Here is a 169,565-nt window from a genome sequence, read left to right as displayed (position 1 = left end):
AGGAGCCCTGGTATTTCTTATAGAATAAACGATTGCAAGACTAACTTCCACCCCCAGTTCCTAATGTAGAGCAAAACAGACTAAAGGTGGAAGTTAGTTTTTCATTTAAGGTTGCAAAAAAAATCTCAAAAAATTAGCACTCACCTATTGACAGTGCTAACAATACGTGCTATATTACAACTAGAACAAAGGAAGAGGGATAAAGAGATAAGAAGATTGAAGAAAATCTCTCAGATATCTCTCATACCAACCGGGTTCCGAACTAAAACTTATTTCAATATAGATTATTAAAAAGGGAGAGATGACTTATGTTAATGCCTAGTATTTTTGGAGAAAACTTATTTGATGATTTCTTTACACCGTTCTATTACGATGACAAAGATGAGAAGAAAGCAGAGAAGAAACTGTACGGACACAGAGCACAGAACCTTCTGAGAACAGATATTAAAGAAACCAAAGAAGGTTATGAACTGGTGGTTGATGTGCCTGGATTCAAGAAAGACGAAGTTAAGGTAGCTCTGAAAGATGGTTATCTGACCGTCAGCGCAGCCAAAGGTCTTGATGAAGAAGAGGATGACAAGAAGACAGGACGTTACATCAGACGTGAACGTTATGCAGGAGCATGCGAGAGAAGCTTTTATGTAGGTGAAGATGTTACACAGGAAGACATCAAAGGTGAATACAAACACGGTATCCTGAAACTGTTTGTTCCGAAGAAAGAAGCAAAACCAGTTTCCAATGATCCGAAATATATCACCATTGAATAATCAGCAATTGATTTGATCAAGATTCTTGTCAGACATATCTGACCGCTAAAAAGCTGGTGGTACTGCCCGGAGATTTCGGGCGGTGCCCTTAAATATAGATTTGCAGGCAACAGTCGAAAGACTTGTATATAGATTTTTATCATTAAAGGAGAGATGACTTATGTTAATGCCTAGTATTTTTGGAGAAAACTTATTTGATGATGATTGGATGAACTTCCCGTTTAACGATGAGTTTTGGGGCAAGAAGAATCCACTTTATGGTAAACATGCACAGAATATGATGAAAACAGATATCCGTGAGACAGATGGCAGCTATGAACTTGATATTGATCTTCCGGGATTTAAGAAAGATGAGATTAAAGTTCAGCTGAAAGATGGTTATCTGACACTGTCGGCAGCCAAAGGACTTGATAAGGATGCTAAGGACAAAGAAGGAAACTACATCAGACGTGAACGTTATGCAGGTTCCATGAGTCGAAGCTTCTATGTAGGTGATGGAGTAAAGGAAGAAGATATTCATGCAAAATATGAAGACGGTATTCTGAAACTTTCTCTTCCGAAGAAAGCACCAAAAGCTGTTGAAGAAAAAGACGGTTATATCGCAATCGAAGGTTAACCCTCCATTGCTTATTCTCCCTCTTATATATGGCCGGGATCCGAAAAGGTCCCGGCTTTTTGCGTTATATTCCAGTTCCACATATATCAGCTTTGGTTGATATGTGCAGGGTTTTGTGCTAAGATGATTCCCGGAAAGTGAGCGAATAAAAATGAAAAAAGTTCGACTTTACAGGTGATTTTTTATGTTACAGGACTTCTTGTCATGGCATTGGGAATCATCTGTACCGGGAGTGGAGTATTGCTAAGGAGAGGAAAGATGAATCAGAAAGACTTTAAAAATAAGAGTGAGATGCAGATTTTTCTGTCGTATTTTAAACCTCACAGGAAATTATTTTTGCTGGATATGGTATGTGCATTAGCGATTGCACTGATTGATCTGGCATTTCCGTTTATTTCCAGATGGTGTATGTACAAACTTTTGCCGGACAATGCGTGGAGAACATTCTGGACAGTAATGGCGGTTGTGTTCTGTGCTTATATTTTGCGGTCAGTTTTTACTTATATTATCACCTACTGGGGGCATACATTTGGCGTGCGGATAGAAACCGATTTCCGGCGTGATCTGTTTCAGCATATTCAGGAACTGAGTTATGCGTATTTTGATAATGCTCGAGTAGGACAGCTGATGAGCCAGCTTACATCGGAACTTTTTGATATTACAGAATTTGCACATCATGCACCGGAGGATATTTTTATTTCTACTGTGACGATCATTGGTGCACTGATCATTATGTTTACGATTCAGTGGAAACTGGCACTGGTAATCGCAATTACCATTCCGATTTTTCTGCTCATTGTGTGGAAATGCCGTTTTTCCATGCAGAATGCATCGCGCAATGTAAAAAAAGAGATGGCAGCGATCAATACCGATTTTGAATCCGGACTTTCCGGACTTCGCACTGCCAAAGCTTTTGCAAATGAGGACAAAGAACTCGACAAATTCGATTCTGCAAATCTGAGCTATCGCGATTCCAAAGCGGATTTTTACAGAGCCATGGGACGTTTTAATGCAGTGATGGAATTTTTTATGTGTATTCTTTCTGCGATTGTAATTGCAGTTGGTGGTGCACTGATCATGTCGGACCAGTTGAATATTATTGATCTGATCACATTCAGCCTGTATGTTTCCACTTTCGTGAATCCGGTACGAAAGCTTTCAACGACTGTGGAACTGATTGCGAATGGAACAGCCAGTCTGCACAGATATGTACAACTGATGCGGACGGAGGCGACGCTGAAAGACGCTCCGGATGCGACAGAACTTCAGGATGTAAAAGGCAGAATTGACATTGATCATGTTGGATTTGCTTATGAAGGAGATCATGATGTGCTTCAGGATGTTTCACTTCATATTGCACCGGGAGAGACGATTGCATTTGTCGGATCATCTGGTGGTGGTAAGACAACGCTGAGTCAGCTGATTCCGCGATTCTATGATGTAACATCAGGAAGTATTTCGATTGATGGCACCGATGTGCGAAAAGCAACACAGGAATCTCTGCATAAGAATATTGGAGTCGTACAGCAGGAGGTATTTCTTTTTGCGGACAGCATTGCAGAAAACATCCGATATGGAAAGCTGGATGCAACGATGGATGAGATCATCCGGGCGGCGAAGATGGCAGAAATTTATGATGACATTATGGAAATGCCGAAAGGGTTTGATACGAATGTTGGCGAGCGTGGGGCACTTCTTTCAGGAGGACAGAAGCAGAGAATCTCCATTGCACGTATTTTTCTGAAGAATCCGCCGATTTTGATTCTGGACGAAGCAACTTCTGCATTGGATAGTGTAACGGAAGCAAAAATTCAGGAAACTTTTGAGAAACTGGCAGTTGGAAGGACAACGATTATTATTGCACACAGACTTTCTACAGTGAAGAATGCAGATGATATCGCTGTGATCGAGCAGGGACAGATTGTGGAAAAAGGAACTCATGAGGAACTGATGAAAAAAGATGGAATTTACGCTTCTCTTGTCCATACGCAAGAACTGAAAGAGTGAAAAGTATAGTGGACAGTTGTATTAAATTACATATATAAATACAAAAATATAAAAAAATAAAAATTCTGCTTGCATTTTCTGTAAAATATGATATTATAGTTTATGCATTGCAGATGCGGGTGTAGTTCAATGGTAGAACACCAGCCTTCCAAGCTGGATACGTGGGTTCGATTCCCATCACCCGCTTTTTTGTTGCAAAAATATAAAAGAAATCCCTGACAGATCAAGATTCTATAAAGAATGCGGATTCGTCAGGGATTTTTTGAATGAATTTGGTCTTGGATATTATCCTTTGATTACTTTTCTGATTGCATCATACAGCTCATCGTAAGTTTCATATGCCGGAATCTCCGGATATTCAGATTTGATGGCATCGGTGCTCTTGAACAGGAAGCCTGCTTTGCTTGCCTGGATCATGCCAAGGTCGTTGTGGCTGTCACCGCTTGCGATGGTGTCATAGCCGATGGACTGCAGGGCTTTGACAGTTGTGTATTTGGATTTTTCACAGCGCATCTTGAAGTCTGTGATTTCGCCGTTGTCTGCTACAACGAGTGAGTTGCAGAAGATTGTCGGATAGCCGAGTTTTTTCATCAGAGGTCCTGCGAACTGAGAGAAGGTATCGCTGATGATGATCACCTGTGTCATTTCTCTGAGCTTGTCGAGGAATTCTTTCGCACCCGGGAGTGGATCAATCTTGGAAATTGTTTCCTGAATCTCTTTCAGTCCAAGATTATGTTCTTTTAAAATATTGAGACGGTATTTCATTAATTTGTCGTAATCCGGCTCATCTCTTGTTGTTCTTTTTAATTCCGGGATACCGGTCTCTTCTGCAAATGCGATCCAGATTTCAGGTACCAGTACACCCTCAAGGTCTAAACAAACAATTTCCATAATATTTCTCCTCCGTTCTGAAGCGGCTTTAGTGTTGTAATAAGGTGCCGCGTCTCTTCATGTATGTGTTCAGCTATCATTATAACGGAAAGAATGTGAAACTTCCATATAAAATTCACAGGGAATGAAAATATTCAGCTTGTTATGTGGTAGAATCTCTATTGTATCTGCAAGCGGATTGGTGCTATGATAAATAAAAAGTGATATATTATAGAAGCTTTTTATTTCTAAAGAAAATATGAGGAGGCTTATAGATTAAATATGAAACAGGAAAATTATATAAAAGGAATGGTCATGATCATTCTGTCTGCATTTTTCTTTGCATGTATGAATGTGAGCGTGCGTCTGGCAGGAAATCTTCCATCCGTGCAGAAGAGCTTTTTTCGTAACTTGGTAGCAGCTGTTTTTGCGGCGATCATTCTGATCAGAAAGTATATGGTACCAAGAGTTCAGAAACAATACTGGGGACCGCTTTTCCTTCGTTGTGCATTTGGTACACTGGGAATCCTCTGTAATTTTTATGCGATCGACCATCTCTTGGTTGCGGACGCATCTATCCTGAACAAACTGTCACCGTTTTTTGCAATCATTTTTTCGTTCCTTCTTTTGAAAGAGAAGATTACGCCGACACAGGGAGCTTGTGTATTTCTTGCTTTTATCGGATGTTTGTTTGTTGTGAAACCGGGGTTTCAGAATGCGGCATTGGTTCCGGCACTGATCGGTGTCTGCGGTGGGCTTGGAGCAGGGGTTGCTTATACAATGGTGCGTGTGCTCGGGACACATGGAGTGAAAGGTCCCATCATAGTATTTTATTTTTCGGTCTTTTCCTGCCTGTTTGTATTACCGTATCTGATTTTTGATTATATGCCGATGACAGGAAGACAGCTGGTAACACTTATGATGGCAGGATTGTTCGCTGCGGGTGGACAGTTTACGATCACTGCGGCGTATACGTATGCACCGGCAGGTAAGATTTCAATTTTTGATTATTCGCAGATCATATTTGCGACACTTCTGGGATTTTTCCTGTTTGGAGAGATTCCGGATACTTACAGTTTTGTTGGATATGGACTGATCATTCTTGCATCACTGGGTATGTTCATTTATAATATGAAGGCAGCGAAGAAATCATGATCTTTGCTGCTTTTTGTATGTGAAGAGAAAAAACAAAAACCTGACCAAAAGTGTCGAGAATATAATGAACAACTATTGATTTCATGTGAAAGAGTGGATATAATGAGTTCAAAAGCGAGTGAAAGACAGCTTGAATAACAGAAAGAAAAATAAAGGATATAAATAAAACAGACCAATGAGGAGGTTTATGGTAACAATGAAAGTCGGAAATGATATTTATTATGTAGGTGTCAATGATCATCAGGTAGATTTGTTTGAAGGACAGTATGATGTTCCGAACGGTATGTCTTACAACTCTTATGTGATCATGGACGAAAAAATCGCAGTTATGGACACGGTAGATGCGAATTTTACAGAAGAGTGGCTTGGTAATGTGGCAAATGTGCTGAATGGTGCGAAGCCGGATTATCTGGTCGTACAGCATATGGAACCGGATCATGCTGCAAATATCGAGAATTTTGTCAAAGCCTATCCGGAGGTAACTGTTGTAGCCAATACCAAGACTTTTACCATGATGGAGAACTTTTTCAGAGGTATGGATCTCGGCGACAGAAAACTGGTAGTTGCTAATGGTGAAAGCCTGACACTTGGCAAACATGTACTTACATTTGTATTTGCACCGATGGTACACTGGCCGGAAGTTATGGTTACCTATGATAGCACAGACAAGGTCCTGTTTTCCGCAGACGGATTTGGTAAATTTGGTGCACTTGATGTAGAAGAGGACTGGGACTGTGAAGCTCGCCGTTATTATATCGGTATTGTTGGAAAATACGGTCCGCAGGTTCAGAAACTTCTCAAAGCGGCTTCTACGCTGGATATTCAGACAATCTGCCCGCTACATGGACCGATCCTGACAGAAAACCTGGGACATTATATCGAGAAGTATGACATTTGGTCTTCTTATAAAGTAGAGAGCGAAGGCGTTGTTATCGCTTATTCATCTGTATATGGAAATACTAAAAAAGCAGTCGAAGTTCTGGCACAGAAGCTGGAAGAAAAAGGCTGCCCGAAAGTTTCTGTATTTGACCTTGCAAGAGATGACATGGCAGAAGCAGTTGAAGACGCTTTCCGTTATGGCAAGCTGGTTCTTGCAACCATTACATACAATGCAGATATTTTCCCGTTCATGAAAACATACATCGATCATCTGACAGAAAGAAACTATCAGAACCGTACGATTGGTCTGATCGAAAACGGAAGCTGGGCTCCGAATGCAGCCAAGGTTATGAAAGCAGAATTCGAAAAGAGCAAAAATATCACATGGCTTGATACAACCGTTAAGATCATGTCTTCCTTAAGTGAAGAAAACATCAAAGAGCTGGATCAGATGGCTGAAGAACTGTGTAAATAAGATATAACAGCTGACAGGTGATGTTTTGTAAGAATAAATAAAATTTCGCGGATATCTTGAAAATGATTCTTTAAATGTTATAATTAGTCTATCATTATAATAAAAAGGAAGGTATTTTGTGAAAAAGAACGAAAGATGTCTTGCTATCCTGGAGATACTTCAAAAACAGCATAAAGTAACAGTGACAGAGCTTGCGGAGAAATTTGATATTTCAGAAATGACAGTCCGCAGAGATTTGAATTCGCTGGCGCGTGAATACAATATATCAAGAACACATGGCGGTGCAGAGCTTGGCAATCAACCGGTAGTTCGTATGATTTCTTTTGATGAACCAAGAATTGCACATAAAGACAGTAAAGATAAAATTGCAGCATTGGCAGCTACGATGATTCAAAATGGACAGAGGATATTTATTGACGCCGGGTCAACTACGCGTATTATTCTAAACTATCTGGAAGAGGATACACGTGCGGTTGTGGTAACGCATCATCTGGCAGTTGCAGAGCAGGCGCTTAAGTTTGAAAATCTGGCGGTGATCATGCTGGGAGGAGATATGATCCGGATTACAAACTGCAGTTCCGGACCAGTAGCAGAAGAGCAGTTAAAGAAATATCAGTTGGATACTGCATTTATTGGGGCTGCGGCAATTGGATCAGATGGGAAATTATATGACGGATATTCTCCGGAAGCCAGACTGAAAGGAACACTTTTTTCGGTTGCCAAAAAGATCTATGTTCTTGCAGATTCATCCAAGATGAACACATACAATCTGAATGAATTTGGAAGTCTTTCTCAGATTGACGGATTGATTACAGATGCGGGTATAGACGAGGAAGCAATGACTCTTATGAAAAGACATCGTGTAAATGTGATCATAGCAGAATAGGGTAATTTAAAATCAGCAGAATTGTTCTGCTGATTTTTTTTGCCTTTTTGTGTGTAATACTATAAAAACGAACAAAAAAGTGATTGAAAATGAACAAAAAATAATGCTGAAAATAATAGAATTTGAAATAAAACATTGGAAAATAATGATTCTTGAAAAACAAAACGAACAAAAGTAATAGATTTAACGAACACTAAAAAGAAGAAATACACAAATAATTTGGCAAAATATTGTTTATTAAGTGCATTGCAAATAAAAAAATCATGTGTTAATATGTTCGTACAAACAAAAAACAAACGAATAATTCGCAAAACGAACAAAGGGAGGTTTTTCTATGAAGAAAAAAATGATCGCAACATTACTGACAGGTGCTATGGCATTATCAATGGTAGCTGGAGCTGCTACAGTTATGGCAGACGACACAACAGAGGCAAAAGATAAATATACCATTGGTTTTTCACCATATACTCTGACTAATGAATATTTTACAGCTGTACTTGATGGTGTACAGAAGGCTTGTGATGAAACAGGAAGCGAACTGATCTACTTTGATCCACAGAACGACCCGACACAGCAGGCATCACAGATCGATGATATGATCGCAAGTGGAATTGATGCTCTTATCTACATTCCATATGATTCAGCTGGAGCACAGACAGTTCTTCAGACATGCAAAGATGCAGGCGTAAAAGTAATTAACGTTGATAACGTAATTACAGAAGATGACTACGATCTTGTAGATGGAATCATTGCTTCTGATAATGAGCAGCTCGGATATCTTTCCGGACAGTGGGTTGCAGAAAATCATCCGGATGGAGCAAACATCCTGACAGTACATCTTCAGACAGCAGAATCCTGCATCATCAATGTAGATGGATTCTGGAAAGGAATCAAAGATAACGCAAAAGATCCAGATAAATATGTAGATGCACAGATTGTTGAAGGTGAAGGTTCTACAGAAACATCCTTTAACGTAGTATCCGATGCTCTGCAGGCAAATGATGATATTGATGTAATCTATTGCATCAATGATACTTCCGCTCTTGGCGCTGTACAGGCAGTTGAAGACGCTGGAAAGACAGGCCAAATTGACATCCTTGGTAAAGATGGTGCTCCGATTGGTAAACATGCGATCAAAGACGGAACAATGGTACAGTCTTCTGCACAGAGACCTACATACATGGGATATCTTGGTGTAAAAGAAGCAATCGATGTTCTTGAAGGAAAAGAAATCGAATTCAATACAGCAATCGAATCTTACAGCATTACAAAAGACAACATTGATGATTTTGACCTGGACGCTTGGGATTCTCTGGATGGAGACAGCACAGATGATGCAGCAGCAGATACAACAGAAGCAGCTGACACAGAAGAAGCTGATACAGAAGAAGCAAAATAATTGCAGAATCGGGCGTTGCGAGCAATCTTGCAACGCCCACTTTATAAAATATGAGAGGTAGCATAATATGAGCGAAACAAAGCTGTTAGAGATGACAAATATAACGAAAGCATTTGCCTCCAATGTTGTGCTGAATGGTGTAAACCTTTCTGTAGATGAAGGAGAAGTTGTTGCTATCCTCGGCGAGAACGGAGCCGGAAAGTCAACCCTGATCAAAATACTTGGTGGCATTTATAAGGCAGATTCCGGAGAAATCCGTATGCATGGAACTGTGAAAAACATTACTTCTGCCGCGGTAGCAGGAGAAAATGGTATTCGTATTATTCATCAGGAGATTGTTCTTGTACCGGATAGAACAATAGCAGCAAATGTATTTCTGGGCAGAGAACCCAAAAACAAATTTGGCCTTGTAGATGTACGGGCAATGGAACAGCAGACACAGAAATTGATTGATAATCTGCATTTAAACTTAAAAGCAAATGAAATGGTAAGAAATCTGACGATGGGCATGCAGCAGCTGGTTGAGATCATCAAAGCAATATCGGCAGAGGCAAAAGTAGTAGTTATGGATGAACCAACATCCTCTCTTTCACAGGGTGAAGTAGAGATTCTGTTTGGTATTATCCGTCTTCTTCAGAAAAAAAATATTGGAATTATATATATTTCACATAGATTGGAAGAACTTTATGCGATTACAGACCGTATTGTAGTTCTCCGAGATGGAAAGATGGTTGGAGATCTGGAAACAGCAAATGTAGATAAAGACCATCTGATCAGCCTGATGGTTGGTCGTGAGCTGGACAGCTTTTACACCAAAAATAAGCACAAAATCGGCGAAGTAGCGCTGGAAACAAAAAATCTGTCACATGTTAAACTGTTTAAAGATGCAAGTTTTAAAGCACGGTATGGAGAGATTGTCGGTTTTGCAGGACTGGTAGGTGCCGGTCGTACAGAACTTATGAAAACAATTTTCGGTGCATATGAAAAAAGTGGTGGAGAGATTCTTCTTGACGGTAAACCGGTCAATATCAAATCGCCAAGTGATGCAATCAGAAACGGCATTGCATATGTCTCTGAGGACCGTCGAGGTGAAGGGCTGATCCTGAAAAATGATGTAAGATTTAATATGGGTCTGGTCTGTCTGGCTGATTTTGTTAGTGGAATTCATGTAAAAGACAAAGAGTGGGGTCATATGGTAGAAGATTATCGAAAGAAATTTTCTATCAAGATTACTTCTCCAAAGCAGCTGGCCGGTAACCTTAGCGGTGGAAACCAGCAGAAAGTAGTCCTCAGTAAATGGCTGGCAAGCAAGCCAAAAGTTATTATCCTGGATGAACCTACGAGAGGTATTGACGTTGCGGCAAAAGCAGAAATCTATGCAATCATTGATGAACTGGCAGCGAATGGTGCATGCATCATTATGGTTTCTTCAGAACTTCCGGAGATCATTAATATGTGTAATCGCTGCTATGTTATGTGTGAAGGAATGATTACAGGAGAAATCAATGAGACAGAGTTCTCACAGGAAGCAATGATGACACTGGCAACAAAACGAGATTAAAAAAAACAAACAACTCTTGTCAATAAAAAAGTTAGGAGGTCTGGAAATGGATGAAAAAAATAAAATCCCAGGCGTAAGTTTTATCAAAAGGAACATAGGTACGATCATAGGTTTGATTCTTTTGGTGATTATTGTTTCAATTTCTACACCGAAATTCCTTACATCATCAAATATTCTGAACCTGTTAAAATCCAATTCAGTAAATGCAATCATCAGCTGTGGTATGTTACTTGCAATTCTGATGGGAGAAATTGATATTTCCGTTGGATCAACAGTTGGTTTATCAGGAATTATTGGCGCTTATATGATCACAAACGTAGGACTTCCGGTAGTTCCGACAGTATTGATCTGCCTTGGTGTTGGTGCACTGGTAGGTATTGTAAACGGTGTTGCTATTTCTTATTTAAAGGTGCCGGCTTTTGTAGCCACACTTGCTACACAGAGTATTGGCCGTGGTCTTACTGAGATCATTTCCGGTGGTGTAACGATCCGTGTTCGTAACACAGGTTATACTGCACTTGGCAATCAGAATGTTGCAGGAATTTCTATCATTATTATTTATGCAGCAGCAGTCCTTATCTTTACCTGGTTCTTATTAAACAGAACACGTTTTGGATATTACATCTATGCATTAGGTGGAAATAAACTTGCAGCACAGTATTCTGGTGTAAATGTAAAGAAATATAACATGCTTCCATATGTACTGATTGGTCTTTTCTGTGGACTGAGTGGCCTGATCTGGTCTGCAAGACTGGGATCTGCGGCAGCAACTCTTGGAAGTGGATTTGAAATGGATGCAATCGCAGCTGTTGTTATTGGTGGAACCAGTATGTCAGGTGGTGTAGGAACTGTTGGTGGAACTTTCATTGGTATTCTGATTATCGGTGTTATTACAAATGGTCTGAACCTGATGGGAATCAACTCCTTCTGGCAGGAAGTATTTAAAGGAATTATCATTCTTGCAGCGGTAATCATCGATGTAGTAAGAAAAACAAAATCTAAAGACTGATATATTTTGAAAGTGTATCAGACTGAATGGAGACCTTTATGGCAGAAAGAATGTTATTTGCAGGTATGGATGTAGGTACCAGTGGATGTAAGATGCTGGTATATGATCTGGACGGGAACATTGTGTATCAGTCCAGCAGAAAATATCAGGAGGAAGGCAGCGGTGGACATCGTGAGCTGAACCCGGAAATTGTGATATCAAAGGTTAAAGAAGTTCTCAGGGAGATTGCCACGAAATGTACAGAGGGCATTGTATCAATGGCAGTGACAAGTCTTGGAGAATCGGTAGTCTGCCTGGATAAAAACAATAAAGTACTTACAAACTCTATGCTTACAGGAGACAGCAGAGGAATTCCAGAAACACAGGAAATTATAGACATTCTGGGAGCAGACCGGATATTTGAGACGACAGGACTTCCGCCAAATGAACTTTACGGTCTTCCGAAATATATGTGGTTGAACCGGAATACAAATGCGATTAAAGATGCAGCAGCAATCTTATATTATGAAGATTTTGTAGGATATATTCTTACAGGACAAAGAAAGGTCAGTTACTCATCTGCAGCAAGAAGTATGGCGTTTGATATCAGAAAGTTTGAATGGTCTGAAGACCTTCTGAGTCTTGCCGGGATTCATAAAGAACAGATGTCAGAGCCGATTCCGCCATGTACGGTTATAGGTATGATTCTTCCGAAAATAGCAGATGAACTGGGATTAAACAAAGATCTGAAGGTTGTGGCAGGCGGTCATGATCAGATCTGCGCTGCGCTTGGAAGTGGTTTGTTTGCACCGGAAGATGGTGAGTGTGGAATGGGAACGTGTGAATTTATGTTCACAATGCTTCCGAAAGTAATGATGACATCATATATGAAGAAAAATGATTTTACCTGTATTCCATATGTATTTCCAGATACCTATTTGTCAAGTATTGAAGTGACGACTTGCGGAGCCTTGAAAAACTGGGCAAGAGACAATATTTTTCAGGGAATCAACAGAAAATGTCAGGAAGAAGGAAGAAACTTTTTTCAGTATATGGATGATCTTGCCAGAGATATACAGACGGATATTATGATCCTTCCTCAATTTGGATCAGCTGGAAATCCGGATCTTTCCATGGACGCATGGGGAACTATAACAGGTCTCACTATTCATACAAAACCTGAAGAACTGTATAAGGGAATTCTGGAAGGAATGGCTTTTCAGATGTATTTGGCATATGAACGTATGCAGAAACTGGGAACAACTATGCAGAGGATAGCTGTCACAGGCGGTGGAGCAGCATCTGAACTGACACTTCAGATTCGTGCGGATGTATTTGGAATGGAAGTAGATTCGCTGGAAAGTGCAGAGGCTGGTACACTTGGCTGCATGCTTATGGCTGCTACCGCAGTCGGGGCATATTCTTCTATGGAAGAGGCAATAAAAAAAACAGTCAGAATAAAGAGGAGATATATTCCTGATTCTGATATGACCAGCTATTATCGAAAGAAATTTGAAAATTATAAACATTTTTACGAGGAAATGCATGATTTTCATTAATTTTTGCTAATGGATAACACGTAACAGAGATATGGAGGAGATTACTATGAAGCTTGTAAATGGATTTAAACTTATGGAATATGCAAAAAGAAATAATTTTGTATTACCAGCATTCAATACAACAAACCTTGAGATGACATATGCGATTGTAGATGGTCTGATGAAAGCCAATCTGCCAGGATATATACAGATTTCTTCTAACAATCTGCGTCTGTCCAATCCGGCAATTATTACAGATATAGCAGCAGATGCAGTAAAGAAATCTGAAACACCGATTGGGCTTCATCTGGATCACGGCAAATCATTTGAAGATGTAAAGGCCTGCATTGATGCCGGATTTACTTCTATCATGATTGATGCTTCTCACCTTCCTTTTGAGGAGAATGTAAAAGAATGCCGCAGAGCCGCTGATTACTGTCATTTTTATGGTATTCCGGTAGAGGCAGAGCTTGGTGCACTTCGTGGAAAAGAAGAAGATATTGTGAATGAAGCAGAATGCAAGACAGATCCAGCTATGGTAGCAGAATTTGTTGAAAAAACAGGATGTGATACACTTGCAGTTTCAGTTGGTAATGTTCATGGACTTTGTCTGAATCCACAGATTGATATTCCGTTACTTGAAAAGATCAACCAGGTTTCAAAAGTTCCACTTGTTCTTCATGGCGGATCCGGCATCCCGAAAGAAGTAATCTGGGAAGCAAAGAAACATGGACTGATCAAGATCAACTATGGTTCTGATCTTCGTAAAGAATTTGTCAAAACATTTGGTCATGCTTATGAAGAAAATCATAATGAACATGATGTAATTCATTTGAGTCTTGAAGCTGTTGAGGAAGTTAGCAGAAAGGCACAAGAGCTTGTGACAATGATCAACGAGCACTAAATTTTTTCTGTAAGGCGGGTGTTGGTGTGAACGATACATATTTAGGAATTGACTTGGGAACTTCTTCTATGAAGATGGTACTGACAGATTCAGAAAAGCATATTCTGGGACAGATTTCAGAGGAATATGAGGCAGTACAGTCACAAAATGGATGGTCTGAGATTGATCCGGAAATCTGGTTTCAGGCTATGAGAAGAGGCATGCACAATATTTTTGAGGATCAGGATCCGAAAAATTTAAAAGGAATCGGTGTTACCGGACAGATGCATACTCTGATTGTCATGGGGGAAGATGGAAAACCAGTAAGACCGGCGATGATGTGGAATGACACCAGAACAAAAGAACTTCTCCCGGAATTGAAAAAAAAGATTCTGGAATTTCCAGAAGGAGAATATCTTTCTCAGACAATATCCACAGGAAGTCCGGCAGCAAATCTGTACTGGCTGAAGGTATATGAACCTGAAAATCTGAAAAAAGTAAAAAAATTTTTAATCGGACCAGATTATCTGGTATATCGGCTTACAGGCGCTGAAACGACAGATTATTGTGAAGCTTCCACATCCTGTCTTTATGAAATCTGTAATAAATGTTGGTCGGATAGAATGAGAAACCTGATTGGACTGGATCAGAGCTGCTATCCGGAGCTTCGGGGAAGTGCGGAGTGTGCAGGAAAAATATTTCCGGGAATTGCTGAAGAACTTGGAATCAGCGAGGAAGTGGAAGTGATTGTTGGAACCGGTGATAATCCGGCGACTGCAATCTCAACAGGATGTCTGGGACTAGGATATCCTGTTGTATCGCTTGGTACATCGGGAGTATTTATGATGCCGATCGACAAACCAGAAAGCCAGACAAAAGGAAAGAAAATTCTATTTTCCTTTGATGATAAAAAATTCCAGTACCTTGTGCAGGGTGTTGTTCAATGTAATGGCAATACATTTGACTGGTGGAACAAAAACATCATGGAACTGAAACACTTCCAGGAATTGACAACCTCCATTGATGTAAACAGCAATGCACGAAATGAGCTGATTTTTTATCCGCATCTGGATGGTGACAAGACCATATATGCAGATCCCGAATTACGCGGAGCATTTATTGGATTAAATCTGACAACCTCACAGGAAAATCTGTTCTACGCTGTGATTGAAGGATTATGCTTCGGTTTTCGGGAACTTGCAGAGAAAATGTGTTTGCCGCTGGAAAAATATGGTACTGTAAAAGTAGTTGGTGGTGGAGCCAAAAGTCCAGTATGGCTTCAGACTATGGCAAATGTATTGAATATTGCGGTTGAAAAAATGGAGGGAATGATTGGTCCGGCATTTGGTATTGCACTTTTGGCTGCGTATAAAGGAGGGAGCATTACATCTCTGGAGCAGATATCAGAAGGCAATGTAAAGATTGAATGTCGATACGAACCGAATGAAGAGGCTTTTAAGGCCTGTCAAAAGAAATATCAGGAATATCTAAGGATACGTTCTGGGCTTCAGTATATCAAAAATGGAGTTATGGAATAAAAAGCAGAGTCGTCAGGTGTTTGATAAATGATTCAAATGCGGACGACTCGTTTTTTTGCTTTTATTGACGTGATGCTATTGACAAAAGTTCTCATTTGGCATAGGGTTAGTTTATGCGCACTAAATGAAAAAAAGTATCAACAACAGGGAAAGGTAAGAGGAAAGCAGATATGACATCATTACGCGAATTACCGATCGGAAAAACTGCGACAATACGCTCTGTCGGAGGAGAGGGCGCGCTGAGACAACATTTCCTGGATATGGGGCTGATTCCAAAAGGAGAAGTTACCATGGTGAAATATGCACCAATGGGAGATCCTATGGAATTACGTATTCATAGCTATGAACTGACATTGCGTCTGGCAGATGCAGAAAAAATAGAGATAGAGAATATTCGTGATGCAGTCGAACCATCAGAAGGGAAGGCAGCACACAAAAAAGATATTTCTAAAGCAATCCCACATCCTGGTCTTGGTGAGGGTGGTAAATATCATATTAAAGAAAACGAACATCCGCTTCCGGACAGTGAAATACTGACCTTTGCACTTGCCGGAAACCAGAACTGTGGAAAAACAACACTGTTTAACCAGCTGACAGGTTCCAGTCAGCATGTCGGAAACTTTCCAGGAGTTACCGTAGACAGAAAAGACGGAAACATCCGTGGCAGAAGTAATACACTTGTGACTGATCTTCCGGGAATTTATTCCATGTCACCGTATTCCAGTGAAGAGATCGTGACCAGAAATTTCGTGCTGGACGAACACCCAAAGGGAATCATCAATATTGTAGATGCAACCAATATAGAGCGAAATCTTTATCTGACCATGCAGCTGATGGAACTGGATATTCCGATGGTCCTGGCATTGAATATGATGGATGAAGTCCGGGAAAACGGAGGATCCATTCTGGTAAACCAGATGGAAGAGATGCTGGGAATCCCGGTCATTCCGATTTCAGCAGCCAAGAATGAGGGAATTGATGAGTTGGTTCAGCATGCACTTCATGTGGCAAAATATCAGGAAAAACCACAGATCATCGATTTTTGCGATGCTAATGAAGATGGCGGAGCAGTACATAGATGCCTCCATGCGATCATGCATCTGATCGAAGACCATGCCAAAGCAGCAAGAATCCCGGTTCGCTTTGCAGCAGCAAAACTTGCGGAAGGTGATCAGCTGATCATGGACAGTCTGAATCTGGATCAGAACGAGAAAGAAATGCTGGAGCATATTGTTAAACAGATGGAAACTGAACGTGGTCTGGACAGAGCAGCAGCAATCGCACATATGCGTTTTGATTTTATTGAAAAAGTCTGTGATGAAACGGTTGTGAAACCAAAAGAAAGTAAAGAACATCTTCGCAGTATGAAAATCGATAAGATCCTCACGGGAAAATACACGGCTATTCCATGTTTTATCGGTATTATGGGTCTGGTGTTTTTCCTGACATTCAGTGTGATCGGTGCGTTTCTCCAGAATATTCTGGACATGGGAATCACAGCACTCGGAAATATCGTTGATCATTGGATGACGGCTGCTGGTGTGAATGATGTACTGCATTCACTGGTTATGGATGGGGTATTTAATGGAGTAGGAAGTGTATTGAGTTTCCTTCCGGTAATCGTAACCCTGTTTTTCTTTCTCTCCTTGTTGGAGGACAGTGGATACATGGCACGAGTTGCCTTTGTTATGGACAAGCTGCTTCGAAAGATCGGACTTTCCGGAAGAAGCATCGTGCCGATGCTGGTCGGATTTGGATGTACGGTACCAGGGGTTATGGCGAGCCGTACGCTTCCATCTGAACGAGACCGTAAGATGACGATCTTACTGACACCATTTATGAGCTGTTCGGCAAAACTTCCGATTTATGCATTTTTTACGGCAGCATTTTTTCCGGATCACGGTGCGATCGTGATGATCGCGTTGTACTTCGGTGGCATCATCATGGGAATTCTGATGGCACTGCTGATGCGAAAAACATTGTTCAGTGGTGAGGCAGTGCCTTTTGTTATGGAATTACCGAACTATCGTATGCCGGGTGCGAAGAATGTAGGACATCTTCTCTGGGATAAAGCAAAAGATTTCCTGCAGAGAGCGTTTACCGTTATTTTCATGGCGACACTGGTGATCTGGTTCCTGCAGACATTCAATACACATCTGAGCATTGTAACAGATTCCAAAGACAGTATTCTGTCAATGGTGGCAAGTGTGATTGCTCCGATCTTCAAACCAATGGGATATGGAGACTGGAGGATTTCCACAGCTCTGATCACTGGATTTATGGCAAAAGAGAGCGTGGTATCAACACTTTCTATCCTGTTTGGAAATACAGCGGCTTTGCTTGGAAGTATTACATCACTTTCCGCAGCGAGTCTTCTGGCTTTTTGTCTGCTGTATACACCTTGTGTGGCAGCTATTGCTTCAATCAAACGTGAACTTGGTGGCAAATGGGCAATTTTTGTTGTGCTTGCCCAGTGCGTGATCGCATGGCTGGTTTCTTTTGCGGTTTATCTGGTGGGAGGATTGTTCTTCTGACGACTGACATTCAGCGCCAGCCCCATTTCCCCGAGCAGAAATACAATGGAAGTACCTCCGTAACTGATGAAGGGGAGAGTAATTCCGGTGTTGGGAATGGTATTGGTAACGACGGCAATATTCAGAATAACCTGAATCGCCAGATGCCCCATAATTCCGGCAGCGATCATGGCACCGGAAAGTTCCTGACAGTTCATGGAGATGACACAGAGTCTCCAGAGCAGCAGGGCAAAAATAAGAATCAGGATGATGGCACCTGTCAATCCCATTTCTTCGCATATAATTGAAAAGATCATATCATTCTGGGCTTCGGGAACGAAGCCCAGTTTTTGTATGCTGTTGCCAATGCCTCTGCCAAAAAGGCCGCCGCTTCCGATAGCGTAAAGTCCCTGGATCGTCTGAAATCCTTTTTCATATTTTTCCGGTTCGCGCCAGATTGCGAGACGTTCCAGACGATAGCTTTCCGCAGCAAGAAAGATCGCGATAAAACCGATGCCGGCTCCACCAAGTGCTGCAAACTGTATATAGCGAGGGCTGGCAGCGAAGATCAGGATAACTCCGATTCCCAGGATGATGATGGCAGTACTCAGGTTGTTAGAGCCAACAAGGCCTACGATTGGAAGCAGTGTGAGCATAGTGCGACACATAAACCAGAACCCGTCTGTTCGTTTATGGGATCTTTCAATCTGCCAGGTCAGAAAAAGCACAACGGAAACTTTGGCAAACTCAGAAGGCTGGAAAGAAAGTGGACCGAGATTCAGCCAGCGCTTTGAACCGTTGATCTCCTGTCCGAAAAGCAGAACGGCGGTGGACAAGAGCATGGAAAGCAGGTAGGCGGCCGGTGCAAGACGGACGAAAAAGTGATAGTCTATGGAAGAAACCAGATACATGGCACCAAGGCCGAGAGCTGTGGCAAAAAGTTGTTTCTTAAAATAATAGGCAGAGTCGTGAAAACGTACCCTGCCATTATATTCACTGGCACTAAAAAGAATGAGCAGTCCTAAAACAGCCAGAATAAGAACAAGAGTCAGCATGATCGAATCTGCTTGATGTGTAGAATGTGGTTGTTTGTCCTGTGACATGGCAGACTCCGAGAGGCTTTTATTTAAAGGTATAGATATAATTCAAAAAATATGCATGAGGGATTGTACAAAAAGAGCTGTGTGTTATAATTTACAATATACTAAATAAAGGGGGATACATATTCATTGTCTGATGTTGCAGGGTTTGCATCTTCATTTCTTTCAGCAGCAGAATAAAGAATATGCCCCAAAGCTCTGTTGAAGTAACAGAGTTTTTTGAAAATCTATGGAAGACGAGGAGTATTTATGTCCTATATAGAAAATCTGGAAAAGCAGTTGTTTGAGATGCAGGATCTGAAATATCGGGATTTCCACAGTAAATTATTGCCGGGTATTGACAGGGAAACCATTATAGGAATCCGTACACCGATGCTCCGCAAGTTTACAAAAGAATTTGCAGAGACACTGGAAGCAGAACTTTTTCTGAAGGATCTGCCACACCGATATTATGAAGAGAATAATATGCATATGATGATCATAAGCTGGATCAAAGACTATGAGGTGTGCCTGAAAGAAGTGAAAAAACTGCTTCCATATGTAAATAACTGGGCAACCTGTGACCTTCCGGCACCAAAGTGTTTTGCGAAGCATAAAGAAGAGCTGCTTCCGGAAATCAGAAACTGGATCTCATCGGGAGAAACTTATACGATTCGTTATGGAATCGGTATGCTGATGAATCTTTATCTGGAGGAAGATTTCAGACCGGAATATCTGAAGCTGGCAGCAGATATACGGTCTGAAGAATATTATGTAAACATGATGATCGCCTGGTATCTTGCTACGGCCCTTGCAAAGCAATGGGAGGCAACCATTCCGTATATCGAGGAACGATGTCTGCCGGAATGGGTACACCGTAAGGCCATCCAGAAGGCGGTGGAGAGCTACCGGATCACACCAGAGCAGAAGGCATATTTAAAGAGTTTCAGATAGAAGGAATAAGTGAAATCAATCCTCATCTACCCAAACTGGCAGAGGAAGATTATTTTCCAGCGCATGTTTGATTTCAGAGTAGTATTCTACTTTGTGATGGACATGTGCTGAATCTTTTTGAAGCTGGATCAGCTTTTCATTTACAATTTGTTCCTGATCTTTTAGAAGAGAGATAATTTTATCAATGTGAGCTGCTTCATCTGCCTCATATATAAAAAATTTTCGAAGTTGTGGGATAGTCATTCCTGTGCGTTTGAAACAGTTGATACATTTAAGACGTTCAACATGTTCATCACTGTATATACGTTGTCCGGAAGAGGATTTGGGTACTTCTGGAAGGAGTCCTTCACTTTCGTAATAACGAAGTGTAGATGATGGTAACTCAAACATTTCGGATATTTCTCTGATCGTATAGTTTTTCATTAGATGCGATACCTCCTGTAAAAAATTAAATGCCGAATCACAAATTTACTTTTATATAAAATTCTTGACTTCAAGTATACTTGAAGTGCTAATCTTTGTAAAGAGAAGTAAATATATTCGTATTGGGAGGAAAAGAATATGTACACTGCGTCTAAAGAAAGATACACAACCATGGAATACGATCATTGTGGAAACAGTGGTCTGATGCTGCCAAAGGTGTCACTGGGATTATGGCATAACTTTGGAGACACCGCAAATTTTGAAAATATGAGAAAGCTTTGTTTTACGGCTTTTGATAGTGGAATCACACAGTTTGACCTGGCAAATAATTATGGTCCGGAACCAGGAAGTGCAGAAAAGAACTTTGGCCGCATTCTGAAAGAAGACCTGGGCGTTTATCGTGACGAGCTGATCATTACAACAAAAGCCGGATATGAGATGTGGGATGGCCCTTATGGAAACTGGGGAAGCCGTAAGTACCTTCTTGCCAGCCTGGATCAGAGTCTGAAACGTATGGGCCTTGATTATGTAGATATTTTCTATCATCACAGAATGGATCCGGATACACCGCTTGAAGAGACCATGGGTGCACTGGCAAGTGCAGTACAGAGCGGCAAGGCAATTTATGTCGGACTTTCCAATTATGATGGAGAGACATTAAAGAAGGCTACTGCAATTCTGAAGGATCTGCATTGTCCGTTTGTCATCAATCAGAACCGTTATTCTATTTTTGATCGAACAGTAGAGAAGAATGGTCTGAAAAAGGCAACTGCTGAGCTGCAAAAGGGTCTGATCACATTCAGCCCGCTTGCACAGGGACAGCTGACTGACCGTTACCTGCATGGAATCCCGGAAGACAGCCGTATCCGTACCGACGGCAGATTCCTTAAAGAAAGTACTTTGGATGAACACAGACTAGATCAGATCCGTAAGCTGAATGAGCTGGCAGCACAGCGAGGAGAAAAGCTTGCAGATATGGCACTTGCATGGCTTCTGCAGCAGAAAGAAGTGACCAGTGTTCTGATCGGCGCATCCAAAACACAGCAGATTCTGGATAATATAAAAGCTATTTCCAGTGCACCATTCAGTGAAGAGGAACTGAAGCTGATCGATGAGATTTCATTGAACTAAATTTTGTACAATTATGCAAATATAATGAAACTTTTTGAATTCACAGAAAAATTTTGGTGGATAATTGAATTGTGCATTAAAAAACTCCGTGCTATAATGCAATCAATTTCAAAGAAGCGAAGTGCAAAGGGGCATCAACAATCGTTGATGTCCCTTTTTGTCGTTTATGGAGATGAAAGATATGCAGACAGAAGAAATTTTAAGTGCAGGGATTGATATTGGAACATCAACTACACAGTTGGTGTTCAGCAGAATGCTTCTTCAGAATACGGGAGGTTTTGGAAAGATTCCACAGATCAAAGTGATCTCCAAAGAGGTCATCTACTCTGGTAAAGCACAGACTGGATTTATCTTTTTCTTCTGGGGTTGTGCGATCGCATGGTTCCTGTATATGATTCCTAAGATCCATCTGGAATATTTTGGTGGAATTGCAATGGATTCACTGCCACCTTTTAATGAACTGATGTACATCTTTGGTCTTGTATGGTGGTGCTATACAGGTTTTGAAACCTGTGTATCTATGGGTGCTGAAACAAAATACCCACAGTATACACTTCCAAGAGCTTTAAAAGTATCTGTATTCCTTGTATTTGTATGTAATGCATTATTCCAGTGGTTCCTGGTTGGTCTTGTACCGCACAAATTCTATCCACTGCTTGCAGCAGCAGATGCTCCTTATGCAGAAGGTCTGGAGGCAGCAGGACTTATCGGATTCCCGATCATCCTTCTCTGCATCGGAATTGCATTTGGTGGTGACCTGTCTACGATCAACCCTGGTATTGCAGCTCCGGCAAGATATATCTATACAATGGCAGAAGATAAATCTCTTCCTTCCTTCTTCTGCAAAGTACATCCGAAATACAAAACACCATACACTGCAGTTGCAGCAGTAGGTATTATCAATATCATTTTGATCGCAACAGGTTCTATCAACTATATTGCATCTGTATCGTTGATTTCTCTGGCACTCTGTTACATCATTGGATGTCTTGCATATCTGGGGCTGAAGAAAAATTATCCGGATATGAACAGACCATATGTAGCTCCTGGTGGAAAATTCGGCTGCTGGTTCACGATCGTTGTGTATATCTTCATGCTGATTTTCGCAGACAGAGTAGCACTTGCTACCTCTGGAGTAGTAACCGTAGCAGCAATCATTTACTGGGCAGTCTTTACCAGAAAACATGAGAACAAGATCCCGACAATTGAGGAAGAGATCGGTGTTCTCGAGGAGCCATCTCCGGAAGAAAAAGCAAAGATGGACAAAGAATACAATATCTGGAAGATTGCCACAATTGTTGCGACGATCATTGCACTTGGAATTTATATTATTCCGGTGCTCTTCTAAGAGATAAATAAGTAAGACATACCACATAAATCCCCCGCATACACTGTAAAAACGGTGTCTTCGGGGGATTTTTCTTTGAAGGATTATATCGAAGAACGTGCAGTGGAGATTGCACATTACATAATAGAAACAAAAGCGACAGTACGACAGACGGCGAAAAAATTTGGGATCAGTAAGAGTACAGTACATATAGAAGTAACAAAATAGAACGGTTCGTTTGGGCAATATATTAAACAAAATCAAGGAGGAACGAACCATGAAGGAACTGAAACCAAGAATTACAGAGAATGGCATCGAATATGTGCTTGTCGGGGACTATTACATCCCGGATTTGAAGTTTCCGGAGGAAAACCGACCTATCGGTAAGTACGGACAGATGCATAGGGAGTATCTGAAAGAGCAGTGCTACGGTAGATATTCCAGTTTACTGCTGACCGGAAAACTTTGGAGCTATCTGGAGGATTTGGACGAACAAGCGGAGGAACGGTTTACGTGTATTGTTGATCAGATGAAAGCGGCTGAGGGAGTGACGGAGGAATTGAAGCGGAAAGATGCTATGCTTTGGGTACAACGGTGTAATAATATTAGAAACAGAGCAGAAGAAATTGTACTGAACGAAATGGTTTATATTTAGTATGGAGCAGTCAGCCGAAAGGCTGGCTGTTTTTCTTTTCCTAGCGACAGAAAATGATTGACAATGCTATAAGACTGTGGTAGTCTGAAAACAAGAACAGACTACTGTAGTCTTATAGGAGGCGAAACAAGTGACAGAGGAAAATATCAAACTTTTTGATTCGGAATTAAAGGTAATGGATGTTCTGTGGAAGGATGGTGACGTGCCAGCGAAATATGTTGCAGATACTTTAAACAGAGAAGTCGGCTGGAATAAAAACACAACGTATACATTGATTAAGCGGTGTATCAATAAAGGCGCGATTGAACGAACGGAACCGGGATTTATGTGCCATGCGCTTATAGCAAAAGAACAGGTACAGGATCTGGAAACAGATGAACTTATTGATAAGATATATGATGGATCTGTTGACAAGTTGTTTGCGGCACTTCTTGGCAGAAAAAAACTTTCTATGGAGCAGATTAAGAACCTGAAGCAGATCGTCAGTGAATTGGAATGAGGTGATGTATATGAGCCTGCTGCAAATGAGTTTTCTGGGAACGGTTATTATTTTACTTATTGTGGTATTAAGGGCTGTGCTTATCAACAGATTACCGAAGAAAACATTTTTGATTTTATGGTGGATTGCATTAATACGGTTATTAGTTCCATTTTCCATAAAATCAGTCACAAGTATTTATTCTCTGTTGCAGAGTATTTATTCTGATATAAACCCAGTGAGAACGGCGCAAACGACAACATTTTTACCCATTCATGGGAATATGCCTGAGATAGCAAATGGATTATCAGAGGCTATGGTACAGAGAACAGAATCCATTTCGATTTTGAGTGTAATATGGCTGGCAGGTCTGTTACTTTGTTTTGGATTTTTTGCGGTTTCCTATATAAAATGTTATCGGGAATTTCGATTTTCGCTGCCTGTTGAAAATGATATTTTGGAAGCATGGAAGGAAAAACATCCACTAAAAAGGAGTCTATCCATCCGGCAGACAGAAACCATAGCTGCACCACTTTCTTATGGTGTGATTCGCCCAGTTATTTTAATGCCGAAAAATACAGAATGGAAAAATATTTATCAGCTTCGTTATGTGTTGGAACATGAATATGTGCATATCAGACGGCTTGATATGCTTACAAAGCTGATAATGATTGCTGCAGTATGCATTCATTGGTTTAATCCTCTTGTGTGGGTAATGTATATTCTTTTTAACAGAGATTTGGAATTATCCTGTGACGAAACCGTAGTCCGTAGATTTGGAATGGATATAAAGTCGGTATATGCAACTGCTTTAATATCTATGGAAGAAAAAAAGAGCGGACTGACACCATTATGTAACAGTTTCAGTAAAAATGCGATTGAAGAGAGGATAAGAGCAATTATGAAGATAAAGAAGACATCTAAGTTTGCAGTAATTATAAGTGCAGTATTGGTAATTTGCGTGACAGGTGGATTTGCAACTTCCGCATCATCCTTGGAGAAAAAGACAGAGACAGCGCAAGAAAACGGTGAAACAACAGTTGCTTTAAACGAAGTGAATATCCGGGAAGATGAATCACTTTCAAGTTCGGATGTGGAATGGTGGACAGCAGAAGAGTATGCGAAATGGCTGGACGAGGAAAAAGAAGTTCTGCAGTCTATGATTGGTGAAAAAGCTTATACAGGCGGCGACGGATGGTTTGTATGGACACAGGAAAAGGTAGATGAGACGATTGCACTTTATGAGGATAATCTTCAAAAAATAAAAGATGGGATGAAGTTGTCGAAATCATCTGATGATGCAGTGGGAATTACAATGGCATATTCTCCGGAAAATATAGAATATGCGAAGCAGGAAGCAGAAACGGTCACCGAAAATAAAGACAGTAATGAAAATGTATTCAGCGAAGAACAGCTTTCTGAATATGCAAAAGCGGGAATAACTTACCAGAAAGAAACAGGATTTCTGATGTATGATGGAAAGACCATTGGATATTTCCGGGATGAGTTTAAGCCGGGTACTTATACAATAAGTTCCAAACGTGGAGGTACGCTTCGAGTTGAAGTGCAAAGGGAAAACTATGGCACCATCACAGACGTAAAGGCAGAACCGTTATCAGATGATTTTTGGTCAGAACCGGCGGCATTGGTTGAAAGTTCCGGCGGAGAAGCTGTAACTGCAGATGAAATGAAAGGATCTGTTTTTGAAGAAGGAGGAAGTGAGAACATAGCGGCTGATGACATGGGCGAATATAGCAGTGAAGAGGGAAAAGGTCTTAATATTGCTGTTCCACAGGAGTATGCTGATTATGGAGTATCCTGTGATGCTCAAGGAAACTGGGTTTATAATGGTAAGATTATAGCAGATTTATATGATGAGGGAAGGGGAATCTTTTCTAACAGCAACGGCACTATGTACATTGAAGTAACGAGAGACAAAAGTGGAAAGATTAGCAGCTTTCAAAAAGTAAGCAAAAATAGAATGCAGGAATTATTTGCTGAATTTAATCCGGAAACGGAAACATTTGCGGAATATAATTCAGAGGCGAAGCATTAAGTTAGTGCTAAATGAAACGAGGATGATTAAGTGGGAAAAATATTGCTGGTATCATTCGAGGGAGATGAGGAAGAGTTGGTAAATTCTGTTATTTCCGTGTTAGATTCCGGCAGAGAAAAATTCCTTTTTCAGGAAATACAACTTCAATCGAAAATAAGGCATAAGGGTATAGCGATTGATTTGAAACGGAGGGAAGTTGTTCGTGATAATAGAAAAATAGAATTAACTTACACCGAGTTTGAAATCCTGCAGTTATTAGCACAAAATCCAGGAAGGGTATTTAGTAAGGAGCAGATTTATGATGTAGTCTGGAAAGAAGCCTATTCTGGCGATTACAATATTGTCATGAGTCATATCAGCCATATTCGTGAGAAGATAGAAGATGATCCGGGCAACCCGGTATATATTCAAACCGTCTGGGGTGTAGGATACAAGTTTAATGAGAGGGCAGGCAGCGAGTAAATTCGCTGCCTTTCCTTTACAGGGATGGATTCAGATTTCGCTGAGTTTCAAGATAATATTGCTCTGCTGATACAGCCAGTCCGTGAATTCCGTTGGCTTGGTTGTTCCTGCCTTTACAGCTTTCTTACGCCGCAGAGCTTCTTTCTTAAAAAGGTCAAACGCAGTTTTCATTTCTTCCAGACGTTCAATCGGAAAATCAGCAGTTTTTTTGGATTTATTGATTTTATTACGCCAATTCTGGCATTCATTTTTATAAAGCAAATCATAGTTATTTTCTCTGGCTCGTTCATCAAATTCCCTTTTATTTTGAAGTGCCTGTGCTTTACGGCACTTATCACTGCATAGTTCATAACGCTGGTTTTTTGCCAGAAAATATTTTCCACAGACTTTGCACTGACGGAAACAAAGGCCCCAGTCATTCAGCCGATTCAAGTAATAAGTGATAAGCGGATAAAAAGAGCTGTAGGCAGCTACGCATTCTGTTCTGCGCCTATTATCCGGAAACCAAAGTTCAAGTCGAGTGATTTCAGCAGGAGTGTTGCGGAAATAAAGACTGCCAGTATGAAAACGTTCTGGTTTTCCGGTATCAGAATTAAAATTCATGACATTTTCTGTTTGGAATGCCTGAGTCAAAATTTGGATTTTTTCTATAAAACGATCACAGGCAGTATTACGGTCACGATATTCCCTTGTAACAAGATATTCATTCCAAATACGGAATGTAGCATACATTCTCACCGGATCACCGGTGAGATATTTTTTTGCCAGAAAATCACCAGCAGTCTGTTCCAGTGCAGGCTGTTTCCAACGGTTAGTGTGCAATGCATCACGTAGGGGAGCAAGTCCATATATATTCCAGTTCTTTTCTTTATCATATTCAAAATCTATCAGAAAACGTCCTAGAGGACGTGTTATATCATATATGACATCGTTATCTTTATTTCCGTCCAGTCGAAAACGGATTTGCTGTTCCGTTCCGATTAAAATTCGCTCCTTCATTTTGTCTCTATCCAATGCCAGAACGAAGAGGATGTGGTCGTAGCAAGGTTCTTGCCTTATAAATTGATAAGCCATTTCTATTTGCTCCTGTTTTGTATGGTAATTTTAAAAAATATAATATTAGTTACATTTATGGTATCGCGAAAGTATTGAAAAGTCAAGATGAGATTGATAAGATACGATTGCATGGTAATTTCGTACTATGCAGTGTACTTTGACAACTTTATGACCGTCTAACCTGAGATAAACCGCCATGACCTTCGATAAAAGAAGTGAGCGCATCCGAATGGATGACGTGTTGTATGCTTTGACAGCAGTATGACTCAGGAAACAGGAAAGATAAAACGGCAATGAGAAGCTAAAAAAATGAGATCAAAAATGGAGGAACAACATGAGTGAAAATAAGAGATTAAACAATTATGATGAACTGCCTCTTGTACTGGATGTGGCTGATATTCAGCGGATTATGGGGATTTCCAGAGTAACGGCTTATGAACTGGTTCATACACCCGGTTTTCCGGCATTTCGAAGCGGCAGATTAATTAAGGTTAATAAAATTGCTTTTTTCGAATGGATGGCAAAGGGGAATGGAAGGGTGCCGGAGAATAGTAACTAAATCTGGAGCAGAGCGGAGAGCGAAGTCTTTTGTGCAGGTTAAGGGCGGCAGCCATTGCCCAGTGAGTTGATGCGTGCGTCTACTCGTACTGGGTATTACCTGACGCAAATTCACGCAGGTTTGCAGCTTCGCTGCCTTATTTAATTTGGAAAAACGTGAAAAAGGAGGGCAAGAAAATTATTGAAAGCAACAAGACACAATGGACGCTCCGGGAAAAATGGCACTTATAATCCCAGGCATAATGATCGCCGTTTCGACTTGGAAAACAGTGAACATATTGATGCTGGAAGAGTCAGAGAAAATATTTACTGGGACTGTTACCGTGGCTATACCACAATGCAGAACAGGGAAGAAGATTCTCAGGATATCAGTTTTGAGAAAATTGAATGTACTTTTTATCAGGAACATTATGGAAAATATATAGAAGCGCAGAATGAAAGAAATGCAAGAACCCGTCATACAGAGCGTAACCGATCTGTGGAAGATTTACTAAAGAACAATAAAACCTGTCCAGAGGAAACTATTTTTCAAATAGGAACAGTAGAAGAATCTGTTTCCTATGAAATATTACTTGCGGTTGTACAGGACTTTACAAAGCAGTTCACAAATCGGTTCGGTTCTCATGTCCATATTCTGGACTGGGCACTGCATTTGGACGAAGGAACGCCGCACATTCATGAACGTCATGTTTTTGATTGTGAGAATAAGTACGGGGAAATCTGTCCCCAGCAGGAAAAAGCACTGGAAGAATTAGGGATTGCACTTCCAAAACCGGATAAACCTAAAGGCCGCAATAATAATCGAAAGCAGACTTTTGATGCTATTTGCCGGACAATGCTTTTTGATATAACTCGAAAATACGGGTTGCATCTGGAAGAAGAACCGTCTTATGGAGGGCGAGATTATCTTGAAAAGCAGGATTATATCCTGTTTAAGCAAAAGGAACAGATGAAAAACCAGACAGAAATACTGGATACACTTACTTTGAAAATTGAAGAAGTAGAAGCTTTGATCGATGAAGTTTCAGATATTGCTTACGACAAAGCTGTGGAGGTTGTGACGGATGAGGTCAGAGTGGAAACCCATAAAGAAGACATTCGTCTGGTAGAACAGTCAAAGGCGTGGGTGCTTTCCCCTGAGCGCAAGGCTTCCCAAAAAGAAAGAACTTATGCTGTAAGTCGATTGGACGGAGTAATTACCAAAATTACAAAAGCTATGCAGACAGCAGTTAAAACAATCCAGACCACGCTGATAAAACCGGAAGTCAAAAAGGTGAATACCGAACAGATTAAGAAAAAAGCCAGAAGTTCCATTCTGGATAGGCTGGCAAAAGCAAAAATTACTGCGGAACAGGAGAACCGAGAGCGATGGGAACACGAAGGAAGAACTAAATTGGGAAGGAACGATATGGAGTTGTGATGTAAAGAAAAGAGGAAAAGGATGAATATATTTGAAGCAGTTAAACAGTCTGTGACTACCCGGCAGGCTGCAGAAAGCTATGGAATACGGGTAAACAAGAATGGAATGGCGGTCTGTCCATTTCACCGTGACAAGAATCCAAGCATGAAAGTGGACAGGCGTTTTCATTGTTTCGGATGTCAGGCAGATGGGGATGTGATTGATTTTACGGCACACTTGTACAATTTAAAACCAAAAGAGGCGGCAGAGAAATTGGCAAGAGATTTTTCTATACATTATGAGAACATGGGGCACAGCCCGCCACAGAGAAAACAAATCAAACGACAGCTAACACAGGAACAGAGGTATCTGCAGGCAGAAAATAGATATTTCCGTGCACTGGCAGATTACCTGCATTTGTTGAAACAGTGGAAAGAAGAGTGTGCTCCGAAACAGGTGGAAGATGTCTGGCATCCGCTGTTTATGGAGGCATTGGAAAAAATATCAGAAACAGAGTACCTGTTGGATACATTATTATCAGGCACATTAGAAGAACGAGTTGCCGTAGTGGTGGCTCATGGGAAGGAGGTGACAGCGATTGAACAGAGAATTTCAGACTTTATCACCACAGACACGACAGGAATTGTGCGAAGTAATGGATATAATGGAAACGGAGTTGACAGTAGAGGAAATCAGAGAACAACTGGAAATGACACAGAAGGGTGCTGTGAAAAACAATCGGCATAACTGTAAGCTAATTTTAGAACATGATCCTCTGTTAAAAGATGTATTCCGGCACAATATTTTGACTGAGCAGACAGACATTGTAAAACCCGTGTGGTGGGAACGGATAAGCCCGGCATTCACAGATATGGATTTGAACTATATTATGCTTTATTTGGAAGAGACTTACGGTTTGACGATGGATAAGATTGTGCAGAAAAGTATTGTCCATCAGGCAGATCGGAACAAATATCACCCTGTCCGGGATTATTTGAACAGTCTGCAATGGGATGGGCAGGAACGTATCCGCTATGTGCTGCATCATTTTCTTGGTGCACCTGTGGATGAGTTGACCTATGAAAGTATGAAAATGTTTTTGCTGGGAGCTATTGCCCGTGCGTTCCGCCCCGGAATTAAGTTTGAATATATGCTCTGTCTGGTCGGGGGTCAGGGCGTGGGAAAATCTACATTTTTTCGTTTCATGGCAGTAAAGGATGACTGGTTCACTGATGACATCGGCAAACTGGATTCGGAAAAAGTTTATTGTCAGCTTCGTGGTCATTGGATGATTGAAATGTCTGAAATGGTCGCAACGGCACGCTCTAAGAGTATTGAGGAAACAAAGAGCTTTCTGAGCAGGCAGAAAGAGACTTATCGGGATTCTTATGCAGTATATGCTCTTGATCGTCCGAGGCAATGTGTATTTGGAGGAACATCCAATATTAAGCGATTCCTGCCGTTTGACCGTACCGGAAATCGAAGATTCGTTCCGGTTCAGACGAACCGGGCAGAGATGGAGGTTCATATCCTCGAAAATGAGAAGGAATCCAGACAGTATATTGATCAGGTGTGGGCGGAAGCAATGATGTTGTACCGTAATGGAAATTTTAAACTGGCGTTTTCAAAGGAAACAGAAACACAGCTTGATAAACTGCGGCAGGAGTTCATGGCGGATGATACGGAAGCCGGAATGATACAGGCATGGCTGGATGAACATGAAGACAGAAAAGTCTGTTCATTGATGCTTTTTAAAGAGGCACTGGACAATCCTTATGTAAAGCCGAAGAAGGCGGAGACAGACCGCATCTGTGAAATCATGAATACAAGCATTGTGGGTTGGAAACAGGGGACGATGACAAGATTCAAGGATTACGGTACACAGCGTTCGTGGGTATGTGTAAACGAAAACTGTAAACGAGACGCAAAAGACTTAAAAAATGAAAATGACTGGCATCCGATTACTGAGAAGGAAGCCCGGCAGGTGGAGTTACCTTTCCAGTAAAATGCCAGTCAGGTTTACGGTAGTTGGCGTGTTGTTTACACTTTTTTCTATGGATATTGCTTTGACTTGTAGAATTTGTAAACAGTAAACAGATATATAAGAGTAATTTGGTATTGAGGAAAGAAAACTGAAAAAACAAAAAGAATTAGATTTTTTGGAGTTTGTTTACAGCGGTGGTTTACAACAGGGATGCCCCTTTGACCGGCATCTATTTAAGTTGAACAGGAATGGCATTTGGCAGGACTATTTCAAAAAACATTTTCATAGTTATGGACAAAGACATACGGGAGGAGGTGGAAATTCCGCTATGAAAAAGAGAAAACTTAATTATCGATTCCATAATCCAAACACAGCGGAAGTGACCGCCGACTATCTGTTAAAGATATTGATTGAAGCAAATGCAAGTAAGGTGGAACAGGCAATACAAGAAGCAGCGGATGAGCTTCCCAATGAACCAAAACATGATGGAGGGTGTCCTGCGTAGCGCGTGGGATGCCTTTTATTTTTTTGCTATTGCTTGTGTTCTGTCTAAAAATCAGTTAAAATTAGTTCTAGAAAGTCATAGATTAGTCATAGAATTTAGTCATAGAAAATTTTGAAAGGCGGAAGAATATGATATATACGGATAGCCAATTAAAAGAAAAGATTGTTCGCATGATAGAATCCTTTGAAAATGAAGTTGTAGAATTTAAAGAAGCACGCACAAATTATTCGTTTAATGACATTGGTAAATATTTTTCTGCACTTAGCAATGAAGCAAATCTTCGGGGATTACAGGAGGCGTGGCTGATTTTCGGAATTTCGGATGATAAACGATATGTAGGAACGGAATTTCGGAAACAGGGAAGTCTGCAAAGTTTGAAAAAGGAAATCGTAAATGGAACCAATGAACGATTGACATTTCTGGAGATATACGAACTGACAATGGAAAAATGTCGAGTGATAGCATTTCAAATTCCTCCAGCTATTAGGGGGATTCCGACAACATGGCAAGGGGCAGCGTATGCCAGAGAGCATGAATCTATATCACCGCTTCCGATGAATAAAGTAGATCTACTTAGAAGTCAAATAGGAATGGATTGGTCAAAAGAAATTGTAGAAGATGCAACGATAGAAGACTTGGATGAAGAAGCGATTAAAAGAGCAAGAGAACTTTTCTCAAAACGTCAGAGTGATCGAAAAAAAGCACAGGAAGTTTTAAAGAAACTGTCTGATATTGAGGTTTTAAATAAAGCTGGTATTACAATAAAAGGAAAAATCACCAGAACGGCATTATTGTTATTAGGAAAAAGTGAGGCTAAATATTTCTTTGATGGCTTTATTCCTAGAATTACCTGGACACTTTATAATGCAGATAATTCGGTAAAAGCTTATGAACATTTTGATATACCGATGTTAATGGCAGTGGATAAGGTATATTCCAGGATCAGAAATGTAAAGTATCGTTATATTGCCGGACAGCAGACTTTGTTTCCGGATGAAGTAGATCAATATGAACCAGAGCTGATCAAAGAGATTATTAATAACTGTATTGCTCATCAGGACTATCGCTTGCGTGGAAAAATCAACGTAGAGGAATTTGAGGACAGACTGGTATTTATCAATGAGGGGGCTTTTATACCAGAAACTATTGAACAAGCACTGGAACCGGGATATAAACCACCGTATTATCGAAATGTGTTTTTGTGTAACGCAATGGTAAATCTGTATATGATTGATACAAATTCAATGGGAATACCAATGATGTATCAGATACAGCGTGATAAATGCTTCCCATTGCCGACATATGATTTGAACACAATTAATAGAGTTACAGTGACTGTGTACGGAAAGATATTGGATAAGAATTATACTCAGCTTTTATATTCCAATGAAGATTTAGATATGAGAACTGTATTTTTGTTGGATAAAGTTCAGAAACAGGAAGTAGTTTCTAAAGAAAGCTTTAAGGATTTGAAGAAAAAAGGTCTTGTGGAAGGACGTTATCCTAATGTTTTTGTATCTTTCAAGGTGGCAGATATTGTCGGACAGAAAGCTGCTTATGTTCGAAATAAAGGGTTAGATGATGATATTTGCAAGCAGTTAATTATAAAAGCACTTCAGTCAATGGGAGAAGCCAGCAAAAGAGATTTAATGGAAGTACTGGAAAAAGCATTGCCAGAAGTACTTAGCGATGAACAGAAATCGAAGAAGGTTTCTAATTTGTTACAGGCAATGAAAAAGGATGGAATTGTTGTTACAACAGGAACTAATAGGTATGCAAAGTGGTACTTGATAAAAAAATGATTGATTTACAAAAATGCGAGGGGGATGAAAAATGAAATATATTACACAAGATTGGACATCTACTAAGGATGGATATTTATTTTTTGTTCAAAGACTACAAGAAATGTTGTTTCATTATTCAGATGATATTGTTAAAGCGCCTGTTCATAATACACAAACATTATTAGAAGAATATGTTGATACTGAAAAAGATGTGGTGAAAGGGAGTATTAAGCAATATCAATTAGATATAATTGCAAAAGAGATTAAGTCGAGTTTAATGACAGACGTTATTGTTCGAGAGTTGTATAAATATGAAGTTATTGAAGAGATGGCAAAATTTTTAGATAAAGATCAAAGAACAGCGGTACATTATATATTCAATAAGATACCAAAGAAAAAGTACTATGAAATATGTTGTAAATACTTGAAAGAAAATTTGTCGGAATCAAACCGTAAAACAGAAATTGAAAAAGGACTTCGTGCTTGGCTTGCTTTTTTGCTATGGCATGGATATTCATCGGAATATATATATAGATTCCTGAGAAATATATTTGAGGAAAGTATAAATGATCCAGAAAAAAAAGCACAGATTTTTTTGAATAGGTTTGATTTTGAAATTGGTAAATACAAAGTGTACTTTGTTTTTTATGAAAAATTAAAGCCATATCAAAAGTTGTTAAATGAAAGATTGCATATTTCGTTTGAAGATGATGGTTGCTTTAAACAGATTAAAAGAAAGCAAAAGTCCTTTATAGGGGTTATGGAAACAAAGGCATATGATAATTATTCAGCAATGAAACGAGCGTATTCTGCATTAGAAATTTTTTTGAGATATTTAGAAGTTTTTTTGAATGATAATATCAGTGTAATAGGTAAAAACGGATTGGTAATTCGACAAGATACCCAAGAGGGAATAATTCTTCCCGTAAAAGCGTTTGGGTATAAAAGTATCAAGCCTGAGCCACGAGAAAATTTTAAAACTGAAATAGATACAATTGTTTTGGGATGCCAAGAAAAAGGAAAGGAAACTTATTCTCAGCTTAATAAGATTGTTGATTTGCATAATGCGGCATTAAATCAACAAGACTTAAATGATGCATTTCTTAATTTGTGGTCAGCGTTGGAGGTTGCAAGTGTTACAGATAGTTCAAAATCCAAAATTGAAAGCGTTACTGATAATATAGTTTCCATTCTACAAAATGACTATTTCGAATGCATATTTTCTAATATACTTGACGATTTGAAAAATAATTTAGGTAATCGAAAAGTAAGTTTGTTGCTTAAAGATATAACAGAATTCGATAAAGAGATTTGTAAAATCGCAGGCTTTATATTTCTTGAAAAATATGAGAAATATCGAGAAGATTATTTTGCGAATGAGCTTAAGTATTATCCCAATATACGTTATAAAATATATAACTTATATGAGCAAAGAGAAAATCGCGAAAAATTATGGCATCTTTCCGAAAAGTATTGTCAAAGAATTGAATGGCATCTTTATCGCTTATATAGGCTTAGAAATGCTATTGTTCATGCAGGGGAAAGCCATAAACGAATACAAATGTTAGGAGAACATTTGCATATCTATGTGGATCGTGTAATTCTTGAGTTGATGGTTAAATTAGCAAAAGATAAATGCCTTGGGACGATACAAGATGTTTTTACAGATACATATTTGTTATTGAATAAAAAGAAAAAAAATTTAAAAGAACCAGGTAATGTTGATGAACAATCCATTATGCTATTGTTAGAAAATTTTTTTATCGAAGAGTAATGCATATAAGGAATATTCTGAAGAAAGGGTATTCCTTATTTTGCTATTTACAATTATATTTTAGATGGTACAATAAAGTTGTAACAGAACGACTTAAATATAACAGAAAGGTATTAGATATGAATATAGCTGCTTATTGTCGTGTCTCCACTGATAAAGCTGATCAGCTCAACAGTCTGGAAGCTCAAAAGCAATTTTTCTCTGAGTACACCCAGCGTACTGGTGACAACTTAGTTAGATTATATGCAGATGAGGGTATTTCAGGCACGAAAATAAAAAATCGAAAAGAATTTTTACGCATGATGGCTGATGCTGAACATGGACTATTTGATATGGTAGTAGTAAAGGACATCTCTCGCTTTGCCAGAAATACTGTAGACCTTCTGCAGAATGTCCGCAAACTGAAAGCATTAGGAATCGAGACACAGTTTTTGACGGCCAACATGACCAGCATGGGAAACAGTGAATTTGTTCTGACAATCTTCGGTGCATTGGCGCAGGAAGAAAGTGCCAATACTTCAAAGCGTGTGAAATTCGGCAAGAAAATGAATGCTGAAAAAGGACGAGTTCCGAATATTGTGTACGGATATGATAAAACCATTGGAGATTACTTTAATTTGGCAATCAACGAGGAAGAAGCAGCTGTTATCAGGCAGATTTATAAATGGTATATCGAAGAAGGATATGGTGCCGCCAAGATTGCAAACATGCTGAATGCGAAAGGTATCCGAACAAAGCGTAATTGTCAGTGGAGCCAGAATGCGACGTGCCGGATTTTAACGAATGAACTTTATACCGGAAAAATTATCAACGGCAAGCAGGAAGTAGCTGACTTCCTGACTGGACAGAGAACGGAAAAAGACGAGACGGAGTGGATGGTAACAGAACGTCCGGAACTGCGGATTATTGAGCCGGAAATGTATGAAAAGGCACAGGAGATTTTGGAGTGCAGAAGCAAGACTTTTAAATTAACAAAGGAACGGCAGAGCAATAAGTATTTGTTTTCTACTCTGATTAAATGTAAGGAATGTGGCTGGTCATTTCGACGAACTGTTCGTACTTATAAGAATACTTATATTCGCTGGGTATGTTCCGGTCATAATGGACGTGGGGCGGATAGCTGCCCGAATGCTCAGACAGTGGACGAGGAAGAGTTGATTGAAGTTCTGTCCGAATACTTTTCCGAGCTGCTGAAAGCAAAGAAAAATGTAATTCGTCACGTAACAGGCGAATTCCAGAGGGTTTACAAAGCCAAGGATGAGAACCTGAATTACGAAAAGGAATTGAACGCACAGCTTCACAAGCTTCAAAAAATGCGTCAGAAATACATGGATATGTACACCGATGACCTCATTACACGTGAGGAACTGAATGAAAAAATCGGCGGCACAAAACAGGAAATCGAGCGTCTGGAGAATGAGTTGAAAATGGTTGCTTATCACCTGACAAAAGGTGAACAACTGGAAATAATCTTGAATCGCACGTTTAAAGAGATTGAAGATATTTCCGATGTTCACCAGATGACCAATGCACAGCTTAAACGGATTATCCAGAAAATTGAAGTAGACAAGGATGGTAACGTAGATATTTACTTACGAATCTTCGGTGATTTAGGCTTAGATGAAACCGTTCTAATTAGTGACAACCAAACATAAAGATGTGACAGACCGGCTGATCCAGATCAATCCGGCACTGGCGGGAGAGGCGCGTAAGATTCTGGATGTGAATAAAGAAGAACGTCACATCCGTGGCGGACTTGCTACCCGGGAGAAATATCTGCATATGCATCATTGAAAACAGCAAAATGGGAGATGCTCAGGAACAGTTAAGAATATACGCATAAAAGTATAAAAAAGAAGCAGCTGGATCACAGCTGCTTCAGTACGTCTAACAATCGTGTATTATCTTCAGGCATCATGATGCAGAACCGGATAAATTCTCCGTCCAGGCACTGGAAAGAAGAACAGTCACGAATCATCAGCCCTTTTTTGATGCAGGCTTCAAATACATCTGCGGAAGTCAGGCCTTCTTTCTGAATTTTCAGAAGGATAAAGTTTGCATATGCCGGATAGACCTTGAAGATTGGAAGCTTTTTTAATTCAGTTTCCATCCGGTCACGTTCACCGAGGATCAGATCACGTGTCCTGCGGAAATAGTCATGGTCAAGGAGCATTTTTTCGCCGGCAAATGCACCAAGACTATTCAGAGACCATGGCGTTTGCTTTTCTCTCATTCGGGCGAGAAATTCTCTGTTTCCTGTAATGCCATAGCCGAGACGCATACCCGGAGCCGCATAAAATTTAGATACACCACGCAGAACCATCAGATTTGTAAATTCTCTGGTCAGAGGAACCGCTGTTACTGCATTGATGTCCGGTGCAAATTCCACGTATGTTTCGTCAATCATGACAAAAATATTTTTTCCAGAACAGAACGCAATCAGCTTTCTCAAATCTTCCTGCATGATCGCAGAAGAAGTCGGATTATTCGGATTGCAGATGATCAGGAAATCATAGCCTTTTTCCAGTGTTTTACACAGATCATCCACATCCAGACTAAAGTTACGTTCTTCCTGTAGATGATAATATTCTTGTGTGCTTCCGGAGAAAGAAAGTTCTCTTGAATATTCGGAATAAGTCGGTCCGAGGATCAGAGTATGCTTTGGTGCACGTTCCTGGATTAGCAGAGAGATCAGTTCGCTGGAGCCATTTCCCGGAAGAATAAATTCTGCCGGAATCTGACAGTATGCAGCAATCGTATTTCGGAGGCTGACATAATCCCTGTCCGGATAAGAAGAAAACAGATCTATATTTTCTGCAATTTCTTTTTTGACAGAAGCAGAAAGACCAAGTGGATTGACGTTTGCTCCGAATTTAACGATATCTTCTTTATTCAAATGATAGTAAGCGCAAATTTTTTCTATATCACTTCCGTGAAAAACCATTTTAGTAGTCATTGGTATACACTCCTTTTTTCGCTATTTACTATAATAAAGCATGGAAGCGATTTTTACAATAGACAACCGACAGGGATGTGTTATACTAAAGAACATGAGTATTTAAAGCAAAGTCGTCGTTAAGACGATTTCGATGTTTAACAGAAATATATGATAAGAACAGGAGAAACAGATATGAAACTGCAGATGGTACAGAATGCGTTAAAACAGAAAAATATCAAATATGAATATACAGAAGAAGATGACTGTGGAAGTCTTGATTTCATGTTCCGTGGACTTCGCTTTCATGTGTGGGAATATCATGATGAAGTCTGGGGTGCAGAAACCAATATTTATGAAGCGGGCAGAAGCCAGGATATCGAGGGCGATTACGAAAAAGAAATTGCTGCAGAGATTCTGTCATGGCCGGATATGATTAATAATTAAACAGGAGACAGATAATATGAAACTGATGAACATTGCCGATGAAGGCGCACAGTATAAATGGCAGCTGTATGACTTATACGATAAGGCGTTTCCAGAGCAGGAAAAAAAGCCACTCCAGGTTATGGAACAGCTGGCTGCTGATGGAAAGATGGAAATGCTTGCGTTGGTCGATGAGGATGAATTTGCAGGTCTGGCGATCAATCTGATCGATGAAGAGCAGAATCGGGCGCTTCTGGACTATTATGCAATCGCACCTGAGAAACGAAATGGTGGTTATGGAAGCAAAGGGCTGGAAGTGCTTCTGGAACGCTTTAAAAATTATAAATATATTTTTGAGATTGAAACACAGAATGAAAAAGCGGAGAATGCAGAAGAACGTAAGAGAAGAAAAGCATTTTATCTGCGAAATGGTCTTAAAGAGACTGGTCTGTTTGTAAATGTTTATGATACAGATTTTGAACTTCTCACGCCGGACGGAGAGTTGACTTTCTGGGAATATGTGGATTTTCTCAGAGAAGTTATGTATGAAGAATATGTGGAAATTCTTCGGCCTACACTGATTGCGATGAAGAAGAAATAATAAATAACAAAAGAAGTTGAGGACAGGGAACGTGGGAGAAAAAGTGATATTAGTTTATCTGGTAGTATGTTTTTTTGTATTTCTGGCAGGATTTGTAGATTCGATCGCCGGCGGTGGGGGACTGATCTCTCTTCCGGCATATATGATCGCCGGACTGCCGGTACATACTGCGATTGCAACAAATAAAATGAGCAGCTTCATGGGGACTTCTGTTGCAACTTACCATTATATGAAAAAGGGCTTTATGAAGTGGAAAATATGTATTCCGGCAATTTTTGGTGCGATTGCCGGGTCCTGGATGGGGTCTCATCTTGCATTACTCATTTCAGACAGAGTTCTCAAAATAGCAATGGTGATCGTTTTGCCGGTAATCTTATTTTATGTTCTTAGAAGCAAAGCACTGCAGGGGAATGACGAAAATACTACAGATGCAGTCAATGGAATGCTGATCTTTAAATGCATTCTGATCGCAGTGGTGATCGGTATTTATGACGGAATTTATGGACCGGGAACAGGCACGTTCCTGATGCTTCTTTTTACAGGATTCTGCCATATGACACTGAATGATGCAGCGGGAACAACGAAGGCAATCAATCTTACAACCAATATTACGGCACTGGTTGTGTTTTTGATCAATGGTAAGGTACTCCTGCCACTGGGAATTGCTGCGGGCTGCTGTAATATGGCAGGAAACTATCTTGGAAGTCACTGTTTTACATCAAATGGTCATAAGATCGTGAAACCGGTCATGATCGTCGTGATCGTAATTTTCTTTATCAAAGTAGTTATGGAATTGATATAAGGATTAGATGAAACAAGCCAGGGTTTAAAAACCCTGGCTTTTGATATACTCATAAGTTCTCTTGCAGTTATTGTGATCTATATAAGCGAAATAATTTTTGCGCATCTCGGCATATTCAGCCTTTTCCTGAAATCCATTTTCGGCATATTTTTTGATGAGCTGAATAAGTTCAGCCTGCTCTGCGCAGCGGTCGCCCCAGAGTTCTGTCTCCATATCAATATAACTTCCATTGGTTTTGTTGTACTGATCAAGATCAAATTGATAGAACAGGATCGGCTTGCCCTGGTAGTAGGCATCCCAGCAGGCACTTGAGTAATCAGTGATCATCATGGAGCAGTGCATGATCAGCTGATTCAGTGGTACGGAATCAAAGGAGTATAATTCAATCTGTGAATCCTCTGAATGAAAGATACCGATAAATTCCTGGAGCTTCGGGTGAATATAAAACAACAGCTTCAGCTCATGTTCCTTTAGATAATCTTGGAGTTCCTGACTGTTCAGAAGTGCAGTGTAGTGCTGATAATAATCGCTTTGTCTGAAAATTTCGTCATTTTGTCCTTCCAGCCAGGAACGCCAGGTTGGCATAAGCAGAATGACAGGATGCTCCGGGTCTGAAGTATCGTGGAGGCCGTCCCAGCGGGCAAGTCCGGTTACCGGAACTTTATCCGGGTTATATCCCATGCGGTTTACGATAATATTCTTTTCGAATTCTGATGATGCAGTAAAATAATCAACGGAAGACGAAGAGTCAACGCTGAAAAGACTATCAACGTTTTTGAGAGCCAAAACACCATGCTGCAGAAAATATAATTTTTGTTTGTTGAGTGTTCTGGTCACAGGGTTTGGCATAGGCTTCCATGCATAGGCGTGGTGTCTTCCATCCGGAGAGATTAGAAGATCAGCGCACAGCAGATACAGGATATGGCGAAAACTCAAGGCAGGAATGATGTTTTTTCGATATTGCTGCATATAATCCCACTGAGGAGATTTTTTATCCAGTATAAAAAATACATTGTCTTTCTTATTTTTCATACAGTATTCAAAAAAATAAAAACCGTTTTCCTGAGCTGTGATGCAGAATTTCTCATACACAAGCCACATGTGTTTTTCCTTCAGAGAACGACCAAATAGTTTTGCAATACCAAAGGCTGTCAGCTCTTTGATTCTGAAAGTCAGATGATCCTGTTTCTGCCAGCGGCGGCAGCGCAGAAGAAAGCTGTGAGAAGCGCCTCCCATAGGAAAGAAAAGAGTTTCTTCATTTCGCACAAAATGTCTGCCGAGAAGCAGAGAAAGGCGTACGCGGCTAGTGAAAACAGGAGTGTAAGTGTCATTAGAATCCTGGATTGTCAGCTTCCAGTCACCATCATAGTTTTCAAGTTTATCTGTGTTGATTGGACAAACCAGACTTTTTCCAACAGGATAGAAGGCAACTGGATGACAGAAGTTCAGCCAGGCATTCTGAAAGCGAAGCTCACCCTGAAGTGTTTCGGGTTTTTTAGGACAATTCAAAAACAGAAGAATCTGAGAATGTCTGATTTTAATCTTGGTAATAGAAATCTGTTTTTCCATAAAAACTCCTTGAAGAATTTGATAATAATAAAATTATACAGAAGCATACATTTATTTGCAAGGAAATCGCAAATGCTTCTGACTGCACTTCATTGACAAAAACCTCGAGTCTGAGATAGAATGGTTACTGTTCACAGATGTTATGGAATGATGAAAGTATATAAAATCAGGAAGGAAAATCGAATGGAACAAACCATTAAATTTACGAAAAAAAACACGTTGGCGGTGAAGGGAATCGCGATTTCTTTCCTGCTGTGTTATCATTGCTTTTCGCAGACTGCCAGAATGGGTGGGGCAAAAGTGAGTTTTTGGCCGCTTCCACAGAATCTGGCAATGCTGATCAGCTTATGCATGGTGCACTGCGTAGGGATGTTTGCATTTTTGTCCGTATATGGGCTGACACTCTCTATGAAGTCAAAATATCCGGAATATGATTTTGATGGTCATACAGCAACTTTGTTTGTTTTAAAAAGATATGTAAAGCTTGTATTAACGTTTTTAGTTCCATTTGTATTTTGTGTGGGCGTGACTTTTGTTACAGATACCTCCCGTTATCCGGCCGGAATGTTTGCTAATATTATCAGTATCATTATGGATTTCTTTGGTGTGGGTCATATGTTTGGGGGCAGAATGCTGGTTAGTACCTGGTGGTATTTGAGCCTTGAGGTGCTGCTGATCTTTTTCCTTCCGGTAGCGCTTCAAATCTACAGAAAATACAGCTGGCTTATTGTGATGCTGTTCCTTCTTCCGGGCAGTTTCCTGATAGAAAAGCATGTACATCTGACAAAATATCTTTTTATCGTACCGCTTGCGATATGTTTTGCTGATCAACAGGTCTTTGAGAGACTGAAAAGCTGGAAACCGCTTAAGAGCCAGGCGTTGAGCAAATTTTTAAAATTTGTTGTCAGTACAGGTATGATTCTGGCATTATTGATGCTCTGGAACAGTCGTTGGGCGTTGGAACGTTTTGAATTTATGCTGAATGGTCTTATTCCGGTTGCAATCATTTACTGGGCTTACGAATTTTTGCTGGATATTCCCGGACTTCATCAGTTGCTGGAATTTCTTGGAAAATACTCAGCAACAGTATTCTATATCCATACCTTTATAAGAACATTATGGCTGAGAGATTTTACTTATTCACTTGGACATGCAGCAGTGATCTGGCTGTTCCTGATGGGAAGCAGTATTCTGATTGCGGTATTTCTTGATGTTGTGAAGAAACTCATTCATTACGAGAAAATTTCAAATGTAGTCATAGATGGTTTTATAGGATGGACTGACAGAACTTTATGGTGAGAATACTACCAAAAATGCAGTATCATAAGAGAGTATAGAAACTCTGCAATATGATGCTGCATTTTGTTTTATAACTGTGAGAGAATTGAATTGTTAAAGCTTTTCCTTAATCTCTTCACAGATATGGCGGCTGTGTTGATTATCCTTGAACTGAAGATATTCGTGACGTTTTAGTTCATACTCTGGTTTCAGACGGAAGTCGTTTAAAACGGTTTCCTCCAGAAGTTCCATAAGCTGCTCCTCGGTTTCGGCACGGTCTCCAAACAGTTCCGTTTTCATATCTATGTAACTGCCGTGAGCTTCGTTATATTTATCAAGGTCAAATTGATAAAACAAAGTTGGTTTATCCTGATATAAGACATCCCAGCATACACTGGAGTAATCTGTGATAAGCATACGGCATCTCATGAGCATTTCATTGACAGCAACTTCTCCAAAAGAGATCAGATGGATACGATCGCTGACTGCCTTAAAGTTATCGGAGTATTCCTGGAATTTAGCATGCAGATAAAAATTGACCTGTAAATCATATTTTTCCAAAAGCTGACTAAAATGACTGGAATTCAAAAGAGCCATATAGTGGCGGAAGTAATCACTTTCCTCAAAATCTTTATCCGGAACGGAATCCAGCCAGCTTCGCCAGGTTGGCATGATCAGTATCTCACGATTTCCGTTAGAAGTATCCTCAAGAACATCCCAACGGGGAAGACCTGTATTGATAACTTCGTCCGGCTCATAGCCAAAATTATCAACGATCGTCTGTTTTTCCTGATTGGTGGATACTACAAAGAGGTCGCAGCCGCCACGCATACCTTTGCTGTAAAAGGCATCAACTCTTTTCAGGGCGATAACGCCGTGCTGAAGAAAGACGAATTTCTTCTTGCGCAGATAGCGGTTGAAAATACTGTGACGACACTGCATTGCATAGGTGTGGTATCTGGAGTCAGAGCTGACAATCAGATCAGCAGCCTGTGTATAGATCATGTGTCGGATGGACATAAAATTGATCACATTCTTTTTGTAAGGATCTACTTTATAATGATCAGGAGAATCTTTTGATATTATATAGTAGATTTTTTTATGCAGATAAGCTTCTTCGTTTTCGTCCATGCAGTGTTTGAAGAAGTAATATCCATTATCCTGAGCCATGGAAGCAAATTTTTCACTAACCAGGCAGATGTGTTTTTTGTTCCAGTAGGATTTTGCGAGGCGATAAAGGAACATTGCAGTAAATTCCTTGAAAACGATATCGAGTCCGTCGTAGTTCCCTTTATTTCGGTAAACAAAAGCAAGTGTTTTCTTTCCGGTATAGTAAGGATAGAAGAAAAATCCATTGTCAGTCTTGTAGGAACCATTGTAAAGGAATTTCTGGAACATACGTTGTTTTGTATCCATTGATATGGAAATGTGGTTTGTCTTGTTGTTGCCCTGGTTGTATAGGAGAACGTTGACATCCCAGTAGAGACTTTTCCAGTCAACTTTATTTAGATCAAGTGAAATCTTTATACGAAGAAGATTTCCGCGTTTGTTGGTGCTTAGAGTGGTGAAGTCGTAAGTAACTGCATCCTCTGCAAGTTTGTTTCTGAAAGACAGCTCGGTTTTTACATATTCATGATACCCGGTTTCCAGGTCGTAACAAATTTTTAATTTGCCGCCGTTCATTTTCAGGCTGCGCAGAGAACAGTAATGAGTCTGGGCCAGATATTTGTTGCGGCCGCAGAGATGAATACAGAGATTATCTTTGGAATCAGCACTGAGTACGCCAATGTACTCTGTTGGGCGGATGGCGGAATCCTCATCAAAATAGATTTCCTCAGTAAAGAGATGAAAGTTGTTCCACGAAGCAGCTTTCTGACTCTTATCCTTTAATAGAAAAAGTTCGGCTTTCTGATCATGGACTCCGAGAATATAAATTCGAAATTCTTTGCTGCGTCTGAACTCAAAATGAGATCTTAAAGAAGAAAGGTTCAGAATCAGTGAGGTATCAGATATGGAAAAGTCCAATGGTGCAGACTCAGAAAACTCTGTTTCCTTTATTATAATAGAAAGATCTTCGTAATTATCGAAAGAAAAGTCCTTAACTGTCAATATAGCTTTATCCGCTGAAATAGAAGAGACTTCCACAGAAACAGTTCCGTTCGGATTCTTGTAATTCAAAGATGAAAGTGTTTGGTTATCTGGTATCATAATTCCTCCAAGGTAAATAAGTATTGTAATTATATTCTGTTAAACTTTAAAAGGATATACAATTTTTAACAAGTAATATAATCATAACATAATCTTAATAAATTTTAAATATTTTCTGTAAAAGTAAATTTACTTTTTGGTTATATTAAAGATGCAGAAAAAGTTAAAAAAGGTATTGACACGCGTGGGGAAGTGTGATAAATTAACAAAGAACGCTGCCGAAGACAGTAGGTGCCGAAAGGCATAAGGATTAAAACGCCTACCGAGGACTAAGTATTCTATTTAAGATTACAGAGACCTTACTGTCATGCAGTAAGGCTTTTTTTATGTTTTGACGCGGCGGTATATCAAAATCTATAAGGAGGTGTACCATTTATGGCAAAAGTAGAACTGAAACAACCAATCGTAGATGAAATCGCAAACAGCATTAAAGACGCACAGGCAGTAGTACTTGTTAACTACAGTGGTCTTACAGTTGAACAGGATACAATTCTGCGTAAGGAGTTAAGAGAAGCTGGTGTTCAGTATAAAGTATACAAAAACACTATGATGAACCGTGCTTTTGCAGGAACAGCATGTGAAAGCCTTTGCCCACATCTGGAAGGAACAAACGCTCTGGCTATTTCCGCAACAGATGCTACAGCACCGGCAAGAATCCTTGCTAAATATGCAAAACAGTTCCCAGCTCTTGAGCTGATCGCAGGTGTAGTTGAAGGTAACTACAACGATCAGGCTGGAATCCAGGCACTGTCCCAGGTTCCGTCCAGAGAAGAACTTCTTGGAAAACTTCTTGGAAGTATCCAGTCTCCTATCACAAACTTCGCTCGTGTGCTTAATCAGATCGCAGAGGCACAGGGTGGCGCTGATACAGAGGCAGCCGCTGAGTAAATCCCAGCATTATTAAAACAAATCTTAAAAAATGGAGGAAAATTAAAATGGCAAAATTAACAACAGAAGAATTTATTGCAGCAATCAAAGAATTATCTGTATTAGAATTAAATGAACTCGTAAAAGCTTGCGAAGAAGAATTCGGTGTATCCGCAGCAGCAGGTGTTGTAGTAGCAGCAGCTGGAGCAGCTGGAGAAGCAGCTGAAGAAAAAGATGAGTTCGACGTAGAACTTACAGAAGTTGGACCGAACAAAGTAAAAGTTATCAAAGTTGTTCGTGAAGTTACCGGTCTTGGACTGAAAGAAGCTAAAGCAGTAGTTGACGGTGCTCCGAAAGCTCTTAAAGAAGGCGCATCCAAAGCAGAAGCTGAAGACATCAAAACAAAACTTGAAGCAGAAGGCGCTAAGGTTACACTTAAATAATTCTGTTAAAGATGAGAATTGGATGGAGACACCCTGCGGTGTCTCCATATTTTTTTGGATAAATTTACAAAAAACTGGTTGACAGGCAGAGACCGCTATGCTATAGTGAAGAATGCTATATTATGGCAAGGATATGCCTGTTTATCTCAAACCGTAAACAGGAGCATGTTGTAAAATAAATAAAAAAACAGGGGTGAAACGTCAATGGAAAAAAACAGAATTCGTTCTGTAAAAACTGGAAAAAGCATGCGCATGAGCTACCAGAGACAAAAAGAAGTTCTGGAAATGCCGAATTTGATTGAAGTCCAGAAAGATTCCTATAAGTGGTTTCTCGATGAGGGCCTCAAAGAAGTGTTTGATGATATTTCTCCGATCGCGGATTATGGCGGAAAGTTTAGCCTGGAATTCATCGATTTCACGTATGACGCTAAAGATGCAAAATATACCATCGCACAGTGTAAAGAACGTGACGTAACTTACGCGGCACCTTTGAAGGTTCGCGTGCGACTGATCAATAAAGAAACAGAGGAAATCAACGAACACGAGATCTTCATGGGAGATCTTCCGTTAATGACAGAAACAGGTACTTTTGTTATTAATGGTGCTGAGCGTGTTATCGTCAGCCAGTTGGTACGTTCCCCTGGAATTTATTACGCAATTGCACATGATAAACTTGGTAAGAGACTGTTTTCCAGTACTGTTATTCCGAACAGAGGTGCATGGCTGGAATATGAAACAGATTCCAATGATGTATTCTATGTACGTGTGGACAGAACCCGTAAGGTTCCGATCACTGTGCTGATTCGTGCCCTTGGTATCGGCACCAATGCAGAAATCGTAGAATTATTCGGTGAAGAGCCGAAGATCCTTGCAAGTTTTACCAAGGATACATCTACCAATTATCAGGAAGGTCTTCTTGAACTGTATAAGAAGATCCGTCCGGGTGAGCCTCTTGCAGTAGAGAGTGCAGAGAGTCTTATCATGGCTATGTTCTTCGATCCGAGAAGATATGACCTTGCCAAGGTCGGCCGTTATAAATTTAATAAGAAACTTCATTTTAATAAACGTATTGTAGGACATAAGCTCGGAGAAGCTGTTGTTGATCCGTCTACAGGAGAAATCCTTGCAGAGGAAGGCACAAACGTAACAATCGAGCTTGCAGACAAGATTCAGAATGCAGCAGTACCATTTGTATGGATTCAGGGTGAAGAACGTAAGATCAAAGTTCTTTCCAGCATGATGGTTGATATTACAGCTCATGTAGATCTTGACTGTGATCCGAAAGAACTGGGTGTTACAGAATTAGTATACTATCCGGTACTTGAAAAAATCCTGGAAGAAAATGATAATCTCGAAGACATCAAAGCCGCTATCAAGAGAGATATCCATGATCTTATTCCGAAGCATATTACCAAAGAAGATATTTTGGCTTCCATTAACTACAATATGCATCTGGAATATGGCATCGGAAATGATGACGATATCGACCATCTGGGTAACCGTCGTATCCGTTCTGTTGGTGAACTCCTTCAGAATCAGTATCGTATCGGTCTTTCCAGACTGGAAAGAGTTGTACGTGAACGTATGACAACTCAGGACACAGAGAGTATTTCTCCACAGTCCCTGATCAATATCAAACCGGTAACAGCAGCAGTTAAGGAGTTCTTTGGTTCATCTCAGCTGTCACAGTTCATGGATCAGAATAACCCTCTTGGTGAGCTGACACATAAGAGACGTCTTTCTGCACTGGGACCTGGCGGTCTGTCACGAGACAGAGCCGGGTTCGAGGTACGAGATGTCCACTATTCTCATTATGGACGTATGTGCCCTGTTGAGACTCCTGAAGGTCCTAACATCGGTCTGATCAACTCCCTTGCATCTTATGCAAGAATCAATGAGTATGGATTTATTGAGGCTCCTTATCGTAAAATCGATAAAACAGATCCGTCAAATCCGATCGTAACAGATGATGTTGTATATATGACAGCTGATGAGGAAGATAACTATCATGTAGCTCAGGCGAATGAGCCATTGGATGAAGAGGGACATTTCCTCCACAAAAACGTATCCGGTCGATTCCGTGAAGAGACTCAGGAATATGAGAAACGTATGTTTGATTACATGGACGTATCACCTAAGATGGTATTTTCTGTAGCGACAGCGCTGATTCCTTTCCTTCAGAACGATGATGCTAACCGTGCGCTGATGGGATCCAACATGCAGCGTCAGGCAGTACCGCTTCTTACAACAGAAGCTCCTGTAGTAGGAACTGGTATGGAAACAAAAGCGGCTGTTGACTCAGGTGTATGCGTTCTGGCTAAGAAGTCCGGTACCGTTCTTCGTTCTACATCTACAGATATCAGTATCAAGAATGATGATGGAACAAAAGATGATTATCATCTTACAAAATTCCTCCGCAGTAACCAGAGTAACTGCTACAACCAGAAGCCGATCGTATTCCAGGGTGAACATGTAGAAGCAGGACAGGTTATCGCAGATGGTCCGTCTACTGCAAATGGTGAGCTTGCCCTTGGTAAGAACCCGCTGATCGGATTCATGACATGGGAAGGTTACAACTACGAGGATGCCGTTCTGTTAAGTGAGAGACTGGTACAGAATGATGTCTATACTTCTGTTCATATTGAAGAATATGAAGCAGAAGCGCGTGATACAAAACTCGGACCGGAAGAGATCACAAGAGATGTTCCGGGTGTCGGTGATGACGCGCTGAAAGATCTGGATGAGCGTGGTATTATCCGTATCGGTGCAGAGGTTCGTGCCGGTGATATTCTTGTTGGTAAAGTTACTCCTAAGGGAGAAACAGAGCTGACAGCAGAAGAACGTCTTCTGCGTGCAATCTTTGGTGAGAAAGCAAGAGAAGTTCGTGATACTTCCCTTAAAGTTCCTCACGGAGAATATGGTATTATCGTAGATGCCAAAGTATTTACAAGAGAGAATGGCGATGAGCTGTCTCCTGGAGTAAATCAGGCAGTACGTATTTATATTGCTCAGAAACGTAAGATTTCTGTTGGTGACAAGATGGCTGGTCGTCATGGTAACAAGGGTGTTGTTTCCCGTGTACTTCCTGTTGAGGATATGCCATTCCTGCCGAACGGACGTCCACTGGATATCGTACTGAACCCACTGGGTGTACCTTCACGTATGAATATCGGTCAGGTCCTTGAAATCCACTTAAGTCTTGCTGCCAAAGCACTTGGATTCAACGTTTCCACACCGGTATTTGATGGTGCGAGTGAAATTGATATCCAGGATACTCTGGAACTGGCAAATGATTATGTAAATATTGAAGATTTTGAAGAATTCCGTGCAAAATATCAGGATACACTTGCACCTGATGTTATGGAATATCTGGATGAACACAAAGATCACAGAGAATTGTGGAAAGGTGTTCCGATTTCCAGAGATGGTAAAGTACAGCTCCGTGACGGACGTACAGGTGAATACTTCGACGGTCGTGTAACAATCGGACACATGCATTACCTGAAACTGCATCATCTGGTTGATGATAAGATCCATGCGCGTTCTACAGGTCCTTACTCACTTGTTACACAGCAGCCTCTGGGTGGTAAAGCTCAGTTTGGTGGACAGCGTTTCGGTGAGATGGAGGTTTGGGCTCTGGAGGCATATGGTGCTTCGTATACACTGCAGGAAATCCTGACAGTTAAGTCCGATGACGTTGTTGGACGTGTTAAGACTTATGAAGCAATCATCAAGGGCGACAATATTCCTGAACCAGGTATCCCTGAGTCCTTCAAAGTTCTTCTGAAAGAACTTCAGTCTCTGGGTCTGGATGTCAAAGTCCTCAGAGATGACAATACAGAAGTACATCTGCTGGAAACAGTAGATTATGGTGATACAGACCTTCGTTCTGTAATCGAAGGTGACAGCAGACATCACAGAGAAGAAGAGTCCTTCGGAAAACATGGTTACACCAAACAGGAATTCGAAGGTGAAGAACTTGTAGATGTTGAAGAGGATGAGGAAGACGATGATGATTTCATTGACTTCGACGAGTCCTACGATGATGAAGACAACGAGTAGAAAGGGGAAAGAATACATGGCAGAATCAACCACATCAAATGAAACATATCAGCCAATGACTTTCGATGCCATCAAGATCGGACTGGCGTCCCCTGAGAAGATCAGAGAGTGGTCCAGAGGTGAGGTAACGAAACCGGAAACCATCAACTACCGTACTCTGAAACCGGAGAAGGACGGACTTTTCTGTGAAAGAATTTTCGGGCCAAGTAAGGACTGGGAGTGCCATTGTGGTAAATATAAAAAAATCCGTTATAAAGGTGTTGTCTGCGACCGATGCGGTGTAGAAGTTACAAAAGCATCTGTCAGAAGAGAACGTATGGGACATATCGAGCTTGCTGCTCCGGTATCCCATATCTGGTATTTCAAGGGTATTCCGTCCCGTATGGGACTGATCCTTGATCTGTCGCCGAGAACATTGGAAAAAGTTTTATACTTTGCTAACTATATCGTACTGGATCCGGCTGATTCCGGACTTCAGTACAAGCAGGTACTTACAGAGAAAGAGTATCAGGATGCTCGTGAAGCATATGGATATAATTTCCGTGTAGGTATGGGAGCAGAATCCATTATGGAACTGCTCAAAGCAATTGATCTTGAAAAAGACGCTGCTGAACTGAAAGCTGAACTTGTTGATGCAACCGGACAGAAACGTGCCAGAATCATCAAGAGACTGGAAGTTGTAGAGTCTTTCCGCGAATCAGGAAACCGACCTGAGTGGATGATCATGACTGCAATTCCGGTTATTCCGCCGGATCTGCGTCCTATGGTACAGCTGGATGGTGGACGTTTTGCAACATCTGACCTGAATGATCTGTACAGAAGAATTATCAACCGTAACAATCGTCTGAAACGTCTTCTGGAGCTGGGTGCGCCGGACATCATCGTCCGCAATGAGAAACGTATGCTTCAGGAAGCTGTAGATGCTCTGATTGATAACGGCCGTCGTGGCCGTCCGGTAACAGGCCCTGGAAACAGAGCCCTGAAATCCCTTTCCGACATGTTGAAAGGTAAATCCGGACGTTTCCGTCAGAACCTGCTCGGTAAACGAGTTGACTACTCCGGACGTTCTGTTATCGTCGTTGGACCGGAACTGAAAATCTATCAGTGTGGTCTTCCGAAAGAAATGGCAATCGAACTGTTCAAACCTTTCGTAATGAAAGAGCTGGTTGCAAACGGAACTTCTCATAACATCAAGAATGCTAAGAAGATGGTCGAAAAACTTCAGCCGGAAGTCTGGGATGTCCTCGAAGATGTTATCAAAGAACATCCGGTTATGCTGAACCGTGCACCTACACTGCATCGTCTGGGTATCCAGGCGTTTGAGCCGATTCTTGTAGAAGGTAAAGCTATCAAGCTTCATCCACTTGTTTGTACTGCGTTCAACGCTGACTTCGATGGTGACCAGATGGCTGTTCATCTTCCACTTTCTCAGGAAGCTCAGGCAGAGTGCCGTTTCCTTCTGCTCTCACCGAACAACCTTCTGAAACCTTCAGATGGTGGACCGGTAGCCGTTCCTTCACAGGATATGGTCCTTGGTATCTACTACCTGACACAGGAGAGACCTGGAAATCCGGGAGAAGGTAAGTTCTTCAAGAGCGTTAATGAAGCAATTCTTGCTTATGAAAATAAGGTTATTACTCTTCAGTCCAGAATTAAGGTTCGTATCACAAAGACAATGCCTGATGGAACAGAAATGACTGGTATTGTAGAGTCTACACTTGGACGTTTCCTGTTTAATGAAATCCTTCCTCAGGATCTTGGATTCGTAGACAGAAGCATTCCGGGTAATGAACTTCTTCTGGAAGTTGATTTCCTGGTTGGTAAGAAACAGCTGAAGAAAATTCTGGAAAAAGTTATTAATACACACGGAGCTACCAAGACAGCAGAAGTTCTTGATTCTATCAAGGCTACAGGTTACAAGTACTCTACACGTGCAGCGATGACCGTATCCATTTCTGATATGACTGTGCCGCCTCAGAAACCTGAGATGATCCAGAATGCGCAGAATATCGTAGACAAAATCACAAAGAACTATAAGCGTGGTCTTATTACTGAAGAAGAGCGTTACAAAGAAGTTGTTGAAACATGGAAGAAGACTGATGATGAGCTTACAAAAGCACTTCTGGATGGTCTTGATAAATATAACAATATCTTTATGATGGCTGACTCCGGTGCCCGTGGTTCTGATAAACAGATCAAACAGCTTGCAGGTATGCGTGGTCTGATGGCCGATACAACTGGTCATACGATCGAGCTTCCTATCAAGTCAAACTTCCGTGAAGGTCTTGAAGTACTGGAATACTTCATGTCTGCACATGGTGCTCGTAAAGGTATGTCCGATACAGCACTTCGTACAGCCGACTCTGGATACCTGACCAGACGAATGGTTGATGTATCTCAGGAACTGATCGTTCGTGAGACAGACTGCTGCGAAAACAGACCGGAAATCTCTGGTATGTATGTCAAAGGCTTCATGGATGGAAAAGAAGAAATCGAAAACCTTCAGGAACGTATCACAGGTCGTTTTGCATGTGAGACTATCACAAATAAAGATGGTGAAGTTCTTGTTAAGGCAAACCATATGATCACCCCAAGACGTGCTGCACGTATCATGAGTGAAGGTGTAAGCAAAACTGGTGGACCGATCGAAGAAGTCAAGATCCGTACAATTCTGACCTGTAAGTGTAAGGTTGGTGTCTGCGCAAAATGTTATGGTGCAAACATGGCAACTGGTGAAGCTGTTCAGGTTGGTGAGGCTGTTGGTATTATTGCTGCGCAGTCTATCGGTGAGCCTGGTACACAGCTGACTATGCGTACATTCCATAGTGGTGGTGTAGCCGGTGGAGATATCACTCAGGGTCTTCCTCGAGTTGAGGAGCTTTTTGAGGCAAGAAAACCGAAAGGTCTTGCTATTATCACAGAAATTCCTGGTGTTGCTGTCATCAACGACACAAAGAAAAAACGTGAGATCATTGTAACAAATCCGGAGAACGGAGATTCCAAGACATATCTGATCCCTTATGGATCTCGTATCAAGATTGCAGACGGACAGGTTCTTGAAGCTGGTGATGAACTTACAGAAGGTAGTGTAAATCCACATGATATCCTGAGAATTAAAGGTGTTCGTGCTGTTCAGGATTACATGATCCGTGAAGTTCAGAGAGTATATCGTCTCCAGGGTGTAGAAATCAGTGATAAGCATATCGAGGTTCTGGTTCGTCAGATGCTGAAGAAGATTCGTATCGAAGACAATGGAGATACAGAATTCCTTCCGGGAACACTTGTAGATGTTCTTGAATTTGAGGAAGTTAATGAAAACCTTGAGAAAGAAGGAAAGAAACCGGCAGAAGGAAAGCAGGTAATGCTTGGTATTACCAAAGCTTCTCTGGCAACAGATTCCTTCCTGTCAGCGGCATCCTTCCAGGAAACAACAAAAGTCCTGACAGAGGCTGCAATCAAAGGTAAGGTTGACCACCTGGTTGGTCTGAAGGAAAACGTTATCATTGGTAAACTGATTCCAGCAGGTACAGGTCTGAAACGTTACAGAGATATCCAGTTGGATACAGGCATGCCGGAAGAGGCACCGACAGTGGATGAAGAAACTGCAGAAAGCCTTCCGGAAGACGAAGAAACGATCACACTGGAAGAAACTGTTGATGCTGCAGACGATGAAATCATCAATGCAGAAGAAAACACTGACGATACAGAGGAATAATTAATTATTGTTCGCAGACATCCCCTGACCATTTTGGTGGTCGGGGGATTTTTATATGGAAAAATATAAATATTGTATGAAAAAAACTGGAAGAATATCGAAAATTACAGACATGGATTTATTTGCATGCTATAATGAAGCTAATTAATATTTAAAATAAATAAAAAACTCTGAAATATAGGAGCTTACCGGGAAAGGAGGGGGAAGATGGATAAGCAACTGCCGGTTTCTGTATGGCCGGAATGGAAGATTACAGAAAAGATTGGAGAAGGATCTTTCGGTAAAGTTTATAAAGCTTGTCGAAGTGAGCAGGGAACGACATTTTATTCTGCAATTAAAGTTATTACGATTCCCTCAAATCCCGGGGAATTAAGCAGCGTTCGTTCTGAAAGCCCGAATGAACAGTCAGTGAAAGAATATTTTCAGGGACTTGTTGATGAATGTATTCAGGAAGTCAGTACCATGGAATATTTCAGAGGAAATTCTCATGTGGTTTCTGTTGAAGATTATAAAGTAGTAGAATATCTGGATGACATTGGATGGGATATTTATATCCGGATGGAATATCTGACCAGCTTTATGGAATATTGTGCAGGACGCGCACTTTCGGAAGATGATGTGCTCCGCCTTGGTATTGATCTGTGTAAAGCATTGGAATACTGTCAATGTCAGAATATTATTCACAGAGATATCAAACCTGAAAATATTTTTGTATCCAGGTTTGGAGAATTTAAACTTGGAGACTTTGGTATTGCCCGTGAACTGGAACGCACTATGAGCGGACTTTCAAAGAAGGGTACCTATTCTTATATGGCTCCGGAAATGTATAAAGGTGAAGCTTATGATTCAAGAGTAGACATTTATTCGCTTGGAATTGTTTTATACAAACTTCGGAATCACAACAGACTTCCGTTTATCAGCCTGGAAAAACAGCTGATTACATACAGAGATAAAGAAAATGCTTTGAATAAACGTATGGCCGGGGAGAAACTCCCTAGACCGGCAGAAGCAGGCGATGCGTTTGCGGAGGTGATTCTCAAAGCATGTGCGTTTGACCGGGAAGAACGTTATGCCAATGCAGAGGAATTTCGTGAAGCATTGGAGAGAGTAAAAACAGGAAGTTCATCTGCAAAAACAGTGCATGTACGTAAAACGCAGGAGCTTGAACATGCACCGGGGAAAATAAATCAACAGAAGGTGCAGCACAAATCTCAGCAAAGAACACCACAGAAAGACCGAAAACAAGCAATCCAGCAGTCCCAAATGAAAGCAGAGACAGAAGGGACAGTGATTGTACGCAAAAACAATCAGGAAAGACCGCTATCAGTAAAAAAAGCTAAAAAGAGAGCAAAAAAGAAATTTGAGCCACTGGTTGCTGCGGTTATTATCATGTTTGCTGCAGTCTGTGTAATCGTGGGTGTATTTATCTGGCTTTTGAGGGAAAATGCGGAACTGCAGCGTTTGAAACAGTCTGTAACGGAAACTGTTCAGACTGCAGAAAGTAAGCAGTTGCAGGAGACACTGGAAAAAATACAGACGCAGGCAACAGAGATCAGTGATAATCTGAATGATTACAGCTGGATCGGTTCAGAAGAGGATGGAAAGATCAGCTACCTGAAACAGCTGGATGATGGAAGCTGGCAGGTAAGGAAGATCCTTATCTATCCATCCCTTTCGAAGGATAATCAGTATGAAGAATACTATTATTGGAAGAATGAACTGTTTTTTGCATATATTTGGTCAGACAGCAGTACATCCGGAGATATAAAAGAAGGACAGCAGAAAATAGACCGTTATTATTATGATGATGGAAAGCTTGTCCGATGGATTGATGAAAATAACCGTTGTCATGACAATGAGACAAATAATGATGAATACGTCAGCAGAGGCGAAAAGTATCTGAATCGTGCAGAGGAATATAAGAATGAACTGAATCTTTCTTCAGACAGCAGCTCAGAAAATTCAGCATCATAAGAAAGGACGGAATATGGCCTATCAGATTGAATATGCATATACATGCCATATAGGAAAAATCCGCAATAATAATGAAGATAATTTCTGGTGCTGCGGTGATAGTCTGGAGGCTCAGAATCAGGGAATGAGCCATATTCGAAGCGGATATATGAAACAATCGGAATATCCGCTGCTTGCTGTTTTTGATGGCATGGGAGGTGAGAGCTGTGGCGAGATGGCTGCTTTTCTTGCGGCAGAAGCCTGTGGCGAACATTTTAAAACTGCAAAAGATGGAATACGGAATGATCCGGAAGAATTCCTGAATGAAATCTGTGAAAGTATGAATCAGGCTATCTGCGATTACGGCAGGACAAATAAGATCAATAGCATGGGAACAACGGCAGCATTACTTGCCTTTGCAGAAGATGCTGTTTATAGCTGCAATCTTGGAGACAGCCGGATCTATAAATCAGACCGTGAGAAATTTTATCAGATTTCACAAGACCACGTCCTGGGGCGCAGTTTGTTTGGAAAGGCACCATTAACACAGTATCTTGGGATGGAAGAAGAAAATCTGCAGCTGGAACCGTCGATCAGCAGGCAGGAAATTAAAATAGGGGATCGCTTCCTGCTTTGTTCTGATGGAATCACAGATATGCTTTCAGACGGAGAAATCGCGGATATACTCAGCAGGGATATTCCAGTGGCAAAAACCGTAGAGATTCTCGTAGACAGAGCTCTGAAAAAGGGTGGAAGAGATAATATTACAGTTGTTTTATGTGAGATCATGGAGCAGCCACGCAATATGTTCAGACGAGTGTTAAATTGGTTTCACAGGCAGAATGAGGGTGATATATAATGAAAAACAGAATGCAGGATCTTGATTTTGAGCAGACAGTGGCATTTGATTCTGTAAAAGACTTTGAATTTACGAGAAAAGCTGCACAGAGATTTCGTCAGGTTGTCAGTCTGGATGGCTTTGAGGATGAGGATGCAGATGTTATTTTTCATTATTTATATAAAGAAATGGAACTCGTGTCTTTTGGAGATCATCTGAAACGTTATATTTATGAACGTGCAGGATTGGAAGAACCTTATAACGAAGTTACACAGGATATTTACAGAGATATTGTGATCGAATCATTTCATGAGACTTGTACACCGAAATCTATGAATCCAACTTCGACAAAACTAACATCGTTGGTAAATAACTGGCTGACACAGGCTTCTGTTAAAAGAGAGACGGTCTTTTTACTGGGGTTCGGTTTGCGTATGAGTGCAGAAGATGTATCTGATTTTCTGACAAGGGTTTTGCGGGAACAGGATTTTGATTTCCATAATCCGGATGAGGTAATCTACTGGTACTGTTATTCGCAGCAGCTTGGTTATCATAGGGCAGAAGAACTTAAGAAACGTTATGAAGAGCTGGAACCAGATGAGAGTTATACAGAAGCTCCACAGGTTTATTCGGGAAAAATCTGTCTTGATACAGAGGATAAACTGCTTCGTTATCTGGCGTATGTGAAAGTTGGAGCAGATGATCCGATGTCCGAGAAAAGCCAGGCCTATCAGGAATTTGTCCGTCTCCTTACTCATGCAAAAGAAATCATCGCGAAGATGTATCAGGGGGATGAGGTGGAAAAATCCCGCAATAAGGTGTGGAATATTTCAGATATTACGGATTCAGATGTGGAAAAAGTTATCTGCAGTGGAATTCCTGTAAATAAAATGGGAAATCTTAAAAAGATGTCGGCATCTATTTTGGCGAAACATTTCAGTCAGAAGCGATTCAGCAGACAGAGAATCAACAGTATATTGAATCATAAATTTCCAGTAGAGCGCTTTGATCTGATTACATTAGAGTTCTTTATCATTTCACAGGAGATGCAGGATGATGATCCGTATAATCGTTATCATCATTTTCTTGAGGAGATTCAGGAAATTCTTAAGAAATGCGGAATGAGTGAGATCTACATAGTAAATCCATATGAATGTTTTTTGCTGATGTGTCTTTTGACAGATTGTCCGCTTGCTGTTTTTGCGGATATCTGGGAAATGTCATATGAGGAAGATAAGCAAGAAGAATAAGAAAAACCTGTCAGACCGAAAATTCGGAATGACAGGTTTTTCGCTGTGAAAAATGATCATTCGTTGTAATAACCATAGATCAGACGAGAATCCTGTGCGATTACTGCCTGTGCTTCACTACTGTCGGTGAGATCCTGCGACATAAAGCAGACAACCAGATCGATGTTTTTGGCGGTATTGTAAATGATTCCGGCATCATTTTCGACATCATCCAACTCTCCGGTTTTGTTGGCAACTTTTACTCCATCTGGAAGGTTGGCAGGAATTTTATTTCTGCGCTGCTGCATTTTGAGAAGAGAATACATTGCATCTGTATGCGCAAGAGTGGATTCGGCAGTGCCGGCATTGCTCTGATAGATTTCCTTCAGAAAATGACCGCAATCACTGACGGAAGTGTAATTATCACCGTATTCATTACTCTGGAGAAGGAGACGTCCCATTGAAGTGCTGGAGTATCCATGAGAAGCACAAAATGCATTCACAGCACGCATACCGGCTTCATCATCGCCATCACCAAGCATATTTACAAGTTTATTTGCCGCATCGTTATCACTTACGGTAATCATTGAATTCAAATAACTGTTCAGTGTATCAGCACCATAAGTTTCGGAGAGAGATTCATAATTTTCGTAAACAGTACCCATAATAAAAAGTTTGATCAGACTGGCAGCCTGCATGGGCTGATCGTCAATCACACCTTCTGTATTTTTCATAAGGTTGCATACATATACGGACCAGGTGCCATTGTTCTGAGGAAGGAGCGGTTTAATCTGAGCGAGAAGACTGTTCAAACTTTCGTCAGTGGAAGACTCAGAAGAATGGGAAGGAGAAATAGTCCCTTCTTCCTGTACATCCTGTGAAGAATCAACGGAGGAATCTGTTTCAGAATCATTTGAGGATTCCAGTTGATCGTTCAGACTACCTAGTTCCTTTGCCTGACTGATCAGTTCTGCTGATGTATCAGAAATTTCCTGTACTGTATTCTGGAGATCAGTGACTTTTGAACGGAGAGAAGCAAGATCCTGAAAAGAGTAGAGTGTCAGCCCGCCAAGTGCGAGAATGACAAGCGCGAGGATGATGATGATGATCGTATAAAGAAGAAATGGCTTTTGGTGCTTGCTATTTTTCATTATATAAATCCTTTCTGTATGTAAGAGTTCTTTCTATAGTAAATATCTTATAAAATATCTCTGGAATCAGCTGTGGTCCTGACTGAAAACGGAAGTGACAGCTTCGGATGACTCCTGAGTATCGCGATGCTCCTGCACAGCAGTCTGCCGACCGGAAGCTTTTTGCTGGCGATAATTCAGAAGATCTTTTTTTTCTTTGACAGCGGATGAAAAAGAAGTTTGTGCGTCGTTTAACGCCTGCTGTTTGTCTTTTACCTGGGAAATGAAAGCATCAAGGCTTTGCTCAGTATCCGAAATTTGTTGTCTGGCCTGGATTCCCATGAAAAAGATACCGGCAATAAAGAAGATCACGGTAATGATGAGCAGGATAACAGATGGGGTGATTTTGTTTTTCATAAAAAATCCTTTCCTATATTATAGATGTAACCAAATAAAGTGAAAATTACTTTTTTTTATTATAAGCAGAGATGTCTTAAAATGCAATAATAAGGATTTCGTAAAATAACGAAAAAATCCTGTAAAATGCCTTGACAGCTGCATTTTTACGGGATATAATGAGCAAGCGTGCAACAGGAACGCTGTTTTTTTGTGCGCAATATTCATTTGACAATAGCAACCGCGCTACCCCATGACTAACCATGGAGAAAATAATCGGGAGGTGAAATGGAATGCCAACATTCAACCAGTTAGTAAGAAAAGGACGTCAGACAGCTGTAAAGAAATCTACAGCACCGGCTCTGCAGAGAACATTCAACTCTTTAAGAAAGAAAGCTGTTGAACAGTCTGCACCACAGAAACGTGGAGTTTGTACAGCAGTTAAAACTGCAACACCTAAAAAACCTAACTCAGCTCTTAGAAAGATTGCCAGAGTTCGTCTTTCCAATGGAATCGAAGTAACAAGCTATATCCCAGGAGAAGGTCACAACCTTCAGGAACATAGTGTAGTTCTTATCCGTGGTGGACGTGTTAAGGACTTACCTGGTACCAGATACCACATCATCAGAGGTACACTGGATACTGCAGGTGTAGCTAACAGAAAACAGGCCCGCTCCAAATATGGTGCTAAGAGACCTAAAAAGAAATAAAGTAGAAAAAAGTAATCAATCGAAGATTCACTTATAACTATAAATATTGTACGGTATTCCATATACCCTGTCGGTTGCGGGTTAAATATAGGACTTTACCAGTGCGAACACCTTAGTTTTAATAGTGAGTACCGATGATTTAATCATTTTGATTAAGGAGGGAAGTAACGTGCCACGTAAAGGACATACTCAGAAAAGAGACGTTCTGGCAGACCCGATGTACAACAATAAAGTGGTTACCAAACTTATCAACAACATCATGTTAGATGGTAAGAAAGGTGTCGCTCAGAAGATTGTATACGGCGCTTTCGCTAGAATTGAAGAAAAAGCTGGCAAACCAGCTATCGAAGTTTTTGAAGAGGCTATGAACAACATCATGCCACTTCTCGAGGTAAAAGCAAGACGTATCGGTGGTGCTACTTACCAGGTTCCGATCGAGGTAAGAGCAGACAGACGTCAGGCACTGGCTCTTCGCTGGCTCACCACATATTCTCGTAAAAGAGGCGAGAAGACTATGGAGGAGAGACTTGCAAACGAGCTTCTGGATGCAATGAACAACACAGGCGCATCTGTTAAGAAGAAAGAAGATATGCACAAGATGGCTGAAGCAAATAAAGCATTTGCTCACTATCGTTTCTAATCAAGGAGGAAAATCCAATTGGCTGGAAAAGAAGGTAGAGAATACCCGCTTGAGCGTACCAGAAACATTGGTATCATGGCTCATATCGATGCAGGTAAGACAACTCTTACAGAACGTATCCTTTATTATACAGGTGTCAACTACAAAATCGGTGATACTCATGAAGGTACCGCAACAATGGACTGGATGGAGCAGGAGCAGGAGAGAGGTATCACAATTACTTCTGCTGCTACAACATGTCACTGGACTCTGCAGGATCACTGCAAGAAGAAACCAGGTGCTCTGGAACATCGTATCAACATCATTGATACTCCAGGACACGTAGACTTCACCGTAGAGGTTGAGCGTTCACTCCGTGTACTTGACGGCGCTGTCGGCGTCTTCTGTGCAAAGGGTGGTGTAGAACCTCAGTCAGAAAACGTATGGCGTCAGGCTGACACTTACAATGTACCGCGTATGGCATTCATCAACAAGATGGATATCCTCGGTGCAAACTTCTACAATGCTGTAGATCAGATCAAGACTCGTCTTGGTAAAAACGCTATCTGCTTACAGCTTCCAATCGGAAAAGAAGATGAATTCAAAGGTATCATTGACCTTTTCGAAATGCAGGCTTATATCTACAATGATGAGAAAGGTGAAGACATTTCCATCACAGATATTCCGGAAGATATGAAGGAAGAAGCAGAACTTTATCATACAGAACTCGTAGAGAAAATCTGCGAACTGGATGACGATTTAATGATGGAATATCTGGAAGGTGAAGAACCGTCTAATGAAAAATTAAAAGCAGTTCTTCGTAAAGCTACTTGTGAATGTACAGCTGTACCGGTATGCTGCGGTACTGCATACAGAAACAAGGGTGTTCAGAAACTTCTGGATGCAATCATTGAATACATGCCTGCTCCAACAGACATTCCTCCAATCGAGGGTGTTGACCTGGATGGCAACCCGATCGTGAGACATTCTTCTGATGAAGAACCATTCTCTGCTCTGGCATTTAAGATTATGACAGACCCATTTGTTGGTAAACTGGCATACTTCCGTGTATACTCCGGTACCATGAACTCTGGTTCTTATGTACTTAACGCTACTAAGGACAAGAAAGAACGTGTTGGACGTATCCTTCAGATGCATGCTAACAAACGTATGGAACTGGATAAAGTATATTCAGGAGATATCGCAGCAGCAATCGGTTTCAAATTCACCACAACTGGTGATACAATCTGTGATGACCAGCACCCGGTAATCCTTGAATCCATGGAATTCCCGGAACCGGTTATCGAACTTGCAATCGAGCCTAAGACAAAAGCCGGCCAGGGTAAACTTGGTGAAGCTCTTGCAAAACTGGCAGAAGAAGACCCGACATTCCGTGCACATACAAATCAGGAAACAGGTCAGACAATCATCGCTGGTATGGGTGAGCTGCATCTGGAAATCATCGTTGACCGTCTGCTTCGTGAATTCAAAGTAGAGGCTAACGTAGGTGCTCCTCAGGTTGCATACAAAGAGACTATTACTAAGGCCGTAGACATCGACAGCAAATATGCTAAACAGTCTGGTGGTCGTGGACAGTATGGTCACTGTAAAGTTAAATTCGAGCCTATGGATGCCAACGGTGAAGAACTGTACAAGTTCGAATCCACTGTTGTTGGTGGTGCTATTCCGAAGGAATACATCCCGGCTGTTGGCGAAGGTATCGAAGAAGCTATGAAAGCTGGTATCCTGGGTGGATTCCCGGTAGTCGGCGTTCATGCAAACGTATATGACGGTTCCTATCATGAAGTCGATTCCTCTGAAATGGCATTCCACATTGCAGGTTCTCTTGCGTTCAAGGATGCTATGCAGAAAGCAGCTCCGATTCTTCTTGAGCCTATCATGAGAGTCGAAGTTACTACTCCGGAAGATTACATGGGTGATGTTATCGGTGATATCAACTCCCGTCGTGGTCGTATCGAAGGTATGGATGATATCGGCGGAGGTAAGATGATCCGTGGATTCGTTCCGCTTTCTGAAATGTTCGGATATGCAACAGACCTTCGTTCCAGAACTCAGGGACGTGGTAACTACTCCATGTTCTTCGAGAAATACGAACAGGTTCCGAAGTCCGTTCAGGAAAAGATTCTTTCTAAGAAAGACTGATGATATAAAAAAGCTTGCAAATATCCTTGATTTGCAATATAATCAAGGATAGCAAGTCAAAAACTGATAAAAACGCTCTGAAAGAAAGAGCATAGTTTTTAAGGAGGACATTTTAAAATGGCAAAGGCTAAGTTTGAGAGAACAAAACCGCATTGTAACATTGGTACCATCGGACACGTTGACCATGGTAAAACAACTTTAACAGCAGCTATCACAAAAGTTCTGGCTGAAAGAGTTCCAGGAAACACAGTTGAAAACTTCGAAGATATCGATAAAGCTCCAGAAGAAAGAGAGCGTGGTATCACAATTTCTACAGCACATGTTGAGTATCAGACAGAGCATAGACATTATGCACACGTTGACTGCCCAGGACATGCTGACTACGTTAAGAACATGATCACAGGTGCAGCTCAGATGGATGGTGCTATCCTCGTAGTTGCTGCTACAGATGGTGTTATGGCTCAGACAAAAGAGCACGTTCTTCTTGCTCGTCAGGTTGGTGTTCCGTACATCGTTGTATTCATGAACAAATGTGATATGGTAGATGATGACGAACTTCTTGAACTGGTTGAGATGGAAATTCGTGAACTTCTTTCCGAGTATGACTTCCCAGGAGATGACATTCCGGTTATCCAGGGATCTGCTCTTAAAGCTCTTGAAGATCCGGCTGGCCCATGGGGAGACAAGATCATGGAACTCATGAACGCAGTTGATGAGTACATTCCGGACCCACAGCGTGACACAGACAAACCGTTCGTTATGCCTGTAGAGGATGTATTCTCTATCACAGGACGTGGAACAGTTGCTACTGGTAGAGTAGAAGCTGGTGTTCTTCATGTATCTGAAGAAGTTGAAATCGTTGGTATCAAAGAAGAAACACGTAAAGTTGTTGTTACAGGAATCGAAATGTTCCGTAAACTTCTTGACGAAGCTCAGGCTGGTGATAACATCGGTGCTCTTCTTCGTGGTGTTCAGAGAAACGAAATCGAGCGTGGACAGGTTCTTGCTAAACCAGGAACACTTACATGCCATACAAAATTCACAGCTCAGGTTTACGTTCTGACAAAAGATGAAGGTGGACGTCATACTCCATTCTTCAACAACTATCGTCCACAGTTCTACTTCAGAACAACAGACGTAACAGGTGTTTGCAACCTTCCAGAAGGAACAGAAATGTGCATGCCTGGAGATAACATCGAAATGACAATCGAACTGATCCACCCAATCGCTATGAGCCAGGGTCTTACTTTCGCTATCCGTGAAGGTGGACGTACTGTAGGATCAGGACGTGTTGCTACAATCATCGAGTAATACAATCTGAATATAGATTTGTTATCGTAAGATAACGTTGTGTCCAAACGTAAGATACCCGTAGAACTTCGGTTCTACGGGTTTTTCTGTTGCCTGGAAATATATAAAAAGAGCAGAAAAAAATAACGAATAGTATAGAAAAACGGTTGCCGGAAGAGAGTCCTGACAACCGTTTGTGATAACAGAATGATAACAAAATCTTAAATTAATCCAAGCAAGGAGCTTTCATGAAGTACTGCAGATGGATTATATTTCTCTATAAGAGAATTTACAATTAAGCGATTTCCGGCACTAATTTTAGGACTTAAGGTAATTTCCATTTGTGCGTAAGCATGTTCGTCTAGAGTTAGATCATAGAAGGGAAAAGCTTGTTTTGCCTGCCCAAATAAAATTTTAGTACTAGTCGCTTGAAATTCTTTGACAGATTTATCAACTGTCTGATTAAGGTTTAGAGGCATGAGTAATAAAATGTAGCGCCATTCATGCTGGAATTCCCAATGAATATTCTTATGCTTGCCCAAATTACCTAGAGCAATACTAAATTTATCACCATCCTGATTTAATAACTTGGGATATAGCTTGGACGAATCAGAAGTATATTCGACTTTATGTAAAATATTATTACCCAATGCGCCAGGAGCTATAAATCCATTTTTTAACATATCTGCAATAGGAATTATGGATTTCAAATATGATCCATTTGAATTATCGGTTACTGTTTGATGTGTAACCTCCGATATGGATGAAGGGGTATTTTCAAATTTTTTAAAAGGATTAGCCTTCAGTTTTATTCGTACACCGGCGTTAAGCGAACTATACATTTTCCACATAGGAATATTTTCAGTTTCATCATCTGTCCATGAACTTACATAACAAAATTGACCAGCATTTTTTAAATCAAAAGCTTCTTTTTCTTGCAAATCATCCATTTGATCTAAGGAGGTTAATCTAAATGTGTGATTGGCTAAAATAAGGGCAAGAGTTTCAATATTAGTGTAATGATATAAATATTCAGGTGAATTCTCCATAATGATTTAATACCTCCTTAAGTCAGATCATATGTTTTAATCTCGTTTCCTTCGGTTCCCTTTTTGATTACAGTATGGCAGCCTATCGTGGTTCCCATAGCACGCAATTTCCATTCTTCCTGGGTAGCGTTTAGCTTATCCAATTCTTCCTGCCTCTTATCTTCATCTTCAATAGCTAATATTTCAGCTTTTTCCTTTTCGTAGACATTTTTAAACTGACACCACTTCTTAAAGAAATCCTGCATTGTAGGATTATCAAATGTCATTGCAATCTTCTGATCTGAAGTCTCCGAAAGAGAAAGATTTACAGAGTCATCGATTGCAAACAGGATGGAGAGTACATCTCCAACAGTCCCAATATTGAAATCAAGAAAAACACTGACATTTAATCCCAGTGCAGTTGCAATCTTTTCTAGCTGATCCGGTTTTGGATTCCGGATTCCCAGTTCATATTTTCTTATCGTACCAACATTAATGCCGGACAGCTCGGCTAATTGTATCTGACTGTATCCTCTGAATTCCCGGTATGCCCGGATTTTTTTACCTACCATTATGGCTGCCTCCTTAATTATATTTGTGTTTCTATTCTAGCACAAAAGTGAATGATGTGAAAGAGGTTGTTTTTTCAGAGTGGACCGTGAAACACTTTGGAATATAAAAATTAAATTCGCAAAAGGTTATTGACAAAGTCACAAAAGTGAATTATGATAGAAAACATCAAAAGAGTCACAAAAGTGACTGGAAAGGAGGAAGATATGAGAACTAATTATATGATGACTGTTGATGATGTCATGGAAGAATTAGGTGTAAAACGCAGTAAGGCATATTCCATTTTGAAGCAGCTTAATGATGAACTGGCAAAGGAAGGATATGTGGCAGTTCGTGGGAAGATACCACGTCCTTACTGGGAAACAAAATTTTATGGATGCTCTCAGAGAGCAGTATGAAGGAGGTTTTTAGATGTCAGCTTACAAGGACAAAACACAGGGAACCTGGTATGTAAGCTTCCGTTATATTGACTGGACAGGAAAGAAAACACAGAAGCTGAAAAGAGGGTTCAAGACAAAGAAAGAAGCATTGAATTATGAAAAGGAATTCATAAGAAAAACTGCGGCGGATATGAAAATGGAGATGAACAGTTTTATTCAAGTCTATTTTGAAGATAAAAAGAATGAACTGAAAGAAAATTCAATCCGTAACAAGCAGCACATGATGAACAAGCACATTGTTCCGTATTTTGGAACAAGAAAAATGAATGAAATTACACCGGCAGAGATTATCCAGTGGCAGAACACCATTCAGGAAAAAGGTTACAGCAAGACTTATGAGCGTATGATCCAGAATCAGTTAAATGCACTGTTTAATCATGCACAGAAAATTTACAATCTGAAGGAAAATCCATGTAAGAAAGTAAAAAAGATGGGGAAATCAGATGCAAATAAGCTGGAATTCTGGACGAAAGCAGAATATGACAGATTTATCGCCGGGATTGAGCCGGGGAGTGAGGATTATCTGATATTTGAAATTCTGTTCTGGACAGGAATCAGGGAAGGAGAGCTTCTGGCATTGAGTCTTTCAGATTTTGATATGAGTGGAAATCTCCTGCATATCAATAAGACGTATAACCGGATCAGGAAAAGAGATGTGATTGATACTCCAAAAACAGAGAATTCAGTCCGTACCATTGATATTCCAAATTTTCTTAAGGAAGAGGTGCAGGAGTATGCGAAGAAACATTATGGATTTCCGGAAGATCAGCGGTTGTTCCCAATTGTAGCGAGAACGCTGCAGAAACGTCTCAAGAAATATGAAGCATTGACTGGTGTAAAACCAATCAGAGTGCATGATATCCGGCATAGTCATGTGGCATATTTGATTTATCAGGGCGTAGAGCCATTGATTATCAAGGAGAGATTGGGACACAAAGATATTCAGATGACATTGAACACTTATGGGCATCTGTACCCGTCACAACAGAAAAAAGTAGCTGAGATGCTGGATAACAAACGTTAATACGGAGGTAGAAGCAAATGAAAACAAAGAAAGTAGTCGGAAAAATATTTGATGCAATTAACTACAGTAAGAAGTTGAAGATAAGTTCTATTTTACCAGATCGAGATTCAGATTATGTGATTCTTCTTGAATTAGAGGACGGAAGCAAATTTGAAATTATCATTATTCCTACAAGGAGATTTGTGTAAGGAGCAAAAGCTATGACTACTGACAGACAAAAAGAAAAAGCCCAGACAAAATATCTGAGCAAGTTCTCTGATAATCAGATTCACTGATATACCATCTTGGCAGATTCAGTATATCACGAATTGAAAGATACAACAATTCCCGAATATCTGTTCATCAGAGACTTGCCCGGAGGGGCAGGAGGTAGAAGTGACATTATTTGAACAGGTAAAAGAATGTGTGACAGCCAGACAGGCTGCGGAGCATTACGGGATAAAAGTAAAAAGAACTGGAATGGCGTGTTGTCCGTTTCATAAAGACCGACACCCAAGTATGAAGGCAGATAAAATATATCACTGCTTTGCATGTGGAGTGGGCGGTGATGCGATAGATTTTACAGCAAGGTTATTTGGAATATCACAGTATGAAGCTGCGAAAAAGATGATAGAAGATTTTGGACTAGATATAAAAATCGAAGACAGAAACAAATACAAAAGGACGCACCAAAGCAGGAATACTTTAATATCAAAGAAACCTAAAGTTGTGATGATCAGAGAAAAACTGGAGCAGTGGTTGAAACATGCAACAGACGTGCTGATCAGATATCTGAAATGGATTCAGTTCTGGAAAGAGATTTACAAACCAGAACCAGATGAAGAGTGGCACGAATTATTTACGGAGGCATTGGCAAATGAAAGAAAGATAAATGACTATCTGGACGTGCTGATGTTTGGAACAGGAGAAGAGATTGTAGAGTTTTTCAAGATGAAGAGAAGGGAGGTTGAAAAAATTGAAGAAAGAATTAACGAATATCAGCGAGAAGTCCTTGATGGAATTAGAAGATATTGTGAACGAGGAAATGCTTACAACAGAAGATGTCAATAATATGTTGGAGCATACGGATAAAGGAAGAACAAAGCAGACAATTAGAAATTGTGTAACCGTACTTCAAAATGATCCGGTATTGAAAAAAGCGATTAAACGAAATGAACTTTCTGGAAGAATGGACATTGTAAAAGAGGTTCCCTGGGAGCGGAGGAATAACAGTCCTACGGTTACAGATACTGATGAAAATAATTTGAAGATGTATCTGGAAGAAAATTATGAACTGACAAGTGAGCGTGTGATCAAAGCAGGAGTAGATATTGTTTCCAATGAAAATAAATATCACCCAATCAGAGATTATCTGGAGAGTCTGGTCTGGGACGGAATTCCAAGAATAGAAAATATGCTTCCACATTTTCTGGGAGCAGAAAAGAGCAAATATACAATCGGAGTAATGAAAATGCACATGCTGGCAGCGATTTCAAGAATTTATGAACCGGGAATAAAATATGATATTATGTTGTGTTTGGTTGGGAGTCAGGGAGCCGGAAAGTCCACATTTTTCAAATATCTGGCGATAAAAGAAGAATGGTTCAGCGACAATCTGGATCATTTGGATGATGAAAATATTTACAGAAAACTGCAAAATCACTGGATTATCGAAATGGGAGAAATGAAGGCAACTATCACAGCAAAGAATATTGAACAGATAAAATCGTTTCTGAGCAGACAGAAAGAAACTTATAAAGTACCTTATGAAGTTCACCCGGAAGACAGACCGAGACAGTGTGTATTTTGCGGTACTTCAAATGATCTGAATTTCCTTCCGCTGGACAGAACCGGAAACAGAAGATTTGCTCCGGTGATGACAGATATGTCGAAAGCAGAAGTTCATATTCTGGATAATGAAGCAGAGAGCAAAGCTTATATCGAACAGGCCTGGGCGGAGGCAATGGTACTGTATCGACGGGGAAATGTGTTCTTAGGATTTACAAAGGAAATTGAGGAAGAGGCAAAGCGTCTGCAAAAAGAATTTATGCCGGAAGATACCAATGCCGGAATCATACAGGCATTTCTTGATGACTACGATGACGAGTATGTATGTACCAGAATTCTGTTCGATGAAGCGCTACATCGAACCGGAGAAATGAAACAGTGGGAAGGTAAAGAGATTGCTAATATTATGAACAATGCAATTGAAGGCTGGAAACCACATGGTACACATCGGTTCGGAAAGGAATATGGAATACAGCGGTCATGGAAAAGGATGGAAGATTCTGTGAAGAAAGATAAAGACGGATTTATGGAAGTACCGGAACAGTTGGAGATACCGTTTGAGTAAAGATTATTGTAAACGATGTAAACGGAACTTGAAGGAAAAACTTAAAAAGTTAACTTTTAAAATCTTTTGAGCCCCGTTTACAAATTCCGTTTACAAATTGGAAAGGAGCAGAAAATGATGAAACAGGGAAGATTAGGATACAACAGTAGTAATGGAAGATATGGATTATTATCATCAGACTTATGGATTGATACAGGATTTCACTGTGGAGAAGGACTGGAAGTGCTGGTAGGTGATGAATGGGTACAGACCAGAATGGAGATGAATCTGGCAAGAGAATGGTATCTGGTGGGGACACCTTATTGTGGAGATCTGGAATATGTGCAGGCAAGGATACCTGGATAAACAGATCTATGATCCACTTCGGTCGGTGCAGAACAGACGTCCATAAGGACGTTATGCCCCCGGCAGGGCGCAAGGGGACTTTTGATGGACGGTACGGCTGTCGAAAGTGCTTTTGCGTTACTTTTGACAAAAGTAACAAAACCGCCGTATCCGGCGAAAGTTTCTTAAATATCGCCATGTCTAGCGTAAATAAAAATTATGTGCCATATCTGGCACTCAAACAGAAAAGAGGTGAGAAAATTTATGATGAAAAGAACAATCAGTGGCATGATCGGAGCCGGTTCACTGGCTCATAACAGACGGGATTTTGTAGCAGAAAATGTAGATTCGGACAGAGTACAACTGAACATTTGTTATAAGAATGAGAATCTGAAGGAAGTTTATAAAGAGCTGTTTGACGATGCGGTTGAGAGATACAATGTCGGGAAAAGAAAGGACCGGAAAATTGCAAATTATTATGAAAAAATCCGACAGGGAAAACAGGAGAAGTTGTTCCATGAAGTGATCTTCCAGATAGGAAATCGTGAGGATATGGCAGTGGGAACATCAGAAGGAAATCTGGCTGTAAAGATACTGGACGAATATGTGAAAGACTTCCAGAAGCGGAATCCGACACTTCGGGTATTTAGCTGCTATCTGCATCAGGACGAAGCTACTCCGCATCTGCATATTGACTTTGTTCCTTATGTGACCAACTGGAAGGGAAAAGGAATGGATACCAGAGTTTCACTGAAACAGGCATTGAAAAGTCTTGGATTTCAAGGTGGAAATAAGCATGATACAGAACTGAATCAGTGGATAAATCATGAAAAAGAAGTGCTGGCTGAAATCGCAAAACAGCATGGAATTGAATGGGAACAGAAAGGCACACATGAAGAACATCTGGATGTTTACAATTTCAAGAAAAAAGAACGCAAAAAGGAAGTGCAGGAATTGGAACAGGAAAAAGAAAATCTGACAGTGGAGAATGAAGGATTGACTTCTCAGATTGCGGACGCAAGGGCAGATATTAAGCTTTTGGAAGAAGAAAAAATTCAGTTCCAGAAAGATAAAGAAACAGCGGAAAGACGTGCTGAGAAAGCAGAAGCGGAATTGAAAAAACTGGAGGACAGAAGAGAATTCCTGCAACCAGTGATGGATAATGTCAGTAAGGAAATAAAAGAATATGGAATGATTAAAACATTTCTGCCGGAAGCTACAGCATTGGAACGTGCGGTAACTTACCGGGATAAGAAAATAAAACCATTATTCATTGAAATGAAAAACAAAATCGGTGCGATGGCTGCACAGGTGAAAGAACTTACCAGAGAAAGAGATAAGTGGAAAAGTAAGTTTCAGAAGAAAAAGCAGGAGCACGAGAACACTAAAAAGGAACTGGCAGAAGTTCAGAAGGATTATCAGAAATTATCCGGTGAGAAAGAAATTCTGCAGGGAATTGCAGACAGATATAACCGACTTTTACGCATGTTGGGGAAAGATATGGTAGAACGACTGGTGCAGGACGATATCCGGATGCAGACGGAACTTGAAGCGAAAAAACAGAAAGAGCAAATGCCGAAAAAAATAAGTGATCGCATACCGTGGGCGAAAGAACGAAGTGAAGAACACAATGCACAAATTAAGAAGAATAAAGCAAAGTACAGAGGAATGGAGTTGTAAGGATATGAAGAAACAAATTTATGATGAAAAGAATGGACTGAGCTATACATTGCATGGAGATTATTATCTGCCAGATTTGGAACTCAATGACGAAGAACCGGTATATGGAAAATATGGAATAATGCGAAAGCAGTTTTTGAAGGAACACAGGAATGCCCGGTATCAGTATCTGGTACTGACTGGGAAACTGACGGAGCATTTGAATCAGATTGATAAAGAGGTGAGAGAAAAAGTTGAGATGCTGGTGGAGCAGATGGCTGAACGGTGGGGAGTGACGGAAGAATTGAAGATGCAGGATCAGATGGAATGGGTGAGAAGGATGAATAATATTCAAGCAACTGCTGAAGAAATAGCATATAAAAATATAATCTTTATGTAGGAAAGAGGCTGTCTGCAGGAGTTGTGGACAGCCTCATGTATAGGAGGGGTTATTCTTCAGATATATCATAGTCAGTGGTTGTATCAGAAAATTTTGTATCCCAAATGGTTTCTTCAATGGCTTGTAAACATTCGTCTGTATGTTTGGAAATATCTTGCCCCCAGAAGTGAAGAACAGTATAGCCTAGGAATAGAAGCTTTTTATCATTTTCATAATCACGATTACGATTTCGCTCGATTTTTTTGATCCAAAAATCTGGATTTTTTCCTTTTTCAAGCCGAAGTTTGAGAATCTCCCAATCCTTTCCGTGAAAAAATTCACTATCGCAAAAAATAGCAATTTTATATTTGGTAAGAACAATATCAGGAGAACCAGGGAGAGCTTTATAATTTTTTCGATAGCGATAACCTTTGTGCCATAGAGCTTTTCGGAGCAATAGTTCTATGGAAGTATCTTTACTGTGGATCTTACGCATATTGTTTGAAACAGTAGCGGAATCACGTGACATATAGGTACCTTCTTTCTGCCTGAACTGATAAGAATATATTATCAAAAAACAGAAGAAATAGCAAAGGGGTTAAGAAACATACAAGAGGAAATCTAACGATATAGTGAGAAAATTGCTTGTTGCTAATTGTGGTATATGGTAAAATATGAGTTGTACTATTTTTGATTTTGGAGGAATTTTAATGGCGATTTGTTATGACAAATTATGGAAATTACTGATAGATAAAAAAATGAACCGTACAGAATTGAAGGAAGCGTCAGGAATAAGTTTTAATGTATTAGCTCGATTAGGAAAGAATGAGCCAGTTTCATTTGAATCAATAGAAAAAATATGTTTTACATTAAATTGCAAGATAGAAGATGTTGTAGAGATAAAAAAAGAAGAATCACCACAAATCGATATTGATGCATTTACAACCATAGAACTGTTTGCTGGAGCAGGAGGTCTGGCTTTGGGAATCGAAAAAGCTGGATTTGAACCATTGGGACTAATAGAGTTTGATAAAGATGCGGCAGAATCTTTGAAAACCAATAGGTCAAACTGGAGAGTTATTCATGATGATATAGCTAATATCTCTTGTTTGGATTTGGAAGATTATTTTGGTATAAAAAAAGGAGAATTGGATTTATTATCGGGAGGAGCACCGTGTCAGGCTTTTTCTTATGCTGGAAAAAGATTAGGACTTGAAGATGCAAGAGGAACACTTTTTTATCACTATGCAACTTTTTTACAAAAATTACAGCCAAAGATGTTTTTGTTTGAAAATGTGCGGGGGTTGCTGACTCATGATAAGGGAAGAACATATGCAACGATAACAAATATTTTTGAACAGGCGGGATATACCATTCAGAAAAAGGTTTTAAATGCGTGGGATTTTGGTGTGCCACAGAAAAGAGAGAGACTAATCACTGTTGGAATTAGAAATGATTTAGTGGGAAAAGTTTCATTTTCATTTCCTAAAGAACATGATTATAAGCCTGTTTTGAGAGATGTTTTATTGGATTGTCCAGAAGGACCAGGAGTACCATACGGAGAAAATAAAAGGAAAATATTTGAATTAGTTCCACCCGGAGGATATTGGAGAGATATTGATCCAGAGATTGCAAAAGCATATATGAAAAGTTGCTGGGATATGGAAGGTGGAAGAACAGGAATTCTTAGGAGAATGAGCCTGGATGAACCGTCATTGACGGTATTGACTTCACCGTCTCAGAAGCAAACAGAAAGATGTCATCCATTGGAAGCAAGACCGTTTACGGTACGTGAGAATGCAAGATGTCAAACATTTCCAGATGAATGGCAATTTTGTGGAAGTGTTCAATCTCAGTATAAACAGGTTGGAAATGCTGTTCCTGTCAATTTAGCATATGAAATTGGGTTAGAGATACATAAATCATTAGAGGGGGTAAAATAAATGGCGTGGAATTTAGATTTTATATCAGAAGAGGATTTTAAGAAGCATGTGCGTGCAACGATTATGAAATACGGAGAAAAACTGGAATCGTATGATTTGAAGCGATTCAATAGTAACCTGATTGATCCGATCAAGCTGATTTTTGATAAATCGGTGTATCGTACAAGCTGGGAAGAAATTGTAAATAATGAAATTTTCCGGCAGAGAGATAAGTCTAACAATAATGATATAGGATATTTTCATCAGAATATTTTTTCCTATTTCAAAGGCTGCGAAGTCCCGCAGGCAGGCTGGGATGTTATTTACAGAAATCCAGATGGAATACAAATGCCAGATGGAGATATTGTGCATACAATATATGTGGAAATGAAAAACAAACACAATACTATGAATTCTGCATCTTCTGCAAAAACATATATAAAGATGCAGGGACAGATTTTGGAAGATGATGATTGTGCGTGTCTGTTGGTTGAAGCAATTGCAAAGAAATCACAGAATATAAAATGGTCAACAAAGGTTGATGGGAAGAACGTGCAGCATAGATTGATTCGCCGTGTGAGTATGGATCAGTTTTATGCAATTCTCACTGGTGAAGAAGATGCATTTTATAAGATGTGTATGGCATTGCCGGAGGTAATCAATTCTGTTGTAAATGAAGAAGGCGGTGTTGAAGTACCACACGATACGGTTATTGATGAATTGAGAAAAGTGGCATCATTATATGGTGATGAAAACGACGAGCTGTCTATGGCAATGGCTGTATATATGCTTGGATTCAATACGTATATGGGATTTGGAGATAAAATCCGTGGAGAATTAGGAGAAAATAAAGATGGAATGCTGAAACGGATTTATGAATATGTGAAACGGTTAAAATAGGCATATAAAGAATGGTGGGGAATGAACATGAGCACTTCGACACATGATTTATTTGATTTTTTTAAAAAGGCAAATAGTAATATTTCGGATGAATACACAAGAATTTGTAGAAGAGTGAATGAAGATCCAGGAACTGCAGGGGATCAAGGAGAAGAAAACTGGAAAGAACTTTTGGAATCTTGGATTCCACCTTATTTTCAAATAGTTACAAAGGGAAGAATATTAAGTGATTCAGGGGAAACAAGTCCGCAAGTGGATGTGATTGTTTTATCACCAGATTATCCTAAAAGTTTGTTGAATTGCAAGGAATATTTATCTGGAGGAGTAGTGGCTGCATTTGAATGTAAAACTACATTAAGACGTAAACATATTGGCGAATTTATAGAGCATTCAAAGAAGATAGAAAAATTAGCTATTAATGAGAATGGAACGCCGAGAAAAGACTTACAAAGCAAAATTTATTACGGATTATTAGCGCATTCACACGAATGGAAAAAGGAAAATTCGAATCCGAAAGAAAATATTGAAAAGGCCATTTGGGAATATGATGAAAAATATGTTACACATCCTAGAGAGATTCCAGATATTATATGTGTTGCTGATTTAGGGGTATGGAAATCTCAAAAGATGATAGTGCCAAATTATGATAACGGAAAAGGTCTAAAGGGAAATTATGTTATGAGTGGGTACATAGCATCGGATAATAAAGAAGAATTTTTTACTCCTGTAGGTTCATGTGTTTTTGATCTGCTTCAAAATATTGCGTGGCGATATCCAAGTGTAAGAGATATTGTAACTTACATGAGAAAATTAAATATTTCTGGTAGCGGTAGCGGATATTCTAGACCATGGGAATGGAGTATATTGTCTGAAGAAACACAAGAAAATATATATAGATTAAAAAATGGTGGATTTTGGAATGAATGGGGTATGGTTATAGATTAACCCACCTTTACAACTGAGATGGGGAGGCAATTATGAGAATCGATTTACATTGTCATACGAAGAAGGTAAAAACAGGCGATGCTTATACAAGAAATGTTACCAAGGATAAATTTTTTCAGAAGGTTATTGAAGCAGAGGTTAAAATTATTGCAATAACAAATCATAATCAATTTGATTATATGCAATACAAAGAATTTAAAGATGTCACAGAAGGATATTGTGATATTTGGCCAGGGGTAGAACTTGATATTATAGGAAAGGCAGATCAAAAGGGAAATTGTAAAAGAGGACATTTGATTGTAATCGCTAATCCTAAAAATGTTGAACTGTTTAATACTCAAGTACAGGAATTGGTTAACGATGAAGATGTAAATACATTTCAAATTGGTGTGAAAAAAGTATATGAAACGTTAGGAAAATGTGATTGCATTTATATACCACATTTTCATAAAGAACCTAAACTGTCAGATGAGGATATTCAGGAATTAGGGGAATTATTACCCGATTCTAGCCGACTATTTAAGGAAACGTCTGATTATCGAAGCCTTGGCGTTTTTTCCAATTTTGATTATAGTGTTATTATAGGAAGTGATGTGCAAGATTGGAATAAGTATGAAACCAGCAAGTTTGCAGATATAAGACTGCCAGTACAAACATTTGAACAATTTTGCTTGTTAGCAAAAAAAGATGTACAAATCATAGATACCTTGCTCAATCAAAAACGAAAAAAAGAGATTCCTGTATCGCCATATAAAAAAGTAAACTTTAAATTACCTTTTTATGAAGATATTAATATTATTTTCGGGCAGAAGGGAACGGGAAAAACAGAAATCCTTGAATCTTTGAAAAAATATTATATTGAAAATGGAATTGCAATGGAAAGTTACAAAGGCAATGAGAAAGATTCAGATTTTTCGAAAATGTTAAAAGTTAATGATATAATAGCCACACCTGATAAGCTTCAATTGGATAGTATGAGGCAACAGTTTATTGATGTTTATAACTGGAAAGAAGAATTACCAACGTCTTTTGAAAAATATATAAGTTGGATGGAAACAAAAGATAACAATAAAAATAAAGGGAGAATGAAAATAACAGAGTGTGTACATATAGAGGAGGGAGTGCGTGACCGAAAACTTGAATCTGACTATAAATATTTGAAAGAATTTACAGAGTCTACATTTGAAAAAATTGATATAGAAAAATATTTGGATGAGCAAGAACGTACAACTTTAATGCTGTTATTGGGAAAATTATGTGAAAATATCAATGATGCAAAAATGCAAAAGTGGAACAGTGATAAAAGTATTAAGCTTACAAATTGGAGCATTGATAAGATAAAAGCAATAGCGGACAAATGTTCTGATACGATATCAAAACCTAGCAGTGTAGGGTTTTATGATTTCGCTATGGGACGTTTTAAGTTGTTTGAAAATGTCGAGGAAATATGTAGTACGTTTTCTGTAGAGGATAAGGTTGAAAAAGAATATTTGGGAAACCTTGAGGAAAAAGGTGATATATATATTCAAACACGATACAGAATGTTAACCAAAGAATCACGTACAGATGAATTTAAACAGGGAATAACTGTATTAAGAAATTGTAAACTTGTAATAGATGGGATAAAGAAAGCTGTCCTAGCAGAGAATATATCGGAAGAAGTATCAAAGTTTCAAGAATTCTATGATGATGGAATTAAAGATATAGGAGCTTTTATAGGGGTATCTAAAGAAACGGCATTAGAAAATGGAGAAATTTACAGACCATCTAATGGAGAACGAGGAATTCTACTGATGCAAAAGTTATTGGATTCAGAAAGTGATGTATATATTTTGGATGAACCAGAACTGGGAATGGGAAATTCATATATAACTTCTAATATACTTCCGAAGTTAACTGATCTTGCAAAACGGAGAAAAACAGTAATTATAGCAACACATAATGCTAATATTGCTGTTGGTACACTTCCGTATATTAGTATACTAAGAACTCATGAGAATGGAATATATAAAACGTATGTTGGTAATCCTTTTTATGATGAACTTAGAAATATAGATGATGAAACAGACACTAAAAACTGGACTCAAGAAAGTATGCATACTCTTGAGGGCGGTAAAACTGCATTTTATGATAGGAAGGATATTTATGAATCAGGAAAGCAAAGCGATTAATGTACATTTGGAGAAAAGAGAAAATAAAGATTATTTAGTATTTGGCTTTGAAGAAGTTGCAGAAGTATGCCTTAATGATGATGAAAGCCAAAATAATTTGAAAAGCATATTTGTAAAGTTACTTACGGAGATTACAAAATATCCCGTTGAATTACAGTTTTTGGAAAATCCAGAATATAAAACAGGATTATATATAGATGTGTGTAAAGAATATATAAAAGATTTAAATAAAGAGATTACGAATGTGAGAAAAAATATGCCAGAAAAACTAAAAATGCAGTGATAACACTATGATAACAAAATCCCCAAAAACCATACGGACACAGTGGAAAATGCGGATTTTCCCATACGAATCACACAAAAAATCACCATTTGCACACCATAATACATCGGTCTGATATCGTGAAGGTGGACGTACTGTAGGATCAGGACGTGTTGCTACAATCATCGAGTAATACAATCTGAATATAGATTTGTTATCGTAAGATAACTTGTGTCCAAACGTAAGATACCCCAGAAACCTTGTGTTTCTGGGGTTTTTCTGTATATATAAGTATTGGTTGTAAAGGACTGAACAGGAAAAGTATAATACTATCCGGCTTATTAAGATTTATTTCACATCTCTTGATTTTTATTACGGTTACTGATATAGTTATTACAGTAACCGTAATAAGGAGGGGATGCTATGAGGGATAATGTGAAAAGTGGTGCACTCACAGAAGTGACATTCTATATTTTGCTTTCACTCTATTCACCTAAACACGGATATGCTGTCATGCAGTTCATTGAAGAAAAAACAGGTGGGCGGCTTTCATTGGGAGCAGGCACTTTATATGGTGCATTAAATTCAATGCAGGAAAAGGGATGGATTGAGCTTTTCGGAGATAGTGAAGGTAGAAAAAAAGAGTATCTTATCACTGTAAAAGGAAAGGAGATAGCTGAAAAAGAACTTATCAGACTTCGTGAACTTGTAGGTATTGCAAGCGGAATTGTAGGAGGTACATTATGAGCAAAAAGTGTTATCGTTTTTTTGGCGGGCTATTGACGGTACAGAAAAACTGGCTGAATAAGATGGCTGAAAAAGGTTATCGCCTTATTCGAACGGGAAAATTACTCTATGAATTTGAAAAATGTAAGCCAGGTCAAGTTCAATATTGCGTGGAGTTTATAGGACAAAAATCAAAAGCTAATGCTGAAGATTACCATGATTTCTTGGAAGAAATGGGATATTCCGTATTCTATAAAAATATCAATCTTAATTATTCTGTTGGTAAAGTTCGCTGGCGTCCGTGGGCTGAAATTGGCGGTCGTATTGCAACAAACACTACAACATTTAACAGGGAATTGCTGATTGTAGAAAAAGAAAATGATGGAAAACCTTTTGAACTTCATACGTCCTATGAAGATAGGGCAAATTATTACAGTAATTTGCGAAATCCCTGGCTTTTATTAATGCTTATGCTCGTGGCATTTGCTACCGTAAATCGGTCTGTTATTTTAGGCATAGTTGCTGTGATTTTTCTAATCCCTGTCATTATATACCAGTTGCAAATTATGAAAAATAGGCATGAAGCGAAGATGAAGGAGTGGTGATTCAGGATAACAAGGTTGGTTTAGCTGATGCAATGTAATGCACTGTCGTTTGAGGGTTAGTAGCCCGTTCTTAAATTTGTGGGCAGTTTGTTGCTGATGATATAAATATTAGAGAAAATTAATTGAAAGTTAAAAAAAGAAAGTAATAAGTAAACAAAGGCTCAATTGTAAACATGTATTGGGAACGCTATAATGGAAATAAGGACAGGAGGTGCGAACAATGCGTATTGGTGAGCAGATAAAAAACTATCGAAAAACTGAGGGATTAACACAAGAACAGGTGGCAAATTATCTGGGTGTTTCTACTCCTGCGGTAAATAAATGGGAAAAGGGAAATACATATCCGGATATCTCATTACTTCCAGCTTTGGCATGATTATTGAAAATTGATATGAATGAATTGTTTTCGTTTCGTGAAGAATTGACCGAAAAAGAGATTGGACAATTTGTGAATGAACTTTCGGAAGTTTCATTGGACAGTTTTACAGAGGCTTTCGAGATGGCATCTCGTAAAATACAGGAGTATCCTCATTGCGACTTATTAATATATACGATCGCAACCGTTCTGAACGGATCTTTGACTTTGTCAGATCTTAATGGCGAAGAACGAATGGAATATAATACAGCTATTATTGAGTGGCTGGAACGAACAGCAGACAGTCAGGATGAAAGAGTGAGAAATTCAAGTGTTTTTATACTTGCAACAAAATATGTCCAAATGGAGAAATATGAAGAAGCAAATGCCCTTTTGAAAAAAATTCCTGATACTGTAATTGATGCAACGATTATGAAAACAAGTGTATTAGCACATCAGGAAGGAACAGACACTGCTGCGTTATTCCTGGAAGGGAAACTGCTACAGGCAGTTGTCAATATTCAAAGCTACTTGTATAAGTTAATTGAAATGGAAGAAGAAACAGGAAATCATGATAAAGCAGAGAGAATTGCTGAGATTACAGATCACATGATATCGTTGTTTGGACTATGGAATTACGGCAACACAGTGCCATATCTGCTGATTGCTGGATATCGAAAAGATGTAGAAAAATGTGTTCAGTTAATTAAGCAATTATTAAGTGAATCACAGAAGCCTTGGAATATGACACAATCCCCTTTGTATTACAGGTATGAAGATACTGCACAGGGAAAAGCCTTTTCGGGAGTTGGAAAAAATTTTGTTCGTGAATTGTATTCAGAAATTGAAAATAAGAAAGAGTATGAATTCTTGAGAGGGAATAAGGAACTCGAATTAATTTTTGAGGAACACTTGAAATAGGTTGTAAAAATGTATGGAAATAGATATAGTTGAGAAAGAAGAAAATTTTTGACATTTCCACAGATGCGTGCTAATATGATTATAGAAAAAGAGTGCTACCGATAGACGGTTAGTCCGTTTTACTATTTAGAATATCATCAAAGATAACCGCTTAGTTTACCAGACCAGGGCGGTTATTTTTGTGGTTTATGATTATCTTTGCCTAATGTATATCCGATACTAAAGCAGGTTAAGCCGAAGCTCACTACTGCTATGAAGTCAATAATACTCATTGGCTTAGCCCTCCTTTCCAATGGATTCCTTTACAGGTTTCTATGTAATCAGAGGGTCACAGTCCCTCTGGAGAAGGACTAACCGCCTACCGTTATGGTAGCACCCATGTTTCGATTATAACAGTTAAAAATTACCGGTGCAATATAAAGTTGGTAGAGAAGTATCTAGTATCTACAGAAGAAAATCGGTTTGAGTATTCTCCGGTGCCAAAACGGTGCCAAGAAATCAGGCAAATCAAAATAGGTGGTGCAATTCAGCCGTTTTTCACTGTATTTTGGAGAGAAAACCATAAAAAATATGAGGTAAAACGGGATTAAAGTATCGTGAAGGTGGACGTACTGTAGGATCAGGACGTGTTGCTACAATCATCGAGTAATACAATCTGAATATAGATTTGTTATCGTAAGATAACGTTGTGTCCAAACGTAAGATACCCGTAGAACTTCGGTTCTACGGGTTTTTCTGTTGCCTGAAAAAGTTAAATAAATCGGAAAAGATAGGCCGGAGAGAGGAGCTGATTTGTGCTTCAAAATTTTATGTGACAAATGAAACAACCTATGATATTATAAAAACGATATAAACGAAAATGACTTTTGCGGAAACGAAAGTATCTTTATATTTTTTTTATCCGTATACTTCCTATTGCGGATAAAATAACATCTTTATGTGAAAAGCGTGACATTATCGCAGTTTTTTCAGGAAGGTAATTCAGAGAATCTGACAGAAAAACAGAAAGAAGTTCTAGGGATATGGAACGATCTGAGTACAAATGAGCAGGAAACAGTAATGTCAATGCTGCGTGGACTTCGGAAGTAGGAGAACAGTTCGAGTATATGTATCGGCTGTTCTTTTTTTGTTTTTGAACGTTAAAACGGTAATTTTTTTTCTTGTGCATAGTAGAACGTTAAAGTATAATAAAATCAGTTTTTTTGCATAAGTTTAAAAGTTATATCTATAATAAGGAAATCGGAAAACCAGATGAAAGTCTGGGACGCAAAGCTACAGGGCCTGTAAAATGGCAGCCAGTTGCATGAAATGAGGTGCACTGTCTGTCTGACGGTGCTTTTTTACGGTGTTATTTCGCAGATGTAACAATAATGATTTTATCAGGAAAGAATGAGGAAAATAAAAGTATGAAAAAGGCAAAACGTTGTCTGACAGCAGTGGTGTCAGGTGTACTTGTAGCATCTGCTGTCTTGTCTGGATGTGGACAGTCAAAGAAAGAAGTATCTAAAAATGATGATCATCTTACCGTTTATCTGTGGGAAAATCGTTTGATGAAAAATATTGCACCCTATATCCATGAACAGTTTTCTGATCAGGATATTGAATTTATTATTGGTAACAATGATACCGATTTATACAGTTATTTTAAAGAACATGATGAATTACCGGATATCATAACAGTACGTCGATTCTCCGGAACAGATGCACAGGACTTACAGCCTTATCTTATGGATTTTGCTTCTTATGATGTTGTTTCCAAGTATTATTCTTATGCGCTGCAATATTATAAGAATGCGGAGGATGAAATCCAGTGGCTGCCAATCTGTGGTATTCCGCAGACGATCATTGCCAACAAAACACTGTTTGATCAGTATGGAATTAAGATTCCGGAAAATTATGAGGAATATGTACAGGCATGTCAGCAGTTTTATGATAATGGCATAAAACCGTACTCCATGGATCTTGGTGAAGACTGGTCTAATAATGAGATCATCCAGGCGGCGGCAATCGGTGAGTTCACAAGCCTGGATGGTATTGAATGGCGAAACGGTGCAGAGACTGCATCGGATGAAGTAAAGTTTGATGATGCATTATGGAAACGTATTTTTTCAGAAACCAGCCAGTTTCTGAAAGACTCGCACTTTGGTAAAGAAGATATCAATATTGACGTCGATACAGGAATCCAGATGTTTGTCGAGGGAAAATCAGCAATGTTTCATGGACATCCGACGGTTATGCAGCAGCTGCAGAAACAGATGGATGCAGATCTGATCCGTATTCCTTACTTTTCACAGACATCGGATGAATCCTATGTGTACATGACTCCGTCCTTAAACATTGCATTTAACAAAAACCTGGAAAAAGACCGGGAGAAACTGGATACTGCACTGGATGTGCTGGATTGTATGATTTCAGAAGAGGGGCAAAAGCTGATTGCGGATGGAAGCGGTGTTATTTCATTGAATACAGATGTTCCAACCATGATGCAGGATGTGCCTGGACTGGAAGAGGAAATTAATAATAATGCTGTTTATATCCGATATTCCGCTCAAAAATCATTTGATGCAAGTCTTGAGGCTGTTCACGGATTACTGTCAGGGGAAATGGATGAAACACAGGCTTATGATACTTTTCGTAGTGTAATGAATCGTAAAGATCCAGAAGAAAAAGCAACGGTGAATTTTGAAAATGAATATTCCATTTCACTGAACGATAGAAATGGCCGTGATGCAGCATCTTCCATTTTAACTACGATCAGAGAAGAAAATGATGCACAGCTGGCTCTGGCGCCATATTATTATTTCACTTCCTCTATGTACAAAGGAGAATGCACCAGCAGCCGGGTTGGCATGATGACAGCGAAGAGTTCAGATACAGCATTATATGTTGCAAAAATCAATGGTAAACAGGTTTGTGAACTCGTGAAAAATTATCTCGCCGATGCGGATGAGAATTTTTACGTAACCAATAAATACGAATTACCAATTGCATCCGGTATGAAAATGATTGTCAATCAAGAGGAAAGTGGATGTTCGTTAAAGGACTTGACAGTTAATGATAAGAAAATAGACAAAGAAAAGGAATACTCTATTCTTCTTACAGACACCACAATGTCTGTATTGAAAAAAATAAATCCGAAATGTGAGATTGAGCAGCTTAAAGAGACAACATTATCAAGTGCATGGATTGAAGCAATGTCAAAAGGACAGCAGCCGTCAGCACCGGAAGACTATATAGAGGTTGAACAGTAAAAGTGGAGATAGAACAAACGGTAAATAAAAGAAAAAAAATAACAAGGCTGTTGCTTATACTACTTATGATTCTTTTAAGCTTAGGTTGTATCAAGTATCTGATAAGTAAGTCTAAGAAGTATATCAGCGAAAATGGAAAAAGCAGTATGGGAGCTGTTGTTGAACAGATACAGCAGACCTATGATCTTCAGGTGAGTGGATACTACAGCCAGCTGCAGTTGGTTGAGGAATTTTTACTTCATGAGAGGGAGCTGTCTCTTGAAACGGATGTGAACAAAAGTTTCTTTGAAGCATGGGAAAAAGAATCGGAAAGTACCCTTATATTCATTCAGGAGAATGGTCAGGCAATATCAGCACGTGGAACAAAAATGCGGATTGATATGCCAAGTAAACTTCTGCTGGACTTAAAGAATGGATACAATATTGGAAAACTGGTGCGTCTTGATTATGATCAGAAGAAAAAAGACGGTTATCTGGTTGCAATTCCATGTCAGGAATATACGATCAATGGGGAAACTTATACGGCAATTGGAACTGTGTATGATCATTCGAAACTGGATTCCATGTTAAAACTGAAAGGTTATGACGGGAAAGCATATTTGTTCATGCTGGATAATGACGGAAATATTACGTATACGAACCAGAGTGGAGATAAATACCAGCGTAATTATTCTTTGTTAAAACATTTAAAAGGGGAACAGGCCATTACAGAAGAAGAGGCTGATTGGTTCAAAAAGAAGTTTGATAACAGAGAATCCGGAGTTGCCCTTTTGGGAAAACAGAACCCCTATTATCTGGGGTATTGCCCGATAGAAAGCAACAACACCATTTTGGTATGCATTGTGGCAAAGGGAGTTGTTGACAATGTGCTGATGGATTACCAGAAAACGGTGCTGTTTACAACAATACTCATGGCAGGTTTTATACTTTTACTTTTTGCTGGATTATTCTACAGTATTTCCAGACTTAGTCTTGCAGATCAAAAAGCAGAATATGAAAAAAGAAAGAATGAACTTCATTTACAAACAATGAAGGAAATGGAAGTAGTCAATCAAAAACTGAAAAAGGCAAAGAACGTTGCAACAGAGGCTTTACAGACAGCTGAAAATGCAAATAAGGCGAAAACGGATTTCCTGTCTAATATGTCACATGATATTCGCACACCTATGAATGCAATCATTGGTATCACGTCTTTGATCAGACATGATGCAGGTAATAAAGCAAAAGTTATAGAGTATGCAGATAAAATAGATAGTTCATCACAGCATCTGCTAGGAATTATTAATGATGTTCTGGATATGAGTAAGATTGAGGCAGGAAAAACAGTCTTCAAATATTCTGACTTTTCTATTCTGGATCTTGTACAGGAACTTGACACTATATTTCATACTCAAATATATGAAAAGCAGCAGACCCTTACAATCATAAAAGAAAATATTCAGCATGAGTGGGTGAATGGTGATCAGGTTCACCTGATGCAGATTTTCAGCAACCTGCTTTCCAATGCAGTGAAGTATACCCAGGAAGGTGGGAAAATTCAGTTCTTTGTAGAAGAATGTGAGACAAAGTCATCTGTCTATGCAAAGTACCGTATCTTAGTTAGCGATAATGGTATGGGAATGTCGGCAGATTTCAAGGATACAATTTTTGATGCGTTTACCCGTGCGGAAAGTTCCCTTACAAATAAAATACAGGGAACCGGACTTGGAATGGCGATTACTAAGAATCTGGTTGAGGCAATGGGAGGTACCATTGATGTGGAGAGTGAATTGGGACAGGGAAGCTGTTTTGAGGTTCTCCTGGATCTGAAAATTGCAGAGGATAGAACGGTTGCTCTGGCGGCACAAGAAGAAACAGATGAGCAGGATGGTAATATCCTTCAGGGAATGAGATTTCTGTGTGCAGAGGATAATGAGCTGAACGCGGAGATCCTGATAGAACTGTTAAAGATTGAAGGTGCGGAATGTACCATCTGTGAAAATGGCGAAGAGATTTTGAAAGCATTTGAACAGTCTGTTCCAGGTGATTATGACATGATCCTGATGGATGTGCAGATGCCTGTTATGAATGGCTATGAGGCGACGAAGGCAATTCGCAGAAGTTCCCATGAACTGGCAAAGAAGATTCCGATCATTGCCATGACTGCCAATGCATTCTCAGAGGACATTCAGCATTCTCTGGCAGCCGGTATGAATGCACATATTTCAAAACCGGTTGAGATGAAGGTGCTGGAAAAAACAATCAGAAGTATAAAATCTGGTGGGGGGGTACAGAAATGCAGGCTACTGAACAGTGACAAATGGATTTGATGCGGCAGTGCAATTTTATCTCAGTCGAGAAGACTCCCACTTCTGCAAGTGGTGAGTAATAACAAGTCTTTCTCAGTGGGAGTACAATCTCCGACTGAGATAAACGCTCCGCGAGGATGTGCAGTGATTCTGAGAAGAATATGTCAGCTTTCGCTGACCAGAATCACGCACCAAGTCTCACGTGCGTTCGACTTGAATAAACCAGGAGGTTGACAAGGAGATGTATAGAGAAATATATTTGACAGACAGACAGGAGATTTAATATGATTTCGAGAGCAAAGAAATATGTGGCAGTGTTACTGGTTTTTGTATGCGTGTGTATGATATTTTCTCCCCAGACTGCATACGCAGCCGAGGACAGTTCGCAGCATGAAACTGTCAAAGTCGGTTTCTTTGCCATGGATGGTTATCATGTGATGGATGAAGAAGGCAACCGCAGCGGGTATGGCTATGATTTCCTTCGGCTGATGGCCCGTTATTGGGATGTAGATTACGAATATGTCGGATATGATAAGAGCTGGGATGATATGCAGCAGATGCTTGAAGATGGCGAGATTGACATGGTAACATCTGCCCGCAAAACACCGGACAGAGAAGAAAAGTTTGATTTTTCACGTCCAATCGGAACCAATTATGGGATGCTGACCGTCCGCAGTGACAACAGCACGATTGTGGACGGCAATTACAGCACTTACAACGGTATGCGTGTGGCGCTTTTGAACGGAAACACCCGGAATGAAGAGTTTGCGGATTTTGCAGACAACAAAGGATTTACATATGTTCCATCTTATTTTGATACGACCACAGAAATGGATGAAGCCCTTCAGAGCGAAAAAGTTGATGCGATTGTTACCAGTTCTCTGAGAAAAACAAACAATGAGCGAATCGTGGAGAAATTTGGCAGCAGCGATTTCTATGTCATTGTTAAAAAGGGCAATACAGAATTGCTGAATGAGATCAATTATGCGATCGATCAGATGAATGCGGTTGAGGGTGACTGGAAAACGACGCTTTACAATAAAAATTATGAAAGCATAGAAACTAAGAGTCTGGAATATACGGAGAAAGAAAAAAGTATTATTTCACAGTATTCCAAGGACAACCCGCTTCATGTTCTGTGTGATCCGACCCGTTATCCATATTCTTATAATGAAAATGGTGAGATGAAGGGTATTATCCCGGATTACTTCCGGAAAATTGCAGACTATGCCGGGATTTCCTATGAGTTTCTTACACCTGCCACCAGAGATGAGTATATTGCCTATCAGAAAAATAAGGAAACCACAGATATGAGCATCGATGCACGCCTGGAAACAGATAACTATGCTGAGACGAAAAAATGGGGGATTACTGCACCTTTCATTACGATGCAGCTGGCAAGGGTGACACGGCGTGACTTTGATGGAAAAATTAATGTTGTTACTACTGTTGACCAGACAGTATCAAATTCAATTGAAGATGCAATGGCACCCGGTGCAGAAAAGCTGATGTGCAGTACCCGACAGGAAATGATGGAAGCTGTCCGTGAGGGTAAAGCAGATGCTGCCTTCGTCTACTATTACATGGCACAGGCGTTTGTGAACAGCGACACTACGGGCACCATGACATATACTCTTCTGGAACAGCCTACATTCACCTACCGCATGGTAATTTCATCAACTGAGAACCATGCGCTGGCTGGTATTCTGACGAAAGCAATGTATGCCATGCCTAAAAATCTTGTTGAAGATCTTGCAGCACAGTATACCACATACAAAGCAACAGAGCTGACATTTGTTGACTGGATCCGTCTGCATCCTGCTGTTACTGTTTGGGTTCTTCTTATTTTTGGATGGCTGCTGACTGCTATAGCTGTGATAATGGTGCGTCTCAGTGCAAGAAAAAAAGCTCAGAAGGCGGCCCAGGAGAAAGCTGAGGAAATGGCGGAACTGGCAGAGCATGCACAGGCTGCAGACAAGGCAAAAACAGCATTTCTGTCACATATGTCCCATGATATGAGGACACCGATGAATGCAATCATAGGATTTACTGGTATTGCAATGAAAAACAATCCGTCAGACGAAGTGAAAAATTGTCTGGAAAAGATTGACGAAAGCTCAGAGCATTTACTGTCGCTGATCAATGATGTATTAGATCTGACCCGCATAGAAAGTGGAAAAGTGAAATACAATCCGGTACCGGCGGATGTGAAAAACATTACAGATTCTGCATTGGATATTACAAAAGGCTTTCTTACAAACAGGGATATCAACTTTAAGATTCAGCGTGAAGAAGCAAAGATTCCAAATGTACTTGCGGATCCTGCACGCCTGCGTGATGTGCTGGTCAATATTCTGAGTAATGCCGTGAAATTCACTCCGGATGGAGGGACGATTACATTTGAAGCCCGGTGTCAGGAAAAGGGCGGGGATGGATATATAAATATGCGTTACCGCATTTCGGATACTGGTATTGGCATGAGTGAGGAATTTACAAAAGAAGTTTTTGAGGAATTTGCACAGGAAGATTCCGGTGTGAGAACGCAGTACCATGGAGTTGGACTGGGGATGGCTATCGTAAAGAAGTATGTAGATATGATGGGTGGGACCATTTCCGTGCAGAGTAAAAAGCATGAGGGAACCACATTTACTGTGGATATTCCTTTGGAAATTACAGATAAGGAATGTAATAAGTCAGACACAGGTTTTTCTGAAAAGGTAAATCTTACAGGTGTGAATGTCCTTCTTGTAGAGGATAATGAACTGAATGCAGAGATTGCTGCCGTGCAGTTAGAAGAGTTCGGGATGAATGTAGAAAGAGCTGTGGATGGAAAGAATGCTGTTGAGATTTTCAGAAATCATCCGGAAGGCACATTTGACGTAATCCTGATGGATATCATGATGCCTGAAATGAATGGTTGTGAAGCAGCAAAAGCAATCAGGGCAATGAATGACAGACCGGATGGAAAAAACATTCCTATTATAGCAATGACAGCTAATTCATTTGCAGAAGATGTTCAGGCATCACTGGATGCAGGAATGAACGCACATTTGTCAAAGCCGATTGTGATTGATGAAGTTATAAAAACGATTATAAGGTATGTATATAATTGATTAGCAGAGGTTCATGAATTAGTGGAATACAATTGACAGGAGGACTAAAATATGGATAAAAGACAAAAAATCCTGATTGTAGATGATTCAAAATTAAACAGGGACATATTGAAGGAGATTCTTGGAGATGCTTATAACTATCTGGAAGCCGAAAACGGAAATCAGGCAATCCAGAGGATAGGAGAAAATATTGGAATTGATCTGATGCTTTTAGATATCAATATGCCACAGATGAATGGTTTTGAAGTCTTGAAAATAATGAAAAGAAGCCAGTGTATTGCTGAAACTCCTGTCATCATGATATCTTCTGAAGATGCTGTTGATACTATGCGTAAGGCATATGAGCTGGGAATCACAGATTATATCACACGACCGTTTGATTCTGTGATTGTAAAGAAAAGAGTTCAGAATACCTTGGGCCTCTATATGAACCAAAAGCATCTGATAAATGTGGTTTATGATCAGGTTTACGAAAAAGAAGAAAATAATAATATCATGATCCGGATTATGAGTAATATATTGGGATCTCGTAACAGCGAGAGCAGAGAACACATCCTGCATATAAAAACAGCAACGGAGATGATGCTGAGACAACTGGTAAAAGTAACAGATGCTTATCCTTTGACAGAGGCAGATATTGCTTTGATTACAACTGCTTCTTCCCTTCATGATATTGGTAAGATTCGTATTCCGGAAGAAATATTGAATAAGCCAGGCAGACTTACCGATGAAGAATTTCAAATTATGAAAACCCATAGTGAGATTGGCGCAGCTATAATTAAGGATATGGACTTTCCACAAGATCATCCACTGGTACATACCGCATGGGAAATCTGCAGGTGGCACCATGAAAGATGGGACGGAAAGGGTTATCCGGATGGCTTGAAAGGTGAAGAAATACCAATCTCTGCACAGGTGGTATCAATTGTCGATGTTTATGACGCACTTACAAGTGAAAGATGTTATAAGAAAGCATTTGATCATGACACAGCGATTCAAATGATCCTGGATGGACAGTGCGGACAATTTAATCCCCTCCTTCTTAAGTGCCTGAAAGAACTAAGTCTTCAGCTTTCAAAAATGTCTGGTAAAGAGATGGACGATAATAAATATTCTCATGAAATACAGAGACTTTCGAATGAAATACTCCGTGATAAATCCTTACCGAACCAGATTTATTCACAGAGTCTTGTCAAGGTCATGCAGGAAAAAATCGATTTCTTCAAATCGAACAGTGGCATGAATTCGATTGATTACAATGCGGTTTCAGGTCAGCTTACTATATTAAACGGAAAACAGCAGATATTATGTCAGCGAGATGATCCGAAATTTAATCTGTTCAAAGAATTTGGAGTAATTGAAGAAGACGTTCAATATATTCGGGATTTGTTACATCAGACATCTGTGCAAAATAAAGAAATCTCTGTGCAGATAAAAGCAACGGTGGAGAATGACAGTCAGATGTACAAACTGAAATTGCATACATTGTGGTCGCCTATGAAGAAAGACGTATATATAGGAATTATCGGGTATTTTGACACTGTAAAACAGAAGAAATGAAAAGGAAATTCAGAGGAGGACTCATAATGAAAAAGAAAAAATGGAACAGAGTTTTGGCTGTGGCGGGAAGAGTGCGGAAAAGAAGATGCAGAAACAATCACGGTGTATTTATGGACCACAAATCTGTATGAGAAATGTGCACCATACATTCAGGAACAGCTCCCGGATATCAATGTTGAATTTGTAGTAGGGAACAATGACCTGGATTTCTACAGGTTTCTTAAGGAAAACGGTGGACTGTCGGATATTATAACCTGCTGTCGTTTTTCACTGCATGATGCAAGTCCGCTGAAAGACAGTCTGATGGATCTTTCCACAACCAATGTGGCAGGAGCTGTCTATGATACATATCTCAGTAGTTTATGAATGAAGATGGAAGCGTAAACTGGCTTCCGGTGTGTGCAGATGCGCATGGTTTTGTAGTGAATAAAGACCTTTTTGAAAAATACGATATCCCGTTGCCAACAGATTATGAAAGCTTTGTCTCTGCCTGCGAGGCATTTGAAGAGGTGGGAATCCGTGGGTTTACTGCAGGCTATTATTATGATTATACCTGTATGGAAACACTGCAGGGTCTGTCAGCATCAGAGCTGTCTTCTGTAGACGGACGCAAGTGGCGTACCACCTACAGTGCCCCGGATAATACAAAGAGAGAAGGCCTTGACAGTACTGTCTGGCCGAAGGCTTTTGAACGTATGGAGCAGTTCATCCAGGATCAGGGCATAAACACGACATTTCTTCCATTCTTTCAGGAGAACGGTGAAAAGTGGATTATGACTACGCCATATTTCCAGGTGGCTTTAAACCGTGATCTGACAAAAGATGAAACACGCAGAAAGAAAGCCCTGGAATGTGGCATGGATGGATTCTTATCCAAGCCAATAATTATTGAGGAATTGATCAGTACATTACAGAAGAATCTGGATCAGGTGTCAGGAGTATAAGAAAAGCCACATAAATAAAGGAAATAGAAGAATGAATAAAAGTAAAAAAAACTTAGCTGTATTATGCACATCTATATTTGTAATCCTGGGAATGTGGCTGATGTTATCAGTACACTGCCAGGCTGCTGAGACGAATAATGATGAAAAACAACAGACACAGACCATCCGTATCGGGGCATTTGAGGATACCTTCAATTATGTCGACAAAAATGGTGTCAGACGGGGTTATGGATACGAGCTCATGCAGGCTCTGGCAGGTTATACCGGATGGAAATTCGAGTATGTGAAATGTGACTGGTCCAACTGTTTTGATAAGCTTGAAAATGGTGAGATTGATATCATGGGTGATATCTCTTACACCGATGAACGTGCACAAAAGATGCTTTTCCCGGATGAACCGATGGGTGAGGAAAAATATATCCTTTATGCTGATTTATCGGATATGGATATTGAAACCTCTGATTTTAAGTCGCTGGATGGAAAACGTGTAGGCGTGCTCTTAGGCACAGAACCTGAAATCATGCTGACAGAATGGGAAAATAAGAATGGCATACATACAGAACATGTAAATGTAAATAATAATGATGATGTCGAAAAGAAACTGGCAAATCATGAGATCGACTGTTTTGTATCTCTGGAGGAATCTATCTGGTCTGAACAGGGAATATCATCCGTTACCACGATAGGTAAATCTGGCATATATTTTGCAATAAATAAAGAACGCAGCGATATCAAGACGAAGCTGGACTATGCTATGCGTCAGCTGGAACAGGACAGTCCTTTTTTTAAGGCAGATCTGTATAAGAAGTATTTTACGCTTGATTATATTCAGCTACTTACAGGTAAAGAAAAGGGCTGGGTGGAAGAGCATGGAGGTATCCAGATAGGATTTTTGAACAATGATCCGGCAATCTTTTCCATGGATAAAGAGACTGGAAAACTTACCGGTATGCTGGCGGAATATATCTCCTATGCCAAAGATTGTCTGGGAAATCAGACACTGGAATTTAATATACAGGCATATGATAATTATGACGAAATGATTCAGGCGCTGCAGAATCGTGAGATTGATGTTGCTTTTTATGCCGGCAGAAATCCTGATTTCGCAGAAAAAAATGGCTATGCACTTACAAACACAGCCTGGACCTACAGCCTGATGGCGGTAACTGATGAGAAAAACTTTGATGAGGATAAGGTGTATACAGTAGCTGTGCCAAAGGAAAAAGAAGCCTTGAAACAGTATATTGCTTTCAGCTATCCACAATGGAAGATTGTAGATTATGATTCGCTTGACGATGCTGCAGATATGGTCATCCAGGAAAAAGCAGACTGTTTCCTCATGGGAGCAAGCCAGGCGCTGATATATGATAACAGACAAAATTTCAAGAGTTTTCCACTTACAAATACAATGGAGGCATGCTTTGCAGTAAGAGGCGGAGAGGGAAGCCTTTTATCAATACTGAATAAAACCCTAAAGGCTATGCCATCTGATATGCTTACAAGTGCACTTGCTATCTATGACAGTACACCAGATAAGGTTACATTTTTGGATTTTTTAAAAGACAACATACTTGCTTTTTTTGTCACGGCAGGATTTTTCGTACTCAGCATCATTAGTATTATCCTCGTACTTTTACGGAAGGCAAGAAAAGCAGAAGCTGCCGCAAAGCTTGCTGCAAATGATACACAAAAGCTTAATGACAAATTGGAAATCACTCTGAAAAAAGCAGAAGATGCCAGTCTTGCAAAGACCCGTTTCCTTAACAATATGTCCCATGACATCCGTACTCCTATGAATGCGATTCTGGGCTATGCACAGCTTATGGAGGATGAAATGAAAGGAAAGGATTTGCCTGAAACTTCAGAATACTTAAAAAAACTGCAGCAGTCAGGAAATCTTCTTCTGTCAATCATAAATAATGTACTTGATATGGCCCGGATTGAAAGCGGAAAGATAAAAGTAGATGAGAATTATGAAAGAGTTGGTGAGGTAGTAGACGAAATCATAAGTACATTTTCATCTGAAGCGGAAGAAAAAGAAATCCATCTGAGCGGCAGCATGAAGGTCACACATAGAAATATCCTGTGCGATGGTACAAAAATCAGGGAAATCTATGTAAATCTTGTCAGTAATGCTATGAAATACACTCCAAGGGGTGGAAATGTAACGATCACTGTAGAAGAGCTGCCATGTGAAAAAGAAGGATATATGAAGGTAAAATCCGAGATAAAAGATACCGGTATTGGCATGAGTAAAGAATATCTTCCAACGTTATTCGAACCATTCAGTCGTGAACAGAATACAACCACCAGAAGAATCGGAGGGACCGGTCTTGGAATGCCAATCGTAAAGAAAATGGTCGATCTGATGGGTGGAAGCATTGAAGTAGCAAGTGAACTGGGAAAAGGAACCGTGTTTACGTTTACGCTGATGCATAAAATAGCTGACAGGAAATTCTACAGCCAGAAGACAGAAGCAGCAGAAACATCTGAGATGGGAAAAAATCTGAGTGGAAAGCATGTCCTGCTGGCGGAGGATAATGATCTGAATGCGGAAATTGCAGTGACAGTTCTGGAAGAAACAGGGATTGTTATCGAGCGTGTGGAAGACGGAATTCAGTGCGTGAACAGGGTAGCGCAGATGTCACCGGGTACTTATGATCTGATACTTATGGATATCCAGATGCCAAATATGGATGGATATCAGGCAGCCCAGTGTATCCGGCATTTAGATGATAAGATGAAGGCAGAGATCCCGATCATTGCCATGACAGCAAATGCCTTTGCGGAAGACAGGAAAAAGGCGTTTGATGCCGGCATGAATGGACACATTGCAAAACCCATTGATATTGAGAAACTGGGAGCGGTTATTCTTTCTGTATTGAATAAGCAGGAAAACTTACAGAATGGAAAGAACAACAGCATGAACGCAAACAGACTGCGTTCATGAGCAAGAAGCGAAAGCGGATTGCGAATGTCCGCTTTAATGGATAATAAAGAGGGAATGAATGAACAGAAAGATAGAAAAACTGACAGGAAAACAACTCAGGTAATAGAGGAAGAGAATAAAACAGTGAGAGTCGGGTATTTCCCATATGCCAATTTTCAGGAAGGCGGCTATGGGGAACACAAGCAGGGAGCAGTCCTCTAATATTTTGAATGGGGCTGTCCTTGCGCAGAACTCTGTTTCGGAAAAGAAAATGACCTTGCAGGATGTCCTTGCAGAGTATGCAGGCTTAGGAATTGTGGTTTCATTAGTGATTATTTTTGTACTACTTCTTCTTCTGGTTTATTCCCTTTCAGTAAGCAGAAAAAAACAGATGGAAGCCCTGAAAGAAGCACAGAATGCAAATGCGGCGAATATTGCAAAAACGACGTTTCTGAACCATATGTCCCATGATATCAGGACACCAATGAATGCAATTATTGGATTCACGGATATTGCCATGAAGAAAAAAATCCTTATGTGATGGCAGATGAACTCAGAATCAGGGAAGTATTGCTCAACATTATTCCGGGGACGGTGTTTTTGATTGTGCTACCTTTTCTGCAAAAGTATAACTGACCTTTCCAAGAAGATCAGTTAACCGGTCCGCGCTTGTCAGTCTTTCGGAGGACTGAATGAAATAGTCGGAGAGCTGATAAGTTTCTTCCAAAAGAAGAGAGGCATCTGACATAACGTCACCCTCAGACAATGCCTGTCCGACAGAAGTAAGCTCTTCAAGTGAAAGCAGCTCTTCGTGCAGACAATAGTTGAGGTATTTTAACAATGAATCGGCCGCAGAAACCATACAGCAACGAGTAATGTCAGAGCTTCTGCTGCAGGAACGGCGAGCCATACTCCAGTCAAACCAAATTTCAAAGGCAGTACAATCAGAAATAAAAGTAATAGTAGGAATGAACGTAAAAATGTGATCAGACCGGAGAAATATCCTTTTCCATATGCCATCATTCGAATTGCAGCAAAAATATTAATTCCTGAAAATAGAAAACCAAGTCCATAAACTCTCATTCCGGACACTGCAATAGGAAATACAGGGCTGGATGTATCTGCGAAACAGGATACAGCAACTGGAGTAAGAAAGTAGGTCAGTGCATAAATGATGATCGGAGCTACTGCGAAAAAGCGACGAGCATAGCTTTCTAGTTTTCGGCAAATTCTTATTTTTCGGTCGCCATACGCATAACTCAGAGGTGGTGCCATGCCCATAGAAAAGCCAAAGTAGACACCGATAAACAAAAACTGCAGATACATGATGATGGAAACTGCGGCGACACCGTCTTCACCGGCAAAGGAGAGTGCAGTGCGGTTAAATACGATGGTTGTAACTGCAATAGCAAGTTGATTGACAAATTCGGATGCACCATTTAGCATACAGTGCATGGCTTCCCGTAAGGATAAGTTATGCAAGGTAAATGAAAGATACTTTTGTTTATGGATAAAATAATAAATTCCCATAGAAAATGATAATACCAGTCCAAGAATTGTTGCTAGTGCAGCACCATAGATTCCCATTTGCATTTGTCCGACCAGAATATAGTCCAAAACGATATTCAAAATACCACCGGACAGTGCAGTTATAAAGCTATATGTGGGGGCACCGTCCACTCGGATAAAATATGTAAACAGTTCCTTACCGATTACGACGGGAGCTGCCAAAAGCCACCAACGTGCGTATGTTTTACACCCTGCAATTGTCACGGGGGTTGCACCGAGTATGGTCAGAATTGCTGAGAGATTCGTAAGAATCATCAGGGAAACGAGGCATCCAAGCAAAATAGCTGCAAAAGAGCTGGCAGAAAAGGAGCGGTCTGCTTCCTTTTTTCTGTTTCCTCCAATGTACAAAGCTGTGACAGAGCTGCCGCCGGTAGCAAATACAAGTGCAATTCCGGTCAATACATTTACAATAGGATAAACAATGTTAATAGAAGCCAGTGCATTGGTTCCGACATATGTAGAAACAAAAATACCATCAATAATGGTATAGACTGTGTTAAATAATGATGTTAGATATGTCGGAACAATAAATTTTAATAGTTTTGTGAATCGAACTTCTTTTTCAGAAGCAAAAATTAAAACATTTTCCATAAAAATTTCCTCCCTTGATGGAAATATAAACCTTAAAGTAGCTTGAATGTCAATGTGAAAAATAGTATAGTGGGTAAATAGTAGTAAGTTTTTAAACCAGGAAGGGAAGAATCATGGATAAAAAATTTCAAATTGGAGAAATAGCCCGTTTTTTTGATATGCCAGCATCTACGTTTAGGTATTGGGAGGATAAGGGGATTTTACATCCCAGAAAGAAAATTGAAAATCAATATCGGGAATATGCAATTGAAGATTTAATGACCATTTCAGATGTCATTTTTTATAAAAATCTTGGGTTAGAGTTAAAGGAAATTCGTGGAATGGATGCCGCAACGCCTGAGCAGCATGGAAAATTATTTTCTGAGAAACTTGTAGAATTGGAACATCAACAAGAACTGCTTGCACGTCGGATGGAGAAATTACGCTATCATATGAAGGCGTTGAAGACATTGGAGGAATTGAAAACACAGATATATCAAGAGTCTGATATTGATACAGCTTGCATTGTATCTTTTGACTTGATTGAAAGGGACAAGCTGCGTCAGTATATTGAAAATCCATATCTTTATTCACGGGTGCAGCATACGCAAACACTTCCACAGGAACAACGTGGGCTTACTATACCAGCGGAAATGAGTTCCTCATTTCCAAAATCCAGTATTCTTTGGCAAAAAAAGGCAAATCGATATGTAACTTTTTTGCTTAGGGAAGAAGTGACAGAGGGGTTTCCTAATAACCTGCACGAACACTTATCACGTATTCAGAAATCATACCGTACTGGTGCAATCATCAGCCGCTTTTTGCTCTGCGCTCAGGAAAACGGAAAGACATATGATTTCTATAAGACGTTTATAGAAATCATATGAAAGAGCAACATTTATAGCAACTGTGAAAGCACTGACCAACTACGAATGACTTAGTGATAATGACAATCTTAATGAATGCATAGCCGATATCATTACAAAGATTCATGATGAACATCCAGATATAGAGAAATACATAGATTATTACACAAACAAAAGAGTTCAACGAAATCTTGGGGTGCTTACACCAATGGAATTCCATGAACGAAAACTAGAAAACGTCGCATAAACAACCCGGTACATAAACTGTACCGGGGAAGAAAAAAATTTCGTTATTTAATTTGTCTACTTGACGGGTAGCACACCAATTAAATCTCTTAAAACAGATGAAATCTCAATCAGAATTTGGAGGAGTTAATGATTATGTGGAATGAATTAGGCATAAGTGGAGGAACCGCAATTGTTATTTTGATCGCACTGTATTTCGTTATCAAATGGGCAGTGAAAAATGGTATTAAAGAAGCCTACAGTGCTATCACTGGAAAGAAAACGGATGAAGATGTCAGAAACGAAAAAGAACTCGGATTTGAGTTAGAAGATAAATAAAAGTTTGGAGAATTGAGAAAATCGTGAGCTGTTGAATGAATTTTTGAGGATTACGGAGGAAACAGTATGAAAAAATGCAAATATTGTGGTAAAAAACTAAAGGATAATTTTGAATTTTGTAACAGTAAATGTGAAAATTGTTATGAAAAGATGATGGATAAAGACAGCCATAAAATCAAGTATTTTATATTAGGCATTATTTTGGGTTTCGTAGTTATGTTTTATGGCATTATTTCTAACAATAATGTCTTCATAATAGGAATAGGAATTATAGTAATGGGTATGGATGTTGTTTTATTGCCATTTACAACTCCCGAAACAATAAATTTTCTAGGATATAAAAAGTCGAAATTTGCAGGAAGAATATCAGGTATATTGCTTATAATAGTTGGAGTATGGATGTGGTTTATTCAGTGATAAATTCTAGTTTGTATAATTGAAAAATTAAAAACGCGTAGACAACTGTGTCTATTAGTGAAAATACGATATTTCTCGCTTTGTGTCGTGTTATTTGCAGATAACAGATTCTATATTTGATGATGAAAGGAGGAGTTGAGGTGGACCAAGTAAAAATCGGGAATTTTTTAAAAAAACTTCGCAAAGAAAAAGGCATTACACAGGAGCAGTTGGCAGAAATATTAAATGTCTCTGGAAGGACCGTATCCAGATGGGAAACCGGAAACAATATGCCGGATATCAGTATTCTTGTGGATATTGCAGATTATTATGATATCAGCATTCCTGAGATTATCAGTGGAGAAAGGAAAAGCGAGATGATGAACGAAGAAGAAAGAAAAATTGCTAAAACAATGTCAGATTATGCAACTACAGAGAAAGAGAAGATTTTTAAGGAAATGAAGCTCCAAAGTGTCATGGGAGTTTGTGCATTGGTTCTATACTGGATTCTGCATGAAACAGGTGCATATATGTATAATGATGTGTTAGGAAAGCTTGCCGGCTATTGTGAGACCTTGGTATCTGTGTCAGTCATAATGATGGCAGCATTTACGACAGGATCTTTAAGCAAGGTGCGGAGCAAGAGTAGGAAAGTTTTTGTGTTCGAAAATTTCTCAAAACCTATGCAATTAGTTGTAACTGCAGTTGTTGCTTTTGGTGGAGCTGCTGTGATCAAGCTGGTACTGGTGTATTTTTTCGGCTTATAAGTATTTTCAAATTCGTATTACATACTATGGAAAAAGAACTTTTTGACATTTTCACAGATGCGTGATAATATGATTATAGAAAAAGAGCCGGGATCTCTGTTTTGGCACGCAGTGTACGGAACAGGGAAAGCCTACTGCTGTCTGGGATTGACAGAATCAGAGAAATAACCTATTATAATTACAGAGATAAAGATTTTTACATGGGAAGCTTAGCCTTCCCATATTTTACTTTATAGGAAATGTTCAATAACAGAAAGTTACTCTGCAATATTTTCCTATATTATGAAAAGGATGAGGTTTGTATAATGAAAAAAGAAAAAGGAAATGTCATCGCTCTTCTGCCAATTGGTGTATTTCTCATACTGTACCTTGGTCTGGGAATTTTATTTGAATATATAATGAAGATTCCGATGGGATTTTATAATGTACCGATCGTGGTTGCATTTCTTACTGCGATTCTGGTTGCCTGTTTGCAGAACAGAGCAGTAAATTTTGACAGGAAACTGGAAATCATGGCACATGGTGTTGGGGACAAAAACATCATTACAATGCTTTTAATCTTCCTGGCAGCAGGATCCTTTGTTGGTGTGGTTGGAAGAAATAGTGCAGAAAGTGTAGCATATTTTATGCTGACACTGATACCGGCAAGATTTTCTGTAGCAGTTTTATTTGTGGTTGCCTGTTTTGTCTCTGTAGCGATGGGGACTTCTGTTGGAACGATAACACTTCTGGTACCTATCGCGGCAGCTGTTTCCAGTGCATCAGGTTTTGATCTTGCATTTTGTGTTGCATCGGTTATGGGTGGAGCAATGTTTGGAGATAATCTTTCTTTCATTTCGGATACGACGATTGCGGCATGCAATGGACAGGGCTGTGAGATGAAAGATAAGTTCAGAGAAAACTTCTGGATTGCATTTCCGGCGGCTGTTGCAACTCTGGTCATAATCCTGGTTCTGTCGTTTCAGACGGAGATTCAGGGACATATCAGTCAGGATTATCATTTACTTCAGGTGTTACCGTATGTATTGGTGCTGATTGGCGGCATTATCGGAATCAATGTTTTTGTGGTGCTTCTTACTGGAATTGTTTCCGGAGCAATCATCATGCTTGCAGGAGGGCATATCACTCCGATGGAACTTCTGACCAATATGGGGGCAGGTGTATCAGGAATGTTTGAAACCTGTATGGTTGCGATTCTGGTGGCAGCGATGTGTGCCCTGATTCGTGAATACGGTGGTTTTGATGCACTTCTTAACTGGATTCATAAAATTTTCCGCGGAAAGAAGGGTGGCCAGCTTGGCATGGGACTCCTTGTCGGTACCATGGATATTGCGACTGCAAATAATACGGTAGCTATCGTCATGGCAAATCCGATCGCCAAAGAGATGGCACAGGAGTATGGAATCACACCCCAAAAGACAGCCTCCTTACTGGATACTTTTTCCTGTATCTTTCAGGGAATCATTCCATATGGTGCACAGATGCTTGTGGCAATTTCTGCAGTCAATGAGTTGGGGGGAGAACTTTCTGCTTTTCAGATCATACCGAAGCTTTTTTATCCAATGTTTCTTCTGCTTGCATCCATTATTACTATAATAAGAAGTGATTTATGATGCACAGCAGGTGACAGAATACGTGAATGAACTAAAAAACAGAAATTTTCAAAAAACACTTGACCTTCCACCTTATGGAAGCTGTATAAAACAGATACAGACAGGGAGTTGAACGATTTCCGGAACTGTCGGGAAAGTAAGAGGTAGCACGATGAAAATCAAACAGGTGGAAGAACTTGTGGGAATCACAAGAAAGAATATTCGGTTTTATGAAGATCAGGGACTCCTGAATGTGGAGCGTGCAGAAAACGGATACAGGGAATATCATCAGGCGGATGTTATCCGGCTTCAGGAGATTAAATTATTCCGAAAGATGGACATTTCCATAGAAGAAATGAAACTTCTCTTCGAAAAAAAGAAAAGTCTGCAAATCTGTTTGGAACAACATCTGAAAGAATTGGATCATCGTAAAGAAGGTCTTTCGAAGATGCAGGATATGTGCGAGCGACTGATCCTGGAACACCGGTCACTGGAATCTCTGAATGCAGAGGACTGTCTGGAAGAAATCGAGCAGATGGAGAAAGAAGGTGCAAAGTTTATGAACGTAAACAAAATGGATGTCCACAATAAGAAAAGAAAAGGAGCAATCATAGGTGCAACAGTTATGACACTGCTTATGCTTCTTACGATTATAATTATATTCTGGGCAAACATACAGGATCCAATTCCGACAGGATTGTTTTTGCTGTTGGAGGGAATTCCGATAGTGATCATTGTGGGAACGCTCATAGCACTTGCAGGAAGAATGAAAGAAATCGAAGGAGGAGAAGAAGATGAAGCTTCTAAGTATTGAATATATTCCAGGTGTGGATTTTGAGCCACTGGGAATCGTAAAAGGAACTGTTGTACAGACAAAAAATGTCGGCAGAGATTTTATGGCAGGTATGAAAACATTGGTTGGCGGTGAAATCGTAGGTTACACAGAAATGTTGAATGAGGCGAGACAGATTGCCACGAAGCGTATGGTAGATGAAGCCAAAGAAATGGATGCAGATGCGGTGATTGGTGTGAAGTATGGATCTTCACAGGTTATGTCAGGGGCAGCAGAAGTGATCGCTTATGGAACTGCAGTGAAATATAAATAAAAAGATTGTCAGACAGATATAAAAAAGAATACAGAACAGATCGGAGATCTCACATCACAGTCAAAGGTGGTGTGAGATTTTTTTCTATTGAATAGTAATGTATATAATGTTTCGTAAGATATGGGTGATATCTTAGAAATATGATGAAAACATATGATAAACCATGTATAATAGGAATAATGGATGAATCAAAAGAAATAAAAACGGATGAGGAATTTAAATGGAAGGAAGTTTAACAAAAGGTCCTATTTTGAGGACACTGACGAAGCTTGCGATTCCAATCATGGCATCGTCATTTCTTGGGACTTTATATAACATTACAGATATGGCATGGATTGGGCTGTTGGGCTCGAAGGCCGTTGCCGGAGTTGGTGTGGGAGGCATGTTTACCTGGTTTTCACAGGGATTGGCTGCCATGGCTCGAATGGGAGGACAGGTACAGGTTGCACAATGTATCGGTCGTGGTGAAAAAGAAAAAGCACATGGTTTTGCGCAGGCAGCGGTGCAGTTGGCTGCCTTTATGGGGATGGCATATGCGCTTCTGTCGCTTGTGTTTACGAAACAGATGGTAGGATTTTTCCAGCTTGCAGATGCAGAGGCACATGCAGCGGCCATGTCCTATACAAAGATTGCATGTGGGTTGATTGTATTTTCCTTTATGACGCTGACGCTTACAGGCCTTTATACAGCTCAGGGTGATTCAAAAACACCGTTTTTGGCGAATCTGATTGGACTTGTGACGAATATGATCCTGGATCCGGTCCTGATTCTCGGACCAGGACCATTTCCGAAGCTTGGGGTGACAGGTGCAGCGATTGCAACGGTGACAGCGCAGGCAATTGTTATGAGTATTATGGCCCTTGCAGTTATCATACGGAAAAAAGAAAATGTACTGAAAGGGATTCATCTTTTGGCTAAAATCCCACGCGAATATCTGGGAGGAATCTGCAGAATCGGAATTCCAACAGCTGTTCAGGGAATGGCGTACTGTGCGATTTCCATGGTTCTGACACGAATGGTATCGGGATATGGCGCAGAAGCAGTTGCAACACAGAGAGTCGGCGGTCAGATTGAGTCAATTTCTTGGAATACCGCGGATGGTTTTGCTGCAGCTTTGAATGCGTTTATCGCACAGAATTATGGAGCAGGGAAAATGGACCGTGTAAAAAAAGGTTACAGAGCCTCTTTATGGACAGTCGGTATCTGGGGAATATTGATCACGCTCGCATTTGTCTGTTTCCCGAGACCAATCGCAGAGATCTTTTTCCATGAACCGAAAGCAATTACAACAGCAGTCGGTTACCTGATCATCATTGGCTTCAGTGAAGCATTCATGTGTGTGGAACTCACAACGGTCGGAGCATTGTCCGGACTTGGAAGAACAAAACTTTGCAGTATTATCAGTATTACATTCACCAGTGCGAGAATCCCGCTTGCAATCATTCTTGGAGGTCTTATGGGACTCAGTGGAATCTGGTGGGCTCTCTCTGCAACATCGATTGTCAAAGGAATCATATTCACCTGTACATTTTTCTGGATCACCAGGAAGAGAGGACAAAGCATATGAAAACAGCAAAAAAAATTTTTAAAATTGTTGGAATCATTCTTGGAATTATCATACTCGCACTGATCGGATATATCATTTATTTATTTGCAAGTTATCATCGGATTGAGGATAATCTGCCACTTGAGGTGGAATCCCATGCGGCAGACGCGGAACTTACAACAGAAAAAGAATATTCCGCGCTTACATATAATATCGGATTTGGTGCATATACACCGGATTTCAGCTTCTTTATGGACGGTGGCAAGTTTTCCTGGGCGAAGAGCAAAGACAGTGTGCTAAAAACGGTTCAGGGGGCAGGAGAGCTCGTTGCTTCTTATGATTCGGACTTTGCGCTTATTGAGGAAGTGGACTTGAATTCCACGAGAAGCTATCATGTAAACGAATACTCAATCTTGAAAGAATGTCTGGCAGATTATGACACGGTATTTGCACAGAACTATGATTCGGCATTTTTGTTCTATCCATTTACCCAGCCACATGGTAAGAGCAGATCAGGGCTGGCCCTGTTTTCCAGATATCCGGTGACGGATTCTTTGAGAAGAAGTTTTCCGGTATCTACCTCATTCAGTAAATTCTTTGATCTGGACCGCTGCTACAGTATTTCCAGAGTTCCGGTCGATAACGGCAAAGAATTTGTGATCTTTGAGCTGCATATGTCTGCATATGGAAACAGCGATGCGATTCGCGAAGGACAGATTCGTATGCTGGCTGAGGATATGCAGAAAGAATATGAAGCAGGAAATTATGTGCTTTGTGGTGGTGATTTCAACCATGATCTGAAAGCATCGGAGGATGACTCTGCAGATAAAGAGTCCTGGGCATACCCTTTCCCGAGAGAAGAACTTCCGGAACATTTTGCGTTCTGCATAGATCAACTGACCGCGCAGGAAAAAAATGACCTTTGGGACAGTGCTCGTAATGCAGATATGGAGTACGTGCCGGGAGTGACTTACACCGTTACATTGGATGGATTTATTATATCTGATAATATAGAATGCGTTTCTTATGAGGACATCAATACAGGATATTCTTACTCCGACCACGATCCGGTATACTTGAAATTCAGACTGAAATAAAATAGCATTCTTATAAAAATAAGAAGGAGAGACATCAGATGAAATTTTTGTTTGCTTCTGATTCATTTAAGGGAACTTTGTCTTCTCCCAAAACAGCAGAATTACTTACACAGGCAGCCCGGGAGATATTCCCGGACTGTGTCTGCGACAGCATAGAAGTAGCAGATGGCGGAGAAGGAACAACAGAAGCAGTACTTTCAGCAGTCAAAGGAACAACAATTCCCTTGAAAGTGCACGGACCTTTATGGGAAGAATTGACATGCAGCTATGGTATGCTGGATGAAAAACGGGCAGTTATGGAAATGGCTGCGGCATCTGGCCTTCCGCTGGTTCCGGATGAGAAACGGGATCCGAGATATACAACTTCTTATGGAACGGGTGAGATGATACGGGATGCTCTGGAGAGAGGATTTCGTGATATTTCCATAGCGATTGGAGGTTCTGCTACCAATGATGGTGGAATTGGATGCATCCGTGCTCTGGGAGGTCGTTTTCTGGATGAAAATGGCGAAGAACTGAAAGGCTGTGGAGGAGATCTCATTAAAATAAAAAAGATTGATATATCCGGACTGAATCCGCTGATCAAAGAATGCAGATTTACAGTTATGTGTGATGTGACCAATCCGCTTTGTGGTAAAGACGGTGCAACTTATACATTTGGCCGGCAAAAGGGCGCAACACCTGAGATTCAGGATGAACTGGAAAAAGGTATGTGTAACTATCGTGATATCATCCAAAAGCAATTTGGCATGGATATGGATAACGTAAAAGGTGCCGGAGCTGCCGGTGGACTTGGAACAGCTTTGATGGTATTTTTGAATGGCACATTGAAATCAGGAATTGAAACAGTCCTTGATCTGCTTGACTTTGACAGACGCCTGGAAGGGGTAGATGTAGTAGTTACCGGAGAGGGAGCTACAGACTGGCAGTCCGTATTTGGAAAAGTCATGCAGGGCATCGGTATACACTGCAAGGCACATGGTATACCGGCGGTGGCAATTGTCGGAAGTATGGGCAAGGGGGCAGAAGATATTTTTGAATATGGAATAGAGTCGATGATTACGACTATTAATGGTGTTATGACACTTCCGGAAGCATTGGATCATGCGGAAGAATTGTATCTTGGAGCGGCCAGACGGCTGTTTCGTATGCTGCGTGCAGGAAGCAGACTTTTATAAGAGCGCAGAGTAATTAATATAGGTTTCCTTGAGGTTGTCAGGCGGTTATGGTATACTGAGTCTAGCAAAATTTTAATGGGGTTTTTATCAAAAAGAGGAGGTTTTTACAATGAGAGAAGTAAAAGCGATCAAGATCAACGTAGCAGATTTTGCTCCATATGGAACATTCTGCAACATGACAGAGCCGGAAGGCTATCCATTACAGGGAGAAATCCATAAGTTCTATCCGGATCGTATTTCCGGAACTAGTATGGGAAGTATTGCATTTTCTCCAATTGCAGTTCGCAAAGATGAGAGGATTATCAAAGCAGCGGAATATCATACAACGACATGGGAAGGAATTGTAGCACTGGATGATGATATGATCATTCATGTAGCACCAGCATCCGGCGGTGTACCGGTTCCGGAACTTGCCAAGGCATTTATCGTACCGAAGGGATGCATGGTCAAGATTAATGCAGCAATCTGGCATCTCTGTCCACTTCCGCTGAATAATGAGGAGCTTCATGCAATGATTATTCTTCCGGAATGCACCTATGCGAATGACTGTACCGTCGTTGATTTCGAAGAAAAAGACTGGTTCAAGATTACCGTATAAGTATAAAAATATATACTAAAAACTCCTCCAGACGAGCTGTTTCCCTAAAGAAAGCAACCGGTATGGAGGAGTTTTATTTAGTGTCAGAGCATTTTGGGGACATTCAATATTAGAAGACCAGATCTGCAAATCCGGTAGATACCAGGAACAGGATCAGCATAACGATCGGTACCACATATCGAATCATAAAGCGATAAAGACCGGCACGTTTGAAGTGTTCGCCATTGCGTTCTACTTCGCCTATGATCCAGTCCGGACCAATTACCCATCCGATCAGAATACTGGTCAGAAGAGAGATAAACGGCATCAGGAAACTGTTACTGATATAGTCCATGACATCCAGAAGCTGCCCGACAGACCCATTTGGAAGTTTCAGTTCAAAGTACAGCTTGTTATATCCAAGGCAGATTACTACAGCTGTGATCAGAGAATAGATACCGACAGCCCCACACATTTTTTTACGTGGTTTGTGATAAAGTTCCATGCAGTTGGCAACCAGAGTTTCCATAACGGAGACGCAGGAGGTAAGTGCAGCAAATCCCATCATCAGAAAGAAAGCAATTGCTACAGGTTGTCCCAGAACACCCATTGCATCAAATACTTTGGGTAATGAAATGAAGATAAGGCTTGGTCCGGAAGCCATGCCATCTGTGCCAAGAAATACAAATACAGCCGGGATGATCATCATTCCTGCAAGGAAAGCAACGCCGGTATCAAAAATTTCAATCTGGTTTGTTGCTTTGTTCAGATTGACTTCATTTTTTACATAAGAACCGTAGGTGATCATGATTCCCATGGAAACGCTTAAGGAGAAAAAAAGCTGGCTCATTGCATCCAGAAGAATTTCCAGGAAACGCTTCACAGTGAGCCCACTGAAATCTGGCTTTACATAAAAAGCAAGTCCCTCCATACCGGTACGGACAGTTCCGTCTGCATCGGTATGTGTCAGTGTCAGTGAGAAAATCGCGATGACCAGGATCAGAAGAATCAGTCCTGGCATGATGATCTTGGAAAATTTTTCGATTCCTTTTTCTACACCGCGATATACGATCCATGCGGTCAGTGCAAGAAAGACCAGCATAAATACGATCGGTGCAATATCTGATGTGATGAAAGCTGTAAAATATCCATCAGTCGCAGCATCTTTTCCATCAGATATAATATAGGTAACAAAGTATTTCGTGATCCAGCCACCAATGACAGAGTAATAGGTCATGATCAGTGTTGGAACTAGAAATGTCAGTTTACCAAGAAATTTCCATTTCGGATTGAGTGCTTCAAAAGCCCTGAGCGCATTTTTCTTTGTTTTTCGACCGATTGCAACATCTGTTGTCAGCAACACAAATCCGAAGGTCAGTACCAGTACCAGATAGATCAGCAGGAATAATCCACCGCCGTCTTTGGCACAGAGATATGGAAATCTCCAGATATTTCCGACACCTACGGCACTCCCGGCAGCTGCCAGAACGAAGCCGATCGATCCGGAAAAACTACTTCCTTTTTCTTTCATTTTCAATTTCCCCTCTACATAAAGTTTAATTAAGGGTCAGAAAATATCTGACCCAATGTCTTTATTCTAACGCAAATAAGTATGTGTGTAAATGGTAGAAGTAGAGAGTTTTTTAATATGGAAAAATAATTATCCCTGAGAAGCAGCTCCATTTTTATGAAACAGAACTGTACAGATCAGAACCGTCAGCGGGACAGAAAGCACGATTCCGAAGCTGCCTGCAAGTCCCTGCATGATCGCGATACCGATGTTATTAGAATTGATGATCTGCTGATAGGGAAGGTCATAGGCATAATCCAGAAGAAGTGTGCTGACGCTGCTTCCGGCAAATGCAAGGATCAGAGTATTGCTGTCTGTGCCCATCATATCTCTTCCGACACGCATGCCTGCTTTGAACAGTTCTTTTCGGCTTAGGGCGGTGTTCTGTTTGTAAATCTCATCAATGGCACTGCTGATTGACATTGCGACATCCATAACGGCTCCGAGACATGAAATCAGAAGTCCAGAGAAAAGAAGGCCACCTACCTGGATACGGTTGGTATTCCACAGAGTCATAAGTGTCTCGATATCAGATACATTGTAACCGGAAATCCCGGATGCTTTGCTGAAGCACCATGCGGAAAGACCGGCCAGAACAACGCCTGCCAGTGTGCCAAGTGTCGCTGCACAGGTCTTTTTTGTAGGACCACCGATGAGATACATGGTGACCAGCGTGGTGAGAAAACAGATAAAAACAGCGGCCCAGAACGGTGAAAAACGCAGATATACAAGTGGAAGGTAGACAAAGATCACACAGAAAAAGGTGAAGATCAGTCCAAGGCATCCTTTGATTCCCTGTTTTCCTCCAATGATACATAAGGCGAGAAGATAGAACAGAGCGAAAACGAAAATAACCCATTCACGATCCTGAGAGTAAACGCTTGCGATTGTGGTCTCACCGGCAATACTCTGCATGACGATAACTTTCATTCCAACTTTGCAGGCGGCACCAAAGAGATATCCGGAACTGCTGGTGATATCAAGCTCTTTTCCTTTTCGTGCGCCGGTGAGCATTTTTACACGCACTTTCTGCTCACCGACACGAGTTCCATTGGAATCAAGGTTGTCCTCGAGGATTTCTGTGACTTCTGCTTTTTCAAATGTCTGACCTGTCCGGACGACCAGTTCTGTTTTTTCAACCTGATTAAGCTTGAAGACAAAAACTGCGAACACACAGACAAATAGTAAATAAATAAGATATCGGACTACTTTTTTACTCATTGTTATTTCTCGGCTGTTTTCTGGATTGTAAAGGTATCATCAATAGCTTCTGCTTTGCCGTCATCAGTGATCTGGTAGGTATCAATGGAGAAGGAATCCGCAGTCATTGTGATCACGGAGTAGCTTGGAAGCCAATTCTGGCTGCGGGCTGCGATGTAATCCTGCTGAGTGGAAAGCAGTTCATAATATTTGGAACCGGAAGCGGAGTTCGCTGTCATATAGAGGATTCCCTGTGGATCTGTAACAGTATTTCCGTTTACATCCTCGATGGTGTAGCAGTTGTTGTCTTCATGGAATGCATCCAGAGCCGCTTCGGCATCAGTATCTCCTTCTTCAGGAGAGAGTGTGATCTGATCACCGGTATCTACGTTTGTAGCGTGATCCCAGTCGTAATCTGTACCGTCGGCATTCAGACTGAACTCATATTTTTCATGTGTCTGTCCATCACCGTAGAGCATTTTGGAACGGCTGTAAGTATGGTCATGACCCTGAAGAACAACGTCGATATCATTTGCATCGAATACAGGAGTAAGCTGAGTACGGAGAATCATACCATCTGTATCAGAATGGTCAAGTCCGGAACCGTAAATATCCTGATGGATGGTTACGATACGCCATTTTGCATCCGGATAAGCTTTTACAGCCTCTTCAACGGTGTTCTGATGTTCTGCTACATTGTAGTTGTTGGTGTTCAGAACAATGAAAAGTCCTTCGCCATAGCTGTAATAGTAGTCACCGCCGGCAGCAGTTTTACCGTTTTCAGTATTATTAGGGTTATTGAAATGATAGGAATAATCAGGATTCAGGGAATCATGGTTACCGATTGTTGTTGCTACAGGAAGAGATTTCAAGGCATCTGCACTCAGGTAGGAAGCATATTCTTCTTCTTTTGCTTCACCTGTTTTGTTTACCTGGTCACCCGCAGAGATAACGAAGTTCACATCCGGATTTTCGGAAAGTGCAGTATTCAGAGTACGATTCCAGGAAAAACCATCGTTTTTAGCAGCAGTATTGGCAGCACCGGATTCATTTGTCAGTTCTGCACCGTTCTGAGTCTGGCCTTTGGAAGCACCAATCTGTGGGTCACCGACATAGAGCATTTTTACGGTATCTGTTTTCTGAGTTTTATATTCGCATACGTCTGTCTGCTGACCACCTTTTTCTACTGTATAATAGTAGGTTGTTTCTGGTTCAAGGCCAGTTACAGTTACGTGATTATATTCATAGGCTTTGTCACCGGTAAGCTCCTGATCTACATCACCGGCAGTACCTTCAAATGTTTCAAGATTATCTTTATCAGTTCCAAAATGTACAACAGGAGTAGCGGCGCTGTCACCTTTTTCGCTATACCATGCAAAGTTGAGCTGTGTATCATCTGCACCTGGTGTAAGAGAAACTTTTGTAAAATCAGCGGCTGTATCTGTCCAGTTTGCATCCCAGTCAGACCAGCCGGAGTCAGCACCGGTAACGCTGCTGTCTGTGTAGTGGTCAGTGGAAGCATAAACAGAAGGACATACAGTTGCAATAGAGCAGAGAGTTAAAAAACCGACGATTAATTTTCTTTTCATAATAATTATAAACTCCTTTAAATTAAGAGAAATATGGTAAGTTGAACTGAAAGGATACACAGGCCTGATTGTTTGTCCTCAGTTGACGATGTGAAGTATAACACTTGAATTTTCAGAAAACAATAGCATTTACGGAGGTTTGATAGACATTTTGCAGAATCTTAAAAATACTTCATCTTTTATTATTTTAGGTGGTAAAGGAAAAGAAATTCTCCGGCACATTCAGTGGAATCGTAAACAATAATTGTGAATACAGACAATATATGGCATAATAAATATAATGTTAATTGTAGATCTTTGGAAGAAAAGCAGGTGATCAAGTGGTTAACAAAGAGTTTTTTGGTGAAGCAAGAATGTAGAATTCAAAAGGGAGATTCCGACTAAACGTGAAAAGTTTTTGAAAGATATCATAAAAAAAGTTAAAGGATACCACAATATGAATGACAAGATAAAAGTCCTTTTTCTGGACATTGACAATACGCTTCTGGACTTTGATGCGGCTGCAGCCTGGGCAATGGAGCAGTGCTTTCAGAAAGCGGGACTGGAATATAAATCAGAAATGTTTGCTGCTTTTACAGAGGAAAATAATAAGATCTGGCAGCGTATCGAACGCAAAGAACTGACGATGGACGACCTGTTTTATGTGCGCTGGCAGGCAGTCCTTGGGCATCTTGGATTGGAGGCAGACGGTGTCGAAATGGAAAAAGAATTCCGCGTACTTCTTAACTTAAGTGCTGTACCAGTTGAGGGGGCAGAAGAAATTCTTACATATTTGAAACAGCAAAAGTACTGTCTGTGTGCGGCAAGCAATGGACCATATGACCAACAGATCAATCGCCTCAAAAAAGCAGACATGTTGAAATATTTTACACATTGCTTTGTATCTGAGAAAATCGGAGCAGATAAACCAAGTCAAAGGTTCTTTGACGGCTGTTTGAAAGAACTTCCGGGAGTACGACTGGAGGAATGTATGATGATCGGAGATTCCCTGACCGCAGATATTACCGGTGGCAGGGCGTATGGAATGTCCACCTGCTGGTATGTACCTTCGGTGGAAAAGTATAGAGAAGAAAAATCGAAAAGTGGAAAACAGGCGGACTACATCATTCATGATTTACTGGAATTAAAGAAGATCCTGTAGTAGTTCAAATTGACATGAGAGCACTGGGGACTTATAATTTATCAGTCAGAAAAGTTATCTGAGAATGAAAGAATTACATATAGAAGGTGAAAAAATGTCAACGTCTATGACAAAAGGCAGTCCGCTGAAACTGATGCTCCAGTTTGCGCTGCCATTGCTGATGGGGAATCTCCTTCAGCAGACCTATAATATCATTGATGCAGCAATCGTAGGTCAGATCCTTGGTGCAGATGCACTGGCAAGTGTCGGATCCAGCAGTAGTGTACAGTTTCTGGTATTAGGTTTCTGTATTGGATGCTGTGCCGGCTTTGGCGTTCCGGTTGCCAAATATTTTGGCGCCGGGGATCACCGTACTATGCAAAATTACATATTTAATGGCGCGGTGCTTACAGCAATTATTGCGGCAATCCTTATGATCGCCTGCTCATTATCCTGTGGACGGATCCTGCATCTGCTTTCTGTTCCGGATGATATTTTTGGAAATGCGTATGCGTATCTTATTGTAATTTTTATCGGAATACCATTTACATTGCTGTACAATTATCTGTCCAGCATTCTGCGTTCTGTAGGCGATAGTCGGACACCTTTCATGTTCCTTGGTTTTTCTGCAGTTTTGAATATCTTTCTGGATCTGTTCTGTATTATCGTTTTGAAATGGGGATGTATGGGAGCTGCGATCGCTACGATCATCGCACAGGCGGTCAGTGGAATTCTCTGTTTCTTCTATATAAAAAGAAAGATGCAGCTTCTCCGTTTGGAGAGAGAAAATATGATCATACAAAAAAGAGCTGTAGGAGAACTTCTTGGCATGGGACTCCCGATGGGATTTCAATTCTCGATCACAGCAATCGGAAGCATGGTCATGCAGGCAGCGAACAATGGCCTTGGAAGTATTTATGTTTCTGCTTTTACAGCGGGTATGCGTATTAAGCAGTTCCTTCTGTGTCCATTTGATGCGATTGGAACGGCCGCTTCTGTTTTCTGCAGTCAGAATCTGGGTGCATGTCAGCCGGAGCGAATCAAAAAAGGTGCACTTGAGGCAACGATCACAGGATGTATTTACGGAGTTACTGCAGGACTGATTCTGATTTTCTTCGGAAGACCGCTTTCCATGATCTTCCTGAGCAAAAATGCAACGACCGTTCTGGATGCTTCAGCCAAATATCTGAGATGTCTTGGATTTTTCTTCGGAATTCTTGGAATCCTTAATGTGTGCAGAATGGTGACGCAGGGGCTGGGATATTCTGGAAGAGCTGTTTTCTCAGGTGTTATGGAAATGATCGGACGAGTAATTGTAAGTGTTGGATTTGTAGGAACATTTGGCTATACAGCAATCTGTTTTGCAGATCAGGCTGCATGGATAGCAGCCAGCTGTTATATTGGACCAACCTGTATCTGGTGTATTCGTCAATCCATTAAATTACTTGAGGGAAAAACAGGCACAAAATCCTGAAAAACAAATAAGAGGTAGATATGATCATGAAAGATTACAAAACAGATGAGGGCCTTCAGGGCAATGAAAAAATAGAAGAGGCAATTGCAGGACTGCAGCATGAGGCAACACAGGAAATGCTGGCACATACGCTGACGGTTATCCGCAGACGTATGAAAGAAGACGGCCAGTTCATTATTTCCGTGGAGCCGCCAAAAGGTGATGGTCAGATCTGTCTGGAGGCAATCAGGACGGAAGATGGAAAGAACTGGTGGTCAGCATTCACCAGCTTTGAGGAAGAACTTAAAGGTGGCGGAAGTGTTAAGTCCACATTCCTGACAGATATTCGGAAACTATTTGAACTGATCCTACAGACAGATGAGATTGAAGGCGTGATCCTTAATCCATGGAATCGTACGATCATGTTGGATAAGTATCTGATTGAGATTATTTTGGGAAAAACTGCATAAAATTTTCCACATGACAGATACTATCATCGTATTGCAAAATGAAAGAGAGGAAGCAGGTACGATGATATTAAAAGAAAAAGAACGTACAACGATCGAAGACTTACAGACACAGGAAAAAAGCTGTATTGAGAAATATGGAAGATATGCGCAGCAGGCAAAAGATCCTGAATTGAAAAATCTTTTTCAGACATTACAGCAGAAAGAGAGAGAACATTATGATTCCCTCGACCGTGTACTGAGAGGAGAAGTCCCTCAGTGTAACTGCAACGACAGTGACGGACGAGATTATCAGCCAAAAGCAACCTACACGGCAATGAGTTCTCCGGAGGATAAACAGCAGGATGCTTTTCTGGCAACAGATTGTATTGCGACGGAAAAACTGGTATCGGGAGAATACAACTCAGAAGTATTTGCATTTGGTGACAGTGGTGTTCGTAAACTGCTTGCTGATATTCAGGTAGAAGAACAGAATCACGCAGAAATGCTGTACAAGTACAAAATGGTAAACAATATGGCATAAAATCAGAGAGACTATGACTCAGAACAATGAGTCACAGTCTCTTTTTGCATATAGATCCGAGCTGTTAATATAAGAAAAATCAGTCTGCATAATATTCTTTAAGGAAAGGAATGGAGAAAGTTTCCATTGCATCCTTAAGGTCTTCTATATTTCTAGGTCCATAAAGTGGCAGACAGGTGAAATCACGGCAGGTCAGATAGCCGAGAATCGCCTGCGTAAGAGAAATCTGGTATTCTTCCATTAGCCCGTGAAGGCCCTCTGCAATCTTGAGGTTTTCAGGAGTGTAGTATTCAGAATTTCTGACAGCATCAGCACCGCCGGCATATAATTTGTGGAAAAATCCACTGGCTACAGACATATATGGCATGGCCAGATTCTGTGGATTTTCTATATGATATTGCTGCATTTCTTGATCCATGATCTTCAATGTATCGTCTTCAAGAGGTTTCATGGAAGCAGAAGCAATATTAAACAGAGCTTCATTTGCGACAAAACCACGGTATCCTTTGGATGCTGCATAAGCATCGGCTTCTTTCATACGTGCAGTACTCCAGTTGGAGCATGCATAATAGCGAATCTTACCTTCTTTTCGAAATTCTTCCATAACTTCAATTAGTTCGCTGGCAGGAATCGCCTCATTATCTCTGTGATAAAAATAAACATCAATATAATCAGTACCAAGCGCGCGGAGAGAAAGTTCCAGATCGTGACGCATATTTTCTGCTGAAATCCGAGAAGCATGCATGTCCGGAACGGCAGGTGTCATATCCGGATGTCCGCCTTTGGAGACAAGAATAATGTCATGACGTTTCCCGCTTTCGCGAAGCCACTGTCCAAGTACACGTTCACTGCGGCCGATTTCAGAAGGAATCCAGTCGGCATATACGCGGGCAGTGTCATAAACGGTTCCGCCCATATCCAGAAAAGCATCAAAAATTCTGAAAGCATCCTCTCCATCCCATTTGATACCGGCATTTACGCAGCCCATTCCCATTGGAGAAAGCTCAAGGTCTGTGTTTTTAATCGTTATTTTCTTCATACTATATCCCTTTCCTGTTATGTGATACGAAAAAGAATCTGTTACGGTGCACATAGCAATCTTAATATAAGTTTATTATAACTATCTTTTAGATACAGGTCAAAGTTTTTTGAAAAATCATTTTTACAAAGATTTTACACGCATGTGATTATGCATTTTACTTTTCTCCCATATAATTGCAATTGTCAATGAGAAATATAAAAATTAAATAAAGCAAAATAAAGAGGAGATTTATCATTATGAAGAAAAAAGTTTTAGCAATCGTTACAGCAGCACTTATTGGAACAACCGCATTCGCAGCAACTGCAAGCGCAGCAAGCGGAACCATTGATGTTATATCCCGTGAAGATGGATCCGGAACAAGAGGAGCATTCATTGAACTGTTTGGAATCGAAGAGAAACAGGGAGATGAAAAAGTAGATATGACAACAGAAGATGCAAGCATTACAAACAGCACATCTGTTATGATGACAACAGTAGCTGGTGATGAGAATGCAATCGGATACATCTCACTTGGTTCTCTGAATGATACAGTAAAAGCAGTTAAGATCGATGGTGCTGAGGCATCAGCAGAAAATGTAGCAAACGATACATACAAAGTATCCCGTCCATTCAACATCATTACAACTGACAAACTCAGCGATGCAGCACAGGATTTTGAAAACTACATCATGAGTGCAGATGGACAGCAGATCGTTGAAGACAATGGATACATTAAAGTAGCAGATGATGCAAAAGCTTACGAGCAGAGCGATGCAGAAGGTAAAGTTGTAGTAGCTGGTTCTTCTTCTGTAACACCGGTTATGGAAAAACTGAAAGAAGCATATGAGAAAGCAAATGGCGGTAAGATCACTGTAGAAGTACAGCAGAGCGATTCCACAACAGGTATCACATCCGCAGCAGAAGGTATCTGTGATATTGGTATGGCATCCCGTGAACTGAAAGACGAAGAAACAAAAGAAAACCTTACAGCTACTGAGATTGCAAGAGATGGTATTGCAGTAGTAGTAAACAATGACAATGACATTGATGAACTGACAAGTGACCAGGTAAAAGCAATCTTCACAGGTGAAACAACAGATTGGGAAGACCTTGCGAAATAAGTAAGACCGATAGATATAGACTTAAGCAGGAAGCCCGGATTTCCGGGCTTCGTGTATGTCTGGTATTGTATATCAAAAGAAACACCAGTGGTGTTATCTGATGATGAGTATAAGAGAGGAAGAGTCCTGTATGAATAGATTTAAAGAACAGGCCATGAAAATTGTTTTTATGGTGGCTGCCTGTGCTTCAGTCTTGGCAGTATTTCTGATATGTTTGTTCCTTTTTGCCAATGGAATCCCGGCAATTGCCAAAATTGGACCGCTGAAATTTCTTCTTGGAACGGTATGGAAACCGTCTAATGACAAATTTGGAATTTTTCCAATGATCATTGCCAGTATTTATGTAACAGGTGGAGCGATTCTGGTTGGAGTTCCGATCGCCTTATTTACTTCAGTATTTATGGCTCGCTATTGTCCGAAAAAAATCTATCGTCCACTGAAATCCGGAATTGAGCTGATGGCAGGTGTTCCTTCTATCGTATATGGATTTTTCGGACTGGTACTTATGGTTCCACTGATCAGAAACACATTTGGCGGAACCGGAACCAGCTGGATGGCGGCATCCCTCCTTCTGGGAATCATGATCCTGCCGACGATCATCGGACCTACAGAATCTGCACTTCGCAGTGTATCGGAAAGTTATTATGAAGGTTCGCTTGCACTGGGAGCAACAAAAGAAAGAAGTATTTTTGTGGTTATGCTTCCGGCAGCAAAATCCGGAATTCTGGCAGCAGTCGTTCTTGGTATTGGACGTGCGATCGGTGAAACCATGGCGGTGATCATGGTAGCCGGGAACCAGGCAAGAATGCCAGCCGGACTGCTCAAAGGTCTTCGTACCATGACTGCGAATATCGTAACTGAGATGGGATATGCAACAGGTCTTCACAGAGAAGCACTGATTGCAACAGGAGTTGTACTTTTCGTATTCATCCTGATCATCAACCTGAGTCTTTCTTTACTGAACAGGAGGTCAGAGAATGCAAACTAACGCAGCAGTAGCAGAACCGATGGTGGAAAAAATGAAAAAAAGAAATGAAACATCAGCCGCAGATCGCATTCGGTCTTATCTGCGTCATCCAGGATCAGGTGTACTTGCACTTCTTACGATTGGTGCAGCAGTTGTTACGTTTGCAGTCCTGATTTTCCTGGTGGCTTATATTCTGGTGAAGGGTATTCCATATCTGACACCAAGTTTATTCAGTCTGGAATATACGTCAGAGAATGTTTCTCTGATGCCATCACTGATCAACACTTTTATTATGACAGCTTTGTCGCTGGTAATTGCAGCACCACTTGGAATCTTTGCTGCGATCTACCTTGTAGAATATGCAAAAAAAGGAAATAAACTGGTACAGGTGATTCGTATTACAGCAGAAACACTTTCTGGTATTCCTTCAATCGTATATGGCCTGTTTGGTATGCTGTTCTTTGTAACAGCACTTCATTGGGGAATGTCTCTTCTGGCAGGTGCATGTACACTTGTTATCATGGTTCTTCCTTTGATCATGAGAACCGCTGAAGAAGCATTAAAGGCAGTTCCGGATTCTTACAGAGAAGCAAGTTTCGGACTTGGGGCCGGTAAGCTGCGTACAATCTTTACTATCGTACTTCCATCAGCAGTTCCTGGAATCCTGGCAGGAATCATCCTTGCAATCGGACGTATCATTGGAGAAACGGCAGCACTTCTCTATACATCAGGAACAGTTGCTCAGGTTCCGAATCTGATGGGATCCGGCCGTACACTGGCTCTTCATATGTATGTACTTTCCAGTGAAGGTCTTCATATGAATCAGGCATCTGCTACCGCAGTTGTAATTCTTTTATTTGTATTAATTATCAACGGTTTGTCCGGTATGGTGGCAAAACGTATCGCGAAAGGATAACAGAACATGAGTGATAATATCAAACTTTCAATTGAAGATATGAATCTTTTTTACGGAAATTTTCATGCACTGCATGACATCAATATGCATATTCCAGAAAAAGAGATTACCGCTTTTATCGGACCAAGTGGATGTGGAAAATCTACACTTCTGAAGTCTCTGAACCGTATGAATGACCTTGTAGAAGGCTGTAAGATCACCGGTAAAGTAGAACTTGACGGAGAAGATATTTATGGAGAGATGGACGTAAACGTTCTTCGAAAAAGAGTCGGAATGGTATTCCAGAAGCCGAATCCGTTCCCGATGAGTATTTACGATAACGTTGCGTACGGACCGAGAACACATGGTATCCGTTCCAAGGCAAAACTCGATGAGATCGTAGAAAAATCTCTCCGTGATGCTGCCATCTGGGATGAAGTAAAAGACCGATTAAAGAAAAGTGCACTTGGTATGTCTGGCGGACAGCAGCAGAGGCTCTGTATTGCAAGAGCTCTCGCAGTAGAGCCGGAAGTTCTCCTGATGGATGAGCCGACCTCCGCACTTGATCCGATCTCAACCTCCAAGATTGAAGAGCTTGCAATGGAATTAAAAGGAAAATATACGATCGTGATCGTTACGCATAATATGCAGCAGGCGACTCGAATTTCCGATAAAACAGCGTTCTTCCTTCTGGGAGAAGTTGTAGAATTCAGCGATACAGATACTCTGTTTTCCATGCCAAAAGACAAGAGAACAGAGGACTATATTACAGGGAGGTTTGGTTGATTATGGCAACGCATTTCGAACGGCAGCTTGAAGAACTTCATGTACAGATCATTACAATGGGAAGCCTCTGTGAAAAGGTTATTTCACTTTCGAACAGAGCTATCCGCGGTGATAAATGTATCCAGGAAATCTTTGATACTGATAAGGAAATCGACACAAAAGAGCGCGAGATCGAGAACCTCTGTATGCGTATTCTGTTGCATCAGCAGCCGGTTGCAAGAGATCTGAGAGAGGTTTCTGCAGCACTGAAAATGATTTCAGATATGGAAAGAATTGGAGATCAGGCATCGGATATTGCGGATCTTTCCAAGTTCATTGAGGAAAATCATGTGCAGATTCCGGAACTGATCGGCAAGATGGCGGAGATGACAGTCGGCATGGTGACAGAAAGCGTAGATGCTTTTGTCAAGAGAGATCTGGACCTTTGTCGCAAAGTTATTGATGACGATGATCAGGTAGATGATGCATTTAATCAGATCAAAGAGGAGCTGGCAGAGCTTATGTATCAGAATCTGGATGCAAAAGCAGGCCTTGACCTTCTTATGACTGCGAAATATATGGAACGAATCGGAGATCACGCAGTGAATATTGCAGAATGGGTTGAGTATGCAATTACTGGTGTTCACAGAAATAATGAACATCAATTAGGAGGTCATTGATGTGACAAAAAAGATTTTTAAATCAAACATACTGGTAGCTGCGGCTGTACTGATTTTTGGGATTGCATGTGTTATGGCAATCCTTTATCAGCATTTTGGAAAACAGATCAATACTGAGTTGAAAAAAGAAGCAACTTATCTGGTATATGGTGTAGAGGAGAATGGTATAGATTATCTGAAACAGATCAAAGAAAAAGATGACCGTATCACTTATATTGCGGAAGACGGAACGGTTCTCTATGATAATCAGGCCGATGCCGCAACCATGGAAAATCATGGTGACCGTAAGGAGGTTCAGGAAGCACTGAAGACGGGCAGCGGCCATGCGGAACGTATTTCCAAAACCCTGTCGCAGAAAACTTTGTACTATGCATTGCGACTGTCGGATAACAGTGTACTCAGGGTATCCAGTACACAGTATTCTGTCTGGGTACTTCTTATGGAACTGGTACCACCACTTATAGGCATTGCTGTTGTGATGCTGATTCTGGCAGCAATTATATCTGTGCATATGGCAAATAAGATCGTGGAGCCGATCAATAATGTAGATCTGGAGCATCCGGAAGAAAATCAGATTTATGAAGAAGTAGGACCGCTTCTCAGCAAGATTTACAAACAGAACCGACAGATCAAGAGTCAGCTGGAAGCAGCCCGACGGAATCAGGAAGAGTTTGGCATTATTACAGAAAACATGCAGGAAGGTCTTCTTGTTATTGACAGTTACACAATGATTCTTTCGGGCAATTCCAGCGCATGGAAGCTGTTTCAGTTAAAAGATCCAAAGATTGGTGACAGTGTGTACTCTCTGAACAGGAATGAAGATTTCCGTCTTTTGATCGAACAGGTACTGAAGGGACAACATGGAAGTGTTCTGCTTCATATGGGAAGTGAAGCCATTCAGATGATCGCAAACCCGGTAAACAGGGAACACAGAGTTGTGGGTGCGGTCATCCTTCTGATGAATGAAACGGAGAAGGTTGAGCGGGAACAGTTACGCAGAGAATTTTCTGCAAATGTATCTCATGAGCTGAAAACACCTCTGACTTCTATTTCTGGATTTGCAGAGATCATCCAGGACGGACTTGTCAAAGAAGAGGACATCAAGAAGTTTGCAGGCAGAATTTATAACGAAGCACAGCGTCTGATCACGCTGGTAGAAGATACGATCAAGGTTTCGCAGCTGGATGAGGGTGAAAATCCATATGAATGGGAGAAGTTGGATGCGTATACAATAGTGAAGGATGTCTGTGGCCGTCTGAGAGAAGTTGCAGAGAAAAAGAAGGTACATCTCTATATAGACGGTGGCAAAATGATGTTTACGACGGTGCATCCAATTTTGGATGAGGTGATCTATAATCTATGCGACAATGGTATCAAGTATAATAAAGAGGATGGAACGGTAAGTATTCATCTTCGTGATCTGGGAGAAAATGTGGAGATTCGTGTCAAAGACAATGGGATCGGTATTCCGGGTGAAGACCAGAGCAGGGTATTTGAAAGATTTTACCGTGTGGATAAGAGCCATTCCAAGGCAATCGGCGGAACAGGACTGGGTCTTTCTATCGTCAAACACGGTGTGACCTTCCTTGGCGGTACACTGAAGATGGTCAGTGAAATTGGCAAAGGAACCGAGATCACGATGACATTTCCGAAAGAACGAAAGGCAGTTTGAAAGAACAAAAAAGATGCTGACATGCAAAGCATGTCAGCATCTTTTTTGTCGTTAATAACAATAGGCGCCTTCATAGCTGTTGCAGGATTCTTTCTTATGGGAAAGATCCTTGCAGGAACTGCAGTGATCACAGAATTCCTGCTCATAACAGGTGGCGCAGACACAATTCCCACAGTGGCTGCGGTCATAGGCCGGAGTACAGGTGTAGGGAAGAGCATCTTTTTTCGCTTTTTCTTCCATATACGATTCACCTCTCCTGAAGTTACCGTTCGTTTCGTTCACAGTAACTTACTGATACATTTCTGATACTGATATTATATCGCTGTACCTCGGGAGATTCAAGAAAATAATGATAAAAATTATCAAATTTTCAGAAGAATTTGAATACTTTATTTCGCTTCCCAGCGGCCGGAAGCACCGCATGGAAGTACCAGCCCATTGGAAGTTACCGGGAGTCCGATTTCCTGGGAATCGACATGTCCGTCAAATTCTTTCAGCTCTGTAGCCAGCATATAAGTCAGCACAGCCGGAGCAAGTCCTGTAGTATAGGAGTTGATCAGGAAAAACAGCGGATTTGGACTTAAAAGCTTCACACACAGCTTGATGAGCGGATGAATTGCTTCTTCAATCTTCCAGATCTCACCTTTTGGTCCACGTCCGTACGATGGTGGATCCATGATGATCGCATCGTAGTGATTTCCACGGCGGATCTCACGTTCTACAAATTTCACACAATCATCTACCAGCCAGCGGATTGGTGCTTCAGAAAGTCCGGATGCAGCTGCATTTTCTTTGGCCCAGGTAACCATACCCTTGGAAGCGTCTACGTGTGTAACCTGTGCACCGGCAGCGGCAGCAGCCAGAGTTGCACCGCCTGTGTAAGCAAAAAGATTCAGGACTTTGATCGGGCGTCCGGCTTTACGAATTTTATCACCGAACCAGTCCCAGTTGACAGCCTGCTCCGGGAAAAGACCAGTGTGTTTGAAACTGAATGGTTTCAGATGAAAAGTAAGATCCTTGTAATGAAGATCCCACTGCTGTGGGAGATCAAAGAATTCCCATTCGCCGCCGCCCTTTTTGCTTCTGTGGTAGTGAGCATTCATGTTTTTCCATCCACGGCTTATCTTTGGGGTGTCCCAGATCACCTGTGGGTCCGGGCGTACCAGCGTGTATTTTCCCCAGCGTTCAAGTTTTTCACCGCAGGAAGTGTCAATTACTTCGTATTCTTTCCAGTCATTTGCAATCCACATATATGATAACCTTTCTTTGATAACCTGATTTGTATATTCTGCTTATTTAGTATAGGTGAAAGCTCGAAATTGTGCAAGTTTTTTATACGACGGGGACTTGACAATCAGTACTTTACCATACTAAAATATACAGGATAATGATTTAGCATAAAAGCTATATCAGAAAATCCATTATAAGATGAATGAATTTTGCCGGACAGTATTCTGGAAGCGGCACGAGGAGGACGAACAATGCAGAAATACAGTGAGATGAGCAAAGAACAGCTTCAGGCTGTCAAGAAAGAGCTGGATCAGCAGTATGCAGAAATCAAGGCACAGGGACTTGCCCTTGATATGTCACGTGGTAAACCGTCAGTTGATCAGCTGAATATTTCCATGGATATGATGGATGTTCTGTCAAGCAGCACAGACCTGAGATGTGAGACAGGCGTTGACTGTCGTAACTATGGTGTAATGGATGGTATTCCGGAAGCTAAACGTCTTCTCGGAGAAATTTCTGAGGTTGATCCGGAACACATTATTATTTATGGAAACTCCAGCCTGAATGTTATGTTTGATACTGTATCACGTTCCATGACCCACGGTGTTATGGGAAACACTCCATGGTGCAAGCTGGATAAAGTAAAATTTCTCTGTCCGGTTCCAGGATATGATCGTCACTTTAAGATCACAGAGTTCTTCGGAATCGAAATGATCAATGTTCCGATGTCACCGGAAGGACCGGATATGGATATTGTAGAAAAACTGGTAAGTGAAGATCCGGCGATCAAAGGTATCTGGTGTGTACCGAAATATTCCAACCCGCAGGGATACACATATTCCGAAGAGACCGTTAAGCGTTTTGCAAATCTGAAACCGGCAGCACCGGATTTCCGTATTTACTGGGATAATGCTTACAGTGTACATCATCTTTATGATGACGAAAAAGACCAGGATTTCCTTCTTGAAATTTTGGATGAATGCGCAAAAGCCGGAAATCCGGACATGGTTTATAAATTTACATCTACATCCAAGATCAGCTTCCCGGGTTCTGGTATCGCAGCTCTGGCAGCATCTAAGGCAAACCTGGATGATATCCGCAAATACATTACCGTACAGACGATCGGACATGATAAACTGAATCAGCTTCGTCATGTAAAATTCTTCAAGGATCTTGAAGGTGTTCATGCACATATGAGAAAACATGCAGCAATCCTTCGTCCAAAGTTTGAAATGGTAGAGGCTACCCTTGAGAAGGAACTTGGCGGACTTGGAATCGGAGAATGGACAACACCAAAGGGTGGATATTTTATTTCCTTCGAATCCCTGGACGGATGTGCAAAAAAGATCGTAGCAATGGCAAAAGAAGCCGGCGTTGTTATGACTGGAGCAGGAGCTACCTATCCATATGGAAAGGATCCGAAAGACAGCAATATCCGTATTGCACCATCTTTCCCACCGATTGAAGAGCTTGAAAAAGCGGCACAGGTATTTGTCGTTTGCGTTAAACTTGCCAGTGTAGAGAAATTACTGGCTGAATAAAATTTCATATTTCCGAATGTTAAGGAGGCGCCATGGCGGAAAATAACAAGAGTATGGACAAAGGAAGAAAACTACTGATCGGTTTTATTATTGTACTGCTCCTGCTTACCGCAGGCGCCTACTTTTTTGGAGTTTATTATTTTACCGAGCATTTTCTTCCCGGCTCACAGGTGAATGGTTTTAACTGTTCTTATATGACAGAGAAGGAAGCAGAGAACCTGTTGGAACAGAAGACAGGGGTATATGCACTGGCAGTACAGACCAGAGGAAACGGACAGGAAGCAATCACAGCGGATGAAATTCAACTGAAATATACATCTGACGGCAGTGTAAATAAATTGCTTCACAAACAGAATCGTTTTAGCTGGTTTTTAGCATTCAGCCAGCAAATGACTTATGAGCTGCCTTCTTCTGTGTCTTATGATGAAAGCCTGTTTGAACAGAAAACTGCCAGTTTGAAATGTATGCAGGACAATGTAGAGCCGGTGGATGCGTATATAAAGGAAATCGATGATGGATTTGAAGTTGTTCCGGAAATTGAAGGAACAAAAATAGACCGTGATAAACTGATGGAGGACATCAAAAATGCTGTTACTACCGGCAGGACAGTTGCAAATCTAGAAGAAGACGGATGTTACATAAATCCGACCGTGTATGCAGATGATCTGACAAAAGACTGTCAGCAGATGAATGAACTTACGGATGTTGTGGTTACGTATGATTTCAGCGACCGCAAGGAAACAGTAGATCGGTCTGTGATCAAAAACTGGCTGACAAAGGACGAAAATGATGATCTGGTGCTGGATAAGGCGGTTATTGCAGATTATATTTCGGAGCTTGCGAAGAAGTATGACACTGTAGGCACAGAACGAACTTTTTCTACTTATGACAATCAGGAAATTACGGTATCCGGTGGAAATTATGGCTGGGTGATCGACCAGGAAAAAGAAACAGATGCATTATATCAGGATATCATGGACAAAAAGACAGAAGTACGGGAACCTGTTTATGAACAGGAAGCGCAGAGCCGTAATACAAATGATATCGGATATTCCTATATAGAAATTGACCTTACCCGTCAAAGAATGGTATTATATCAGAATGGATCCCCGATTGTGGATACTGGTTTTGCGGCAAGCAGCAGTACGCCGACAGGTGTTTACAGACTGGGTGACAAGCAGGAGGCTGCTTCTGTAGATTTCTGGATGCCTTTTACAGACAAACTTGGCATTTATGGAGATTCCGGTCTGGTCATTACAGGAACGGATGTGTCAGATGAAACTGGGGATTCTGGCGATTTTGGAAGCTCAGAGGAGAGTGTGGATTTTGGCTCCTCAGACAGCTGGATGAGTACAGAAGGCTGTATAGTGCTGCCGGAAGAGCAGGCGCAGACAATTTATCAGAATGTAGATTCTGGATTGCCGGTAGTTATATACTGATACCAGGGGGAAAAGATCTGAATCCATGTGAGCTTGCTCACAAGTGGATGAGTTAGAATATTATGTGAGGATGATGAGAAAATGAAAATTGTTGTATTAGCAGGTGGAACCAGCACAGAAAGGGATGTTTCAATCGTATCTGGAACAGGAATCTGCGGAGCGTTGAGACAGAAAGGACATCAGGCGATTCTGGTAGATGTTTTCTGTGGTCAGGAAGAGGTAGACTGGGAAGATCCGTTCCCGGCAGAATATGATGTGGAAAAAGCAGCAGCTTATATCAGAGGATTTAATCTGCAGATGGCTGAACTGAAAAAAACAAGAAAAAATTTCTTTGGACCGAATGTCATCGATCTTTGTAAAAAAGCAGATTTTGTTTTCCTGGGACTTCATGGAGCCAACGGGGAGGACGGTAAGCTGCAGGGAGCATTTGATCTGATGGGTATTCCATATACCGGAACCGGATATCTGAGCAGTGCCATGGCAATGGATAAAGGTGTGACCAAGGCAATGTTCCAGATGAGAGGTGTTCCGACTCCGGCAGGTAAGGCCATGAAGAAAAAGGACCGTGTGGAAACTCCACAGGAGCTGGGAATGGATTTTCCGGTTGTTGTCAAGACATGCTGCGGTGGTTCCAGTATCGGTGTCTATATTGTTGATAACCAGGAAGACTACACGAAAGCACTGGATGGTGCATTCACTTATGAAAACGAAGTAGTTGTAGAGGAATTTGTAGAAGGTGTTGAATACACAGTTGCTGTTGTGGACGGTAAGGCATATCCGGTCGTTCAGATCGTTCCGGTACAGGGCTTCTATGATTATGAAAATAAATACAAACCAGGTGCAGTAAAAGAAACCTGTCCGGCGCCGATTTCAGAAGAACTGACAAAACGTCTTCAGGAAGCAGCCGTGGATGGTTATCATGCACTGGAGATGGAGAGCTATGCCCGTCTGGATTTCATTGTGACAAAAGATGAAAAAATCTACTGTCTGGAGGCAAATACGCTTCCGGGAATGACACCGACCAGCCTGATCCCGCAGGAAGCAGCGGTTCTGGGTATGGATTATCCGACACTGTGTGAAGAACTGATCAAAGTGTCTCAGAAAAAGTATGCTTAACAGACGAATATGTACCTGAATTGAGGTAACATATCAGGAGAGGAAATCAGAATGAAAAATCTTACTTTGAGAAATCTTACAAAAGTATGTAATGGCATCTGGCATGGTGACAATGCTCTGCTGGATCAGGAGATTTCTGCAATTACTACAGACAGCCGCAAGATTGAGAAAGACTGTCTGTTTGTGCCAATCGTGGGAGAGAGAGTCGATGCACACCGTTTTATTCCGGATGTGATGACGAAGGGAGCGCTTGCAACACTTTCCGAGCGAGAACTGCCGGAGGCTGACTATGCATATATTCAGGTAGATGCTTCTCTTCAGGCAGTTAAAGATATCGCAGAGTTTTATCTGGAACAGCTGCAGATTCCGGTTGTAGGTATTACGGGAAGCGTTGGAAAGACCAGCACCAAAGAAGTGATCGCATCTGTCCTGAAAGAAAAGTACCGCACTCTGAAAACACAGGGAAACTTTAATAATGAGCTCGGACTTCCTCTTACAGTATTCAGACTTCGTGATGAAGATCAGATTGCAGTTCTGGAAATGGGAATCAGTGATTTTGGCGAGATGGCCCGGCTGACAAAGATTGCAAAACCGGATACCTGTGTGATCACAAACATCGGTACCTGTCATCTGGAGAATCTGGGAGACAGAGACGGAGTCCTGAAAGCAAAGACAGAGATATTCCAGTCTATGAAGCCGAATGGACATATCGTTCTGAATGGTGACGATGATAAACTTATTACGGTCCGTGAGTACAATGGTGTGAAGCCGGTATTTTTTGGCTTGAACAGTGAACGTGATGTGTATGCCGATCAGATTGAAAGTAAGGGCTTGAAAGGGGTTGCCTGCCGTATCCATCTGGGAGAGGATGCTTTTGACGTACTCGTTCCGACTCCGGGAATACATATGGTCTACAATGCCCTGGCAGCTGCGGCTGTAGGACGAATTTATGGTCTGACGATCGAAGAGATCAGGAGAGGCATTGAAAGTCTTGAGACGATTCGAGGACGTTTCAAAATGATCGAGACAGATAAGTTCCTGGTCGTAGATGACTGCTACAATGCGAATCCGATGTCCATGAAGGCATCTCTGGATGTGCTTCATGATGGGGAAGGCCGCAGAGTGGCGATCCTTGGGGACATGGGAGAACTTGGCGAAGATGAAGCTGCACTTCACGAGGGTGTAGGCATACATGCAGCAATATGTGGAATTGATGCATGTGTATGTGTAGGAGATCTGGCTGTTCATATAGCAGAAGCGGCGCGCAAAGCGAATCCGGATTTCCCTGTATATTATGAAAAAACAAGAGAATCCCTTCTGGAGCATCTGAATGATTATGTACAGAAAGGCGATACGATTCTTGTAAAAGCTTCTCATTTTATGAAATTTGAAGAAGTCGTAAAAGCGCTGGAAGAAATGTAACGGATAATTTAAAAAAGAAAATTTTTACGCAGGTGAGCCGGAAAGGTGTTACCTGCGTAAATTTTTGGCAGTTAAGAGGGGAGTTTTGCGAGAATTTGACGAACGATTTTTGTTTCATATAGGACGGGGCAGGTGTAGAATAGGCTTAACGGTAAATATTGTATTCAAGGAGGGACTTATGCTGGAACGAATCATGGACCTGCAGATCCTGCTCTATCTGATGACTGTTCTTGGAACAGCTGGAGCGATAGGGATGCTGGCAGTACACCTTACTTACAGAAGAACCCTGCGAAAGACAAAAGCGACAACAAACCTGAGAGAAAAATGGCTGAATCTGTGGAAGACACGAGATAAACTCCTGAATCGGATGAATTTCCTGGTATGGATTCCATCACTGCTATCTACTGTATGTCTGGGAATGTCGCTTTTTTTTATATCCAGAATCCGTGACAGCAGAGGACTTCCGATGAGCTATCTGTATATAGGGACTGCCGTGCCAATTGTTCTTCTTGTCCTCAGGCAGGCTCTGGATTTTAGCTTCAAAGAAGAACTGGTTATGAATTCACTTGCGGATTATATTCTGCAGGCGCGTTCCTGCAAAGAAAACCCACCGGCCGCCCGTAAATACGAACCGGTGCAGGCAGTACAGAAAACAGATCCGGTATTCAAAGAGGAAATGGTGGAGCGGATTGCTGCAAGTATCCGACAGACTGCGGCGACAGGAAGTCATTTCAGCAAGATGCTGAGTCCGGAGGAGGAAGAAATCATGAGAGAAATCATCCGGGAGTTTATGGAATAACCAGGATATTTCTTGTAGAGTCGGGAAGGATTTGTTATACTTTCGATGTAAAAAGTGGTCACTGTGGAAATCGAAAGTAACCAAAAAAGATTACGTAGGAGAGAAAAAGGCCGGAAGTATCAGACCTTTTGTAAAAACGATATGAATAAAAAAAGAGTTATATGGATTGAGCTGCTTCGTGTCATGGCGTGTATTGGAGTTATTGGCATTCATGCAGGCTCACAGCATTTTCGTGATATGCCACTGGATTCGTCTGTATGGGCGGTTTCAAACTTTTATCACGGGATCAACCGGTTTGCAGTAGCATCTTTTATTATGATCAGTGGATGTCTGTATCTTGACAGTAAGCGGACATGGAATCTCAGACGTTTGTGGAAAAGAAATATTCTGCCGATAGCTGCAGCATATATTTTCTGGCAGATGTTTTACGCAGTATACAGGATTATTACAAATGGAACGCTGGCGAAGGGCAGCAAAGCAGCCCTGGTCAAATTTATGGTATATATCAGTAAATCTTATTTCCATCTCTGGTATCTTCCAATGCTGATCGGACTTCTGATCATCACACCGATGCTATGGGAAATTGTAAACAGTGCCAGGGGAAAACAGTGGGAAGAGTATATGATCGTACTGTTTCTGGTGTTTCAGATCCTGCCATATACAATAAATTATTTTCCACTTCCATGGAAGGATCATATCATGGATATTCTGCAGACCGTGCAGCCGGAAATGGTTACCGGTTACATAGGATATTTTATACTGGGGCATTATCTGTCTCATTATGAGGTATCAAAGAAACTGGAATATCTGGTTTATGTACTGGGGGTAATATTGATTTTGGCAGCGATCGGCTTGTGTTACATCAGCTCACAGAAATCAGGAAAACCAATACAGTCATTTTATGAGAACTACACACTGGCAGGATTTTTCTGGGGAAGTTCGTTTTTTCTGTTTTTCAAAAACCATGTATCCAAGATCAAATGGAATGAAAAACAGGAAAAGAGGATCTGCTATCTGGGAAGCTGCACTTTTGGAATCTATCTGATCCATGCGCTTATCAGAGATATTCTTCACAGAATAGGAATTGACAGTATGGTGATAAGTAATACTGCAATTGCGATTCCGGTTCTGATCACAATGATTTTTGTACTAAGTCTTGCTGCAGTTATGATCATTAAAAAGATTCCGCGAGTTAGTAAGTGGATCATATAAGAGTAGATATGTAAATAAAATAGAATCATTACTTCACAATAAAAAATCTGCCGGGGACAGGAGATGCCTGAACTTCGGCAGATTTTTTTAATCTTCTTCGATCACCTGGATTTCAAGATAATCAAACTCGATATGTTCAATAAAACTGTCCTGGCGAAATCTGGTCTTTGAATGGCGTTTGAAATCAGAAATATTACTTTCCAGCCAAATTGGGTTCTCCAGGTCAAAATCATAGCAGATTTCCTGCAGGGCATGAAAAATTTTGTGTGTTCTTGTATCTTCCGAGTCATCATCAATGACCAGATCTTTTAGCATGTGGTTGTCTTTCCACATTTTTCCCCATAAACGAAACATAATGCTGTACCTCCTGTAAGAAGTGATTTTATACTGAATCAGCAAAAACAATACTTTAAGTATAGCTATTCTTTATAGAGAAGTAAAGAAAATTTATTGCAGATTTTAGCGAGATAAAGTATAATAGTATTACTGTTCGCAGGTAGTATCCCGCGAGATGTTTTGCCATTATTCATGGCATAAATCGCAGAGCGGTAGATGCGTGATTTTTATGAATGGAGGAGTTACAATGAAGCTTTATGACAGTGGTATTTATCTGGTAAATGGCCGTGATATCGTAGAAGAAGAGAACATGACACAGCCGGTTTCCAGAGAAGAAGCAGCCAGAAATACAATGGCTTATGGTATCCTGGAAGCACACAATACTTCCGGAAATATGCAGAAACTGCAGATTAAATTTGACAAGCTGACATCTCATGATATTACATTTGTAGGTATTATTCAGACAGCACGTGCTTCAGGACTTGAGAAATTCCCGATTCCATATGTACTGACCAACTGCCACAATTCTCTTTGTGCAGTAGGTGGAACGATCAACGAAGATGATCATATGTTTGGACTTACCTGTGCCAAGAAATACGGTGGAGTTTATGTACCACCTCATCAGGCAGTCATCCATCAGTTCGCACGTGAAATGCTTGCCGGTGGCGGTAAGATGATCCTTGGTTCCGACAGTCATACTCGTTATGGTGCACTTGGCACCATGGCAATGGGTGAGGGTGGTGGAGAGCTTGTTAAACAGCTTCTTTCCCAGACCTATGATATTAATATGCCGGGTGTTGTAGCAATCTATCTGAAAGGGGAACCGCGTCCGGGTGTAGGACCACAGGACGTTGCACTGGCAATTATCGGTAAAGTATTTGCCAACGGCTATGTGAAGAATAAAGTTATGGAATTTGTAGGACCTGGAGTAGCCGGTCTGAGTGCAGATTTCCGTATCGGTATCGATGTCATGACGACAGAGACTACTTGTCTTTCCTCTATCTGGCAGACAGATGAGACGATTGAAGAGTTCTATGAGATCCATGGCAGAAAAGAAGATTATAAAGAACTGAAACCAGGTAAGGTAGCTTACTATGATGGATGTGTAGAAGTTGATTTAAGTGAGATCAAACCTATGATCGCCATGCCATTCCATCCGAGCAACACATATACCATTGATGAATTGAAAGCAAATCTTTATGATATTCTGGATGATGTTGAGAAAAAAGCGCAGATCAGCCTGGATGGTAAAGTACCTTATACACTGAAAGACAAAGTGATCGACGGACAGCTTTATGTGGATCAGGGAATCATTGCAGGATGCGCGGGCGGTGGATTTGAAAATATCTGCGCAGCAGCAGATATCCTTCGTGGTGCAAGCATTGGAGCTGATGCATTTACACTCAGTGTTTATCCGGCAAGTACTCCGATCTATATGGAACTTGCAAGAAATGGAGTCCTGGCAGATCTTCTTGAAACAGGTGCGGTTGTTAAGACTGCATTCTGCGGACCATGTTTTGGTGCAGGAGATACACCTGCAAACAATGCGTTCAGCATCCGTCATACCACCAGAAACTTCCCGAATCGTGAAGGCTCCAAGGTCCAGAATGGACAGATTTCTTCTGTTGCACTTATGGATGCAAGATCTATCGCAGCAACAGCAGCAAACAAAGGTTTCCTGACATCCGCGGAAGAATTTACCGGAAATTACAGACATCAGAAATACTTCTTTGATAAAACTATTTATGAGAATCGAATCTTTGACAGCAAGGGTGTTGCAGATCCAAGCGTAGAAATCCAGTTTGGCCCGAATATTAAAGACTGGCCGGAGATGCCGGCACTGGCAGAGAATCTGGTGCTTAAAGTGGTATCTGAGATTCATGATCCGGTTACTACGACAGATGAACTGATTCCGTCCGGAGAAACTTCTTCTTTCCGTTCCAATCCACTTGGACTGGCTGAGTTTACTCTTTCCCGTAAAGATCCGGCTTATGTTGGACGTGCAAAAGAAATTCAGAAGGCAGAGAAAGCTCTTGAAGCAGGTGAGTGCCCGGCAGAAGCGGTTCCGGAACTGAAAACGGTTATGGATGCGATCAGGGCACATTTTTCTGATGTCAGCAAGGAGAATATCGGCATCGGAAGTACGATCTTTGCGGTAAAACCTGGAGATGGTTCTGCACGTGAGCAGGCTGCATCATGCCAGAAAGTTCTTGGTGGATGGGCAAATATTGCCAATGAATATGCAACCAAACGTTATCGCTCCAATCTGATCAACTGGGGTATGCTTCCGTTCCTGATTCCTGCAGGAGACCTTCCATTTGCAAATGGAGATTACCTTTTCTTCCCACAGGTTCGCAAGGCAGTTGCAGACAAAGTAGACAGTATTACAGGATATGTAGTAAAAGCAGATGGACTGAAGGAATTTCAGGTAACACTTGGAGAACTGACGGATGATGAACGTGAGATCATTCTGAAAGGTTGTCTGATCAATTACAATAGAAGATAGTGTGATGTAATATAATATAATATTAATAAAGACGACAGGGTGTTTTCCATACAGTCCCGCAAATACCATTGCGTCTGCTATGTGATACATGCGCTTATGATCTGCCAGTCGCTCGAACTCGCTTACGCTCAGACAGCGAGCTTGGTGGCAGAAGCTAAGCCTGTATCACATGACGCAGTACTCATGAGTATTTGTGGGTTCTGTATGGAAGATACCCTGTCTGTTTATTAGCATGGGGAGAGATGAGAATGGCTGGTATGGGGAAGATAGTATAAAATCGTAAGATGATAGAATTGTCAGAAAATAATATATAATATAAAAAATATACAATATAACAATTCGGCAAATGATAAGATAAATAATAATTACAAGAAATATATAAAAATGTGTTGACAAATATGCGGTGTGGTGTTATTATAATGACATCAAAAGAAAAGAGAGAAAATAAAACGAAGAAGTAACAAATTTAAAAATCATTCAATTCATAGCATATATATAAATGTTACATGAAAAGGATGAAATTAAATGAAAGGGTAAAGGTGATACCGTTGGGAAAGTAGTCAATCATTTTCAATATGAGAAGTGGCAGAAATCAAGTTTCCTGCAAGAAAGACCTGATACATAAATTATCCATTATTTAAATCAGATTATCGGAATACATTCGGAAGAGAATATTAAATATATTACCTGGTGAACAGGACTTTCAGAAAAAGGATAATCTTTATAAACGTATTACAGGTATATAGAATTGATTACTCATATTGAATAACTGTCACAAACCTGATATAAAGATTTTTGAATCTGTGTAAAGAAACATTTTCAAATATTGCGATCCATAAACGTGAGTTATATGAATCAAAGCTTTACATCAGAAGAATATCTTCTCACAAAAGATATTAAACAGAAATAACAGAAACCTTATTCCCGAAGAAAACAGTTTGAAATTTAAAAAGTTAAGTTTGAAGCTGCTCTAGTCTGACGGAAAAGATTTCAGAGATTATTTCAAAATGGAATTATAATCCGTAAATTATAATTTCGACTCTATGAACTTTCTAAATGAATCGAATGATAAACATCATATCGTTTATGAGCAGGAAATTAAATGAACTGTAACCGAATAAAGACACGATATAATATATATAATAAAAACTGAATACAGAAGATTGAAGGAAGTATACTATAAGAGGTATCAGAGGATTTCAATCAGCAAACAAGACGAAAAGTTTTGAAAGAACAAAGAGGTAAATTAAAATTGAATATTGAAGATTGTTAAGACGGTCATCATTTCAGGATTATGAAAAGTAATTGTTAAGAGAAGTGATGACCGTCTGACTGTTGTATAAAAAAGTTTTTTACGATATACTCTCCATAGAAAGTGCGAAAGCATAAAAGGGAGAGCTTTTTTTATGTGGAATAATAAGAATAGTATAGAAGATATGATCATATTTGAGGATAAAGACATTCTGGTATGTCATAAAGCTGCGGGTATTGCAGTTCAAAATGCACGAATTGGAGCTGCAGATATGGAAAGTTCTTTAAAGAATTATCTGGCTTTAAAAAATACGGAAACAGTTCCTTATCTGGGAGTTGTGCACAGACTGGATCAACCGGTTGAAGGGGTTCTGGTATTTGCAAAGAATAAAAAAGCAGCAGCTGGTCTGACGAGGCAGATTACAACGGGAAATATTGTCAAAGAATATCTGGCAGTGACAGACAGGATGTCGGAGAAACACCAGGGACGACTGGAAGATTATCTGATAAAAAATGGAAGAACCAATACTTCTGAAGTAGTAACATCAAAGACGAGCGGAGCTAAAAAAGCAGTTTTAGATTATGAGGTTATACATCAAATTTCAGATGAGAGGACAGAGAGCGGAAAAAGAATCCTTATAAAAATTCATTTGGAAACCGGTCGTCATCATCAGATACGTGTACAGATGGCGCATGCAGGAATGCCGCTTCTTGGTGACCGTAAATATAATCCAGGAGAGATATCTCAATTACCACTTGGATTGTGTTCCTGTCATCTGATATTTCGTCATCCGATTACCGGAAAGAAGATGGAGTTTCAGGTAACTCCGAATGGAGAAAGTTTTGCAGGTTTCCCAAATCCGTGATTTTAAAACTGGTAAAATTGCCGTATTTTCCTCTAAAAGATGAAAAAACTATGAAATCTATAGACGCAAAAAAGAAAATGTGTATAATGTAGAAAGATAACGGTAACAGAGCGCATTTGTATAAAAATATATTCAGAAAAGAGGAAAATACGATGAAAAAAGCAGCTGTTGTGGTGCTTCTTCTTGCAGGTGTGGCTGCAGTGGCAGGAGAAGCCGGTATAATGGATGGCTTTGGTAATTTTGTTGCGGATGTGCAGGCAGAAGATGAACTGCCGGATAACGAGAAAGCTCAAAATGAATCAGAAGAAGTAACAGGTGAGGAAGAGGACAGTGCATCCAAGATAGATACTTCCATCACAATTGGGACAGGGAGCAGGATTGCTGTTGTAAGCAAGGCTACAGATGGAGAATACTGGAAACTTGTTCACCGGGGCATGGAAGATGCTGTGAAGGATATCAATACAGCATATGATTTTTCTTCTGATGATGCAGTCACTATGACATTTGAAGGACCTTCCGATGAACAGGATGTAGAAACACAGATCAATACGCTTGATGCGGTAATTGCGGAGAATCCAACGGTTCTTTGTATGTCTGCAAGTGACATTGAATCCTGTCAGGCACAGCTTGAAGCAGCAAGTGAAAACGGAATTCCGGTCGTAGTATTCGATTCTAATGTTAATGAAGATGAACTTGTGGCAGCATTTCGCGGAACCGATAATACATATGTAGGAAAGCTTGCCGCAGAAAAACTGGCAGACGCTATTGGCGGGTCTGGTAAGATTGCAGTATTTTCTGCCCAGGAAAAGACAGAAAGTTCCCAGAAACGAGTGGAGGGATTCAAAGAAACCCTTATGGAGTATCCGGATATTACGATCGTAAGTGAATTGTATACAGATAAAGTAGATGATATGGAAACTGCAATGGCAGATGTACTTAACAGATATCCGGATCTGAGCGGAGTGTTCTGCACAAATGAAGATGTTTCAGATCTGTATCTTGGTCTTGATAAGGGAGAGAAGGCTCCGGTTATGGTTGGAGTTGATGCGACGACTGTTCAGCAGAAAGCGATTGCAGATGGACAGGAACTTGGAACAGTATCACAGGATCCATATGCTATAGGATATCAGACGATCATTGCGGCTGCACAGGCAATGTCCACGGATGTTCAGAAGGCTGCGGAAGTAGAAAAGAATGTTCTTCTTGAGCCAGAATGGATTGATGCATCAAATATCAGCGATGAGACCAACAGTAATTATCTTTATTCAAAATAATATATGATAATGGCAAAAGGGTGTCATAAATAGTTTTCAACTCCGGCAAGGACAGTTCACATTGAACTGTCCTTGTGTTATAATAGATAAGATTCGACGAAAATGTAATGAATCGGATTTAGAATGGAGGAAATTTTTTTGAAAGAAAGAGAAACATTTGGCTCAAGACTTGGATTCATCCTGGTTTCTGCAGGGTGTGCAGTAGGTCTTGGAAACGTATGGAAATTCCCATACATGACAGGAAAATATGGCGGAGCTGCTTTTATCCTGATCTATCTTGTCTTTCTCGTTCTGCTTGGCCTGCCAATTCTTGTAAGTGAATTTGCAGTAGGACGAAGCAGCAGACTGAGTACGGCAAGAGCATTTCACAAACTGGAGCCGGAGGGTTCCAATTTCCATAAGTACAGCTATATGGGAATGATCGGTAATTATATGCTGATGATGTTTTATACCATGGTAGCAGGATGGATGATGTACTACGGTTATGTTATGGCGACCGGGAAACTGAGCGGAGCTTCTTCTGATGAAGTGAGTGGCTTTTTCTCAAACCTGATGACATCTACCGGAACAATGACCGGCTGGATGATCGTTGCAGTCCTTCTTGCCTTTGGTGTTTGTTCTTTGGGACTTCAGAATGGAATTGAACGTATCACAAAGGTTATGATGATCTGTCTTCTGGCACTGATCGTGGTGCTGGCTGTTCATTCTGTAACGCTGGACGGAGCGATGGAAGGTGTTAAATTTTACCTTGTACCAAACCTCGACAATATCCGTGCGGCAGGTCTTGGAAACGTGATCTTTGGTGCGCTGTCACAGGCATTCTTTACTTTGAGTATCGGTATCGGTGCGATGGAGATCTTCGGAAGCTATATGGGAAAGGAATGTACCCTTGCAGGAGAAAGTATTAATATCCTGATCCTGGATACATTTGTAGCACTGATGGCTGGTCTTATCATCATTCCGGCATGTTTTGCATTTAACGTAGAGCCTGGTGCGGGACCGGGACTTGTATTCATCACTCTGCCAAACGTATTCAACCAGATGGCAGGTGGAAGACTCTGGGGAGCTCTGTTTTTCCTGTTTATGTCCTTTGCGGCACTGTCTACGGTTATTGCAGTATTTGAGAACATTCTGTCCTTCGCAATGGATCTGTGGGGCTGGAAACGTAATAAAGCAGTTTTATTTAATATCGTTCTGCTCATTATTCTTTCCATGCCGGCAATTCTTGGCTTCGGACCATGGTCCGGAATTCAGATCCTCGGTGAAGGAACAAATATCATGGATCTGGAAGATTTTATTATTTCCAATAATATCCTGCCACTTGGTTCAGTAATCTTTGTAATCTTCTGTGCATCTAAGAATGGGTGGGGATGGGACAACTTCATTAAGGAAGCCAATACTGGAAAGGGAATAAAATTCCCGACATGTATCAGAAATTACATGTTGTGGGTAATTCCGGTCGTTGTAGCGATTATTTATCTGAAAGGTTATTATGATATGTTCCAGCCGAAAGGAAATACTTATCTGATTCCATGGATGATCGTGGGCATCGCAATGCTGATATTGGTAGGATGGATCGTATTCGGACACAATAAAAAGAAATAAGATACCAGGATTATGCGAGTGCACAGCATGGAATAATCAACAGGTATCGTAAACGACAAATAATTAAGAGGAGACATTATTATGATAGCAGAAAAAATGAAACCTTTTGTACAGAACAATTCAGCAATTCGTATGATGTTCGAAGAAGGAAATCGTCTCCGGGCAAAGTATGGTGCAGACAAAGTCTATGACTTCAGCCTTGGTAACCCAAGTGTTCCAGCACCGGATTGCGTACGCGAGGCAATCATAGATCTTGTAAACAACGAAGAACCGACTGTTCTCCACGGATATATGAGCAACGCAGGCTTTGAGGATGTCAGAGAAACGATCGCGCAGTCTCTGAACCGCCGTTTCGGGACAGCTTTTTCTGCACATAATCTGATCATGACAGTTGGTGCTGCCAGCGGTCTGAATGTCATCCTCAAGACGATACTGAATCCGGGCGAGGAAGTGATCGTTTTTGCACCGTACTTTCTGGAATACGGTGCATATGTACGTAACTATGACGGTAAGCTTGTGGAAATCTCTCCTAATACAGAGACTTTCCAGCCAAATCTGAAAGAACTGGAAGAGAAGATTACAGCCAATACCCGTGCAGTGATCGTAAATACGCCACATAACCCGACCGGTGTTGTTTATTCTGAGGAGACGATCAAAGAACTTGCTGCGATCCTCGAGAAAAAACAGCAGGAGTTTGGTTCTGTGATCTATCTGATTTCGGATGAACCGTATAGAGAACTGGCTTATGATGGCGTAGAAGTTCCATACCTGACGAAATATTATAAGAATACGGTTGTAGGATATTCCTACAGCAAATCTCTGTCTCTGCCGGGAGAGCGTATTGGATATCTGGTCATCCCGGATGAACTGGAAGACAGCGCAACAGTCATCACAGCAGCAGCAATTGCAAACCGTGTACTTGGAAGTGTTAATGCACCATCCCTTATGCAGAAAGTCATCCAGAAATGCGTAGATGCAGAAGTGGATGTGGCTGCTTATGACAGAAACCGTCTGGCACTTTACAATGGCCTTAAAGAATGTGGATTTGAATGTATCAAACCACAGGGCGCATTTTATCTGTTTGTGAAATCTCCGGTTGCAGATGAGAAGCAGTTCTGCGAGGCCGGTAAGAAATATAATATCCTGATGGTTCCGGGAAGCTCCTTTGCCTGCCCTGGATATGTAAGACTGGCATATTGTGTATCTTACGAGACGATTCAGAATTCTCTGCCTGAATTTAAGAAGCTGGCAGCAGAGTATGGGCTGTAGGAAGCCGGAATGTACAGTACACGAATTTGTAAAATGTATAATAGAAATTTATAAGAGTAAAAACAGATAAAAAAGACGCAGGAGCTGACTTTTTTGGTCATGCCCCTGCGTCTTTTGCAGTGCATATCGAGGAAGCACCGGTGGTGCGCTGGTCAGATCTTGTCAATTTTTTTACGGATATCCAGCATTTTCTGATCGAGCTGTGTGATCACAGAAGCACACTGCTGTAATTCTTCATTGATCACTGCTGCCTGCTTTTGTCCGCGTTTGTAACGCAATTGATGGTCGAGGTTGGCCCAGTAATCCATGGCAGCAGTTCGAAGCTGCAATTCTAGTTTGATCCACTGGTTTTCTTTCTGGAATGGAATTGCAATTTCCAGAATCAGATGAAGGCTTTGATAGCCGGATTTCTTTGGCTGCTGTACATAATCTTTGATTTTCAGGATATGGATATCCTGTTGTTTTTCGATCAGGTCAGCCACTTTGTAAATATCATCTACATAAGCACATACAGCACGAACGCCAATCAGGTCATTGATCTTTTCCAGTGCCAGATCAAAATTCAGGTCCAGTCCTTTTTTCTGCATTTTTTTGCAGACACTGTCATAGCTTTTGAGTCTCCATGTTTTCATCTGAATAAAATTTCGTTTATATTTCATCAGCAGAAATGTGTTGATGATGTCGAGTTTGGTCATCATAAGATTGATGGCACATTGTCCTTTAATGCTAAATTCGCTGTCGGTCAGCATGCTCTTAAGAAGTTCTTTCTTTTTCAATTTCTGTCTTTCTTCCTCTAATTGTATCAGTGTAAATGTTTCTGTTGCCCGTAATGCATTTCCCGTTCCCATTAGAATACTCCTCCAGTAATAAATCTGTACGTGATTTGCGTTAAATCAAAGTTAAACAGTCGCGTTGCCAGCGTTAGCTGGAATGCAACCCGTGTGTGGGAATTTTGATTTGGATTTCTGTTTCCCATCATTTAATCTATGAAAAGGGGTGGAGAAATATGACAGGAAAAAATAGAAAATTTTGTTATGAAAATCACAATCTTATGAGTATGAAATCGAGGAAACAGACTTTGAAAACAGGTGTATATCAAATTTTTTGCCTGGGAATTAAGAGGAATGATGAAAATACGGATTGTATAAAATGCTGATTAATGGCGAAAATGTAAGAAATAATTTGTTTGAAATTTTAACAAAATACAGATTGACAAATGATTAACGAACCCGTATAATAAGCGCATATCAATCATTGATAAATAATTAACGTTAATAAATTGACGGAATTGTTTATCGGACTAAAGAATAAGGCTCATATCATAACAGAAAAACAGGAGGATTCACAAATGGCAAAGAAAGAAACCCACATCCCGGCAATCATTGATACTCCGGAAGCACTGGAAGCAAAGATCGCTGCGATGAAAGAAGCACAGAAACTTTTCGCCACTTATACACAGGAGCAGGTAGATAAAATCTTCAAAGCTGCTGCAACTGCAGCTGATAAAGCACGTATCCCGCTTGCAAAAGCTGCTGTTGAAGAAACTGGAATGGGTATCGTTGAAGATAAGGTCATCAAAAATCATTATGCAGCAGAATATATCTACAATGCGTATAAAAACACCAAAACCTGTGGCGTTCTTGAAGAAGATCCGGTTTATGGAATCAAGAAGATTGCGGAGCCGATCGGTCTGATCGCGGCAGTTATTCCAACTACAAACCCGACTTCCACAGCAATCTTTAAAACGCTGATCGCGTTAAAAACCAGAAATGCGATCATCATCAGCCCACATCCTCGTGCAAAAGGAAGTACGATTGAAGCTGCAAGAGTTGTTCTGGAAGCTGCTGTAAAAGCAGGTGCTCCGGAAGGCATTATCGGATGGATCGATGTACCGAGCCTTGAACTTACAAATCTTGTAATGAAAGAAGCTGACATCATTCTTGCAACAGGTGGTCCTGGAATGGTTAAAGCGGCATATTCTTCCGGAAAACCGGCACTTGGAGTTGGCGCCGGAAACACACCGGTTATCATTGATGACACTGCAGATGTTCGTCTGGCAGTAAACTCTATCATTCACTCCAAAACATTTGATAATGGTATGATCTGTGCATCCGAACAGTCCGTAACAGTTCTCGAAGGTGTATATAAAGCAGTTAAAGAAGAATTTCAGTATAGAGGATGCTACTTCCTGAAGAAAGATGAGATTGAAAAAGTAAGAAAAACAATCCTGATCAATGGTGCACTGAATGCCAAGATCGTTGGACAGAAAGCTGCTACGATTGCAGAGATGGCAGGCGTTACAGTTCCGGCAGAAACCAAGATCCTGATCGGTGAAGTAGAATCTGTAGATATCAGTGAAGAGTTTGCACACGAGAAACTTTCTCCGGTACTTGCCATGTACAAGGCAAAAACATTCGACGAAGCGATCGCAAAAGCAGAACAGCTTGTAGCTGACGGTGGATATGGACATACCTCTTCTCTGTATATCAATGTGAATGAGAAAGAAAAAATGGCAAAACATGCAGCAGCAATGAAGACCTGCCGAATCCTGATCAATACTCCATCTTCTCAGGGTGGTATCGGAGATCTTTACAACTTCAAACTCGTACCATCTCTGACACTTGGCTGTGGTTCCTGGGGTGGAAACTCTGTATCTGAAAACGTTGGTGTGAAACATCTGATTAATATCAAGACTGTTGCTGAGAGGAGAGAGAACATGCTCTGGATGAGAACCCCGGAAAAAGTTTACTTCAAAAAAGGCTGCCTGCCGGTTGCTCTGGATGAGCTGAAAAATGTGATGGGCAAGAAACGCTGCTTCATCGTAACAGACTCCTTCCTGTACAAGAATGGATATACAAAGAAAATTGAAGATAAACTGGATGAGATGGGAATTGTTCATACATGCTTCTCTGATGTAGAACCTGATCCGTCTCTGGCTTCTGCAAAAGCAGGTGCAGCAGCAATGCGTGCATTTGAGCCGGACTGCATCATTGCAATGGGCGGCGGATCTGCAATGGATGCCGGTAAGATCATGTGGGTTCTTTATGAAAATCCAGATGCAGACTTCGATGACATGGCAATGGATTTCATGGATATCCGTAAGAGAATCTACACATTCCCGAAAATGGGTAAAAAAGCTTACTTTATCGCTGTACCTACATCTTCCGGTACAGGATCTGAGGTAACACCGTTTGCCATCATTACAGACAAAGAAACAGGAATTAAATGGCCACTGGCTGACTATGAACTGATGCCGGATATGGCAATCGTGGATACCGACAACATGATGAGTGCACCAAAAGGACTGACAAGTGCTTCTGGTATCGATGTTATGACACATGCGATCGAAGCATATGTTTCTATGATGGCTTCTGACTACACAGACGGACTTGCTCTCCGTGCGATCAAACTTGTATTTGATTATCTGCCAAGAGCATACAGAGATGGAAATGATGTAGAAGCAAGAGATCATATGGCAAATGCATCCTGCATGGCCGGTATGGCATTTGCAAATGCATTCCTTGGAGTAAACCATTCCTTGGCTCACAAACTGGGTGCTTTCCATCACATCCCGCACGGTATCGCAAATGCTCTGGTCCTGACAGATGTTATGCGTTACAATGCTGATGAAGTTCCGACCAAGATGGGTACTTTCCCGCAGTATCAGTATCCAAAGACACTGGCACGTTATGCAGAGATCGGACGTTTTGTAGGACTGACAGGAAAAGATGACAAAGAAGTATTTGAGAAACTTCTGGATAAACTGGAAGAACTCAAGAAGATTATTGAGATCAAACCTACGATCAAAGATTATGGTGTAGATGAGAAATACTTCCTTGAGACTCTGGATGAGATGAGTGAACAGGCATTTAATGACCAGTGTACCGGTGCAAACCCGAGATATCCACTTATTGCAGAACTGAAAGAAATCTACCTGAAAGCATACTATGGTAAATAATAAATTTTAGATTGGTGTGTTTTCTTCCATAAAAATATTATAAGCAGTGATTGCCCCGGAATTACAGGAATGTAATACCGGGGCAATTGCTTTATTAGCCATACTATTGTAAGAGAAATTTAGATAAAATTCAGAATCTGTGTATTGCAAGCCGGGGGATATGGATGTTACAATAAGCACTAATGACAATGTTAACATAAACAGAGAGCTTATATAGGAGATATATAAGGAAAAGAAGCTGATGCTTCAGGGGGCATGATTATTGAAACAAAATGAAAACACAAAATATGTAAAACTTGGTATTACAGGAGCGGCAGTTCTGGCATTTGGATTTGCTATCATGTATATTCTGAATCAGAGCAAGAATATTGCAGCAGGTATTCAGTTGGTATTTAATATTCTGAAACCTTTCCTGTATGGTGCGTTGATTGCCTATCTGCTGGCACCGATCTGTAACCGGATGGATGAGCGTTTCCTGAAATGGTTTCCCAAGGCAACAGAAAAGCAGAAGAAAGGTTTGAAATTTCTATCTATTGCAATTGCAGTTATTTGTGCAGTCACGATTGTAGTTCTGCTGATTCTGCTGATTCTTCCGCAGGTATGGGACAGCACAGTGAAGATCATTAAGATACTTCCGGCCAGACTTGCCTATTGTAACCGCATGATTGATCAGCTGCTCAAGGATCAGCCGGAATTGCAGACATATTTTAATCATTTTTCATCACAGGTGGAGAATGGTCTGAATGATGTTCTGAAAGCAAATTCCAGTATGATGACAACGATTCAGGGAATTGTCAATAATATTACAGTACAGTTGATCGAGGTTTTAAGCGTATTCAAAAATATGTTTCTTGGATTTTTGATCGCAGTATATCTTCTTGCAAGCCGTAAACTGTTTGGAGCACAGGCAAAGCTTCTTCTGTATGGTATCTTTCCGAATAAATGGGCGAAGATCATTGAAGAAGAAGTTCATTATACAGACAAAATGTTTAACGGTTTCTTTGTTGGTAAGATCATCGATTCTGCAATTATCGGTCTGATCTGCTTTGCGGGAACCACTTTATTGGGATTCGAATCCGCTGCATTTATCAGTGTTGTGATTGGTGTGACGAATATCATTCCGTTTTTCGGACCATTTATCGGAGCAATTCCATGTGCATTATTACTGCTTCTGGGAAGTAATCCGTGGGATGCTTTATACTTCCTGATTTTTATCGTGATACTTCAGCAGGTGGACGGAAATATCATCGGACCGAAGATCCTTGGTAATACAACCGGAGTTTCCAGTTTCTGGGTATTATTTTCCATTCTGTTATTTGGAGGTCTGTGGGGACTGGTTGGTATGGTGATCGCAGTACCATTGTTTGGGGTTATCTATGATATTATCCGTAAACTGACAGCAAGAGGACTGAAAAGAAACCGACATGAAGAGATGATGCAGGAATATAATGAAAAATTTCATGAAGAGCCTGAAGAAACAGAGACAACTCAAAAGGATACGTTCAGCAAAAAAATTAATGCAAAAATCAATGAGTACATTGATAAGAATGTAAATAACAAATAGCATATTGAGTATAAAAATAAGTCCCATGAGTTTTGACTCATGGGACTTATTTTATGTAAAACACCTTAAGGTGTTTATATTAATGTTTTTATCACTGCTTACGAAATGCTGCACGTTTTCTTTCTCTAGGATCCAGAATTCTCTTACGGATACGAAGGCTTTCTGGTGTTACTTCCAGAAGTTCGTCCTGATCGATGAATTCGATTGCCTGCTCAAGGCTGAGAACTCTTGGCGGTGTCAGTTTCAGAGCTTCATCCGCGGAAGAAGAACGTGTATTGGTCAGATGTTTTGTCTTGCAGACATTCAGCTCGATGTCTTCGGCTTTACCATTCTGTCCGATGACCATACCACTGTATACTTTTTCGCCAGGACCAACGAAGAGTGTTCCACGATCCTGCGCTGAGAACAGACCATATGCAACTGCTTCACCGGATTCAAAGGCAATCAGGGATCCCTGTTTACGATACTGGAAATCTCCTTTATATGGTGCATATCCGTCGAAAGTAGTATTCAGGATACCGGTACCCTTGGTGGAAGTCAGAAATTCACCACGGAATCCGATCAGTCCACGGGATGGAATGTGGAATTCCAGACGAACAGATCCGTCACTTGCTGTGCTCATTCCCTGAAGTTCACCTTTACGCTCGCTCAGTTTCTGGATAACAGTACCGGAGAATTCTTCCGGAACATCTACATAAGCGATTTCCATTGGCTCAAGTTTCTTACCACGTTCGTCCGTGTGATACAGAACTTCCGGTTTACTTACTGCGAATTCATAACCTTCACGGCGCATGTTCTCAATCAGTACGGACAGATGAAGTTCACCACGTCCGGAAACTTTGAAGCACTCTGTAGAGTCAGTATCTTCTACACGAAGGCTGACATCGGTGTTCAGCTCACGGTACAGACGGTCACGAAGATGACGGGAGGTGATGTATTTACCTTCCTGTCCGGCGAGCGGGCTGTCATTTACCATGAAGTTCATGGAAAGAGTTGGTTCGGAAATCTTCTGGAAAGGAATTGCTTCCGGGTTGTCACCGCCGCAGAGGGTATCACCGATATGGATATCTTCGATACCGGAGATCGCTACGATAGATCCGATAGATGCTTCTTTTACTTCGACCTTGTTCAGACCATCAAACTCATAAAGCTTGCTGATCTTAACTTTTTTACGTTTGTCAAGGTCGTGGTGGTTCAGAAGTGTCAGCTCCTGGTTTACTGCAATTTTTCCATTTTCAACTTTGCCGACACCGATACGTCCAACATATTCGTTGTAATCGATGGTACTGATCAGTACCTGTGTGTCTGCGTCCGGATCACCTTCCGGTGCCGGGATATATTTCAGGATGGTTTCAAACAGCGGAGCCATGTTTTCCGGTGTGTCTGCAAGGTCAAGAACTGCATGTCCTGCTTTGGCGGATGCATACAGGAACGGGCAGTCAAGCTGCTCATCGGATGCTTCAAGGTCCATGAGAAGTTCCAGAACTTCATCAATAACTTCTTCCGGACGGGCTTCCGGACGGTCGATCTTGTTGATGCAGACGATGACATGAAGGTCCAGCTCCAGAGCTTTACGGAGAACGAATTTAGTCTGTGGCATAGCACCTTCAAAGGCATCTACCAGAAGAATAACGCCGTCTACCATCTTAAGAACACGTTCTACTTCACCACCGAAGTCTGCATGGCCAGGGGTATCAATGATATTGATCTTTACTCCCTTGTAATGTACAGCAGTGTTTTTGGATAAAATAGTAATTCCACGCTCACGTTCAATGTCGTTGGAGTCCATGACACGTTCCTGAACTTCCTGGTTTTCACGGAATACACCGCTTTGTTTAAGGAGCTGATCCACCAGGGTAGTTTTGCCGTGATCGACATGGGCGATGATGGCAACGTTACGTACGTCTTCGCGTTTTGTCTTCATAAAAATCGAAATCCTTTCTTTTTTCTTCTATATAAATGTGTAAAAACTTTTTTTCGTGATACGATATTCCAGTTTACCACATTTTTCGCAGATTACAAGGAGTTACAGAAATTTTTTTAATTTTTTGGTTCTAAATCTTCAGGGGTATTCATAGCTTAGTATAGACAAAATACCCAAAGAGGAAGGAGAACAACATTATGGCAGACAAAATCATTGAAAACAATCAGGTATCGATCATGGGGAAAATTGATACAGGCTTCACATTCAGTCATCAGGTATTTGGTGAAGGCTTTTATACCATGGAGCTTCTTGTGCGCAGGCTGAGTGATTCTGAGGACAGGATTCCGGTCATGGTTTCAGAAAGGCTTCTGGATATAACGCAGGATTATACGGGGCAGTATATTGAGATCCATGGACAATTCCGGTCTTATAACAGGCATGAAGAAAAACATAACCGTCTGGTTCTTTCTGTTTTTGCGAGGGAAGTAAATTTTGTTGAGGAGCAGGACGAATCACTTCCGGTCAATCAGATCTTCCTGGATGGATTTATCTGTAAGCCGCCGGTCTACCGAAAAACGCCGCTTGGCAGAGAAATTGCAGATATGCTTCTGGCAGTGAACCGTCCTTACAGTAAATCTGATTACATACCATGTATCTGCTGGGGCAGAAATGCCAGATATGCATCAGCGTTTACTGTTGGAGGTCATGTGCTTCTGTGGGGAAGAATTCAGAGCCGTGAATATATGAAGCGGATCGGTGAGAATCAGTCAGAGAGAAGAACAGCATATGAGGTGTCTGTAAGTAAGCTGGAATATATAGATTAGAAGGGGCAAAGTAGTTCGGTATTGCTTTTTTGGCGGAACTGCGGTAAGATAAGACCAATAATGCGATAAGCGAGTCTTAGATAACATTAAGAGGAAGTATTATGGAAAAAGAATTAACAGAGGTATACTGCGGAAACGGCAAAGGCAAGACTGCACTGGCTATCGGACAGAGTCTCCGTGTGGCTACCCAGGGCAAAAGCGTGATCGTGATCCAGTTTCTGAAAGGAAGAGACCAGCGTTCGCTGGATTTCCTGCAGGATGTGGACAACCTGGATTTTAAGATCTTTCGCTTCGAAAAGAGAGAATGCTGCTACGAAGACCTGACAGAAGAAGAAAAGGCAGAGGAGAAATCCAACATTCTGAACGGACTGAATTTTGCCCGTAAAGTTGTTGTTACTCAGGAATGCGATTTTTTGGTTCTTGATGAGATTCTTGGACTTCTTGACTGTGGTATCATAACAGTTGAGGGAATCGCAGATATACTGAAACACAAGGATGAATCTATGCATATTGTCATGACTGGATGGAATTTCCCGGAGGAATTAAGACCGTATGTAGATGTGATCACAACGCTGAACACCGAGGAAGTTCATCCATTGGATGCCAACGAATAATATAAATTACAGAAGAATAAAAGGAGGAGTTAAAATGGCAATTTTTAAAGGTGCGGGCGTCGCAATTGTTACCCCTATGTATGAAGATGGAAAGGTGAATTACGATAAACTGGAAGAACTGCTGGAATTCCAGATCGCCAACAGCACAGATGCCATTATTATCTGTGGAACAACCGGTGAGTCTTCTACAATGACACACGGAGAACATCTTAAAACAATTAAATTTGCAATTGATAAAGTAAATAAACGTGTACCGGTTATCGCAGGAACAGGTTCTAACTGTACAGAGACAGCAATCATGATGTCAAAGGAAGCTGCATCCTACGGAGCAGATGCATTACTGGTTGTAACTCCTTATTATAATAAAGCAACACAAAAGGGACTTATCGCTCACTATACTGCAATCGCAAATGCAGTTCCTGAGACTCCGATCATTATGTATAATGTACCGAGTCGTACAGGATGTAACATCCAGCCGGCAACCGTTGCCACACTGGTTAAAAATGTTAAGAACATCGTAGGCCTGAAAGCCGCAAGCGGAGATCTTTCTCAGATCGCAAAGACAGTATCTCTGGCAGGTGCTGATCTGGAACTGTATTCCGGAAATGATGATCAGGTTCTGCCGATCCTTTCACTTGGCGGACTTGGCGTTATCTCTGTACTTTCTAATGTTGCACCGAAGGAAACACATGATATGGTCATGAAATTCATGGAAGGTGACACTGCAGGTGCTGCTAAGATTCAGATCGATGCGATTCCGCTGATCAATGCTCTGTTCTGTGAAGTCAATCCGATTCCGGTTAAGACAGCACTGAACCTGATGGGTATGAATGTAGGACCTCTTCGTATGCCTCTTTGTGAAATGGAAGAAAGCAATAAAGAAACCCTGAAGAAAGCACTGCAGGATTTCGGAATTAAGCTGGCATAAAACAGGTATAGGATACGGAGGAATACTATTATGGTAAAAATTATCATGCACGGATGCTGCGGACATATGGGACAGGTGATTTCTGATCTTGTTGCAAAAGATGCCAATGCAGAGATCGTAGCAGGAATTGATGTAACAGATAAAGGAAATACTACTTATCCGGTATTTACCAATATTAAAGAATGTCAGACAGAGGCAGATGTCCTGATCGATTTCTCTTCTGCAAAGGCAGCAGATGCATTACTGGATTACTGCACAGAGCGTAACCTTCCGGTTGTTCTCTGCACAACAGGTCTGTCTGAAGAACAGCTTGCAAAAGTTGAAGAGACAGCAAAAAAGATTCCGGTACTGAAATCTGCAAACATGTCACTTGGTATCAACACTCTGATGAAACTGATCCAGGAAGCTGCAAAGGTTCTTGCAACAGCTGGATTTGATATGGAGATTGTAGAGAAACATCATCATCTGAAACTGGATGCTCCGAGCGGTACAGCGCTGGCACTTGCTGACAGCCTGAATGAAGCGATGGATAATCAATATCACTATGTGTATGACAGAAGCCAGAAACGTGAGATGCGTGATGAAAAAGAAATCGGTATTTCTGCAGTACGTGGCGGTACGATCGTTGGTGAACATGAAGTGATCTTTGCCGGCGAAGACGAAGTGATTGAATTTAAGCATACCGCTTATTCAAAAGCCATCTTCGGTAAAGGTGCAATTGAAGCGGCTAAATTCCTGGCTGGTAAACCGGCCGGAAAATACGATATGGCTGATGTGATCGAAGGCTGATCGTAGTTTTGTATTAATATTGAAATTCTGGCAGGCATGTATCGAAAGATATGTGCCTGTTTTTTTACATTATTTTGCATAGGAATCTGCCAGATTGTACATATTATCATTACAAGTTTAAATCCATAGTAAAGGAGAAATTAGAATGAAAAAAATACGCACAATTCTGACAGGAATCCTCCTGATCCTGACGTTGAGCATCTTTACTGCCTGCGGAAATAACAATGCACCGGCAGATGAGGCAGGAACAGCTGCAGAAGAAAACACGACCGATACAGGGACGAATGAAAATGCAGATGCTGTGAATGATAAAAAAGACAATGAAAATACGGATAATTCAAATAATAAAGTAACGGACAACGAAGGTGTGGCAGACGATGCTACAATCGATAACGGTGATACCATGTCCGAAGGAACAGACAATGATAATGTGCCTAATAATACAGAAGATGGAAGTGTGGCGCAGGATCTTGGTGATGGTGTCCGTGATATTGGCGATGGAGTTGGCAACGCAGTAGAAGATGTCGGTGATGCGGTCGGAGATGTCATTGATGGAGATGCCGAGACACGATAACGGTTACTGTTCACCCCGTTCACCGCAACCAATGATTTGATTTATTCATTTAGCACAATAAAGTGCTTGCATCAGATGAAAAATCATATTATCATAGCATCAGATAAACCTGATGATTTATAGTACAGGCTTCGGATTCAGGAAATCCGGGGCCTTTTTGAAAGGAAAATACAGATGAAATTTCGACCATGCATTGACATACATAATGGAAAAGTAAAACAGATCGTAGGCGGAAGCCTCAAAGATGCCGGAGATCAGGCAAGAGAGAATTTTGTGTCCGGTCAGGATGCAGCCTTTTATGCTGAGCTGTATAAAAATGCCGGATTAAAGGGCGGACATGTTATCCTTTTGAACGGAAAAGATTCAGAGTATTACGAGGCGACCAGAAATCAGGCACTTAAGGCACTGGCAGCTTATCCGGGAGGCTTACAGATCGGCGGTGGTGTCTGTCCGGATAATGCGGAAGATTATCTGAAAGCAGGGGCAAGTCATGTAATTGTTACTTCCTACGTCTTTAAAGACGGACAGCTTTCCTGGAAAAATCTAAAAAAAATAGAAGAAATTGCAGGAAAAGAGCATCTGGTCCTGGACTTAAGCTGCCGTAAAAAAGACGATCAGTATTTTATTGTGACAGATCGTTGGCAGAAATTTACAAATGTACCGGTGACACTCGAAGTAATGGAAGAACTGGGAAATCATTGTGATGAATTCCTTGTGCATGCGGTAGATGTCGAGGGAAAGGCAAATGGAATTGAAACAGAACTGGCGGACCTGCTTTCTGACTATACACAGCGACCGGTGACTTATGCGGGAGGTGTCGGAAGCATGGAAGATCTGAAACTTCTGAAAAAGCATGGAAAAGATCGTTTGGATGTTACCGTTGGCAGCGCATTGGATCTTTTTGGAGGAACGATTCCGTTTGAAACACTAAAAAATCTGGATGATCTGCATATATGACAGGTGGAAATTCTTGACGAAAAAGTTTTCAGATTATATGATGTAGGCAGGAATATGGGTGGTGAGAACACCCACTAAATAAATGATCACAGGGAGGTATTTATCATGAGTGAAGTACTTGACAAAATCAAAAGCAGAAGAAGTATCCGTAAATACAGGAGTGATATGATTCCACAGGATAAGCTGGAGAAGATCATCGAAGCAGGAACTTATGCGGCAACAGGAATGGGAAAACAGTCTCCGATCATCATTGCTGTAACGAACAAAGAACTTCGTGATAAGCTTTCTGCAATGAATGCAAAGATTATGGGCGTTGATAATATGGATCCATTTTATGGAGCACCGGTTGTTCTGATCGTGCTGGCTGATAAGAGCAGACCAACATGTGTCTATGACGGAAGTCTTGTTATGGGAAATCTGATGCTGGAAGCAGAAGAGCAGGGAATCGGAAGCTGCTGGATCCACAGAGCAAAAGAAGAATTTGAAAGTGAAGAAGGAAAAGAAATCCTGAAATCCCTTGGAATCGAAGGTGATTATGAAGGGATCGGACACTGCATTCTGGGTTATGCGGACGGTCCGGCACCGAAGGCTGCACCAAGAAAAGATTCCTATGTATATCATATAGATTAAACGTAGTAATAATATTGCTTAAATAATGGGTTGGTGGGGAAATTTCCCCACTGACCATTTTTTGTCCATTGAAAATAGAAAGTTTATCTGAATATAATGTAGAAAGATAAAAAAATATTGCCAGAGATGGAGGAAATACCAATGAACAAGATTAAACATGCAGCAGCTAAGAAGGTTTTCGCAGGAGTAATGGATTATGCTGTTGATCAGGTGAATAAGAATCCTGAGACAGCTTATGAGAAAATTGTCGACACTGCTGAGAAGTATTTAAAAGATTTTGGAAAGGGTGTGAACTGGGATTATCTCAGGAAAGTTGCCTGTAATCCGGAATATACACTGAATCGTTATATAACTTCCATGGTACAGGAACTCCATCCTAATGTTCTGAAGACAACTCTGATGAATCTTGGATTTGAAGCTTTCTATAATGGAACAAAAACAATTCATGAGATGCGAGAAATACATAAATGTAATATCCCGTGGATCATTCTGATGGATCCTACCAGTGCATGTAACCTGCATTGTACAGGATGCTGGGCAGCAGAATACGGAAACAAGCTGAACCTGTCCTTTGACGATATGGATTCAATCGTTACACAGGGTAAAGAACTGGGAGTTTATTTCTATATGATGACAGGTGGAGAGCCGATGGTAAGAAAGAAAGACATCATCGAACTCTGCAGAAAACACAATGACTGTGTATTCTTTGCATATACAAATGGAACACTGGTTGATGAAGCACTCTGCAAACAGATGCAGGAAGTTGGAAACCTGTTTCTTGCCTTAAGCGTTGAGGGTGAGCCGAATGTTAACGATATGCGTCGTGGAGAAGGTGTGTACAATAAGGTTATGCATGCCATGGATCTGCTGAAAGAGCATGGACTTGTATTTGGTACATCAATCTGCTATACAAGTGCCAACTATAAGAGCGTTACCAGTGATGAGTTTATTAAGATGCTTGTTGATAAGGGTTGCCGTTATGCTCTGTACTTCCATTACATGCCGGTTGGAAATGCAGCATCTGTTGATCTGCTGCTGAATCCGGAACAGCGTGTTTATGTGAAGAACCGTGTAAGAGAGATCCGTAACATGGAACATGGCCCTGGAATCTTCACTATGGACTTCCAGAATGATGGGGAATTTGTTGGTGGATGTATCGCCGGAGGAAGAAACTACTTCCACATCAATGCAAATGGTGATGCAGAACCTTGTGTATTTATCCATTATTCCAATGGAAACATTCATGAGAATACAATCCTTGAGATTCTGAAACAGCCGTTATTCATGGCTTACCATAACAACCAGCCGTTTAACGATAACATGCTTCGTCCATGCCCGATGCTTGAGAATCCAGAGATCCTGCAGCGTATCGTAAAAGAAAGTGGTGCACATTCAACAGATCTGCAGTCTCAGGAGACAGCAGAACATCTTTGCAGTAAGTGTGTTCATTATGCCGAGGAGTGGGCTCCGGTTGCGGAGAAGCTGTGGGCTGAGGAGCATAAGGAGTAAAAAAATTCATAACATTAAAAACGTCATTCCTGCATCTGTATTTCAGACAATTCAGAAATTCAGAAGTACTAGCAGAATAAAATAATATAAAAAGCACCCCGAAAAATGATGAACTCGCAAAGCTCAGACAGCATCATTTTTCGGGGTAAAATATTATTTTCTTCTTAAGTACTTCTACAAATTTCTTCAGGCGTCTGAATAGCAGATGCAGGAAGGACGTTTTTTTATTCTGAAGTTTTTATATGGGCAGGGAAAGAACCGGGAGACTATTGAGATTAAGAAAGCTAAAGGCACAACGGGATTGGTGATAGAAGCTTAATGGGGAAAGGTTAGGGTTTATTTTTGCAGGGGTTTGTATTAGAATAGGGTTACTAGAGAGATTATAGAGTACGAAGTGGAGAAGATATATGAAGGTTGTTATTTTAGCGGGTGGTTTTGGGACAAGGATCAGTGAGGAGAGTCATCTTAAGCCAAAGCCAATGATCGAGATCGGGGAGAAGCCGATCTTATGGCACATCATGAAGATGTATTCTGCGTATGGTTTTAATGAATTTGTAATCTGCTGTGGATATAAGCAGCATGTGATCAAGGAGTGGTTTGCAGATTACTATCTTCATAACAGCAATATCACATTTGATTTTACACAGGAAAATAAAATGATCGTGCACAATAACGTGCTGGAACCATGGAAGGTAACGCTGGTTGATACAGGTCTGAATACTATGACCGGCGGTCGTATCAAACGCGTAAAAGAGTATCTGGATGGAGATACGTTTATGCTCACTTACGGTGACGGAGTTGCAGATGTAAATATCAGAGAACTTCTGGAATATCACCGCTCCCATGGTAAAATGGCGACGATTACAGCAGCACAGCCGGGAGGACGATTTGGTATCCTGGATATTCAGAATGATGGAACGATCACGAATTTTAAAGAGAAGAAAAAAGAAGACGGAGGCTGGATCAATGCCGGATTTATGGTGCTGGAGCCGTCCATTATTGAGCTGATCGAAGGAGACCAGACTGTATTTGAAAAAGAACCGCTCGTGGAGGCAGCCCGCATGGGACAGCTGAATGCATATCGCCACAAAGGATTCTGGCAGTGTATGGATACTCTGCGTGAAAAGAATCTTCTGGAGACATTGTGGCAGAGTGGACAGGCTCCATGGAAGATTTGGGAATAAACAGAATCGGTCAGAAAACAATCTGGTGTAAAATAAATCTGTTGGAGGAATTGTTTTGAGTGCAACAAGCTGTGATTACTGTGCAAATTATGTATATGATGAAGAAAGTGAAAGCTATTACTGCGATGTGAATCTGGATGAGGATGAATACTACCGCTTTATCAGTACAGAATATAAAGAATGTCCGTATTATCGTAATGGGGATGAGTACATTGTGGTGAGGCATCAATTATAATTTACAGGTAGTATTCCGCGAGGTGTTTTGCCATGAATATGGCAAAATCCCGAGACATACGGGGCAAAATGCCATCACCGAAGGTGATTTGGAATGCATTTTGACCAACGACTGTGAACGAAGTGAACAGTTGTAGTGAGACACCAGATGTAAAAATTACGAAAGTCAGTAATTAAGGGATCGGAGAAAAACATGATTACAGTAGAGCTGGATAATTTCAGCCTGAGAGAAATCTGCCGGTCGGGACAGTGCTTCCGTATGCACGAGACGGCAGAAAATAACACATATGAACTGGTTGCCGGGGATAAATATCTGAAAATATCTCAGGCAGGAAGCATTGTAAATTTTTATTGCAGTGATGTAGAATTTATCTGTTATTGGGTACCGTATTTTGATATTGATTCGGACTATGGACGCTATATTGAAAAGGTGAATCCGAGGGACACGTATCTGAGTGCGGCAGTACAGTGCGGAAATGGGATCCGTATTCTGCGACAGGATCTTTGGGAAATGATCATTACTTTTTTGATCTCGCAGCAGAATAATATTTCCAGAATCCGGAGCTGTATCGAGAGGCTTTGTGTCAGATATGGTGAGAAACTGAAAGCAGGAGATATCGAATATTATTCCTTTCCGACACCGCAGCAGTTGTCCGGGGCGACAGAAGAAGAACTGCGGAGGCTTGGAATGGGATACCGTGCCAGATATATCGTGGAGACAACGCGAAGCATTCTGGAGGGAGAAGTTTCACTGGAAAAACTGTATCAGATGAAGTATTACCGCAGAGCACGAAAAGAACTGATGAAGCTCAGTGGAGTAGGCGAAAAAGTAGCAGACTGCATTTGTCTGTTTGCATTGCATCACATGGATGCATTCCCGATCGATACGCATATCCGGCAGGTTCTTAACGAACATTATCGCAGAGGTTTTCCGAACAGGAGATATCATGGCATGAGAGGCATTATGCAGCAATATATTTTTTATTATGAACTGATCGGAGAGAGAGGGAAGATATGAAGTATTTTGTAAATGTGCTGGTGGATGTTCTTGGAGCAGTCTATCAGGCAGCAGGCGCATCGCTGCTTATCGCGGTTCTGATCATGTGTGTCTATATGCTGGGAAGGAAGCAGGGGGTTGGACCGGTAGCCAGAGCGTGGATCTGGCAGTTTAAAGAAAGCAGCTGGTTTCGCAGACACTTTTTCCTTGTGTTTTATACCTGTATGCTGCTTTTTCGTACGTTATTCTGTCGGAGCGTCTGGGGAAATCCGCTGGAAAACGTGATCGGAATCTGGGGACTGCATTATAACGGACAGCTGTATACGGAGAATTTTGAGAATCTGATACTGTTTATGCCGTTTATTATTTTTCTTTTCTGGGCGAGAGAAGAAAAAGATCACACAAAGGATAAAAGAATTAAGGAAGTATTGTTGAACAGTTTTGAGATCAGTTTCTGCTTTTCACTTGGAATTGAAACCTGCCAGCTTTTTTTGAAAATTGGAACGTTTCAGCTGACAGATCTTTTCTTTAATACGCTTGGCGGAATGCTCGGTGGAGTGATCTACTGGGGATTTGAGAGAACCAGAAAAAGAATTGTTTTCGGCGTGAAGAGAATAGGCGGCTGGGATGTTATCCCGTGGAAAAATGTCGCACAGAAGGAAGCAGATGTGGAAAACACTGCGGAAACTGTTACAGTCGTAGAGGGAAGCCTTCCGGAAGAGGCGATTGCGCCGGAATGTTCGGAACCAAGATATGCTGCAATCGAGAAACTGGTAAGAGAAGCCGGACAGAAAATGTTGAAGGCGAGACCGGGTGAGGAAAATATCCACAAAAAAGAGGGACTTGCAAATTTCTGCACGGATTATGATACAGCGATCCAGAGATTTCTGATCAAAGGTCTGGGTGAGATTCTTCCGGGAGCTGCTTTCTTCGGGGAAGAAGACACGGAAGGAAACGCCGGTGCTGATGCAGAGGGTGAATTTACTTTCTACATAGATCCGATCGATGGAACTACGAACTTTATGTTTGATTATCATCACAGTTGTATATCGGTTGGTCTGGCGCATGGCGAGCAGATGATTGCCGGATTTGTATATCATCCATATGTGGACGATATGTATGTGGCAGTGAGAGGACACGGAAGTTATCTGAATGGAAAAAGACTTCAGATGGCTGACAAACCGGTGGAAGAGGGAATCGTGGAATTTGGCTGTGCGAGATACAATGAAGCAGGAATCGACTGGCTATTCCGCGTGGTAAAAGAAATGTTCCAGAACAGTCTTTCTATTCGCTGCGGTGGTTCTGCGGCACTGGGACTCTGCAGAGGAGCATCCGGAAGTAACACCGTTTATCTGGAACTGAAACTGCAGCCGTATGATTATGCGGCAGCATCGGTGATCCTGGAGGAAGCCGGAGGTAAGATTACACAGATCGATGGCAGCCCGATTACCTTACATGAGGGATGCTCGATCATCGGAGGAACACCTGCAGCATGGCAGGAGAGCAAAGAGGCCTTCGAAAAATTAAAAGAAGAGATGTAGATCAGAACCGACAAGATTCTAAAAATCAGTAAAAAAGCATTGTGTGGTTGAAAAACTGCATAGTGCTTTTTTATTACGAAAAAGTTAAAATAAAATAACAAGTGTATTTCGTGCTATTTTGTTGCTGAAAATGATTTTTAATAAGAACATTAATGAGAAAAAAAGTCAATTTCTGGTTAGAAAATGCTAACATTTTTGTGGACATGAAAAAAGAGTTATGGTATAAAAATAAATGGTTAGAAAACGCTAACGCAATGGTGTATAAATAAAGAGGAGGAAGGAAATGGCAAATCAGAGATTGATGAAAAAAGTTGCACCAGTTGTTTTGAGTGCAGCGGTCGTAATGACAAGTATGCCGGCAACAGCTTTTGCAGCAGATTTTTCTGATACAGAAGTTACTGTAGCAGAGGAAAGTGCTGATATTGAAGAAGCAAGTGCAGAAGCTGCGGACACAGATGTTGTGGAAGATACAGAGGATACAGATGTAGACGTTGAAGAAGCAGCAGAGGACGTGACAGAGGATGAAGAAACATCTGATGAAGAACTCTTCAGCGCAGAGGTCAGTGAAGATGAATTTGCTGATGAGGCTGGAGATGGACAGACAGAAGGCGAAGCATATGTCCTCATGAACATTCCTTATGACGATTTTTATAAGGCAGAATTAAAGAATAATGATGTGAAAGTTGATACATTCACATCTGCAACAAAACAGAAGACAAGATCCAGTCTTGCAAAAGGCTCTTATCACGTAAATTCAGATGGAAGCGATATCACTGGTGTGACTTTTCCTGTGAAAGTATCTGATATTTCAGTATTGAAGGACAAAAAACAGATTAAAGATAACGCTTCAGTGAGTATCACAACAGCTATAAAGGGAAAAGAAACTACTACAGAATACAAAGGAAAAGATGCTCTTTTTGAAAGCGACTCATATTCCTATTATGTTCTTTCTGAGGAACCATCCTACTACAAAGAACTGACAGTCGGTGAAGATGGAAGTTTTACATTCAGTGCCATTAAAGGTAAATCAGCAGCACCGGAGACAAAACAGGTGCAGGCTGAATTCAAAACAAAATCCAACTATGGTGACTACCAGCTGAAGTTTGATAAGACTGAATTCAAAAGCATTATCAATATAGATACTGACACAGTGTATGGTGCAGTTATTAATACAACAGACGGAACAACCTATGGTCTCTGCCATCAGGAAAATATCTGGAAAGGATATGAGTTGGCATGGAGTACAGGATATACAACAGAAAGTCATGGATGCCATCTCAACTCTGAACATTTTGAGTCTATGATGGGAAAGACAATTGACAGCGTAACATATTATGCAAGTAATGGCATTTATACATTAGATATTGCAGATGTAAAGGTTCTGGCCAAAACTGGTGTGACAGCGACTGTTACAGATATCCATACAACTGATACAGAAGCAGCGGTTACTCTGGACGGAACTCTTCCAGAAGGATTTTTAGCAGAATATACTGTTGACGAAACAGAAGTTGCTTATGCAGATGGTAAGATTACAACAGGAGCACTGGCGGCAGGTTCCCATACATTGACGATCAGTGATGCTAATGATGTATATGCTCCGATTCAGGCTTCCTTCTATGCAAAAGAGGCAAATGTACCGGCTGTATATGATGCGACAGAACATAAAATCGCAGCAGCTGACGGAATTACTGAAGACCAGTTAAAAGCATATATTAAAACAATTACTTCTGTAACAGTGGGAGATAAGACTTATGCAGCTTCAGGAAAAGGTGCAACAGTGATTGTCAAGAAAGACGGAACACTGGATACCTCTAAACTGGAATTGGCAGAAGGTACAAAATTTGTAGTAACATCCAGTTCATATGATAATCTCGAATTCTCTTACAGCCTTTACAGCTATGTGTACGCAGGACTCACCTGGGGTGAATACTGGAGTCAGGAGAGTGTGACCGCAGCGGGAAACGTAAGCGGATCTGATGAAAAAGACTCTCATAATGAATCTGATACAGGCGCATTTGATGCAGTAACAAGAGCTACAACAAATCATGGCCTTCACAGAGGAAGCTATCAGTGCATGGCAACAATTTATACAACAGAAGGCAATGCATATCAGTTATCTTACTGGAAGAGCAGTACAGAACCGGTTCTTGCAGATGGAACAGTTGCAATCTGGACTCCGGCAGATAGAAAGACTGGTACTCCGGCATCTATTCAGGTAAATGGCGGAGCGAAAGAAAGCCTTGATCATTATGCAGTAACAGGTATTAAATATGTCCCTGTACAGGTAAAAGCTGAAGATTATGCAGATTTTGCAGCAAAATATCCGGTAGTAAAAAATGGTGAAATACTTGTTGGTGGTTTCTCTGAAAACAATCTGAAAGCATACAGCGAGACTGCAAATGTAACAGTAAACACAAATGGACTGAAAACAGTAACTAAGAATGAAGATGGAAGCTTCTCTTTCAGTGCAAGAAAAACAGGAACAGAATCCGGTATTCAGGGAACTGATCTCAAAGTTGCAACTGGAATTAAGCCAGAGGTTAAAACAGCAAGTGGATCTTATGGAGAATTCCTTCGTGTGGATCTGAATGGTAATTATGGTGGTCTTGGTGCTGCAATGCAGGCAGTTAAATGGGATTACTATGGAAATGGTAATACAGTACTTGCAACATATGGTACGAAATTTGCTGCTGATAACTGGATGCATAAAATGATGGGAATTCAGCTTGGTCTGACACATTCTGTAAGATGCCAGCTTCCGGCAGGAACAGATGGAACAGGTCACTGGAAATTGACCGTTTATGCACTGGGATATCAGGACTATACATTTGAGTTTGATGCAACAGCTACCAATATTGTGACTCCAACAGATCCGTCCACAATTGATACAACAGCACTGAAAGCAGCACTTGAAAAAGTAAAAGCTCTCAATAAGGATGATTATACAGAGGAATCCTGGAAGAAAGTAGAAGATGAAGCTACTGAAACACAGGAAATGCTGAAAGAAATTGAGGCAGCAATTAAGGATAAGACAACAGTTGCATTCAGCCAGGCTGCAGTAGATGAGCAGGTTAATGAGCATCTGACAGCAGCAATCAATGGACTTGTGAAGAAAGAAAAACCTGTAGAGCCGGTAGTGACACCAGATGTTAAACCAACAGTAACACCAGGTAAAAATGAAACTAAGCCAACAGCAACTCCGACGCCAGTAGTTAAGCCTGGTATCACTGCAAAAGTCTCACAGGTTTATGTCGGAAAGAAAGCTACAATCAAAGTTACCAAAACTAAGGTAACAGGAAAAGTTACTTTCAAATCCAGCAATAAGAAAGTTGCAACAATCAACAGTAAGGGTGTTATCACAGGTAAGAAAGCTGGAAAAGCTGTTATTACTGTAAAAGTTGGTAAATACACCAAGAAATTAACTGTTAAAGTTAAGAAACCTTCCTTCAAGCTTGTAAAATCTTCTGTAAAGCTGAAAAAAGGTAAGAAAACAACGATTAGAGTAAAAGCAGCACCGGTATCTAAAGTTACATACAAGACCAGCAACAAGAAAGTTGCAACAGTTAACAGCAAAGGTGTTGTAACAGCTAAGAAGAAAGGAACAGCAAAGATTACTGTTAAATGCAATGGAATTACAAGGACATTCAAAGTAACAGTAAAATAATTCCTTTATAAAATACACATACAAAAGAACGGGGGCCGTTTATAACTGCCCCTTCTTTTGTATGTTAAGGGGTAGATTATATGTACAAAAAGAATCTTATGAAACTTCTTCCGGCAGTTGCTGTAATTATTGCGATCGCAGCAGCTGGATTTCAGCAGGACAGTGAAGTGAAAAGTACAAAAACAGTTCAGGCAGCTGAGAATGAACTGATAAAATCAGATGAACTTACGAGTCTGCTGACAACTGCATATTTTAATGACGGAGGAATGAAGGATACGGATGAGGCAGACAGCAGCATTCTGAAAACAAAGAAAAGTAAATCCAAAATAAAAAAAGCGGGAATTACGACAGGAAAAACAAAAGCACTTCCGGAAAAGTCAGCAGCAGCTTCTGGGCAGGGGCAGGGAACGACCACGACACCTACAACTTCTGTTCCAAAGGGCGGATATAAAGATGGGATTTATCAGGGAAGTGGAACTGGATTTGGTGGAACGATCACTGTTCAGGTAACGATTTCCGGAGGAAAGATTGCTTCTATAGAAATACTGAGTGCTGCTGGTGAAACAGGCTCTTATTTTGCATCAGCCAAAGGCGTGATCAGCAAGATGATCTCCGGTCAGACTCCAAATGTCGATGCAGTAAGCGGCGCAACCTATTCCTCAAATGGAATCATCCAGGCAGTTCAGAATGCACTGTCAAAGGCCGGAAAAGGAAAAGCTGCAAAGACAACGAAAAAGACGACCAAGAAGAATACCAATACTTCAAATAAAACAACAACGCCGGTTGAAATTACAAAACCGTCCGGAGAGGTAACTTATAAAGATGGAATGTATACTGCAGAAGCAGAAGGATTTGACGGTCCAGTAAAAGTCACTGTTACGATTAAAGACGGAAAGATAACCGCAATCACAAATACGAACACTGATACAAAAGAATATTTTAATAAAGCATGGAATAGTATTCAGCCAAAGATTCTCGAAAAACAGGCAGTGTATGGTGTGGACACCGTAAGCGGAGCAACGTTTTCTTCAAATGGTATTCTTAAGGCGGTACAGAAAGCCCTGGAACAGGCTGCGGTAAATGTGACACCGGCACCAGAAGTGACGGTAACTCCAACTCCGGCACCGACAACCGCTCCAGCACCGGTTATACCGGATACCCCGAAGGTTTTATATAATGACGGCACATATACGGGTATCGGAATTGGATATGGTGGAAAGATAAATATCTGTGTAACAATTAAAGATGGAATGATTACGGAAGTATCTCAGACCAATGAAGGAGAAACACCAAGATATTTCAGAAATGCATGGAATGTAATACAGCCGGCAATTCTTGCAAAACAGAGTACGGATGGTATTGACACTGTATCTGGAGCGACATATTCTTCCGAGGGAATTCTGTATGGAGCAAAATCGGCTTTAGAGCAGGCTTTAAAAACATCAGATACGACACCGACACCAACTGCAACTCCGAATCCGACAGAAACACCGGAACCAACATCAACACCAGAACCAACAGCAACACCGATACCAACAGAAACACCGGAACCAACAGCAACACCGGAACCAACAGCAGTACCAGAGCCAACAACAGCACCCGGAGCCGGGTATAAAGATGGAAGTTATACGGGAACAGGAGAAGGATTCAATGGTCAGGTAACTGTTACGATTAATGTGTCAGGGGGAAATATTGTGTCAGCCGGATATGATGGAGAAGATGATGAACCTGAATTTTCAAATGCATGGAATGGCATTTATAATCAGATCATGGGAAAACAGTCTGCCGATGGAATAGATACAGTGACAGATGCTACATATTCTTCAAATGGACTGATTCAGGCATTTCAGAGTGCTATCAGCCAGGCAAAATAATAAATGTTCGATAGTGAAAAAGAAAACTTGAAAATATAAGGAGTCTGAAAGGAAAACTTTAGATGAAATACCAGAATTTTATTATGAGAATTTTGTGTCTTCTGTTGATTCTTGCCGCTGTAGTAGGATATAATTCTATGCAGAAAAAAGATACGCAGGCACAGGAATCACAAGAGATCGCTGCGCTCACAAAACGCGTGGAGAAACTGGAGAAACAGAATACGGAGATGTTCTCTGCACTGGAGGAGGCTGTGAGGAATCAGGAAGCAGCAATCGCACAGGCAAAGAGGGATGCAAAAGACAAAGATGATGCTGCAAAAGAGGATGCGGAGGAAGCTGACTCTGCAGATACAGAAGAGTCTGATGATTCGGAAAATGTATACAAAGATGGTACGTATACTGGTTCTGCACAGGGATTTGGAGGTGCGATCACCGTACAGGTCACACTTGCAAATGATGAGATCACAGATATTCAGGTGACAAGTGCACCGGGTGAGGATTCCGCTTATCTTTCACAGGGAGAAGGCGTGATCAGTTCCATTATTTCCGCGCAGAGTACGGATGTGGATACGGTATCAGGTGCAACATTCAGCTCTACAGGTATTATCAATGCAGTTGTAGATGCTCTTGGAAAGGCGGAAAACGGATGAAAAAGAGGCAGAGAAAGGTCCGTTTGATCCGGGCTGCCATACAGCTTGTATTTTTTATCTTTTATCCGGCACTTTTTTCAACGGCATTTGCAGGAGTAAAATCTGTTTTTCAGGCAATTGCAGCACACCAGCAGATTGCCTGGAACTCATTTCTTGATGTGACAGGATTACTTCTTCTGGTTACGATTTTGTTTGGCAGACATTTCTGCGGATATGCATGTGCATTCGGTTCGCTGGGAGATGCCATGTATGAACTGACTGTTTTTATCAGACAGAAAGTATTTCATAAAAAGGGAAGACATGGATATCCGGAAAAAGCAGTCAGAATCCTTCAGAAGGTGAAGTATATACTTCTGGCATTTCTTCTGCTTTCCATCCTGACCGGATGGTATGCATCCCTTCAGGGGATGAGCCCGTGGGATGTCTTTTCCATGCTGACAGCAAGAAAACTTCCAAATGCTTCTTATAAGATTGGAATTATCCTGCTGGTGCTGATCCTGATCGGAATGTGTACACAGGAAAGATTTTTCTGTCAGTTCCTTTGTCCAATGGGAGCAGTTTTTGCAATGATGCCGATCCTTCCGTCTGCACTGTTTAACAGAAACAGGGATAAATGCCCTTCAAAATGCGGACTGTGCAGGAAGAGATGCCCTGCACATCTGGAGATTGACGAAGATACACCGCTTTCAGGGGAATGTATCTGCTGTCATGCCTGCCAGGTGACCTGCCCACGTAAAAATATTCAGATTGGCCCGGTAAAAGAGCGGGAAATGGTGAAAGAATGAAGATAAAAAAGAAGTCAGCTGTCATGCTGTGCGGAGTTTTCTGCACGGCATTGACAGCAGTTCCGGTACTGGCGGATACAGAGATACAGAAATATACAAATACGGATTTTGCAATGGATACAGTTGTGTCTGAAACATTGTATACAACAGGAGATGACCTGAATACTGCAATTGGTCAGAAGATACGGGATATTGAAACAGAGTATCTTTCCTGGACGGATGAGGATTCTCAGATCGCGAAACTGAATGCAGCATCGGGAGAAACAACGGAAGTTTCAGATGAGCTTGCCGGCTATTTGGAAAAAATATTTCAGCTTGCGAAGGATTCGAAGGGAGCCTTTGATCCAACGATTGGAAAGATCATTCGTCTCTGGGATATAACAGGAGAAAATCCTCATGTCCCGGAGCAGTCAGAGCTGGATGAACTTCTGAAAGATGTGGGATACCAGAAAGTATCTCTGGATGGCGATAAGGTAACGCTGGAAAAAGGAGCTACTCTGGATCTGGGAGCAACCGGAAAAGGAATTGGCTGTGATGTAGTTTCTGATTTTCTGAAGACACAGGAAGATGTGTCAGGAATGATCCTGAACCTTGGCGGCAGCAGTGTTATGGCTTACGGTGAGAAACCGGATGGTTCTGACTGGAAAGTTGCCGTGACTGATCCGCGTGATGTCGAAGGCGATTACCTTGGTGCGATCACACTGGAGGGTGGAGAATTCCTTTCGACTTCCGGTGACTATGAAAAATACTTTATGGAAGATGGTAAGAGATATCATCATATCCTTGATCCGAAGACAGGATATCCGGTGTGGAATGGTCTGGACTCTGTGACGGTTGTCTGTGACAGCGGACTTCTGGCAGATGGACTTTCTACAGCATGTTTTGTACTTGGAATGGATGATGCATTAGAATTGCTTGAGAAATATAATGCGGAGGCAGTCTTTGTAGATGAGGATAAGAACGTGTATCTGACGTCCGGGATGAAAGACCGTTTTGAATTGATGAAGAATACCTATACAGTGAAAGAGGCAGAATAAAAAAACAACGAAATTGTCTTCGGACGATTTCGTTGTTTTTACGTTACAGTAAATGACTTATATCAGATGTGAGATGACTCTCACCTCTGCAGGTGGTGAGCAACAAAATTATATCAGTGGCGGGCATTTTTGAAAAATTAAAAGTGGATACGTTTCAAAACTTCATTAGTCAGTGTTCCAATCAGTAATCCGGTAATGACTCCGGAGATCAGAAGTGCCGGTGCATAGTAGATCAGACCGGACGTCATGGTGATCAGACAGGCAATCAAAAGCTGACCAATATTATGGGAGACACCGCCGGCAACACTGATACCGAGGATGCTGAAGTCGGATTTTTTTTTCATAACCGTCATGACAGTGAGGCTTAAAGCTGCACCGGCCAGACTGTACAGAATACTGAAAAGATTTCCGAACATGAATCCGATGATAAAGATACGGATGACAGAAACAAGGGCGGCTTCTTTCCAGGTATATTTTTCAAGGATAAACAGGACTGCAAGATTGGCCAGCCCGAGTTTCATCCCCGGAATTCCGGCAAAAAAGGGAATCAGTGATTCCACATAGCCAAAGATGATTGCTACTGCGGCAAAAAGCCCGAGATTGGCAAGTTTTTTCTGATTCATGGCAGGTTCCTTTCAGGGAGAATTCTCCCGGAATGATGATAAAGTTTCAGACAGCAGTATCGAATTCAGGGGAATCTTCATTGTGGGATTCTCCTTTTTCGCCTTCAATCACAACTTTATTCGGCAGACAGACAATCGTTCCACCGGTACTGTCAACTGCTTTCTGCTTCATACAGAGGTGGTCCGGGCAGTCGGCTTCGGTCATTTTGACCTCGCCGTTTTTTATTTCGCATACATTGGTGCCGTTTATTTTGATCACCTGATCTTTCCCAAGGGAATAGGTGCCGTATTCCTCGCCGTTTACGGTAATTCGAATACTTCCGTAATTCCCGCGGCGGGTGAGATACATGCCACCCCAGAGGAGCAGGGCAAACACCACGATGCCAATAATAAAAGTCAGTTCTTTTTTCTTCAATTTCAATACCTCAGTCAAAAAAGTATGTTCATAAGATGCGTAGAAGGTTGAGTTTATGGTTTCTTTTGAACTTACAGATACGCAGATTATCATAGCATATCGAAGATTGATTGACAAGCACAAGTTAGAAATAACAAACAAATGCACGGGGATTCGTCATGGACATACTTTATTTAAGAAATATTCATTGTTTTCCCCGGTGGAAAGTGGTAAAATAGTAGGGATTTCTTAAATAGGACAAATACGATAATTTTGTATATAAGCGATCAATAAATACAGAAACAGGAGCAGGCTATGAATTTATTCCAAAAAGTATTCGGGACAAGAAGTGAGCATGAAGTAAAACGTATTATGCCGCTTGTGGAGAAAACAGAATCACTCCGCCCGGAAATGCAGAAATTAACAGATGAACAGTTAAGAGACAAGACCAGAGAATTCAAGAAGCGTCTGAGTGAAGGTGAGACACTGGATGACCTTCTTCCGGAGGCTTTTGCGGTTGTACGTGAAGGTGCCAAACGAGTTCTTGGTATGGAACATTACCGTGTACAGATCATCGGTGGTATCATTCTTCATCAGGGTCGTATCGCAGAGATGAAGACCGGTGAAGGTAAAACCCTTGTTTCTACACTTCCGGCATATCTGAATGCACTGGAGGGTAAAGGCGTTCATATCGTAACAGTCAACGACTACCTGGCAAAACGAGATGCTGAGTGGATGGGTAAGGTTCATGAGTTCCTTGGACTGACAGTAGGTGTTGTCCTGAATGATATGAAACCAGAAGAGCGTCGTGCAGCATACGGATGCGATATCACATATGTAACAAACAACGAACTGGGATTTGATTATCTTCGTGACAATATGGTCATCTATAAAGAACAGCTGGTACAAAGAGATCTGCACTACTGTATCATCGATGAGATCGACTCCGTCCTGATTGACGAGGCACGTACACCTCTTATCATTTCCGGACAGAGCGGTAAGTCCACCAAGCTTTATGAAGTATGCGATATCCTTGCACAGCAGCTGGAACGTGGTGAAGCCAGTCATGAGATGACAAAGATGGCAGCCATCATGGGTGAAGAGGTTGTTGAGACCGGTGACTTCGTAGTAAATGAAAAAGATAAGATAGTCAATCTTACTGAACAGGGTGTGAAGAAGGTTGAGAAATTCTTCAATATTGAAAACCTGGCAGATCCGGAGAACCTGGAAATCCAGCATAACATCACACTGGCACTTCGTGCACATAATCTGATGCACAAAGACCAGGATTATGTTGTAAAAGATGACGAGATTCTGATCGTCGATGAATTTACCGGACGTATCATGCCGGGACGTCGTTATTCTGACGGACTTCATCAGGCAATCGAAGCAAAAGAACATGTTAAGGTCAAAAGAGAGAGTAAAACGCTTGCGACGATCACATTCCAGAACTTCTTTAATAAATATGACAAGAAGGGCGGTATGACCGGTACAGCACTTACAGAAGAAAAAGAATTCCGTGATATCTACGGAATGGACGTTGTAGAGATCCCTACCAACAGACCAGTACAGCGTATAGACCTCGAAGATGCTGTATATATGACAAAAAAAGAAAAATTCAATGCAGTTGTTGAGGCTGTTAAAGAAGCTCATGCGAAACAGCAGCCGGTTCTGGTTGGTACGATTACCATTGAAACATCCGAACTTCTTAGCAAGATGCTCCGTCGTGAAGGTATTGCGCATAACGTACTGAATGCGAAGTTCCATGAACTGGAGGCTGAGATCGTTGCACAGGCCGGACAGGCAGGAGCTGTTACAATTGCTACCAACATGGCAGGTCGTGGTACGGATATCAAGCTTGACGATGTGGCAAGAGAAGCCGGTGGTCTGAAGATCATTGGTACAGAACGTCATGAGTCCAGACGTATTGATAACCAGCTGCGTGGACGTTCCGGACGTCAGGGAGATCCGGGTGAATCCCGTTTCTATATC

General features: G+C 40.8%; 145 protein-coding genes, 1 tRNA gene, 3 pseudogenes, 1 riboswitch and 1 other annotated feature (1 of these 151 cut by a window edge). Of the genes and pseudogenes, 124 read left to right on the top strand and 25 right to left on the bottom strand.

From position 1 onward, the window contains the following. Window positions 1–308 precede the first annotated feature (308 nt). The 4 genes from LI112_RS02525 to LI112_RS02510 all read left to right on the top strand — a co-directional run bounded on the left by LI112_RS02525 (window position 309) and on the right by LI112_RS02510 (window position 3,576). Complete coding sequence (locus LI112_RS02525; protein WP_118392721.1) at window positions 309–767, top strand: Hsp20/alpha crystallin family protein; 459 nt, start codon at window positions 309–311, stop codon at window positions 765–767. 160 nt (window positions 768–927) lie between these two features. Beyond that, complete coding sequence (locus tag LI112_RS02520) at window positions 928–1,383, top strand: Hsp20/alpha crystallin family protein (RefSeq protein WP_044925128.1); 456 nt, start codon at window positions 928–930, stop codon at window positions 1,381–1,383. Window positions 1,384–1,641: 258 nt separating this feature from the next. Beyond that, window positions 1,642–3,390, top strand: coding sequence for an ABC transporter ATP-binding protein (locus LI112_RS02515; RefSeq protein WP_117639974.1), 1,749 nt, complete (start codon window positions 1,642–1,644; stop codon window positions 3,388–3,390). A gap of 115 nt (window positions 3,391–3,505) precedes the next feature. Beyond that, window positions 3,506–3,576, top strand: a tRNA-Gly gene (locus LI112_RS02510). Window positions 3,577–3,675: 99 nt separating this feature from the next. Here LI112_RS02510 and thrH read toward each other — a convergent pair. Beyond that, window positions 3,676–4,281 (bottom strand): bifunctional phosphoserine phosphatase/homoserine phosphotransferase ThrH, encoded by a 606-nt coding sequence (gene thrH, locus LI112_RS02505; protein ID WP_005423242.1) that lies wholly within the window; start codon window positions 4,279–4,281, stop codon window positions 3,676–3,678. A 261-nt stretch (window positions 4,282–4,542) separates the two neighbouring features. On the opposite strand from thrH, the gene LI112_RS02500 reads away from it, so the two are divergent. From LI112_RS02500 to feoB, 10 genes are all read left to right on the top strand, one after another. Further along, entirely contained in the window at window positions 4,543–5,415 is an 873-nt protein-coding gene (locus LI112_RS02500) for a DMT family transporter (protein WP_227190179.1), read from the top strand. Window positions 5,416–5,611: 196 nt separating this feature from the next. Beyond that, entirely contained in the window at window positions 5,612–6,769 is a 1,158-nt protein-coding gene (locus tag LI112_RS02495; RefSeq protein WP_055056287.1) for an FprA family A-type flavoprotein, read from the top strand. A 118-nt stretch (window positions 6,770–6,887) separates the two neighbouring features. After that, window positions 6,888–7,655, top strand: coding sequence for a DeoR/GlpR family DNA-binding transcription regulator (locus LI112_RS02490; protein ID WP_022388648.1), 768 nt, complete (start codon window positions 6,888–6,890; stop codon window positions 7,653–7,655). Window positions 7,656–7,989: 334 nt separating this feature from the next. Further along, a complete protein-coding gene (locus tag LI112_RS02485) occupies window positions 7,990–9,054 on the top strand; it encodes a sugar ABC transporter substrate-binding protein (protein ID WP_022388647.1) in 1,065 nt (354 codons plus the stop codon). A gap of 67 nt (window positions 9,055–9,121) precedes the next feature. After that, window positions 9,122–10,615 (top strand): sugar ABC transporter ATP-binding protein, encoded by a 1,494-nt coding sequence (locus LI112_RS02480; protein ID WP_022388646.1) that lies wholly within the window; start codon window positions 9,122–9,124, stop codon window positions 10,613–10,615. A 46-nt stretch (window positions 10,616–10,661) separates the two neighbouring features. Further along, on the top strand, window positions 10,662–11,624 hold the full coding sequence (locus LI112_RS02475; RefSeq protein WP_022388645.1) for an ABC transporter permease: 963 nt from the start codon (window positions 10,662–10,664) through the stop codon (window positions 11,622–11,624). A gap of 38 nt (window positions 11,625–11,662) precedes the next feature. Continuing rightward, window positions 11,663–13,162 carry an L-fuculokinase gene (locus LI112_RS02470; RefSeq protein WP_227190178.1) on the top strand — a complete coding sequence of 500 codons (1,500 nt, stop codon included), beginning with the start codon at window positions 11,663–11,665 and terminating at the stop codon, window positions 13,160–13,162. 46 nt (window positions 13,163–13,208) lie between these two features. Beyond that, entirely contained in the window at window positions 13,209–14,045 is an 837-nt protein-coding gene (locus LI112_RS02465; protein ID WP_022388643.1) for a class II aldolase, read from the top strand. A 26-nt stretch (window positions 14,046–14,071) separates the two neighbouring features. Beyond that, window positions 14,072–15,562, top strand: a complete 1,491-nt coding sequence (locus tag LI112_RS18315) for a xylulokinase (protein WP_022388642.1) — start codon at window positions 14,072–14,074, stop codon at window positions 15,560–15,562. Between the two features lie 170 nt (window positions 15,563–15,732). Then, window positions 15,733–18,096 (top strand): ferrous iron transport protein B, encoded by a 2,364-nt coding sequence (gene feoB / locus LI112_RS02455; RefSeq protein WP_227190177.1) that lies wholly within the window; start codon window positions 15,733–15,735, stop codon window positions 18,094–18,096. On the opposite strand, the gene LI112_RS02450 is transcribed toward feoB, so the two are convergent. Further along, entirely contained in the window at window positions 18,069–19,178 is a 1,110-nt protein-coding gene (locus tag LI112_RS02450; RefSeq protein ID WP_055056255.1) for an FtsW/RodA/SpoVE family cell cycle protein, read from the bottom strand. The two genes, feoB and LI112_RS02450, sit on opposite strands and share 28 nt — an antisense overlap. A gap of 246 nt (window positions 19,179–19,424) precedes the next feature. Here LI112_RS02450 and LI112_RS02445 point away from each other — a divergent pair, with 246 nt between their 5' ends. After that, window positions 19,425–20,108, top strand: a complete 684-nt coding sequence (locus LI112_RS02445) for a DNA alkylation repair protein (RefSeq protein WP_171030312.1) — start codon at window positions 19,425–19,427, stop codon at window positions 20,106–20,108. Between the two features lie 15 nt (window positions 20,109–20,123). On the opposite strand, the gene LI112_RS02440 is transcribed toward LI112_RS02445, so the two are convergent. Next, complete coding sequence (locus tag LI112_RS02440; RefSeq protein ID WP_117593517.1) at window positions 20,124–20,531, bottom strand: MerR family transcriptional regulator; 408 nt, start codon at window positions 20,529–20,531, stop codon at window positions 20,124–20,126. Between the two features lie 138 nt (window positions 20,532–20,669). On the opposite strand from LI112_RS02440, the gene LI112_RS02435 reads away from it, so the two are divergent. From LI112_RS02435 to LI112_RS02405, 7 genes and pseudogenes are all read left to right on the top strand, one after another. Next, complete coding sequence (locus tag LI112_RS02435) at window positions 20,670–21,662, top strand: aldo/keto reductase (RefSeq protein WP_118392724.1); 993 nt, start codon at window positions 20,670–20,672, stop codon at window positions 21,660–21,662. A gap of 181 nt (window positions 21,663–21,843) precedes the next feature. Next, window positions 21,844–23,010 (top strand): APC family permease, encoded by a 1,167-nt coding sequence (locus LI112_RS02430; protein ID WP_227190176.1) that lies wholly within the window; start codon window positions 21,844–21,846, stop codon window positions 23,008–23,010. A gap of 75 nt (window positions 23,011–23,085) precedes the next feature. Beyond that, a pseudogene (locus tag LI112_RS02425) lies at window positions 23,086–23,211 on the top strand (sporulation transcriptional regulator SpoIIID); the annotation flags it as partial. A gap of 55 nt (window positions 23,212–23,266) precedes the next feature. Continuing rightward, window positions 23,267–23,644 (top strand): TnpV protein, encoded by a 378-nt coding sequence (locus tag LI112_RS02420; RefSeq protein ID WP_161233947.1) that lies wholly within the window; start codon window positions 23,267–23,269, stop codon window positions 23,642–23,644. Between the two features lie 130 nt (window positions 23,645–23,774). Then, window positions 23,775–24,143, top strand: a complete 369-nt coding sequence (locus LI112_RS02415) for a BlaI/MecI/CopY family transcriptional regulator (RefSeq protein WP_008707144.1) — start codon at window positions 23,775–23,777, stop codon at window positions 24,141–24,143. Window positions 24,144–24,147: 4 nt separating this feature from the next. Further along, window positions 24,148–26,178 (top strand): M56 family metallopeptidase, encoded by a 2,031-nt coding sequence (locus LI112_RS02410; RefSeq protein WP_306441515.1) that lies wholly within the window; start codon window positions 24,148–24,150, stop codon window positions 26,176–26,178. Between the two features lie 30 nt (window positions 26,179–26,208). After that, window positions 26,209–26,640, top strand: coding sequence for a winged helix-turn-helix domain-containing protein (locus LI112_RS02405; RefSeq protein ID WP_022388636.1), 432 nt, complete (start codon window positions 26,209–26,211; stop codon window positions 26,638–26,640). A gap of 30 nt (window positions 26,641–26,670) precedes the next feature. Here LI112_RS02405 and LI112_RS02400 read toward each other — a convergent pair whose 3' ends face one another. Further along, on the bottom strand, window positions 26,671–27,714 hold the full coding sequence (locus LI112_RS02400) for a DUF6076 domain-containing protein (protein WP_118137592.1): 1,044 nt from the start codon (window positions 27,712–27,714) through the stop codon (window positions 26,671–26,673). 316 nt (window positions 27,715–28,030) lie between these two features. Here LI112_RS02400 and LI112_RS02395 point away from each other — a divergent pair, with 316 nt between their 5' ends. The 9 genes and pseudogenes from LI112_RS02395 to LI112_RS02355 all read left to right on the top strand — a co-directional run. Continuing rightward, the gene (locus LI112_RS02395; protein ID WP_227190175.1) at window positions 28,031–28,255 is read left to right on the top strand and encodes a helix-turn-helix domain-containing protein; all 225 of its coding nucleotides are present in this window, start codon (window positions 28,031–28,033) and stop codon (window positions 28,253–28,255) included. 180 nt (window positions 28,256–28,435) lie between these two features. Further along, on the top strand, window positions 28,436–29,674 hold the full coding sequence (locus LI112_RS02390; protein ID WP_008707136.1) for a hypothetical protein: 1,239 nt from the start codon (window positions 28,436–28,438) through the stop codon (window positions 29,672–29,674). 21 nt (window positions 29,675–29,695) lie between these two features. Continuing rightward, a complete protein-coding gene (locus LI112_RS02385; RefSeq protein WP_008707134.1) occupies window positions 29,696–30,400 on the top strand; it encodes a CHC2 zinc finger domain-containing protein in 705 nt (234 codons plus the stop codon). Next, entirely contained in the window at window positions 30,309–31,658 is a 1,350-nt protein-coding gene (locus LI112_RS02380; protein ID WP_008707132.1) for a virulence-associated E family protein, read from the top strand. The genes LI112_RS02385 and LI112_RS02380 overlap by 92 nt, the downstream gene beginning before the upstream one ends. A 307-nt stretch (window positions 31,659–31,965) precedes the next feature. Then, window positions 31,966–32,142, top strand: coding sequence for a hypothetical protein (locus tag LI112_RS02375; protein ID WP_171030313.1), 177 nt, complete (start codon window positions 31,966–31,968; stop codon window positions 32,140–32,142). Window positions 32,143–32,270: 128 nt separating this feature from the next. Next, window positions 32,271–33,944, top strand: a complete 1,674-nt coding sequence (locus tag LI112_RS02370) for an RNA-binding domain-containing protein (RefSeq protein WP_215706689.1) — start codon at window positions 32,271–32,273, stop codon at window positions 33,942–33,944. 31 nt (window positions 33,945–33,975) lie between these two features. Beyond that, the gene (locus LI112_RS02365; protein ID WP_015541718.1) at window positions 33,976–35,700 is read left to right on the top strand and encodes a hypothetical protein; all 1,725 of its coding nucleotides are present in this window, start codon (window positions 33,976–33,978) and stop codon (window positions 35,698–35,700) included. A gap of 119 nt (window positions 35,701–35,819) precedes the next feature. After that, window positions 35,820–37,355, top strand: coding sequence for a recombinase family protein (locus tag LI112_RS02360; RefSeq protein WP_118137600.1), 1,536 nt, complete (start codon window positions 35,820–35,822; stop codon window positions 37,353–37,355). Then, a pseudogene (locus LI112_RS02355) lies at window positions 37,342–37,494 on the top strand (sporulation transcriptional regulator SpoIIID); the annotation flags it as partial. The gene LI112_RS02360 and the pseudogene LI112_RS02355, both read left to right, overlap by 14 nt. 73 nt (window positions 37,495–37,567) lie before the next feature. Here LI112_RS02355 and LI112_RS02350 read toward each other — a convergent pair. Beyond that, window positions 37,568–38,656 (bottom strand): histidinol-phosphate transaminase, encoded by a 1,089-nt coding sequence (locus LI112_RS02350; protein WP_227190174.1) that lies wholly within the window; start codon window positions 38,654–38,656, stop codon window positions 37,568–37,570. Between the two features lie 174 nt (window positions 38,657–38,830). Between LI112_RS02350 and LI112_RS02345 the strand changes: the two genes are divergently transcribed. Genes LI112_RS02345 through LI112_RS02335 form a run of 3 tightly spaced genes read left to right on the top strand, consistent with a single transcriptional unit; the run spans window position 38,831 to window position 40,464 of the window. Continuing rightward, window positions 38,831–39,082, top strand: a complete 252-nt coding sequence (locus tag LI112_RS02345; protein WP_022388877.1) for a hypothetical protein — start codon at window positions 38,831–38,833, stop codon at window positions 39,080–39,082. Between the two features lie 16 nt (window positions 39,083–39,098). Beyond that, window positions 39,099–39,662, top strand: coding sequence for a GNAT family N-acetyltransferase (locus tag LI112_RS02340; RefSeq protein WP_118044967.1), 564 nt, complete (start codon window positions 39,099–39,101; stop codon window positions 39,660–39,662). 43 nt (window positions 39,663–39,705) lie between these two features. Further along, window positions 39,706–40,464, top strand: coding sequence for a TSUP family transporter (locus LI112_RS02335; protein WP_330664178.1), 759 nt, complete (start codon window positions 39,706–39,708; stop codon window positions 40,462–40,464). 24 nt (window positions 40,465–40,488) lie between these two features. Here the strand turns inward: LI112_RS02335 and LI112_RS02330 are convergent, their stop codons facing one another. Further along, window positions 40,489–42,033 (bottom strand): CDP-glycerol glycerophosphotransferase family protein, encoded by a 1,545-nt coding sequence (locus LI112_RS02330; protein ID WP_227190173.1) that lies wholly within the window; start codon window positions 42,031–42,033, stop codon window positions 40,489–40,491. Window positions 42,034–42,216: 183 nt separating this feature from the next. Here LI112_RS02330 and LI112_RS02325 point away from each other — a divergent pair, with 183 nt between their 5' ends. Next, on the top strand, window positions 42,217–43,332 hold the full coding sequence (locus LI112_RS02325) for a hypothetical protein (protein WP_227190172.1): 1,116 nt from the start codon (window positions 42,217–42,219) through the stop codon (window positions 43,330–43,332). A gap of 93 nt (window positions 43,333–43,425) precedes the next feature. Here LI112_RS02325 and LI112_RS02320 read toward each other — a convergent pair whose 3' ends face one another. Beyond that, a complete protein-coding gene (locus LI112_RS02320) occupies window positions 43,426–45,519 on the bottom strand; it encodes a CDP-glycerol glycerophosphotransferase family protein (protein ID WP_227190171.1) in 2,094 nt (697 codons plus the stop codon). Between the two features lie 200 nt (window positions 45,520–45,719). After that, window positions 45,720–45,853: a sequence feature (ribosomal protein L10 leader region), on the top strand. A gap of 41 nt (window positions 45,854–45,894) precedes the next feature. Between LI112_RS02320 and rplJ the strand changes: the two genes are divergently transcribed. The 7 genes from rplJ to LI112_RS02285 all read left to right on the top strand — a co-directional run bounded on the left by rplJ (window position 45,895) and on the right by LI112_RS02285 (window position 58,647). Further along, entirely contained in the window at window positions 45,895–46,407 is a 513-nt protein-coding gene (rplJ, locus tag LI112_RS02315; protein WP_005423283.1) for a 50S ribosomal protein L10, read from the top strand. Between the two features lie 47 nt (window positions 46,408–46,454). Beyond that, window positions 46,455–46,829 carry a 50S ribosomal protein L7/L12 gene (rplL, locus tag LI112_RS02310; RefSeq protein ID WP_005423287.1) on the top strand — a complete coding sequence of 125 codons (375 nt, stop codon included), beginning with the start codon at window positions 46,455–46,457 and terminating at the stop codon, window positions 46,827–46,829. A gap of 204 nt (window positions 46,830–47,033) precedes the next feature. Next, window positions 47,034–50,891 (top strand): DNA-directed RNA polymerase subunit beta, encoded by a 3,858-nt coding sequence (locus tag LI112_RS02305; RefSeq protein ID WP_005423288.1) that lies wholly within the window; start codon window positions 47,034–47,036, stop codon window positions 50,889–50,891. 16 nt (window positions 50,892–50,907) lie between these two features. Continuing rightward, window positions 50,908–54,606: a DNA-directed RNA polymerase subunit beta' gene (gene rpoC / locus LI112_RS02300; RefSeq protein ID WP_044925143.1), complete on the top strand. Its 3,699-nt coding sequence runs from the start codon at window positions 50,908–50,910 to the stop codon at window positions 54,604–54,606. A gap of 207 nt (window positions 54,607–54,813) precedes the next feature. Beyond that, window positions 54,814–56,580 (top strand): serine/threonine-protein kinase, encoded by a 1,767-nt coding sequence (locus LI112_RS02295; RefSeq protein WP_022387798.1) that lies wholly within the window; start codon window positions 54,814–54,816, stop codon window positions 56,578–56,580. A 13-nt stretch (window positions 56,581–56,593) separates the two neighbouring features. Continuing rightward, a complete protein-coding gene (locus LI112_RS02290; protein ID WP_005423292.1) occupies window positions 56,594–57,418 on the top strand; it encodes a PP2C family serine/threonine-protein phosphatase in 825 nt (274 codons plus the stop codon). Further along, the gene (locus LI112_RS02285) at window positions 57,418–58,647 is read left to right on the top strand and encodes a hypothetical protein (protein WP_005423293.1); all 1,230 of its coding nucleotides are present in this window, start codon (window positions 57,418–57,420) and stop codon (window positions 58,645–58,647) included. Before LI112_RS02290 ends, LI112_RS02285 begins: the two co-directional genes overlap by 1 nt. A 56-nt stretch (window positions 58,648–58,703) precedes the next feature. Here the strand turns inward: LI112_RS02285 and LI112_RS02280 are convergent, their stop codons facing one another. Both LI112_RS02280 and LI112_RS02275 read right to left on the bottom strand, forming a co-directional pair. Continuing rightward, window positions 58,704–59,777, bottom strand: coding sequence for a serine hydrolase (locus LI112_RS02280; protein ID WP_022387797.1), 1,074 nt, complete (start codon window positions 59,775–59,777; stop codon window positions 58,704–58,706). 66 nt (window positions 59,778–59,843) lie between these two features. Then, complete coding sequence (locus LI112_RS02275) at window positions 59,844–60,173, bottom strand: hypothetical protein (RefSeq protein WP_005423297.1); 330 nt, start codon at window positions 60,171–60,173, stop codon at window positions 59,844–59,846. A gap of 272 nt (window positions 60,174–60,445) precedes the next feature. Between LI112_RS02275 and rpsL the strand changes: the two genes are divergently transcribed. The 4 genes from rpsL (at window position 60,446) to tuf (ending at window position 64,955) form a co-directional block, all read left to right on the top strand. Next, window positions 60,446–60,862, top strand: coding sequence for a 30S ribosomal protein S12 (gene rpsL / locus LI112_RS02270; protein WP_005423305.1), 417 nt, complete (start codon window positions 60,446–60,448; stop codon window positions 60,860–60,862). A gap of 169 nt (window positions 60,863–61,031) precedes the next feature. Then, window positions 61,032–61,502 carry a 30S ribosomal protein S7 gene (gene rpsG, locus LI112_RS02265; RefSeq protein ID WP_044925146.1) on the top strand — a complete coding sequence of 157 codons (471 nt, stop codon included), beginning with the start codon at window positions 61,032–61,034 and terminating at the stop codon, window positions 61,500–61,502. A gap of 18 nt (window positions 61,503–61,520) precedes the next feature. Continuing rightward, window positions 61,521–63,644, top strand: a complete 2,124-nt coding sequence (gene fusA, locus LI112_RS02260; protein ID WP_227190170.1) for an elongation factor G — start codon at window positions 61,521–61,523, stop codon at window positions 63,642–63,644. Between the two features lie 117 nt (window positions 63,645–63,761). Next, complete coding sequence (gene tuf / locus LI112_RS02255) at window positions 63,762–64,955, top strand: elongation factor Tu (RefSeq protein ID WP_005423313.1); 1,194 nt, start codon at window positions 63,762–63,764, stop codon at window positions 64,953–64,955. Between the two features lie 200 nt (window positions 64,956–65,155). On the opposite strand, the gene LI112_RS02250 is transcribed toward tuf, so the two are convergent. Beyond that, on the bottom strand, window positions 65,156–65,983 hold the full coding sequence (locus LI112_RS02250) for a DUF2971 domain-containing protein (RefSeq protein ID WP_118392734.1): 828 nt from the start codon (window positions 65,981–65,983) through the stop codon (window positions 65,156–65,158). A 17-nt stretch (window positions 65,984–66,000) separates the two neighbouring features. Then, the gene (locus LI112_RS02245) at window positions 66,001–66,534 is read right to left on the bottom strand and encodes a helix-turn-helix domain-containing protein (RefSeq protein WP_118392735.1); all 534 of its coding nucleotides are present in this window, start codon (window positions 66,532–66,534) and stop codon (window positions 66,001–66,003) included. Window positions 66,535–66,738: 204 nt separating this feature from the next. Here LI112_RS02245 and LI112_RS02240 point away from each other — a divergent pair, with 204 nt between their 5' ends. The 8 genes from LI112_RS02240 to LI112_RS02205 all read left to right on the top strand — a co-directional run bounded on the left by LI112_RS02240 (window position 66,739) and on the right by LI112_RS02205 (window position 72,711). Continuing rightward, window positions 66,739–66,930, top strand: a complete 192-nt coding sequence (locus LI112_RS02240; protein WP_009243123.1) for a helix-turn-helix domain-containing protein — start codon at window positions 66,739–66,741, stop codon at window positions 66,928–66,930. 13 nt (window positions 66,931–66,943) lie between these two features. Beyond that, a complete protein-coding gene (locus LI112_RS02235; RefSeq protein ID WP_118392736.1) occupies window positions 66,944–67,996 on the top strand; it encodes a site-specific integrase in 1,053 nt (350 codons plus the stop codon). Between the two features lie 17 nt (window positions 67,997–68,013). Further along, window positions 68,014–68,184, top strand: coding sequence for a hypothetical protein (locus LI112_RS02230; protein ID WP_009243121.1), 171 nt, complete (start codon window positions 68,014–68,016; stop codon window positions 68,182–68,184). 187 nt (window positions 68,185–68,371) lie between these two features. Then, entirely contained in the window at window positions 68,372–69,046 is a 675-nt protein-coding gene (locus LI112_RS02225) for a CHC2 zinc finger domain-containing protein (RefSeq protein ID WP_118392737.1), read from the top strand. Continuing rightward, window positions 68,991–70,328 carry a virulence-associated E family protein gene (locus tag LI112_RS02220; RefSeq protein WP_118392738.1) on the top strand — a complete coding sequence of 446 codons (1,338 nt, stop codon included), beginning with the start codon at window positions 68,991–68,993 and terminating at the stop codon, window positions 70,326–70,328. The genes LI112_RS02225 and LI112_RS02220 overlap by 56 nt, the downstream gene beginning before the upstream one ends. Before the next feature lie 117 nt (window positions 70,329–70,445). After that, window positions 70,446–70,673: a DUF5348 domain-containing protein gene (locus tag LI112_RS02215; protein ID WP_035124999.1), complete on the top strand. Its 228-nt coding sequence runs from the start codon at window positions 70,446–70,448 to the stop codon at window positions 70,671–70,673. Between the two features lie 243 nt (window positions 70,674–70,916). Continuing rightward, a complete protein-coding gene (locus LI112_RS02210; protein ID WP_279217061.1) occupies window positions 70,917–72,332 on the top strand; it encodes a plasmid recombination protein in 1,416 nt (471 codons plus the stop codon). A gap of 4 nt (window positions 72,333–72,336) precedes the next feature. Then, complete coding sequence (locus LI112_RS02205; protein ID WP_118392740.1) at window positions 72,337–72,711, top strand: TnpV protein; 375 nt, start codon at window positions 72,337–72,339, stop codon at window positions 72,709–72,711. Window positions 72,712–72,760: 49 nt separating this feature from the next. On the opposite strand, the gene LI112_RS02200 is transcribed toward LI112_RS02205, so the two are convergent. Beyond that, the gene (locus tag LI112_RS02200; RefSeq protein WP_118392741.1) at window positions 72,761–73,219 is read right to left on the bottom strand and encodes a very short patch repair endonuclease; all 459 of its coding nucleotides are present in this window, start codon (window positions 73,217–73,219) and stop codon (window positions 72,761–72,763) included. A 181-nt stretch (window positions 73,220–73,400) separates the two neighbouring features. Between LI112_RS02200 and dcm the strand changes: the two genes are divergently transcribed. The 17 genes and pseudogenes from dcm to LI112_RS02110 all read left to right on the top strand — a co-directional run bounded on the left by dcm (window position 73,401) and on the right by LI112_RS02110 (window position 96,123). Next, entirely contained in the window at window positions 73,401–74,633 is a 1,233-nt protein-coding gene (gene dcm / locus LI112_RS02195) for a DNA (cytosine-5-)-methyltransferase (RefSeq protein WP_118392742.1), read from the top strand. Next, a complete protein-coding gene (locus tag LI112_RS02190; protein ID WP_118392743.1) occupies window positions 74,634–75,512 on the top strand; it encodes an Eco47II family restriction endonuclease in 879 nt (292 codons plus the stop codon). Window positions 75,513–75,539: 27 nt separating this feature from the next. After that, complete coding sequence (locus tag LI112_RS02185; protein ID WP_118392744.1) at window positions 75,540–76,457, top strand: DUF6602 domain-containing protein; 918 nt, start codon at window positions 75,540–75,542, stop codon at window positions 76,455–76,457. Window positions 76,458–76,489: 32 nt separating this feature from the next. Next, a complete protein-coding gene (locus LI112_RS02180) occupies window positions 76,490–78,628 on the top strand; it encodes a hypothetical protein (protein WP_009461550.1) in 2,139 nt (712 codons plus the stop codon). Then, complete coding sequence (locus LI112_RS02175; RefSeq protein WP_118392745.1) at window positions 78,603–78,911, top strand: hypothetical protein; 309 nt, start codon at window positions 78,603–78,605, stop codon at window positions 78,909–78,911. The genes LI112_RS02180 and LI112_RS02175 overlap by 26 nt, the downstream gene beginning before the upstream one ends. A 402-nt stretch (window positions 78,912–79,313) precedes the next feature. Then, on the top strand, window positions 79,314–79,637 hold the full coding sequence (locus tag LI112_RS02170; RefSeq protein WP_055056227.1) for a PadR family transcriptional regulator: 324 nt from the start codon (window positions 79,314–79,316) through the stop codon (window positions 79,635–79,637). After that, on the top strand, window positions 79,634–80,221 hold the full coding sequence (locus tag LI112_RS02165; RefSeq protein WP_055056226.1) for a DUF2812 domain-containing protein: 588 nt from the start codon (window positions 79,634–79,636) through the stop codon (window positions 80,219–80,221). The genes LI112_RS02170 and LI112_RS02165 overlap by 4 nt, the downstream gene beginning before the upstream one ends. A gap of 220 nt (window positions 80,222–80,441) precedes the next feature. After that, window positions 80,442–80,597, top strand: a complete 156-nt coding sequence (locus tag LI112_RS02160; protein WP_227190169.1) for a helix-turn-helix domain-containing protein — start codon at window positions 80,442–80,444, stop codon at window positions 80,595–80,597. 234 nt (window positions 80,598–80,831) lie between these two features. After that, window positions 80,832–81,497 (top strand): hypothetical protein, encoded by a 666-nt coding sequence (locus LI112_RS02155; protein WP_227190168.1) that lies wholly within the window; start codon window positions 80,832–80,834, stop codon window positions 81,495–81,497. Between the two features lie 1,231 nt (window positions 81,498–82,728). Next, a riboswitch (cyclic di-GMP riboswitch) is annotated at window positions 82,729–82,804 on the top strand. Window positions 82,805–82,903: 99 nt separating this feature from the next. Next, on the top strand, window positions 82,904–84,748 hold the full coding sequence (locus LI112_RS02150) for an ABC transporter substrate-binding protein (protein WP_117739703.1): 1,845 nt from the start codon (window positions 82,904–82,906) through the stop codon (window positions 84,746–84,748). Window positions 84,749–84,894: 146 nt separating this feature from the next. Then, window positions 84,895–87,057 (top strand): ATP-binding protein, encoded by a 2,163-nt coding sequence (locus LI112_RS02145; protein ID WP_227190167.1) that lies wholly within the window; start codon window positions 84,895–84,897, stop codon window positions 87,055–87,057. A 263-nt stretch (window positions 87,058–87,320) separates the two neighbouring features. Beyond that, the gene (locus LI112_RS02140; protein ID WP_055056222.1) at window positions 87,321–90,149 is read left to right on the top strand and encodes a transporter substrate-binding domain-containing protein; all 2,829 of its coding nucleotides are present in this window, start codon (window positions 87,321–87,323) and stop codon (window positions 90,147–90,149) included. A gap of 51 nt (window positions 90,150–90,200) precedes the next feature. Continuing rightward, window positions 90,201–91,709 (top strand): HD domain-containing phosphohydrolase, encoded by a 1,509-nt coding sequence (locus LI112_RS02135; RefSeq protein ID WP_117638286.1) that lies wholly within the window; start codon window positions 90,201–90,203, stop codon window positions 91,707–91,709. A 26-nt stretch (window positions 91,710–91,735) separates the two neighbouring features. Further along, window positions 91,736–92,587: pseudogene (locus LI112_RS18660) on the top strand (carbohydrate ABC transporter substrate-binding protein); the annotation flags it as partial. 97 nt (window positions 92,588–92,684) lie between these two features. Continuing rightward, a complete protein-coding gene (locus LI112_RS02120) occupies window positions 92,685–95,603 on the top strand; it encodes a transporter substrate-binding domain-containing protein (protein WP_227190165.1) in 2,919 nt (972 codons plus the stop codon). 24 nt (window positions 95,604–95,627) lie between these two features. Further along, window positions 95,628–95,804: a hypothetical protein gene (locus tag LI112_RS02115; RefSeq protein ID WP_005423327.1), complete on the top strand. Its 177-nt coding sequence runs from the start codon at window positions 95,628–95,630 to the stop codon at window positions 95,802–95,804. Then, a complete protein-coding gene (locus LI112_RS02110; RefSeq protein ID WP_227190164.1) occupies window positions 95,773–96,123 on the top strand; it encodes a histidine kinase dimerization/phospho-acceptor domain-containing protein in 351 nt (116 codons plus the stop codon). Before LI112_RS02115 ends, LI112_RS02110 begins: the two co-directional genes overlap by 32 nt. A gap of 39 nt (window positions 96,124–96,162) precedes the next feature. Here the strand turns inward: LI112_RS02110 and LI112_RS02105 are convergent, their stop codons facing one another. Both LI112_RS02105 and LI112_RS02100 read right to left on the bottom strand, forming a co-directional pair. Continuing rightward, window positions 96,163–96,423, bottom strand: coding sequence for a hypothetical protein (locus LI112_RS02105; protein WP_138344380.1), 261 nt, complete (start codon window positions 96,421–96,423; stop codon window positions 96,163–96,165). Continuing rightward, window positions 96,417–97,742, bottom strand: coding sequence for an MATE family efflux transporter (locus LI112_RS02100; protein ID WP_117638288.1), 1,326 nt, complete (start codon window positions 97,740–97,742; stop codon window positions 96,417–96,419). The genes LI112_RS02105 and LI112_RS02100 overlap by 7 nt, the downstream gene beginning before the upstream one ends. A 113-nt stretch (window positions 97,743–97,855) precedes the next feature. Here LI112_RS02100 and LI112_RS02095 point away from each other — a divergent pair, with 113 nt between their 5' ends. The 12 genes from LI112_RS02095 (at window position 97,856) to LI112_RS02040 (ending at window position 107,431) form a co-directional block, all read left to right on the top strand. Beyond that, a complete protein-coding gene (locus LI112_RS02095; RefSeq protein ID WP_005423331.1) occupies window positions 97,856–98,608 on the top strand; it encodes a MerR family transcriptional regulator in 753 nt (250 codons plus the stop codon). 79 nt (window positions 98,609–98,687) lie between these two features. Next, the gene (locus LI112_RS18465; protein ID WP_319638773.1) at window positions 98,688–98,834 is read left to right on the top strand and encodes an IS3 family transposase; all 147 of its coding nucleotides are present in this window, start codon (window positions 98,688–98,690) and stop codon (window positions 98,832–98,834) included. Window positions 98,835–98,968: 134 nt separating this feature from the next. Next, the gene (locus tag LI112_RS02085; protein ID WP_055056218.1) at window positions 98,969–99,151 is read left to right on the top strand and encodes a DUF6019 family protein; all 183 of its coding nucleotides are present in this window, start codon (window positions 98,969–98,971) and stop codon (window positions 99,149–99,151) included. Between the two features lie 66 nt (window positions 99,152–99,217). Next, the gene (locus LI112_RS02080; protein WP_005423334.1) at window positions 99,218–99,568 is read left to right on the top strand and encodes a DUF2116 family Zn-ribbon domain-containing protein; all 351 of its coding nucleotides are present in this window, start codon (window positions 99,218–99,220) and stop codon (window positions 99,566–99,568) included. Window positions 99,569–99,708: 140 nt separating this feature from the next. Next, a complete protein-coding gene (locus LI112_RS02075; protein WP_227190163.1) occupies window positions 99,709–100,314 on the top strand; it encodes a helix-turn-helix domain-containing protein in 606 nt (201 codons plus the stop codon). A gap of 305 nt (window positions 100,315–100,619) precedes the next feature. Then, window positions 100,620–101,927 carry a Na+/H+ antiporter NhaC family protein gene (locus tag LI112_RS02070; protein ID WP_227190162.1) on the top strand — a complete coding sequence of 436 codons (1,308 nt, stop codon included), beginning with the start codon at window positions 100,620–100,622 and terminating at the stop codon, window positions 101,925–101,927. Window positions 101,928–102,078: 151 nt separating this feature from the next. Beyond that, a complete protein-coding gene (locus LI112_RS02065) occupies window positions 102,079–102,720 on the top strand; it encodes a MerR family transcriptional regulator (protein WP_227190161.1) in 642 nt (213 codons plus the stop codon). Beyond that, window positions 102,701–103,012 (top strand): YbjQ family protein, encoded by a 312-nt coding sequence (locus tag LI112_RS02060; protein ID WP_005423341.1) that lies wholly within the window; start codon window positions 102,701–102,703, stop codon window positions 103,010–103,012. The genes LI112_RS02065 and LI112_RS02060 overlap by 20 nt, the downstream gene beginning before the upstream one ends. A gap of 220 nt (window positions 103,013–103,232) precedes the next feature. Continuing rightward, entirely contained in the window at window positions 103,233–104,579 is a 1,347-nt protein-coding gene (locus tag LI112_RS02055; RefSeq protein ID WP_173908577.1) for an MATE family efflux transporter, read from the top strand. Beyond that, window positions 104,576–105,655, top strand: a complete 1,080-nt coding sequence (locus tag LI112_RS02050) for an endonuclease/exonuclease/phosphatase family protein (protein ID WP_173908575.1) — start codon at window positions 104,576–104,578, stop codon at window positions 105,653–105,655. The genes LI112_RS02055 and LI112_RS02050 overlap by 4 nt, the downstream gene beginning before the upstream one ends. Window positions 105,656–105,693: 38 nt before the next feature. After that, entirely contained in the window at window positions 105,694–106,833 is a 1,140-nt protein-coding gene (locus LI112_RS02045; protein ID WP_118050866.1) for a glycerate kinase, read from the top strand. Window positions 106,834–106,942: 109 nt separating this feature from the next. Continuing rightward, entirely contained in the window at window positions 106,943–107,431 is a 489-nt protein-coding gene (locus LI112_RS02040) for an ureidoglycolate lyase (RefSeq protein ID WP_005423346.1), read from the top strand. Between the two features lie 109 nt (window positions 107,432–107,540). Here LI112_RS02040 and LI112_RS02035 read toward each other — a convergent pair whose 3' ends face one another. The 3 genes from LI112_RS02035 to LI112_RS02025 all read right to left on the bottom strand — a co-directional run bounded on the left by LI112_RS02035 (window position 107,541) and on the right by LI112_RS02025 (window position 111,769). Further along, the gene (locus tag LI112_RS02035) at window positions 107,541–108,941 is read right to left on the bottom strand and encodes a sodium-dependent transporter (RefSeq protein ID WP_227190160.1); all 1,401 of its coding nucleotides are present in this window, start codon (window positions 108,939–108,941) and stop codon (window positions 107,541–107,543) included. A gap of 129 nt (window positions 108,942–109,070) precedes the next feature. Continuing rightward, complete coding sequence (locus tag LI112_RS02030) at window positions 109,071–110,201, bottom strand: YibE/F family protein (RefSeq protein WP_227190159.1); 1,131 nt, start codon at window positions 110,199–110,201, stop codon at window positions 109,071–109,073. 2 nt (window positions 110,202–110,203) lie between these two features. Beyond that, the gene (locus LI112_RS02025) at window positions 110,204–111,769 is read right to left on the bottom strand and encodes a metallophosphoesterase family protein (RefSeq protein ID WP_227190158.1); all 1,566 of its coding nucleotides are present in this window, start codon (window positions 111,767–111,769) and stop codon (window positions 110,204–110,206) included. 436 nt (window positions 111,770–112,205) lie between these two features. Here LI112_RS02025 and LI112_RS02020 point away from each other — a divergent pair, with 436 nt between their 5' ends. The 4 genes from LI112_RS02020 (at window position 112,206) to LI112_RS02005 (ending at window position 115,332) form a co-directional block, all read left to right on the top strand. Beyond that, entirely contained in the window at window positions 112,206–112,910 is a 705-nt protein-coding gene (locus LI112_RS02020) for a YjjG family noncanonical pyrimidine nucleotidase (protein ID WP_227190157.1), read from the top strand. Between the two features lie 94 nt (window positions 112,911–113,004). Further along, window positions 113,005–114,363: an MATE family efflux transporter gene (locus LI112_RS02015; RefSeq protein ID WP_227190156.1), complete on the top strand. Its 1,359-nt coding sequence runs from the start codon at window positions 113,005–113,007 to the stop codon at window positions 114,361–114,363. 26 nt (window positions 114,364–114,389) lie between these two features. Further along, a complete protein-coding gene (locus tag LI112_RS02010; protein WP_227190155.1) occupies window positions 114,390–114,812 on the top strand; it encodes an SseB family protein in 423 nt (140 codons plus the stop codon). A 61-nt stretch (window positions 114,813–114,873) separates the two neighbouring features. Further along, window positions 114,874–115,332: a ferritin-like domain-containing protein gene (locus tag LI112_RS02005; RefSeq protein WP_195967228.1), complete on the top strand. Its 459-nt coding sequence runs from the start codon at window positions 114,874–114,876 to the stop codon at window positions 115,330–115,332. A 79-nt stretch (window positions 115,333–115,411) separates the two neighbouring features. Here the strand turns inward: LI112_RS02005 and LI112_RS02000 are convergent, their stop codons facing one another. After that, entirely contained in the window at window positions 115,412–116,371 is a 960-nt protein-coding gene (locus LI112_RS02000) for an aldo/keto reductase (protein ID WP_227190154.1), read from the bottom strand. Between the two features lie 239 nt (window positions 116,372–116,610). On the opposite strand from LI112_RS02000, the gene LI112_RS01995 reads away from it, so the two are divergent. From LI112_RS01995 to LI112_RS01970, 6 genes are all read left to right on the top strand, one after another. Then, on the top strand, window positions 116,611–117,474 hold the full coding sequence (locus LI112_RS01995; RefSeq protein WP_055065853.1) for a substrate-binding domain-containing protein: 864 nt from the start codon (window positions 116,611–116,613) through the stop codon (window positions 117,472–117,474). Window positions 117,475–117,604: 130 nt separating this feature from the next. Continuing rightward, on the top strand, window positions 117,605–118,462 hold the full coding sequence (gene pstC, locus LI112_RS01990) for a phosphate ABC transporter permease subunit PstC (RefSeq protein ID WP_055065936.1): 858 nt from the start codon (window positions 117,605–117,607) through the stop codon (window positions 118,460–118,462). Between the two features lie 19 nt (window positions 118,463–118,481). After that, window positions 118,482–119,357: a phosphate ABC transporter permease PstA gene (gene pstA, locus LI112_RS01985; protein ID WP_117591916.1), complete on the top strand. Its 876-nt coding sequence runs from the start codon at window positions 118,482–118,484 to the stop codon at window positions 119,355–119,357. Window positions 119,358–119,363: 6 nt separating this feature from the next. Beyond that, window positions 119,364–120,122 carry a phosphate ABC transporter ATP-binding protein PstB gene (gene pstB / locus LI112_RS01980; RefSeq protein ID WP_055055429.1) on the top strand — a complete coding sequence of 253 codons (759 nt, stop codon included), beginning with the start codon at window positions 119,364–119,366 and terminating at the stop codon, window positions 120,120–120,122. Between the two features lie 2 nt (window positions 120,123–120,124). After that, a complete protein-coding gene (gene phoU, locus LI112_RS01975) occupies window positions 120,125–120,781 on the top strand; it encodes a phosphate signaling complex protein PhoU (protein WP_055055428.1) in 657 nt (218 codons plus the stop codon). A 1-nt stretch (window position 120,782) separates the two neighbouring features. Further along, the gene (locus LI112_RS01970; protein WP_319638610.1) at window positions 120,783–122,453 is read left to right on the top strand and encodes an ATP-binding protein; all 1,671 of its coding nucleotides are present in this window, start codon (window positions 120,783–120,785) and stop codon (window positions 122,451–122,453) included. Between the two features lie 51 nt (window positions 122,454–122,504). Here the strand turns inward: LI112_RS01970 and LI112_RS01965 are convergent, their stop codons facing one another. Further along, window positions 122,505–122,693, bottom strand: coding sequence for a hypothetical protein (locus LI112_RS01965; protein WP_044926280.1), 189 nt, complete (start codon window positions 122,691–122,693; stop codon window positions 122,505–122,507). Between the two features lie 149 nt (window positions 122,694–122,842). After that, window positions 122,843–123,703, bottom strand: a complete 861-nt coding sequence (locus tag LI112_RS01960; protein ID WP_022388300.1) for a class I SAM-dependent methyltransferase — start codon at window positions 123,701–123,703, stop codon at window positions 122,843–122,845. A gap of 231 nt (window positions 123,704–123,934) precedes the next feature. On the opposite strand from LI112_RS01960, the gene LI112_RS01955 reads away from it, so the two are divergent. The 6 genes from LI112_RS01955 (at window position 123,935) to LI112_RS01930 (ending at window position 131,212) form a co-directional block, all read left to right on the top strand. Beyond that, the gene (locus LI112_RS01955; RefSeq protein ID WP_055055426.1) at window positions 123,935–125,224 is read left to right on the top strand and encodes an aminotransferase; all 1,290 of its coding nucleotides are present in this window, start codon (window positions 123,935–123,937) and stop codon (window positions 125,222–125,224) included. A gap of 32 nt (window positions 125,225–125,256) precedes the next feature. Continuing rightward, window positions 125,257–126,663 (top strand): peptidoglycan binding domain-containing protein, encoded by a 1,407-nt coding sequence (locus tag LI112_RS01950; protein ID WP_005428484.1) that lies wholly within the window; start codon window positions 125,257–125,259, stop codon window positions 126,661–126,663. An 81-nt stretch (window positions 126,664–126,744) separates the two neighbouring features. Beyond that, complete coding sequence (locus LI112_RS01945; protein WP_055055425.1) at window positions 126,745–127,779, top strand: D-alanine--D-alanine ligase; 1,035 nt, start codon at window positions 126,745–126,747, stop codon at window positions 127,777–127,779. A gap of 51 nt (window positions 127,780–127,830) precedes the next feature. Next, window positions 127,831–129,201 (top strand): UDP-N-acetylmuramoyl-tripeptide--D-alanyl-D-alanine ligase, encoded by a 1,371-nt coding sequence (gene murF, locus LI112_RS01940; protein WP_005428478.1) that lies wholly within the window; start codon window positions 127,831–127,833, stop codon window positions 129,199–129,201. A 178-nt stretch (window positions 129,202–129,379) separates the two neighbouring features. Next, window positions 129,380–130,000: a hypothetical protein gene (locus tag LI112_RS01935; RefSeq protein ID WP_022388296.1), complete on the top strand. Its 621-nt coding sequence runs from the start codon at window positions 129,380–129,382 to the stop codon at window positions 129,998–130,000. 141 nt (window positions 130,001–130,141) lie between these two features. Then, complete coding sequence (locus LI112_RS01930) at window positions 130,142–131,212, top strand: acyltransferase (RefSeq protein ID WP_227190153.1); 1,071 nt, start codon at window positions 130,142–130,144, stop codon at window positions 131,210–131,212. 87 nt (window positions 131,213–131,299) lie between these two features. Here LI112_RS01930 and LI112_RS01925 read toward each other — a convergent pair whose 3' ends face one another. Beyond that, window positions 131,300–131,566 (bottom strand): hypothetical protein, encoded by a 267-nt coding sequence (locus LI112_RS01925; RefSeq protein ID WP_005428474.1) that lies wholly within the window; start codon window positions 131,564–131,566, stop codon window positions 131,300–131,302. Between the two features lie 229 nt (window positions 131,567–131,795). On the opposite strand from LI112_RS01925, the gene LI112_RS01920 reads away from it, so the two are divergent. From LI112_RS01920 to LI112_RS01900, 5 genes are all read left to right on the top strand, one after another. Further along, the gene (locus LI112_RS01920) at window positions 131,796–134,054 is read left to right on the top strand and encodes a hydratase (protein ID WP_118392753.1); all 2,259 of its coding nucleotides are present in this window, start codon (window positions 131,796–131,798) and stop codon (window positions 134,052–134,054) included. Between the two features lie 1,406 nt (window positions 134,055–135,460). Continuing rightward, entirely contained in the window at window positions 135,461–136,171 is a 711-nt protein-coding gene (locus tag LI112_RS01915; RefSeq protein WP_005428468.1) for an RluA family pseudouridine synthase, read from the top strand. Window positions 136,172–136,323: 152 nt separating this feature from the next. Further along, window positions 136,324–137,445, top strand: coding sequence for a substrate-binding domain-containing protein (locus tag LI112_RS01910; RefSeq protein ID WP_005428463.1), 1,122 nt, complete (start codon window positions 136,324–136,326; stop codon window positions 137,443–137,445). 123 nt (window positions 137,446–137,568) lie between these two features. After that, on the top strand, window positions 137,569–139,050 hold the full coding sequence (locus LI112_RS01905) for a sodium-dependent transporter (RefSeq protein WP_227190152.1): 1,482 nt from the start codon (window positions 137,569–137,571) through the stop codon (window positions 139,048–139,050). A gap of 81 nt (window positions 139,051–139,131) precedes the next feature. Further along, entirely contained in the window at window positions 139,132–140,319 is a 1,188-nt protein-coding gene (locus tag LI112_RS01900) for a pyridoxal phosphate-dependent aminotransferase (protein ID WP_129795423.1), read from the top strand. A 152-nt stretch (window positions 140,320–140,471) separates the two neighbouring features. On the opposite strand, the gene LI112_RS01895 is transcribed toward LI112_RS01900, so the two are convergent. Then, entirely contained in the window at window positions 140,472–141,167 is a 696-nt protein-coding gene (locus LI112_RS01895) for a GTP pyrophosphokinase family protein (RefSeq protein ID WP_022388288.1), read from the bottom strand. 500 nt (window positions 141,168–141,667) lie between these two features. On the opposite strand from LI112_RS01895, the gene adhE reads away from it, so the two are divergent. Together adhE and LI112_RS01885 are read left to right on the top strand one after the other, a co-directional pair. Then, window positions 141,668–144,277, top strand: a complete 2,610-nt coding sequence (adhE, locus tag LI112_RS01890) for a bifunctional acetaldehyde-CoA/alcohol dehydrogenase (RefSeq protein WP_005428448.1) — start codon at window positions 141,668–141,670, stop codon at window positions 144,275–144,277. Between the two features lie 262 nt (window positions 144,278–144,539). Further along, window positions 144,540–145,841: an AI-2E family transporter gene (locus tag LI112_RS01885; protein ID WP_022388287.1), complete on the top strand. Its 1,302-nt coding sequence runs from the start codon at window positions 144,540–144,542 to the stop codon at window positions 145,839–145,841. Window positions 145,842–145,932: 91 nt separating this feature from the next. Here LI112_RS01885 and typA read toward each other — a convergent pair whose 3' ends face one another. After that, window positions 145,933–147,765 (bottom strand): translational GTPase TypA, encoded by a 1,833-nt coding sequence (gene typA, locus LI112_RS01880; protein ID WP_005428444.1) that lies wholly within the window; start codon window positions 147,763–147,765, stop codon window positions 145,933–145,935. Between the two features lie 197 nt (window positions 147,766–147,962). Between typA and LI112_RS01875 the strand changes: the two genes are divergently transcribed. The 17 genes from LI112_RS01875 (at window position 147,963) to LI112_RS01795 (ending at window position 166,556) form a co-directional block, all read left to right on the top strand. Continuing rightward, window positions 147,963–148,589, top strand: coding sequence for a single-stranded DNA-binding protein (locus tag LI112_RS01875; protein WP_005428443.1), 627 nt, complete (start codon window positions 147,963–147,965; stop codon window positions 148,587–148,589). Window positions 148,590–148,690: 101 nt separating this feature from the next. Then, window positions 148,691–149,203: a cob(I)yrinic acid a,c-diamide adenosyltransferase gene (locus LI112_RS01870; RefSeq protein WP_005428442.1), complete on the top strand. Its 513-nt coding sequence runs from the start codon at window positions 148,691–148,693 to the stop codon at window positions 149,201–149,203. Window positions 149,204–149,237: 34 nt separating this feature from the next. Then, the gene (dapA, locus tag LI112_RS01865; protein ID WP_022388286.1) at window positions 149,238–150,131 is read left to right on the top strand and encodes a 4-hydroxy-tetrahydrodipicolinate synthase; all 894 of its coding nucleotides are present in this window, start codon (window positions 149,238–149,240) and stop codon (window positions 150,129–150,131) included. A 30-nt stretch (window positions 150,132–150,161) separates the two neighbouring features. Further along, window positions 150,162–150,920: a 4-hydroxy-tetrahydrodipicolinate reductase gene (gene dapB, locus LI112_RS01860; protein ID WP_022388285.1), complete on the top strand. Its 759-nt coding sequence runs from the start codon at window positions 150,162–150,164 to the stop codon at window positions 150,918–150,920. Between the two features lie 145 nt (window positions 150,921–151,065). Continuing rightward, the gene (locus tag LI112_RS01855; RefSeq protein WP_118050857.1) at window positions 151,066–151,494 is read left to right on the top strand and encodes a hypothetical protein; all 429 of its coding nucleotides are present in this window, start codon (window positions 151,066–151,068) and stop codon (window positions 151,492–151,494) included. Between the two features lie 174 nt (window positions 151,495–151,668). Then, entirely contained in the window at window positions 151,669–152,451 is a 783-nt protein-coding gene (gene hisA, locus LI112_RS01850; protein ID WP_144368220.1) for a phosphoribosylformimino-5-aminoimidazole carboxamide ribotide isomerase, read from the top strand. Between the two features lie 105 nt (window positions 152,452–152,556). Further along, window positions 152,557–153,081: a nitroreductase gene (locus tag LI112_RS01845; RefSeq protein WP_005428435.1), complete on the top strand. Its 525-nt coding sequence runs from the start codon at window positions 152,557–152,559 to the stop codon at window positions 153,079–153,081. Between the two features lie 141 nt (window positions 153,082–153,222). After that, window positions 153,223–154,590, top strand: a complete 1,368-nt coding sequence (locus LI112_RS01840) for a radical SAM protein (protein ID WP_227190151.1) — start codon at window positions 153,223–153,225, stop codon at window positions 154,588–154,590. Between the two features lie 407 nt (window positions 154,591–154,997). Beyond that, window positions 154,998–155,774 carry a glucose-1-phosphate cytidylyltransferase gene (gene rfbF / locus LI112_RS01835; protein ID WP_005428430.1) on the top strand — a complete coding sequence of 259 codons (777 nt, stop codon included), beginning with the start codon at window positions 154,998–155,000 and terminating at the stop codon, window positions 155,772–155,774. 55 nt (window positions 155,775–155,829) lie between these two features. Further along, the gene (locus tag LI112_RS01830; RefSeq protein ID WP_055065862.1) at window positions 155,830–156,009 is read left to right on the top strand and encodes a DUF6472 family protein; all 180 of its coding nucleotides are present in this window, start codon (window positions 155,830–155,832) and stop codon (window positions 156,007–156,009) included. 192 nt (window positions 156,010–156,201) lie between these two features. Continuing rightward, window positions 156,202–157,026: a DNA-3-methyladenine glycosylase gene (locus tag LI112_RS01825; RefSeq protein WP_044926275.1), complete on the top strand. Its 825-nt coding sequence runs from the start codon at window positions 156,202–156,204 to the stop codon at window positions 157,024–157,026. Then, window positions 157,023–158,546 carry an inositol monophosphatase family protein gene (locus LI112_RS01820; protein WP_227190150.1) on the top strand — a complete coding sequence of 508 codons (1,524 nt, stop codon included), beginning with the start codon at window positions 157,023–157,025 and terminating at the stop codon, window positions 158,544–158,546. Before LI112_RS01825 ends, LI112_RS01820 begins: the two co-directional genes overlap by 4 nt. Before the next feature lie 283 nt (window positions 158,547–158,829). Then, window positions 158,830–162,210 (top strand): penicillin-binding Tp47 domain C-containing protein, encoded by a 3,381-nt coding sequence (locus LI112_RS01815; protein ID WP_005428419.1) that lies wholly within the window; start codon window positions 158,830–158,832, stop codon window positions 162,208–162,210. Window positions 162,211–162,290: 80 nt separating this feature from the next. Then, window positions 162,291–164,084 carry an FMN-binding protein gene (locus LI112_RS01810; RefSeq protein ID WP_227190149.1) on the top strand — a complete coding sequence of 598 codons (1,794 nt, stop codon included), beginning with the start codon at window positions 162,291–162,293 and terminating at the stop codon, window positions 164,082–164,084. 62 nt (window positions 164,085–164,146) lie between these two features. Beyond that, window positions 164,147–164,734: an FMN-binding protein gene (locus LI112_RS01805; protein WP_227190148.1), complete on the top strand. Its 588-nt coding sequence runs from the start codon at window positions 164,147–164,149 to the stop codon at window positions 164,732–164,734. Then, window positions 164,731–165,519 carry a 4Fe-4S binding protein gene (locus LI112_RS01800; protein ID WP_227190147.1) on the top strand — a complete coding sequence of 263 codons (789 nt, stop codon included), beginning with the start codon at window positions 164,731–164,733 and terminating at the stop codon, window positions 165,517–165,519. Before LI112_RS01805 ends, LI112_RS01800 begins: the two co-directional genes overlap by 4 nt. Further along, window positions 165,516–166,556, top strand: coding sequence for an FAD:protein FMN transferase (locus LI112_RS01795; protein ID WP_227190146.1), 1,041 nt, complete (start codon window positions 165,516–165,518; stop codon window positions 166,554–166,556). The genes LI112_RS01800 and LI112_RS01795 overlap by 4 nt, the downstream gene beginning before the upstream one ends. Window positions 166,557–166,693: 137 nt before the next feature. Here LI112_RS01795 and LI112_RS01790 read toward each other — a convergent pair whose 3' ends face one another. Both LI112_RS01790 and LI112_RS01785 read right to left on the bottom strand, forming a co-directional pair. Beyond that, window positions 166,694–167,179 carry a Gx transporter family protein gene (locus LI112_RS01790; protein WP_005428412.1) on the bottom strand — a complete coding sequence of 162 codons (486 nt, stop codon included), beginning with the start codon at window positions 167,177–167,179 and terminating at the stop codon, window positions 166,694–166,696. 46 nt (window positions 167,180–167,225) lie between these two features. Continuing rightward, the gene (locus LI112_RS01785) at window positions 167,226–167,594 is read right to left on the bottom strand and encodes a NusG domain II-containing protein (RefSeq protein WP_227190145.1); all 369 of its coding nucleotides are present in this window, start codon (window positions 167,592–167,594) and stop codon (window positions 167,226–167,228) included. A gap of 294 nt (window positions 167,595–167,888) precedes the next feature. Between LI112_RS01785 and secA the strand changes: the two genes are divergently transcribed. Beyond that, window positions 167,889–169,565 carry the 5' portion of a preprotein translocase subunit SecA gene (secA, locus tag LI112_RS01780; protein WP_005428407.1) on the top strand. 900 nt of this gene lie beyond the right edge of the window, so the window shows 1,677 of its 2,577 coding nt (coding positions 1–1,677); its start codon is at window positions 167,889–167,891; its stop codon lies beyond the right edge, outside the window.

Source organism: Blautia sp. 210820-DFI.6.14 (assembly GCF_020558815.1).
Classification (GTDB): Bacteria; Bacillota; Clostridia; order Lachnospirales; family Lachnospiraceae; genus Blautia_A; species Blautia_A obeum.
Note: the sequence above shows the minus strand (reverse complement) of the source record. Positions and strands in the feature narration are given on the sequence as shown.

Bases quoted from the DNA above. Each gene is read 5' to 3' on its own strand.
- LI112_RS02440 (WP_117593517.1), bottom strand. From the start codon at position 20,531: ATGAAAAACTATACGATCAGAGAAATATCCGAAATGTTTGAGTTACCA.
- LI112_RS02070 (WP_227190162.1), top strand. From the start codon at position 100,620: ATGAAAAAAGAAAAAGGAAATGTCATCGCTCTTCTGCCAATTGGTGTA.
- LI112_RS02420 (WP_161233947.1), top strand. From the start codon at position 23,267: ATGAAGGAACTGAAACCAAGAATTACAGAGAATGGCATCGAATATGTG.
- LI112_RS02375 (WP_171030313.1), top strand. From the start codon at position 31,966: ATGAAAAAGAGAAAACTTAATTATCGATTCCATAATCCAAACACAGCG.
- LI112_RS01995 (WP_055065853.1), top strand. From the start codon at position 116,611: ATGAAGAAAAAAGTTTTAGCAATCGTTACAGCAGCACTTATTGGAACA.
- LI112_RS02290 (WP_005423292.1), top strand. From the start codon at position 56,594: ATGGCCTATCAGATTGAATATGCATATACATGCCATATAGGAAAAATC.
- LI112_RS01875 (WP_005428443.1), top strand. From the start codon at position 147,963: ATGGCAGACAAAATCATTGAAAACAATCAGGTATCGATCATGGGGAAA.
- LI112_RS02015 (WP_227190156.1), top strand. From the start codon at position 113,005: ATGTCAACGTCTATGACAAAAGGCAGTCCGCTGAAACTGATGCTCCAG.
- LI112_RS02525 (WP_118392721.1), top strand. From the start codon at position 309: ATGTTAATGCCTAGTATTTTTGGAGAAAACTTATTTGATGATTTCTTT.
- LI112_RS02045 (WP_118050866.1), top strand. From the start codon at position 105,694: ATGAAATTTTTGTTTGCTTCTGATTCATTTAAGGGAACTTTGTCTTCT.
- LI112_RS02055 (WP_173908577.1), top strand. From the start codon at position 103,233: ATGGAAGGAAGTTTAACAAAAGGTCCTATTTTGAGGACACTGACGAAG.
- LI112_RS02465 (WP_022388643.1), top strand. From the start codon at position 13,209: ATGAAGCTTGTAAATGGATTTAAACTTATGGAATATGCAAAAAGAAAT.
- LI112_RS02410 (WP_306441515.1), top strand. From the start codon at position 24,148: ATGTATATGAGCCTGCTGCAAATGAGTTTTCTGGGAACGGTTATTATT.
- LI112_RS01895 (WP_022388288.1), bottom strand. From the start codon at position 141,167: ATGGGAACGGGAAATGCATTACGGGCAACAGAAACATTTACACTGATA.
- LI112_RS02340 (WP_118044967.1), top strand. From the start codon at position 39,099: ATGAAACTGATGAACATTGCCGATGAAGGCGCACAGTATAAATGGCAG.
- LI112_RS02345 (WP_022388877.1), top strand. From the start codon at position 38,831: ATGAAACTGCAGATGGTACAGAATGCGTTAAAACAGAAAAATATCAAA.
- LI112_RS02145 (WP_227190167.1), top strand. From the start codon at position 84,895: ATGGGAGCTGTTGTTGAACAGATACAGCAGACCTATGATCTTCAGGTG.
- LI112_RS02520 (WP_044925128.1), top strand. From the start codon at position 928: ATGTTAATGCCTAGTATTTTTGGAGAAAACTTATTTGATGATGATTGG.
- LI112_RS02165 (WP_055056226.1), top strand. From the start codon at position 79,634: ATGAGCAAAAAGTGTTATCGTTTTTTTGGCGGGCTATTGACGGTACAG.
- LI112_RS02155 (WP_227190168.1), top strand. From the start codon at position 80,832: ATGGAATATAATACAGCTATTATTGAGTGGCTGGAACGAACAGCAGAC.
- LI112_RS02120 (WP_227190165.1), top strand. From the start codon at position 92,685: ATGAATAAAAGTAAAAAAAACTTAGCTGTATTATGCACATCTATATTT.
- LI112_RS01845 (WP_005428435.1), top strand. From the start codon at position 152,557: ATGAGTGAAGTACTTGACAAAATCAAAAGCAGAAGAAGTATCCGTAAA.
- LI112_RS02005 (WP_195967228.1), top strand. From the start codon at position 114,874: ATGATATTAAAAGAAAAAGAACGTACAACGATCGAAGACTTACAGACA.
- LI112_RS02295 (WP_022387798.1), top strand. From the start codon at position 54,814: ATGGATAAGCAACTGCCGGTTTCTGTATGGCCGGAATGGAAGATTACA.
- LI112_RS02475 (WP_022388645.1), top strand. From the start codon at position 10,662: ATGGATGAAAAAAATAAAATCCCAGGCGTAAGTTTTATCAAAAGGAAC.
- LI112_RS02350 (WP_227190174.1), bottom strand. From the start codon at position 38,656: ATGACTACTAAAATGGTTTTTCACGGAAGTGATATAGAAAAAATTTGC.
- LI112_RS02170 (WP_055056227.1), top strand. From the start codon at position 79,314: ATGAGGGATAATGTGAAAAGTGGTGCACTCACAGAAGTGACATTCTAT.
- LI112_RS02040 (WP_005423346.1), top strand. From the start codon at position 106,943: ATGAGAGAAGTAAAAGCGATCAAGATCAACGTAGCAGATTTTGCTCCA.
- LI112_RS02230 (WP_009243121.1), top strand. From the start codon at position 68,014: ATGAAAACAAAGAAAGTAGTCGGAAAAATATTTGATGCAATTAACTAC.
- LI112_RS01950 (WP_005428484.1), top strand. From the start codon at position 125,257: ATGGCGGAAAATAACAAGAGTATGGACAAAGGAAGAAAACTACTGATC.
- LI112_RS02365 (WP_015541718.1), top strand. From the start codon at position 33,976: ATGAAATATATTACACAAGATTGGACATCTACTAAGGATGGATATTTA.
- LI112_RS02485 (WP_022388647.1), top strand. From the start codon at position 7,990: ATGAAGAAAAAAATGATCGCAACATTACTGACAGGTGCTATGGCATTA.
- LI112_RS02185 (WP_118392744.1), top strand. From the start codon at position 75,540: ATGAGCACTTCGACACATGATTTATTTGATTTTTTTAAAAAGGCAAAT.
- thrH (WP_005423242.1), bottom strand. From the start codon at position 4,281: ATGGAAATTGTTTGTTTAGACCTTGAGGGTGTACTGGTACCTGAAATC.
- LI112_RS01945 (WP_055055425.1), top strand. From the start codon at position 126,745: ATGAAAATTGTTGTATTAGCAGGTGGAACCAGCACAGAAAGGGATGTT.
- LI112_RS02400 (WP_118137592.1), bottom strand. From the start codon at position 27,714: ATGGCTTATCAATTTATAAGGCAAGAACCTTGCTACGACCACATCCTC.
- LI112_RS02285 (WP_005423293.1), top strand. From the start codon at position 57,418: ATGAAAAACAGAATGCAGGATCTTGATTTTGAGCAGACAGTGGCATTT.
- LI112_RS02395 (WP_227190175.1), top strand. From the start codon at position 28,031: ATGAGTGAAAATAAGAGATTAAACAATTATGATGAACTGCCTCTTGTA.
- LI112_RS01805 (WP_227190148.1), top strand. From the start codon at position 164,147: ATGAAATACCAGAATTTTATTATGAGAATTTTGTGTCTTCTGTTGATT.
- LI112_RS02020 (WP_227190157.1), top strand. From the start codon at position 112,206: ATGAATGACAAGATAAAAGTCCTTTTTCTGGACATTGACAATACGCTT.
- LI112_RS01935 (WP_022388296.1), top strand. From the start codon at position 129,380: ATGCTGGAACGAATCATGGACCTGCAGATCCTGCTCTATCTGATGACT.
- LI112_RS01840 (WP_227190151.1), top strand. From the start codon at position 153,223: ATGAACAAGATTAAACATGCAGCAGCTAAGAAGGTTTTCGCAGGAGTA.
- LI112_RS02495 (WP_055056287.1), top strand. From the start codon at position 5,612: ATGAAAGTCGGAAATGATATTTATTATGTAGGTGTCAATGATCATCAG.
- LI112_RS02100 (WP_117638288.1), bottom strand. From the start codon at position 97,742: ATGGAAAATGTTTTAATTTTTGCTTCTGAAAAAGAAGTTCGATTCACA.
- murF (WP_005428478.1), top strand. From the start codon at position 127,831: ATGAAAAATCTTACTTTGAGAAATCTTACAAAAGTATGTAATGGCATC.
- hisA (WP_144368220.1), top strand. From the start codon at position 151,669: ATGAAATTTCGACCATGCATTGACATACATAATGGAAAAGTAAAACAG.
- LI112_RS01855 (WP_118050857.1), top strand. From the start codon at position 151,066: ATGAAAAAAATACGCACAATTCTGACAGGAATCCTCCTGATCCTGACG.
- LI112_RS02140 (WP_055056222.1), top strand. From the start codon at position 87,321: ATGATTTCGAGAGCAAAGAAATATGTGGCAGTGTTACTGGTTTTTGTA.
- LI112_RS02050 (WP_173908575.1), top strand. From the start codon at position 104,576: ATGAAAACAGCAAAAAAAATTTTTAAAATTGTTGGAATCATTCTTGGA.
- LI112_RS02215 (WP_035124999.1), top strand. From the start codon at position 70,446: ATGAAACAGGGAAGATTAGGATACAACAGTAGTAATGGAAGATATGGA.
- dapA (WP_022388286.1), top strand. From the start codon at position 149,238: ATGGCAATTTTTAAAGGTGCGGGCGTCGCAATTGTTACCCCTATGTAT.
- rfbF (WP_005428430.1), top strand. From the start codon at position 154,998: ATGAAGGTTGTTATTTTAGCGGGTGGTTTTGGGACAAGGATCAGTGAG.
- LI112_RS02245 (WP_118392735.1), bottom strand. From the start codon at position 66,534: ATGGTAGGTAAAAAAATCCGGGCATACCGGGAATTCAGAGGATACAGT.
- LI112_RS02205 (WP_118392740.1), top strand. From the start codon at position 72,337: ATGAAGAAACAAATTTATGATGAAAAGAATGGACTGAGCTATACATTG.
- LI112_RS02515 (WP_117639974.1), top strand. From the start codon at position 1,642: ATGAATCAGAAAGACTTTAAAAATAAGAGTGAGATGCAGATTTTTCTG.
- LI112_RS01800 (WP_227190147.1), top strand. From the start codon at position 164,731: ATGAAAAAGAGGCAGAGAAAGGTCCGTTTGATCCGGGCTGCCATACAG.
- rpoC (WP_044925143.1), top strand. From the start codon at position 50,908: ATGGCAGAATCAACCACATCAAATGAAACATATCAGCCAATGACTTTC.
- dcm (WP_118392742.1), top strand. From the start codon at position 73,401: ATGGCGATTTGTTATGACAAATTATGGAAATTACTGATAGATAAAAAA.
- LI112_RS02250 (WP_118392734.1), bottom strand. From the start codon at position 65,983: ATGGAGAATTCACCTGAATATTTATATCATTACACTAATATTGAAACT.
- LI112_RS01825 (WP_044926275.1), top strand. From the start codon at position 156,202: ATGATTACAGTAGAGCTGGATAATTTCAGCCTGAGAGAAATCTGCCGG.
- LI112_RS02385 (WP_008707134.1), top strand. From the start codon at position 29,696: ATGAATATATTTGAAGCAGTTAAACAGTCTGTGACTACCCGGCAGGCT.
- feoB (WP_227190177.1), top strand. From the start codon at position 15,733: ATGACATCATTACGCGAATTACCGATCGGAAAAACTGCGACAATACGC.
- LI112_RS02450 (WP_055056255.1), bottom strand. From the start codon at position 19,178: ATGTCACAGGACAAACAACCACATTCTACACATCAAGCAGATTCGATC.
- LI112_RS02360 (WP_118137600.1), top strand. From the start codon at position 35,820: ATGAATATAGCTGCTTATTGTCGTGTCTCCACTGATAAAGCTGATCAG.
- LI112_RS02160 (WP_227190169.1), top strand. From the start codon at position 80,442: ATGCGTATTGGTGAGCAGATAAAAAACTATCGAAAAACTGAGGGATTA.
- LI112_RS02275 (WP_005423297.1), bottom strand. From the start codon at position 60,173: ATGAAAAACAAAATCACCCCATCTGTTATCCTGCTCATCATTACCGTG.
- LI112_RS02035 (WP_227190160.1), bottom strand. From the start codon at position 108,941: ATGAAAGAAAAAGGAAGTAGTTTTTCCGGATCGATCGGCTTCGTTCTG.
- LI112_RS02235 (WP_118392736.1), top strand. From the start codon at position 66,944: ATGTCAGCTTACAAGGACAAAACACAGGGAACCTGGTATGTAAGCTTC.
- pstB (WP_055055429.1), top strand. From the start codon at position 119,364: ATGAGTGATAATATCAAACTTTCAATTGAAGATATGAATCTTTTTTAC.
- LI112_RS01790 (WP_005428412.1), bottom strand. From the start codon at position 167,179: ATGAATCAGAAAAAACTTGCCAATCTCGGGCTTTTTGCCGCAGTAGCA.
- LI112_RS02445 (WP_171030312.1), top strand. From the start codon at position 19,425: ATGTCCTATATAGAAAATCTGGAAAAGCAGTTGTTTGAGATGCAGGAT.
- LI112_RS02180 (WP_009461550.1), top strand. From the start codon at position 76,490: ATGAGAATCGATTTACATTGTCATACGAAGAAGGTAAAAACAGGCGAT.
- dapB (WP_022388285.1), top strand. From the start codon at position 150,162: ATGGTAAAAATTATCATGCACGGATGCTGCGGACATATGGGACAGGTG.
- LI112_RS02150 (WP_117739703.1), top strand. From the start codon at position 82,904: ATGAAAAAGGCAAAACGTTGTCTGACAGCAGTGGTGTCAGGTGTACTT.
- rpsL (WP_005423305.1), top strand. From the start codon at position 60,446: ATGCCAACATTCAACCAGTTAGTAAGAAAAGGACGTCAGACAGCTGTA.
- LI112_RS01870 (WP_005428442.1), top strand. From the start codon at position 148,691: ATGGAAAAAGAATTAACAGAGGTATACTGCGGAAACGGCAAAGGCAAG.
- LI112_RS01930 (WP_227190153.1), top strand. From the start codon at position 130,142: ATGAATAAAAAAAGAGTTATATGGATTGAGCTGCTTCGTGTCATGGCG.
- LI112_RS02370 (WP_215706689.1), top strand. From the start codon at position 32,271: ATGATATATACGGATAGCCAATTAAAAGAAAAGATTGTTCGCATGATA.
- LI112_RS01815 (WP_005428419.1), top strand. From the start codon at position 158,830: ATGGCAAATCAGAGATTGATGAAAAAAGTTGCACCAGTTGTTTTGAGT.
- adhE (WP_005428448.1), top strand. From the start codon at position 141,668: ATGGCAAAGAAAGAAACCCACATCCCGGCAATCATTGATACTCCGGAA.
- LI112_RS02210 (WP_279217061.1), top strand. From the start codon at position 70,917: ATGATGAAAAGAACAATCAGTGGCATGATCGGAGCCGGTTCACTGGCT.
- LI112_RS02500 (WP_227190179.1), top strand. From the start codon at position 4,543: ATGAAACAGGAAAATTATATAAAAGGAATGGTCATGATCATTCTGTCT.
- LI112_RS02065 (WP_227190161.1), top strand. From the start codon at position 102,079: ATGAAAATCAAACAGGTGGAAGAACTTGTGGGAATCACAAGAAAGAAT.
- LI112_RS02305 (WP_005423288.1), top strand. From the start codon at position 47,034: ATGGAAAAAAACAGAATTCGTTCTGTAAAAACTGGAAAAAGCATGCGC.
- LI112_RS02220 (WP_118392738.1), top strand. From the start codon at position 68,991: ATGGAATTAGAAGATATTGTGAACGAGGAAATGCTTACAACAGAAGAT.
- typA (WP_005428444.1), bottom strand. From the start codon at position 147,765: ATGAAGACAAAACGCGAAGACGTACGTAACGTTGCCATCATCGCCCAT.
- LI112_RS02095 (WP_005423331.1), top strand. From the start codon at position 97,856: ATGGATAAAAAATTTCAAATTGGAGAAATAGCCCGTTTTTTTGATATG.
- LI112_RS02080 (WP_005423334.1), top strand. From the start codon at position 99,218: ATGAAAAAATGCAAATATTGTGGTAAAAAACTAAAGGATAATTTTGAA.
- LI112_RS02000 (WP_227190154.1), bottom strand. From the start codon at position 116,371: ATGAAGAAAATAACGATTAAAAACACAGACCTTGAGCTTTCTCCAATG.
- pstA (WP_117591916.1), top strand. From the start codon at position 118,482: ATGGTGGAAAAAATGAAAAAAAGAAATGAAACATCAGCCGCAGATCGC.
- rplJ (WP_005423283.1), top strand. From the start codon at position 45,895: ATGGCAAAAGTAGAACTGAAACAACCAATCGTAGATGAAATCGCAAAC.
- phoU (WP_055055428.1), top strand. From the start codon at position 120,125: ATGGCAACGCATTTCGAACGGCAGCTTGAAGAACTTCATGTACAGATC.
- LI112_RS01905 (WP_227190152.1), top strand. From the start codon at position 137,569: ATGGAGGAAATTTTTTTGAAAGAAAGAGAAACATTTGGCTCAAGACTT.
- LI112_RS01910 (WP_005428463.1), top strand. From the start codon at position 136,324: ATGAAAAAAGCAGCTGTTGTGGTGCTTCTTCTTGCAGGTGTGGCTGCA.
- LI112_RS01960 (WP_022388300.1), bottom strand. From the start codon at position 123,703: ATGTGGATTGCAAATGACTGGAAAGAATACGAAGTAATTGACACTTCC.
- LI112_RS01900 (WP_129795423.1), top strand. From the start codon at position 139,132: ATGATAGCAGAAAAAATGAAACCTTTTGTACAGAACAATTCAGCAATT.
- LI112_RS02175 (WP_118392745.1), top strand. From the start codon at position 78,603: ATGAATCAGGAAAGCAAAGCGATTAATGTACATTTGGAGAAAAGAGAA.
- LI112_RS02240 (WP_009243123.1), top strand. From the start codon at position 66,739: ATGAGAACTAATTATATGATGACTGTTGATGATGTCATGGAAGAATTA.
- LI112_RS02085 (WP_055056218.1), top strand. From the start codon at position 98,969: ATGTGGAATGAATTAGGCATAAGTGGAGGAACCGCAATTGTTATTTTG.
- LI112_RS02030 (WP_227190159.1), bottom strand. From the start codon at position 110,201: ATGAGTAAAAAAGTAGTCCGATATCTTATTTATTTACTATTTGTCTGT.
- LI112_RS01955 (WP_055055426.1), top strand. From the start codon at position 123,935: ATGCAGAAATACAGTGAGATGAGCAAAGAACAGCTTCAGGCTGTCAAG.
- LI112_RS02010 (WP_227190155.1), top strand. From the start codon at position 114,390: ATGAAAGATTACAAAACAGATGAGGGCCTTCAGGGCAATGAAAAAATA.
- LI112_RS02200 (WP_118392741.1), bottom strand. From the start codon at position 73,219: ATGTCACGTGATTCCGCTACTGTTTCAAACAATATGCGTAAGATCCAC.
- LI112_RS02320 (WP_227190171.1), bottom strand. From the start codon at position 45,519: ATGATACCAGATAACCAAACACTTTCATCTTTGAATTACAAGAATCCG.
- LI112_RS02330 (WP_227190173.1), bottom strand. From the start codon at position 42,033: ATGGAAAAACAGATTTCTATTACCAAGATTAAAATCAGACATTCTCAG.
- LI112_RS02380 (WP_008707132.1), top strand. From the start codon at position 30,309: ATGGATATAATGGAAACGGAGTTGACAGTAGAGGAAATCAGAGAACAA.
- pstC (WP_055065936.1), top strand. From the start codon at position 117,605: ATGAATAGATTTAAAGAACAGGCCATGAAAATTGTTTTTATGGTGGCT.
- tuf (WP_005423313.1), top strand. From the start codon at position 63,762: ATGGCAAAGGCTAAGTTTGAGAGAACAAAACCGCATTGTAACATTGGT.
- LI112_RS01915 (WP_005428468.1), top strand. From the start codon at position 135,461: ATGTGGAATAATAAGAATAGTATAGAAGATATGATCATATTTGAGGAT.
- LI112_RS02025 (WP_227190158.1), bottom strand. From the start codon at position 111,769: ATGAAAAGAAAATTAATCGTCGGTTTTTTAACTCTCTGCTCTATTGCA.
- LI112_RS01920 (WP_118392753.1), top strand. From the start codon at position 131,796: ATGAAGCTTTATGACAGTGGTATTTATCTGGTAAATGGCCGTGATATC.
- LI112_RS02190 (WP_118392743.1), top strand. From the start codon at position 74,634: ATGGCGTGGAATTTAGATTTTATATCAGAAGAGGATTTTAAGAAGCAT.
- LI112_RS02430 (WP_227190176.1), top strand. From the start codon at position 21,844: ATGCAGACAGAAGAAATTTTAAGTGCAGGGATTGATATTGGAACATCA.
- LI112_RS02480 (WP_022388646.1), top strand. From the start codon at position 9,122: ATGAGCGAAACAAAGCTGTTAGAGATGACAAATATAACGAAAGCATTT.
- rplL (WP_005423287.1), top strand. From the start codon at position 46,455: ATGGCAAAATTAACAACAGAAGAATTTATTGCAGCAATCAAAGAATTA.
- LI112_RS01810 (WP_227190149.1), top strand. From the start codon at position 162,291: ATGTACAAAAAGAATCTTATGAAACTTCTTCCGGCAGTTGCTGTAATT.
- LI112_RS01795 (WP_227190146.1), top strand. From the start codon at position 165,516: ATGAAGATAAAAAAGAAGTCAGCTGTCATGCTGTGCGGAGTTTTCTGC.
- LI112_RS02470 (WP_227190178.1), top strand. From the start codon at position 11,663: ATGGCAGAAAGAATGTTATTTGCAGGTATGGATGTAGGTACCAGTGGA.
- LI112_RS01820 (WP_227190150.1), top strand. From the start codon at position 157,023: ATGAAGTATTTTGTAAATGTGCTGGTGGATGTTCTTGGAGCAGTCTAT.
- LI112_RS01965 (WP_044926280.1), bottom strand. From the start codon at position 122,693: ATGGAAGAAAAAGCGAAAAAAGATGCTCTTCCCTACACCTGTACTCCG.
- LI112_RS01925 (WP_005428474.1), bottom strand. From the start codon at position 131,566: ATGTTTCGTTTATGGGGAAAAATGTGGAAAGACAACCACATGCTAAAA.
- LI112_RS02135 (WP_117638286.1), top strand. From the start codon at position 90,201: ATGGATAAAAGACAAAAAATCCTGATTGTAGATGATTCAAAATTAAAC.
- LI112_RS02115 (WP_005423327.1), top strand. From the start codon at position 95,628: ATGTCCGCTTTAATGGATAATAAAGAGGGAATGAATGAACAGAAAGAT.
- LI112_RS02110 (WP_227190164.1), top strand. From the start codon at position 95,773: ATGGGGAACACAAGCAGGGAGCAGTCCTCTAATATTTTGAATGGGGCT.
- LI112_RS02435 (WP_118392724.1), top strand. From the start codon at position 20,670: ATGTACACTGCGTCTAAAGAAAGATACACAACCATGGAATACGATCAT.
- LI112_RS02280 (WP_022387797.1), bottom strand. From the start codon at position 59,777: ATGAAAAATAGCAAGCACCAAAAGCCATTTCTTCTTTATACGATCATC.
- LI112_RS02325 (WP_227190172.1), top strand. From the start codon at position 42,217: ATGGAACAAACCATTAAATTTACGAAAAAAAACACGTTGGCGGTGAAG.
- LI112_RS02060 (WP_005423341.1), top strand. From the start codon at position 102,701: ATGAAGCTTCTAAGTATTGAATATATTCCAGGTGTGGATTTTGAGCCA.